A 227,313-nucleotide genomic window follows, 5' to 3' on the forward strand; every position below is an offset into this window, starting at 1 on the left:
CGCGACCTTCCAGATCACCGAGGAAGCCTTCACCGATGATGGCGTGATGATCAATTCGCGCTTCCTCGACGGCATGAAGCCGAAGGCGGCGTTCGAGGAAGTGGCCAACCGCCTCTCCTCCGAGACGATCAATGGCCGCCCGGTGGGCGAGCGCAAGGTGAACTTCCGCCTGCGCGACTGGGGCGTTTCGCGTCAGCGCTACTGGGGCTGCCCGATCCCGATGATCCACTGCGACGATTGCGGTGTGGTGCCGGTGCCGAAGGCCGACATGCCGGTCAAGCTGCCCGACGACATCGAGTTCGACCGTCCCGGCAACCCGCTTGACCGTCACCCGACCTGGAAGCATGTCAAATGCCCGAAATGCGGCTCGGACGCGCGGCGCGAGACGGACACGATGGACACGTTCGTCGATTCGTCCTGGTACTTCGCGCGCTTCACCGCGCCGTGGGAAAATGATCCGACCAACCCGGAAGCGGCCAATGAATGGCTGCCGGTCGATCAGTATATCGGCGGCATCGAGCACGCGATCCTGCATCTGCTCTATTCGCGCTTCTTCACCCGCGCCATGCGCGACACCGGTCATCTGAGCCTGGCGGAGCCCTTCAAGGGCCTGTTCACGCAGGGCATGGTGGTGCACGAGACCTACCGCGCCGCCGATGGCCGCTGGCTGGCTCCCAACGAGATCGAATTCTCCGGTTCGGGCGATGCGCGTTCGGCTGTCGAGATCTCGACCGGCGAGCCGGCGACGATCGGCGCGCTGGAAAAGATGTCGAAGTCCAAGAAGAACACGGTGAGCCCCGAGGACATCATCGAGTCCTTCGGCGCGGACACGGCGCGCTGGTTCATGCTGTCGGATTCGCCGCCCGAGCGCGACGTGGAATGGACCGACGACGGCGCGACGGGCGCACACCGCTTCGTGCAGCGCGTCTGGCGTTTGGTCTGCGAAACGGCGGAACATGTGCGTGGCGTGACGCCGAAGGCGGCAATCGACGGACCGGTTCTTGCTGCTTCCAAGGCGGCGCACAAGGCGCTCAAGGCAGTGGGCGAGGACATCGAGAAGCTGGCCTTCAACCGCGCCATCGCCCGTGTTCACCAGCTCGTCAACGATCTGCAGGAGCCGCTTTCCGCGCTTGACGCCGGCGCCGACGAGGCCGCGAAGGCCGCAGCGCGCGAGGCTGTCGACATCCTGATCCATCTGGTTGCCCCCTTCATGCCGCATCTGGCCGAAGAGTGCTGGGCGCAGATTGGCGGCGAAGGCATGGTTGCCGCGAGCGCCTGGCCGGAATTCGATCCGGCGCTGGTCGTGGACAATGAAATCGTTCTGCCCGTGCAGATCAACGGCAAGAAGCGCGGCGATTTGACAATTGCGCGCGACGCAGATCAATCTGCGGTCGAAGATGCGGTGCTCAAACTCGATTTCGTCCAGAAGGTGCTGAACGGTTCGCAGCCGCGCAAGGTGATTGTCGTTCCGCAGCGCATCGTCAACATCGTTGCCTGATGCTGCGGAACCCGGATTTATGCTGTTTGGAAAACAGGGGGAAACCTTGAACCCGACGTTTCGTGTTTCGCTTCTGGCCGGCCTGGCTTTGTCTTTAGCCGTGGCGTCTGGCTGCACGGTGCGCCCCCTTATGGCGACGCCGGACGTGACGTCGAGTGGCGTTGCCTCATCGCCGGCGATGTCGTCCATCGCCATCGCGCCGGTGGACACGCGCTACGGGCAGCAGGTCCGCAACCACCTGATTTTCCTGCTTAACGGCGGAGCCGGGCAGCCGGCCAGTGCGCGCTACGCGCTTGATCTCAAGATCACGCGTTCGAGCTCTGCAGCGGCCCGCGTTCAGGTGCGCACCGACAACGAGCCCACCGCCAGCCTTCTCACCATGACCGCCGTCTACAAGCTGACCGATGGCGAGACCGGAAAGGTTGTCGCGACCGGAAAGCGTGAGATTTCTTCCGCCTATGACGTGCCGCGTCAGGAGTTTGCGGCGCTGCGCGCTGCGCGCAATGCCGAGGACCGTGCGGCCCGCGAGCTGGCCGAGCAGCTGCGTCTGGCGCTCGGGCAGGACCTGGCGCGCGCCGGGGCCGGATCGTAAACGCGACCCGGCGGCATGTTCGCGGTATCGTTGCAACCACGGAGCCCATTCTTGCGTTCGTGTCATTGCGTCGTCACAGTATTCGGTGAAACAGCCTGCGAGGCGTGATCTCTGAATGTTGCCCAGTTTCCGTAAGAGATCCTCTTCGGGTAAGACGAAGGAGCGGGATGACGGTCATGACAGGAACCGAGATGCTTCAGGGAGCGCTTCGTCCATGGCTCTGCACACGACGCTGACGTCTGTGGCCGCGGTTCTGGGGAACCGCGTTCTGGGCCGTGATGTCCACGCGCCCGAAGACCCGCATGTGGTCGATCAGCTGATCGCCGAGCGCACCACCCATCTTTCGCAGAACATGCTGTGGCCGCTGGCGCAGCCATTCCTCTACCGCTTCCTGCACTACCGCCAGGCGGTGGTGATGGCTGACGAAGTGGCGGAACTCTCCGGCTGGGAATCCTTCGATTACATCAGCAGGCTCCTGTCGCTGGAGATTTCGGCGAGCGGGATGGAGAACATCCCCGCAAAGGGCGGTTTCATTCTCGCGCCGAATCACCCGACCGGCATCGCTGACGGCATCGCCGTCTATGATCTGATGAAGGGCGTGCGGCCGGATCTCGCGATCTTCGCCAACCGGGATGCGCTGCGGGTCAACACGCGGTTCCGCGATCTCATCATTCCGGTGGAATGGCGCGCGGGCGAAAAATCCCACGCCAAGAGCCGCGACACGCTGGAGATGACGGCCAAGGCCTTCACCGGCGGCAAGGCCATCGTTCTGTTCCCGTCCGGGCGCATTGCCTACTGGAACAGGGACAAGCTCACCGAGCGCCCCTGGCAGCCTTCAGTCGTTGCGCTGGCGCGCCGCTATCAGGTGCCGGTCGTGCCGATGAACATGACGGCGCGCAATTCGGGCCTGTTCTATCTCCTGTCGCGCTATTCCACCGAACTGCGCGACATGACGCTGTTCCATGAGCTTCTGAACAAGAAGGGCCGGGCGATCAACATGGTGATCGGCAAGCCGATCATGCCGGATGCGCTGGGTGAGGGAGAGCCGGCGGATATGGCCGCGCGCCTTCAGGAGCACACGGTGCACCGGCTGCGCGAAGACCCGCACGCGACCTTTGAAGGTTAGCGGCCGACGGTTGGCACCACGCATGCCGATGGGCGTGCGACGTTAGAGCGGTTCACCGTTTCACGGAAACGTCGCTCCGCTCAATTTATCGGTTTTTCCGCATTTGTGCGGACGTCAGGTGAGATCACCTGACTGCAAAATGCTCCAGAAAACAGTTTTCGGAGAGGAAGGGCGCGCCTGCTGCTGGCGCTGGCGCTCGCCCCTCATCCTCACCTTCTCCCCGCTTGCGGGGAGAAGGGGCTTCGATGCCGGTGATTTTCCTGCACCGATGTTTCGAGCGTGAGAAGCCTCAGCCGATCTTCTGGCCGGTCTTCGCCCAGTCGGCGAGGAAGGCTTCGAGGCCCTTGTCGGTGAGCGGGTGCTTGACCAGCGCCTTGAGAACGGACGGCGGCACGGTTGCCACGTCGGAGCCGATCAGAGCGGCCTGCTTCACGTGGTTCACGGTGCGGATCGATGCAGCGAGGATCTCGGTGTTGAAGCCGTAATTATCGTAGATCGTGCGGATCTCGGCGATCAGGTCCATGCCATCGATGCCCATGTCGTCGAGACGACCGATGAAGGGCGAGATGAAGGTTGCGCCGGCCTTGGCGGCGAGCAGCGCCTGGTTTGCCGAGAAGCAGAGCGTGACATTGACGAGGCGGCCCGAAGAGGTGATCGCCTTACAGGCCTTGAGGCCGTCCATGGTGAGCGGCACCTTGATGCAGATATTGTCTGCGATCCTGGAGAGGATTTCGGCCTCTTTCATCATGCCTTCGAAGTCCGTCGCGGTGACTTCGGCGGAAACCGGGCCATCGACGATGTCGCAGATTTCCTTGGTCACTTCCATGATGTCGCGGCCCGACTTCATGATCAGCGACGGGTTGGTGGTGACGCCGTCGAGCAGACCCGTTTCGCTCAACTCACGGATTTCGTTTACGTCGGCGGTGTCGACGAAGAACTTCATGGCAAACTCCTTAAGGCAGTCGGAAGGCCGGGATTGAGAGGATGCGACGACATCCTCCACATGTTCGGTCTTTGCTCTAATGCAAGAACAGGGCAAGGTCACGCCCGATGACAAAAGATTCGCCAATGAGCACCGTCGTGCCGGTCATGGTGCCGATGCCCGCCGAGCGGCCTTACTCCTATGCGGTGCCGGAAGACATGCGCGTGGAGCCGGGCTCCATCGTGCGCGTGCCGCTGGGGCCGCGCGAGGTGGCCGGCATCGTGTGGGATGGGCCGGGCGAGGCGGTGGCCGCCAAGAGGCTGAGGGCCATCAGCGCGGTTTTCGACTGCCCGCCGATCTCCGAAGAGATGCGCCGTTTCGTCGACTGGGTGGCAAGCTACACGCTTTCGCCGCCCGGCATGGTGGCGCGCATGCTGTTGCGCGCGCCGGCGGCGTTTGATCCCGAGCCGCCGACCGAGGGGCTGCGGCTCGTCGACGGGATGGGGCCTGACCGGCTGACGGCGGCGCGCGAACGCGTGATGGAAATGGCCGGCGACGGCCAGGCCTGGACGCGGGCCGGGCTTGCCCATGCGGCAGGCGTTTCTTCCAGCGTGATTGAAGGCTTGCGTTCGCAGGGCGTGTTCGAGACGGTTTCGATCCCGCCGCGCCCGCTGGTGGCCGCACCTGACCCGACCTTCGGGCGCGCGACCCTGACCGACGGCCAGGCGGAAGCCGCCGCGCGCCTGCGGGAAAAGGCCGGGACCGACGCTTTCAGCGTGACGCTGATCGACGGTGTGACGGGCTCGGGCAAGACGGAAGTCTATTTTGAGGCGGTGGCGGCGGCGCTGGAGCGCGGCAAGCAGGTGCTGATCCTCATTCCCGAGATCGCGCTTACGCAGGCCTTTCTGGAACGCTTCCACAACCGATTCGGCGCCAAGCCCGCCGAATGGCACTCCGATCTTGCGCCAAAGAAACGCGAGCGCGTCTGGCGGCAGGTGGCCGAAGGGCAGCTGCGGGTGGTGGCGGGCGCGCGCTCGGCGCTTTTCCTGCCGTTTCGCGAACTCGGCCTGATCGTGATCGATGAAGAGCACGACCCGGCCTACAAGCAGGAAGACCGGGTCTTCTACAATGCGCGCGACATGGGCGTGGTGCGCGGCCATATCGGCGGGTTTCCCGTGGTGCTGGCCTCGGCAACGCCATCGCTGGAAAGCCGGGTCAACGCCAATCAGGGGCGTTATGAGCGCATCGTCCTGTCGTCGCGCTTTGCAGATGCGGCCCTGCCGGACCTCGCCACGGTGGACATGCGCAAGGCCGCGCCCGAGCGTGGCGGCTTTCTCTCGCCGGTTCTCATCGAGGAGATGAAGAAGACGCTGGCGCGCGGCGAGCAGTCCCTGCTGTTTTTGAACCGGCGCGGTTATGCGCCGCTGACGCTTTGCCGGGTGTGCGGCCATCGCTTCCAGTGCCCCGACTGTTCGAGCTGGCTGGTGGAGCACCGTTTTCGCGGGCAGCTCGTCTGCCATCACTGCGGCTATAACGAACCGCGCCCGGAAGCCTGTCCGGAATGCGGAACGCTCGATCATCTGGTTGCCTGCGGGCCGGGCGTGGAGCGCATCACCGAAGAGGTTGACCGGCTTTTCCCGGACGCGCGCACCATCATGCTGTCGTCAGACATGATGGGCGGCGTGAAGCGGCTGCGGCTGGAACTGGAGGCCATCGAGAAGGGCGAGGCGGACATCATCATCGGTACGCAGCTCGTGGCCAAGGGACACAACTTCCCCGGCATGACGCTGGTGGGCGTGGTGGATGCGGATCTGGGGCTTGCCAATGGCGATCCGCGTGCGGCCGAGCGCACATTCCAGCTTCTGGCGCAGGTGACAGGCCGCGCCGGGCGCACGGGACGAAAGAGCCTTGGCCTTCTCCAGACCTATCAGCCGGAACACCCGGTGATGCGGGCCATCGTGACGGGGGATGCGGAGGCGTTCTACGACCGCGAGACCGCCGAGCGCGAGCGCGCGGGCCTGCCGCCTTTCGGGCGTCTGGCCGCCATTATCGTGAGCGCGGCCACGCGCATGGAGGCCGAAGGCCACGCGCGTGGCCTGCGCCGCGCAGCGCCACAGGCCCCGGAAATCGATGTGCTGGGACCGGCCGAAGCGCCGCTTGCCGTGGTGGCCGGGCGGCATCGGTTCCGGCTTCTTGTGCACGGCGCGCGCCGCTCGGACATTCAGGGTTTTCTGCGCGACCTTTTGAAGGCCGGCCCGAAGCCGCGCGGCTCCGTGCGTGTGCAGGTGGACATCGATCCGCAGAGTTTCCTGTGAGCAGAGTTTCCTGTGAAGTGTGGCATCGCTGCTATGCCGCTGCGACCGCAATACGGTTTAAGAGGGCCGAAAGCGCGACGCGGGCATGTTTGCCTGCAACACAACCAAGGAGGTTCTGATGGCGTTGTCCTTTCCCTGGCCGGTAACCCAGGGCGAATGGCTGGCATGGTCCGCAGCGGCGGTGACGATTCTCATCGGCCTGTTCGTGATGTTCATGCCGCGGCTGGCGCTGAAACTTTTCAGGCTGCAGCCGGCGGCGGAACGCACCGAGATGCTTGTGGTGCCGCGCGCCATCATTGGCGGTTTCTATATCGGCTTCGGACTGGCGGCGATGATGCTGGCGCAGCCCTTCATTTATCTGGCGCTTGGTGCGGCCTGGACCGTGTCGGTCTTCGGCTGCGTGATCTCGATGCTGTCGGATGGAGCGAAGGCTCTCTACAGCTGGGTGTTTCTTGTTCTGTCGCTCGTTCTGGCGGTGCTTCCGCTGGCATTTGTCATGGGATTCGTGGCCTGACGGAATAAAAATGCGTCGAAACTGCGACAAAGCAACCGTTATGGCGGGGTCTATGCGTGTTGCGACTCTCGGAAGCCTGTGCTAGACGGCAATCGGCTTTCAGCAGGAAGGCATGTCCTATGTCTTTTTGCGAGGGGAAAAATTCAATCAGGTCAGAGATTTAGCCCGAGCAGGTAGCTCCAGCATAAAATCTTGTGGCCTTCTAGGCGTGAGAGAAGACCATCCCGTGGCACAATCTGGCTCCATGATTTCCGGAATGGCAGGGCGCTACGCTGGTTCGCTTTTTGAACTGGCGAAGGAAGCCAAGGCGATTTCCACAGTCGAGGCTGACCTCGACCGCTTCGAGAAACTTCTTGAAGGCAGCGACGACCTGCAGCGTCTCGTCGAGAGCCCCGTGTTCTCGGCTGACGACCAGCTGAAGGCGATCAGCGCCGTTCTCGACAAGGCCGGGATTTCGGGCCTGGTCGGCAATTTCCTGCGTGTCGTTGCGCAGAACCGGCGTTTGTTCGCCGTTCCGCAGATGATCCGCGCATTCCGCCATATCGCCGCAGAAGATCGCGGTGAGACGACGGCGGACGTGGTTGCGGCGCACGCGCTCAACGCGACGCAGGAGAAGGAACTGAAGGCCGCCCTCAAGGCAGTGGCTGGCAAGGACGTTTCGATCAACGTTTCCGTTGATCCCTCCATTCTCGGCGGGCTGGTGGTCAAGATGGGCTCGCGCCAGATCGACACATCGCTCAAAACCAAACTTAATTCGCTCAAGCTTGCACTGAAAGAGGTCGGCTGATGGACATCCGTGCGGCGGAAATTTCCGCAATTCTGAAGGATCAGATAAAGAACTTCGGCAAGGAAGCCGAAGTTTCAGAAGTTGGCCAGGTGCTCTCCGTGGGCGACGGCATTGCCCGCGTCTATGGTCTGGACAATGTCCAGGCCGGTGAGATGGTGGAGTTCCCAGGCGGCATCCGCGGCATGGCGCTCAACCTGGAAGTCGACAATGTCGGCGTCGTTATCTTCGGTAGCGACCGTGACATTAAAGAAGGCGACACGGTGAAGCGCACGGGCGCCATCGTGGACGTTCCGGTCGGTCCGGAGCTGCTCGGCCGCGTTGTTGACGCGCTTGGCAACCCGATCGACGGCAAGGGCCCGATCAAGACGAAAGCGCGCGCCCGCGTTGACGTGAAGGCCCCGGGCATCATTCCCCGCAAGTCGGTTCACGAGCCGATGTCGACCGGTCTGAAGTCCGTTGACGCCCTGATCCCGATTGGCCGCGGTCAGCGCGAGCTGATCATTGGCGACCGCCAGACCGGCAAGACCGCCATCGTTCTCGACACCTTCCTCAACCAGAAGCCGCTCAACGACGGTGACGACGAGAGCCAGAAGCTCTACTGCGTCTATGTTGCCGTTGGCCAGAAGCGCTCCACGGTTGCACAGCTGGTGAAGGTCCTGGAAGAGCGCGGCGCTCTCGAATACTCGATCATCGTCGCTGCCACCGCTTCCGACGCCGCTCCGATGCAGTTCCTGGCTCCGTTCGCCGGCTGCGCCATGGGCGAGTACTTCCGCGACAACGGCAAGCACGCCGTGATCGCCTATGACGATCTGTCCAAGCAGGCCGTTGCTTACCGTCAGATGTCGCTCCTGCTGCGCCGCCCGCCGGGCCGTGAAGCTTACCCGGGCGACGTTTTCTACCTGCACTCCCGCCTGCTCGAGCGCGCGGCGAAGATGAACGACGAGCAGGGCTCCGGCTCGCTCACGGCTCTGCCGGTCATCGAGACGCAGGCCAACGACGTGTCGGCCTACATTCCGACCAACGTGATCTCGATCACCGACGGTCAGATCTTCCTCGAGACCAATCTGTTCTTCCAGGGCATCCGCCCGGCCGTGAACGTCGGTCTGTCGGTGTCGCGCGTCGGCTCCGCAGCCCAGATCAAGGCGATGAAGCAGGTTGCCGGCTCCATTAAGGGTGAGCTCGCCCAGTACCGTGAAATGGCTGCATTCGCGCAGTTCGGTTCTGACCTCGACGCCTCGACCCAGCGCCTGCTCAACCGCGGTGCACGCCTGACCGAACTCCTGAAGCAGCCGCAGTTCTCGCCGCTGAAGACGGAAGAGCAGGTTGCCGTGATCTTTGCCGGTGTGAATGGCTACCTCGACAAGCTTCCGCTTGCCGATGTCACCCGTTTCGAGCAGGGCCTGCTTTCGCACATGCGTGCGGACGGCAAGGACGTGCTTGATGCGATCCGCAAGGAAAAGGCGCTTTCCGACGATCTGCGTGAGAAGCTCAAGGCACAGATCGACGCATTCGCCAAGAACTTCGCCTGAGGCTAAGCGAGCATGGCTTCCCTTAAGGAACTTCGCAACCGAATCGCCTCGGTCAAGGCGACGCAGAAAATCACCAAGGCGATGCAGATGGTCGCCGCGGCGAAACTGAAGCGCGCCCAGGAGGCGGCCGAGGCTGCGCGGCCCTATGCGGAACGCATGGGGGCCGTGCTCACCAACATCGCCGGCGCCGTGTCGGGCAACGACGCGCCGCCGCTGATGGCGGGTACCGGCAAGGACGAAACGCATCTTCTGGTGGTCTGCACCGCCGAGCGTGGTCTTTGCGGTGGCTTTAACAGCCAGATCGCCAAGAAGGCGCGCGAGCATATCCGCGCGCTGCTTGGCGAAGGCAAGACGGTGAAAGTGCTGTGCGTCGGCAAGAAGGGCTATGATGTCCTGCGTCGCGATCATGGCGATCTGATCATGGACCGCGTGGATCTCCGCGATGTCAAGAAGATCGGTTTCGACAACGCGAACGACGTCGCCCGTCAGGTCATCGGCCTGTTCGAAAAGGGCGAGTTCGACGTCTGCACGCTGTTCTATTCCGAGTTCGTATCGGTGATGTCGCAGGTGCCGACCGCACTGCAGATCATCCCGGCCGCCGTTCCCGCCGGGGACGAGGGCCAGGGTTCTGACGCAGTCTACGAGTACGAGCCTGACGCGCCCGCCATTCTTGCCGATCTGATCCCGCGCAATATCGCGGTTCAGATCTTCCGCGCGCTCCTGGAGAACGCGGCCGGCGAGATGGGTGCCAAGATGACCGCCATGGACAGCGCGACGCGCAACGCAGGCGAGATGATCGACAAGCTTTCGATCACCTACAACCGCCAGCGCCAGGCGCAGATCACCAAGGAACTCATCGAAATCATTTCGGGCGCGGAAGCGCTCTAACGGACCGAAGAGGTTAAACGAAAATGGCCAAAGCAGCGACCCCGAAGACGGCGTCCGCGACCGCCGCCAAGAAGGCGGCCCCGGCGCGCAAGGCGGCTTCCACCCGCTCGGCATCGTCCAGCGCAGCAACGAAAGCAACCGGCTCGGCCGGCACGATCCGCCAGGTTATCGGCGCCGTTGTCGACGTGCAGTTCGAAGATCACCTGCCGGCGATCCTGAACGCAATTGAGACCGAGAACAACGGCACGCGCCTCGTGCTTGAGGTGGCTCAGCATCTCGGCGAGAACACGGTTCGCTGCATCGCCATGGACTCCACCGAGGGTCTGGTGCGCGGCATGGAAGTCCGTGACACGGGCAGCCCGATCTCGGTGCCGGTTGGCGACGCAACGCTCGGCCGCATCATGAACGTGGTTGGCGAAGACATCGACGAAGCCGGCCCGGTCAAGGGCGACGGCGTTCGCGCAATTCACCAGCCGGCTCCGGAATATGTGGATCAGTCCACGGAAGCCGAGATCCTGGTCACGGGCATCAAGGTCGTTGACCTGCTCGCACCGTACGCCAAGGGCGGCAAGATCGGCCTGTTCGGCGGCGCCGGCGTTGGCAAGACCGTTCTCATTCAGGAACTGATCAACAACGTCGCAAAGGCGCACGGCGGTTACTCCGTGTTCGCTGGCGTTGGCGAGCGTACCCGTGAGGGCAACGATCTCTACCACGAGATGATCGAGTCCGGCGTGAACCAGGACCCGGCAAAGAACAACGGCTCCACCGAAGGCTCCAAGTGCGCCCTCGTGTTCGGCCAGATGAACGAGCCGCCCGGCGCACGCGCCCGTGTTGCTCTGACCGGTCTGACGGTTGCCGAGCATTTCCGCGACCAGGGCCAGGACGTTCTGTTCTTCGTGGACAACATCTTCCGCTTCACGCAGGCGGGCTCCGAGGTGTCGGCTCTTCTCGGCCGTATTCCTTCGGCTGTGGGTTACCAGCCGACGCTGGCGACCGACATGGGCGCCCTGCAGGAACGCATCACCACGACCACCAAGGGCTCGATTACCTCGGTGCAGGCCATTTACGTGCCCGCCGATGACTTGACCGACCCGGCGCCGGCAGCTTCGTTCGCCCACCTGGACGCAACGACCGTGTTGAACCGCGCCATCTCGGAAAAGGGTATCTACCCGGCCGTGGATCCGCTGGACTCCACCTCGCGCATGCTTGACCCGATGATCGTCGGTGAGGAGCACTACCGCGTGGCCCGTCAGGTCCAGGAGATCCTCCAGCGCTACAAGTCGCTTCAGGACATCATCGCCATTCTCGGCATGGACGAGCTTTCCGAAGAGGACAAGCTCACGGTTGCCCGCGCCCGTAAGATCGAGCGCTTCCTGTCGCAGCCGTTCCACGTGGCCGAGGTCTTCACCGGCGCGCCGGGTCTGTTCGTGGACCTGGAAGACACGATCCGTTCGTTCAAGGGTCTGTGTGACGGTGAGTACGATCACCTGCCGGAAGCTGCCTTCTACATGGTCGGCACCATCGAGCAGGCCGTCGAGAAGGCCCAGAAGCTGGCCGCCGAAGCGGCCTGATCAAGGCAATGACCGGGAGGTCCGTTCGGGCCTCCCGCCTTCATGCCAAACCGGTAGGACACGATGGCTCAATCCTTCAAATTCGATCTGGTCTCGCCCGAGCGGCTCCTGGTTTCCCAGGACGTCGAATCGGTTGTCATTCCCGGCACTGAGGGCGAACTGACCGTGATGGCCACACATGCGCCGACGATGACCAGCATCAAGCCGGGCGTCGTTGCAGTGACGGCTGGCGGCAAGACCGAACGCTATGTGGTGTTTGGCGGCTTTGCCGACATTCTGCCCGATGGCTGCACGGTTCTCGCCGAATCGGCTGTGCATGTGGATGACATCAACCGCGAAGATATCGCGCGCCGCATTCAGGAGGCCCGCGAGGATCTGGAAGATGCCGGGGATCACGAGGCGCGTCTGCGTGCCGAAGACTTCCTGCATCAGCTGACGACCCTTGAGGGTGCCATTCTGCCTGCCTGATCGGCAGGCGTATATGGTGCGAAAACAGCCGGGCCAATGCCCGGCTTTTTTGTTAGCCTGCTTTCTATTGTGAAAGGCAGGGGTATACTTCATGGCATTGCGCAGGGTGGCGCGGTTTCTTTGCTGGCTCATGGTCGTTGTGGCTGCGAGCCCGGGCGTGGCGGAGGAACTTGATCCGAAAACGGCCACGCTTGGCCGGCAATTTACCGACATCTTCCAGAAAGGGTCCGCTGAAGAGGTCTGGCAGCACATGTCGGAGCGAATGCAGTCGGCGCTTGGCGATCTCTATCATCTGAAAGGGTTTCAGGCGTCCATCAACAGCGCCTATGGCCCCGAAGTGTCGGTTCATGAAGAGCTGACGGAAGAGAAAGACGGACTGCGGACCTACCGCCGCCGTGCCGGGCACGAGAACGGTTCGGATCTCATCTGGCAATGGAGCTTCGGTCAGGATGACGGGATCGAGGGCTTTTACGTGCGGCGTGTGCCCGTGGAGGCGGATTCCGCCTATCTCGACTATCAGACACAGGCTGCGCTGCGTCTGCCCTTCGCCGGCTACTGGAAGGTCTTTTGGGGTGGGCGCACGGTGGAAGAAAACTACCATGCCGCAGATGCGGGCCAGCGCTTTGCCTATGACTTCGTAATCCAGCGCGCGGGCAAAACCCACACGGGGGATGGTACGGCGCTCACGGACTATTACTGCTGGGACGAGCCCATTCTGGCGCCGGCAGAGGGCACGGTCGTTGCCCGTGTTGACGGGCTGCCGGACCAGCCTCTGGGCGAGATGGATGCAGACCGGCCGGCGGGCAACCATGTGGTGCTTGATCTGGGCAATGAAGAGTTCATTTTCCTTGCGCATCTGCGCAACGGCTCGGTTGCCGTGAGCGGCGGGCAGCATGTCGATGAGGGGCAGGAGATTGGCCGCTGCGGCAACAGCGGGAACTCGTCAGAGCCCCACCTTCACGTGCATATGCAGACGACACCGGAATTGGGTGCGGGAAAGGGTTTGCCGGCGCAGTTTCAGAACTATCGCGCCAATGGAGCATTGAAGCTGCGCGGCGAACCGGTCCGCGGGCAGACCGTGATCGCCGTTGAAGCTATCCTGAAGTAGCCGGCGAAAGCGCCGGGACGTCTCAGGGTGCGAGGTGGCGGAAGGCGGAGACGACGCTCTCATAGACCTTGCGCTTGAAGGGAACGATCAGACCCGGCAGATCGGTCATCGGCTTCCATTCCCACATGTCGAACTCGGCTTCATGTCCGCCGGGCGGCGGGTTGATGGCGATCTCCGAATCGGGGCCTTCAAAGCGGAAGGCGAACCACTTCTGCTTCTGCCCGCGATATTTTCCCTTGAGGGCTATGCCAAGGAGATGTTCGGGCAGTTCGTAGGTGATCCAGTCGGGCGTCTCGGCGAGAAGCGACACGGACTTCATGCCGGTCTCTTCATAGAGTTCGCGATAGGCCGCCTCGCGGGGCTCTTCGCCTTTGTCGACGCCGCCCTGGGGCATCTGCCAGAGCTGCGTTGCGCCGGATAACTCGTCCGTGTCGGGCTGAACGATGCGGCGGCCCGCCCAGGCAAGGCCCCTGTCGTTGAGCACCATGATGCCCACGCAGGGGCGATAGGGCAGATCGGCTGCGTTCTTTGTCTTCTCGGCCATGCGGACGATTTCCGTTTCTATCGTGGTTGAGGGTCGGCGGCGACGGCCGAGACGGGAACGAGCTCGATTCCGCGTCCGGTGACTTCATTGGACCATGACGCTACGGCGTCGATGGTCTCGTCGAATGCAGAGCCTGTGCCGATGGCGTAGCCTCTGGCGCGTGCGATGCGCTCGAGCTCATCAAGCTTCTTGAGAATTTCGGCGCGCTCGGGGCGACGGTTCTTGCCGGTCGGGTCGATGAGCGCGTCGGACGCGGCAAAAGGTACGCCCTCCTGAAGGGCGAGATCCTGCGCGACGCTGCGCGCGGATGTGCCATCATCGATATACATCAGACCGCGCTGGCCAAGCTCCGCCATGACATCGCCCATGGCTTCGTCATCGGCCGTGAAGCGTCCGCCCATATAGTTCATCACGCCCGTATAGTTGGTGAGGCGGGAAAGCGCCCAGCGCATGCGCGACATGTTCTGGCCGGGGGATGCATCCAGCGTGAGCGTGTTGCGGCCCGGGTTCTGCGTCGGATAACCGAAGGGCTCCATGGGTACCTGCAGAATGACCTCATGGCCTTCCTTGCGGGCCTGCTGCATCCAGCGTGACAGGCTGTTGCCCGCCGGTGCGAACGCCAGGGTGATCTCCGGGCGGAGCGTCTCGATGGCGTATTGTGTGGTTGTCTGCGAAAGGCCCAGCCCGCCGATGATGATGGCGATGCGCGCGCCCCGCGTGCCCGACCAGGAGCGGGCATAAACATCGAAGGGCCGCCGGCCGCCGGCATCGCGCACGGGCAGGGGGCCTGTCTCGGACTCCTCGATCAGCGCCCGGTCGGGCAGATGCGCCAGACGCGGATGCTGGCCCATGGCCGAAGGATCGCGAATGATGATGACGCCGTTTTCGGACGTTTCTTCCGGCTGAAGACGGGTGATCGATGCATCGGGCGCGCCGGATGCGGGCGTGGCCGTTGCCGTGTCAGAGCCGGAGGCCCGCGCGACGGTCTCTTCCACGGGTGACGTGACGGCGACAGGAGAAGGGCTGCGGAAAGGGCGGTCTCGCAGGGCGACAGCCGTGGACGTGCCGAGAACCGCAATGGCGGCGAGAGCGGTGACGATGCGGCCGGTGGTGAAGGCGCCCTGGCGCTTAGGCTTGTCTGGGCGCTTGTCGTGGCCCAGCGGGCGATCGATGTCTTTTTTCCCGGAAGTCATACCCACCCGTCACGATGGCCGAGGCCAGAAACCAGACCGGTCCTCATCTTCTAAGAAGGCGGACGCGGCGTCAAAATTCTGTCTTTCCAAACGTAGGGCGGCCGGAAGGCAGCCATGCGCGAAATTCGTGTTACTGGCGGTCTGTGTCGCCAGAATGTCACCGCCGGTTTGCGAGAAACCGGCGGTGACAAAAGATGTTTAGAGCATCGGACCGAAAAGTGGAATCCGGTTTCCACTTTTCCTGAAATGGCTCTAGCGGTTCATGACCGCCTTGTCGGGATTTGGCGGGAAAGCGGGATCGGTTTTCTCGCCGCGCAGCAGTTCAAGCGCTGCCTTGAGCTGCATGTCGTCCTTGGGCTCCGGCGGCACATAGGCGATGGAGCCGGAACCCTCGTCGCTTTCTTCCTCACCCTTGATGTGACCGCGCAGGTCGGACTCGCCCCGGCGCAGATCCCGGCCCTGTAATTCCTCGGGCAGGGGCTGATCGACCTTGATGTCGGGCGTGATGCCCTTGCCCTGGATCGATTCGCCGGACGGCGTGTAGTAGAGCGCGGTGGTGAGGCGCAGAGCGCCGTTCTCGCCGAGCGGGATGATCGTCTGGACCGAGCCCTTGCCGAAGGACTGGGTACCCAGAACCGTCGCACGGCGGTGGTCCTGCAGCGCGCCGGCAACGATTTCCGAAGCACTGGCCGAGCCGCCATTGATGAGCACGATGACGGGCTTGCCATTCAGAACATCGCCGGGCCGCGAATCGAAGCGGGCAATCTCATTGGCCTCGCGGCCGCGGGTGGAGACGATCTCGCCGCGATCCAGGAAGGCGTCGGAAACGCTGACCGCCTGATCAAGCAGGCCGCCCGGATTGAGGCGCAGGTCGAGCACATAGCCCTTGAGCTGATCGTCCGGCACTTCTTCGCTGATCGTGTCGATGGCGGTCATCAGGTCATCGAAGGTCTTCTCCGTGAAGGAGGTGATCTTCAGATAGCCGACATCCTCTTCGACGCGGTATTTGACCGCCTTCACCTTGATGATGTCGCGCACGATGGTGAGATCGATGGGCTTGTCCGCACCTTCGCGAATGATGGTGAGTTCGATGGGCGTGTTGACCGCGCCGCGCATCTTGTCGACGGCGTCGTTGAGCGACATGCCGCGCACTTCCTCGCCATCGATGGCGGAGATCAGGTCACCGGCCAGAACGCCGGCGCGTGCGGCGGGCGTGTCATCGATGGGCGCAACCACCTTGACCAGCTCGCTGTCCATGGTGACTTCGATGCCGAGGCCGCCGAACTCGCCCTTGGTCTGCACACGCATGTCCTTGGCGGCGTCCGCGTCGAGATAGGACGAATGCGGGTCGAGCGAGGTGAGCATGCCGTTGATGGCGCTCTCCACCAGCTTCTTGTCATCCGGCGGGGTCACATACTGGGCGCGCACACGCTCGAAGATGTCGCCGAAGATCGCGAGCTGCCGGTAGGTCTCGGAACCGGCGGCGTTCGCAGAGAAGCCACTCGTACCGTGAAGGAGCGAGACCGCAGATGCGCCCATCAGGGCGCCGGCAAACAATAGCGACAAGTTACGTTTCATTTCCTGTCCTTCCAGAGTGTCCCGGAGCCCACCAGGGTTTAGGATTGATCGGTTTTCCGTTCTTCCTGAACTCCACATACAGCTCCGGTGTGACGTTCTCAGTCCCCGGTCCTGCGATGCTTGCCAGGCGAGCATCCCCCATCATGCCGATTGGTTCGCCCGCCAAAACGGATTGCCCCAGCGTCACGCTTACCTTCTCTAAGCCGGCAAGCACGATATGATAACCGTCGCCGGCGTTGAGTATCAATAGCTGACCATAGGAACGGAACGGTCCCGCGTACAGAACCGTCGCCCCCGCAGGCGCGGTAACGATTGCGCCCGATTGTGTTCTTAGAATGTCGCCCTGAAGGCGCGCCCCGGTGTCGTCATCTTCACCGAATCGCGCTCCGAACTGGCCGGACACGGGCAGGGCCACGCCGCCCGTGCGCTTGGCAAAGGATGCGCCGGCACTTAGCCGGTGTTCCGGCGAAGTCGGCTGATTAAGGCGTCTTGCGCGCTCTGCCTCGGCCTTGCGCAGGGATGCGATCTCGGTTTCCAGCGAGCCGATCAGCTCCTGCAGGCTGGTGGCGCGGGCGGCCAGCGCCTCGGCTTCGCGCTGCTCGGTGGCCATGCGGCTTTCGGCATCCTGCTGCAGGCGCTTCTTTTCATCGAGCAGAAGCGAGAGGCGTTTCTTTTCCTCGACCTGTTCGGTCACGGTTTTTTGAAGTTTGTCGCGCTCGCTTTCGATGGATGTGACGATGCGCGAGAGGTCTTTCAGGTCGCCGATGAGGATTTCCGTCTCGACCCGCAGCTCCGGCACGACCGCGCCGAGCAGGATGGCGCTGCGCACGGAGGCGAGCGCGTCTTCCGGGCGCACGAGAATTGCCGGTGGCGGGTTCAGGCCCATGCGCTGAAGGGCTGCCAGAACCTCGGCCAGAACGCCGCGGCGCGATTGCAGCGATTCGCGCAGATAGCCTTCCTGATGGCGCAGTTCCGTGAGACGCAGCGAAATGGCGTCGATGTCTTCGCTGAGCTTGCGCTCGGTCTTGGCGGCCTGGATGAGGGCTGCGGTGATGGCCGCATTGTCATCCTTGATGGCGTCGATCTCGGATGCGATTTCGGCGAGGCGCTGTTCGGTCAGCGCCATCTCGCGGTTGATGTCCTGAAATTCGGTCTGCGTCTTGCCATGCTGCGTTTCCAGAACCTCTATGCCGTCCTGCGCCGCGGCGTAGGCGGTCAGGACGCAAAGGCAGGTCGCAGCGGCTGCTGCTGTCCTGATCCTGGAAAAGGGCGGGCGCGGCATGTGCGCTTTCATCATCCTTGGTCTGCTGTTTTCGCGCGGTCGGGAAATCGCATTCGGGCAGTATAGGCGTCGCTTTCTTAAGGAAGCATCAACCATACGGGAATTGCTGCACAATTTTTGGTTGTGTTTCCCCTATTGTCAATGCAGGCGGGTTGCGCCGGCTTGCCTGATCGCCGTGCGTCCGTCTGAGCGCCCATCCGGACGCACCGAACTGTTCGTGGAGCCGTTCAGTCCCGATGATAGGGATGGCCTGAAAGAATGGTGGAAACACGGTAGATCTGTTCGGCCAGCATCACCCGAACGATCTGGTGCGGCCATGTCTGCGCGCCGAACGCGATGGTCCGGTCTGCCATGCGCCGCAACTCGGGATCGTGCCCGTCCGGCCCGCCAATGACGATGGAAAGATGCCGCCGGCCTTCATCGCGCAAATCCGCGATGGCCTGGCTCAGTTCCCGGGAGGTGAGGTTCTTGCCGCGTTCATCGAGCAGGAAGAGCGCCGAGCCTTCCGGGCGCATCTGCGCGATCTTGCGGCTCTCTTCGCGCCGTCGCTCGTCGGTGGATTTGGCGCGGCTTTCAGCGATCTCGCTGACGCCGGAGAATTCAAGCCCGATGGCCGGGCCGCCCTTCGAGAAGCGGTCCAGATAACGGTCCGCCAAATCCCTCTCGGGGCCGGCTTTCATCCGGCCCACGGCGCAAATCCCAATATGCATTCCAGCCTCTCTGCCCGGTGGGCGGAGGAGCCCACAAACGCCGTCAACAAAGACGGCGGTCAGTGAACCGTTTCATCCTCAAGACCGGGCTCAAGACCGGGCTCAAGATCGGGCGTCTGCCACATCTTTTCGATGTTGTAGAATTCCCGAACTTCCGGACGGAAGACATGAACGACGATGTCGCCCGTATCGACCAGAACCCAGTCGGCGCTTGCAAGGCCTTCGACCTTTGCATTGCCGCAGCCGGCTTCCTTCAAGGCACGGATCAGGTGATCCGCGACCGCAGCGACGTGTCGATGCGAACGTCCCGACGCGATGATCATGTGATCGGCGAGCGGGGACTTGCCCTGAATGTCGATGGAGACGATGTTTTCCGCCTTCGAGTCTTCAAGACTCGTGAGGGCTGTTTCAACGGCCTGGGAAACCAGGTTTCGGCTGGCCTCGGCCGGCGAAGGCACGGTGTCGGCCTTCTTCGTGGTTGCTGTTCTCAGTGTCTTTCCTTTCCAATAAGAACAAGCTCACCGTGGACGCATGTCCTACGGTATCCAATAGATAGGCAGAGTCTCCTTACAGTTTCAAGACATCCGCCGATCACATGTTTTGCGAGCTTTAGCGGTTATTGCGCCCCTTTTGCCGCATTTCTGATTGCGGTCGAGGAGAGCGGGGAGCGCGGACCGTGGATGAATGTCCAGGCCGGCGGCTTGCTTCTGGCGAGGATCGGCGCGTCGTCCTCGTCTATGCGGGCATGGTCGAATGTCTTCGCCATGGTGGATGAAAGAAAGGCGAGCGTTGCGCCCGGACGGTCGATCACGGCGATGGGCATGGACTGCGCGATATCGCGCCAGCGCTCCCAGCGATGGAAGTCGCGCAGGCTGTCCGCCCCCATGATCCAGACGAAGTTCACACCGTGATTGCGCGCCTGAACCAGCTTGATCGTATCCGCCGTGAAGCGGACGCGGTGGCCGGCCTCGAATGCGGTGACCTTCACGCGCGGGTCGGTGGTGCATTTCTCCGAAAGGGCGATCCGTTCGGCAAGAGGTGCGAGTTCGCGATGGCTCTTCAGCGGATTGCCGGGGGTGACGATCCACCAGAGCTGGTCGAGCCGTAACCGCCGCATGGCGATTTCCGCCACCAGCGCATGACCGGCATGGGGCGGGTTGAACGAGCCGCCAAACAGGCCGACCGCCATGCCGCGTTCCACATGCGGCATGCGCAGATAGCGCGGCGGCACCGATGGCGTCGGCGTGCTGATCGTGCTGTTCTCGTCGGACTGCTGCATCGCGAAGCGGCCGCTCAGGGCCGGGTCTGGCCGGAGCCGCGAACGCGATATCTGAACGAGGTGAGCTGTTCGACACCCACCGGCCCGCGCGCATGCATCTTGCCGGTGGCAATGCCGATCTCCGCGCCCATGCCGAACTCGCCGCCATCGGCGAACTGGGTCGAGGCGTTGTGCAGCAGAATGGCGGAATCGATCTCGTTGAAGAAGCGCTCAACGGCTGCCGCATCTTCCGCGACGATGGCCTCGGTATGGTGCGAGGACCATGTGCCGATATGGCGGATCGCTTCATCGACCCCGTCGACCAGCTTCACCGAAATGATGGCGTCGAGATATTCCGTGCCCCAGTCCTCTTCGGTCGCGGGTGTTGCCGAAGCAAAGCGGGCGCAGACCTCTTCATCGCCGCGAATGGCGCAGCCGGCTTCTTGCAGCGCGGTCAGAACGGGCGTGAGCAGCCGGTCGGCCGCAGCGCGATCCACCAGCAGCGTTTCAGCCGCGCCGCAGATGCCGGTGCGCCGCATCTTGGCGTTGACGGCGATGGAGACCGCCATGTCGGTGTCGGCCGAGCGGTCGAGGTAAAGGTGGCAGATGCCTTCCAGATGGGAGAACACGGGGACACGCGCATCGCTCTGCACGCGCTCGACGAGGCTGCGCCCGCCGCGGGGCACGATGACGTCGACATTGCCGCCGAGGCCTTTCAGCATTTCGCCAACGGCGGTGCGGTCGGTGACCGGCACGCGCTGGATGGCGTCGGCGGGCAGGCCGGCCTTCTCAAGTCCTTCGACGAGGCAGGCATGGATGGCGGCGGACGAGCGCGCGGAATCGGAACCGCCGCGCAGGATCACCGCATTGCCGGCCTTGAGACAGAGCGCGCCCGCATCGGCGGTCACGTTGGGGCGGCTTTCATAGATGACGCCGATGACGCCGAGCGGGGTGCGCACGCGCTCGATCTGAAGACCGTTGGGGCGATCCCATGCGGCGATTACGCTCCCGACCGGGTCTTTCAGCGCGGCGATGGCGCGCATGCCCTCTGCAATGGCGGCGATGCGTGCGGGATCCAGCTTCAGCCGGTCGAGGAGGGCAGGCGACAGGCCTGCTTTCTCGCCGCGCGCCATGTCTTCGCGGTTGGCCTCAAGGATCGCCGCCTCATTGCGCGTGAGCGCATTGGCCATGGCTTCCAGCGCGGCGTTCTTCTCGTCTGGCGTGGCGATGGACAACGGGCCGGCGGCGGCGCGGGCGCGCGCACCGAGATCGTTCATCAGCGCGGCGATGTCCGCACTGTCCTGCCTGTTTTCCATCAGCATTCAACCCTCCGCTTTTTCAATCCGGTTCTGGCGCACATGCGGCGTCGTGACCAGGTCATCGCGATGCACCATGGCGGTGCGCGCTTCGTATCCGAGCACCTCGGCAATGTCGCCGCTTTTCAGACCGGCGATTTTTACGGCATCGGCGGCATCATAGGCAACCAGTCCACGGGCGACCTCGCGCCCGTCGGGGCCGTGAATGGCAACCGTGTCGCCACGGGCGAAACTGCCCGAAACCTGTGTGACGCCAGCCGGCAGAAGCGAGTTTCCGGCGGCAAGCGCCAGAACCGCGCCGGCATCCACGCCGATTGTGCCGGCGGGCTCGAGCTGGCCGGCGATCCATGTCTTGTAGGCGCGCACGGGTGTCGTGCTTGCCCTGAAGAGGGTGGAGCGGGCGTCGCTGTCGATCGCGGCCAGCGGATTGAGCCGCGTGCCCGAGGCGATGATCATGGATGTGCCAGCCGCCGTGGCGATGCGCCCGGCATCGAGCTTGGTGCGCATGCCGCCGCGCGAAAGCTCGGAAGCAGCAGCGCCCGCCATGGCCTCGATCTGCGGCGTGATGGCGTCGACCACGGGGATGAACTGCGCATCGGGATCGCTGGCCGGCGGCGCGGTGTAGAGCCCGTCCACATCGGAGAGCAGAACCAGAAGATCTGCGCCGAGCATGGTGGCGACGCGGGCGGCCAGGCGATCATTGTCGCCATAGCGGATCTCGCTGGTGGCGACCGTGTCGTTTTCGTTGATGACGGGCACGACGCCCATCTTGAGAAGGGTGGAGACGGTGGCGCGCACATTGAGATAGCGGCGGCGCTCTTCCGTGTCGCCGAGCGTGACGAGGATCTGGCCCGATTTGAGCCCGCGCTTGCGCAGCTCCTCGTCCCATGCGCCGGCGAGCGCGATCTGTCCCACGGAAGCCGCGGCCTGACTTTCTTCCAGCTTCAGCGTGCGCCGCTCGATGCCGAGGATGGTGCGGCCAAGCGCGATGGCGCCGGACGACACCACCAGAACCTCGACGCCATCGGCATTGAGATTGGCGATGTCATCGACAAGCGCGGAAAGCCATTCGCGCTTCAAACCCTTCTTGCGGTCCACCAGAAGGGCGGAGCCGATCTTGACCGTGATGCGACGGTGACTGTTGAGCGCGGGGCGGGTCATGGTCTGCCTATTTCTGCCAGCGCTCATCAACCGCATCGGCGTTTTCTTCTTCGGCGCGGGCGTCCTGGATGATCTTCATCAGGGCGCGCAGCACCTCCTGCACGCCTTCGCCGGTGGCGGAAGACAGGAGGAGGGGCGTCTTTCCGCAGGCCTCTGCAAGGGCGGCCTGCTTCTCGGCGCGGGCGTCCTCGTCCAGAAGATCCACCTGGCTGAGCGCGACCACTTCGGTCTTGTCGGTGAGGCCGTGGCCATAGGCGGAAAGCTCGCCGCGAATGGTCTTGTAGACGGCGGCCGGGTCTTCCTCGCGTGCGGAAACGAGATGCAGCAGAACGCGGGTGCGCTCCACATGGCCGAGGAAGCGGTCGCCAATGCCGACGCCCGCATGCGCGCCCTCGATCAGGCCGGGGATGTCGGCCATGACGAATTCGCGCGCGTCGATGCGCACCACGCCGAGATTGGGGTGCAGCGTCGTGAACGGATAGTCGGCAATCTTCGGCTTGGCTGCCGTGACGGTGGCCAGGAAGGTGGACTTGCCGGCATTGGGCAGGCCGACGAGCCCGGCATCGGCGATGAGCTTGAGGCGCAGCCAGATCCACGCTTCCTCACCCGGCAGGCCGGGATTGGCCCGGCGCGGCGCCTGGTTGGTGGAGGATTTGAAGTGCTGGTTGCCGAAGCCGCCATTGCCGCCGCTGGCCAGCCTGAAGCGCTGGCCGATCTCGGTCAGATCGCAGATCAGCGTTTCATTGTCTTCCTCGAAGACCTGGGTGCCGGCCGGCACTTTGAGAATGGCGTCGCCGCCCTTTGCGCCGGTGCGGTTGCGGCCCATGCCGTGCACGCCGGTCTGGGCCTTGAAATGCTGCTGGTAGCGATAGTCGATGAGCGTGTTGAGACCCTGAACGGCCTCCACCCAGACATCGCCGCCACGCCCGCCATCGCCGCCATCGGGGCCGCCGAACTCGATATATTTCTCGCGTCGGAACGAAACGGAACCCGCGCCGCCATCGCCGGAGCGGATATAGACTTTGGCCTGATCGAGAAATTTCATGGTTTTGGACCGTCTTTCCGTAACGTTGCGCTGAACCGTCTACAGCATTGCGCGCTGAAGTGCGAGAGCAGACAGGGCGCGCGTGCCTGTCTGCTCTCGTCTCAATTTCTCAAGCGCCCCAGCTTCTGAGGCTGACCCAGGTGCGGCGGTCGAGCTGGTAGCGCTCGACGGGCACCCGGCCGGCCACCACGGAATCCATCATGCCCTGACCGGCAAACTGGAAACCGCATTTGTGAATGACGCGGCGCGAGGCGGTGTTGGTGACGCGGCAGGAAACATTGAGCCGGTCGATATCCGTGGCGCGGAAGGCGAGGTCCACCAGGGCGTGGGCCGCTTCCGTTGCGTAGCCGCGCCCCCAGTAGGGTTCGCCGATCCAGTATCCCATCTCAAGACCATGGGCGCGGTTTTCCAGGCCCGCGCAACCGATGAAGGCGCCGCTCTCGGACAGGGTGATGGCATAGGTGCAGCCGCTGATCGCGCCGGCGCGAATGCTGGACAGAAAACTGTGTGCGTCGGCAACGCGATAGGGATTGGGCAGACGGCCGAGCATTTCGGCCAGATGCCGGTTGTTGGCGAGTTCCACCAGCTCGGTCACATCGTCATCGCGCGGGATGCGCAGGACGAGGCGTTCCGTGACCAGAACGGGACAATCTATGCTGACGCTGGGACTTTCACCCTCGATGTCTTCACTTTCGGCGACCATTTTTTCCTCCGGACAATAGAAAAGGGGAGATGGCGACCCATCTCCCCTTTTTGAACCTATTTCCGGAATGTCCAGACACCGGTCCCCGAGATGGGTCGCCGGTGTTTGGTGCGCGGACCGGCTATTCCGCGGCTTCCAGAATTGGGTTTACAGATACGTACGTTCGGCCGTTTGCCTTCTTGGCAAAGGACACGGAACCAGCCTCAAGCGCAAAAATCGTATGATCTTTGCCCATGCCGACATTGGTGCCGGGATGCCATTTCGTGCCGCGCTGACGGATGATGATGTTGCCGGCGCGAACCTGCTCGCCGCCGAACTTCTTCACACCAAGGCGTTTGGACTCGGAATCGCGACCGTTGCGCGACGAACCACCAGCTTTTTTGTGTGCCATTTCGCTTGCTCCTTTGCGCCCTTGAGAGCGCTCGTATTCCTATTGCGCCGTCAGGCGCCCGATTTCAACCCTGCGGCGATTATTTCGCCAGTTCTGCGGCCTGCTCGCGCCAGTCCTTGATCTGGTCGGCGCTGAACGGCATGGCCTCATCGATGCGCACCACGTCCTCGTCGGTGAGGGCGGCCACCTGAGCGTAGGTGGTGATGCCCTGCTCGGCGAGCTGGCCGGCTGCGACCGGGCCGATGCCCTTGATCTTCGTCAGATCGTCGGGCTCGCCTGCCGGAGCGGTGAAGAGCGGAGCTGCCGCTGCGGGCGCTTCCGTCTTTGCTTCGGCCTTCTTCGGCGCGGCTTCTTTCTTGGCGGCTGCCTTCTTCGACGGCTTCGCACCGCCCGTCAGGATCTCGGAGATCCGCACGGTGGTCAGAAGCTGACGATGACCGCGCTTGCGGCGCGAGTTCTGGCGGCGACGCTTCTTGAACGCGATGACCTTCTTGCCGCGGCCCTGCTCGACCACTTCGGCAGCCACGCTGGCGCCTTCAACGAGCGGCGCGCCGAACGCCACGTCTTCGCCCTCGCCAACGGCGAGAACGTCTGCAAACTGAATGATCTCACCGGGCTCGCCGGCGATGAGTTCGACCTGAAGCAGGTCATTGGCGGAAACGCGGTACTGCTTGCCGCCGGTTTTAATGACTGCGAACATCTTTTTTCCTTTCGGTGTCCGGTCCGGCTTTGGTCCACGACTTTGTGGCCTGCCGTCTTTTTGTCAGTCCTGAGGGTTAAACGCCATGCGGCGCAGGGCTTTCCCACGTCGCAGGACGCGTGTCCATAACGGAAGCTTGCCACAAGGTCAAGTTGACGGGTTGAAAATGCCGCAGATTGGCCCTTGTGTCGGAGGCGATGACCGGTTATCTAGTGCGCCGCGCTGGCAACAGCAGACCAGCATCTCGCGGAGAGGTGGCTGAGTGGTTGAAAGCACCGCACTCGAAATGCGGCATACTCGCAAGGGTATCGGGGGTTCGAATCCCTCCCTCTCCGCCATACATCGCTGATGCCCTTCCAAGTGCTGCTCCCAGAGCGCTCATCTATCGACGTACGCAGCGCCAGAGGCGGACTGCCGGGCTTCGGCCCATGCCGGTCATTGGGGATACTATGCCATGCTGCAAGAGCAGCCCGCTTATCGGGCAATCGCTGCGGTCGCACGTTCGAAACGGTTGGGCGCACATCCTGCTTGATCAAAGGAATCTCAACATCTAACGTGCGAACATAACAAAAACAGAGCTAGGGTTTGAGCGGTCATGAGCTACACGCATATCCGTTGGGACATTTCCGAAGACCGACGCACCGAATATGCGATTTCGTCCAAAACCTCGCAACTGGCACGTAGGACTGCTGACGCTGTTGCAGCCGAAGCGGAAGCAGTTGAGCTTAGCCCTAAGTACGCGCCAGAAGACGATATGAAGCAACTGAAACGTCTTCCGGTGAAAACGCTTTCCTTGTTTAGTGGAGGTGGCGGTTTAGACCTCGGTTTTGATCGGGCTGGGTTCGCGCACCATGCTTCATACGAAATCCTGAAGTTTGCTGGCGAAACTCTTCGGAGCAATCGGCCCAAATGGAAGGTGTTTTCTGGAGAGAAGGGCGACGTTACTCGTCAAAACTGGAAGCCGCTTCGAGGCACTGTTGATGTGGTTCACGGTGGTCCGCCATGTCAACCATTTTCGATTGCAGGACGCAGAATGGGGAAAAACGACGCCCGCGATATGTTCCCAGAATTTGTGCGATGCGTCGATGAAATTCGTCCCAAAGCGTTCATGGCAGAGAATGTTCCTGGATTTCTCAGCGCCAAGTTTACTGCTTATCGTAGAGGGCTATTCATTGAACTTGCGAAGCACTATGAAATCACGACTTTTGTAGTGTCGTCGGATGAATTCGGGGTTCCACAGGCACGGAAGCGGGCAATATGCATCGGTGTGCGCCGTGACTTGGAGAAGAAATTCGATCACGCGACAATCCGGAAAGCTTCAGAAAAGCGGGGCGTCCAGAGCGCGTTGGGGTTGAGTCTGACTTCTAAAGATGGTCCGGCACCGACTCTAAGGTCAACGCTGACTGGACCGAGACAAACCACCTCTATTGCAAACAGCACGGCTTCTGTTGTGCGTTGGAAGGAGTATGGCATTTGGCCTCATGGGATTTCACCCAGCGCTACGGTTGCACGATCATTTCCGACGAAGGATGGAACATATCGGATGTGTGTAGAGGAGTGTCAGATAATTCAGGGGTTCCCTCTGTCCTGGGAGTTTTCCGGGGCAGTTTACCAACGCCTGGGAATGATTGGGAACTCTGTTTGCCCACCCGTTGCCTATGCGTTGGCGAAAGCCTTAAGAGATCAGGTTTTTAATGATTGACGAATGAGTTTTCGAAGCTCTGCAGGGTGGTCCGCGGTGATCTTCGGAAAGGTTTCCAAAACCTGTTTTGGGATGTGCGGGTTGTTCAATGTGCTGCCGCGCTCAATCACGTATTTGCACCGGAGTTGAAGGATTTTAAGCATCCTTCCCGGCGAATAGCCTTTTTCGCTGTCGCAGAATTCCTTGTATTTAGCTTGAGTGAATTGATTCTTGTGAACTTTTTTGGCGTCTTCCAGAGAGTATATTGTCTTGTCGCCGCAGAGATGTTTAAGATCTTCAATTCCGACCATCTTTGAAGCTATGCCGGCCAAGGCATAATCTAGACTAATATAGTCTCTTTTCTCTTCTATCCATGCTGCCATCATTTTTGGCGAAGCGTAGCGTGTGTACATAAGCGCTCTGCCATTGGCCGTGTAAAAACCAAATATCCAATGCTTGTCTATCCACTTGTTGATGTGGTTCATGCCGAAATCACGGACAGTTGTGACGCTGGTTTTTGTTGTGCTCTTGAGTTCGAACTCTATGTGCTTGCCGTCAATATCGAGCTCTGCGTCAGTCCCATCTCTGGAGCGCCCCGTTGGTCGCTTCAGCTCAAATAGTTCGATCTGTTCTTCTTCGCGCCTGTCGTCTTGAACCGACATGTTGCCCCACATTGTTGCTGATTTTGCAGCAATCTAGCTACTATTTCTGAGGGCAATCAAGAGCGATGCTCACTTTCGGTGGATTGCGGGTATTATGGGAAAGGTAAGCGGCTCCTCATCCGAAAGTTCGCCTTCTGTAGCAAGGGCTGCGAAATCCACAGGGCGCACTGGTACAAGCGCATCTCAGTGCCGTCACGATTTAAATACCTGCTCTTTTGATCCTAACAGAGACCGTGGGGTATCGTTGCGTATGACCGCTCTCCGCCCATAGGAACCATTCGCCCTTCTCTTGATTTGGAGGAGCGCAGCTCAGGTTTCGTTTTCCGTCAGTCCACCTAAGCACCCACCGCCCCCTCGACAAAGCACCACAGCGCGTCCTGTCCGGCTTGTGGCTTTTCTTCCAGCAGGGTTCTGAGTGCGCGGCCTTCGATGACATCCAGAAGGAGGCGGGCGGTTTCTTTTGGGGTGTCGAAGGGGCGGAACGCGCCGCTCTCGAAACCGCGGGCGAGCAGGTCGGCCAGGGCCGTTATCAGCGCTGCGCGGTTGTCGGAGAAAAGAGCGGCGATCCGGGGGGCGCGGATGGCTTCTGACAGTATTTCCAGACCAAGCACCGCATTCTCCGGGTGTGACGCATAGGCGGCGTAGTCGGTGACGAAGCGCCTGAGCGTTGCCTGCGGATCGCGCCCTTCGGTCAAAAACGTGCAGAATGGTCGAAGCTCATCGGCTTCGAGCCGCGCGATCTCGGCCAGAACGGCCTCTTTTCCCGAAAAGTGATTGTAGAGATTGCCAAGGCTGATGCCCGCGCGGCGGGCAATGTCGCGTACGCCCGTCTGGTGGTAGCCGGCGTCCAGAAAACAGGCCAGCGCGGCCTCCACGATCTGCAGCTTGCGCGGATGTGCGGCGGGTTTTGTCTTCTCGGCCATCTTGCAGTCCCGGCTTTTGATCTCTAAATGAACGAACGACCGTTCATATATTGGTGAATGGCGGTGGGCGAGGCAAGGGATCAGGGGCGATAGCCACAGGATTCCGGCGGTGCATCGGTTTCAGGCAGGCTGGAGAAAGCGGTGATGGATCTTATGGGTTTGTGGCGGCAGGGCGCAGGGGTGGCGGGGCATGGCTGACGCAGTTGCGGTGGAGGCGGTGCGGTCGCGCGCCCGTTTCGAAGGGCTCGACCTTGCGCGCTTTCTGGCCTTTGTCGGCATGGTGATCGTGAATTTCACGATTGTGATGGGGGCTGAGACCGGGGCCGGGGTTGGGGCCGGCGTTGAAGGCGGTGGCGGTGTTCTGGCCGGAATGACGTTGCTGCTGGAAGGGCGGGCGGCGGCCACCTTCGTGGTGCTCGCCGGGCTGGGAATGGGGCTCGCCGCATCGCGGGGCATGGAGCGCACGGTTTCCGACACGATCAGGCGGGCGCTGTTTCTGCTGGTCGTCGGCCTCTTGAACAGCCTCATCTTCGATGCGGACATTCTGCATTACTACGCGTTCTACTTCCTGTTCGGCGTCTTCCTTCTTCCATTGCGCACATGGACGCTGATTTGGGTGATCGTGGCGCTCAACATCGCCTTTGTGGGGATGAACTTTGTGCTGGATTACGATACCGGGCGCGACTGGGTGGATTACAGCTATGCCGATTTCTGGACGCCGGCGGGCTTTGTGCGAAACCTCTTTTTCAATGGCTGGCATCCGGTCATTCCGTGGCTTGGTTTTCTGCTGTTCGGCGTGATCCTGAGCCGGCTGGACCTTGGCGAAAGGCATGTCCGCAATGCGCTTGCGCTGGGCGGGCTGGCGGCGTTTCTTCTGGCGGAAGTGCTGGCGGCGCGGCTGCAGCCGCTTCTGGGCGCAATCGACCCGGAACTGGCCTATCTGGTCACCACGGGGCCGGTGCCGCCCATGCCGCTCTACACGCTGGCGGGGATGGGCATGGCGTCTCTGGTCATCGGGCTTTGCCTCTCGCTGGCCGAGCAGCCGGCAATGGCCCCGGTGATGCGGGCGGTGGTGCCTGCGGGGCGGCAGACGCTGACGCTCTACATCGCGCATATCGTGGTGGGCATGGGCGCGCTGGAGGCGCTTGGCATGCTGGGCGGGCAGACGCCGGGGGCGGCGGTTCTGGCGGCGCTGATCTTCTGCGCGGCGTCGGCGGTGTTCGCCTTTGTCTGGTCGCGCGCCTTCAAACGCGGGCCGGTGGAGACGCTGATGCGGTGGGTTGCCGGATAGGCTGAGGCCGGGCGTTCGGTTTTCGTGAGGGCGGCCCTCTGAACAATCGATTGGATTGAGCGGGCCGGAAATGAGCAGTGTCGCCGCGTTGTATTTTCACGAGGCGCGTTCATTTCATGTCGGAGCAGACTTTATCGCGGGCGAGCGGGCGATCACCCGCAGCGGCGCAGCCGGGTGGGGGACCCGCGCGGAACACCCTGAAAGCAATCGGCATCGCGGTTGCGGCGGGCGCTGTGGGACTGCTGGCCGCTTCCTCCCTGCCGGTTCCGATGGCGCTTGCGGCGGCGCTCGCCGTCTTCTGCATCGGCATGTGGGCGACGGCGGCTGCGCCGGAATACTGGACCGCGCTTGCGTTCTTTCTGGTGGCGGTGCTGTCGGGCATCGCGCCGCCCCAGACGGTGTTTTCCGGGTTTTATTCATCGACCTTCTGGCTGCTGTTCGGCGGGATCATTCTGGGTGCCTCGATCCGTTACACGGGGCTTGGCGCGCGCATGGCGGCGGCGCTCTCGGGCATGCTTGGAACGCGCTATTCCACGGTGATCATGGGCGTGACGGCGTTCAGCCTGGCGCTGGCTTTCGTGATGCCGTCTTCCATTGGCCGGATCGTGCTGCTTCTGCCCCTCGTCATCGGGCTTGCCGATCACATGGGCTATGGCGCGGGCGCGAACGGGCGCACGGGGATGATTGCGGCTGCGGCCTTCGGCACGTTTCTGCCGGCCTTTACGATCCTGCCTGCAAACGCGCCGAACATGATCATGGCCGGCATGGCGGAAACGCTTTATGGCGCGCGCTTTTCCTATTGGGGCTATCTGCTGGCGCATTTTCCCGTGCTTGGCCTGCTCAAGACCGGGGTGCTTGTGGTGCTGATCCTGAAGATGTTTCCCGATGCCGATCCGCGACGCCAGCCGGCGGCGCATGACCGGGCGACGGCCATGACGCCTGCGGAAAAGCGGCTTGCGCTGGTGCTGGCAGCGTGCCTCGCGCTGTGGCTCACGGATGCGCTTCATCAGATATCGCCGGGCTGGATTGCGCTGGCGGCGGCGCTTTATTGCCTGTGGCCTGCTTCAGGGCTGACATCGAAAAAGTGCATCAATGAAGAGGTGAATTACGCATCGCTCTTCTTCGTTGCCGGCATTCTGGGACTTGGCGCGGTGATCTCGTCCACCGGGCTTGGCGAGGCGGTGGTGGCGGGGCTGAGCGGGCATGCGGATTTCTCGGTCGACCGGCCGGTCTGGAATGTGGTGATGCTGACCGGCATCTCCACGGCGGTGGCGATGATCACCAATCTGCCGGGTGTGCCCGCTGTCATGACGCCGATGGCGGAGAAACTGGCCGTGCTGACGGGGCTGCCGCTGACGACGGTTCTGATGACGCAGGTTCTGGCCTTCTCCAACGTGTTCCTGCCCTATCAGGCGCCGCCGCTGATCATGGCGATGCAGCTGGGCAATCTGCCGGCGGGGGCCGTCGCGCGGCTGTGTCTTGTGCTGTTCGTCATCGGCCTTGTCGTGCTCCTGCCGCTCGATCTGGTGTGGTGGCATGTGCTCGGGCTGGTATAGGAATGAATGCAGACCAATTGGGCGCGGGGCGCGGTGATGGACATCCAGCAGCTGAGAACATTTGTCGCCGTTGCGCGCGAGGGAAGCATCACGCGCGCCTCGGAGCGGGTTCATCTCAGCCAGCCCGCCGTCAGCGCTCACATCAAGGCGATGGAGGATACGCTGGGACTTGCGCTGTTCGAGCGAACCCCGCGCGGCATGGATCTGACGCGCGACGGCGAACGCCTGCTGGAAAGGGCCGAGCAGACGCTGGCCGCCCATCGGGAGCTTCTTGAGGAGGCGGCGCGGATCAAGAGCACGCTGACCGGGCGTCTGCGGCTCGGCATGGGGTGCAATTCCGGTACGGAAGCGCTTGGCCATCTGATGACGGGGTTTGCCGAGCGCTACCCGCAGGTGGATGTGGTGCTGCGGCACGGGACGTCGCGCTCGATTGCCGAGGGGGTTCGCAATGGCAGCCTCGATGCCGGTTTCTACAATGAGACGGGTGAGCCGGAAGCGGATCTGAGCGTTGTGGAGATTTCGCGGTTCGCCATCTATCTTGCCGGCCCGCCGGGAACGGTGGCGAAAGACGGTCCCGACTGGCGCAGGCTGGCGGATCTGCCGTGGATCTGCCCGGCCCCGGACACATGTTGCGGCGAGGCGGCGGAAGCGCTCTTTTGCCGGCACAATTTTCGCCCCGAGCGTATCATCAGCGTTGACCGGGAGCAGGTCACGCGGACGCTGATCGCCGGCGGGGTGGGGGTCGGGCTGTTGCATGCGGACGCCGCGCGCGAGGCCGAGGCAGCTGGCGAGGTGGAGCTGATCTGCGAGGCGCAGGCTGCGACGCGGCTTTTTTTCGCCTGCCTCGGGGAGCGCGTGGACGACCCGCTTCTGCGCGCGGCCAATGCCATCGTCACCGCCACGCTCTGACGACAGGGTGCGTCAGAGCTGCATGCTGCCGACGCTTGCGCCGCCGCAGACATAGAGCGTCTGCCCGGTGACGAAGCTTGCCTTCGGATCGGCGAAGAACATGAAGGCGTTGGTGACGTCTTCCACCGCGCCGAGCCGGCCAACGGGAATGCGTTTGGCAAGCTCTGCCTCCCGCTCGCTGCCCTTCGGGATGATGCCCCAGAAATTGTCGGTCTGGATCGGGCCGGGCGCCACCACATTGACGGTGATGCCGTGGGGGGCGAGCTCCAGCGCCCAGGTGCGCGCCATGCCCACCATGCCGGCCTTGGATGCGCCATAGGCGGTGCGGGTCTGTGCGCCCAGTGCTGCGCGCGAGCCGTTGAAGAGAACTCGGCCGAAGCGGCGTTCCTTCATGGCAGGCAGGAAGGCTTTCAGGAGCGTGAGGGCGGAACCCAGGTGAAGCTGGGCGAGGCCGGTGATGTCTTCGGCGCTGGCGTCTTCGATGAGGTTCGGCCAGATGAGGCCTGCATTCTGCACGAAATGGGTGACGTCGTGCCTGCCGGCGATCTCGGCTGCGGCTGCGCTGACGGCTGTGTCGTCCAGCAGGTCGGCTTCGACCGAGCTCAGACGTTCATGCGAGAACTCCGGCGCGCGGCGCGCAACCGAGACGACGCGGTAGCCCGCATCCAGCATGGTCCGGGCGAGGTCCGCGCCGATGCCCTTGTTGCCGCCGGTGATGACGGCTGTCAGCTCTTTGTCCATCGTGTCAGTTCCTGCCGGGCACGAGCGCCACCACGCGCAGCGGGCTGCCGGTGCCGTTCTTGATCTTGAGCGGGGTTGCGATCAGCATGGCCCCGGTGGGCGGCAGCCGGTCGAGATTGTTGAGGCATTGCAGCCCGTAGCGGCCTGCGCCGTGAAGATAGTAATGGGCCGGGTAGGGCGGCGTGTAGTGCGATCCCTGACCGGCATCGGTGCCGACCGTTTCTGTGCCGAAACCACGAATGCCGCGTTTCTCCACCAGAAGCCGGATCGCCGCCGGTGTGGGGCCGGGGGAATGTGCGCCGTCCTCGCGCATGTTGAGATAGGCCGCGCCCCGGCGCTTCGACCAGTCGGTGCGCATCAGAACCCAGCTCTCGGCGGGAATGCGGCCGTGCTCGGCCTCCCACGCCTCGATGATCTCCGGCGTCAGCTCGAAATCCTCATCGGCGGCAGCGCCGTCAGAACAGTCGATCACGCAGACCGGACCGATAAAGCGCTCGGCGGGAATCTCGTCGACGCTGCCATTGGGCACGTCGCGGCCGGAGATCCAGTGCGAAGGCGCATCGAAATGGGTGCCGGTGTGCTCGCTGCAGGTGAAGTTGTGCCATTTCCACGCCGGGCCGCGGTGGTCATAGGCGGACACTTCTTCCATGCGGAAGCGGGCGCACTGGCCGAACTCGGGCGGCAGCACGATGACCGGAAAATCCTGATCGAGCGTATGGGTGAGGTCCACCACCTCGATGGCGCCGGTGGCGAGCGCCTCCGCGAGATTGCCCAGAAGGGCGGATGGGTCGGTTGCGTGGACGTTCATGCGCCGCCTCCGTCGGTTTCGCTCATCTCGCGCTCCAGCACTTTTGCGCTGGCGCGCCAGCGCTCGATCAGGTCTTTCGCCACATCGCCGACGAACACGTCTTCCAGCCCGTCTTTGAGGCCGGAGACGATGGCCCGGGCAAGTGCTGCGGGCGCGACTTTGGGTGGCGGCAGGGGCTGGTGCCATGCGTCGTCCGTCGGGCCCGTATAGACGTTCATCACGCGCACGCCACCGGGCCGCATCTCCGCGCGCAGGCACTGCGACAGCGAGTAGGCGGCGGCATTGGAAGCGGAGAACGCGCCAAAGGCCGGCATGTTGGAATAAGCGTAGACCGACAGGATGTTGACCCAGGCGGCGGCGCTGTTGTCGCCGTCTGCGCCGCGCCCGCGCATGGCCGGGCCGAAGGACTGGGCAAGCCGCATCAGGCCGAGATAATTCACTTCCATCTCGTCGCGGGCGAACACGGTGTCTCCACGGTCCATGATGCCGCCGGGGCGCACGAAGCGGGCATTGTTGACGAGAATGTCCGTCTTGCCGCCGATCTCGCCGGCAAGCTCGGCGACCGACGCGGTGTCGGTGACGTCGAGCGGCACGATCTGGACATTGGGGATCGCTTCGAGCGTGGCGCGGTGCGGATAGGGTCGCCAGCCTTCGGGCTCGCCGATGAAGATGATCGACGCGCCGGCCTTCGCGAAGGCCTCGGCCAGCGCCGGCGCGTTTTCGCTGCGTGCATCGGTGATGAGCACGCGGCGGAATTTCGGATCGGCGGTGATTTCGCGCAGTTGCGGATCGTCTTCCATGTTGGGCGTCCCTTCGGGAGGCAGGGCGTAGAGAACGCCCTGGCCCGACTTGTCGAGCCGGTTGATGATGCGCACCCGGCCGCCGCGTGGCGCGTCGCCATGGACGTGGCACATGACGGAGGGGCCGGCGTCGAGCCGGACGGTGCCGACACGCCATGGGGTGCGTTCGCGGAAATAGGTGTTGGTGCTGGTGCGCACGGTGGTTTCGGCGATGAGTTCGCCCGCCGGGTTGATCTCGCGCCATGGCAGGTCGGTCGACAGGCAGGTGGAGCAGGCGTCGCGCGGCGGGTATTGCAGCGCGCCGCATTCGCCGCAGACCTGCAGCATGAAGCGCCCCTCGGCGGCAGCCGCCGTGAGCCCCAGCGCCGCGCGGCTCCTGAGGCCCGAAGGCAGTGTCTGTGTGCGGGTGCGCTTCTGTGGGTCTTTCTTCGGCGGTGGCAGGATGGCGTCGGTCATGTGCCCGCTCCCGAAATGATGGCGGCGCTGGAGCAGACGCCACGGTCGTAATTGATCATGCCGAAGCCCGAGACCATGGCGGTCGCCGCCCCTTTCACCTGTGTGGGGCCGGCTGCGCCGGTGACCTGGCGGATGGCCTCGACCATGCCGATGAAGCCGCCGGCGGCTCCTGCCTGTCCGGCTGAAAGCTGACCGCCCGACGTGTTGTGCGGACAATCGCCGGTGATGGTGAGATCGCGCTCGCGCACGAAGGCCGGGCCCTCGCCTTTCCCGCAGAACCCCAGATCCTCGAACTGCATCATGGAGATGACCGGGTAGTCGTCATAGGTCTGCAACAGGTCCATGTCGTCGGGCGTGGCGTCTGCCATGGCGTAAAGCTCGTCGATATCCATGGCCCAGCCGCCGCGCATCTGGATCGGGTCTTCGGGGAAGGCGTTGTGGCGTTCGATGCTGCCGCGAATATGTGCGTAAGGAAGGCCTGCGGCGCGGGCGTCCTCCTCACGCATCACGAGAAACGCTTCTGCGCCGCTGACGGGCATGACGCAATCGAACAGCGCGATGGGATCGGAGATCATGCGCGCGCCGAGATACTGATCCATGGTGAGCGGCTTCTTCATCACCGCATGCGGGTTCCGGAGCGCATTGTCGCGCTGGGCGACGCAGATGCGGCCGAAATCCTCACGGGTCGCACCATAGGCGCTCATATAGTGGTCGGTCAGGAGCGCGAAACAGGCATTCGGTCCGCCTGCTCCATAAGGGTATGAGGCGTCCTGCGCGAAGCGGCTGAAGCTTGAGAGCATGCGCCGGAAACTGTCGACATGATTGGTGTCGCCGGCAACGCAGGCGACGATGTCGGCGTCGCCCGCCTGCACCGCGCGGGCTGCACGCCTGAGCGCCACGACGCCGCTCGCCCCGCCCATGGGGATGTGATCGAGCCAGCGTGGCGTGAGGCCGAGATGCTGGGTCAGGCCCACCGCCGTGTCGGGAAAGAGCGTGAAGCTTGCCACCGAGAAGCCGTCGACATCGCGGGGGCTGAGGCCGGCGCTTTGAAGCGACTGACGCAGCGCGCGGGCGATCCACCAATGCGCCGTTTCCTTGGAGAAGCGCTGATAGGGCGCGGTGGCGGGCGCGGCGAGCACCACGCCCTCATAGCCCATCCGTCTTGAGGTGCGGCCCGCCATCAGGCCGCGCGCCTTTTCTTCATGGAGCGTGTGTCGACCGTTCCAGGATCGGTGAGAAGCCGGGCGACCAGTGTTTTCAGTTCGCCGCGCTGGATCTTTTGTGTCGAGGTCAGGGGCAGGGCGTCGACAAAGGCGATGTAGCCGGGAACCTTGTAATAGGCCACGCGATCCAGACACCATTCGGCGATCTCGCGGGCGCGGGCCTCATCGCGCGCGCCGCTCTCGACCACGAGACAGGCGAAGACCTCGTCGCCGCGCAGTTCGTCAGGTGCTGCGGCAACCGCAGCGGCCTTGATGTCGGGATGCTGCATGAGGAAGGATTCCACCTCCACGGCGGCGATGTTTTCGCCGGAACGGCGGATCACGTTCTTCTTGCGGTCGACGAAGAAGAAATCGCCATCGGCGTCGCGCATGACGATGTCGCCGGTGTGGAACCAGCCGCCTTCCCACGCTTCGGCGGTGGCCTCGGGGTTGGCGTAATATTCGGAGAAGAAGCCGAAACGCGAATCCTCGCCCGCATGGCGCACCAGAAGTTCGCCGGGCGCGCCGGGGGCTGCCTCGCTGCCATCGTCTGCGACCACGCGGGCCTCGATGTCCGGGCCGGGCTGGCCGAGGCAGTTTGTGCCGCGCTTGCGGGGCTCCTGATTGGCGACGATGACCGCGCCGGCCCCCGTCTCCGTCATCGCCCAGCCCTCGATCAGGGGAATGCCGAAGCGCTCCTCGAACGGGCCGTGCAGCTTGGGATCGATGCCCGCGCCGAAACCGAAGCGCACATTGTGCGCCCTGTCCTGTTCCGTGGGTTCGGCCTTCATCAGAATGGACGGCATGACGCCCAGATAATGCAGGCAGGTGGCGCGGCTGTCACGCACGCTCTGCCACCAGCTGCGCGGGTGAAAACGGTCGAGCGCGATGAGGCAGCCGCCGACCGTGACCATCGCCATCAGCGAATAGGCCATGGCGTTCATGTGGAAGATCGGCAGTGGCGTGATCATGCGCTCGCAATCTTCGTTCATGGCGCAGAGCCCGCCCGACTTCGCGTACCAGCGGCCCGAATGCAGGAAATAGAGGTTCGACAGGACGCAGCCCTTGGGCTTGCCCGTGGTGCCGGAGGTGTAGAGCATGGCCGCTTCGCGGGTGAGCGATGCGCCCTGCGGCGTCTCCATGCCGGCAAAGCGTGGATCGAGCGGCGGGGTGTCCGCCTCGGGCGTGACGACCGGAAAGCCGACGCCAGAGGCGGCAGCCGCCTGTTCGAGATCCGCCACGCGGCTGGCGATGGCGACGGCCAGAACCGGGCGCGCGTGCCCGGCCATGTATTCCAGTTCCGCCGATTGCAGGTCGGGATTGACCGGCACGACCGAGAGCCCGAGCGCATTGAGGGCGAACCAGTGCAGGAAGAAGCCCGGCCGGTTTTCCATCAGGAGCATGACGCGCATGCCGGCGCGATAGCCCCCGGCAGCATAGGCGTTCCTCAACCGCTCGATCTCGGCGAGGGCTGCGCCATAGGAGAGTTCGCCGGCGGGAATGTCGTAGACCGTGGCCGTTTCCTCCAGCACGTGCAGGAACGGGCGGTCCGGCCAGCGCCCGGCGGTGTCGGCAAAGGCCGCGAACACGGTGTCGAACGGCGGGATCTGCGATTTCATCTGCTGCGCCTTTAAAGGAACATCTGGATATTGCCGAAGGCGGCGTCGGAATTGAGCAGATCGACGCGCTTGTGGGTGATCTTCAGCCTGCCGTCGATGAGCTTCAGCTCGTGGCGCGCGGTGGCGGCGAGCAGGATCTGGTCGTCGAGCCGCGTCTCCACATAGTGAAACGCCGTGTGGGTCGCGTATTCGCCTTTCTCCTCGTCCATGAGGTCGATGAAGGGGCGGTTCAGAACGTGGTGGCAGCGGGTCTTCGGCTTCTGCGAGAAGGTGCGCTCGCCCTTGAAGCGCTCGACGCGCAGCTTGCGCATGAAGGCGTCTTCATGCAGCAGGGAGGTAACGTGTTTCTCGTCCTGCTGATTGTAGTCGAGCGGCATCCAGTAGAAGCTGTCATGGGTCCACAGATCGAGCCATTCGTCGAACCGGCCATCGTCCAGCATGCGGGCTTCTTCATAGACGAAATCGATCAGGTCATCGCGGGTGGGGGCCTTCATCACGCGTCTCCTTCCATCGTCATCGTCATGTATTTTTCCCACGCGTGGAACTGGTTGCGCATCTGCCGTTCCGTGGTGCCGTTCTCGACGGCGATCTCGTCGAAATTCTCGCCTTCCTGATAAAGGCGCTGGACGTTGACCCATTCGAGGCCATCGGAGTGCAGGCCTTCCTGCGCGCGCTCATACATTTCCAGATCGTCATGGCCGACCATGGAGGTGGGCGCGTTGATCATGCGGTTGTACATGGCGGTGCGCTCCAGAAGCATGTCGGGCGCGCCCACCAGCCGGTAAATGTAGCTTTCGACCAGGGTTTTGTCGGCGGCGATCGGGGTGAACAGCCGCAATTGCTGGATCGGCCCCTTGATCATGATGTTGGGGAAATAGACCGTGTTGTGCCGGTTCTCGCCGAGGATGGCCTTTGCGCGCTCCTCGCCATAGGCCTCGACCATCTGCTCGTAATAACCGGGAATGGCCGAATAATCGGAGTGGATCGAGTGATGCACGCCGGTGTGGCCGTGGCCGTTCGGCCAGGTGCGGATGCCCATGTTCTCGAAGAACTCATAGGGGCTCATGAAGGGGGCGATCACTTCCATGGCCATGGGCTTTTGCGTGCCCTCGGGCTTGTCCATCTTCTCCCACAGATCGATGGCCGTGCCGGCGGAGCTTTCATGCGCGACCATGGGATGGCAGGTGTCGGTCTGGTTCTCGACCAGCATTTTCCAGTTGCAGCGATGCATGTAGCGCAGCGGCGGACCGGCCACTTCCAGACGGCCCTCGGGAGAGCGGTCGACCATGTTGTCGAAGGAACTCAGCGCCTCGCCGAAGAAGCTCTCGAAGTCCGGCCCTTCCGCATTGAGGCGGGCGAAGATGAAGCCGCGATAGTTTTTCACCGCGCCGACAGAGGCAAGGCCGTGCACGGATTCGCTCTCTTCGAGGCCGGTATCCTTGTAGCCCTTGCGCAGCGGGATCGCGAGCAGGCAGCCATTCGTCTTGAACGACCATGCATGATAGGGGCAGCGGAAGAACTTGCCGGTGTTGCCCGAACGGTCGATGGCGATCTTCGTGCCCTTGTGCGGGCAGCGATTGTGCAGGACGTAGATCTCGTTGTCGGAGTGGCGCACCATGATGACCGGCTTGGTGCCGATCTCGGTGGTGAAGTAGTCGCCCTTGTTGGGCGTCTGGCTTTCGTGGCCGACAAAGACCCAGGTGTTGGCGAAGAGATGTTTCATCTCCAGCTCGAACACTTCCTGATCGATGTAAACGTCGCGGTGGACTTCCGTTGGCCGGATCAGGTTGCTGATGGCTTGCGGGTTGTTCGCGTAACGGCTCATGGCTTGCTACTCCCTTGCTGGCCGCCGCCCTGCCTCCTACAGGTCGAGGACGAGCCGGTCGGATTTTGCGCGTGACACGCAGATCTGCATGACGTCGTTTGCTGCGCGTTCGTCATCGGTGAGGATGACGTCGCGGTGGTCGGGAATGCCGGACAGGACGGTGGTCTGGCAGATGCCGCAATCGCCGCGCTGGCAATCATAGATCAGGTCGACGCCTTCTTCCTCGAGCACCTCGATGATGGACTTGCCCGGCGGGATGGTGAAGACCTGTCCCGTGGAGCTGATCTCGACCTCGAAGGATTTGTCGCCCGCTTCGGCTTCATGGGCCTCGAAGAGTTCGAAGTGCACATGGTCTTTCGCGATGCCGCGGGCATGGGCGATTTCGCGCACCGCCTCGATCATGCCGCGCGGGCCGCACACATAGATGTGGCCGTCAGCCGGGGCCTTGCCGATCAACGCCTTCAGGTCGATGCAGGTTTCGGGCTCGTCGTCACAATGAATGGTGAGCGCGGTGGTCTCGATGGCCTCAAGCGCGTCGACGAAGGCCAGAAGCGTGCGCGACCGGCCGGCATAGTGAAACGAGTAGGGGCGGTCTTTCGCCTTGCGTTCGGCGGCCATGGAGATGAGCGGCGTGACGCCGATGCCGCCGGCGATGAGAAGCACCGGGGCTTCCGCGTCGACCAGCGCGAAGTCGTTGCGCGGGGCTGACGTTTCGATGATGTCGCCTGCTTTCAGCCCATGCATGAAGCGGGAGCCGCCCTTGCTGTCCTCTTCGAGGCGCACGCCGAGACGGTAATGATCGGGCGCGTCGGTTGCGCCGGGATCGGTTTCGGCATTGACGAGCGAATAGTGCCGGTCGCTGCCATCGGGCAGGACGACGCGGATATGCGCACCGGCGGAAAAGCCGGGCAGGGCCGAGCCGTCCGCGGCCTCCAGTTCGAGTGTGCGGATGTTCGGGGTCAGCGCTTCGCTGGCGCGCACCCTGAGCTTCAGTTCGCTCATCGCCGATATCTCCTCCCTCTGCGGCGCCTCCATCAGCTCATCGGCAGGCGAGCTGTCATCCGCAGTGTCTGAATAATATGAATTCGCATATTTTTGCCTGTCAAGCTTCAAGCCTCAAAAAGTGAAATTTCATCTTTTTAAGCTTGAAGCGCGTTAAAACTTGTGGAAGCCTTCGTAGTTGGAGGAGGCCGTCACGGGAGGAAAACGATGACGCGCATTTTTAAAACGCTTGTATCTGCATCTATTTTCTCGGCTGCCATGAGCCTGAGCGCCATGGCGCAGGAGACGGTTCTGCGCATGTCCAACTGGCTGCCGCCGTCTCACCCCATCGTCAAGGACATGATGGTTCCCTGGGCGGAACAGCTGAAAGAGGCGAGTGACGGACGGATCGAAGTGCAGATCCTCGACGCGCCGCTCGGGCCGCCGCCGGCGCATTTCGATCTGGCTGCCAATGGCGCGGTGGATCTGACATTCGGCGTGCATGGTTATACGCCGGGCCGCTTCACCCTGACGGAAATCGCCGAAATGCCGTTCCTGGCCGACACGTCCGAGAGCCTCTCGGTTGCGTTCTGGCGGGTGTACGAAAGCGATCTGGCGCAGGCCGATGAGCATCGCGGCACCAAGGTGCTGGGCGTGTTCGGGCACGGGCCGGGGCTTCTGTTCACCAAGGGCAAGCCGGTTTCGCCGCTGTCGGACCTGTCGGGCGCGAAGATCCGCGTTGCGGGCAACATCACCAACAAGCTTGCCGAAGCGATGGACATGGTGTCGATCCAGGCCCCGTCGCCACAGTCTTATGAAATTCTGTCGGGTGGCATCGCCGATGGCATCTTCTTCCCCGTCGAATCCGTGCCCTTCTTCAAGCTGGAATCGCTGGTCGACAAGGCGCTGAGGGTTCCCGGTGGGCTTTACAACGTTTCGTTCTTCTTCGTGATGAACAAGGCGAAGTTCGACAGCCTGTCGGATGAAGACAAGGCGGCCATCGAGAAGGTTTCCGGCGAGGCGTTCTCGCGCATGGCCGGTCAGGCCTGGGACGCGGCCGACGCGGCGGGCATGGAGGTCATCCAGTCGACCGTCGAATTCCATGACGCCACCGAGGACGAACTCACCGAACTGCGTGAGAAGACCGGGCCGATGTTCGACGAACTCGCCAAGGCCTATGAGGCCAAGGCGCTCGACTTCGAGGTTGTCCTGGGCAAGCTCAAGGACGAAATCAAAGCGGTGGCGGCTGAATAATGGCCGCCCCCTCCGAGCGGATCGCAATGCGGGCTCGGCGGTGGTTACGACTTGCGACCGCCGTGCTCTGCGGAGCGTTTCTGGTTGCGCTGACACTGGTGACGGTGGCCGATGTGATTGGCCGCTATCTCCTCTCGTCGCCGCTTCCGGGCGCAGCCGAATACACCGAAATCCTGCTTATGGCGATTGTGTTCATGGGATTGCCGGCCGTGTGTCTGGATGACGGGCATATCAGCGTCGATCTGCTTACGGCGAGCCTCAAGGGCATGGCTGCGAAGGTGCAGCTCAACCTTGGTCGGCTTCTGGTTTCCGTGGTTCTGGGGCTCGTTTCCTGGCAGCTATGGAAGCACGGAGCCCAGCTTGAAAGCTATAACGAGGTGACGGTCTACCTGCGTACGCCGCTCGGGCCGTTCGCCAAGGCGACGGCGGTGATTGCCGGCATCAGCGCCATCATCACCTTTGTCATGGCGGTGCTCAGACTGCCCAAAAGCGATGGCGGGGGCGTGTAATGGCCTGGCCAATCGGAATGGCGCTGCTTCTGGCGCTGATCTTTGCCGGCGTGCCCATCGCCTTCGCCATGACGGCCGTGGGGCTTGTCGGTGTCGTGTCCATCGTTGGCTGGCACCCGGCGCTGGCCATGCTCGGGCAGGTCTTCTTCGACAGCGGCCGCAGCTATACGCTTTCCGTCGTGCCGCTGTTCCTGCTGATGGGCAATCTCGTGGTGCAATCCGGCGTGGCCGGCGATCTTTATGCGGCGGCGAATGCCTGGTTGCGTCACCGCAAGGGCGGGCTCGCCATGGCCACCATCGTCGCCTGCGGCGGGTTTTCGTCGGTGTGCGGCTCGTCGCTCGCCACCACGGCGACCATGGCGCGCATCTCGCTGCCGGCCATGCGCAAATATGGCTATTCCGACCGGCTGGCCGCTTCGTCCATTGCGGCGGGCGGAACGCTCGGCATTCTCATTCCGCCATCGGTCATTCTCGTCATCTATGGCATCCTGACACAGCAGAACATCGGCAAGCTGTTTCTGGCCGGCCTTCTGCCGGGGCTGATCGGCGTTATCGGCTACATCATCGCCGTGCGCCTGTCGCTCGTCGTCTATCGCGAACATCTGGAGACGCAGCCCAAGCTGCCGCTGATCGACCGTGTTCGGGCGCTGCGTGGCGTGGTCTGGGCGCTGGCGCTGTTCGTGTTTGTTCTGGGCGGCATTTATATGGGCGTCTTCACCGCCACCGAGGCGGCAGGCATGGGCGCAGGCGGTGCGTTTCTTCTGACCTTCATGCGCGGTCGGCTGACCCTGCGCGCCACGCTGTCCACGCTGTTCGACACGGCGAAGACGACGGCGGTGATGTTCTTCATTCTGTTCGGGGCGCTCTATTTCCTGAACTATGTGAATTTCTCCGGCCTGACGGGCGACTTGCGCACCTGGATCAATGCGCTTGGTGCCGGCCCGTACCAGGTCATCTTCATGATCGTGCTGATCTATCTGGTGCTGGGCTGCCTGCTTGAAAGCATCTCGATGATCACGCTGACCGTGCCGATCCTGTTCCCGATCGTGACGGGCCTTGGCTTTGATCCGATCTGGTTCGGCATCTTCGTGGTGATCGCGACCGAGCTGAGCTTCATCACGCCGCCCATCGGCATGAATGTTTTCGTCATGCGCACGGTGGCCCCCGACATTCCGCTGGAGCGCATCTTCGCCGGCATCCTGCCTTTCGTGGCCATGGATGTGTTGCGGCTCGCGCTTCTGATCGCGCTGCCGGCGATGGCGCTTCTGATACCCAATTCCATGTGACCGGAAGAGATGATGGCGAAAGACGAAGACAGGATCGAGATCGACCGCAACGCCGGGTTTGTCGGCGACTACCTGCTCTATCTGCTCGCCGCCGCCAGCGATGCGGCCAGCACGGACTTTCATGCCCATGTGCGCGAGCAGGGGCTGCGCGTGCCGGAATGGCGCATCCTCGCCTGCCTGAGTGATGAGGACGGTCAGATGGTGACGCAGCTTGCCCAGCTTGCGCTGATGGAGCAGTCGCATCTGACCAAGATCATCGACCACATGGCGTCGAAGGGGCTGGTGAAGCGCCGGAGCGACGAACGCGACCGGCGTCGCGTGCGCGTGTTCCTGACTGCCGCAGGCCGCGCGCTTGGCGCACGCCTCGTCGATGAAGCGCAGGCGCATGAAAACGAGATCATCGCGCGGCTGCGCCCCGGCGAAGCAGCGCTTCTGAAGAACGCCCTCAGGCATGTTCACGCGCTTTATCGCGCCGGCAGCGGCATCACGCCCGCGCCGGTTCGCGAGCCCGTGAAACTGGAGACGAGACCGACATGAGCGATCTGGAGAAAGCCCCGAAATCCGAAGAGCCGCGGCTCCTGCATGAAGCGGTGTGCCCGGAAGGCTGGCCGCAGCCGAAGGGCTACGCCAATGCCGTGATGACCGATGGCGGCATCATCTACACGGGCGGGCTGGTCGGCTGGGACCGCGAGGGCCGTTTCCCGGAAGGGTTCGTCGCCCAGGCGCACCAGACGTTTCGCAACATCCGCGATGTGCTCGAAGCGGCGGGCGCAGGGCCGCAACATCTGACGCGCCTTACCTGGTACGTGACGAGTGTCGAGGACTATCTGGCCGATCCGAAAGGGCTGGGGAGAGCCTATCGCGATGTGTTCGGCCGCTGTTTCCCGGCCATGGCCACGGTGGAGGTGACGCGTCTGGTGGAGCCGGAGGCGGTCGTGGAAATCGAGGCGACGGCGGTTTTGCCCCGGAGTTGAACCAATGTGAGTGACATAAATGCCCGTGACTGTGTGCGGGCAAGGAGGAGAGTGCAGACATGAAAGTAGCTGTTCTGGGTGGAGGCAACGGGTCATACGCAGCCGCGGCGGATTTCGCCGAGGCGGGCCACGAGGTTCGCTGGTGGCGGCGCGACCGCGCCAGTTTCGCCGATGTCGAGGAGGCTGGCGGCATCACCCTCACCGACCACGAGGGCAGCCGGAAGATCGCGGTCGTGCCGACCGACGATCTCGCTGCGGCACTGAAAGGCGCGGAGCTGATCGTCGCGCCGACGCCGGCCTTCGCGCAGGAGGACATCGCCACCCGCCTCGCGCCGCATCTGGAAGACGGGCAGGTGATCTACCTGCCGCCGGGCACGTTCGGTTCCTACCTGATGATGAAGCGCATTCGTGAAGCGGGCTCGAAGGCCGACATCGCGATTGCCGAAACGGGCACGCTGCCATGGCTGACGCGCAAGCAGGGGCCGCTCGAAGTGCGCGTGACGACGCGGGCCTCGCGCCTGCCGACCGGCGTGCTGCCGGCGCGGCACACGGATCATGCGATCAAGGCCATTGCGGCGGTGTTCCCGGCCTCCATCGAGCCGGTGGAGGATGCGCTTTCGGGCGCGCTGATGAACGCCGGCCCGATCATTCACCCGCCGCTGATCCTCATGAATGCCGGTCCCATCGAGCATTTCGACCGCTGGGACATTCACAATGAGGGCACGCAGGCTTCCATCCGCCGCACGCACACCGCGCTCGACAATGAGCGCATGGCGATCCGCGAGGCGCTGGGCTATGGCGCGCCACACTTTCCGCTGGCCGATCACTACGAGACCAGCGACTGGATGTACGGCAATCTCGCGCATGACAAGCTGGTGGATTCAGGCGACTGGCATGAGAAGCTGGACCTGAAGTCGCACCGCTACATGCTGGAGGATGTGGGCATGGGCCTCGCCTTCATGGTGTCGGTGGGTGACTGGGCCGGCGTGCCCTGTCCGGTGGCGACCGGCCTCCTGGCGATTGCCGGCGCGGTGGCCGAGCGTGATTTCCGCGCCGAGGGGCGCACGATGGAGCAGATCGGTCTTGCCGGCGAAAGCCGCGAGGCGGTGCAGACCATGCTGCGCGAGGGCCTGTGATGACGGGCGAGGTGACCATCGCCTGCATCGGCGCCGGTCGCATGGGGCGGGGCATTGCGCAATGCGTCGCCTATGCCGGCCACGCGGTGCGGCTGATCGATGCGAAAGAGCGTGACGCCGACGCCTTTGCAAAACTGCGCGATGAGGCGCTGGACGAGATCCGCACGGCGCTGGCCTCCATCGCCGCGCTTGGCGCATTCAGGGTGGACGCCGTTCCACAGATCATGGACCGGGTGAGCATCGTGCCGCGCGGCGAGGCGGCGGCAGGTCTTGCCGGGGCGCGCATCGTGTTCGAGGGTGTGCCCGAGGTGACGGACGCCAAGCGCGATGCGTTTGCGCTGTTCGACGCCCATGCCGATGGCGACGCCATTCTGGCCTCGACCACCTCGACCATGCTGTCGACGGAACTGGCGGGTTTCACCTCTGCGCCCGAGCGCTTTCTCAATGCGCACTGGCTGAACCCGGCCTTTCTGATGCCGCTGGTGGAGCTGAGCCCGGCCGATGAGACGGATGCGGAAACCACCGCATTCGTGCGCGCCTATCTTGAAGGCATCGGCAAGGTGCCGATCGTCTGCAAGGCATCGCCCGGCTACATCGTGCCGCGCATTCAGGCGCTCGCCATGAATGAAGCGGCGCGGATCGTCGAGGAAGGCGTTGCGAGCGCCGAGGATGTCGACAAGGCGGTGACCTACGGTTTCGGCCTGCGCTTCGGCGTGCTGGGCCTTCTGGAATTCATCGACTGGGGCGGCGGCGACATTCTCTACTATGCGAGCCGCTATCTCGCCGGGGCTTTCGATGATGAGCGCTATGCGGCTCCCGGCATCATCAGTCGCAACATGGAGGAAGGGCGTATCGGCCTGAAGACGGGTTCCGGCTTCTTCGATTACGCCGATGTGGACGTCGACGCTTACCGCCAGCGCCGCATGGCGGCTTTCCTGAAGGCGCTCGACAATGCGGGGCTCGTGCGGCCACCCGTGCTTTAGGCCCGGTGCCTGAAACAGGGCGTGAAACCAGACCGGACGGAACAAGTCCGGAAAACCAGAGAGGACGATGACATGAACCAAGCAACGACCAGATCGATCGCCAGGACCATCAGACGCGGCCTTCTTGCAACGGCGCTGACCAGCGTTGCCTTTGCCGGGCAGGCCAGTGCGGACGAAACGCTGAAGGCGATTTCCGCCTTCCCGCAGTCACTTGCCTTCTCGCAGAGCTTCAAGGGCTTTGTCGATCTCGTGAACGAGCGCGGCAAGGGCGTCATCCAGATCAACTATGCGGGCGGGCCGGAGATGTTTCCGCCGAACCAGCAGGTAGACGCGGTGCGCCGTGGCGTGGTCGACATGCAGTATGGCCCGGCCTCCTATTATCTGGGCACCATGCCCGAGGCAGATGCCTGGGTGGCGTCCACCGTCACGGCCGCCGAGGCGCGCGAGAATGGCGGCTTCGGCATCATGCAGGAGGCGTTCACCAAGAAGCTGGGCGTGAACCTGCTGGCCCATCTCGACACCGGCGTCAAATTCTACATCTACACGATCAACGAGCCCAAGCGGACCGAGGATGGCGGCATCGATCTCGATGGCCAGCGCATCCGCTCGCAGCCGATCTACAACGCCTTCTTCGAGGCGCTGGGGGCCATTCCCGTCTCCGTGCCGGTGCCGGATGTCTATACCGGCCTTGAGCGCAGCACGTTCGATGGTTCGGGCTGGCCCATTGTCGGCATTCAGGATCTCTCCTGGGACAAGTTCCTGCGCTATCGCATCGATCCGGGCTTCTTCCAGACGGATCTCGCCGTGGTGGTGAACCCGGCCAAATGGGATGGCCTGAGCGATGAAGCAAAGAAGATCCTGAACGACGCCGCTGCCGAATATGAGCAGACGTCCTACGACAATTTCCAGAAGGTGATTGAGGAGACCGACAAGGCGGTTCGGGAGAACGGCATGGAGGTCATCGAGCTGGAGGGCGATGCGCAGGCGACGTTCCTGGACCTTGCCTATGACAGCGCCTGGAAGCGCATGAAGGATTCCGGGTCGGAGTATTACGACGCACTGCGCGAAGCGTATTACGACCGCTGATCCCGTGCCGGCGGAAGCCTTGAGCTTCCCCTGACGGGCGATCCCGGAGAGGCGTTTCACATCGCTCCGGGGTTGCCCGCAGGGCATTCCCCCGCACCACTTTTGAAAAGCCGCGCGCCATGTTTCTGCTACGCATCTACAACTGGATCATCAACGGACTGGCTGTGCTGGGCGCAGCCAGTCTCGTTTTCATTTCTGCCGCCATCATTGTCGACGTCGTGCTGCGCAACACCGGTTTCCGGCCGTTCCAGTCGACCAGCGCCATCGTCGAATATGTGATGCTGTTCTCCACCATGGCGGCCGCGCCCTGGCTGGTGCGCAACAACGGGCATGTGGCGATCTCCTCCTTCGTGGGGGCGATGCCTGACGGCGCGCGCCTTCTGGCGGGGCGGGTCGTGCTGGTTCTCGCCATCCTGACGCTTGGCCTCCTGTGCTGGCGCTCGGCGGCGGTGGGGCTGGAAATGGTGCAGTCGCGCGCGGTCGACATGCGCTCCATCAACATTCCCTCCTGGGTTCTTTACGCCATGCTGTCCATGGGCTTCGGCCTGATGGCGCTGGAGTTCCTGCGCATGCTGCTTCGCGGCGAAACCTATACCGGCAGCGGGGGAGCACACTGATGGTCTGGTACGAATCCGCCCTCCTGATGATCGGGGGGCTCCTGTTCCTGATGTTCTTCGGCATGCCGGTGGCCATCGCCTTTCTGGCGATCAACATTGTCGGCGTCTACATCTTCATGGGCGGCATGATCGGCATCGATCAGCTTGTCGCCAATGCTTCCACATCCGTCACCAGTTTCGCGCTGGTGCCGGTGCCGCTGTTTCTCATCATGGGCGAGCTTCTGTTCCACACGGGGCTTGCCATTCGCGTGTTCGATGCGCTCGACAAGTGCTTTGGCGGCATCAAGGGACGGCTCTCCTATCTGACCGTGGGCGGTGGCACGATCTTCGCCACCCTGTCGGGATCGTCCATGGCCAACACGGCGATGCTCGGCACGACGCTGATGCCCGACATGATCAAGCGCGGATACAAGCCGCACATGATCATGGGGCCGATCCTGGCGACCGGCGGTCTGGCCATGATCATCCCGCCATCCTCGCTGGCCGTGCTGCTCGGTTCGCTGGCGCGGATCGATGTCGGTGCGCTGCTGATCGCGGGGCTGGTGCCGGGGCTGCTTCTGGCGGCGCTGTTCATCGCCACGATCCGCATACAGATCGCGCTCGATCCGGATGCCGCCCCCGGCTATGCAGCGGAACGGGCGAGCCTTTCCGAGATCATGCGGGCGGTTCTGGTTGACGTGATGCCCATGGGCATCGTCGTGTTCGCGGTGGTCGGGCTGATCCTGCTCGGCTGGGCGACGCCGACCGAATCCGCAGCCTTCGGCGCGCTGTCCGTCGTCGTGCTGGCGGCGTGCTATCGCACGCTGAGCTGGCAGGCCGTGGTGCGCTCGCTGACCGGCACGCTCAAAGTGTCCGCCATGATGCTGATGATCATCGTCGGCTCGACCACCTTCTCGCAGATCCTCGCCTTCTCCGGCGCGTCTTCGGGCCTGATCTCGTTTGCCACCAGTTTCGAGCTCAATGCCTATGTGGTGCTCGCGGTCATGTTCCTGGTGCTTCTGCTTCTCGGCATGTTCATGGATCAGCTCTCGATCATGATGCTGACCCTGCCGATCTTCATGCCGCTGGTGGGGCTCTACGGGTTCGACCAGATCTGGTTCGGCGTGGTGATGCTGCTGGCGCTGGAACTCAGCCTTGCGACCCCGCCCTTCGGCCTCCTGCTCTTCGTCATGGTTGGCGTGAGCCCGAGGGGGACGACCATCGGGCAGGTGGCGCGGGCCGCGCTGCCCTACATCGCCTGCACGCTGCTTTTGGTCGTGCTGCTTGCGCTTTTCCCGCAACTGGCCCTGTGGCTGCCGGGCCTCATCAGGAGCTGACGTCATGAAGATCTGGTATCAAAGCTATGTCGATTACGAGAATGGCGCGGGCTACTGGGATGAACTGAGGAAGCATCTCGATGCGATCGTCGATCCCGGTACTGAGATCGACATCAAGGGCATCACCCCGCATGACAGCTACGCCCACGCCATCGTGGAGTTTCGCTGTGCGCGCGAGGTGATCTGCAATGCGGTGCGGGCCGAGCGCGAGGGCTATGACGCCTTCATCATCGGGCATTTTCAGGATGCCGGCCTCTATGAAGCGCGGTCGGTGGTCGACATTCCGGTGCTGGGCATGGGGGAGGCGTCCATGCTGCATGCCTGCCAGCTTGGCCAGCGCTCGGGCATCGTCACCATCAACCGGCGTTACATTCCCTGGTTTCACCACCAGATCGGCAAATACGGTCTCGGCGAACGCGTGACCGGTGTGCACGCCATGGATTTCGAGCCGGGGCAGATCCTTGCCGCCTTCGGTTCCGATGAGCGGCTTGAAACCGTGCGCGCCCTGTTTGAGGAGCAGGCCCGGCCGCTGGTGGATGAGGGCGTGGACGTGCTCATTCCCGGTGGCGGCATTCCCATGCTTCTGTTCTCGCAATTGCAGGCGCACCGGGTGGATGGCGCGCCGGTGATCAACGGCATTCCGATTGTCGTGAAGCTGGCGGAAATGGCCGTGAAGCTGAAGGGGCTGACCGGCCTTGGCGTCAGCCGCACTTCGGATTTCGTCAAACCGCCGGAAGAGATCATCGAAGAGTTCATGACCCATCCCAGGGGGCTGTAACCATAAAAGGGTCTGTAAGCATAAGAGGGCGTCTTCGCGCCTTTGGGCAATAATTCTCCGGGCCTGTTGACTGGCTTTTGCAAAGCTGTCCCAATATCAAGGGGACGATATCGGCAGCGTCTGGAGGATTGCTATGCGTGCGGCACGCGGACTCTCCCTGTTTTTCATTTTTGTTTTCGGGTTTGCAGCAATGGCTGCCGCGCAGGATGCGCGCCGGATCGTGACCAGCGAGAATGCCGATTATTTCGGTTTCGACCTGCGCACCGAAAAGGATGTGACGCTCGACCAGTGCAAGGCGGTGTGCCTTGCCGATCCGCAGTGCCGGGCCTTCACCTACAACGCCAGCGCGCAATGGTGCTTCCTGAAGTCGGATTTCAACCGCCTTGATCCGTTCGAGGGCGCGGTGGCCGGCAAGGTGGTGGTGAGCGGCGCTGCTGCCGATCTTGGCGCGCCGCCGGCGCTGCGCTTCGTGCCCGAACATGTGCTGCGCGAGGCTGATCAATATCGTGACGAGGTGCTGCGCACGCAGAATGCCGTCAATGCCGGTTTCGCTGCCCTGACCGCCGCAGGCGGGCAGGCGCTTGCGAACAATGATCCGCTCAATGCGATCCGGGCCTATACCGCAGCCCTTGTGGTGGAGCCTGACAATGTGGGCCTGTGGTCTCGGCTTGCGCGCGCCGCGACGGTGGCGCAGCCAGCCGGCGACATGAACCTCTATCGTCTGCAGCGCGCCGGCACGGGTGCAGCCGTGAACGCCTACAATCTGTCGCGCAGCACCGATGACCGCGCCGAAGCGCTGGCCGTTCTTGCGCCGGCTCTTGAGCGGCGCAACCTGTTCCGCCCCGCGCTCAGCGCCTATGAGGCGAGCCTGGCGCTCAGGACCGCGCGCGATGTGCAGGAGGCTTATGCCGATCTCAAGCGCCGCAAGGGGTTCCGCGTGATCGATCATTCGGTCGATTCCGACAGCGCCACCCCGCGCGTCTGCGTTCAGTTTTCCGAGGAGCTGGTGAAGAGCGGCGTCGACTACGCCCAGTTCGTGACCGTCGACAATCTGCGCTCCTTCGCCGTTGATCGCAGCGACAAGGAGCTTTGCGTCAGCGGTCTGAAGCATGGCGAGCAGTATCGCATCGTCATCCGGCAGGGCCTGCCGGCGGCCATTGGCGAGGTGATTGCCGAGCCGGTGCCGCTCGAAATCTACGTGCGGGACCGTGCGCCTTCGCTGCGCTTTACCGGCGACAATTTCGTGCTGCCGTCCTCGGCGCGCCGGGGCATCCCGTTTGTTTCCGTGAATGCCGACAGCGCGACGCTGTCCGTGTATCGCGTCGGTGACCGCGCGCTGGCGCGTCTTCTGAGTGAGGGGCAGTTCCTGCGCCAGCTCAACGAATATGCGGTGGACGAGGTGGCCGACCAGATGGGCGCACCCGTCTTCGAAGGCACGATCGAGGTGGACGCCGAACTGAACAAGGATGTCGTCACCAGCATTCCCGTCGATGAGGCGGTGCCGGAGCGCAAGCCCGGCGTCTACATGATGACGGCGGTGCCGGAGGGCGACCGGAGCCAGAACTGGGACAACCGCGCCACGCAGTGGTTCCTTGTCTCCGATATCGGGCTTTCCACCTTTGCCGGCGAGGACGGGCTTTCGGTCTTCGCGCGTTCGCTTGCGAGTGCGAAGCCGCTCGACGGTCTGAAGCTCAGGCTGGTGGCGCGCAACAATGAGGTGCTTGGCGAGGCGGAGACCGATGGCGATGGCCATGCGCGCTTCGATCCCGGTCTGGCGCGCGGTTCTTCCGGTCTCGCGCCGGCGGCGATCATCGCTGAAAACGGGACTGAGGATTTCGTCTTCCTCGACATGACGCGCGCGGGCTTCGATCTTTCGGATCGCGGCGTGACGGGGCGTCCTTCGCCCGGACCGCTCGACGTGTTCGCGTGGACGGAGCGTGGCATTTATCGCGCTGGTGAGACGGTGCATGCGAGCGCGCTCACGCGCAATCCCGCGTCGGATGCGGTGGAGGATTTGCCGCTGACCTTCATCTTCCGCCGCCCCGACGGCGTGGAGGACCGGCGCGTCGTTTCGGAGGGCGCGGCGCTTGGCGGCCATGCAGTGGCGCTTGATCTGCCCGGAAGCGCGATGCGCGGCACCTGGGTGCTCGGCATTTATGCCGATCCGAAAAAGCCGGCGCTGGCCGAGAAGAATTTTCTGGTTGAGGATTTCGTGCCCGACCGCACCGAGTTCGAGCTTGCAAGCGCCGATGAGACCGTGCCGGTTGGTGGCGTGACGGATGTGACCGTCGATGGCCGCTATCTCTATGGCGCACCGGCGGCGGGGCTTGCGCTTGAAGGCGAACTGACGGTCGCGCCGACGCGCGAATGGAAAGCCTTCCCCGGCTATGTCTTCGGCCTCGATGACGAGGAGGATGTGGAGGCGCTGCGCGTTTCGCTGCCCGGTCTGCCGGAGACCGATGCGGAAGGGCAGGCGCGATTCCCGGTGGCGCTGGATGGCGCGCCCTCGACCACGCGTCTCCTGAAGGCGGATGTCAGCGTGCGCATGCGCGAGGCCGGTGGCCGCGCCGTGGAGCGCGCGCTGGAGATCGGTGTCGAGCCGGAAAGCGCGATGATCGGCCTGAAGCCGGAATTCACCGGCGGTCGCGTTGCCGAGGGAGCGACGGCGAATTTCCGCGTGATCGCGGTTGATCCGAAGGGTGAGCGCATCGCCATGGACGGCCTCGAATGGAAACTGCTGAAGGTGGAGCGGCACTATCAGTGGTATCGCGATGGCGGTTCCTGGAACTATGAGCCGATCACCACGGCGAGCCTCGTGCGCGAGGGAACGGTGGACGCGAAGGCCGACAGCGAACCGCAGATCGGCGTTTCCGTGGACTGGGGGCGCTATCGCCTCGAGGTGGAAAGCCCGGATGCGGGCGGGCCGATCACCAGCGCGGCGTTCGATTCCGGCTGGTATGTGGAGGCTGGCTCCACCGAGACGCCGGACGGGCTGGAAGTGGCGCTCGACCGCGACGCCTATGCGGTGGGCGAGACGGCGAAGCTGAAGATTTCGCCACGCTTTGCCGGCGAGGTTCTGGTGACGGTGGGGTCCGAGAGCCTGCTTGAAACATTCACCGCAAACGTGCCGGAAGCCGGCGCGACCGTGGACATTCCGGTGACCGACGCGCTGGGGGCCGGGGCCTATGTGACCGCAACGCTGTTCCGCCCCGGCGACGATGCCGAAAACCGCCTGCCCATGCGCGCCATCGGCGTGCGCTGGCTCAAGGTCGATCCGGGTGCGCGCGATCTTTCGGTTGAACTCGGCGTGGAGGAACAGGCGCGCCCCGATGCTGCCCTTTCAATTCCCGTCAGCGTTGGCGGGCTGGAACCGGGTGAAGAAGCCTATGTGACCGTTGCGGCGGTCGATGTGGGCATTCTCAATCTGACGCGCTACGAGCCGCCACAGCCGGACGCCTGGTATTTCGGCCAGCGCATGCTGGGCATCGAGATGCGCGACATTTACGGGCGGCTGATCGATGGTTCGCTCGGCGCGATGGGCCGGCTGCGCACCGGCGGCGATGGCGGGGGCATGGCGCCCACCGGCAGCGCGCCGACGCAGAAGCTGGTCGCCTTTTTCTCCGGCATCGTTAAGGTGGACGATGACGGGAAAGCGGAGGTCTCCTTCGAGATTCCGCAGTTCAACGGCACGGCCCGCATCATGGCGGTCGCCTGGTCGAAGAAGGGCGTGGGCAGCGCGCAGCAGGATGTGATCATCCGCGATCCCGTTGTGCTGACCACCAGCCTCCCGCGCTTCCTGGCGCCGGGCGACGAGGCGCGGCTTCTGCTTGAAATCGCCAACACGGATGGTCCTGCCGGTGACTATCGCCTCACGGTGATGGCCGAAGGGCCGGTGGACGCCGATCTGCGGTCTCTCTCCGATACGGTCACGCTTGAGGCGGGCGGCAAGGCCACGCTCTCCGTGCCTGTTTCGGCGACGAACCAGACGGGCGAGGGCGCGCTGACGGTGGCGCTTGCGCATGAGAGCGGGCTTGCCGTGGAGAAGAGCGTGCCCCTGCCGGTGCGGCCTGGCGTGATGCCGGTTGCCAGCCGCAGCGTGGTGACGCTTGCAGCCAATGGCGGCAGTGTAACGCTGGACGGCGCGCTTCTGGAAGACAGCTTTGCCGAGAACGCTTCGGTGAGCCTCAACATCTCGCGGGCCGACGGGTTCGACATTCCGGCACTTTTGATGTCGCTCGACCGCTATCCTTATGGATGCACGGAGCAGACCACGAGCCGCGCCCTGCCGCTGCTCTATGTGAGCGAGCTTTCAAAGGCTGCGGGGCTGGAAGAGGATCCGGCGCTGAAGGGGCGCATTGAGGACGCCATCACCAGCGTGCTTGCCGCACAGTCTTCGTCTGGCGGCTTCGGTCTCTGGGGACCGGGATCGGGCGATCTGTGGCTCGACGCCTATGTCACGGACTTCCTCACCCGCGCCGGCGAGCAGGGCTTTGCCGTGCCAGAGGCGGCGATGGGCCAAGCGCTGCAGAACCTCTCGAACACGCTCGCCTATGACACGGATGTCTCCTCGCGCGGCAGCGAGATCGCCTATGCGCTTTATGTGCTGGCGCGCAACCGAAAGGCTTCGGCCGGTGACCTGCGCTACTATCTCGACACGCGGCTCGATGAGTTCTCCACGCCGCTGGCCCGTGCGCAGCTTGCCGCGGGTCTCGCTCTCTATGGCGATGCGGAACGTGCGGAACGGGGCTTTGCCTCCGCCTTCCGTCTCGCTCAGGGCATGAGCGGGCGTTACACGGCGCGCTCCGATTACGGATCGCGTCTGCGCGACGGTGCGGCGATGTTGGCGCTGGCGGCGGAAAGCCGGCCCGAACCGGCGCTGGTGCCGCAGATGATCGATCTGGTGGCCGATGTGCGCGGTGACACGCGTTACATGAGCACGCAGGACGAGGCGTGGATGCTTCTGGCCGCCCGTGCGCTGAGCCAGTCGAGCGACGATTTGCGCCTGACCGTGGACGGCAACGCCCATGCGGGCGCATTCTCGCGGCGGCTTTCGGGACTGGAGATCGAGGCCGCGCCACTGACGGTGGCCAATCAGGGCAACGAGCCGGTAGATGCGGTGATCACCACCGTGGCCGCGCCGCAGCAGCCGCTGCCGGCGGGCGGCGAGGGTTTCACCATCGAGCGGCGCTACTACACGCTGGACGGTGAAGAGGCGAATGTCTCCGACGCACGCCAGAACGAGCGCTATGTCGTGGTTCTGGAGATGATGGAACAGAACGCCTGGCCTTCACGCGTTCTGGTCTCCGACCTGTTGCCGGCGGGCTTCGAGATCGACAATCCGCGCCTTGTCGGCAGTGCGGATCTGGCGAATTTCGACTGGCTTGGCGAGACGGATGCGGTTCACACCGAGTTCCGTGACGACCGCTTCATCGCCGCCTTCGACCGCAATGGCGGCGGCAAGTTCCGGCTCGCCTATGTGGTGCGTGCGGTGACTCCGGGCGTCTACACGCATCCGGCGGCGAGCGTGGAAGACATGTACCGTCCGCAGCTCTCCGCCCGCACGGCCACGGGCTTCATGGAGATCGTGGGGCAGTAGGCGGCGGCGATGAAAACGCGTCGACATATGCGCCGGGTTGCCATGGCCGCTGGCCTTGCGGCCCTGCTCGCCATTGGCGGGGCGGTGACACTCGACCGGCTGGACGCGGCCTATCCGCCGCCGCTTGATCCCGCCCCGCTTTCGGTGGAGGTGCTCGACCGAGACGGGGCGCTGCTGCGGGCCTATGCGGCGTCTGACGGGCGCTGGCGTCTGCCGGCGGATATCGACACGCTCGACCCGCAGTTTCTCAAGATGCTGGTCGCCTATGAGGACAAGCGCTTCTGGTCGCATCCGGGTGTCGACATGCGCGCGCTTGGCCGCGCCGCATTGCAGCTCTTGCGGAACGGGCGCATCGTCTCGGGCGGTTCAACACTGTCGATGCAGCTTGCCCGCCTCACCGAGCCACGCGCGGCGCGCAGCTTCAGCGCCAAGTTCCGACAGATCGCGCGGGCGCTTCAGATCGAACGCAGGCTTTCCAAGCGGGAGATCCTGGAGCGCTACCTGACGCTCGCGCCCTATGGCGGCAATCTTGAAGGGGTGCGCGCGGCGAGCCTCGCCTGGTTCGGCAAGGAGCCGCACAAGCTGGGGCTGGAGGAGGCTGCTCTTCTGGTCGCCCTGCCGCAATCGCCGGAAGCGCGCCGGCCTGACCGGCATTCGCAGACGGCAAAAGCCGCGCGCGACCGTGTGCTTGCGCGCATGGCGGGGGCTGGCGTCATCATCGAAAGCGAGGTCGCGCGCGCGTCTGAGGCGAAGCTTGCCGGGCGTCGTCTGCCCATGCCCGCCTATGCCGCGCATCTGGCCGATGCGGTGGTGCAGGCGGAGCCGGATGAGCGTGTGCATCACCTGACCATCAGCCGGCGCGCGCAGGCGGGGCTTGAGGAAGTTGCCGCCAGAGCGGCGCGCGGGCTGGGGCCGCGCGTTTCCGTGGCGATGGTTCTGGCGGATGCGCAGACCGGCGCGGTGCTCGCGCGGGTCGGGTCGGCAGGTTATTTCAACGCCGCGCGCGCCGGCTGGATCGACATGAGTGTGGCAGAGCGTTCGCCGGGCTCGACGCTCAAACCCTTCATCTATGGCCTTGCCTTCGAGGAGGGGCTGGTGATGCAGGAAACCATGATCGAAGACCGGCCCGGCAATTTCTCGGGCTATCGCCCGCGCAATTTCGACATGGCCTATCAGGGCGACGTTTCGGTGCGTACGGCCTTGCAGATGTCGCTCAACGTGCCGACGATCCGGCTGCTTGATGCAGTGGGGCCGGTGCGGCTGGTGGCGCGCATGCGGAGGGCCGGTGTGCCGCCCGCTCTGCCGCCCGGCGAGACGCCGGGCCTTGCCATCGGGCTTGGCGGTGCGGGGCTGACGCTGGAAGGGCTGGTGCAGCTTTATGGCGGGCTCGCCAATCGGGGGCGGGTGCGCCCGCTGCATTATCTGGACGATGCAGAGATTGCCGCGCATCCGCCTTCCGTGCTGACGCCACAGGCCACATGGCAGGTCGCGGACATCCTGTCCGGTGTCGCGCCGCCCAGCGACGCGCCGCGTCTCGGCATCGCATACAAGACGGGCACGTCCTATGGCTACCGCGATGCGTGGTCGGTGGGCTATGACGGGCGGCATGTGCTGGGCGTGTGGGCCGGACGGCCCGATGGCGGCGCGGTGCCGGGGCTGACCGGCTATCTGGCTGCCGCTCCCATCCTGTTCGAGGCGTTTTCACGCTCGGGCGTGGGCATCGTCCCGTTCCCGCCTGCACCGGCAGGCGCGATCCGGCTTGCCGCGTCCGATCTTCCGTTTCCCATGCGGCGGTTCTCCGTCTCGGGCGGCGGGTTTCGCGCCGGTGCACCGGTGGAGCCCGCGCCGGAAATCGTGTTCCCGCCGCAGGGTGCGCGCATCGATGTGGGGCTTGCGCGTGGGGCGCGGGTCATGCCGCTTGCGCTCAAGATCAATGGCGGGCGCGCGCCGTTCCGCTGGCTGGCCAATGGCGAGCCGCTGCCGGACGCCTATCGGCGGCGCAGGGCAAGCTGGGTGCCCGATGGTGGCGGCGCATCGACCCTGACGGTGATCGACGCGGCCGGACGTTCCGCCAGCGTCGATGTTTTCCTGGAATAGATCAGGCGGCTTCCGCGAGCGCCTTCAAAACCGTTTCGCGCATGGGCATGGGAGCGACTGCGCCAAAGCCCTGCGTGGAAAGGGCAGCGGCCGCATTGGCGTAGCGCGCTGCCTCGAAAGGGTCGCCATGGCGATTGAGCTCGGCGAGGAAATTGCCATCGAACGTGTCGCCCGCACCCGTGGCGTCTACGGCGCTGACCCTGATGCCGGGCACGCGGCGGCGCTCGTCGGGCGTGGCGACGAGGCAGCCATCCTTGCCGAGCGTCAGCGCGACGATGCCTGCGCCAAGACCCAGATAATGATCGGCGATGGCGTCCGGGTCGCTGATGCCGACGAGCTGTTCGGCGTCTTCCAGACCGGGAAGCGCGATGTCGGCCTTGCGCATGGCGGCTTCGGTCAGCGCACGGGCGCGCTCGAGCGGCCACAGTTTCAGGCGCAGATTGGTGTCGAACGAGACTTTGGCGCCGGCGGCGCGGGCAATGTCGATCGCTTCGAGAACCGCATCGCTCGCATCGGCGCTGATGGCCATGGAGATGCCCGAGAGATGCAGGATATCCGCATTCTCGATGGCGCTGCGGGGCAGGTCGCGCGGGGCGACGCGGCTCGCCGCCGACCCCTTGCGCAGATAGGAAAAGACATGGCCGTTCTCGCCATGGCTGACGAAGTAGACACCCGTATGGGCATCCGGGTTGCGCAGGACGTGGCTGGCATCCACGCCATTGTCTGCCCAGAGCTGCATCAGGCTGTCGCCGAATTCGTCTGCGCCGAGCGCGGTGAAGAACCCGACCGATGCACCGGCGCGCGCGGCTGCGATGGCGCAGTTTGAGGTGTCGCCGCCATGGCCGAAGAGGTAACGGCCCGTGTCGTCCACCTGGTTGAACTCGATCAGCGGTTCGCCCATGCAGATGATCTTCGGATGGCTCATATCGGCAGTCTCCTCCTGTTGACGCAGCGTGCGCGGGCTTCTCTTTAGAGCATTTTTATTGCGGGTGGAATGTCGTGCCGTGTGCGGGGGCGCTTCAGCGTGCGCCGCGCCCGAACAGGACCGTTCTGATCGTCGAGAGAATGATCAGCATGTCCAGATCAAACGACAGGTGTTTGATGTAGTAGAGGTCGTAGGAGAGCTTGGTGATCTCTTCCCGGGTCGTGCTTGCATAGCCGGAATTCACCTGTGCCCAGCCAGTGATGCCCGGAAGAACCATGGTGCGGTGAATGAATTTGGGCTCTTCCGCCTCGCTCGCCTGCGCCACGTATTCGGCCACGGGGCGTGGGCCCACAAGGCTCATCTCGCCGCGCCAGATGTTGAGGAGCTGGGGGAGTTCATCGAGCCGCAGCCGGCGCAGAAAACGGCACCCCCTGATGATGCGGTCGTCGTTGACCTGCGTCGAGCCGCCCTGGCGGCCATGATGCATGGTGCGAAACTTCAGCATGTTGAAGGAGCGGCCGCCATAGCCCCGGCGTTGCTGCACGAAGATGGCAGTGCCGCCATCCAGCATGCGGATGTAAAGCCAGATCACAAAGCCCAGCGGCACGGTGAGCGGCACTGTGATGATGACGGCAAACAGATCCAACGCGCGCTTGGCCTTGGAATAATAGATCTGGCTGGGCGAATAGGCGAGATGGGAGACATCGAATGCATCGACATCAACCCGGCCATCGCGCAGTTCGAGAAAATTGAACCAGGGCGTGACATCGACGCCGACCATGTAGGCCTTGGTCAGAAAGCCTGACCATTCGGGATTGTGATGGGTCTTGCTGTCGATCAGGATGCGGTCGTAAGCGCCGATATCGGCATTCTTGTCGGTGATGACCGCGACCTTGCCTGAAAGGCGGCTGGCCACTTGACGGGCGCCGGGAAAGTCCAGCAGTGCGATGTGATCTTCCAGCGAGCGGTGAAGACGCAGATTGGCTATCGACATCAACACGTTCGCGACCAGATAGGCGACCAGCAAAGCAGAATAACTGATCCGAATGCGCAGGCCCGAGAGAAAGGCAACGGCCGTTGTGAAGACCACGAATGTGATGAAGATGGCGATCGTGAACGTGTTTCGTTGCCGGCGAAAACCAAGCAAGGCGAGCGCTATGACGAAAGGCAGCGCCAACAGGATCACGCAGACGATGGCGAGATTGCCCCAGTCGCTGCGCGATGCATTCAGGATGAAGGCCGTGTAGACAAGGCATTGAAGAACGCCTGCAGCGAGGATTTCCGGCAGCATGGGCCGCAGGTTGCGCAGCAGTCGGCGCTTGCGCAGGGATGCTCCGCGATCAAGAACATCTTCAAGATCGGGCGTTGCCTCCAAAGACGGGCTGCGCTTCGCAGCGCGTCTGGCCTTGTCTTCAACGGGAGCGGACTTTTTTCCCGTTGGTTTGGAGGCGTCGTTCAAATCTTGTTCCTGTCCAGCATGCACAAGCTACCATCATTGCGCTTTGCCATATGTTGATCACCTTCGCAATCTTCAGTTGGTTATGTTTTATTTACAACCAGTTGGAAGCAAGTAATTCATGAAAAACGCCGATTCGCTTTGCCCCAGTTTCTGAACTCGGCAACGCCCCTTATGCAATGGTGCGGCTGTCAAATTGTGACACTGGCATTTACGTTTGGCCACTGAGGTCCTATCAAGCCCGCGTTTCAGCAGGTTGTTTCGTCTCATGTATCGCCAAGCCTATATTTTTCTGTGTCTGACAACCCTGTTCTGGGGCGGCAATGCCGTGGCCAGTCGCCTTGCTGTCGGCCATGTTTCGCCCATGATGCTGACAACGCTGCGCTGGATCCTCAGCTCCTCACTGCTGGTTTATTTCGCGTGGCCGCATCTCAAGCGTGACTGGCCAGCCATTCGCGCCAAGCTTCCGCTGCTGGCGTTTCTTGGCATGATGGGCTTCACCGGGTTCAACGCGCTGTTCTACAGCTCCGCCCAATTCACCTCGGCAATCAACATCGCCATCGAGCAGGGGGCGATCCCGATGGTGATTTTCGTCGTGAATTTCCTTCTTTTCCGGCTCCGCGTCACCGCCCTGCAGGTTGCCGGGTTCATGCTGTCCCTTGTGGGCGTGGCGATTGTTGCGAGCCACGGCGAGTTCGCGCGTCTGCTCGATCTGGATGTGAATTTCGGCGATGCGCTGATGCTTGTCGCGGTCCTGCTTTATGCGGCCTACACGGTCGGCCTGCGCCTCAAGCCCGACATCCATTGGCTGAGCCTGATGTTCGTGCTGTCGCTGTTTGCCCTTCTCGCCTCGTTCCCGCTGGTCGCCTGGGAGGCGGCGACGGACCGGTTGATCGTGCCGGATGCACAGGGCTGGATGGTGGTGGGCTATGTGGTCGTGTTCCCGTCGCTCCTCGCCCAGAGCCTCTATATTCGCGGCAATGAACTGATCGGCGGCAACCGTGCCGGGCTGTTCATCAATCTCGTGCCGATCTTCGGGACGCTTCTTTCCATCGTCATTCTTGGCGAGGACTTCTTCGCCTATCACGCCGTTGCGCTGACGCTGGTGCTCGGCGGCATCTGGCTGGCAGAACACAGCGGACGCAAAAATGCCGGCGCATAGCGCCGGCATTCTGTCTTCCCGATTCTGAAACCGGTCGCTTATCCGGCCACGTCGAACGAGAGTGGCTTGGCGGACAGGATGACATCGGTTGCGCGGAGCTCTTTCAGGACATCCGCAGGGAACGGCGCGTCGAGATAGAGGAGAGCGATCGCATCGCCGCCCGGCCGGTTGCGGCCCAGCTGGAAGTTGGCGATGTTGACCTGATGCTTGGCGCAGATCGAGCCCAGCAGACCAATGATGCCCGGCACGTCGTAATTGGTCGTGTAGAGCATGTGCTGGCCGACCTCGGCGTCGAGGTTGATGCCCTTGATCTGGATGAAGCGCGGCTTGCCGTCGGAGAACACCGTGCCGGCAATGGTGCGCGTCTTCTTCGAGGACTTGACGGTCAGCTTGATGTAGCCGTCGAACACGCCCGACTTGTCGCGCTTGACTTCCGACAGGATGATGCCGCGTTCCTTGGCCATCACCGGTGCGGACACCATGTTGACGTCGGCCACCTGCGGACGGATCAGACCGGCAAGGGCGGCGCTGATCAGCGCGCGGCGGTTCATCTCCGTGGTGGAGCCGTCGAACAGGATCTCGACTTCTTCGATGGCTTCGTCGGTCACCTGGCCGACAAACGCACCGAGCACTTCAGCGAGCTTGATGAAGGGTTTCAGGCGCGGCGCCTCTTCGGCGCTGATCGAGGGCATGTTGATCGCGTTGGTGACCGCGCCCTTCGTCAGGTAATCCGACATCTGTTCGGCCACCTGGATGGCCACGTTCTCCTGAGCCTCGCTGGTCGATGCGCCCAGATGCGGGGTGCAAACCACGTTGGGCATGTTGAAGAGCGGGTTTTCCGTTGCCGGCTCCGTCTCAAACACGTCGATGCCGGCGCCTGCGACCTTGCCCGATTTGAGTGCTTCCACCAGATCGGCTTCGTTGACCAGACCGCCGCGCGCGCAGTTGATGATGCGCACGCCCTTCTTCATCTTGGCGATGGCGTCCTTGTCGATGATGCCGCGCGTCTTGTCGGTGAGCGGCGTGTGCAGCGTGATGAAATCGGCGCGTTTGAAGAGGTCTTCAAGCTCGACCTTCTCGACGCCCAGCTCTGCCGCGCGCTCTGCCGAAAGGAACGGATCGAAGGCAACGACGTGCATCCGGAGCCCGATGGCGCGCATGGCGACCACGGAACCGATATTGCCGCAGCCGATCACACCCAGCGTCTTGCCGGTGATCTCGACACCCATGAAGCGGTTCTTTTCCCACTTGCCTTCGTGGGTCGAGGTGTTGGCCTCCGGAATCTGGCGCGCAACGGCGAAGATCATGGCGACGGCATGCTCGGCGGTGGTGATGGAGTTGCCGAAAGGCGTATTCATCACGATGATACCACGGCGCGAGGCAGCCGGAATGTCGACATTGTCGACGCCGATGCCGGCGCGGCCGACAACCTTGAGATTGGTGGCGTTGTTGATCAGCTTTTCGGTGACCTTGGTCGCCGAGCGGATGGCGAGACCGTCATACTGGTCGATGACGGAGAGGAGCTTTTCCTTGTCCTTGCCGAGGTCGGGCAGGTAATCCACCTCGATGCCGCGATCCTTGAAGATTTCAACGGCGGTGGGCGAAAGTTTATCGGATACGAGTACGCGGGGCGCCATCAGGGCCTCCTGTTGCTTTGCAATGAAATCAGGTGTGGCGGCTCCGCGCGCGGAGCCGCAAATTCAGCGTGAGCCTGTCAGGCTGCGGCCTTGAGGCCGGCCTTCTGCGACTGGAATGCCCAGTCGAGCCACGGCATCAGGGCTTCCAGATCGGATGCCTCGACAGTCGCGCCGGCCCAGATCCGCAGACCCGAAGGCGCATCGCGGTAATGGCCGATATCGTAGGCGACACCCTGCTTGGCGAGAGCCGAAACCATGCCCTTGGCGAAGACCGCCTGATCAGCCGCATCGAGTGCGGCGATCTCGGGATCGATGATCGACAGGCAGACCGAGGTGTTGGAGCGCGTGGCAGGCACTTTGGCCAGATGATCGAGCCAGTCGCTCTTTCGCACGAACTCGTCGATCACGGCGAAGTTTGCATTGGCGCGGTCGACAAGACCGTCGAGGCCGCCGACGGACTTTGCCCAGTTCAGCGCGTCGATATAGTCTTCCACGCAAAGCATTGACGGCGTGTTGATGGTCTCGCCGCGGAAGATGCCTTCAATCAGCTTGCCGCCCTTGGTGAGACGGAAGATTTTCGGCAGCGGCCATGCCGGTGCGTAGTTTTCCAGACGCTCGACGGCGCGCGGGGACAGGATGATGACGCCATGCGCGCCTTCTCCGCCCAGAACCTTCTGCCAGGAGAAGGTGACGACATCGAGCTTGTCGAAGGGCAGGCGCTGGGCGAATGCAGCCGAGGTGGCGTCGCAGATCGTCAGGCCCGCACGGTCGGCGGGAATGAAATTGCCATCGGGAACACGGACACCCGAAGTGGTGCCGTTCCAGGTGAAGACGACATCGCGGTCGAAATCGATTGTGCCGAGATCGGGCAGGTCGCCGTAGCCGGCTTCGATGCGGCGCACGTCTTCGAGCTTGAGCTGCTTGACGACATCCGTCACCCAGCCGGCGCCGAAGGATTCCCATGCAACCATGTCGACGCCGCGTTCGCCGAGAAGCGACCAGAGCGCCATTTCGACGGCGCCGGTGTCGGATGCGGGCACGATGCCGATGCGGTAATCCGCGGGCACCTGCAGAATTTCACGGGTAAGGTCGATGGCCTCTGCCAGTTTCGCCTTGCCGACGGACGAACGGTGCGACCGGCCAAGGGGAGCGTCGGCAAGCGCGTCAAGCGACCAGCCGGGACGTTTGGTGCAGGGACCTGAAGAAAAATGGGTATTGGCCGGACGGTTGTCCGGCGTGGGGAGTGCGCTCATGATATATCCTATCCTTACAGATAGCACGCCTCTCGGTGGGGAGAGGTGGCCCACGGACGGAGTTACGCCGATCCGTTTTTCCAGTCAAGTGCGGCATGATCGCCCGATGCGGCGTTAAAACATGCAGCGACAATGCCAGCATGGTTTCCATGGGAGCCTTGAGGCTCTATAGAGGCCATTCGTTTTCTTAATCATCCAGGCGGGGGACCCGCCGGACGTTGCGCCGGGAAGGACTTTTTCATGGCAAATGTGGTGGTTGTCGGCTCGCAGTGGGGCGACGAAGGCAAGGGCAAGATCGTTGACTGGCTGTCGGAACGCGCCGATGTGGTTGCGCGTTTTCAGGGCGGCCACAATGCCGGCCACACGCTGGTCATCGATGGTGTGAGCTACAAGCTCTCGCTGCTGCCCTCCGGCGTCGTGCGTCCCGGCAAGCTCTCGGTCATCGGCAATGGCGTGGTCTTCGACCCGCATGCATTTGTCGCCGAGATGGGCCGTCTGGCCGAGCAGGGCGTGAATGTCACCCCCGACCGCCTGAAGATCGCCGAGAACACGGCGCTCATTCTCTCGCTGCATCGTGAACTCGACGGTTTCCGTGAGGACGCCGCATCCAATTCCGGCACGAAGATCGGCACCACCCGCCGCGGCATCGGCCCGGCTTATGAAGACAAGGTCGGCCGTCGTGCGATCCGCGTCATGGATCTGGCCAACACCGACACGCTGCCGATGAAGATCGACCGTCTGCTCACGCACCACAATGCGCTGCGCCGTGGCCTCGGCCATGAAGAAGTGACGCATGAGGCGATCATGGAAGAGCTGACGTCCGTGGCCGACAAGATCCTTCCCTATGTGGATCGCGTCTGGAAGATCCTCGAGGACGCGCGCCGCGCCGGCCAGCGCATCCTGTTCGAGGGCGCGCAGGGCACCATGCTCGACATCGATCATGGCACCTATCCCTTCGTGACCTCCTCCAACACGATTGCCGGTCAGGCAGCCACGGGCTCCGGTCTCGGGCCGGGCTCCATCGATTATGTGCTCGGCATCACCAAGGCCTACACGACCCGTGTTGGCGAAGGTCCGTTCCCGACCGAGCAGGACAACGAAGTCGGCGAGTTCCTCGGAACGCGCGGTCATGAGTTCGGCACCGTGACGGGCCGCAAGCGTCGCTGCGGCTGGTTCGATGCGGTTCTCGTGCGCCAGGCCGTTGTCGCAAACGGCATGAACGGCATCGCGCTGACCAAGCTCGACGTTCTGGACGGCATGGACGAGATCAAGATCTGCACGGGCTACAAGCTCGATGGCGAACTGATCGATTATCTGCCGGCGGGCCAGGGCGCACAGGCGCGCCTCGAGCCGGTCTATGAAACGCTGGAAGGCTGGAAGGGCACGACCAAGGGCGCGCGCAAGTGGACGGACCTGCCGGCGCAGGCTGTCAAATATGTGCGTCACGTCGAGGAGCTGATCGGCGCGCCGGTGGCTATTCTTTCCACCAGCCCCGAACGCGAAGACGCCATACTTGTGACCGATCCTTTTCAGGACTAGTTTCGCGGGCAGAACTGCTTTGCGTGTCCGTGGGGCGGCTGCGCGATCAAAAAAGTAAAACAGGTTTGATAAGGCATGGCGGATTTTTCTGCGGTTCTGAAGAAAACGATCGATGCGCTTTCGGAGAATTCTCCGGAAGCGCGTGAGCGCGTTTATCAGAAAGCCCGAATGACAATCGAGAACAAGCTTGCCAGCGTGAAGCCGGCGCCCTCTGCGGCGGTGGTGGAACGTCAGCGCAAGCTGCTCGAAGACGCCATCGCCAAGGTTGAGGCTGAATACGCACCACCGCCACCGCCCGAAGAGCCTGATCAGGACGAGCTGGACCAGATTTTTGCCGAGCTTGATGTCGACCCGGTAAAACCGGCCGACCCGCTCTACGGCAATTTCGCCGCACGGCCTGACGAGAAGGCTCCCGCCCCTGTTGAAACCGGCGATGCCGCAAAGGCGGATGACGGTGCGAAAGACCCTGTCGTTGCCGGTGTGGAAGAGCAGGCGTCCGACAGGGATCGTGGGGTCGATGGACCGGAAGCGGGGCTGGAAACGCCGCCCCCGCCGCCGCGCGCCAAGGGGCGCAAGGGCGTTTCCGGCGGTCTGATCGCGGCGCTTCTGCTGCTCGTGGCGATTGCCGCGGGTGCATGGTTCTACAAGGACGATCTTGCAGGTCTCGTCGGTGGCGGCGGGGAGCAGGTTGCGGCCGACAGCGGTGAGGCGGCCACGCCTGCCGCCGGTGAGAGTTCCGGAGACGACGGCGCAAACACTGCGGCCGCAGGCGGCGAAGACGCCACTGCCGAGCCGGCAGCGCCCGAACCGGCGCGCAAGTTTACGCAGCGCCTCCTGCCCGATGGCCGCGAGGTGGATGACGGGCCGGCTGGCGGGCAGCCGGGAGTGGGCGAGGGGACTTCGGTCGCGCAGGCGACCCAGACTGGTGACGAGGCTTCGCAGGGCGCACCTGCCCAGAATGGCGATGCGGGTGCCGATCAGGCGCTTCCGGTTGGCCAGAAGGCGATCTTCTATGAAGAGCGCACCAGCGTTTCGCAGGGCTCTGCCGATGTCGGCGCCGTGGTCTGGTCCGTGGTGCAGGAATCGCCGGGCAATGATCTGCCGCCGGAGCCGGCCATTCGCGCCGAGGCGACCATTCCCCAGAAGAACCTGCAGCTGAAAATGACGATCCGCCGCAATGCGGATGAATCACTGCCGGCAAGCCACATCATGGAAGTGATTTTCCTGACGCCCGACGAATTCGAGGGCGGCAGCATCGACAATGTCCTGCGCGTTTCCCTGAAGCGCTCCGAGCAGGATACGGGCAATCCGCTGCTTGGCATTCCGGCCAAGATTGCAGATGGCTTCTTCCTCGTGGCGCTCAGCGACAGCGCGGCCGATATCGAGACCAATCTTCTGCTGCTGCGTCGCCAGCGCTGGATCGACATTCCCATCGTCTACAAGTCCGGACGGCGTGCGCTCATCACCCTTGAGAAGGGCATTCCAGGCGAGAAGGTTTTCAACGATGTTCTGGCAGCCTGGCAGAACGCGACGAGCGGCTAGAGCCACTTGCAGGTCAGGCGCCCTGTCTGACGGCAGGCGTGAAATTCGATGAAACAAAAAAGCCGGCGGGATCACCGCCGGCTTTTTTCATTCTCAATTGCGGAAGGCGCGTTCAGGCGCCTGCCTGCCGATGGGCCTCGGCGGCCAGTGTCTTCGCAGCCAGCGCCTGCTGGCGGGCCGAATTCTGCACCGCTTCCTGCACCTTCTCGAAGGCGCGGACCTCGATCTGGCGAACGCGCTCGCGGCTGATGTCGAACTCGCCCGACAGTTCTTCCAGCGTCAGCGGGTCTTCGGAAAGACGCCGTGCCTGGAAGATGCGCTTCTCGCGGTCGTTGAGCACGGACATGGCGTCGCCAAGCATCTGGCGGCGTGTTTCCAGCTCATCCTGTTCGGCCAGCATGTCTTCCTGGCTCTCGCCGTCATCCACCAGCCAGTCCTGCCACTCGCCGGACTCGCCTTCCGTGGCGCGGATCGGCGCGTTGAGGGACGCATCGCCCGACAGGCGACGGTTCATCGACACGACTTCTTCCTCGCTCACTTTGAGACGGGTGGCGATTTCGGAAACCTGCTCGGGGTTCAGGTCGCCGTCATCGAGCGCCTGAATCTTGCTCTTCACCTTGCGCAGGTTGAAGAACAGCCGTTTCTGGTTGGCCGTGGTGCCCATCTTCACGAGGCTCCACGAGCGCAGGATATATTCCTGGATCGAGGCCTTGATCCACCACATCGCATAGGTGGCGAGGCGGAAGCCGCGCTCCGGTTCGAATTTCTTGACGGCCTGCATGAGGCCGACATTGCCTTCGGAAATGACTTCGCCGATCGGCAGGCCATAACCGCGATACCCCATGGCGATCTTGGCCACGAGACGCAGATGGCTTGTCACGAGCCTGTGCGCAGCCGCCGTGTCGTCATGCTCCGAATAGCGCTTCGCAAGCATGTACTCTTCTTCGGGCTGCAGCATGGGGAAACGGCGAATTTCCTCCAGGTAGCGGGTCAGACCGCCTTCGCCCGTGGCGACGCTGGGTAATGTCTGGGCCATTAAGCACCCTCCTTTGCCGGATCCGCCCTCATGCGGGGACGCCTTATGTCTTGGCGTTTGCTGGGATGGGAAACAGCGCGATCATCTTTGATGCACCGCACCATATCCCATATAGGAACGATTCCCGACAGTTAAAGTCTCACTCTGCTGTCAACATTGTGTCACCAGATGGTGGACACTATTATTGTACCGACTATTACAAAATATCAAGTGCCTTTGTCAATGCCAGCAGATCGGCGGGCAGATCGGCCTCGAAACGCATCAGTTCTTCGGTTTCCGGATGCCGGAAGGCGAGGAGGTGAGCATGCAGAGCCTGACGCAGAAAAGCGGCGACTGTGGGGCGTATCTCCTCGGGTAACCTGTTGGCCTTGGTGCGGAAGGCGCGGGCGTAATCCCGGTCGCCGATGAGCGGATGGCCGATATGCGCCATGTGCACGCGGATCTGGTGCGTGCGTCCGGTCTCCAGCCGGCATTCCACCCGTGCAGCAAATGCATTGCCCGCGCCGTCGGTTCCATAGCGCTTCTGCACCCTGTAGCGGGTGACGGCGTGGCGTGCGTCGCTGCGGCCGGCGGGCACCACGGCGCGCAGCGTGCGGCTCTGCGCATGGCGGCCAAGCGGTGCGTCGATCGTGCCTGCCATACGCTCCGGCGCGCCCCAGACAAGGGCGGTGTAGGCGCGTTCCAGGTCGCCGCTGCGACCGTGATCGGCAAAGGCTTCCGACAGGATGCGGTGGGCATTGTCGGTCTTGGCGACGACCATCACGCCTGTCGTGTCGCGGTCGAGGCGATGAACAATGCCGGGGCGACGCACGCCGCCAATGCCGGCAAGGCTGTCGCCGCAATGGTGAAGCAGCGCATTGACCAGAGTGCCCGACCAGTTGCCGGGGGCGGGGTGCACCACGAGGCCAGCCGGTTTGTTGATGACGATCAGCGAGGCGTCTTCATAGAGAACGTCGAGCGGGATGGGCTCGGGTTCCGGTTCCGCCGGCTCCGCCTCGGGCACGATGAGGGCGTAGACCTCGCCTTCCGCGACCTTGTGCTTGGTCTCGGTGACCGGGATTTCGTCGCAGCGTACGGCGCCTGCGCGAATGAGCGACTGCAGGCGGCTGCGTGAAACCGCCGCGCCCAGCCGGCCCGAAAGCCAGCGATCCAGCCGCTCTCCGGCGTCTTCGGGGTCAACGGTGAACGCTTTGCTTGCGTCTGCGTCTTCCCATTCGTTGTGGTCTTCGGTATCAGGATCGCGCATTGAGATTGCTTTCAAAACGGTGAGACATGGCCACGCCAGAAGAACAGGAAACCCCGGAGCAGGAGACGCTCGATCCGGCAGCCGAGCGAGTGCGCCGCAAGATGGTCCGCTTCATGGGCATCAATCTGGCCATTCTGTTCACCGCGGTTATGGCGGTCGTGCTCGCCTTTGTCTACAAGACGCTGAGCGAGAAGCCGGAGGAGCCGGCGGCCGCGATTGCCCTGCCGGGTGACGCCATGGAAGGTGTGATCGATCTGCCTGAGGGCGCACGGGTTCTTTCGCAGTCGCTCGACGGCGCGCGGATCTCCCTGCATGTGCGTCTGGCCGATGGCGGTGAAGAGCTTCGTCTTTACGATCTTTCGAACGGTAACATGGCCGCACGGTTTACGTTGCAGCCCTGATGATCGGGGTCGGCCAAAAAAACTTGGCCGAATTCACAAAGATCGCAAAACGGCTGTTGCATTCGGCCGCGAACGCGCCTATATCGCCGCAATCGCTGCGCTCCCATCGTCTAGCGGTCTAGGACGCCGCCCTCTCACGGCGGAAACAGGGGTTCGAGTCCCCTTGGGAGTGCCACTTCTCCTTTTCAGCATAACCTTTCATTAACGGTGCGGCCGGGCAGTTGTCCGTCTGATGCTTCAGCCATTTACCCAAACCGTGCGTTCGTCTTACGCTGCGTCATTGGGTGAAAGCCGAAGGACATTGCCATGATCCGCTTATGCGTCGCCTTGCCTGTTCTCGCTCTTCTTGCGGGCTGTGCCCACAATCAGGTGGCGTCCGGAGATGATCAGACGGTGAAAGACGATCAATCGCCCGCGCAACTCAGCGAAAAGAACCGTGCCGGAAATACGGGTGCTTCGCCCGGGGCTGAGGAAGCCGGAGGTTATGATCGGGCGCTGAGGGCGCAGATCCCGGGCTGACCGAAGCAACGTCAGAGTTTCCCGGCGCGCGTGTCGGCTTTGATCCTTTCCGGTCCGTATTTTGTGTTGCGGGCGGAAGAACATCACACCGCATTTCCAGCACAATTGCCTGAAAACCATCAATACATCTTGCCCCTCAGGGCGAATCGCCGGCGGATGCGCGATTGCGTTTGCAGGCGAGCATGCAGCATTGAACAGGTGGGCGGATGAGTGCGGGGCGATACGGGGTGGCGGTGCTTGGCTGGGTCAAGGCGCTTTTGATCGTGCTGTTGATGGGCGCGGGCTGGTCGTTCGCCACCATGCTCGTGAGTTTTCCGCTGCTGACCGAACTGGTTCCTTCCAGAGGCTGGCTGGATCTTCGAGCCTTTGTGCTGGTCGTTTATCTGATGCTGCAGGCTTTTCTGGCCGGTGGCTGGATCGGCTGGCGAATGACCAGGGGGACGCCCTTTCGCGAGGCAGTCTCCAGCAAGATGTTCTGGATCTTCAATCTGGGCATTGGTGTAGCGGTGTCTCTACTGCTTGCGATCTGGGCGTAAGGCCCGGAAGGGAAGCTGTCTCTGCCGAATGCGGCTCGGCTGGGTGAGCGAAACGCAGGGGCAATCTGGCGTGTCGTCTCCGCTCCTCAGGAAGCGGAGACGTATTGCGCCGGTGCAAGCTCTATAGTGCCTTGTCGTTGCGGCGCGCGCGTTCGCCATCGCTGAACGTGCCCAGCTTGCCGTCGACGGTACATTCGCCGCCCCATTCGGGGTTCGGGCAACTGACATTTGCAGCCTGACAGCTATAGGCATTGGTTACTTCACGGCCGCCGTACATTTCCTTCACGTAGCATTTTCCATAATGCTTGGTGCCGGTGGCAGCCTGTGCGGTGGTGGCCATTGCGCCGATGGCGACCAGCGCCATAGCGAGTTTTTGCATTGCGCTTTTCATGAAGTCCTCCAGAAGTTTTATGCCCCTGCAGGTAGAAAAGCCGAATTCACCTGAACGTGTACTGTAATCGCTATTCACTCCCGGTTCAGATCCAGCTCAAGGCATGATCTGGTGGGCGCACACTCCAGCGAGAGGCAAGCTCCGCCTGTCATATTGGTGCGAATCGACTTTATGGTTAGCATATCGTCAGGGCTTGACCGCCAGGCTGAGCATACGCGGTGCATGCGCATGTCTATCGCTATGTGCCTCTGAAGGGAGCAACTGAGTTTGGAGACCGGCGAAGGCGCAGGTTTCGCGCAGAGATTTTCCGGTGATGAGCTGACCGAACTGCTTCGGTCGGCTGCCGGCTGGGTTTGGGAAACCGACCGGCAGCACCGGCTTGTCTGGATCTCCGGGGAATTCGAAAGCGTCACGGGGCTGAAACCGGAGCGCTTTCTCGGCCGCTCGCGCATCACGCTTGCCCGCAATGCTTTCCATCCGGTCAGCGATGTTGAGGCGCATGAAGCCCTGCTGGCCGCGCGTAAACCCTTCAGCCAGTTCATCTACGATCTCGTGGGCGGCGCGGAGCAGTGCCGCTGGATCTCCGTTTCCGGTTTTCCGCGCTTCGATGAGCGGGGAGAATTTCTGGGTTACCGGGGCGTCGCGCACAATGTGACGTCGACCATGGATTGCCTGCGAAACGGGGCGAATGATGATGAGGGCGACGGGGCGTCGCTGCCATTTCGCTTCAGCGGCGCGGATGGGCATCTGACCCGGCTGATGGCGGCGCTTGACGTTACTCATGACGCCTTCTGCTATTACGATGCCGATGACTGTCTGGTGCTCAGCAACCGGGCGATGATCGAGATGTATGCCGGGCTGGAAGATGTGATCCGGCCCGGAACCTCGTTCGAGGCGCTTCTGTGGGCTGGCGTCACGCGGGAGATCTGGTCAACCGAAGGGCTGGGGGCGGATGCGTGGATACGGCAGGTTCTTGACCTGCGGCAGAGCGAAGAGGCCTTCGAAAGCGTGCTCCGCTTTCATGATGGCCGCTGGATCATGCACCGCGAGAAGCGGCTGGTGGATGGTGGCAGGATCGGCATCTGCACAGACATCACAAGGCTCAAGCGGCATGAAGATGCCCTCGCCGACGCCCTTGAGAAGGCGAAACTCGCCGAGGCCATTCTCAACGAGTTGCCCAATCCGGTTTTCGCCAAGGATCAGGACCTGCGTTTCGTTCTGGTGAACCGCGCGTTCAAGCGGACGCTCGGCGATGATGTGCCGGACATTCTGGGCAAACGGGCGATCGATTTCGTCTCCCCGGAACTGGCAAGTGCGTTCGAGGAAAGCGAGCAGCGCGTTCTCGACACGAGCGAAGATTACGAAGTCGAAGAAGATTTCGAGCAGCCGGGCATCGGCAATTACCGCATCGTGCGGAAGCATCGTGTCGAAACGCAGAGCGGCAAGCCCTATGTGGTCGGCGCGCTGTTCGACATCTCTGATATCCGCAAACGCGAGAATGACGCTGAAGACGCGCGGCGGCAGCTTGCAGAAGTGCTTGAATCCCTGCCGGCAGGCGTCGTCATTTATGACCGTGATGATCATTATGTGCTGGCCAATCGCAAGCTGCATGAGGCCCTGCCGGCGATGATCCCGGCCATGCAGCCCGGCAAGACCCTGCGCGATGCGGTGTTGCTTGCACATGAGGCGGGATATTTCCGCCAGAGCGGCGATCCGGACCTCGATGCGCTTTATGATGTCGATCCCGAAGCCTGGATCGAAGGCTATCTCCGGTCCTATCAGGTTCGTCACCGGGTGTTTGAGCGCAGCCATGCCAATGGCCGCTGGTTCAAGGCGATCGATACCCGGACCGAAGACGGCACATTTGTCGGCGTGCGCGTCGATATCAGCGAACTCAAGCAGCGCGAGGAAGAACTCCGCAGCGCCCGTGAGGAAGCGATCATCGCGGACCGGGCGAAGTCTGAGTTCCTGGCCAATATGAGCCATGAAATCCGCACGCCCATGAATGGCGTTCTCGGCATGGCCGAACTGCTTGCCAAGACGGACCTTTCGGCGAAGCAGAAGACATTCGCCGACATTATCCTGAAGTCGGGCAATGCGCTGCTCAACATCATCAATGACATTCTCGACTTCTCGAAGATCGATGCCGGGCACATTGTTCTGGATGCAGGTCCGTTCCATCTGGGGGAGGCCGTCGGCGATGTGGTGACCCTGATGTCGTCACGGGCCAAGGAAAAGGATCTGGAGCTGATCGTGCGTGTGGCGCCGGGGCTGTCGCGCGCGGTCGTGGGCGATGTCGGTCGCATCCGGCAGATCCTGACCAATCTCGTCGGCAATGCCGTGAAATTCACCGAGAAGGGGCATGTTCTCGTCAATGTCAGCGGCCAGGAGGCAGAGGACGGCAGGGTCGATCTGCAATTCTCGGTGACGGATACGGGCATTGGCATTCCGAGGGAAAAGCTCGCACTGGTGTTCGAGAAATTCAGCCAGGTTGATGCCTCTTCCACCCGCCGTCACGAAGGCACGGGGCTGGGGCTCGCGATCACCTCGCGGCTTGTGGATCTCATGGGCGGCGAAATCGGCGTCGAGAGCGTCGAAGGGCGCGGCTCGACCTTCTGGTTCACCCTGACGCTGCCGAAGGCCACGGATGCGGCGCCCCAGCCCTCGGCCCCCGGCGACGTTTCACACGCCCGAGTTCTCGTCGTCGATGACAACGCCGTCAACCGTATGATCCTCGGCGAGCAAATGGCCCATTGGGGCTTCGATGCCTGCGTTGCCGAAGGGGCAGTGGAGGCGCTGAACGTTCTGAGAGTGTCCACGGAGCTCGGGCTGCGGGTCGACTGTGTGGTCGTGGATTACCAGATGCCGGGCATGAACGGGCTCGACATGGTGGAGGCCATCCGCGCCGAACCCGAAATTGCGCACACGCCGGTGGTGCTGCTCACCTCCGTTGATCAGTCTCTGTCCGGTTTTGGCGCGCGCGACCTGTCCATTGCCTCACATCTCATCAAGCCGGCGCGCGCCTCGGCGCTATTGGATGCCGTGGTCAAGGCCATCCATGGCGGTCGAGAAGAAGAGGGGGATGACGGCGTGGAAGTCGCTGCGGAGCCGGAAGTCCGGTCCGAGGAAGTGGAGCCTGCAACCTTCATCTCCGAGCCGGAACCGCCGGTTACCGCAATGGGCGGCATCGATGTGCTCGTTGCTGAAGACAATGAGGTGAACCAGCTTGTCTTCCGCCAGATCCTGAGCGAAGCGGGGCTTTCCTTCGAGATTGTCGACAATGGCCGGCTGGCGGTTGAGGCGTGGGAGCACAGCCAGCCGCACCTGGTTTTGATGGATGTCTCAATGCCGGAGATGAACGGGCTGGAGGCAACGCGGGAGATCCGCCGGCTTGAGAAGGTCGCGCGAACGCGCGTTCCCATTATCGGTGTGACTGCGCACGCCCTGAAAGGTGATCGTGATCTGTGCCTGGAATCCGGGATGGACGATTATCTTTCCAAGCCGATCAGTCCGCGCGCGCTGATGGATAAGATCAACTCCTGGGTGAAACATCCGCGCAGAAATTCAATCTTGAAATGAGCCGGCTTTGATTGCTAACTGCCTGTAGGGTAACATTTTTATTCAAATTTTCTGAAAGCGACGCCGACTGGCGTGATCGCGCCATATAATAAACTTAAACCTCTCATTAAAGTTGAAATGATTGGTCGCTGGTTGACCTATCAGGCTTCCGGGCGGGCGGAGATCCACAGGGCCATGGGTGGTCCAAACGAGCCCCAACAGGATCTATCCGGGTTTTTAACCCAGCCAAGTGTGATTTGCCTTTCTCAGGCTTTCCCCCGCCCGGCTTTTTAAGCGGGTCCAACAGGCCTTCGGCCAGGTCTGGACCAGGCCCCTTGCCCCTCGGCCAGAACCCGTTTCTTCCCTTCATATGACAGTTTCCATGCGACGGCGTCTGTCTTGTCCGATCTGCGCCTTCTGTCGTCCTGATGGGCGAATAGTCTGAGAAACAACGGTTTTCTCATACGTAATCGGGCTGACATGTAAGTGTCATGGAACTGTTACACAGAGTTGTTATTCCGCTCCCCGACGCCGAGAGGGCGTCTGACCGAATTCCGAACAGGGAGCTGTCTCCAATGAACAAATTCCTCCTCACCGCTTCGGCGGCCACGATCGCCCTTGTCGGTGCGGTCGGTGCGGCTGCGGCCCGCGATCAGGTCCAGATTGCCGGTTCGTCGACCGTTCTCCCCTACGCGAAGATCGTTGCCGAGAACTTCGGCGAGACCTTCCCGAGCTTCAAGACGCCTGTTGTCGAGTCCGGCGGTTCCTCCGCAGGCCTGAAGGAGTTCTGCAAGGGCGTCGGTGAAGACACGATCGACATCGCCAACGCTTCGCGCAAAATCCGCGAAAAGGAAGTTGCTGCCTGCGCCGAAAACGGCGTGAAGGAAATCCAGGAAGTCCAGTTCGGCTATGACGGCATCGTCTTCGCCACCGACATCCAGGGCCAGGACTGGGCGCTCGAGCCGATCGACGTCTACAAGGCGCTGGCTGCCAAGGTTGCTGTTGACGGCAAGCTCGTCGACAACCCCTACAAGAAGTGGAACGAAGTCAATCCGGACCTGCCGGAGTGGGACATTGCTGCCTACATCCCGGGTGAGAAGCACGGCACCCGCGAAGTCTTCGAAGAGAAGGTTCTCGCTGCTGGCTGTGAAGCTGCTGGCGGTCTGAAGGCTGCTGAAGAGGCTGGCCTGGACGAAGACGCCGCTGAAGACGCCTGCATCGCGGTCCGCAAGGATGGCGGCGCGGTCGACATCGACGGCGACTACACCGAGACCCTCGCTCGCATCGACGCCAACAAGACCGGCGTTGGCGTGTTCGGCCTCTCCTTCTACGAGAACAATGCCGACAAGCTGAAGGTCGCCACGATCAACGGTGTCACGCCGACCGTCGAGACCATCTCGACCGGTGAGTATCCGGTGTCGCGTCCGCTTCAGTTCTACGTGAAGAAGGCGCACATCGGCGTTGTTCCGGGCCTCAAGGAATATGTTGAGTTCTTCCTCGACGACCAGATGGTCGGCCCGGAGAGCCCGCTTGCCGATTACGGCCTGGTTCCGGCTCCGGATGCAGAGCGCGACGCACAGCGCGAAGCTTTCTCCGCTGGCGAGACCATGTAATCCGGTTTTCGCATGACGACGCAGGCGGCTCATTGGCCGCCTGCGTTTTCGTCTCTGCGAAATTGGTCTGAATGACGCTGCCGGTTCCTGCCGGCGAGGAGGCTTTGTGTCCTGGGGACTTCTCCTTACGATCATCGTGTTCATTGGCGTTGTCGGTTATGTGCTCGGCAATGCGCGCGCGAAGAACCAGATCGCAACCGCGACTGAAAAGCCGCATTCGCGGGCGCACTACCATGGCTGGTGGGTGTTTCTTCTTGCGGTTCTGCCGGCGCTGTTCTTCATGGCGGCCTGGTCGGCTGGCAGCTATGCCTATGTGGATCGCGCGGTAAGCGAACAACTGCCTGCGCAGACCGAAGACAGCGCGATTGCGAGCCGTTCGCTGGCGCTGGGCATGGTGCACAATCTTGCCGAAGGCCTGCGCCGGATTGAAGGCGACCCCGCTTTCGCCCAGGTGCCGCAGAGCTTTGAAGACCTGCGTCCGATCCTTGCCGAACGCGGCGTGGCGCTTGCCTCCGACACGCAGGACTACATGATCCCCATCGCGCTCGATCTGAATGCGATGCAGGACAATGCGGCGATGATCGGCACCGTGCTGGCGATCCTCATCGCACTGGGTGGCGCCTATCTCGGCCTGAGAAGCGTTCGCCCGCGCAGCCGCGCCCGCAACAATGTCGAGCGCGTCATTACCTGGGGCCTTCTGGCTGCATCCACCATCGCCATTTTGACGACGGTGGGCATCGTGTTCTCGATGCTGTTCGAGACGATCCATTTCTTCCGCTCGGTTTCGCTGAGCAACTTCTTCCTCGGAACGGTCTGGGACCCGCGCTTTGCGGCCGCAGGCGCAGAGGCGCAGGAAGGCCAGTTCGGCCTCATCCCGCTTCTTGCCGGCACGGTCTACATCGCCTTCGTGGCCATGCTGTTTGCCGTGCCCGTCGGTCTCATGGCGGCGATTTACATGGCCGAATATGCGTCCAAGCGGGTGCGTTCGGTGGTCAAGCCGCTGCTTGAGGTTCTGGCCGGCATCCCGACCATCGTCTACGGCTTCTTCGCCATGGTCACGGTCGGCCCGTTCCTGCGCGACATCAGCGCGGCGATTGCCGGCGGTCCGGGCTTCATTCAGGCGCAGAGCGTTCTGACGGCCGGCCTCGTGATGGGCATCATGCTCATCCCGTTCGTGTCCTCGCTTTCCGATGACATCATCACCGCCGTTCCGCGCGCCATGCGCGACGGTTCGCTCGGCCTTGGCGCAACGCGGTCCGAGACGATCAAGCGCGTCATCCTGCCGGCGGCTCTGCCGGGCATTGTCGGTGCGCTTCTGCTTACGGCGTCACGCGCCATTGGCGAGACCATGATCGTGGTTCTGGCCGCCGGCGTTGCCGCAAATCTCACGCTCAACCCGTTCGAAGCGATGACGACGATCACCGTCAAGATCGTCAACCAGCTTACCGGCGACCTGGAGTTCACCTCTCCGCAGACGCTGGTGGCCTTCGCACTGGGCATGACCCTGTTCGTGCTCACGCTCGGCATGAATGTCTTCGCGCTCTACATCGTGCGCAAATACCGGGAGCAATACGAATGAGCGACGCTGTCTACAAAGGGGGCAATGCCCCCCGCGCAGCCGCCGCGCGGCGCGACATCGGCATCAAGAAGCGTTATGCGGCAGAGCAGCGCTTCCGGATGTACGGCATCGTGGCCATCGCTGTCGGCATCTTCTTTCTGGCTGCGCTCCTCTGGTCGGTGGTTTCCAATGGCTATACCGCCTTCTGGCAGACCTCGATCAATCTGGACGTCAACTTCGCCGAGAGCGTGATCGACCCGAAAGGCGAGCGCGCGACTGATCCGAACAAGCTTCTGACGGCAAACTATCCCAAGCTCGCGACCGAAGCTCTGGTGGCCAAACTCGGGGTTGATCCTGAAAACCGCAAGCTGGTTCGCGAAGTGGGCGGGCTCATCTCCAATGGCGTGCGCACGCAGCTGCGCGACATGGTGGTGTCCGATCCCGCGATCATCGGCACGACACGGAATGTGTGGGTGCTGGCGAGCGGCGATGTCGATTCCGCCGTGAAGGGGCAGGTCAATCTCGAGGTGGACGAAAGCCGCCGCAAGGTTTCCGACCAGCAGCTCACATGGATCCGCACGATGGAAGCGGACGGGGTTCTGGAGCAGCGCTTCAACACCGGTCTCTTCATCCGTGGCGCATCAAGCCGTCCTGAAACGGCCGGCATGGGCGTGGCCATCGTCGGTTCGCTCTACATGATGATGATCGTGCTGCTTCTGGCGCTGCCCATTGGCGTTGCCGCTTCGATCTATCTTGAAGAGTTCGCACCGCAGAACAAGCTGACCGATCTTATCGAGGTCAACATCAACAATCTGGCGGCCGTGCCGTCCATCGTCTTCGGTCTTCTGGGCCTGGCCGTGTTCATCAACTTCATGCATCTGCCGCGCTCCGCCTCTCTGGTGGGCGGCCTCGTGCTGACGCTGATGACCCTGCCGACGATCATCATCGCAACGCGCGCAGCGCTGCGGGCCGTGCCACCCTCCATCCGTGCGGCAGCTCTCGGCCTCGGCGCTTCGCGCACCCAGACGGTGTTTCACCATGTGCTGCCGCTGGCCGCGCCCGGCATTCTCACGGGCACGATCATCGGTCTGGCGCAGGCGCTTGGCGAAACCGCACCGCTGCTTCTGATCGGCATGGTGGCCTTCGTGGCTGATTACCCGACCACGCCGCTCGATCCCGCTACGGCGCTGCCGGTTCAGATCTACATGTGGGCGAACGAGGCCGAACGCGCGTTTGTCGAGCGCACCTCGGGCGCTATCATGGTGTTGTTGCTGTTCCTCGCCGTGATGAACATTACCGCCATTATTCTGCGGCGGCGCGTCGAGCGTCGCTGGTAACGGAGTGGAAGGACATGAACATGCTCACTGATGCTGCTGTTGAAGAAGCACTGGATGCGAGCCAGAACTCGGACACCCTCAAGATGCGCGGTGAAGACGTCTGCGTCTTCTACGGCGAGAAACAGGCGCTGTTCGGCGTCAATCTCGACGTGCGCGAAAACCAGGTGACCGCGCTGATCGGCCCCTCGGGCTGTGGCAAATCCACGTTCCTGCGCTGCCTGAACCGCATGAACGACACGATCGACATTGCCCGGATCACCGGCAAGATCACGCTCGATGGCGAGGATATCTACGATCCCCGCATCGATGTGGTGGAGCTGCGCGCCCGGGTCGGCATGGTCTTCCAGAAGCCCAATCCGTTCCCCAAGTCGATCTACGAGAACATCGCCTACGGTCCGCGCATTCACGGTCTGGCGACGAAGAAGTCGGAATTCGACGAGGTCGTGGAAGCGAGCCTCCAGAAGGCTGGCCTCTTCAATGAGGTGAAGGACCGCCTGCATGAGCCCGGCACCGGTCTTTCCGGTGGTCAACAGCAGCGCTTATGCATCGCGCGCGCCATTGCCGTGTCGCCGGAAGTGATCCTGATGGACGAGCCCTGCTCGGCGCTTGATCCCATCGCCACCGCCAAGGTGGAAGAGCTGATTGACGAGCTGCGCGAGAACTACACGATCGTGATCGTCACGCACTCCATGCAGCAGGCGGCCCGCGTCTCGCAGCGCACGGCCATGTTCCACCTCGGCAATCTGGTCGAGGAAGGCCCGACGGACAAGATGTTCACCAATCCGGATGACAAGCGCACCCAGGATTACATCACCGGACGCTTCGGCTGACGGCGCGGCAAACGCACAGATAAGGAACCAGACCATGGGCGAGCACACAGTCAGCTCCTTCGATGAGGAACTCGGTGAAATCGACCGCCTCATCCGCGACATGGGCGATCTCTCCGGCGAGATGACGCGCGCTTCCACCAGGGCGCTACTGCACTCCGATACGGCGCTTGCACAGCGCATCATCTCCGATGACACGATCATGGACGCCAAGCAGCGCGACCTTGATGAGCGCGCCATCACGCTCATCGCAAAGCGCCAGCCGATGGCGCAGGATCTGCGCAGCGTCGTGGGCGCCATCCGCATGGCGGCTGATCTCGAGCGCATCGGCGATCTGGCCAAGAACATTGCCAAGCGCGTCGGCGCCGTGGGCGAAAGCGCCACGCCGCGCACGCTTGCGCATTCCATCGACGCGATGGCCGGCCTCGTGCTGAAACAGGTCAATTCGGTGGTCGAGCACTATGTGGCGCGCAATGCCGAGGCGTTAATCCGGCTGCGCGACGAGGATGAGGAAATCGACATTCAGTACACGTCGGTTTTCCGCGAACTCCTCACCTACATGATGGAAGACCCGCGCAACATCACGGCCTGCACGCACCTCCTGTTCTGTGCGAAAAATCTTGAGCGTATCGGCGACCATGTGACCAATATCGCCGAAAATGCCTATTATGTGGTGACGGGGTCCCAGCTTCCGGTCCAGCGGCCGAAGCTTGACGAAACACAGATGACGGTCGAATCCGATGTCTAACCGGCCGTAGACTGCCCGAGGAGAATGCCTGCCATGATTGCCCCCAAGGTCATGGTCGTTGAAGACGACGAACCGCTTTGCGTCTTGCTCAAGTACAATCTGGAAGCCGAAGGCTATCAGGTCGAGATGATCTCTCGCGGCGATGAAGCCGAAGTGCGCCTGCAGGAAAACGTACCCGATCTGCTCGTTCTGGACTGGATGGTTCCGGCCGTTTCCGGCATCGAGCTGTGCCGCCGGCTGCGCATGCGCCCCGAAACGGAGCGCCTGCCGATCATCATGCTCACCGCCCGTGGCGAGGAAAGCGACCGCGTGCGCGGCCTTTCAACCGGCGCGGACGACTATCTGGTGAAGCCTTTCTCGACGCCGGAATTCGTGGCGCGTGTTCGCGCGCTTCTGCGGCGCGCGAAGCCGGAAGTGCTCTCGACGGTTCTTTCGGTCGGGGACATCGTGCTCGACCGTGAATCGCACCGTGTCTATCGCCGCAAGAACGAGATCCGTCTCGGACCGACAGAGTTCCGCCTTCTGGAATTCATGATGCAGCATCCCGGCCGCGTCTTCTCGCGAAGCCAGCTGCTCGACAATGTCTGGGGCGAGACGATCTATATCGACGAGCGCACCGTGGACGTGCATGTGGGGCGTTTGCGCAAGGCCGTGAACCACGGGCGTCTGCCCGATGTGATCCGCACCATTCGCGGCGCGGGCTATGCGATCCGCGAAGCCTGACAAACGCGATACAGCCATTAAAAAAAGCCCCGGTTCGACCGGGGCTTTTTCGTTGAAGCTCTTCGCCGTTATTTCGTGGCCCGTTATTTCGTGGCGGCGTGTCCGGGGCGGGCATGCTCGTTCTGCGCCACGGCAAAGCTCGTCACCGGCTCGATGGAAGCGGTCAGCTCGCCATTGCTGGTGATGTCCCACTCCAGGATCGCATCGTCATAGACGAGTGCGGGATCCACATAGACGCAGGTGGCGAGAACCTGCGGCGCTTCGGTTTCCAGCTCGCGCATTGCAACCGGCTTCTCCGCCTCGCACTCCTCAAACGTCTCGTAGACCGGGGTGGGGGCGGGCAGTTCCTGGCATTCGCGCGTGTCGCCGGCCCCCACATTGCCTGAGCAGCCGACAATCAAAAGAAGTGCAGCGATGTGTTCCATGGCTTTCTCCTTTCATTGTCTTCACGAAACGGAAGCCATGGATGGTCCGGTTCGCTTATGCCGCATTCGTTTATGTGTGCGTCGCCGTTTAGCGACCGCGTTTCAGAAGGCCCATGATCAGCGAGATCGCGAGCAGGGCGAGGAAGATGTAGAAGAGGATCTGCGCAATGCCTGCCGAAGCGCCGGCAATTCCGCCGAAACCGAGTGCGCCGGCGATGATCGCGACGACAAGGAATATCAGGGCCCAGTATAGCATTCTGTCTCTCCGTTTAGTTATGCCGGTTAAACGTCTGGCATTCGGATTTGGTTCCGCCGGAGAGATTTTGGGCAAAAGAAAAGCCGCCCGGAGGCGGCTTTTTTGAGAAACGCGTGAAGAAGCGGGGGCCTGTCAGGCCGCCGCGTGCGCCTGCTGATCGAAGAAGAGCGCCTGGCTGATGAGCGCCTTGACCATTTCCGGGCTGAACGGCTTGGTCACAAGGAAGGTCGGTTCCGGGCGCTCGCCCGTCAGAAGCCGCTCGGGGAAGGCGGTGATGAAGATGACCGGCACGGTGGCCGCGTCGAGGATCTCGTTCACCGCATCAAGGCCTGAACTGCCATCGGCAAGCTGAATGTCGGCCAGCACCATTTTCGGCTGCGTCTTGGCAAACATTTCGACCGCCTGCTTGTGGGTGCGGGCCGTGCCGACCACGCGATGCCCGAGGCTTTCGACCATCTCCTCGATGTCCATGGCGATCAGGGGCTCGTCCTCGATGATGAGGATGTCTGTCGCCACCTGACGGGAAATCTCCTCGCTGGCTTCGCGCAGCATCGTGTTGATGCCTTTCATATCCGTCTCGAGAATTTCCGCAGCCTCTTCCGGCCGGAAATTCTCTACGGCCACCAGCAGGAAGGCCTGACGCGGACGGGGCGCGAGCGAAGAAAGGTTGCTCATGGCCCGCTTTTCCCATGCCGAGCTCGGCGTGCCTTCGGGGACCGGAACGTCCAGCGTTTCAAACAGCGATGTGAAGAGCCTGAAGAGGGCGATCTTGTCGGTCGATGCCTCGGGAAAGATGCTCGTATCGGCGATCAACGCTTCAAGCGTCGCAGCCACCAGTGCGTCACCGCTGGACTGGGAGCCGGAAACGGCCCGGGAAAAGCGCCGCAGGTAAGGAAGGTGCGGAGCGATACGCGCTGACAGGGTCATGGATTTCAAGTCTCCCTCAAGACATGGCAATGAGAATTAGTGCATTTGTGACGGGTGAAACGCCCCATATGCGAAAATGTTCCCGTCGGAGGGAACGAATTCCGCTCAATGGCGTTTGAAAGCAGACGAGACAGTTGTGGCCCGGGCGATGCGGACGGTTTCGGGTCATTGGGAGACCAGATTTGATGGAAAAAGACAGGGCATGAATTACGGCAAACCAAACACCCGAGGAAGCTTGACCCGGCGCGGCAAGGATGAAGACCCGCTCGGCGCAAACTCAGAGATCGGACGCAAGCTCAGGCAATATTACGACGACCTGGTAACGGAAGATATTCCGGATCGGTTCAGCGACCTTCTCAATCAGCTTGAGCAGAAAAGCGGCGCTGAAACGGCCGGAAACAAGGACTGATATATATGAGTGTTTATCCGGGCTTTCGTGACGATCTACTGGCCGCTGTGCCAAGCCTGCGCGCCTTCGCCGTTTCGCTTTCAAAAAGTGCGGACCGGGCGGACGATCTCGTGCAGGAATCGCTGGTCAAGGCGTGGGACAAACAGAACAGCTATCAGCCGGGCACCAATCTGAAAGCCTGGCTCTTCACCATCCTTCGCAACGAGTTCTACTCGCAGATGCGCAAGCGCAAGCGCGAGGTCGAAGATGCGGACGGTGCGATCACCGGACGTCTGTCGGTGCACCCGGCGCAGGAGGGTTCGGTCGATCTGAAGGACTTCCGGCGCGCTCTCGAGCAATTGCCCGAAGACCAGCGTGAAGCGATCATCCTGATCGGCGCGTCCGGCTTTTCCTATGAGGAAGCGGCGGAGATCTGCGATTGCGCGGTCGGCACGATCAAGAGCCGCGTGAGCCGCGCCAGAACGCGCCTGCAGGAAATCCTCGAGATTTCAGGTGAGGGCGATTTCGGGCCGGACGCCATCTCGACCCAGATCACCAATACGGCCTTCATCGCCTAGGTCCTGAGCCAGGATTGCCGTGCGTCCCTTGGGGCGCACATAGGGCAATCGGGTCTGACCGCTCTCAGTCCTTCCCGGCGCTTGAGCCGACAATCGCCTGGGACAGCGCGTCGATAAGGTCGCTGTCCCTGTAGGGCTTTTCAACGATCCTGATACCACCGAACGCCTCGAACACCTGGTGGCTTGAGGCGTAGCCGGTGGCGAAGATGAAGGGGATGCGCCGCGCCTGAAGCAGGCGGGCGAACTCGTCTGTCCAGTTGTCGGACAGCTTGATGTCGAGGATCGCTGTCGAAATTCCCCGGCTTTCCAGAACGTCGGGTCCCAGATCATCGAAGGTGCCGACAGTGAACACGTCCGTTGCGCCGTGCTCCTTGCACAGTTCTTCGATGCTCATGGCGATCATGGCTTCGTCTTCGACGAGCAGGACGCGGGCGCCCTCCAGAGGTTTCTTCAAGCAGACATCCTTCCGACGCCAGAGAATTCGTTCCTCTTTGCCATCTCATTACCCGTGTAGATTGTCATTAAAAAAAGACGTGTCTGTACGATTTGCGGGAACCGCTCGCACTGGATGCGGCTTTCCTATTCAGCAATGAACCGGGGGCCAGTCAGTGACAAAAGAACAGGAATTCACCCACAAGAGTCTGCCCTGCCAGCAATGTCCCTTGAGAAAGCGCGAGGTCTTTCGCGATTTCGAGGGGGATGAACTGGAGTTCGTCGGTCGTTTCAAGAAGGGCGATCTGGCAGTGAAGAAGGGGGCGACCGTTTTAGTGGAAGGCGCGCACAATCCGCATCTCTATACGGTACTTTCCGGCTGGGGCTTTCGCTACAAGCTCCTGGAAGACGGACGTCGCCAGATCGTCAATTATGTGATGCCGGGCGATCTCGTAGGGCTGCAGGGCAGTCTGATGGGCGAGATGAAGCACTCGGTCGAGGCGCTCTCGCAGATGTCCTTATGCGTGTTCGAGAAGGCCGAGCTGTTTTCGCTCTACAAGAAGTTTCCCGAACTCGCCTACGACATCACCTGGATCGCTTCGCGTGAGGAATGCATGCTCGACGACCATCTCCTGACTGTTGGCCGGCGAACGGCGCTGGAGAAAGTCGCCTATCTGCTTGTCTTCATTCTGGACCGCGCGCGGCAAAGCGGGCTCTCGAGGAACGGGACGCTTGCCCTGACCCAGCAGCACGTGGCCGACACGCTGGGCATTTCTCTTGTGCACACCAACAAGACGATCGCCCGCCTTGCCAGCCGCAATCACCTGAAATGGGAGGATGGCGGCTGCAAGATCCTCAATCAGGAGGCCTTGGCCGAACTGGCGGGCTGGACTCCCGGCTCAGGGGGGAAGCGGCCTTTTCTATAGGCGTTGGCGGTATCGCCTTCGCCCTGTGGCGATGGGCCTTGGCGGGTGTCGGCGGTTCGATGCCGGGGATGATGTTGCCGGCCATGGCGTAAATCGTCAGGAGCACGGGAATGGCGATGAAGCCTCCGATCGGCCCCCACATCCACAGCCAGAATGCGATCGACAGAAACACGATGAACGGGTTGAGCGTCATGCGCCGGCCAATGACGGTCGGCGTCACGAACTGGGCTTCCGTCGCGTTGACGGCCAGATAGATGAGCGGCGGCAGGAAACTTGCCGTCAGCGTGTCGAAGGTCGCAAGGCCGACGCCCAGCAGAATGATGGCCATCACTGCCGGGCCGATATAGATCACGAAGTTGAGCAGGGTCGCCATTGCGCCCCAGAGCGCGGGGGAGGGAACGCCCAGAAGCCACATCGCCACGGTGACGGCGACGCCCAGCCCGATATTGATGATGGTGATCGACAGGAGATAGTCGGACACCGCATTCTCCACGTCGCGGAAGATGTGCGCCACGCGCCAGCGCAGACGCCGGCCAAAGCACAGGCGCAGGATCGTCGCGCGGGTTTCATGGCGCGTCGCCACGAAAAAATAGAGGCTGGCGAAGAAGATGAGCAGCTGCGCCAGAAGCGATGGCGCAAGCACCGCAACGCTTTCGACCGTGGAGCCTTCTTCCACCGACACCGTCACGCTGGAACCGCCGGTGACTGAACGGATCTGCTCCTGCAGCCCCTTGATCGTGTCGAGCGGTTGCCGGAGGCTGGAGAGCTGAAGCTGCAACTGGCTCCAGATCTGCGGCAGCCGGTCGGCCCATGCGGTCAGGGGGGTGGCGATGGCGACGAGAAAGCCCCCCACCAGCGTAATGAAGATCAGCACCACCGCGACAGCCGAAATCGAAGGCCAGACGCCCATGCGCTCAAGCCGCGTTGCGATGGGGCCGAGCATCAGGCCGATGAAGATGGCAAGGGTCATGGGAGCAAGCAGAAAGCGCCCGTAATGCAGCATCACGACAAAGGCGATGAGCCCCAGAAGGATGACCGAAGTCTGCGCGCTCGCGGTGAGTGCGGTTTCCAGTGTCATGATGTGGGAGCGTTTGCCCCCCGGGCTGCTTTGTGATTGATCCATGCAACTTTTCCAGAAATGTTTCATTAGAAAATAGACCGCCGGGTAATTGGTTCCGTGCTAAATGGAACTTCACATATTGTTTGGCGTTGGCTTGGAACTGAAACATTGGAGAATGCTGAGATGGCAACCACGGCAGCGAAATCCGCACGCACCGAGAAAAACGACGAAGTGACCACCGGCGATCTGGAAAAGGACATCCAGCAGCTGCGCTCCGACATGGCTCAACTGATTAGCCATCTCAAGGACATGGGTGGCCAGTCGGGCGAAGCGGCGCGCAAGGCGGCCGGCGAGCGCTTCGAGCAGCTGCGCGGCCAGGGCGAGGCAGCCTTCAACAGCGTGAAGGACAGCTCGCAGGAACTGGAGAAAGAGCTGGCCCGCACCGTTCGCGAGCGCCCGTTCACCTCGCTGGCGCTGGCCGTTGGAGCCGGCTTCCTGCTGGCTCTCGCCACGCGCCGCTAGGTCGCTGTGATGCTGGCAAGACTGCTTGCCTCCGTTGCGACCGGAGAAGTGTCGGCCTCGCTCAAGCGCGCGCGGGTCGCATCCATGTTCTATGCGCTCGCCGCGTTTCTGGGTCTGTTCGGCATTGGCTTTCTCGTTCTGGCGGGGTTCATTGCCGCTGCGGACGAATGGGGTACGCTCGAGGCCGCGCTTGGCTTCGGCCTTGGTTTCGTGGCCATGGCGCTTGTCGTGCTTGTCAGCCTCAGGATCTGGACCCGTGCCGAACAGCGCCGCGCGCGTGAGCGCCGCGTTTCCGATGCGGGCGTTCTGGCTGGAACGGCGGCACTGACGCTGCTTCCCTCGCTCCTCTCGCGCACCGGCAAGTTCGGTGCGCTCGCCCTTCCCGTGCTCGTGGCCGTTGGCTACGCAATCTACCGCGAGAACAGCGGTGGAGATCCGGATGGCGACGCCGGTTAGTCGGGTGGGAACACCTGACGTCCGCATGAATGCGGACCAAAGGCGGTTGGCGTGGGGCAGCGTTTCCACGAAACGATAAGCCGCTCCAGCCGGGTTTGAGCCAGCCAATCCGGCTCACTTTTTTGCACTGCAATGGAACTCTCCCTCGGCCACGGCATTGGTCGAGGGAAGAAGACAGGAGCAGTGATCATGCCTGAAAACAAGACGACTTCTCAGGAGGCGCGCCAGGGACGGCGCGGCTTCCCGGTTCTCATGGTTCTGGTGTTCGGTCTTCTGCTGGCAGCTGTCGTCTGGTGGGGTGTCGAGGTTTATGGCCTGATGCTTGATGAAGAACAGGCCATAGAGCTGCCCGCCGCCGAAGACGGGCCGACTGGATGACGCGGCTTACCACGCAATTGTTTCACCAGCTTGTTTCATCAGCTTCATGAGATTCCCGTATTCAAGATACTCAATGAAAGGAGAGACCAATGAGCGATGCAGCTGAAGTTCTCAAACCCAAGACCCATGCCGACAAGATGGACATTGGCATTTCCGATGCGGACCGCAGGGAAATTGCCGCTGGGCTTTCGGAGATCCTCGTCGACACCTACAGGCTCCTGATCAAGACCCACATCTATCACTGGAATGTCGTCGGCCCGCTGTTCCATTCGATCCATGTTCTGACCGAGGAGCAGTACAACGCCCTGTTTGAAGCGACGGACATCATCGCCGAGCGGGTTCGTGCGCTGGGCCATCACGCGCCCATTCTGGCGGGCAAGGGTGTCGACACGTCCATCGAGCTTCGCGCCTCGGGCCGCTCGGCCCTTGAGATGGTGCAGGATCTGGTTGAGGACCATGAGGAAGCCGTTCGCAAGATGCGCGACATCGGCGCTGCCGCAGATGAAAAGGGTGACATGGTCACCGCCGACATGCTGACCGAGCGCCTGACCTTCCACGAGAAGGCGCTGTGGATGCTGCGCTCGATCATCGCCGACTAACGTGTGAGAAACGTGCGGCATCAAAAAAAGCCCCGGCCAGATTAGCCGGGGCTTTTGTCGTTCTGCGCCTGTGTGTTTCTGGAATTGCGCCTAGAAGGGTCAAAGCCTCTGGTCGGCCGGCCGGGGCATTACCACGCGGAGCGCGCCCGGATGCAGCCTGATGCGGGTCTCGCGCTGCAAAGGCCGCAACTCGCCATCGATGGCGCATTTGAAGCGTCGCCTTCGCGAGCAGATGCGCACGGTCACTTCCGTCGCCTCGTGAATTTCCATCTGTTCGTTCTGCCGCCAGCGACCGATCCCCATGTTCAGAAGCCAGAGGATCAGTTTGCTGCGGGTGCGGGCATGGGTGATGTAGACGCCCAGCTGCCCGCCATCGGGCTGGTCGGTGAAGGGAAGGCGCTGGCCTTCTGCATAGAGATTGTTGGTGATCGCCAGGTTTGACGTGGTGGTGCGGACTTTCGTTTCCGAGAGCTCCAGCTCCACGTCCAGTTTGGGCGGGCGGATCATCGTCGCCATCGCGGCGCGCACCGAGGCAAATATCTTGCCGATCCGCGAGCGAAAGGTCATCCGTTCGCGCAGCCGGATCAGTTTCGGATGCATGCCGATGGAAAGTTGATGCACGAAATAGTGTCCGTCGGCATCGGCGATGTCGACATTTTTGATGTCGCCATGGGCGAGCGCTTCCATCGCCATGCGCAGATCCTGCGGTATGGCGAGGCTGCGCGCAAAGAGGTTCATCGTGCCTGCGGGAAGAATGGCGAGCGCCTTGTCGGAATGGGCAAGCAGGCCCGCCGCCAGCGAGATGGTGCCATCACCGCCGCCGGCCAGAATGATGTCCGCCGTCTCGTCGCGCGCGGCATCTTCCATGGTTGCGACGAGTTCGTCGCCCCTGCAAAGGCTGATGTCCATGGTATGGCCAGCCGCCTCGAAGATGCCCTTCATCTCGCGCGCCAGCGCTTCGGTATCAAGGCTGCGGAGGGTTCCCCCATTGCAGTTTAGGACAGCCAGAACATGCATTGGAGGGTTCCCTGAGGTTTTGCTGCGCGATTGTGTTGTGCTCGACCGTTAAGGAGCGGCTGGTCGAAAGGTTCCCGGGCAAAGTTTGGCAATGCGTTCGGAAAAACGCGGAACAAGAATGAGGGCGGCGCGTTTTAAGGGTGCAAACGGCCACGCACCGATCCTCCCTGGCAAGTTCGGTTCGGAGCGCGGCCTGTACAGAAACACTGCACACGGAGAGCTTATCATGTTCCGCAACCTTTTGGCGACCACTGCAATTGCAACGCTTGTCGCGACCGGTGCGGTCGCTCAGACATCCACGGCCCCCGCAACCGGCGCACCGGCTGCGGCCCCCACCGAGCAGCCCACTGAAATGGTGGTGCGCGCCGATGGCCATCTGGCCACCGATCTGATCGGCAAGTCGGTCTATAATGGCGCCGGCGAAGATGCCGAGAACATCGGCAAGGTGACCGATCTGGTTCTCGATGAGAATGGCGACGTCACCACGCTGGTTGTCGGCGTTGGCGGCTTCCTGGGCATTGGCCAGAAGGAAGTTGCGCTCGAATATGAGATGGCCGAGTGGGCCGAGCAGGATGGCGACCGCTGGCTGGTGATCGAAACCAGCGCCGACGCTCTGAAGGCGCAGGAAGAGTTTGACCGTTCGGCCTATCGTCCGATGCCGGCAGACGCCGATGTGTCGATGACCAAGCCTGCCTCCAAGGATGATCTGGCCAATGCGCCGGTCGAGAGCGAGGAAGGCGCTGGCGAAACCGCCATGGCTCCGGCGTCCGACACGACTACAGACGCTATGGGCGATGCGGCGAGCGGCGACGGCATGGCGGCTGCCCCCGCCCCGGATGCTTCCGGCTCTGACGACCAGATGGCAGGCACGGAAGCCCCGGCCGCCGGTATGGACGAGACCGCACAGGCTCCGGACGCTGAAGCGCCGATGACCGACGACACGATGACCTCGGCCATCGACCGTTCGAGCCTTGACGAGATGCCGACCGACCAGATCAGCACCGAGCAGCTGACCGGCACCACGGTCTACGGCGCGAATGAGGAGAACATTGGCGAGATCGGTGACGTGATCGTCACGCAGGATGGTCAGGTCGACGCCATCATCGTCGATGTCGGCGGCTTCCTGGGCATTGGCGAGAAAGAGGTCGCCATTGGCATGGACAATCTCGCCTTCATGACCGACGGCAGCGGCTCGTTCTATCTCTACACCGAGTTCACGCAGGAAGAGCTCGAGCAGCAGCCGGCCTATGACGAGGCGGTCTATGGCGAGCAGCGTGACGATATGCGGATGCAGGTTCAGTAATCTGCGCGTACCGCATCGATAAAGGAGCCCCGCGCCAAGCGCGGGGCTCTTTGTTTATGCAGCGTTGACAATGCGTCTTCCCGTCATCGCTTTCATGGACGCTCACGCATCGCCATCTTGGTGCTACACTCAGCCGTGGAGACGTTGCGGCAAACTCAAAAAGGGATTTGTCATGCTTACCCAGATCGAAGGCATTCACCACATCACATCCATGGCGCGGGATGCGCAAGAAACCGACCGCTTCATCACCGGAACGCTCGGCCTGCGCCGCGTCAAGAAGACGGTCAATTTCGACGCGCCGGATGTCTATCATCTCTATTACGCCAATGGCGTTGGCGCGCCGGGCACCGTGATGACCTATTTCCCGTTCCCCAACATCGTGGCGGGCAGCCGCGGCGCTGGCGAGGTGGGAACAACCGTCTACGCCGTGCCCGAGGGCAGTCTCGATTACTGGACGAAACGTTTCGATGAGCACAATGTCACCGGCGTTGCGCGCGAAACCCGCTTCGGCGAAACGCGTCTGCGCTTCGACGGCATCGATGGCGATGGTTTCGCGCTGGTGGAGACGAAGGATGATGCGCGCGCGCCGTGGGACGGTGCGGGCATTGACGCGGATGTCGCGATCCGCGGTTTTCACTCGGCATCGCTCGTCTTGCGCGATAACGGCGGCTCGAAGGCGCTTCTGTCGCTGATGGGCTACACGCCGGTTGCCGAAGATGGCGGCATCCTGCGCATGAAGCGCGAGGGCGGCAATGGAGCGGATCTGATCGATCTGGAAACCAGCCCCGATGCGCCGGTTGCGCGACAGGGCGCGGGCTCCGTGCATCACATTGCCTTTGCCGTCGCAGACGATCCGGCCGAGCTTGCCGTGCGCGCGGCGCTGGAGGCCGAGGGCTTCCGGGTCACGCCGGTGATCGACCGCGACTATTTTCATTCGATCTATTTCCGTGCGCCGGGCGGCGTCCTGTTCGAGATCGCGACCAATGTGCCGGGCTTCGACAATGACGAGGACATGGCGCATCTGGGCGAGGCGCTGAAACTGCCGAAACAGCATGCGCATCTGCGCGCACAGCTCGAAAAGGCATTGCCGGAAATCGGAGGCTGATCGATGGCAGTCGACAATTATGTGCATCACCTGGCCTCTGTGGGGCCGGGCAAGCCGCTCCTGTTCCTGTTTCATGGAACAGGCGGCGACGAGCGTCAGCTCCTGCAGCTGGGTGCGGAGCTGGCGCCCGGCGCCGGTCTGGTGTCGCCGCGTGGCGATGTGAACGAACAGGGCGCGGCGCGCTTCTTTCGCCGCACCGGCGAGGGCGTCTACGACATGGACGACCTCGCCCGCGCCACCGGACGCATGCGGGATTTCGTGGCGGCCCATGTGGAGCGCGAAAAGCCGAGCGCCGTTCTGGGGCTCGGTTATTCCAATGGCGCAAACATTCTGGCGTCGGTCGCTTTCGCTGCACCGCAGCTTTTCGATGCGGCGGTGCTCATGCATCCGCTCATCCCCTTCGAGCCCGACTGGGGTGAGGGCGCGGTGATGACGCGTTTTCTCGTTACCGCCGGGCGGCATGATCCCATCTGCCCGGAAAAGCTTACGGCGCGCCTGTTGAGCTATCTGGAGGCGGCTGGCGCTGACACGCAGATCGAATGGCACACGGGCGGGCACGAGCTGCGGCCCGGCGAAGTCACGGCGGCAGGCCGGTTTCTTGCGCCGTTCCTCGCGCGTGGAAAGGATGAGGCATGAGCGACATCGGGCCGATCATGCTGGAGGAAGAAGGCAGCAAGGGACGCTATGTCTATCGTGCGGAAGGCCATGAGGCCGAGATGACCTTTTCGAAGGTCGGAACGAGCCAGATCATCATTGATCACACCGGCGTTCCCGACGCTTTTCGCGGGCAGGGTGTGGGGCTCGCGCTGGTGACGCGCGCCGTTGAGGACGCGCGCCGCAATGGCGTGAAGGTGAGACCGCTCTGCCCCTTTGCCGCGGCCCAGTTTCGCCGGCATCCCGAATGGAGCGACGTTCTGGCCCGCTGAAGGGGATGGGGCAGGCGGGCTTGGGTGACGTTGAAGGAAGCGACGCTCAGGCCGCTGCCTTCAACGTCTCCTCCCCCTCTTCGATGAAGGCCCGGTGCAGCGTCTTGACGGCTTTTTCCAGGTCTTCACTGCGCACGAGGAACTGCACATCCACACCGCGTCCCGTCTCCTGCGAGGCGAGTGGTTCGACGCCCGTTTCATCCAGCGCCTTGAGGCCCTCCAGCATAACGCCAAGCCCGGTCAGGTCGCGGCCGATCACGGACACCATGCCGGCGCGGCGCGCCGTGATGCGGGCGGCGGGATAACGCTCGGCAAGATCGCGCTCGACGCGACGAACCGATTTCAGCGTCGCTTCCAGATGGTGCACGATGGAATTGGCGTTCGAGCTTTTCGACACGATGCGCACCTTGTGGCGCGTCAGCGATTCGAGGATCGCCGCGTCGTATCCCTTCACGCCCACCATGTCCTGCTCGAACAGTTCGAGCGAGGTGACGGGCAGGCCGGTGACCATCTCGACGCCGGCGGCGGTGGCCGGTTCCGCGTCGATCAGCGTGCCGGGATCCTCCGGCTCGAAGGCGTTTGCGACGCGCAGCGGCACGCCGGCCTGGCGCAGCTTCTTCGCGGCCTTCGGGTGGATCGCTTCCATGCCCATATTGGAGAGCTGGTCGGCGACGTCATAATTGGTGCGGCCGATCTTGCGCACATTCTCCGTGCCGACAAGGCGCGGGTCGGCGCTCGAAAGGTGGAATTCCTTGTGAATGATCGCCTCACGCGCGCTGGTCAGCGCGGCGATGGTGGCGAATGTCACTTCCGAATAGCCCCGGTCGAACTCGCGCATCAGGCCCTCGCGGCACTGGGCGTAGCCGGTGACGATGGGCAGTTCGCGCGTCAGGTCGATTTCGTCGAAAGCCTGCTCGATGCGCTCATTGAGGCTTGGCTGCGTTTCGTCACGCCAGCCGGTCAGGTCGATGAAGCGCGCATTGACGCCCTCGCGGCGCAGAAGCAGGGCCAGATTGTTGGCCGAGTGCGCCTCGCCAAGGGCGGACAGAAGTTCGCGGATCGTCTGCATGTGCTCGCCGAGCTGGAAGTGCCCGTAGGAGCAGAGACGCTGCAGGTCGATCAGGCAGCCGCGTGCGCCCTCGATGCGCTCGCGCACGAAGTCGTCGGATGCGTGGCGGTCGGCGGCCTCATCGAACATCTTCTCGTTGATGGCGTACATGGCGCGGCTCACCGCGCTCAGCGCCTCCATCCAGCCATGCTCATTGTCGGCGTGGGAGAACAGCGCGTAGACGCCGGGCTCGCCCGACTTCTTGTGCTCCAGCAGCTTGTCGGTGATGCCGCCGAAGGCGGACACCACGAACACGCGGTTGTAGAGCGCGTCCTCGCGGCGTTTGCCGATGAGGATCGTGTCGAGCAGTTCGCGGGCACGGCTCATTGAGGTGCCGCCGATCTTCTCTACGGTGTGGTCGCCAAGCGGTTGCCGGTTGGTACGGCCGTTATCGGCCGCACCCTCGTTTTGTCGGTCAGTCATGATGTCCAATGTTTCTTTGGCTTACGCCAGTTTCCCGGTCTGAATGGCCACGGGGTTGGGTTCGCCACGGTCGGCGAGGAAGTCTGGTCGCGCCTTGCCGGCTCCGAAGGGCCGTTGCAGCCGGTTCGACATGGCGTTGAACACGAAGAACGCGTTGGAACGGGCAAACGGCGTGATGTTGCCGTTGGAGCCATGCATCGTGTTGCAATCGAACAGAACCAGCGTGCCGGCCTTGCCGGTGGCTGCGGTTACGCCGTGCTCTTTGGCGAGGCTGGTCAGCGCCTCATGCGAAGGGACGCCCACTTCCTGCTTTTTCAGCGAGGATTTGTGGTTGTCTTCGGGCGTTTTGCCGGCGCAGGCGATGAAATGTTTGTGCGAGCCCGGCATCAGCATGAGCGGGCCGTTGAGGGCGTCGTTGTCGGTCAGGAGAAGCGAGGCGGACACGGCGCGCATGCGCGGCATGCCGTCTTCCGCATGCCAGGTCTCGAAATCCGAATGCCAGTAGAATTCCTTGCCGGTGAAACCCGGTTTGTAGTTCAGGCGCGACTGGTGAATATAGACCTCGTCACCGAGAAGAAAGCGCGCAATGCCGGCAATGCGGCGGTCGCTGGCGAGACGGTGAAAAAGAGGGCTCTGCTCCGGAAGCTTGAAGATGGTGCGCACTTCGCTGGAGCCGGGTTCGGTAATGACGCTGTCATCCATCAGCGCGCGCTCGCCGCCGCGCAGGGCTGCGGATTCGGCTTTCAGCGCCTCCACTTCCTGCGGCGTGAAGAGGTCCTTCAGAACAAGAAAGCCGTCACGGTCGAACTGGTCGGCCTGCTGTGCGGTGAGCGGCGCGTCGGGTCGCCACTGGCTCCATACGGTTCTGTCCTGGCGCGGCAGCCAATGCTCTCTCGGCAGCCTGCTTGGATAGGGATCCTGTCGTCGCTCGCCCTTCGGGTCACGTTCCTTTGACATCGCTGTCATGGTCGGTCTCCTTCTGTTTTCAGGGTTTTCGCCGGCGGATGCAGCGTCCGAAGCGCCGCGCCTCATGAGCGGGCGCGGCGCTTCGTCCGTATTGGATCAGGCGTCCTCCAGCGCGTAAGAGCCGTCAGCCTGGTGCACTTCATTGCCGGTGACCGGCGGGTTGAAGACGCAGGCCATGATCATCGGCTTGTCGGCGTCGGCGCGCAGAATGTGCTTGTCGTGCTTGTCGAGCGCATACATGACGCCGGGCTTGATCTGGTGCGTTTCGCCGGTGGCCAGATCCTTGATCGAACCGGTGCCGTCGACGCAATAGACGCACTCAAGGTGGTTCTTGTAATGCATGGTCAGGTCAGCGCCGGCATGGATGGTCGTGATGTGGAAGGAGAAACCCATCTCATCCGACTTCAGGAGAAGGCGGACACTGTCCCAGCCTTCCGAATGGACGTGACGTTCGGTGTTCTTCGCTTCGTTAAGGTCGCGCACGATCATGTTCGTTACTCCGCTGCAATTTTCGTATTCTGAGTTGTCTCAGCGACGGCAGACTGGAGGATGTCCAGTCCGCGCGCAAATGTGTCCTGCTCGATGGTGAGCGGGCAGAGGATCTTCACGACCTCGTCATAGGCGCCGGAGGTCTCGATGATGAGGCCGTCACGGAAACAGCGCTTGCAGATGTCGCTTGCCGTTTCGCCCGAGCCCACATCGACGCCCATCATCATGCCGCGGCCCTTCACACGGGCCTCCGGCAGGAGCGCCGCGATCTCGTTGAGGCGCTTTTCCAGATAGGCGCTGCGCTCGGCGATGGTGGCGCGGAACGCGTCGTCTGCCCAGAACTTCTCCAGCGCAACGCGCGCGGTGACGAAGGCGTGGTTGTTGCCGCGGAACGTGCCGTTGTGCTCGGCCGGGCCGAACACGTCGTATTTCGGCTTCACGAGCAGCGCTGCGAAGGGCAGGCCATAACCCGACAGCGACTTCGCCATGGTGACGATGTCCGGCGAGATGCCCATCTCCTCGAAGGAGAAGAAGTGGCCGGTGCGGCCGCAGCCCGCCTGAATGTCATCGATGATGAGCAGCGCGCCATGCGCCCTGGCGATCTCGCTGACGCGACGCACCCATTCGCGCGACGCGGCGTTCAGCCCGCCTTCGCCCTGCACGGTCTCGAACATGATGGCCGCCGGCTTGTCGACGCCGCTGGAGGGCTCCGAGAGCATGCGGTTCAGAAGATCCGCCGTGTCGATGTCGCCGCCCATCGCGCCGTCATAGGGGATGCGCGTGACGTGGTTCAGCGGCACGCCGGCACCACCGCGATGGTAGCCATTGCCGGTTGCTGCCAGCGCGCCGAGCGTGACGCCATGGAAGCCGTTGGTGAAAGAGATCACGTTCTGGCGACCGGTCGCCTTGCGGGCGATCTTCAGCGCCGCCTCGATGGCGTTTGCGCCCGTCGGGCCGGTGAACATGACGCGGTGGTCCATGTCGCGCGGACGCAGGATGATGCGCTCGAAGGCCTTCAGGAAGTCGGCCTTGGCGTCGGTGTGCATGTCGAGCCCGTGGGTCACGCCGTCACGCTCGATATGCTCGATCAGCGCGGCCTTCATGTCCGGGTCGTTGTGGCCGTAGTTCAGGGTCGAACAGCCGGCCAGAAAATCGATGTAGTCGCGCCCTTCGGCGTCGGTCAGGGTCGCGCCCTGGGCCTTGGCGAACACGCTGGGGAAGCTGCGGCAATAGCTGCGCGCTTCGGATTCGCGTCGCGTGAAAATCTGCTTGTCGTCCGTCGTAACGGTCGTCATCTGTTTTCCTTCGGATTTTTGTTCGGTCGTGCGAATTAGCAAGGGGCGAATTGGGGGAGGCAGATTGTGATGCCGCCATCAGGCGGCATCGTCGCTCCGGGCCTCGTCGGCGTTGCGCAGGGAAACCCAGTTTCCGCGCATGCCCGCAGACGCGTAGTCTGCGAATGCAATCGTCACCATATGTTCGGTGGCGTGTTTGCCGTCGAAATGCGCATCCTTGCGGAAGTAGGGCTCGTGGCTGAGTTCGCCGCCCCGGGAACGCGCAAGCGAGTTGAAAAGTCCCCAGCTCGCCTTGTTGTCGGAGGTGATCGTGGTTTTCAGCGCCCGCACATTCTCGCAGGCATCGCGCTGGAGCAGCGCGGCGAGCAGCTTCTTGCCGACGCCCTGACCCTGGACGCTCTGGTCCACGGCGACCTGCCAGACGAACAGAGTGTTGTCTTCGTCAGGCAGCAGATAGCCGGATACCCAGCCAACCAGCGCTCCGTCGCTGGTTCTTTCGGCGGCGATGCATGTGTCGCCGAAATGGTCGCACTGCAAAAGGTTGCAGTAGAGGGAATTCTCGTCGAGCGGCTCGCAGGACTGGATGAGCCGCCACACATCCGCGCCGTCTTCCTTGGCAGGCGGACGATAGACAATTTCGGGCGATCGCTTGCGTACAAGCTTGATGTCAGTGATGGCCATTGGTCTCCTCATAGCGCGCCGGATATTATGACTATCGAAGGATATTTCAACCGCCGGAATCAAAAATGGTTCCGCGTGATCTGCAAATAATTGAATTACATGGGAATTTGCAGCGAAGTTTTATTCGCTAATCAAATTATATTTTCTCTGCTATCCATGTGCTGATGGGGAGGGCGACAGAGAATCGCCGAGTGGCCACCGCGTTTTTTGGGGAATGGCGGCATGGAAGACCGTACGGAAACAAGCCTGATCGCGCTGCGGCGCATCCTGCGCGCAACCGAGCTCAACGCGCGCACGCTGGCGCGCGCCACGGGGCTGACCACGCCGCAGCTCATCGTTCTTGAAATCGTCGTGGCCGCCGGTCGCGCCACGCCCAAGGACATTGCCGGCAAGGCCGGTGTCGGGCAGGCCACCGCCACATCGCTGGTGGACAAGCTGGAGGCCCGCAAGCTGGTGACGCGCACGCGCAGCGAGCGCGACAAGCGCGTCGTTTGGGTGGCGCCGACGGAGGAGGGCAAGGCTCTTCTTTCAGCCGCGCCCGACCCGCTCCAGAAGACTTTTTCCGAGCAGTTTCAGGCCCTGCCCGACTGGGAGCAGGGCATGATCGTTGCCGCGCTGGAACGCGTCGGCGCAATGCTCAACGCAGGCGCGCTGGACGCCGCGCCGCTGCTGGATGTCGGGGCGGTGGATCGCAAATAGAGGAAGTGACATGACTGGAGGTTCAATGCAGCGCGAATGGGTGTCGGACATCCTCGAAAGTCTGCCGTCTCTCATTTTCATTACGCTCTGGCGTAGCGGTTTCGATCAGGAACTGACCGGTTGGATCGGCGTGGCGCTAGCTGCCTGTGTACTTATCGGGTTTCGCGCCTGTCGTCTTCGCTTTCACCCTGTTCTCCTCGGCATCAATATCCACCTTCTCATAATCACGCCGCTCATTATCGGTCTTTACGAGATCGGGCTGCCGGTCTGGAGTGACGCTATTCTGGAAGTTGCGTATCGTGGCGTCTTGATCTCGGTCTTTTTGACCGGGTTTGTGCTGACGTTCACACGTGCGGGCTTCATTGGTGTCGACGGGGTGTCAAAAGGCCTTCGACCCTACTCGTTCGCGCTTTTGTTTGCGTCTGCGCTGGCGATAGTCTGGTCATTCTTCGTGGTGGATGGCGGGCCGCTCACGACGATAGCACTGCCGGTCATGGCGCTTTTCGGATTGCGTCGCTTCCTGATTGCGCGTCTTGTTGATCGCAATGGTGAGAGCAATCTTCTGGTTCCCGTTGGAGCCGGCGTGGCGTTTGGAGCCGGCTCCGTGGAAGACGTATAATTCAGCCGCCCAATCAAAGCTTGGCGATGAAATCCCGCATGTCTTTTTCAAGGCGCTGGAGCTCTGCTTCCGCGTCGCTTCTCCTGTCGGAAAGCCCGGCGATGCGGTTTTCCTGCTCTTCCAGCATGCGCATGTAGCGCTGGCCGAGCGCGCTTTCGCCGGGAACCGAGCCGAGATTGTCGCGGATGCGGGCCTGATCGCCGGTCGTGCGCTCCAGCTCGCGCTGGATGCTCTCCACCTTGCGCTCCGCCGTTGCGGCCTCACGCTTCATGGCTGCAAGCGTCCTGAGCCGCTCTGTCGTCGTCGTGTCGGCTGCCGTTCCCGCCCAGACATAGACGGCGTCCGCGCTGGCGTCGAAGAGGGCAAAACTCTCCGTGCGGCTGCGTTCCATCACGGCTTTCACGCTGGCCTTGCCGCCGGCGTCCACCTTGGCGCGCAGGCGATAATGCGACGGCGTGGCGCTGTCGAGGGCGGTCGAGGCCATCTTCCAGCCGTCGCGGCGCGGGTGCTCGATCAGGATCGTGCGCGGCGCGTCCGGTGCACCCTTGATCGCATAGCTGGTGGTGATCCGCGATACGGTGGTCGTGTGCAGCGTGCCATCGACGATGGAGACCTCGCTCACGCGTTCGTCCGGATTGGTCTCCGTTGCGATCTCGACCTTGCGGTCGCTGGCAAAGCTCGCCATGCGGCTTTCACCGGCAGGAATGCCCGTGAGCTGCGCATCGCCCACATAGCCGCTCGCCGTGTCGTAGACGGTGACAATGCCGGGCGGCAGGCTCGCTTCCGTATCGTTGCTCAGGAACACGGCTGCAACGGGGTGGATGCTGCGGCCCTCCGGCTGGAAGAGCGAGACGCGCTCGGCGCGGATTTCCGCATCCACGAAGGGCACGGAGAGGCTTTTCCCCGCGGCAAGATCGATGGCGTTCGGCAGGCGATAGGTGGCGCTGGTTTCGCCCTCGCGCGGCAGGCTGCGGTCGGTCGGTTCCGAAGGCATGGGCATTGCCATGTCGGCCATCATGGCCGGCGCGGGTGCTGCGCCAAAGGCGCGCTTGCGCAGCGGCATTGCGTCCATCTCGGACATTTCGATGGCGCTGGCATCGTCCGGGCGGGGTGGCGCGGCGTTGCCCACGGCGACGGGGATCTCCGGTCGCTCGTTCCAGTAACGCTGGTGCAGGCGCTGTGCGAGCGTCACGGGCGCGCCGGACGAGAGCGTCAGGCCGATACCTCTCCAGTCCTCGCCAGTGGCGTTTTCGATCACCGCCCAGGCCTGCAGGCGCGCCTTTTCACCTTCGCCTGAAACAAGCCGATAGGCGGATTTCCAGACCGGTGCGGGCACCACATAGGAAAGCGTGATGTCGCGCGCGCCGGTTCCTGTCAGGTCGACTGCCACGGAGCGGATCGTGTCGGTGCGGCCGCGCCCGCTCACCTTTGCGGCCTGGCGCAGCTTCTCGCGCATCGCCTCGTCGCGAATGTCGAGCTCGGTGTCTGTGCCAAGCTTCAGCATCTCCACCGTGCCGGCATCCGTCATGACAGAGAGAACGCGCTCGGTGCGTGGTGCTGTTTCGCTGCCGGCCTGTTGCGTGTCGACGCCCAGGATCATGCCTTCCACCGTGCGCCCGCCGGATGTGGCGCGCACGGCAACGCCCTGAAGCGCGGCGGCCAGCGCCGGCACGGAGCCCATTTCGCTGGCGTTGAAGGGCAGGCGACGGAATGTTTCCTCGACGGGGGAGAGACCGTCCAGCGTCACCGCATCGATTGTGCCCGACGGGTCGCGGACCACGAGACTTTTCAGAAAATCGTCCACCTGGTCGAGCGGGATTTCGATGCGCAGCGTGCCGTTGCCATCAATCCGGGCCGTGCGCCGGATCTCGGCCAGACCGCCGGAGGAGAGCGTGATCGCTTCGATTCGCCCGCTGTCAGCCACCTCGGCAAAGGCCGGCTGAGCGGCTGATGCAAAGGCGAAACACGCGCCGAACAGGGCGGCGCGTGCGATCTCGCGGGTCACATTCTGGGGTTTCTTCGAGGTCACGGTCCGTCTCCACGCTGCCTGATTTTGTCAGGGAAGGTCTCAAAACGAGATCTCGATAGCAACGCAAATGGATCGGATCGTGGCGCGGATGGGAAAAATGTCTCCCATCCGCTCAGGATAGCTGTCGTCAGATCAGCGGATTGAGCACCCGCTTGAGGAAGCTCTGGGTGCGCGGCTCCTGCGGATTGCGCAGCACCTCTTCCGCAGAGCCCTGTTCGACGATCACGCCACCCTCGAGGAACAGCACCCGGTCCGCCACCTCGCGGGCGAAGCCCATCTCATGGGTGACGACAACCATCGTCATGCCTTCCTCGGCCACCTGGCGCATCACGCTGAGCACGTCGCCCACCAGTTCGGGGTCGAGCGCCGATGTCGGTTCATCGAACAGGATCGCCTCGGGCTGCATGGCGAGCGCCCGGGCAATGGCCACACGCTGCTGCTGTCCGCCCGAAAGATTGCCGGGATAGCTCTCCATCTTGTCTTCGAGGCCGACCTTCTTCAGGTAGCCGGCGGCCATCTCGCGGGCTTCCGCGCGGGACATGCCCTTCACGTAAACCGGCCCTTCCATCACGTTCTCGATGGCCGTGCGGTGGGGGAAGAGATTGAAGCGCTGAAACACCATGGAGACCCGCTGGCGGATCGCCTTGATGGATTTGTCCTCGGGGTCGACGCGTTGCCCGTCGATCCGGATGTCGCCTTTCTGGTAGGTCTCCAGCCCGTTGAGGCAGCGCAGGATGGTGGATTTGCCAGAACCCGACGGGCCGATGATGCAGACGACTTCACCCGGCTCGACATCGAAGCTGATGCCGCGGATGACCTCGACCGGGCCGTAGCTCTTGTGGATGTCCCTGACCTCAATCATGCGTTTTTGTACCTCTTCTCAAGCTGGCGGGCGAGGTAGGTGAGGGGCAGCGCCATCACCAGATACATGAGCGCAACCAGCGTAAAGACAGTCATGTTGTCGAAGGTCGACGAGGCGATGAGCTGGCCCTGACGGGTCAGTTCGGCCACGGTGATCGTCGACACCAGCGAGCTGTCCTTCAGCATCATGATCATCGTGTTGCCATAGGGCGGCAGGGCGATGCGGAAGGCCTGCGGAAGGATCACGCGGCGCATGATCAGATTGTCGCTCATGCCGATGGACTGGGCGGCCTCGATCTGCCCCCGGTCGATGGCTTCGATGCCGGCCCGGAAATTCTCTGCCTGATAGGCGGAATAGGCGATGCCCATGCCGATCACGCCGGCCTGAAAGGCCGTCAGGTTGATGCCGATATCGGGCATCACGAAATAGATGTAGAAAAGCTGGACGATGATCGGAATGCCGCGAATGACCGTGATGAAGGTCCGGCTGATCATCTGGAATGCGCGCACCTTGGTCCAGCCCAGAATGGCCCAGAAGAGCCCCAGAACCGTGCTGACGAGCAGGGACAGAACGGTGACCGCAATGGTGACCCAGACACCTTCCATCAGGACTGGCAGATAGTCAGCGGCACGTGAGAGAGCCTCGGACATGGTATTTCCTGCGTAATGTTCGAAGAAACGGATGGCGCGGGAGACGGGCTCCCGCGCCGTTCAGATCAATTGCCCTGAAATCAGTTCAGGCCCCATTTGGTGAGGATCTCGTCGAGCTTGCCCGAAGCCTTGATCTTCTTGAGCCCCTCATTGAGCGAGGCGCGCAGTTCGTCATTGCCCGGTTTCACTGACATCGCCACATCGCCGGTGATGGTGGAGTCGTAGCTCTTCACCAGCCGCACATTCGCAGCCCCCTGCGAGAGCTGGTAGGCGACGATGGGCCGGTCGCCGAAGCCCGCATCGATGCGGCCGAGCTGCACGTCGCGCATGATGTCGGGGATGCTGTCGTAGATCTTTACTTCCTTGAAAACGCCCAGCGCCTTCATCGGCTCGATATAGGCGGTGCCGACCTGCACGCCGACCGTCTTGCCTTCAAGATCCTGCGGGGTCTTGTATTCGGTTTCGTCATCCTTGGAGACGAACAGGCCCTCGCCGTAGGAATAGACCGTGTCGGTGAAATCGACGACCTTGGCGCGTTCCTCGGTCGCGTACATCGCGGCGGCGATGATGTCGATCTTGTCGCTGGTCAGCGACGGGATCAGCGCCGACCACTGGGTTGCCTTCACATCCGGCGTGAAACCTTCCTCCTTACCGATGGCGGTGATGATGTCGACCATCACGCCCGAGATCTTGTTGGATTTCACGTCGAGAAAGGTGAAGGGAACGCCCGTCGGGGTCGAGCCCACCTTGTAGGTCGGGGTTTCTGCGCTGGCCGGCGCCCATGCTGCCGATGCCGCGATAAGGGCGGCCGCGCCCAGACCGATAAGGCCGCGACGGTTGGTGAAAAAGCCATTCAAGCTCATGCTACTCTCCTCTCCTGAAGCGCCAATCCGAGGGCAGTCGTTATTTTTTTACTCTCGGATTGAAATTTTTGGATCATTATTTCATGATGCTTGAAGAAACGGAGGCTTGTCAACGGCATGATCGATAAAGTCGGAGATCGCGCGGCGGCTCAGTCGAGAGTTTCAGACGATAAGCAAACAGGGGAGAAGCCCGTGGGCGGAGCGGAAACGACCGAATGGAGCAGCGATGCGATCGGCGCTCGTTTGCGGCAAAGGCGCAAGGTGCGTGGTCTCTCCCTGCAGGTCGTGGCCGGACGCGCCGATGTCTCCATCGGTCTTCTCAGCCAGATCGAGCGCGGCCTCACCATGCCCTCGGTGCATTCCCTGAGCGCGATCTGCAATGCGCTCGAAATGCCCGTCAGCTGGCTGTTCGATCCGGGTGGCAATCCGCAGGAGCGGTATGTCGTGCGCGCGCACCAGCGCCGTGTGCTTGATCTTGGCGCAAAGGGCATGCGCAAGGAATTGATGACGCCGGACGACATCACCGGCATCCAGATGATGCGGCTGATCATCCAGCCGGGCGGCTCGACGGGGGACACGCCCTATTGCCACGAGACGGGCGCCAAATGCGGAACGGTGCTGAACGGAACGCTGGGACTGGAGATTGACGGCCGCACCGTGCTTCTGAAGCCGGGCGACAGCTTCGCCTTTCCGGCAAGCGCATTGATCCGGTTCTGGTGTGAGGGGCAGGAGGAAACCGAAGCGTTCTGGATCGTCACGCCAGCGGTTTACTAGAGCAGTTCCAGGAAAAGTGGAAACCGGTTTTCCGTCCGGAATTGCGCAAAAACGCTCTGGATCGCCAGGCGTCCGTCCGGATGCACATGGGTAATCCAGATTAATGATGCAGCGGCGGTTTTCGCGAGATGCTGCGGAAAGGTTGAGGAGGGGAAGTTCATGACCGAAGCCGTGATCGCCAACGAACAGGGTTTCATTTCACGCTCGCTCTGGAATGCGACGGCAAATCCGTCGCAAGACTATCCGGCGCTTGTCGGCGAGCAGGAATGCGATGTGGCTGTGATCGGCGGCGGGTTTGCCGGGCTTTCCGCAGCGCTCCACCTGGCGGAGGCGGGGGTAAGCGTCTGTCTTCTGGAGGCCGAGACGCCCGGTTGGGGCGCATCGGGCCGCAATGGCGGACAGGTGGTTCCGGGCCTCAAGGAAGACCCCGATGAGATCGAGCGGCGCTTCGGTTCCGAACTGGGCGGGCGCATGGTGCGGCTGTCTGGCAATGCAGGATATTTCGTTTTCGACCTGATCGAGCGTCTGGGCATTGATTGCGGTGCATCGCGCGCCGGCTGGATCCAGCCGATCCACAGCGAGGCAGCCCGCACCACCGTGCGCAAGCGCTTCGATCAGTGGCGGCGGCGCGATGCCGCCATGCGCATGCTCGACCGTGAGGAAACCGCCGCACTTCTTGGAACCGACGCCTATCTTGGCGGTATGCTGGATCAGCGCGGCGGCAATCTGCATCCGCTGAATTATGCGCTTGGTCTTGCAGAGGCTGCGGCGCGCGCCGGTGCACGCATCCACGGTCACAGCCGCGCGGAGCGCTGGGAGCATGAAGGCGGCGGTGTGCGCATTCACACCGCACAGGGGCAGGTGCGCGCCGGCAAGGTTCTCGTCTGCACCAATGGCTATGCCGATGGGTTTTCCGGCGCGATTGGCCGGACGGTGGTGCCGATCCGCTCCATCCAGGTGGCGACAGAGCCGCTGCCGGCGGAAATCGCCGGTTCGATCTTCCCGCAGGGGCATTCGGCTTCCGACACGCGGCGGCTCCTTCATTATTTCCGCAAAGGTCCGGGCGACTGCTTCGTGATGGGCGGACGCGGCGACTATTCGCAGGGCGGAACGGAGCATCAGTTCGAGGTGCTGCGCAAGGCGAGCGTCAGGCTCTACCCCCAGCTGGCGGAGGCGCGCTGGGTGCATCACTGGGGTGGTTACGTCGCCATGACCGTGAGCCATTACCCGCAGCTTCTGCGCATGGACGACAATGTCTGGGCGGCCTGCGGCTTCAATGGGCGCGGTGTGGCCATGGCTACGGCGCTGGGCAAGGTGATCGCGGACGCCGCGCGCGGCGTGCCGGAGGCGGAGCTTGATTTCCCCGTGACGCAGGTAAAGCCCATCCCCTTCTACTTCATGCGCCGCTACGCGGTCGCGGCGGCCGTTGCCTGGGCGCGGTTGCGCGACGGGCTGGGCCGCTAAAAGGGGTTCACCGGAAAATGCGGGGCTGTGCAAGGGAGAGCTGGCGATCCCGACAGGATTCGAACCTGTGACCCTCAGATTAGGAATCTGATGCTCTATCCTGCTGAGCTACGGGACCGCTGACGCCTCTCATAACGCGATGAGGCCGCTTCGCCAAGAATGAAATGGCATGATCCCCCTGTGGCAGGCGCTGCCTGCCACAGCCTTTATGGTCATGCGCTTTCAATGGCTTCAGGCCGCGAGCGCCTTTTCGGCAAGGCGCACCCAATAGCTCACGCCATGGGGAATCACTTCATCGTTGAAGTCGTAGCGCGTGTTGTGAAGCGCTGCGCTGTCGCCGTTTCCGATGAAGATGAACGCGCCGGGGCGCGCCTCCAGCATGTAGGAAAAATCCTCGCCGCCCATGGTCGGGGTGACATTGGTGTCGACCTGCGCCGCACCCGCCACGTCGCTGGCGACGCCGCTGGCGAAAACCGTTTCCTCGGCATGGTTGAAGGTCACGGGATAGTTGGAATCATAATACACATCCACCTCCGCGCCATGGGCAGCGGCAACGCCTTCGCAGATGGTGCGCATGCGCTTTTCGGCGTCCGCGTTCACCTCTTTCTTGAGGGTGCGTACGGTGCCGGCAAGCTCCACCGTGTCGGGGATGACGTTCAGCGCATCGCCGGCATGGAACTTCGTCACCGACACGACGACCGAATCAAGCGGATGCACATTGCGCGATGCGATGCTCTGCAGCGCCGTCACGATCTGGCTGGCCGCCAGGATCGGGTCGACGACCATGTGCGGCATGGCGGCATGTCCGCCGCGCCCTTTCACCGTGATCACGAATTCGGCCGTCGCCGCCATGATCGGGCCGGGGCAGATGGCGAACTCGCCGACCGGCAGTCCCGGCAGATTGTGCATGCCGAACACGCGCTCAATGGCGAAACGGTCCATCATCCCGTCCTTCACCATCTCGTTGCCGCCGCCGCCGCCTTCTTCGGCGGGCTGGAAGATCACCGCAACGCGGCCTTTGAAATTGCGCGTCTCGCTCAGATATTTCGCTGCGCCCAGAAGCATGGCCGTGTGCCCGTCATGGCCGCAGGCATGCATCTTGCCGGGCACGGTAGAAGCCCAGGGCTTGCCCGTCATCTCGGTCATCGGCAGGGCATCCATGTCGGCGCGCATGCCGATGGTGGGGCCTTCGCCGAGATTGCCCTGAATGATGCCGACCACGCCCGTCTGGCCGAGCCCGGTCACCACTTCATCGCAGCCGAATTCCGCGAGCTTCTCCGCCACGAAGGCGGCGGTGCGATGCACATCGAAGAGAAGTTCGGGATTGCGATGGAGATCGCGCCGCCATTCGGCGATTTCCGGCTGCAATTCGGCAGAACGGTTCAAAATGGGCATGACTTGCGGTTCCCTTCAAAATTTTGCCTGCATTCGGATTTCATTGTCGGCCGACTGTGGTCGTTCCGTTGGAATGCCGCATGGCGGGCTTTGCGGTGGCGTGGTTGTCGGATGGCGGCGCGCCCTGCCGGGACGTCTTTCCGAGATCGGGAATAGGTAAGATGTGGCGATGCCTGATTGCAAGCCGATCCGTTTGGACCAGACGGGGCTTTGCGTATTCGGGTATCACGGGCGGGTATCGCAGGCATCGGCATTTCGGGCGACGGGATGCACGGTTTTTTGCTATAAGCTTCAGCTTCGCGTTAAATGGCCGGGCTGATCTGGACAGGCCGGACAGGATTGACGCCGCCCGTCGAAAAAGTGTCATCGGCACGTAGGACAACGAGAGCGCCTGACGATGCAGGCGGATATGAAATTCGGATAAAGCGCATGTGTTTCTCAAGGGTGGTCACGCCGATCGTGGCCGGGACTGTGGCCGGGGCAGTGATGGGGATGGTGGCGGCAGTCGCACCGGCATCCGCCGGGCCGACGATCGTGATCGACGTCAACAGTGGCAGGGTTCTGTCGCATGAAGATGCGTTCCAGCGCTGGTACCCGGCTTCCATTACCAAGCTGATGACGGCCTATGTGGCCTTCGAGGCAGTGCAGAAGGGTGAGTTGCAGTTCAACTCGCCGATCACCATCAGCAAGAAAGCCACCCGCGAGCCCCCGAGCAAGATGGGCTATCCGGCGGGCTCTGTTCTGACCCTCGACAACGCCATCAAGCTGATCATGGTGAAGTCCGCCAACGACGTATCGACGGCGATTGCCGAGAATGTCGGCGGATCGGTGGGCGCGTTTGCCGAGCGCATGAACGCCGCCGCCCGCAAGCTGGGCATGACCGGCACGAATTATGTGAACCCGCACGGCCTGTTCTCCACCGAGCAATACACGACGGCGCGTGATCTCGCCCTTCTGGTGCGCGCCATTCGCACCGAGTTTCCGCAGCATGCGCATTATTTCTCGATGGAAGCCGTGCGCGCTGGCGACAAGATTCTGCCGAACTACAACTGGCTGGTTGGCCGTTTCCCCGGCGCTGACGGCATGAAGACGGGCTATATCTGCTCGTCCGGGTTCAATCTGGCAGCCACGGCCACGCGCAACGGGCGCACACTGGCGACCATCGTTCTTGGCGCGCCCTCCCAGGTGGAGCGCGGCGAGGAGGCTGCACGCCTTCTGGCTGAAGGGTTCCAGTTTCAGGGCGCGGTTGCGCCCTCGCTTCAGAATTTCGCACCCTATGGCAATGGCCGGAACGTCGCTGTCGACCTGCGTCCGCAGATCTGTTCGGAAGCTGCGGTGAAGGCCCGTTATGAGCGCGGTGATGATGACGGCATGCTTGTGCAGCGTTCGCCCTATCTCACGGCGATGGATCATGAGCCGCGCGCCGTGACGATCGGCCTGGGCGGAGCGACCGGCCCTGCGCCTTCGGTGCCGCGCTTTGCGGATGTGCCCATCCCCACGCCACGGCCCGATTACCCGTTCAAGAGCGCCACGGCCGAAACGGGGCAGGGTGGCTGAGGCGATGGCCGCAAAAATAGCGCTCACGCTGGTCACCGGCTTTCTCGGGGCCGGCAAGACGACCCTGATCAACCGGTTGCTGCGCGATCCGGCTCTTTCCGATACTGCCGTGATCGTCAATGAATTCGGCGCAGTCGGCATCGATCACCTGCTGGTGGAAGAAGCGTCCGACGGTGTCATCGAACTCTCCGATGGATGTCTGTGCTGCACCGTGCGCGGGGCGCTGGTGGACACGCTTCTCGGGCTTGATGAGCGCCTGTCGGACGGGCGCGCGGATGCGTTGAAGCGCGTGGTGATCGAGACCACCGGCCTTGCCGATCCGGTGCCTGTGCTGCAGGCGCTGGCGGCGCATCCGGCGTTGGCCGCGCGCTTCCGGCTGGATGGCGTCGTGACGCTGGTTGATGCGGTGCATGGGCTGGAAACCCTGAAAGCGCATGAAGAGGCCCGTCATCAGGTGGCGGTGGCTGACAGGCTGCTCCTGACAAAGGTGGATATGGCCGATGCCGCGACCCTGTCTCGCCTGAAGGCGCAGCTCGCCACGCTTGCGCCCGGGCTCGAACCGCTCATTGCCGCCGAGCTGGAGCCGGTGGCGGTCATCGATTGCAGCGCGCTGGATATCGGTGCGCGCGCCGCCGAGGCGATGCAACATCATCATACCCATGAGCACCATCACCATGGCCATGATCATCACGACCACGACCACGACCACGACCACGACCATGATCATGATCACGCGCACAGTGCGGCGTTCGACACGATCCTGCTCACGCATGACCGGCCTATCGGCGGCGCGGCGCTTGAAGGTTTTCTCGACCTCCTGCGCAGCCAGTGCGGGGCGCAGATCCTGCGGCTGAAAGGACTTGTCGAGCTGGTTGAAAATCCGGAAAGGCCGCTCGTGGTGCAGGGCGTTCGTCAGGTGCTGCACGAGCCGCGTTGGCTGCCTGCCTGGCCCGACGAGACACGCGGCGTGCGCCTGGTGATCATCGGAGCCGGACTGGACGAGCGCTATATACGCGGGCTGTTCTCAGCCTTTGTGGGCGAGGCAAGGGTGGATACGCCCGACAGGGCCGCGCTGGAAGACAACCCTCTCGCCATCGCCGGTTTCCGGCGCTGACAGGCGGGGCCGGCCTCCGGTGCTCCATCAAACGCTGCTCGTCCCCTGTGGGGCTGAACACGGTGCGCGACAGCCGATACAGTGATGTCGTGCGTGGTTCGACAGGCTCACCATGAGGGAAGGCATTGGATGAGGGATGGCGCTGGTTGTGAAACCTGCGGCGACGCCTCTGGTTGAGACGCTCTGTCAGGCTCTCCTTCCCTCATGGTGAGCCTGTCGAACCACGCACGGCGATTTAGAGCAATTTCAGGAAAAGTGGAAACCGGTTTTCCGTCCGGAATTGCGCAAAAACAATAAATCAGAGCGTTTTCGCAATTCCAGCAAAAGCGGAAACGCTCTAGCCCCGCTCGACGAGAAAGCGATGCCCGTCCGGCGTCGCTTCGCTCTCCACCAGCAGGTGCCCGCTCTCATTGCAAAAGGCGGGAATGTCGATCACGGCCAGCGGGTCGGTGGTTTCAAGCCACAGTTGCTCGCCCGTCGCCATGCCGGCAAGGCGCTTCCTGGCGCGGAGCACCGGCAAGGGGCAATTCAGCCCCTTGAGGTCGTATGTTTCGGCGATGACCGTCACGCTCAGCGGCTGAACAGGTTCTGGATGCGACGGCGCAGCGAGGTGCCCTGGCTGCCCGCTTCGGGAGCCGGCACGGAGGCTGTGCGTTCGGGGCTGGTGTTCGGCCGTGGTGCGGGGCTTGGAACCGTGCCCGCAGCCGGCGTCTCGGTCGCCGCGGTCGTCGTCTCTTCCTGCTGCTCGCCTGTCACGGCTTCCAGAGCCGTCTGAAGCCGCGAGGCAGGCTCGGCCGTGTAGGCAGAGGCCGTTGCGGCAACGGCTGGCGTGGGCGCTGCTTCCGGCGCTTCGGCAACAGCAGTTGGCGAAGGAATGTTCGGCGGCAGGCGCGAAACCTTCTCGCCACGCGCGCGGCGCTTGCTCCAGTCAGCCACGAGGCGCGCCTCGCTGTGTCCGGCAATCGTCTCCGACTGTTTGGACGAGGACTGCTTCTTGAGCGCTGCATTGAAGGCGAAGTCGTATTTTGCCTGATGCTGCTTGTAGGCGGTCAGAAGCGATTCCGGCTGGCTCATCGGCGGGCAGGATGCCGCCGGCGAGAACTTGCCGCCATTTGCGGGCTCGCTGTTGAACACGTAGCGCTTGCCGCAGACATCCACCTTTGGCGGAACCTTGGTCAGCTCGAAATGGTCGTAGCCGACCTTGAGCATCTTCCAGAAATCGTAATTCGGGTCGTTGCGGTAGCGCGCCATGTTTTCCGCCGTCATGCGGAAGGGAAACGCCTGAACCTGAAACTCCCGCTGCCCGCCCTTGAAGGAATCGCGGGCAAACGCGTAGATCTCGGAAATCTGTTCGTCGGTCATCGAATAGCAGCCGGCCGAAGAGCAGGCGCCATGCACCATCAGATGCTTGCCGGTGCGGCCGTTCGCCTGGTCATAGGCGTTCGGGAAGCCGATGTTGAAGGCGAGGTAATAGCTGGACTTCGGATTCATCTGCCCCGGACGGACGGTGTAGAAACCTTCCGGCGCCTGGCGGTCACCCTCGGTGAATTTCGGCCCGAGCTGGCCCGACCATTTGCAGATGTCATAGCTGGCGATGACGTCGTAGCGGCCATTCTGCTTGGCCTTCCAGACTTCCAGCTTCCCCTCTTCCTTGAAGATGCGCATCATCACGGGAGAGGTCTTGCTCATCCCCTTGGCCTTCATCGTCTGAACGACGCGAGACGGCAGCTGCCGCTCGGCCTTGGGTGCGATGTCTTCAAGCGTTTCGTTGCAGGCGGTCAGCGCAATCGCTGCCGACATGAGAAAGGCATATTTGATCAGGCGTGTCATGGGTATTTCGTGTCCCGCCTATTGGCCCCCGCGCGGAGAACTTAGATTGGCATTCTGCTTATAGAAAATGAAGCCTTATGCTTTCTAAAAGATTACCGATCGCACCATGCAATGAAGCCATGCTGTGACCATTTCGCGGCATTTTGTCTGTATTTATGGCCTTTTCGCGGCTTTTAGGCGAGGAAAGGCCTGCGTGCAAGCCTTGTCGTTAGCCGACGGTTGTGCGGAAGCCCGGTTGTCTGCGGGTTTGCGTCGCTATTCTGACGTTGAAAATATGCTCGCCGCTCCGCGCATGGTTGGGTGTGTTTTTCTCCATTTTGAAGCTTTCGACAAAATTTTTGCTTTCTGATTTCGCTGTAGCGGCGACCCATAGAAAAATCTTCTCCAATCCCTATTTTCCCGGCACTCATCAATCGGATTGGCGCGCAACGCGCCCTGGAGAACTCAATGCGTAAACTGGCATTTGCAGCAGCCGTCCTCGCCGCCACCGTTTCGGCGTCTCATGCCGAAACGATCCGCGTCGGCATGTCCGGCGGCTATTTCCCCTTCACCTTCGTCAAGCAGGATAAGCTGCAGGGCTTCGAGGTCGATGTCCTGAACGCCGTCGCCGAGGAAACGGGCGATGAAGTTGAATTCGTCACGATGAGCTTTTCGGGTCTGATCGGCGCGCTCGAATCCAACCGGATCGACACCATCGCCAATCAGATCACCATCACGCCGGAGCGCGAGGCCAAGTTTGCCTTCTCGCAGCCCTATGTGATCGACGGTGCGCAAGTGGTGGTGAAGAAGGGCAACGAGACCGAGATCACCGGACCGGAAAGCCTGAAGGGGCGCACCGTGGCCGTCAACCTGGGTTCGAATTTCGAGGCGCTTCTGCGTGAACTGCCCTATGCCGACGAGATCGACATCAAGACTTATGAGAGCAATCTCGAGCAGGAAACCGCGCTCGGCCGTGTCGACGCTTTCGTCATGGACCGGGTCAGCGCCACCCAGGTGATCAAGGAAACGCCGCTGCCGCTGGCGCTCGCCGGCAAGCCCTTCTCCGAACTGCGCAACGCGCTTCCTTTCCGCAATGACGATGAGGGCAAGGCCCTGCGCGACCGCGTGAATGCGGCCATCACCACGCTGAAAGAGAACGGCAAGCTCACCGAGATTTCGCAAAAATGGTTTGCCGCCGACATCACCCGATAGGCGATCAAGCCTGTCTATAGAGCATGAGAGGCGGGGACCATGAGGCCGCTTGATCTCGAATATATGCTGGGGCTTGTCCCCGTGCTTCTCAAATATGTGCCGCTGACGCTTGCCATGGCGTCGGTGGCCATGATCCTCGCGCTGGTGCTTGCCTCGCTCATGGCCGTTGTCCGCGTCATGCGTGTGCCGCTGCTCGATGGTTTCGTACAGTTCTTCATCAGCTTCTTTCGCGGCACGCCGTTACTGGTGCAGCTGTTCCTGTTCTATTACGGCCTGCCGCAGGTCTTCTCGTCGCTGACCGCGATCAATGGCGTGACGGCTGCGATCATGGGCATCACGCTGCATTTCGCCGCCTACATGGCCGAGAGCATCCGCGCCGCCATTCTCGGCGTCGACCGCTCCCAGTGGGAAGCCTCTTTGTCCGTGGGCATGACCACGCCGCAGATGATGCGCCGCATCGTGTTGCCGCAGGCCGCGCGCATCGCCGCGCCCACGCTGGTCAATTACTTCGTCGATATCATCAAGAGCACATCGCTTGCCTTCACGCTGGGCGTGACGGAGCTGATGGGCGCGGTGCAGAAAGAGGCCGCCGGCAGCTTTCTCTATTTCGAGGCCTTCATCCTGGTGGCGCTCATCTACTGGGTGATTGTCGAGGCTCTGACGATCGTTCAGCGGCAGCTTGAGGCGCGGCTCGGAAAGGCGGTGGCGCGATGATTTCGGTCAAGGGGCTCACCAAGCGTTTCGGCGAGAACACCGTTCTCGATGGCATCGATCTCGATATCCAGGCGGGTGAACGGGTTGCCATCATCGGCCCGTCCGGCACCGGCAAGTCCACCCTGCTGCGCTCGCTGAATTTTCTGGAAACGCCCGATGCGGGAACGATCACGGTGGGGCCGGTCACGGTGGATGCGGCCAGCGCAAAGCCTGCCGACAGGCTCGCGCTCAGGCGGCAGACATCCTTCGTGTTCCAGAACTACGCGCTGTTTGCCAACAAGACCGCGCGCGACAACATCGCCGAAGGGCTGATCACGGTTCGCGGCTGGGAAAAGACGCGGGCCTATGCCCGCGCCGAAGAAATCCTCGCGACCATCGGTCTTGCCGACAAGGCGCAGAGCTATCCGGCCTCCCTGTCAGGCGGCCAGCAGCAGCGCGTCGGCATCGGCCGCGCCATGGCGGCGGAAGCCGAGATCATGCTGATCGATGAGCCCACATCGGCGCTTGATCCGGAGTGGGTGGACGAAGTTCTTCAGCTTCTGAAACGCGTCGCGGATGCGCGCCAGACCATGCTGATCGTCACGCATGAGATGCAGTTTGCCCGCGACATTGCAGACCGCATTCTGTTCATGGATGGCGGGCGGATCGTCGAGCAGGGGCCGCCCGAGGCGATCTTCAGCAACCCGAAAGACCAACGCACCCGCGCATTCCTGCGCAAGGTTTCGCGATAGCCTCGATCCCGAAACCAGAACGGGCCGCGTTTCCATGAAACGCGGCCCGTTCTGTCATTTTCGTATTCACGGGGGCGGCAGGTGAGGTCGCCTGACCGCCGGGTGTCTTAGAGCGTGCGGCCGATGGCGAGGAACTTTTCGCGGCGGTGCTCGCGGTAGTCCATCTCTTTGCCCGAAAGCTCGGCGAAGCCTTTCTCGATCTGGGCAGCCGTCGCCTCGAGCACCTTCTCAGGTCCGCGATGTGCACCGCCGATGGGCTCGGGGATGATCCCGTCGATCACCTTCAGGTTCATGAGATCCTGCGCGGTGATCTTCATGTTGGTTGCCGCATCCTTGGCGCGCGATGCATCGCGCCACAGGATCGAGGCCGCGCCCTCGGGCGAGATCACCGAATAGATCGAATGCTCAAGCATGTAGACCTGGTTGGCGGTGGCGATGGCAATCGCGCCGCCCGAGCCGCCTTCGCCGATAACGACGGCAATGTTCGGAACCTTGAGGCCAAGGGACCTGGAGGTCGACTGGGCGATGGCTTCGGCCTGGCCGCGCTCTTCCGCGCCAATGCCGGGATAAGCGCCGGTCGTGTCCACGATGCTGATCAGCGGAATGCCGAAGCGGTCGGCCAGATCCATCACGCGCACCGCCTTGCGGTAGCCTTCGGGACGGGCCATGCCGAAATTGTGCTTCAGGCGGCTCTGCGTGTCATTGCCCTTTTCCTGACCGAGCACGGCAACGGACTCGCCGTTGAACCGGGCAAAGCCGGCGATGACGGCATTGTCTTCGCCATAGGCACGGTCGCCGGCCAGCGGCGTGAAATCGGTGAACAGGCCGCGCACATAGTCGAGGCAATGCGGCCGGTCGGGATGGCGCGCCACCTGGGCCTTCTGCCACGGCGTCAGGGAGCGGTAGATTTCTATGAGCGCATCCTTGGAGCGCTTCTCAAGGCGTGCGATCTCGTCGGCAACGTCCACCGCTTCACCGCTTTCGGCGAGCTTTTTCAGTTCGAGGATCTGTCCTTCGAGATCGGCAACGGGCTTTTCAAAATCGAGATAGTTGTACATTCACTCGCCAAATCGAACACGAGACACTGCGATAAAGGCATCTCTAGGTTGAACACGGCCTGCCGCCGGTAATGTGACGCTCCACATAACGTTGATGAAGCTAATCGGCAAGCGGATGGTGCTTTTGAACCAGCTCGGCAAGGCGTTTTTCAAGCACATGCGTATAGATTTGCGTCGTTGATATGTCCGAATGGCCGAGCAATTCCTGTACTGCGCGCAGATCTGCGCCATTCTGCAGGAGATGGCTTGCAAAGGCGTGACGCAACACATGCGGAGAGATTTTGGAGGTCTCTATGCCTGCGCGCGCGGCGACTTTCTTCAACTCCCGCGCAAAGACCTGGCGCGGCAGATACCCGCTTTCCGAGCTTGCCGGAAACAGCCAGGTGCTCTCCGCACAGGCCGGTTTTTCGGCTCTTACGGAAAGCCAGGCCTGCATTGCGGTGCGGGCCTTTCCCGAAAGGGGCACGATGCGCTCCTTGCCGCCCTTGCCGCGCACGGCGAAGAAGCGCTCGTCGCGCAGCGCAACGGTTACCGGCAAGCTCACCAGCTCCGAGACACGCAGACCCGAGGCATAGAGCACTTCCAGAAGCGCATGCAGCCTGACGGCGGCAAGATGCTCCGGCGCGCCTTTCGCGGCTTCGCGCGCTTCGGTCTCGGCCTGTTCGAGCAGGCGGCCGGTCTCTTCCTCGCTCAGCGTCTTTGGCAGGCCGCGCCCCTTTTTCGGGCTGTCCAGAACGCCCGTCGGGTCATCGCCGCGCAGACCTTCCGCATAGAGGAACTGAAAGAACTGCCTGAGCGCGGAGAGCTTTCGCGTCTGCGTCGTGGCGGCAAACCCCTGTGCCGAAAGCGCGCCCAGAAAATCGCGCAGTTCGTCCGCGCCCGCATCCTGAAGGGCGTTTCCACCGGCGGCGATGTGCAGGGCGGCGTCTTCCAGATCGCGGCGATAGGAGGCCAGCGTGTTGTCGCTCGCACCGCGTTCGGCCGCCATCATTTCCAGAAAGGCTTCGATGCGCGCGCCGCTGCCGATCTTCATTGTCATTGCGTGGGGTTTAGCCTGTCCACGGGAACGCGTACGCTCATCTCGCCGGTCTCCGGTTCAACGAATGTCGCAAGTGCAATCATGGCGCCGTAAACAAGGCCAACCAGGATCGCCACGATAACCAAAAGCCGAAAAAGTGTCGGCATGCATCAAGACCCGATCTGTTTCTTCTGCCCCTGCGCGTTTTATGGGGTGCCGGCCCATTCATTGCAAGCATGTGGGAAAGTATCTGGACCGCCAGCCTGTCAATCGCTTGACGGATCACGGCTTTTGTGTCGAAACCGGCGCACAGAGGCGCGAGTATGACAGTCACCGAATACCCTTCCGTTCCCGATCCCGAGAAACTGGCCCGCCGGCTGGGCAGGCGGTCGCTTGTCTTCGTCGGTCTCATGGGCGCCGGCAAGACGGTGATCGGCCGTCGCGTCGCCGATGCGCTGAAACTTCCGTTCATAGACAGCGATCACGAGATCGAAACGGTCTCCCGCATGACGGTGCCGGATCTGTTCGCCACCTATGGCGAGGCCGAGTTCCGCTCGCTGGAGCGGCGCGTGATCGCCCGGCTTCTGAAGAGCGGCCCGCGCGTGGTCTCCACCGGCGGCGGCGCGTTCATGAACCCGCTGACGCGCCGTGCCGTTGCGCGCCGGGGCGTTTCCGTCTGGCTCAAGGCCGATCTGCCCACTTTGATGGAGCGGGTCAGCCGCCGTTCCCACCGGCCGCTCCTGAACAACAGCGATCCCGAAGGCGTGATGCGGCGTCTCATGGAAGAGCGCTATCCACTCTACGAGGAATCCGACATCACCGTGCACTCGCGCGATGAGGCCAAGGATGTCATCGTCAGCGAGGTCATCGTCGCGCTCGATGAGCATCTGCGCGAGCAGGCAAGGCGACGGGAAGAAGAAAAGCAGAAGGAAAGCCGGTCATGAACGATGCCACGAAGGCGCTTGCCACCGTCAATGTTTCGCTTGGTGCGCGCGCCTATGACATCCTGATCGGGCCTGGCCTCCTGCAGAGCGCGGGTGAGGAAATTGCACGCCGCCTTCCGGGCGTGCGCGCCGCCATTGTGACGGACAGCAATGTCGCGGAAGGTCATCTCGCCACGCTGCAGGCGGGGCTTGAAGCCGCCGGCATCGAGGCGACCGCCATCACCGTTGCGCCCGGCGAGCGCTCGAAGCGTTTCGCCACGCTTGAAGAGGTGGTGTCCGGCATTCTCGACGCCCGTCTGGAGCGCGGCGATATCGTCATTCCGCTGGGCGGTGGCGTTGTCGGCGATCTCGCGGGCTTCGCCGCAGGCATCGTGCGGCGTGGCATGCACTTCGTTCAGGCCCCGACATCGCTTCTCGCACAGGTGGATTCCTCGGTCGGCGGCAAGACCGGCATCAACACGGCGCATGGCAAGAACCTTGTGGGCGTCTTCCATCAGCCGCAGCTGGTCATTGCCGACACGGCGGTGCTCGACACGCTGCCACCGCGCGAATTTCGCGCCGGCTATGCCGAAGTCGCCAAATACGGGCTGATCGACCGGCCGGATTTCTTCGCCTGGCTGGAGAAGAACTGGCAGGCGGTGTTCGATGGCGGGCCTGAGCGCGTGGAAGCCATTGCGCAGTCCTGTCAGGCCAAGGCCGATGTGGTGGCGCGCGACGAGCTGGAGATGGGCGACCGCGCGCTGCTCAATCTCGGACACACTTTCGGTCACGCGCTGGAAGCGGCCACGGGCTATGACAGCGCGCGTCTGGTGCATGGCGAAGGCGTGGCCATCGGCATGGCGCTGGCGCACCGCTTCTCGGCCAGGCTCAATCTGGCGAGCCCCGACGATGCCGGGCGCGTCGAGGCCCATCTTTCAGCCGTTGGCCTGCCGACCCGGCTTTCCGATGTTCCCGGCGGCCTCCCTGGCGCGGAGCAGCTTTTGACCTATATCGCGCAGGACAAGAAGGTGTCGCGCGGCGCGCTCACCTTCATTCTCACTCGCGGCATCGGCCAGTCTTTCGTGGCGAAAGACGTGCCGACCAGCCAGGTTCTTTCCTTCCTTGAGGAGTCTCTTCCCCAATGACACCAGAGATGTGGATCACCGGCGGCATCATTCTGGGCCTGATCGCGCTCTCTTTCCTGTTTTCAGGAACCGAAACCGGCATGACCGCTGTTTCGCGGGCCAGGCTGCACACGATGGAGGCCAATGGCGACGCGCGCGCCGGTCTTGTCGACCGCCTGATCCAGCGTCGCGACCGGCTTGTCGGCGCATTGCTGATCGGCAACAATCTGGTCAACATCCTTGCCTCGGCGCTCACCACCAGCCTGTTCCTGAAGCTCTTCGGCGATGCCGGCGTGGTCTACGCCACCATCATCATGACCGTGCTTCTGGTGATCTTCGCGGAAATCCTGCCCAAGTCCTGGGCGCTTGCGAAGCCGGAGCAGTTCGCGCTCACCGTGTCGCCCTTCGCGCGCGTCGTGGTGATGATGTTCGGCCTCCTGTCGTCGCTCGCCAACGGCATTGTACGGCTGCTCCTGTCCATCTTCGGGGTCGATCTGCAAAGCCGCGAATCCATGCTTTCCGCCCATGAGGAGCTGCGCGGCACCGTCGAGGTTCTGCACCGCGAGGGCGCGGTGGTGAAGCAGGATCGCGACCGCGTTGGCGGTCTGCTCGACCTGCACGAGCTGGAACTTTCCGACGTGATGATCCACCGCACCAACATGCGCTCCGTCAATGCCGACGAAGCGCCGGAAGTGGTGGTGCGTGAAATCCTGCGCAGCCCCTATACGCGCATTCCCATCTGGAAGGGCTCCACGGAAAACATCGTCGGCGTCGTCCACGCCAAGGATCTCCTGCGCGCGCTGGGCGATGTGCAGAACGATTATTCCAGGATCGACATTGCCAAGGTCGCTTCAAAGCCGTGGTTCGTGCCCGACACGACAACGCTGCAAGACCAGCTCAACGCCTTCCTGCGGCGCAAGGCGCACATCGCCATCGTCGTCGACGAATATGGCGAAGTGGAAGGCCTGGTCACGCTTGAGGACATCATCGAAGAAATCGTCGGCGATATTGCCGATGAGCACGATGTGGAGGTTCAGGGCGTCAAGCAGGAGGCCGATGGCTCCATCGTGGTGGAAGGCTCCGTGCCGATCCGCGACCTGAACCGCGCGCTCGACTGGAACCTGCCGGACGAGGAGGCAACCACGATTGCCGGTCTCGTCATCCACGAGACGCAGACCATTCCCGACGAGAAGCAGGCCTTCACCTTCTTCGGCAAGCGCTTCATCGTCATGAAGCGCGACAAGAACCGCATCACGAGACTTCGGATCAGGCCGCTCGCCTGATCCGGGCGATTGGATCTGTCAGTGATCGCTGCTCCTAAAATGATCATGGTCATTGCCTATGGTCATTTTCGTTTCTATCTTTCGACAGCAGACGCTGGAGTATCGATATGACTGTTGAGATATCCAAATCCCGTTTCAAGGCGCGTGCACTTGAGTATTTCCGCGAGGTGGAAAGAACCGGCCAGCCGATAATCATTACGGATCACGGCAGGCCGACACTGGAAATCCGCGCGCTTGAGAAAAAGACAGGTGCGCGCGACGCGCTCGAACGCCTCAGGGGATCGGTGAAATCCTACGAGCGCCCTTTCGAGCCCGTCGATGAGGCTGACTGGGATGCGTTGAATTGATCGGGATCGACACGCATGTGCTTGTCTGGTGGGCCAATGGCGACACCGACAGACTAAGCCCGGCGGCGCTTGATGCGCTTGATGCTGCTCTGTCGGGCGGAAAAATCTTCATGTCGTCCATCACTGCATGGGAAATCGCCGTGCTGGCCGCCCGCGGCAGGCTCCTTCTATCGGAAGATGTCCGCCACTGGCTGGATGTGGTCGCGGAGGTCCCTGCCGTCGAGTTTGTGCCCGTCGACAATGAGATCGCGGTTTTGAGCACCCGCCTCGGGGATGGCTTCCACCGCGATCCCGCAGACCGTTTTATCGTGGCGACATGCCAGAAGCTTGCGGTGCCTCTGGTTACAGCCGATGAGAAAATCAGGCGATACCCGCATCTCACCACAATCTGGTGACAACGAGCCTTACCAGCGCGTCGGTTCGCCCGGCGCTGCCGGTTCGATGGCGAGTGCGTGCACGCTGTCTTTCAGCTCTTCGGCGAGCAGTTCGTTGACGGCGCGGTGGCGCTCGACGCGGTTCATCTTCGCAAACGCATCGGCGACGATGCGCACGCGGAAATGCGTTTCGCCCGTGCCGTCGAAATGTTCCTGATGGCCCGCATGCAGGTGGCTCTCATTGATCACGGCAAGCCGCTCCGGCGAAAATGCATCCGTGAGCTTGCTTTCTATCGTCGACTGGATGGACAATGACGTCTCCTCACACCATATGGGGGCTATCCCCAAATTCACGTTCGATTCAAGCGCTAGGTCGAACTTTGGCCAAAAGTCAATTCTTGTATCCCGGCGCTGAGGGGCCATACTTCCACACTGATTTGGTGACACGCAGTCCGATATGAAACCCTACTCGAAATATTTCGAGAAAATTCGCATTCGACCCGACCCGCAGGCGGAGGCGAAATCTCGCGCGCCACGCTGCCAGTGGGATGGCTGTGATGAGCCGGGCATGCATCGCGCGCCTGTCGGGCGTCACGCGGAGGGGCAGTATTTCCGCTTCTGCGTCGATCACGCCCGGCAATACAACAAGGGCTACAACTATTTCTCCGGTCTCAGCGATTCCGAGGTCGCGCGCTATCAGAAGGAAGCGCTGACCGGCCACCGTCCGACCTGGAAAATGGGTGGTAGCGGAGAGACACGGGCTGCGGCTGATTTCTCCACCTATCGGTCGGGCCGCGCGGCCTATCACAACCGGGTGGGCGACCCGTTCAACATGTTTGGCGAGCAGCAGGCCGCGCGCAAGCCGCGCGAAAAGCGGTTGAAGCCGCTTGAGGCCAAGGCGCTCGAAACACTGGGCCTGGGCGCACAAGCGACTGGCGAACAGATCAAGTCGCGGTATAAGAACCTGGTGAAGCAGCACCATCCCGATGCGAATGGTGGCGACCGGGGTTCTGAAGACCGGCTCAGAAGCGTGCTTGAAGCATACCGTCTGTTGAAACAGGCGGGTTTCTGTTAAAGCGGGCGTCTGATAAGACGCGTTGAACAAAGTCTGATGAGACGCTCCGGAAAAACGAACAGTTCAAGCGATGCAGGCAAGGGCCTGGCCGCTGGAGGCATGATGAACAAGATTGACCGCGATATCGCCAATTTGCCCGATACGACCGTTTCGGTGAAAGACACGTTCGGCTTTGAGTCCGACATGGTTGTGCCAGCCTATTCCGTGGCCGATTCCCACGTGCCGGACGTCGATCCCGACTATCTGTTCGACAAGCAGACGACGCTCGCCATTCTGGCGGGCTTTGCGCACAATCGCCGCGTGATGGTTTCCGGCTATCACGGCACCGGCAAGTCGACCCATATCGAGCAGGTCGCCGCGCGTCTCAACTGGCCCTGTGTCCGCATCAATCTCGACAGCCATGTCAGCCGTATCGACCTCGTCGGCAAGGACGCCATCGTGGTCAAGGACGGCAAGCAGGTCACCGAGTTCAAGGACGGTATCCTGCCCTGGGCTTATCAGCACAATGTCGCGCTCGTTTTCGACGAGTATGACGCCGGCCGCCCGGATGTGATGTTCGTCATCCAGCGTGTTCTGGAATCGTCCGGCCGCCTGACCCTGCTCGACCAGAGCCGCGTCATCCGTCCGCATCCCGCCTTCCGCATCTTTGCCACGGCCAACACCGTCGGTCTTGGCGACACGACCGGCCTCTATCACGGCACGCAGCAGATCAACCAGGCGCAGATGGACCGCTGGTCCATCGTTACCACGCTCAACTATCTGCCGCATGACGACGAAGTCGCCATCGTTCAGGCAAAGAACAAGCATTTCCAGAACGAGAAGGGCCGCGAGACGATCTCGCGCATGGTGCGCGTTGCCGACCTCACGCGTTCGGCCTTCATGAATGGCGACCTGTCGACCGTCATGAGCCCGCGTACGGTGATCATGTGGGCCGAAAACGCCGAGATCTTCGGCGATGTCGGCTTCGCCTTCCGTCTCACCTTCCTGAACAAATGCGATGAGCTGGAGCGTGCGCTGGTCGCCGAGTTCTACCAGCGCGCCTTTGGCGAGGAACTGCCGGAGAGCGCTGCCAACGTCGCGCTGAGCTAAGGCGCACCGTCTAGATCGCGCTGCGTTCACCCGGACGCATGAGGTGCGGTCTAAATCATTGATGGAGCATCGGAATAGCCGAAGAACCGGATTCCGCTTTTCGGTCCGATGCTCCAGACCGAGAGAAGACGAACCGTGAGCCAGACCAACCGCAAGCCCGGACAACCCGCCGATGCGCCGCTTGATCCTTTCAAGCGGGCGACCACGGCATGCATGCGCGCCGTTGCGGGCGATCACGAGCTTGAGGTCTCCTTCTCCAAGGACAAGCCATCGCTCACGGGCAGCCGCGCGCGCCTGCCGGACCTGCCCAAGCGGGCGACGGCCGAGGCGCTGACCGTCACGCGCGGCATCGGCGATTCCATGGCGCTGCGCCGCGCCTGCCACGATATCGATCTGCACCGCCGCCTCGCGCCGGAAGGCAATGAGGCGCGCGCCATTTACGACGCCGTCGAGCAGGCCCGCGTCGAGGCCATCGGTTCGATTGCCATGCCGGGCATGGGCGACAACATCGCCGCCATGCTCGAGGACAAATACGAACGCGCCAATCTGGCCGAGGTTTCCGAAAAGGCCGATGCGCCGCTTGAGGAAGCCATTGCGCTGATGGTGCGCGAAAAGCTGACCGGCCGGCCCGTGCCGAAGAGCGGCGAAAAGCTCGTTTCGCTCTGGCGCGACTGGGTTGAGAGCAAGGCCGGGGCCGACATCGACGCGCTTGCCGGGCAGATCGAGGATCAGAACGGCTTCGCCCGCGCCGTGCGCGATCTCCTTTCGTCCATCGATCTCGGCGAGGAGCTTGCCGAAGAAGAACAGACCGAGGAGAGCGAGGAAGACAGCGACGCGCCCGAGGCCCAGGAACAGGCCGAGCAGAGCGAGGACGACGAGTCCGGCGGCGAGGAAAGCGAGGGCGAGGAGTCCACGGGCGAGAGCGAGGACACCGAGACCGGCGAGAGCGAGGCCGGCGACACCACCGCCGACGATGTTTCCGAGGATGACGAACTGGATTCGGAGACGCCCGGCGAGGCGCGTCGTCCCGACAGCCCGTTCGACCAGGCCGCCCGCGATATCGACTACAAGGTCTTCACCACCGAGTTCGACGAAACGGTCGGCGCCGAAGAGCTTTGCGACGAGGAAGAGCTCGACCGTCTGCGCGCGTTCCTCGACAAGCAGCTTGCCAATCTGCAGGGTGTGGTCGGGCGTCTCGCCAACCGTCTGCAGCGCCGCCTGATGGCGCAGCAGAACCGCTCCTGGGATTTCGATCTGGAAGAGGGCGTGCTCGATACGGCGCGGCTCGTCCGCCTGGTCATCGACCCCATGCAGCCGCTCTCCTTCAAGCAGGAGCGCGACACCAATTTCCGCGATACAGTGGTGACGCTGGTGCTCGACAATTCGGGCTCCATGCGTGGCCGGCCGATCACGGTGGCCGCCACCTGCGCCGACATTCTGGCCCGCACGCTTGAGCGTTGCGGCGTGCGCGTCGAGATCCTCGGCTTCACCACGCGTGCGTGGAAGGGGGGGCAGGCGCGCGAGAAATGGCTCAAGGAAGGCAAGCCCGCCAACCCGGGCCGCCTGAACGATCTGCGCCACATCATCTACAAGAGCGCCGATGCCCCCTGGCGTCGCGCCCGCCGCAATCTCGGCCTGATGATGCGCGAGGGGCTTCTGAAGGAAAACATCGACGGCGAGGCGCTTCTGTGGGCGCACCAGCGCCTGATGGCGCGGCCCGAGCAGCGCAAGATCATGATGATGATCTCCGATGGCGCGCCGGTCGACGATTCCACCCTGTCGGTCAATCCCGGCAACTATCTGGAACGGCATCTGCGCGGGGTCATCGACCTGATCGAGACCCGCTCGCCGGTCGAGCTTCTGGCCATCGGCATCGGCCACGACGTCACGCGCTACTATCGCCGCGCCGTCACCATCGTCGATGCGGAAGAGCTGGCCGGTGCGATGACCGAGCAGCTCGCCTCGCTCTTCGAGGAAGAGGGCGCGCGCCGTAGCGGCGGTGCGATGCGGCGTGCGGGCTAGAGCGTCTGACCGAAAAGCGGAACCCGGTTTTCGGTCATTCCGATGCTCCATCACGCGCGTAGATCATCCTTTGTGCGCCCGGACTGGCGCACGGCCATCCAATCCGTCTGCTTCTAGCCGCCTGCTTCCTGCCTGGCTGCGATCTTTCGGTTTGACGGTGCAGGGCGTGCGCCCAGACGGCCCTCATGGCGCGCACCTACACAGCCCCCAACGCGCGCGCCTACGCAGCCCTTATGGCGCGCGCCCACACAGCCCTCATGGTGAGCGCCCACATAGCCCTCATGGTGAGCCTGTCGAACCACGGGGGCGGGGTGAAGGGCTGCGGCACGGCCTGCGCCTCTTCCTTGTGGCACTGGTCTTTGCCCTCGCTGCGCCGGCCTCCGCTCAGGAGCCGGCCATCTCCGTACCGGTCAAGGCGAGCCCGATCCGTCACTTTGCTGTGGGCTCCCACGAAACCCGTTTTGGCCCGCTGGAATTTGCCGGTGGTCTTTCCATGACCTCGCCGGTGGACCATTTCGGCGCATTCTCCTCCTTCCGCTTCATGTCGCCTGGCGCTGATGTCATCGGCGTTTCCGACACCGGTTTCTGGTTCTTCGGAACGCTCACCCGCGACGCCGAGGGGCGGCCAGCGGGCTTTGCCGATTTCAGCATGCAGCCCATGGTGGACGGCGCAGGCAGTTCCACGCGCGAGAAATGGACCACCGATGCCGAAGGCATTGCGGTGAAGGATGATCTGGCGACGGTCAGCTTCGAGCGCGTGCAGCGCATTGCGGAATTCGGGATCGAGCGCGGAGCCATGGGGGCCGCGATCCGCGATCTCGACTTCCTCGTGCCGCGCCACGAGCTGCGCAACAATCGCGGTTTCGAGACCATCGCTTACGCGCCCCCGGAAGGGCGGCTCGACGGTGCGCGTGTCGTCGTGGCCGAGCGCAGCATTGACGAAAACGGCAATTGCTTTGCGGCCATTCTGGAAGGGCCGCACAAGGGCGTCTTCACCGTCGCCCGCTCGGACGGGTTTGACATCACGGATGGCGCATTCCTGCCTGATGGCGATCTGCTCTTGCTGGAGCGGCGCTTCACGCTCGCCCAGGGCGTCGCCATGCGCCTGCGCCGCATCGATGGCGCAACCATCGCGCCGGGCAGCGTCGCCGACGGGCCGGTGCTCTTCACCGCCGGCATGGATTATCAGATCGACAATATGGAAGCGCTGGATGTCTGGCAGCGCGCCGATGGCGCGACCATGGTGTCACTCATGTCCGACGACAACCATTCGCTCCTGCAGCGCAATCTCTATCTGGAATTCCGGCTGCTTGGGGAGTGAGCGGCGGCTGGGGGCTCGCTGTAGTCTCGCGAAGAGGCTTCAACGTTGCGCTTCCTTCTCCCTGCCTGCGGGGGAAGGAAGTGTTGCCGTTGTTCGGCACCAAGCGTCCTCGCCCTTCGACAGGCTCAGGATGAGGACTACTTCAAAGCTGCCGCAGGGCTGGACTGATGACACTGCGCATCAACAGCCCTCATCCTGAGCCTGTCGAAGGGCGAGGGCGCTTGGCACTGCCCTCCCAACTACTGCGCTTCTTCAACGTCTCACTATCGGGTTTGAGTGCCGGCGCACGCCCCTCATCCCCCTGCCGGGACCTTCTCCCCGCTTGCGGGGAGAAGGAAGCGTTTCTGTTGTTTGGTGCCTGGCGTCCTCGCCCTTCGACAAGCTCAGGATGAGGACTACTGAGCTTGCGGTGTGGTTCATTCCGAACCGTTGTTTACGGGCGTGATCAGCAAAACAGCCCTCATCTTGAGCCTGTCGAAGGGCGAGGGCGCTTGGCACTGCCCTCCCAACTACTGCGCTTCTTCAACGTTTCACTATCGGGTTTGAGTGCCGGCGCACGCCCCTCATCCCCCTGCCGGGACCTTCTCCCCGCTTGCGGGGAGAAGGAAGCGTTGTTGTTTGGTGCCTGGCGTCCCCGTCCTTCGACAAGCTCAGGATGAGGACTACTGAGCCTGCGGATTGGTTCATTCCGGGTAGTTTCTTGCTGGCGTCATCAGCAAAACAGCCCTCATCCTGAGATGGCATAATCGCTTTCTCAGGGGGCAGCGGTTGCCCCCGGCGCTTCGGTTGAACCGTGGTCGACATGGTGTCGCCACAAAGCGAAGGAGGGAGCAACCATGGAGTATTATGCCGGATTGGACGTTTCAGAGGAAGCCACATCGGTCTGCGTGATTGATGGGCGCGGGCATGTGGTTGAGGAGATAAAGGTCTCCACGACGCCTGCAAGCCTCTCTTCTGCTTTGTCGGGTTTTGGCGATGCGCTTGCGCTGATCGGTCTGGAAGCCGGCGCGCTGACGCCATGGCTGGCCCGGGAGCTGAAGGCGCAGGCGTTGCCGGTTGCCGAGATCGAGACGCGGCGCATGAAGGCCTATGCCAAAGCCTCCACGGTGAAGACCGACCGGCGCGATGCCAGGATGATCGCCCAGGCATTGCGGGCGGGGCTGTATCGGGGGGTGCATGTCAAGGACGAGGCGGCCCACAGGCAGCGCCTGATGCTGACGGCGCGCGCGACCCTGCTTTCCCAGGCCCGCCAGTTGCAGGTCAAGATCCGTGGCGATCTGAAGCCGTTCGGCATCCGGCTTGGCCGCGTGGGCCCGGGAGGCTTTGCGGGGCGGGTCAAGGAGCGGCTTGCCGCGCGTGACGACCTTATGGCTCTGGTTGCGCCGATGCTGACCATGCGCACCGCCCTTCTTGCACAGGTGCGCATCTATGAGCGCGAGATCAAACGTCAGGCCGCCGCCGACCCGGTGTGCCGGCGGCTGATGACGGCGCCTGGCGTCGGATCGATCACGGCCTTTGCCTTCAAGGCAACCGTGCACCAGCCGGAGCGTTTCGCCCGCTCGGCCGATGTGCCGGCGGCCTTCGGCCTCGTGCCGCGCATCGACCAGTCTGGCGAGTACGAGCATATTGGCAGCATCTCCAAAACCGGTGACGTCATGATGCGCAGCCTCCTGTTCGAAGCCGCAAACGCGCTCCTGACGCGCACGAGGAAGAGTTTTGCCCTCAAACGGTGGGGGCTGAAGGTGGCCCGGCGACGTGGCATGAACCGGGCCCGCGTGGCGGTCGCCCGGCGGCTCGCCATCATCCTTCACCGCATGTGGGTCGATGGCAGCGACTTCCGCCTCATGCTGCAGGAAAGGCCGGCTTCGTCCAGCGCATGAGCGCGCCAGAGACTTTCCAGCCCCTTCTTCGACAGCTCTGACAGCGGTCGAAAAGGAGCGCGTCCGTCCGGGACGCACCGGCGCGGGCAATCGACGACGACAGGCTGGACGGCGGCCACGATACAAACCGGCCGCACGACGTACCTGAGATGGTCATGCCCGTTTCCGACGCCATCGAGCGGCAGCCCGTGCGCTGACCCGCGAACAGAAGCAGGAAGCCCGGACACGCATTCCTATTGACCGTGATTACAGAAGCCTGTCGAAGGGCTGAGCCTGTCGAAGGGCGAGGGCGCTTGGCGCTGCCCTCTCAACCGCCGCGCTTCGCCAGCGTCGCCGCTTCGTCCACCGTCATCCCGTCTGCGCTCAGAACAACGCCAAACAGCTCTTCGGCTTCCGCCGCCGTGTAATACCCCAGCGCCACATCCTGCAGCACGCTATCTGGCGCGCGGCGGAGCGGATCGCCATAGCCGCCGCCGCCCGGTGTTCCAACCGCAACACGGTCGCCGGCTTTGAGCGGAATGTCCTGTTCCTTGGAAAGGTGCGGCGGGACATGGGCCGCACCATCCTGCCAGACGGTCACCGCGTTCACCTTGCCGTCCCGCCCGCCAAGCACGCCCTGTGGTCCGGTGCGGCCATGGTCCATCACGAAGGAGGCGCGGGCGTTGCCACGCAGAAGCTCCACCTCGTAGGAAAGGCCGAACCCGCCGCGATGCTCGCCGGCGCCGCCCGAGCCCTCGCGCAGCGCGTAGCGGCGGTAAAGCACGGGGAAAGCCTGTTCCATCACCTCCACCGGAGGCGATTTGGAGATGCCGATGGTGGAGCAGCCATTTGTCAGGCCGTCATGGTCGACATTGCCGCCATAGCCGCCGCCGGAAATCTGGTACATCACGAAATCGCGGCCGCGCGCCGGATCGTGCCCGCCAAGCGCAAAATTTCCGCTGGAGCCGGCGGGCGCGGCGGTGACCTTTTCCGGCAGCGCCTTCACCATTGCGGCGAACACGGCCTCCGCAACGCGCTGCGAGACCTCGGCCGCACAGCCCGACACCGGGCGCGGATAGCGCGCGTCGAGAAACGTGCCTTCCGGCCGGTTGATGATCAAGGGCTCGAACGCGCCCGCGCTGAGCGGCACTTCCGGGAAAATGTGGCGCATCGCCAGATAGACGGAGGAAAGCGTGGTGGCGAGCACACTGTTCATCGGTCCCGCGCAGGGCGGGCTCGATCCCTCGAAGTCGAAGGTCAGCGTGTCGCCCTTCTTTTCGATGGCAAGCGCGATGGTCAGCGGGGCGTCCACCACGCCGTCTGAATCCACGAAAGCCTCGCCGCGATAGACCCCGTCGGGGACCGGCGCGATCAGCGCGCGCATCTGCGTGGCCGCACGCCTGCGCAGCTCCGCAATGGCCTGGCGCACCGTGTCGTCGCCATAGCGGTCGAGCACCTGGGCAAGCCGTTCCGCGCCCACCTCCAGGGCCGCGCCCTGCGCCCGGATATCGCCGATGCGCTGGTCCGCAACGCGGATGTTGGAGCAGATGATCGCGTAGATCTCCGGGTCGAGTTCGCCCTTCTTGAAAAGCTTCACCGGCGGCAGGCGCAGACCTTCCTGCTCCACCGCCGTGGCAGAGGCGGAAAAGCCGCCGGGAACCGCACCGCCAATGTCCGGCCAGTGGCCGGTGTTGGAGAGCCAGCAGAAGATCTCGCCATCGCGCCACACGGGCGTGGCGAAGCGCACATCCATGAGATGCGTGCCGCCCAGATAGGGGTCGTTGACGATGTAGATGTCGCCGGGTTCGGGTGCTGCCGTCTCGCCGCCCGCGATGCGCTCGATGAGCGTGCGCGTGGAATACTGCATCACGCCGACAAAGACCGGCAGCCCGGCCGAGCCCTGCGCGATCAGCGCGCCGTCTTCGGCGGCGTAGATGCCATCCGAACGGTCGTTTGCCTCGGCGATGACGGGAGAGAAGGCGGCGCGTGAGAAGGTCAGGTCCATCTCGTCGCACACCTGCTGGAGCGCGGCCTGAATAACGGAAAGCGTGATGGCGTCGAGGGCGGGGGTGTTCGTGTCAGTCATCCGTGCCTCCCTTTTGCGTTGCCGCCACGCCCCTCATCCCCCTGCCGGGACCTTCTCCCCGCCTGCGGGGAGAAGGAGGCTTTCATCGGCGTTGCAGCCATCGCCCTTCTCCCCGCAGGCGGGGAGAAGGTGCCGGCAGGCGGATGAGGGGCAGGCGCGGCGTTCATCAGCTCGCTCCCACCGTGATGATGATGTTCCCATCCGCATCGGATGCCGCCCGGTCTCCGGGTTCGATCACCGTGGTGGTGTCGAGCTGTTCGAGGATCGCCGGCCCCTCGATCACCGCATCGAGCGGCAGCTTTTCGCGGGCATAGACCGGGGTGTCATGCCAGGCACCCGCAAACCAGACTTGCCGCTTTTCATTCAGCGCTTGGGCGAGGGTTTCAACCCGCCCGGCCGGATCAATCAGGCTGGCGAGATCGATATCCGCCCGCACACCGATCACGGACGTGTTGAGATTGACGAGATTGGCGCGGATCTCGGGCAGGCGCACCTTGAAGCGTTTGTAATAGGCGTCCTCGAAGAGCGCCTGCAGCCTGTCGCGGTCTATTTCGGGGCCGGGCAGTGGCACGTTGATGAGGTGCGTCTGGCCGACAAACTGCATGTCCGCCGTGTGCACGCATTCGATGCGCTCCGGCTGAACGGTCTCCTGCGCGATCAGCGCTTCGCCCTCGGCGCGCTGTTCATCCAGCACGCTTCTGACCAGCGCCACATCGAGGCTTGCGACAGGGCGGTTTACCGTGCGCACGAAATCGTGCCGCAGATCGGCCACCACGCAGCCAAGCGCATTGGTGATGCCGGGGCGCGCCGGCACCATCACGCGCGGAATGCCCAGTTCACGGGCAAGCGCTGCAGCGTGCAACGGTCCCGCACCGCCGAAAGCGAACAGCGCAAAGTCGCGCGGGTCGTGTCCCTTGCCGAGCGACACCATGCGGATCGCGCCGGCCATCTTGATGTTGGCGATTTTCAGCACCGCACCGGCTGCTTCCACGCCTGAAAGGCCGAGATCAAACCCGAGTTTCTCGGCAAAGATTTCTTCGACATCGGCAACGGAAACCGGATTGTCGACCGAGAGCAGCTTTTTGGGGTTCAGCCTGCCCAGAAGAAGATTGGCGTCGGAAATGGTCGGCTCCACGCCGCCACGGCCATAGCAGATCGGGCCGGGTTTTGCGCCCGCGCTCTGCGGTCCCACCTCCAGAAGCCCCGCATCGTTGACGCGCGCGATCGAGCCGCCGCCCGCGCCCACCGTATGCACGTCCACCATGGGCACGTGGATCGGCATCGCGTATTCCACCTCGATCTCGTTGGAGACCGCGGGCCGTGCGCCGCGCACCAGCGCGACATCCGTGGACGTGCCGCCCATGTCGTAGGTGATGAGATTGTCGACGCCCGCCCGCCGCGCGGTGAAGGCGGCGGCCATCACGCCTGAAGCCGGGCCGGACATCACCGTCTTGGCCGCTTCGCGGGCCACATGGGCGGCGGAGATCATGCCGCCATTGCCGTTCATCACCAGGAAGTCGCGCGCATAGCCGAGGCCTCGCAGCTCATTCGAAAGCCGGGCGACATAGCGTTCGAGGATCGGCTGCACCGAGGCGTTGACGGCGGCGGTCACGCCACGTTCGAATTCGCGCGCTTCCGAGAGCAGGGCGTGTCCAGTGGTGATGTAATCGTTGGGCCAGAGTTCGGCGGCGATTTCGGCTGCGCGCTTCTCATGCGCCGGGTTCGCATAGGCATGCAGGAAATGGATCACCAGCGAAACGCAGCCCGCATCGAGCAGCGCCTTGACCGCTTCGCGCACGCCCTCCTCGTCGAGCGGGGTGAGCGCATTGCCGGCAGCGTCCATGCGCTCGCCCACCTCCAGCCGCAGATTGCGCGGCACAACGGGTTTGAACGTGCCCGTCATGCCATAGGCTTGCGGCCGCGTGCGCCGTCCAAGCTCGATGATGTCGCGGAAACCGGCGGTGGTGATCATGCCGGTTCGCGCAAGCTGCCGCTCCAGAACCGCATTGGTCGTGGTGGTCGTTCCATGCACGATCAGGCCGATTTCGGAGGCCGGTACGCCCGTCTCCCGAACGGCGTTGACGACGCCGAAGGCCTGGTTCTCGATGGTGGTCGGGGTCTTGGCGACACGCACCCGGGGGCCCATATCGGAGCCTGAACGTGTGTCGATCAGGATCAGGTCAGTGAAGGTGCCGCCCACATCGATGCCGGCGACCACAGAACCCGAATTGATGCCATTTTTCTCAACCATTGGGAAAATCCGGAATGCGAAACCTTTTTTGACCCGACGATATGAAATAGGTGTCGAACGCTGGAAACTTGACGTCAAATTCATTTGTATACTAATAATCTCGGCAGGCAAGAGCCGCCATTAATGCCGTGATTTGAGTTTGCATCCGCACCCGAAACAGGCATAGAGACTTCCGACCGAACGAGGAAAGTACCGATGGACAGCGCTGCGCTCCGCGAGGCCGAGGCCGAAAAGACAACCGAATTCCCGATTCCCGCCAGCTGTTATGCCGAGCGCGTGACGTCGGTGAAACACTACACGGACAAGCTGTTCTCGTTCCGCATCACGCGGCCGCAGAGCTTCCGTTTCCGCTCCGGCGAGTTCGTGATGATCGGTCTTCCCAATGCCGCCAAGCCGGTGTTCCGCGCCTATTCCATCGCCAGTCCCAACTGGGATGAAGAGATTGAATTCTTCTCCATCAAGGTGCCGGACGGTCCGCTGACCCAGCACCTGCAGAAGATCCAGCCGGGCGACACGGTGCTGATGCGCCAGAAGTCCACCGGCACGCTGGTCAACGATGCGCTGACGCCGGCGAAAAACCTCTACATGATCTCCACCGGCACGGGCATTGCGCCTTTCGCAAGCCTGATCCGCGATCCGGAGACCTATGACAAGTTCGAGAACATCATCCTGACCCATACCTGCCGCGAAGTGGCGGAGCTGGACTATGGCAAGGAGCTGGTGGCCGCGCTCAAGGACGATCCGCTGATCGGCGAGCTGGTCGAGGGACGTCTGACGCATTTCACCTCCACCACGCGCGAGACCTCGCCTGTCATGGGCCGCATCACGACGCTGATCGAGAATGGCGAGCTGTTCAAGGCGCTCGGCACCGAACCCTTCAACCGCGAAAACGATCGCGTGATGATCTGCGGTTCGATGGAGATGCTGAAGGACGTCAAGGCGCTGACCGAGAAGGCGGGCCTCAAGGAAGGCTCCAACGCCGAGCCGGCCGATTTCGTCGTCGAACGCGCCTTCGTCGGCTAAGTCCTCGTCTGCTTGTCTGCCAGCATGACTGACATCCTCCTTGTCTCGGCCTGCGGGGAGAAGGTGCCGGCAGGGGGCTGAGGGGCGTGCGCCGGCGCTCAAACCCGGCAGTGAGACGTTGCAGAAGCGCGGCGGTTGCGAGGGTTGAGCCAAGCGCCCCCGTCCTTCGACAGGCTCAGGATGAGGACTGCCGGGCTTGCGGTGTGGTTCATTCCGAACGGTTGTTTGCGGGCGTCATCAACTCAACAGCCCTCATCCTGAGCTTGTCGAAGGACGGGGGCGCTTGGCACCGAACAACAGCAACGCTTCCTTCTCCCCGCGTGCGGGGAGAAGGTGCCGGCAGGGGGCTGAGGGGCGTGCGCCGGCGCTCAAACCCGGCAGTGAGACGTTGCAGAAGTGCGGCGGTTGGGAGGGCGGCGCCAGGCGCCCCGTCCTTCGACAGGCTCAGGATGAGGACTACCGGGCTTGCGGTGTGGTTCATTCCGAACCGTTATTTGCGGGCGTCATCAACTCAACAGCCCTCAACCTGAGCCTGTCGAAGGACGGGGGCGCTTGACGCCGAACAACAGCAACGCTTCCTTCTCCCCGCATGCGGGGAGAAGGTGCCGGCAGGCGGATGGGGGGGCGTGCGCCGGCTTCAGTCGGCCCTCTGTCTGCATTGAAACTTCTTCTTCTTTGAGCCCGTGCGCTGGCCCCTCATCCTCACCTTCTCCCCGTGAACGGGGAGAAGGGGGCATATGCGCCGCGCGCGGTTACACAGCCTGGCGCTGCTTTTACCGCATGCTTTGTGGACGGGTCCGTTGAGAAAGCCAGCCGACTGCCAGGCAGGTCGCCCTTCACATCGCCGACAAACAAACCTCCTGCTCCCCAACCCGTCACCCCTTGACCTCACGCATCAGCCATGACAAAAGCCAATCGATAATATCGATAAATCCGGATATTTGGATAATGCAAAAGTCAGAGGCCATCGACGCACTTGCTGCTCTTGGGCAGGAAACCCGTCTCGACGTGTTTCGTCTGCTTGTTCGGATCGGGCCTGAAGGTCTGCCGGCGGGCGAGGTCGCAGCGCGGCTGGGCGTGGTGCAGAACACCGCCTCCACCCATCTCAAGGTTTTGGCTCAGTCCGGCATGATCCGCGCGGAGCGGGAAGGGCGGGTCATTCGCTACAAGGCGGACATGACCGGCTTCCGCGATCTCCTGTCCTTCCTCATGGAAGACTGCTGCAACGGAAATCCGGATCTCTGCCGCCCCGCCATCGAGGCGGCGACCTGCCATTGCTAGGAGGCAAGACCATGCGTGATCAGCCCTTCAACGTGCTATTCCTGTGCACCGGGAACTCGGCCCGCTCGATCCTTGCGGAAGCGGTCCTGAACCGGGTTGGCGCAGGCCGCTTCAAGGCCTACTCGGCAGGCTCGCAGCCCAGGGGTGCGGTGCACCCCTATGCGCTGGAACTGCTGGAACACATGAACCATGACGTTTCCTTCGCGCGCTCGAAGGACTGGGACGAGTTCGCAACGCCCGATGCGCCGAAGCTGGATTTCGTCTTCACCCTGTGCGATAGCGCCGCCGAGGAGGCCTGTCCGGTCTGGCCGGGCCAGCCGATGACGGCGCACTGGGGCCTGCCGGACCCGGCGGCAGCCACCGGCACCGAGGCTGAGAAGCATCTCGCCTTTGCCGATGCCTATCGCATGCTCAACAACCGCATTTCCATTTTCACGGCGCTGCCGCTCGCCTCGCTCGACCGGCTTTCCCTGCAGCGCCGCCTTGATGATATCGGCCGCACCCCGGCGCATTCCCAATAGGATCCAAGAACCATGACTGACCAAACCCTGGACCGCGCGGGCAAACCGGCTGGCGGGATCGGCTTCTTCGAAAAATATCTTTCCGTCTGGGTGGCGCTCTGCATCATTGCCGGCATCGCGCTCGGCAATCTGATGCCCGGCCTGTTCGGCTTTCTTGCCGGGCTTGAATACGCCTCGGTCAATCTGGTCGTTGCCGTGCTTATCTGGGCCATGGTCTTCCCGATGATGGTCAATGTCGATTTTGCGAGCCTCAGCCACATTGGCGACCGGCCGAAGGGCCTCGTTCTGACGCTCTTCGTCAACTGGCTCGTCAAGCCCTTCACCATGGCCGCGCTCGGCGTCCTGTTCTTCGAATATGTCTTTGCCCCGTGGATCGAGCCCGCCGATGCGCAGCAATACATTGCCGGCCTGATCCTTCTGGGCGCAGCGCCCTGCACGGCCATGGTTTTCGTGTGGAGCCAGCTCACCCGCGGCGACGCCACCTACACGCTGGTGCAGGTGTCGCTCAACGATGTGGTGATGATCTTCGCCTTCGCGCCCATCGTCGCCCTGTTGCTCGGCGTGACGGACATCGTCGTGCCCTGGGAGACGCTGCTACTGGCCACAGGCCTCTATGTGGTCATTCCACTGGTCGCCGGCGCCCTGACGCGCAAATGGCTGACCGGCCGCGCCTCTGGCGCAGAGGCTGAAAAGGCGGTCTCAAGCTTCACCGCGTCGCTGAAACCCGTTTCCGTGATCGGCCTTCTGGTCACCGTGGTTCTGCTGTTCGGCTTTCAGGGCCATGTCATCGTTGAACGGCCCATTCTGATCGTTCTGATCGCGGTGCCGCTTCTGATCCAGTCCTATGGCATCTTCTTCCTGACCTATTTCGCGGCCCGCATCTGGAAAGTGCCGTTCAATGTCGCCGCGCCCTGCGCCCTCATCGGCACGTCGAACTTCTTCGAACTTGCGGTGGCTGTGGCCATCAGCCTGTTCGGCTTGAATTCCGGCGCCGCACTTGCCACGGTGGTGGGCGTGCTGGTCGAGGTTCCGGTGATGCTGTCGCTGGTCGCCTTTGCCAACCGCACCCAGGACTGGTTCCCCAAAAGCTGAGTGAGAAAACCCGAGAGCCGAGCGAGCCCCCCGAGTGCCGAGCGAGAAAACCCCCGAGAGCGGAGCGAGAAAACAATGACCGCAACCATCTACCACAACCCCAAATGCGGCACCTCGCGCAACGTGCTGGCCATGCTTCGCGAAGCCGGTGAAGAGCCGGTGGTGATCGAATATCTCAAGACGCCGCCCGGCCGTGAAAAGCTGGTGTCCCTGATCGCCGCCATGGGCGTTTCGCCGCGCGCGATCCTGCGCCAGAAGGGCACGCCCTATGACGAGCTTGGTCTTGGCGAAGACAAGTGGAGCGATGACGAACTGATCGATTTCATGGTCGAACACCCGATCCTGATGAACCGTCCGATCGTTGAAACCCCGCTTGGGACGAAGCTCTGCCGCCCGTCTGAAACCGTGCTGGAACTCCTGCCGGAAGACGCGGTGAAATCCTTCACCAAGGAAGACGGTGAGGTGGTGAAGTAGCGCGGAAGGTTCGGTAACCGCGCGAAATCCTCCCTTCACCGCTGTACATTTGTCTTCGACGCGCGTAGTACGGCGCAAAAGCGTTGGCAGAATGGCCGCGCTGCGCGCCCGCCAGGCTATCTGCATCAGATGATCTCTTAGAGCGCGCTCATTTCCGAAAGAAGATGAATGACCGAGTTCGAAGGCATTGTGCCGGCGCTTGGCCGGGCGTTGGATAAACGCGGCTATACCGAATTGACCCAGGTGCAGAAGGCTGTGCTGGAACTGGAGCCCGCTGGTGCGGATGCGCTCGTTTCCGCACAGACCGGCTCCGGCAAGACCGTCGCCTTCGGCATCGCGCTGGCGCCCAGCCTGCTCGATGGCGGAGAGCGCTTTGATCGCGCTGCCGCCCCGCTCGGTCTCGCCGTCGCGCCGACGCGTGAACTGGCGCTTCAGGTCAAGCGCGAGCTTGAATGGCTTTACGCCGAGACCGGCGCCGTCATCGCCTCCTGTGTCGGCGGCATGGACATCCGTACCGAGCGCCGCGCGCTTGAGCGCGGTGCGCATATCGTCGTCGGTACGCCGGGTCGCCTGTGCGACCATATCCGCCGCAATGCGCTGGACATGTCGGACCTGCGCGCCGTCGTGCTGGACGAGGCCGACGAGATGCTCGATCTCGGCTTCCGCGAAGATCTGGAGTTCATTCTCGACGCAGCCCCCGCCGAGCGTCGCACGCTGATGTTCTCGGCCACGGTTTCGCGCACCATCGCCAATCTGGCGAAGAACTATCAGCGCGATGCGGTGCGCATCACCACCGCCGCCGAGCAGAAGCAGCATGTCGATATCGATTATCGTGGCTTCCTGGCCGTGCCGCAGGAGCGCGAGAACGCCATCATCAACGTGCTGCGCTATTATGAGGCGCGCAACGCACTGGTGTTCTGCAACACGCGCGCTACCGTCAATCATCTGACCGCGCGCTTCAACAATCGCGGCTTCTCGGTCGTCGCCCTGTCGGGTGAGCTGAGCCAGAGCGAGCGCACCCATGCGCTGCAGGCCATGCGCGACGGACGCGCCCGCGTCTGCGTGGCGACGGATGTTGCCGCCCGTGGCATCGATCTGCCCAATCTGGAGCTGGTGGTTCACGCCGACCTGCCCACCAACACCGAAACGCTTCTGCACCGCAGTGGCCGCACCGGCCGCGCCGGGCGCAAGGGCGTCAGCGCGCTCATCGTTGCCCCCAATGGCCGCCGCCGCGCCGAGCGCCTTCTGCGCGACGCCAAGGTGCGCCTCGAATGGGGCAGCCCGCCCTCCGCTGAAGAGGTTCTGCGCCGCGACGACGAACGTCTCATGGCCGATCCGAACCTTGATGAGCCGATCCAGGAAAACGAGACCGAGTTCGTCGAGGCGCTGCTCGCCAAACATGGCGCGGAGCAGGTGGCGGCGGCTTTCGTGCGCCTTCATCGCGGCAAGCTTTCCGCGCCTGAAGATGTAACGGAAGTCACGATCTTCGATTCCGGCAGCGCGCGTGAAGAGCGCAAGCCGCGCCGTGAGGACTTCGACCAGAGCACCTGGTTCTCGCTGTCCGTCGGACGCAAGCAGAATGCCGAGCCGCGCTGGCTCATCCCGCTTTTGTGCCGTGCCGGCGAACTCACCAAGAGTGAGATCGGCGCGATCAAGATGCAGCAGGACGAGACCTATGTCGAACTCGACGCTGCCTGCGTGCAGCGTTTCCTGTCGACCATCGGTCCGGACGCGCTTCTGGAGCGCAGCATCCGCGTGGTGCAGCTCGATGGTGTTCCGGAGTTTGCGCCGCGCAACGGGCCAAAGCCCTTCGGCGCAAAACGCAGGCCGGCCGGCAAGCCGCATCGCAAGGGCGGTGGCGGCGAGTGGCGCGACGACGCCAAGCCATGGGCCAAGAAGGACGGCAAACCCGGCAAGCCGAAATTCGGCAAGCCCGCCGGCGGCAAGAAGAAGCCCCGCAAGAAACCGGACTGACGGGGCTTTCCTTCAGAGAATCAAGAATGTTGCGCTGCGGAAAGAAATCGGGTTAAACACCGCGCATCCGCTCTGGACCCGGTGAAATTCCGGGTGGCTCTGCCGGCCGCTGATCCGCCGGCGCAACCTTGATAGTTCCTGTCTTGCCCGGCCGCAGAAGACTGACGGTGGCTGGGAAGTCATGTTTTCTGAAGGTTCAATGTTCTCTCTTTCCCATTACCGCGAAGAGTGGTTCGGCAATGTCCGGGCCGATCTCCTTTCCGGGCTGGTCGTCGCTCTGGCGCTCATTCCCGAAGCCATCGCTTTCTCCATCATTGCCGGCGTCGATCCCAAGGTCGGGCTCTACGCCTCCTTCTCCATCGCCGTCATCACCGCAATTGCCGGTGGCCGCCCGGGCATGATCTCGGCCGCCACGGCTGCAACCGCCGTGCTCATGGTCACGCTGGTCAAGGATCACGGCCTGCAATATCTGCTTGCCGCCACAGTTCTGGCCGGCCTTTTGCAGATCGGCGCGGGCCTGCTCAAGCTCGGTTATCTGATGCGCTTCGTGTCGCGTTCGGTCATGACCGGCTTCGTCAACGCGCTGGCCATTCTCATCTTCATGGCGCAGCTGCCCGAGCTGATCGGCGTGCCGAACCTCACCTATGTGATGGTCGCAGCCGGTCTTGCCATCATCTATCTGTTCCCGCGCATCACCAAGGCCGTGCCGTCGCCGCTCATCTGCATCATCGTGCTGACGGCGCTTTCCATCGGCTTCGGTCTCGACGTGCGCACGGTTGGCGACATGGGCGAACTACCCTCCACGCTGCCGGTCTTCCTGCTGCCGGACATCCCGCTCAATCTGGAGACGCTGCAGATCATCCTGCCCTATTCGGCTGCCGTGGCTGCCGTGGGCCTGCTGGAATCGCTGATGACCGCCTCGCTGGTGGATGAACTCACCGACACGCCAAGCGACAAGAACCAGGAGTGCATCGGTCAGGGCCTTGCCAACACGGCGACCGGCTTCATCGGCGGCATGGCTGGCTGCGCCATGATCGGCCAGTCCATGATCAATGTGAAATCCGGCGGTCGCGGGCGTCTTTCCTGCTTTGCGGCCGGCGTGCTTCTCCTGTTCATGATCGTGATCCTGGGCGACTGGGTGCGCCAGATCCCCATGCCGGCGCTCGTCGCCATCATGATCATGGTGTCCATCGGCACGTTCTCCTGGTCGTCGATCAAGAATTTGCGCGAGCATCCGCTGTCGTCTTCCGTGGTCATGGTCGCCACCGTGGTCTGCGTGGTCTTCACGCACAATCTGGCGATTGGCGTTCTGGTCGGCGTCCTGCTCTCCGGCATCTTCTTTGCCGCCAAGATCGCGCAGATATTCCGTGTCACCTCCACCCTGTCGGAAGACGGACGTCAGCGCACCTATCGGGTTGAGGGCCAGCTCTTCTTCGCTTCGGTGGAAGACTTCAACGCCGCCTTCGATTTCAAGGAAGCGCTGGACAAGGTCGTCATCGATGTCTCTCACGCGCACATCTGGGACATTTCCAGTGTTGGCGCGCTCGACATGATCGTGCTCAAATTCCGCCGTGACGGCGCAGAGGTCGAACTTGTCGGCATGAACCGGGCGAGCGAGACCATCGTTGACAAGCTCGGCATCCACGACAAGCCGGGTGCGCTTGAAAAACTGATGGGGCATTAGGAGGTAGAGATGTCAAAGATCACTGCATTCATCGACGGCTCCATCTATTCGCAGAGCGTGTGCCAACACGCAGCCTGGATCGCCGGACGGCTCAATGCCTCCGTGGAGCTTCTTCACCTGCTGGGCCGGCACGAAACCGGCAGCGCGCCGTCCGATCTGTCGGGCAACATCGCGCTCGGCGCGCGTTCTTCGCTGCTCAAGGAGCTCTCAGAGCTTGATGAGCAGCGCGCGCGTCTCGCCATGAAGCGTGGCCGCGCCATCCTCGAAGACGGTGAGGCCGCCGTGCGCGCCGCAGGCGTCGAGGCTGTGTCGGGTCGTCTGCGCCATGGCGATGTGGTCGACACGGTCGCCGAGGTTGAGGCCGATTCCGACCTTCTGGTCATCGGCAAGCGCGGTGAGGCGGCGGATTTCGCCAAGCTGCATCTGGGCTCCAATCTCGAGCGTGTCGTTCGCGCAAGTCACAAGCCGGTCTTCGTCGCGGCCCGCGCCTTCAAGCCCATCGAAAAGGTGCTCGTCGCCTATGATGGCGGTGCGAGCAGCATCAAGGCGGTCGACGCCATTTCCCGCTCGCCGCTGTTTGCGGAGCTCACCGTCAAGCTTCTGATGGTCGGAACCGACAACACCGAGGCGCGCAACCGTCTTGCAGAAGCCGAGGCCGTTCTGCGCGGTGCCGGTGTCGCGGTGCAGAGCGAGGTCGTGGCGGGCCAGCCCGAAACCGTCATCTCCGAGCGCGTCGAGAGCGAGAATTTCGGCCTTCTGGTGATGGGAGCCTATGGCCATTCGCGCATCCGCAGCCTGATCATCGGCTCGACCACGACCGAGATGCTGCGCTCCTGCAAAATCCCGGTCATGCTGTTCCGCTAAAGCAATTCCAGGAAAAGTGGGAACCGGTTTTCCGCCCGGAATTGCGTAAGACAATGAACTAGACCGCTTTGCGTCCATACGGACGCACAAATGCACGGATCAACAAGATGACGGGCGCGGCAGCTCTTTCAGCGCCGCGCCCGTCATGTCATGAATGCCAGAACCTCATTCCAAGGAAAGGGCGCAAGCCATGGCCGAAACCTTCGTCATCGCCCAGGGCGGCGGTCCCACCGCCGTCATCAACCAGACCGTCGTTGGCGCAACGCTGGAAGCCATGAAGCGCTATCCCGGCTGTCGTGTGCTCGGTGCGCTGCACGGCGTGCGCGGCATTCGCGATGGACGCTTCGTCACCCTGTCCGATCTCTCCGAGACCGAGCTTCGGCGCATTGCCGCCACGCCAAGTGCTGCGCTGGGCTCCACCCGCGACAAGCCGAATGCGGCCTATTGCGAAGAGATCATGAAGGGGCTGAAAGCCGTCAGCGCGGACGCCTTCATCAACATTGGCGGCAATGACACGTCCGGCACCCAGGCCATCCTGCGCGATGCATCGGGCGGCGGCATGACCTTCATGCATGCTCCCAAGACCATCGACAATGATCTGATGGAAAACGATCACACGCCGGGCTTCATCTCCGCCGGTGAAATGGTTGCCGGCGCGTTCCTGAGCGTCGATCTGGATTTCCGCGCCCTGCCGGGTGTCTATGTGGGCATCGTCATGGGCCGCCATGCGGGCTTTCTCACTGCTGCCGCAGCCGCCTGGGCGCTGGATGAGGAGAGCGGTCCGCATCTCGTCTATGTGCCCGAGCGCGCCTTCGAGCGCGGTCGTTTCATCGAAGACGTCAAGGCCACGGTCGCCCGCCATGGCCGCTGTGTCGTCGCCATGTCGGAAGGCGTTTCGGACGCCGATGGCCACTCGCTCATCGAAACGCTGGTGCCTGCCGAAATGCAGGAGCGCGATGCGCACGGCAATCTCAAGCTCTCCGGCAGCGATCTCGGTCAGGCCATCGAGCGCATTCTTGCCGAGGATCTCGCCGGTCAGCGCGCCCGTGTCGACACGTTCGGCTATCTGCCGCGCGGCAACATCGCCACGATCAGCGAAACCGATGCGCGCGAAGCCTTCGAGGCCGGTGCATTTGCCGTTGGCTCCGTGGAAGAGGGCAATGGCTCTGTCGCGCTGCAGTTCGATGGCGAAAAGACGGTCTGTCGTCTGGTCGATCTCGACGCCGTCGCCGGCAAGACCCGCCACATGCCCGAGAGCTATCTCAAGCCGGATGAGAACCGTCTTTCCGACGAAGGCCTTGCCTATCTGCAGCGCCTCCTGCCGCGCCGCTTCGATCCGGCAAAGCCTTTCGTCTGACGAAAGAAGGCAGGCGGCGCATTTCTGTAGCCGCCTGTCGGTTCGGCAAGGGAGCGAACGTCCTCTGGAGGCACAGACAGAGCTTTAAGGGAGACGAATGATGATCGTCATTGCCGGCCATATGACCGTTTCGCCCGCAGCGCGGCATGCCCATGTCGCCGCCCACGCAGACATGATCCGCCGTGCGCGTAGCCACCCCGGCTGCGTCGATTTTGCGATCTGCGAAGACGCGCTCGATCCGGGCCGGGTGAACCTGTTCGAATTGTGGGAAAGTGAGGCGGCGCTGAATGCCTGGCGCCGTGTCGCGAACCCGCCTGCAGGCGATGTTCAGCTGTCTGCAATCGAGGTGCAGAAGCATCATGTCAGCCATTCCGGACCTCCATTCTGAGGCCCGGAAGGCTTGGTATGCGTGTTAGCGCTTGCGCACGAATTCCGTGCGAAGAACGAGACCCTTGATGCCTTCGTGGCGGCAGTCGATCTCTTCCTTGTTGTCCGTCAGGCGGATCGTCTTGATCACGGTGCCGCGCTTCAGCGTCTGGCCTGCGCCCTTCACCTTCAGATCCTTGATCAGCGTCACGGAATCGCCGTCCGCCAGCGGGTTTCCTTCCGCGTCGACGACCGCGCCGCGCTGTGCTTCAAGAGCGGCCATTTCCGAGGCCGGCATCCATTCGCCGGTCACGTCGTCATATACATAGTCGTCATTGCTGTCGGTCATATCGTGCCTTCTTCTGCACCGGGCCACGGGCCCGGCGCTTCCTCTAACCGGCGGCAGCGTCGTCGGATCTACTTCCGAACGAACGTGCCGTCCTTCAACTGGTCGAAATACTCCACGCGGACCTCTTTGGCCAGATCACCGTCCATGCTGAACGTGACGGCCGAGACGGAGCCCGCCATGGCGTTCTCGTTGCGCGGGCGGAAAGTGAACGCATCGCCCGTCCAGTGCTCCAGCGGGAAGGTGCTGGACGTGCCTTCCACCTTCATGACGAGGCCGTCCTTGTCTTCCTCGACAATGAGGTTGCCGAAATAGTCATTGGCGAACGTGCCGGTGTAGGCGGCGTGTTCGCGCGCGGGCTTTGCGTCTTCAGGCGCTTTCTGTCCCGCAAGTTCGCCAAACGGCGCCAGCATCGGCGCGAAGGCGATGGGATACATGGCAAGCCAGTCGCGCTGCATCTCGCCAAACTGCACCAGATCCATGAAGCTCATGGAGATGCCTTCAGCCAGGCCGATGGGCTGCGCATTGGTCAGGACTACGATGCCGATATCGGCGGAAGGGATCATGATGAAATTGGTTGCCGCACCGAGGGCAAAAGCGCCCGAATGGCTGATCATGACACGCCCTGCCGGCGAAACGCCGACACCAAAACCGTAACCGTAGAAGCTGGCGCGTGCGGCGGGTGTCGCGGGCTTGCCGGAAACCACCTGCGGGCTGAGAGCCGGCAGGAGAGCCTCGGAGTCGACAATGCTGCGACCGTCAAATTCGCCATTGCCGAGCACCATGCGCAGCCATTTCGCCATGTCGTTCACGCTGGCGCTCACACCGCCCGCCGGCGACTGGGCGTCGGGATCGCGCTGGAAAAGCACCTCCCACGCATCGCCCTCGCGCATGTGGCCATGGGCGCGGTTGTCGCGCGCCAGAAAATCCTTCAGCCGGGAGGAGGTGCTCTCCATGCCGAGCGGCTTGTAGATGGCGTCGTCGCTGAGCGTTGCCCAGTCCTTGCCGGCCACGCCCGCCACGGCCTCTGCCGCAGCCGTCAGGCCGAAATTCGTATAGGCGTATTGCAGGCGGAACGCGCCGACTTTCAGATGCCGGAGCTGTTCCAGGATGACCTGGCGCGGAAAGCCCAGATCTTCGAGATCATCGCCCGCATGGTCGGGCAGGCCCGAGCGGTGCGCATAAAGATCGCCAACGGTCAGGAGCGCCGTGCTGTCGGGATTGGAAAGCTTGAACCAAGGCAGGATGTCGGCCATCGGCGTATTCCAGTCGACCACGCCTTCGCCCACCTGTTGCGCCACCACGGTCGCGCCAACGGATTTGGACAGCGAGGCAAGCTGGAACGCCGTGTCGGTGTCGACGGCTGCTTCCTCGCCTGCCTTGCGCACGCCATAGCCCTTGGCGAACAGGACTTCATCCTTGCGCACCACGGCAACCGCGAGACCCGGCACGCCGGTCTCCTTCATGGCGTTCTGGATGAGGGCGTCGAGCGCCTCGACGGCCTTCTCGATCTGGCCATCGGGAATGGCGACGCCCGCAGTCTGTGCGGGCGGCGGCAGATCGTTGGCCAGCGCGGCTGCCGGCGCGGCGGTCAGGGCCAGCGCGGTTGCGGCTGCGAGAATGCGGGACGCCATGGCGAAATCTCCAGTGTGAACGGGTTGGGCCGCCAGTTGTGGCGACAAGTCTTTAACGAAATAAAAACGCCGGCTTAGCACCTGCCTCTAGCTGAACAGATGCCGCTCTTTTTCTACCAGCTCGCTGATGAAGGCTGCCGCCACCTGAATGCGGCGGGTGGGGCGCATGGATTCATGGTAGACGGTCCAGTAGCTGCGGCGGATCGGTCCCGCCCAGTCAATCGGCACAAGATCATCGTGCCTGCGCGCGATGAAAGTGTGCAGAATGCCGATGCCCGCGCCGGCGCGCACGGCTTCCACCTGGCCCATGGCCGATGAAACGGCAAAGTCCGTTCTCCAGTTTTCGGAGACCTCGGCGGCGTAATCCAGTGTCGGGCTGAAAACCAGATCGGGCACATATCCCACCAGCCTGTGGGCGGAGAGATCGGCGGCCTGCTTCGGCAGGTCGTGTGCCTGCGCATAGTCTTTCGAAGCATAGAGACCGAGCGTGTAGTCCACCAGCTTTGCGGCCACCAGCCGGCCTTCCGTCGGGCGGTCCACGGTCACTGCAATGTCGGCTTCACGGCGCGAAAGCGATAGCGAACGTGGAACGGGCACGAGCTGCACTGAAAGCCCCGGATGCCGCGCGGTCAGCGCGCCCAGCCGGGGCGCAAGAAAGGCAACGCCAAAACCGTCCGGGGCGCCGATCCGCACGGTGCCGGTCACGTCTTCGCTCTCGCCGGCAATCTCGGCGCGCGCGGCGATCATGTCGGCTTCCATGCGTTCCGCCGTTGCCAGCAACTGCTCGCCCGCCGCCGTCAACTCCGTGCCTGTCGTCAGGCGGTGAAAGAGCTTTGCGCCAATCGCATCCTCCAGCGCCGCCACCCGCCTTGAGACGGTTGCGTGATTGAGGCCGAGCCGCTTGGCCGCGCCCAGTATCTGGCCGGCCCGTGCAACGGCGAGAAACACGCGCACATCGTCCCAGTTCATGCCATTCCTCCCGGTTAGGCGTTTTCTGCACGATACATCCTATTTCGACTTTAATTTTTGCACAACGGTTGCTGTTTGCATCGCGTTGCCAAACAGCCGTCGAGTGAAGACAATGCCGGCGACTTCATAACCAGGGAGAAGCCTCATGGAGGATTTCGGTCATTTCATCGGCGGCAAGCGCGTCGCCGGCACGAGCGGGCGCAGCCAGGACGTCATGCAGCCCATGGATGGCTCGGTGCGTGGCAAGGTCGCCCTTGCGAGTGCAGCCGAGGTGCGCGCCGCTGTCGAGAATGCGAAGGCGGCACAGCCGGGATGGGCGAACACCAATCCGCAGCGTCGCGTGCGCGTGCTGATGAAGTTCCTCGAGCTGGTCCACCGCGAGTATGACGAGCTGGCAGAACTGCTCGCCCGCGAGCATGGCAAGACCATTCCGGACGCCAAGGGCGATATCCAGCGTGGCCTCGAAGTGGTCGAGGTCTGCATCGGCGCGCCGCACATGATGAAGGGCGAATACACCGAAGGCGCAGGCCCCGGCATCGACGTCTATTCCATGCGTCAGCCGCTTGGTGTCGTCGCCGGCATCACGCCGTTTAACTTCCCGGCCATGATCCCGCTCTGGAAGATTGCTCCGGCCATCGCCTGCGGCAACGCCTTCATCCTGAAGCCGTCCGAGCGCGATCCGGGTGTGCCGATGCGCATTGCGGAGCTCTTCCTTGAGGCCGGTCTGCCCGAAGGCATCCTCAATGTCGTCAACGGCGACAAGGAAGCCGTCGATGCGATCCTCGACGATCCGGACATCAAGGCCGTCGGCTTTGTCGGCTCCACGCCCATCGCCCAGTACATCTATGGCCGCGCCACCGCCAACGGCAAGCGCGCCCAGTGCTTTGGCGGCGCGAAGAACCATCTCATCATCATGCCCGATGCCGACATGGACCAGACGGTCGATGCGCTGATCGGCGCTGGCTATGGTTCCGCCGGTGAGCGCTGCATGGCCGTTTCCGTCGCTGTTCCGGTGGGCCAGGAAACCGCCGACCGCCTGATCGAGAAGCTCATTCCGCGCGTCGAAAGCCTGAAGGTCGGTCCGTCGACAGACGCTGCCGCAGACTTCGGCCCGCTCGTCACCCGGCAGGCGCTGGAGCGCGTGAAGGGCTATGTCGATCTCGGCGTCGAGGAAGGTGCGAAGCTCGTCGTCGACGGCCGCGACTTCAAGATGCAGGGCTATGAAAACGGCTACTATATGGGCGGCTGCCTCTTCGACAATGTCACGAAGGACATGCGCATCTACAAGGAAGAGATCTTCGGTCCCGTCCTCTCCGTGGTGCGCGCCAATACTTATGAAGAAGCGCTCGCACTGCCCAACGATCACGAATACGGCAATGGTGTTTCCATCTTCACCCGCGACGGTGATGCCGCCCGTGACTTCGCCGCGCGCGTCAATGTCGGCATGGTGGGTGTGAATGTCCCCATTCCGGTGCCGATTGCGTATTATACTTTCGGAGGATGGAAGGCCTCTGCATTCGGCGATTTGAACCAGCACGGACCGGATGCATTCCGCTTCTACACGAAGACGAAAACGGTCACCTCGCGTTGGCCCTCTGGCGTCAAAGAAGGCGCAGAATTCGTCATTCCGACGATGAATTAGCCTGTTTTTCGCGTTTATCGCTCAATTTTGAAGACACCCGCATCGGTTCCCGGTGCGGGTGTTTTTGCATTTTGAAACAGACGATTTTATCCGGTCATTTTTGTCTCAAACTTGCAATAATGATGCGCGGTAACGGTAAATGCCGGGACGATCCGCCGATTTTTTCAAAATCGCGCCGTTCAATGCGATGACATTGCATTGGTCCAGTGCTAGCTTCCCGCGTCAAGAAGAGCTGGAAAAACCGGCCTCGGTCTGAAACCGGTCGTGGGAACTTTGACATTGCAATCGAATGTCGTTCCACTACGACTACCTAAGGGGAAACAATAAGAAATGCGCTTTACTGGCGACATTTCAGGGGAGTTGCATATCTCATGGAGTATTTTGTCCAGCAGCTTATTAACGGGCTGACGCTGGGTTCCATCTATGGGCTGATCGCCATTGGCTACACCATGGTCTATGGCATCATCGGAATGATCAATTTCGCACATGGCGACGTCTTCATGATCGGCGCGTTCATCGCTCTGGCGATGTTCCTGATCCTGACGACCGTGTTCGGCTTCGTGTTCCTGCCCGTGGTGTTGCTCATTGTGCTGATCGTGGCGATGATCTTCACATCCGCCTGGGGGTGGACGGTTGAACGTCTTGCCTATCGGCCTCTGCGCGGCTCGTTCCGCCTGGCGCCGTTGATCACGGCAATCGGCATGTCGATCGTGCTGCAGAATTTCGTTCAGATCACGCAGGGCGCGCGCGTCAAGCCGCTTCCGCCGCAGATCCAGGGCGGTATCACGCTGATGGAGGGAGGGGCGAACAGCATTTCCGTGCAGCTCTCCTACATGCAGATCATCATCATTCTGACGACCATTGTGCTGATGGCGGGCTTCACGCTTCTCATCACCCGCACCTCGCTCGGCCGCGCGCAGCGCGCCTGCGAGCAGGACCGCAAGATGGCCGCGCTGCTTGGCATCAATGTCGACCGCACCATTTCGCTGACCTTCGTGATGGGCGCGGCGCTGGCCGCCGTGGCCGGCCTGATGTTCCTTCTCCTCTACGGCGTGATCGATTTCTACATCGGCTTCCTCGCCGGGGTTAAGGCCTTCACCGCAGCCGTTCTGGGCGGCATCGGCTCGCTGCCGGGCGCCATGCTGGGCGGTCTTCTGATCGGCCTCATCGAGGTGTTCTGGTCCGGTTACTTCTCGGTCGAGTACAAGGACGTCGCGGCGTTCTCGATCCTCGCAATCGTGCTGATCTTCCTGCCCTCCGGTCTTCTCGGCCAGCCAGAAGTGGAGAAGGTCTGATGGCGATGAACGGTTCCAACAAGGCGGTTGGCACGCAGCCGGCCGACCCGAATTCCTTCGCGGCCTCGGTCAAGGATGCGGCCACCGCCGGCTTCCTGGTCGCGGTGCTCGGGTTCTTCTTCATCGGCGTGCGCACCGACATCGCGCCCGGTGGTCTTGATCTCAAGATGCGCTGGGGCGCGTGGATCGTCTCGATCCTCGTCGTCTTCGCCGGTCGGCTTCTGCTCAATCTGTTCGTCTTCAAGACCAACAGCCCGATCACGCAGAAATTCGCTTCCAGCATGCCCGGCAATGGCCGCTTCGCCGGCGCCGGCAAATGGATGATGCGGGCGCTTTTCGCTTTCGCGCTGATCCTGCCCTTCTTCTTCATCACCTTCTTCCCCAACAAGGACCGTCAGTTCATCGATCTGGCGATCCTGATCATGACCTACATCATGCTCGGCTGGGGGCTGAACATCGTGGTGGGACTGGCGGGTCTGCTCGACCTCGGCTATGTCGCGTTCTATGCGGTTGGCGCATATTCCTTCGCGCTGCTCGCACAGTATCTCGACATCGGCTTCTGGTTCGCGCTGCCGCTCGCCGGCATTCTCGCCGCCTGCTGGGGCATCGTGCTCGGTTTCCCCGTGCTCAGGCTCCGGGGCGACTATCTGGCCATCGTCACGCTGGCCTTCGGTGAGATCATCCGCGTGGTGCTGTTGAACTGGTACGAGTTCACCAATGGACCGGATGGCATTTCGGGCATTCCGAAACCCACCTTCTTCGGTCTGGAACTGAAGCGGGGCGAGGGCGGCTTTGCCGACTTCTTCGGCATCGCCTACGATCCGATCCAGCGCTTCATCTTCCTCTACTACATCATCTTCGTTCTCGCGCTGATCACCAATTTCGTGACCATGCGTCTGCGCAGGCTGCCCATCGGGCGCGCCTGGGAGGCGTTGCGTGAAGATGAAATCGCCTGCCGTTCGCTGGGCATCAACACCCGCAACACGAAGCTGACGGCTTTCTCCATCGGCGCCATGTTCGGCGGCTTCGCCGGGTCCTTCTTCGCAACGCGACAGGGCTTCATTTCGCCGGAGAGCTTCACCTTCCTGGAATCGGCGATTATCCTCGCCATCGTGGTTCTGGGCGGTCTCGGCTCGCAGATCGGCGTTGTCATCGCCTCCATCGTCATGATTGGCGGCATCGAACTGCTGCGCAATCTCGGGTTCCTCCAGCAGATCTTCGGTTCGGGCTTCGATCCGGTTCAGTATCGTATGCTGATCTTCGGCCTCGCCATGGTTCTCATCATGGTGTGGAAGCCGCGTGGTCTCATATCGACCCGCGAACCGTCCGTGGCTCTGAAGGAAAAGAAACGCATTGGCGCCGATATGGTGGCTCAGGGTGAGGGACACTGATGGACGCGGCGACGAACATGAACAACAACGCTCAGGCGACGCCCAACTGGGACAAGGACCCGGTGCTCAGCGTCGAACATCTAACCATGCGCTTCGGCGGCCTCGTGGCCGTCGGAGACCTCTCCTTCAATGTCGGCCGGGGTGACATCACTGCCCTGATCGGCCCGAACGGAGCGGGCAAGACCACGGTCTTCAACTGCGTGACCGGCTTCTACAAGCCGACGGAAGGGCGCATCGTCATGCGTCACGGTCCGGGTCGCCAGCAGGAAGACGTGGATGCGTTGACCGATAGCGGCCAGCGCTGGAAGACCACCGGCAACGGCGCGGTCTACCTTCTGGAGCGCATGCCCGATCACGAGATCTCGCACAAGGCCAAGGTGGCGCGCACCTTCCAGAACATCCGCCTGTTCGGCGGCATGACCGTTCTGGAAAACCTGCTCGTTGCCCAGCACAATCCGCTGATGGTTGCGTCCGGTTTCTCGATCGGCGGCATTCTGGGGCTGCCCGGCTACAAGCACGCGCAGCAGGAGGCCATCGACAAGGCGGTCTACTGGCTGGAGCACACGAACCTCGTGGATCGCGCAGACGATCCGGCGGCTGATCTTCCCTATGGCGCGCAGCGCCGACTGGAAATCGCCCGCGCCATGTGCACGAGGCCGCAGCTCCTGTGTCTCGATGAGCCGGCAGCCGGCCTCAACCCGCGTGAATCGGCAGAACTCAACGAACTGCTGAAATACATTCGCGACGAGCACAAAGTGTCGGTTCTCCTGATCGAGCACGATATGGGCGTGGTGATGGAAATCTCCGACCATGTCATCGTGCTGGATTACGGTGTGAAGATCTCCGATGGCCCGGCCGAGTTCGTGAAGAACGACCCGAAGGTCATTGCCGCCTATCTGGGCGTCGATGACGAGGACGAGATCGACATGCCGGAGGTGCGTGAGGATATCGCCAGGGTCTCGAAGGACGAGCAGGCGGGCGATGCAGCCGCGCCCGCTGCCAAAAAGAAGGCGGCGGCTAAGAAGACGACCTCAAAGGCTGGATCGACAAAGAAAGCCTCTGCCGCGAGCGCTTCCGGCGCAAAGGCGGCCACGGCCAAGTCTTCACCCAAGGCTTCTGCTGCGGCCAAGCCTGCGGCAGCGAAAAGCAAGGCTGCGAAGCCGGCTCCTGCTGCCAGTGAGGTGAAGATCGCCAATGCCGGAGACTACCCCGGCAGCCAGCCGCACGGTCTCAGGAAGGCGCGCGAGGGCGGGGCCAACAACCTCACCCGCGTGAAGGGCATCGGACCGGCCAGCGAGAAGAAGCTGAACGCGCTCGGGGTCTGGCACTTCGACCAGATCGCGGCGTGGAAGAAAGCCGAGGTGCAGTGGGTCGGTTCCTATCTTGCCTTCCCCGGTCGCATCGAACGGGAGGAGTGGGTCAAGCAGGCCAGGGTTCTCGCCAAGGGTGGCGAAACCGAATTCTCCAAACGCGTTGACAAGGGCGCTGTGCCCTCCAGCGTGCCCGGCAAACGCGGCGCCAAACCGGCCAGCAAGAAGACCACCGGCAAGGGAGGCAAGGCATGAGCGAGCAGAAGAACCCCTTGCTCTCGGTGCGTGGCGTCGAGACCTATTACGGCAACATCGTCGCGCTGCGTGGCGTCGACATGGATGTGCATCGCGGCGAGATCGTCACGATGATCGGAGCCAATGGCGCCGGTAAGTCGACGCTGATGATGACCATCTGCGGCGACCCGCGCGCCCGCAACGGCCAGATCGTCTATGATGGCGTCGACATCACCCAGATGCCGACGCACGAGATCGTCAGCCTCGGCATCGCGCAATCGCCGGAAGGGCGTCGGATCTTTCCGCGCATGACGGTGATGGAAAACCTGCAGATGGGGGCCGCACTCGTCGATCCCGAATTCTTCGACGAGGATCTCGCCAAGGTATTCAAGCTGTTTCCGCGTTTGAAGGAGCGTATCAGCCAGCGTGGCGGCACGCTCTCGGGTGGTGAGCAGCAGATGCTTGCCATTGCCCGCGCGCTGATGAGCCGGCCGAAGCTTCTGCTGCTGGACGAGCCGTCGCTTGGCCTTGCGCCGTTGATCGTGAAGCAGATCTTCGACGCCATTCGCGAGCTGAACGAAAAGGAAGGGCTTACGGTCTTCCTGGTCGAGCAGAACGCGTTCCACGCGCTGAAGCTCGCCCATCGCGGCTATGTCATGGTCAACGGCAATGTGACCATGAGCGGCACGGGCGCAGAACTTCTCAAGAAGGAAGAAGTCCGCGCTGCTTATCTGGAAGGCGGGAGGCACTGATGGAAAACGCAAACGGACTGATCTGGGAAGTCTCTTTCTGGGAGTTCTTCTTTGTCACGGTTCTTCTGGCAGGGAGTGCCGCCTATCTGACGGGACGCGCCATGGCGCGCACCTGGCAGGCCGATGCGCATCTGGCGTTCTACATCGTGCTTCTGACGGCAGCCACGCGCTTCATCCATTTCGCTCTGTTCAGCGGCACGCTTCTGTCGCTGCACTATTACATCGTCGATCTGATCGTTCTGCTGATCATCGCCTTCGTCGGCAAGCGCATCACCCGCGCTGGCCAGATGGCGACACAGTATAGTTTTCAGTATCGGCGCAGTGGACCGCTCGGCTGGGAACGTTCCGGCTGACGGATTCATGGTTAAGCGGCATGAAGCCTTTATTTCTCTTTGGAATTGGGTTTTCATGCCGTTTAAGCGGGCACAATGGTCCGCATAGGCAAAACCGGGAAGCCAAACACCATTTCCGGAAAGCCAAGGGAACTTCTGGTGTTTTTTAAAGGGAGAAGTCATGAAAAAGGCACTTATGGCTGGCGCTGCACTCAGCCTGATGATGACGGGTTCCGCATGGGCGGACATCACCATCGCCGTTGCAGGCCCGATGACGGGCCAGTACGCCTCCTTCGGTGAGCAGATGAAGGCTGGCGCTGAGCAGGCCGTGGCCGACATCAATGAGGCCGGTGGCGTCAATGGCGAAATGCTGAAGCTGGAAGTGGGCGATGACGCCTGCGATCCCAAGCAGGCTGTCGCGGTCGCCAACCAGTTCGCCGGTTCCGGCGTATCCTTCGTGGCCGGCCACTTCTGCTCGGGTTCCTCGATCCCGGCTTCGTCGGTCTATGCCGAGGAAGGCATCATTCAGATTTCGCCGGCCTCCACCAACCCGGCTTTCACCGACAACCGTCCGGGTCCGGGCGTCTACCGCGTTTGCGGCCGCGATGACCAGCAGGGCGATGTTGCCGGCAAGTTCCTCGTAGAGAACTTCGGCGACAAGAAGGTGGCCTTCGTCCACGACAAGACCGCTTACGGCAAGGGTCTCGCAGACGCCACCATGGCGGCCTATGAGGCTGCAGGCGGCAAGCCGGCTCTGTACGAAGCCTACACCGCCGGTGAAAAGGACTACACGGCGCTCGTCTCCAAGCTGAAGCAGGAAGGCGTTGGCGTTCTCTATGTGGGCGGCTACCACACCGAAGCCGGCCTCATGGCCCGCCAGATGCGCGAGCAGGGCATGGACACGGTTCTCGTTTCCGGTGACGCGCTCGTCACCGACGAGTACTGGGCCATCACCGGCGATGCCGGCGAGGGCACGCTGATGACCTTCTCGCCCGATCCGCGCAAGAACGAGATCGCCAAGCCGGTCGTTGACAAGCTGCTTGCCGCCGGCAAGACGGCTGAAGGCTACGCGCTCTACACCTATGCCGCGATCCAGGCATGGAAGGCAGCCGTAGAGGCAGCCGGTTCCACCGATTACGATCCGGTTGTGGCCGCACTCAACGAAGGCGACTTCGCCACCGTTCTGGGTGACCTGTCCTTCGACGACAAGGGCGACGTCACGCTGCCGGGTTACGTCTTCTACGAGTGGAAGGGCGGCAAGTACGATTACCTCGAGCAGTAAGCTTCTGGCTTGACGACAGGTTTGAGCGGTCCGGCAGCAATGCCGGGCCGTTTTTCGTTTCAGGGGTGATGAGACAAGCCTGCAGCTGGCCGGGATCGGACGCGTCATATGGTGCTTTCGCACCTGCACAGCTCTCCCAGCGTCAAGAAAGTTTGCACTGCAGCATTGTCCACGCTAATCATACCGCGTCTTTTTGGCGCGGGAGGGGAGGCTCGCGTCAGGCAATCCCGCACTCCCTCTCCCCATCCAGGAGCCGTTGCCAGTGCAGATTAAGAAGATCCTCGTCGCAAACCGTTCTGAAATCGCCATCCGCGTCTTTCGCGCAGCCAATGAACTCGACATCCGAACGGTGGCCATCTGGGCCGAAGAGGACAAATATTCACTGCACCGGTTCAAGGCGGATGAATCCTATCAGGTCGGGCGCGGCCCGCATCTGGAGCGCGATCTCGGCCCGATCGAGAGCTATCTTTCCATCGATGAGGTGATCCGCGTCGCCAAACTGTCAGGCGCAGACGCCATCCATCCGGGCTACGGCCTTCTGTCGGAAAGTCCCGAATTCGCCGATGCCTGTGCGGAAAACGGCATCACCTTCATCGGCCCGAAGCCCGAGACCATGCGCCGTCTGGGCAACAAGGTTGCCGCGCGCAATCTGGCCATCGAGGTCGGTGTGCCGGTTGTGCCGGCCACCGAGCCCCTGCCGGATGACATGGCCAAAGTCGCCGAGATGGCTGAAGAGGTCGGCTTCCCGGTCATGCTCAAGGCATCCTGGGGCGGTGGCGGGCGCGGCATGCGCGTCATCCGCAGCCGCGACGATCTCGAAAACGAGGTCACCGAGGCAAAGCGCGAGGCCCGCGCCGCCTTCGGCAAGGACGAGGTCTATCTCGAAAAGCTGGTCGAGCGAGCGCGCCATGTGGAAGTGCAGGTTCTGGGCGACACCCACGGCAACGCCGTGCACCTGTTTGAGCGTGACTGCTCCATTCAGCGCCGCAACCAGAAGGTCGTCGAGCGCGCTCCCGCTCCCTATCTGAACGACGAGAAGCGCGCCGAGCTGTGCGGTTACGCGCTGAAGATCGCCGAGGCGACCGACTATATCGGCGCGGGCACCGTCGAGTTCCTCATGGATGCCGACACCGGCGCGTTCTACTTCATCGAGGTCAATCCGCGCATTCAGGTCGAGCACACGGTCACCGAGGAGGTGACCGGCGTTGATATAGTCAAGGCGCAGATCCACATCCTCGAAGGCAAGAAGATCGGCGACAAGGCATCGGGTGTGCCGGCACAGGCTGATATCCGCCTCAATGGCGACGCCCTGCAGTGCCGCATCACCACTGAAGACCCGGAGCAGAACTTCATTCCCGATTACGGCCGCATCACCGCCTATCGCGGCGCGACCGGCTTCGGCATCCGGCTCGATGGCGGCACCGCTTATTCGGGCGCGGTTATCACCCGGTTCTACGATCCGCTTCTTGAAAAGGTCACCGCCTGGGCCCCGACGCCGGAAGAAGCGATTGCGCGCATGGACCGCGCGTTACGTGAGTTCCGCATCCGTGGCGTGGCCACGAACCTCACCTTCCTTGAAGCGATCATCAGCCACCCGAAATTCCGCGACGCTTCCTACACGACCCGCTTCATCGACGAGACGCCCGAGCTCTTTACCCAGATGAAGCGACAGGACCGCGCGACAAAGCTCCTGAACTATCTGGCCGATGTCACCGTCAACGGTCACCCCGAGGCGCGGGGCCGCGCATTGCCCAATGCCGAGGCTGCGGCGCCCAGCGTCCCCTATGTCGACCAGCCCGTGCCGGACGGCTCCAGGCAGGCATTCGACCGGCTGGGGCCGGATGGCTTTGCAAAGTGGATGCGCGAACAGGAGCGGGTGCTTGTCACCGACACCACCATGCGCGATGCGCACCAGTCGCTGCTCGCCACACGCATGCGCACCTTCGACATGGCGCGGATCGCAGGCGTCTATGCGCGTGCGCTGCCCGGGCTTCTGTCGCTGGAGTGCTGGGGCGGGGCGACTTTCGATGTCTCCATGCGCTTCCTGACGGAAGACCCGTGGGAGCGTCTGTCGCGCATTCGCGAGGGCGCGCCGAACCTGCTCTTACAGATGCTCCTGCGCGGGGCCAATGGCGTTGGCTACACCAACTATCCCGACAATGTGGTGCAGCATTTCGTCAAACAGGCTGCGGACGGCGGCATCGATCTCTTCCGCGTGTTCGACTGCCTCAACTGGGTTGAGAACATGCGCGTGGCGATGGATGCCGTGCGCTCCGAAGGCAAGCTGTGTGAGGCCACGATCTGCTATACGGGCGATCTGCTGGATCCCGACCGCGCCAAGTATGACCTCAAATATTACGTGGGTCTTGCAGGCGAGCTTGAGGCTGCCGGCGCGAACATCATCGCCATCAAGGACATGGCCGGCCTCCTGAAACCGGGCGCGGCGCGCGTTCTGTTCAAGGCGCTGCGCGAGGCGACGGATCTGCCGCTGCACTTCCACACGCATGACACGTCGGGCATTTCCGCAGCCACCGTGCTTGCCGCGGTGGAAAACGGCGTCGATGCGGTGGATGCGGCCATGGACGCCTTGTCCGGCAACACCTCGCAGCCCTGCCTTGGCTCCATCGTCGAGGCGCTCAAGGGTGACGCCCGCGACACCGGGCTCGACCGCGAGTGGGTGCGCCGCATCTCCTTCTACTGGGAGGCCGTGCGCAACCAGTACGCCGCCTTCGAGAGCGATCTCAAGGGGCCGGCTTCCGAGGTCTATCTGCACGAAATGCCGGGTGGCCAGTTCACCAATCTGAAGGAGCAGGCCCGCTCGCTCGGCCTTGAGACCCGCTGGCACGAAGTCGCCCGCGCCTATCACGACGTCAACATGATGTTCGGTGACATCGTGAAGGTGACGCCGTCTTCCAAAGTGGTGGGCGACATGGCGCTGATGATGGTTTCGCAGGATCTGACGGTCGCTGATGTCCAGAGCCCGGACAAGGATATCGCCTTCCCGGATTCGGTCGTCTCCATGCTGCATGGCGATCTCGGTCAGCCGCCGGCGGGCTGGCCCCGGGCGTTGCAGAAAAAGGTGCTGAAGAACAGCGAGCCGATCACCGTTCGTCCGGGCTCTCTGCTGGAGCCGGCCGATCTGGAGCAGGATCGCAGGGGGCTCGAAGAGAAGCTCGGCCGCGAGGTCAGCGAGTTCGAATTCTCTTCCTGGCTCATGTATCCCAAGGTCTTCACGGACTTTGCGGCGGCCGCAGAGGATTACGGCCCGGTAAGCGTCCTGCCCACGCCGGTCTATTTCTACGGCATGCAGCCGGAAGACGAGATCTTCGTCGATATCGAGCGCGGCAAAACGCTGGTCATCCGCTGTCTTGCGGTGGGCGACGTGGACGAGAAGGGCATGGTCACAGTGTTCTTCGAACTCAACGGCCAGCCACGCCGCGTCAAGGTGCCGGACCGTGCGCATGGCGCATCCGCTTCGGCTGCCCGGCGCAAGGCCGAGGCCGGAAACGAGGCGCATATGGGCGCTCCCATGCCGGGTGTCGTTTCCACGCTTGCGGTCAGCCCCGGCCAAACCGTGAAGTCCGGCGATGTGATCCTGTCCATCGAGGCCATGAAGATGGAGACGGCCCTGCACGCCGAACGCGATGGCACGATTGCCGAAGTTCTGGTCAAGGCGGGCGACCAGATCGACGCGAAGGATCTTCTCGTCGTGTTTGGCGATGGCGACTGAGCCACTGGTATGACTGGGCCTGAGGATTGACGGGCTCTCTTAAACCGATTTAACTGCGGCGCGGTCAGGGCATTCATTCCTGTCGCGCCGTTTCCTTTTGGAGCCCGTTATGTCTTTCCAGAATGCGTCCCTCGGGCGCTGGGCCGTGGCGGCCTGTTTCTTCGTCAATGGGTTCATGGTCGGCAGCTGGGCGCCGCAGATCCCCGTTGTCGCCTCCCGCTTCGAGCTGAGTGAAACGGCGCTTGGCCTTTTGATCCTCGTTTTCGGCTGTGGCGCGGTGTCGGTCATGCCCCTGTGCGGCTATCTGATCGGCCGCCTTGGCTCGCGCCGGGTGCTGCGCGTTGCCGCCGTCGTCTGCGCGCTTTCCTTTGCGGGCCTCGTGGCTGCCACGCAGATCTGGCAGATGGTGGCAGCCCTTTTGTTCTTTGGCGCGTTTCTGGGGGCGATGGACATTTCCATGAACGCCAATGCCGTGGCGGTGGAGCGCTCGCTCGGCCGCGCGGTCATGTCGTCTTCGCATGGGTTCTGGAGCCTTGGCGGCTTCGTCGGCGCAGGCCTCGGCGGCGTGCTTCTGGAGCGCTATGGCTACATGGCGCATGCGGGCATGGTCGTGGCGTTTGCCTTCGTGATCGCGCTCGCCATGCTGCCGTTTCTGATCGTCGAGGCGCGTCCGGTGGCAGGGCAGGCCGGTGGCGCGCGGGCAGGATTCCCGCGCAACCCGATGGTCTATGTGACGGGCCTGGTGGCGCTCACCTGCATGCTGCCGGAAGGCGCGGTGCTCGACTGGGCGGCCCTCTATCTGCGGCAGGAAATGGGCGCCGGCATTGCCGAGGCAAGCCTCGCCTTCACGGCTTTTTCAGGAACCATGGCGGTGATGCGCTTTGCCGGCGACCGGCTGCGCAACCGTTTCGGTGCAGTGCGCACGCTGCGTTATTCGGGCATCGTGGCGACCATCGGCATGCTGGGGGCGGGGCTTGCGCCCACGCCGTCTCTCGCCATCATCGCCTTCGCGCTGAGCGGCATGGGCATCGCCAACATGGTGCCGATTGTCTTTTCCGCCGCCGGCAATCAGCCGGGGCTCTCGCCCGGCGCGGGGATGAGCGTGGCCACCACGATCGGCTACTCGGGAATGCTGGTTGCGCCATCGCTTGTCGGCTTCATCGCCGAGCGCACCGGTTTTGCGCCCATCTTCCTCGCCTTTTCGGTTCTGCTGGCCCTTGTCCTTTCCATGGCGGGGCTCGTTCGCTCGGCAGACACCATCGCGGCGCACACCTGAAAATCCTGACCCTAGATACTGCCCATCAACATCAGGATGAGCACGATCACGAGGAGAAGGCCGAGTATGCCGGATGGGCCATAGCCCCAGCCGCGTGAATAGGGCCAGGCCGGGATGGCCCCCAGCAGGATCAGAATCAGGATGACAATGAGGATTGTCCCGAGCGACATGATGTTCTCCTCGCATTCTTGAAAACCGTGCAATTCAACGCATTTGGCGCGTGCTGGTTCCCTGAAAATGCAAACGGGCCGCCATGCGGTTCAGTGCATGGCGGCCCGTCTGTCTGTCTGCCCTGCATGCTGCCTATTCGGCGGCTTTCGTAAATGTCTCTCCGGGCATATCGGTGTTTGCGGGGTCGTGTTCCTCGTTCTTCCGGCGGCGGAAGAGACGTGCAAAGAGGCCCCGGCGCTGATGGCCTGCAGGCAGCGTTTCGCGCGTGAACACCATCAGCGCCGAGGGCGTGACGATCAGCGTGAGCGCCGTTGCAAAGGTCAGGCCGAAGACAATCGCGCTCGACAGCGAGACCCACCACTGCGTCGAGGGCGCGCCGATGGTCACCTCCTGATGGAACAGCTCAAGCCCAAGCCCGAAGGCGATGGGCAGAACGCCCAGAACGGCGGAGATGGCTGTCAGCATTACCGGGCGCGCACGCTCGCGGCAGGTCTGCAGAATGGCTTCCTGCTTCTTCCAGCCCTCGCGCCGCAACCGGTCATAGGTGTCGATCAGAACGATGTTGTTGTTCACCACGACGCCGGCCAGCGCGATGACGCCGATGCCCGACATGACGATGCCGAATGGCTGCCCGGTGATGAGCAGGCCAAGGAACACGCCGATGGTCGCCATCACCACGGTCATCAGCACCAGGAAAACACTGGTGAACTTGTTGAACTGGGCAAGCAGCACCACGAAGATCAGGAAGATCGCCGCGCCGAACGCCTTCATGAGGAAGGCGCTTGCCTCTTCGCTTTCTTCGTTCGAACCGGCAAGCTTCCAGCGGCTCTCGCCCAGATCCATGTCGCTCAGGGCGTTGATCACCTCCGCCTGCACGGCAGCGACCTGATAGCCGCTCGCCACATTGGCGCTGATCACGATGGTGCGCTGGCCGTCGATGCGGTTGAGCGTGCCGGTGGCGCGCTCCGGCTCGCGGGTCACGAAGTTGGAAATCGGCACCGGCCCCTGCGCCGTCTGCACGCGCAGCTGGTCGAGTGTCGAAAGCGTGCGCCGGTCTTCCGGCAGGCGCAGGCGAATGTCGACCGCGTCATCGACGCCGGCAGGGCGGTATTCCGAAAGCTTCAGACCATTGGTCACGAGCTGCACGACCGTGCCCACCGAGACGGGGCTGATGCCATATTGCGCGGCCTTCGCCCGGTCCACCTTGATCGCCCAGTCGATGCCGGGCGGGGGCAGGCCGTCGGAAATGTCGATCACACCCGGCACCTTTGCGATGGCCTGCGCGATTTCCGCAGCCTGATCGTTCAGGGGCGCCGGATCGGCAGCCGAAAGGCGGATCTGGATCGGCTGTCCGGTGGGCGGACCGGCATCGGGCACGCGAACCTCGATCTCGACGCCCGGCGTGCCGGCAAGCTCCTTGCGCAGATCGTCGAGAATCTCGCTTGCCGGTGCACGCTCGCGCCAGTCGATGAACTCGTACTGGATGACGCTGATGACATCCTCGTCGATATCCTGCCCGCCACCCTGTGTCTTGCCGACGCGCGTGTAGACGGATTCGATGCCGGGCCAGTTGAGCAGTTTTTCTTCAGCCGGCCTTGTCAGGCGGTCCATTTCTTCAAGCGAAATGTTGCCCCGCGCGTGGACATACATCAGGCCGTATTCGGGTTCGACGGAGGGGAAGAATTCAATGCCCGCACCGTATTCGCCATAGAAGTGAATGATGCCGCCAAGCAGCGCGATGGTGAGAAGCAGAACGGTTTTGGGAAAGCGCACCGCCTGCTTGACGAGACCCATATACCAGCCGTCCGGCTTCTCCTCTTCCTCGACATGCGCCTTGGCGAAGAGCGCGCCGAGCGTGGGCGTGAAGATCAGCGCATAGATCATCGAAGCGCTCAGCGTCACGATCAGCGTGATCGGCAGATATTTCATGAACTCGCCGACAATGCCCGGCCAGAACAGAAGCGGCGAGAAGGCGGCGATGCGGGTCATGGTGGCGGCGATCACCGGGCCGGCCATGCGCTTGGCGGCCAGCTCGAAGGCCTGCGCCTTGTCCATGCCTTCCGACATGCGCCGCTCTGCGAATTCGGTCACGATGATGGCGTCGTCCACCAGCATGCCCACGGCCAGAATGAGGCTGAACAGCACCACCATGTTGACGGTGAAACCGCCAAGAGAAAGCGCGTAGATGCCCATCAGGAAGGACGCGGGAACGGCAAGGCCGATCAGCAGCGAGGCCCGCCCCGACAGCGTGTAGAGAACGACGATGAAGACCAGGATCACGGCGATCAGCACGTGGTTCTGCAGGTCTTTCAGCATGTCGCGGATCATCACCGATTTGTCCTGGCTGTAAGACACGGTGATGTTGGCGTCGCTGCCTTCCTGGAACGTCGTGGCGATGGCCTTCACCGCGTCCACGGTCTCCACAAGATTTGCGCCGACGCGCTTCTTGACCTCGATGGCGATGGCGTTCTGGCCATTGAGACGGGTGATGGTGCTCGCATCCTTGAAGGTGGAGCGAATGTCCGCCAGATCACGGGCGCGCACCACCGCGTCAGGGCTCGAGACGATGGGCAGATTGGCCACGTCTTCCACCGTTTCGATCAGCGAAGGCACTTTCACGGCGTAGCGCCCGGCCTGACCTTCCAGCGAGCCGGCGGCAACAAGGCTGTTGGACGCGCCGACACCGGCGATCATCTGGTCGAGCTGAAGATTGTAGGAAGAGAGCTTCATTGGATCGATGAGCACCTCCACCAGCTCGTCGCGCGAGCCCTGCAGCGTGCCTTCCAGAACGCCTGGAATTTCCTCGATCTGGTCACGCAGTTCGCGGGCGGCCGTAGAAAGAACGCGCTCCGGCACATTGCCGGCCAGCGTCACGACGAGGATCGGGAATTCCGAAATGTTGACCTCGTGGACGGATGGTTCGTCAGCGCCCTGCGGCAGCTCGCGCCGCGCATCGGCAACCTTGGCCCGCACGTCCTCGATGGCGTTGGAGAAGTCGTAGCCCGCCTGAAACTCGACCAGCACGAAGCCGCCGCTCTGGAAGGCGGAGGAGCGCATCTCCTTCACGCCTTCAAGGCTTTTCAGCCGCGTTTCGATGGGGCGCAGCAGCAGGCGCTCGGAATCCTCCGGCGAAATGCCCTGATAGCCGAGGCTGACATAGATGATCGGGATCGGAACGTCAGGCTCCGCTTCCTTCGGGATGCTGACATAGGCAAGCGCGCCGGCGATCACGAAGAAAAGCAGGATCGATAAGGTCAGCCTGGCGTTTTGTATTGCAATGCGGACGATGTCCATCGGGCAGTCCTGTCTTGTCCCGTCGGAGCGCAGCCATCAATCTGCGGCGTGGGTGCCCCCGGTCTTGTTGTTCCTGCAGTCTCGGGCGGAGATTGCCTCCGCCAACGGGGCTGCCCTAACGGCCGGTCATCTCGGAAGCGAGGACGTCCGCCCATTGCTCGATAAGCTTCTTGTCCGCCGGCTCGGGCTTCACGACATCGCCTTCCGTCACCAGATCCTGTCCGGACACGATGATGTTGGCGTCGGCGGGAATGCCGGCGAGGAAGAGCGCGCGCGGCGTGTCGTCCAGCAGGTCGATGGGATAGAAGATGACCTTGCTGTCCCCATCGACGGCGCGCACGCCCAGCTCCCCGTGCCGGTTCAGCGTCACCACTGAACGCGGCAGCGCAACAGCCTGCACCGGCTCGGCGTGAATGCTGATCTCGGCGGTCATGCCGGCGGGAATTTTCCTGTCGGGGTTCGGGATCGCCACTTCCACGCGGAAGGTGCGGGTCTGCTGCGATGCCTCGCGGCTGACAAAACGAACCGTTCCCTTGACCGTGGAGCCGTTGACCAGCCGCACATCGGCTGCATCGCCCACGTCCACCGAACCCAGATTGTTTTCGCTCACCTCGCCGACCGCGATCACCGGATCGAGCTTGATCAGCGTTGCAATCTCCTGCCCCTGCTGAACCGATGCGCCGAGCTCCACATCGACCCTGTCGATGATGCCGGCAAAGGGGGCGCTTACGGTGATGCGGGCAAGGTCGGCTTCTGCCGCTTCAAGCTGTGAGCGCGCCGTGGCCAGAGCAGAGCGTGCGCCATCAAGCTGAAGGCGGGCCAGATTGCCGGATTTGGCGAGCCGGTCTGCGGCTTCGGCTTCAGCCTCGCGCTGCGCCAGAACCTGGCGCGCTGACTCAACCGCCGATTCCTTGCCTTCGGTCTCAAGCCGCAGGATAAGGTCGCCGGTGGAAAGCAGGTCACCCTTGGAAACCGGCAGTTCGGCAACAATGCCGCTCGCCCTCAGGGCAAGCTCGGAACGCTTGTCCGCCGCAGTCCGTCCCGAAATGCGGATGGTGCGCGAATGATCGACCTGTGGTGCGGACGCAACGATCACGACCTGGGCTTCCGCCGGTTTGTTTTCGGGCCTCTCGGCAACCGTCTGTGCTTCTTCGCTTGCGCTGCCGACCGACGAGAATTTGCCTGTGGCGACCCATGCTGTCGTCGCGACCAGAACGGCAATCGCGGCAATCTTATGCAACCTGAACTTCGGCATGTTGTTTTCCGATGCGGTAAGCCGGCCCGTCGATGAAGGACTGGCGCGATAGTGAGACGATCCGCGCAGAGGTCAATTCACAAAGGCAGTTCCTTGCGGCAAAAGCACGCTCCTATATCGCACGCACGGGCTTTACAAAAGCCAAACGGCTATTGCTCCTGACATCAACGAACGTCGGTCTGGAGCCGAAAAGCACGCGCGCACGACAGCTCTGGCGAGCTGGGTGCGCACCAATTGGGACATGTTGACAAAATTCGTAATTATGTCAACAGTGAAAGAAAAATGAGAGAGCGCAGGCAATGAATCTGATCGCCGGATGCACGGAAGACCCCAAGCGAGAGCGCATCCTCAATGGTGCCATGAAGGTCTTTCTCGCCTATGGTTTTGCGCGGACGACCATGGATGACATCGCCCGTTCGGCAGAGGTTTCGCGCCCGGCGCTTTATCTTCTCTTCCGCAACAAGGCGGATATCTTCCGGGCCATCGGCGTCTGCATTCTCGAGCAGTCGCTTGAGGGCGCGCGTGCGGGGCTGAAGGAAGAGGGCACTTTCGGCGAGCGGATCATGGCGTCGCTCGAGCGCGCCCTTTTCGGCCTGATCGAGATGGTCGACCAGTCGGCGCACGGTCAGGAAATTCTGGATATCGAGAACAAGCTTGCCGCAGACATCATCGCCGAATGGCGTGAAAGGCTGAGTGGCATTGTCGAGGCTGCGGTGGCCGAGGAGGCGGAGCGCTCCAAAGCGGATCTGGAGGCGCTTGGCCTCTCTGCGCGCGGGCTGGCCGATATCCTGCTCGATGGCCTTGACGGCATGCGGGTGCGCGGCATCTGCGGCAAGCCGGCGATTGACGGTGCGCGCCGGCTTGTACGGGTGATGGAGATTTCCCTTCTGGCAGCGCGCCCGGAAGCGCGCATCTGACGAAAGAATTCGGGTTACTGCGCCGTCCAGCCGCCATCCATCGGCAGGGCGGAGCCGGTCATCTGGCTTGCATTATCGGACGCAAGAAACACCACGAACGCGCCCAGCTCCTCAACGGTGACAAATTCACGTGTCGGCTGTTTGGCGAGCATCACTTCGCGCACCACCGTATCGCGGTCCATGCCGTGCACCTTCATCTGATCGGGGATCTGCGCCTCGACGAGCGGTGTCAGCACATAGCCCGGACAGATGGCGTTACAGGTGATGCCCGTCTCGGCCAGTTCCAGCGCAACCGTCTTGGTCAGGCCGACAACGCCGTGCTTGGCGGCCACATAGGCCGATTTGAACGGTGAGGCGCGCAGGCCGTGCGCCGAGGCGATGTTGACGATGCGCCCCTTGCCGGCGGCTTTCATATGCGGCGTTGCGGCGGCGATGGTGTGAAAGGATGACGAAAGATTGATCGCCAGAATGGCGTTCCACTTCTCAATCGGGAAATCCTCGACCGGGGCCACGTGCTGAATGCCGGCATTGTTGACCAGCACATCAATGCGGCCAAAACGCTCTACCGCCCGTTCCACGAGTGCGCGGCAGGCTTCAGGCTTCGACATGTCGGCGCTGATATAGACGGCCTCGACACCGTGTTTGGCGGCCAGTTTCCCGGCAGCCGCATGGTCTTCCGGCGTGTCGGAAAAAGAGTTGAGCACAATGTTGCAGCCGTCCGCGGCAAGAGCCTCGGCCACGCCCAGCCCGATACCGGAAGTGGAGCCCGTGATGACGGCTGTCCGGTTCTTTTGGTTCGATGCGCTGTTCATGGAGGTGGCCCTTTGTATCGCAAGACGTTATGTTGCGACGCAGCAAAGCGATGGGCGCCGGTGCTGTCAAGCAGGCTGATCGCTGCAAATGGGCGTTCGCGCCATTGACATTCCGGCCGCTGTCGGCCACCTCAAGCGCGACACGGCTGAAAACGGGACAGTTCCCCCATGACCGGAACATTCACGGCCAGCAAATCTATGAGCGGCTATTTTTCTTCGCCCTTTCCGCGGCGTGATGCGGTTGGCGTTGCTGTGGGCAATGTGATCGTCGGTGGTGATGCGCCGGTGGTCGTGCAGTCCATGACCAACACGGACACTGCCGACGTGGATCGCACGGTCGCGCAGGTGGCCGCGCTTCATCGCGCAGGCTCCGAAATGGTGCGCATAACGGTTGACCGCGACGAGGCGGCCGCCGCCGTTCCGCGCATCCGCGAGCGGCTTGAGCGCGTCGGCATTTTCGTGCCGATCGTCGGCGACTTCCATTACATCGGCCACAAGCTTCTTGCCGATCACCCGTCCTGCGCGGAAGCGCTTGCGAAATATCGCATCAATCCGGGCAATGTCGGCTTCAAGGACAAGAAGGACCGGCAGTTCGCCGCCATCATCGAAATGGCGATCAAATACGACAAGCCGGTGCGCATCGGCGTCAACTGGGGCTCGCTCGATCAGGAGCTGCTCACGCGCCTGATGGATGAGAACCAGGAGCGCGGTGCGCCGATGACGGCGCAGGAGGTGACGCGCGAGGCCATCGTGCAGTCGGCGCTGCTTTCCGCCGAGCTGGCGGAAGAGATCGGGCTTGGTCGCGACCGCATCATCCTGTCGGCAAAGGTCAGCCAGGTGCAGGACCTGATCGCCGTCTATACCGAGCTGGCCCGCCGTTCCAACCATGCGCTGCATCTCGGCCTCACCGAGGCCGGCATGGGCACCAAGGGCATCGTCGCCTCGTCTGCCGCCATGGGCATTCTGCTTCAGCAGGGCATTGGCGACACGATCCGCATTTCGCTCACGCCGGAGCCCGGCGGCGACCGCACCCGCGAGGTGCAGGTGGCGCAGGAGCTTCTGCAGACCATGGGCTTCCGTCAGTTTCTGCCGGTCGTTGCCGCATGTCCCGGTTGCGGGCGCACCACGTCGACCGTGTTCCAGGAACTCGCCCAGAAGATCGAGGGCGATCTGCGCAAGAACATGCCGGTCTGGCGCAAGAAATATCCGGGCGTGGAAGCGCTCAAGGTTGCGGTCATGGGCTGCATCGTCAACGGACCGGGCGAATCCAAACATGCCGATATCGGCATCTCGCTGCCGGGAACCGGTGAAACGCCGGCTGCCCCCGTCTTCATCGACGGCAAGAAGGCTGCAACGCTGCGCGGCGAGGCCATCGCCGAGGAATTCGAGCAGATGGTCGGGGCCTATATCGAGCAGCGTTTCGGCGCGCGCAACGACGCCGAATAACCCCATCAAAGAACATCTTGAGGGCGCACGCCGTACCGGGTGCGCCCTTTGCTTTTCTGCCGGCGCTCAGGCCGTTGCAGCCAGCTTCTGCTCGCAACTGCGCCAGTGGGTGATCTTGTCCGCCAGTTTCTGCGGAGAGATCGGTTTGGGCAGATAATCGTCCATGCCGGCGTCGAGGCACTTCTCCCGGTCGCCCTTGAGCGCATGTGCGGTGATGCCGATGATTGGCGTACGGTCGCCGGTGATGGCTTCCAGCTCGCGGATCGCCGCCGTGGCTTCGTAGCCGTTCATCTCGGGCATGGAGACATCCATCAGAATGATGGAGGGCTTCAGCGCGCGGTGCATCTCGGCGGCCGTCTTGCCATTGCCGGCAATCCGGTACTTTAGGCCGAGCCCGTCCAGAACCTGGCTGAACACCAGCTGGTTGACCTCATTGTCCTCCGCCACCAGCACGTCCAGCGCGCCATTCGCGCTGCGTGAGCTTGAGAGCCCGCGTTCGATGGGCGAGGAGGCGTGGATCTGGATCGGCTTGGCCGGAACCCTGATTTCCGGTTCGGGTGCAGCCGGTTCCGCCGGGCTCGCCTTTGCCGCACGGCTGCGTTGCATCACCGAGACGAGCGTTTCCAGCAGCATGGAGGAGCGGGTGGGCTTGTTCAGATGCGCGGCGATCCCGCACTCATTCACCAGCCGCGCCGTATCATTCTGGTCGACAGATGTCAGAAGCACCAGCGGAATGTCCGCAAGCGCCGGGTCCGCCTTGATCATCTTGGCGACATCCGCGCCGTTCATGTCGGGCATCTGGTAATCGAGGATCACGCAGTCGACGCGGGCGTCGAGCTTGGCGGAATGCTGCAGGAAGGCGAGCCCCACCGCGCCGCTCTCGGCTGCGGCGCACTCAAAGTCCCAGCTCTTCAGCTGTTCCTGCAGGATCTCGCGGTTGATCGGGTTGTCGTCGATGACAAAGACGCGCGCACCCGAAACGTCCACCGGCGCGGTCGCCTGCGGGGCTTCCGTGCGGTCGACGGTCAGTGGCACGACGAAGGAGAACACCGAGCCCTTGCCCACTTCGCTGGTGGCCGTCATTGCGCCGCCCATCAGTTCGACAAGCCGCGTGGCGATGGCCAGACCGAGGCCTGTTCCCTCATGGCGGCGGGTGGAGGAGGTGTCCACCTGCGCGAATTTCTCAAAAACCGCATCGAGCTTGTCCTGCGGAATGCCGATGCCGGTGTCCTCGACGCGCACGGACACTTTCGTGATGTCGCCCTCGATGCGCCCAGAAACGTCGATCAGAACATGGCCGCGCTCGGTGAACTTCACCGCATTGCCGACGAGATTGGTCACGACCTGCCGGAAACGCCCCGCATCGCCCATGAAGGAGCTCGGCAGCTCCGGGTCCACGCGCACGATCAGTTCCAGATCCTTCTCCGATACCTGCGAGGACACGAGCGCCGCCACGTCTTCGATGGCTTCGCCCAACCGGAAGGACGACTCATCGAGCTGGAGCTGGCCGGCGTCGATCTTGGAGAAGTCGAGAATGTCATTGATGATGGTCAGCAGCGCCGTGCCCGACTTGACGATCACGTCGACGAACATGCTCTGCCGCTTGTCCAGTTCGGTGCGCGCGAGCAGTTCGGCCATGCCCATAACGCCATTCATCGGCGTGCGGATTTCATGGCTCATATTGGCCAGGAATTCAGACTTGGTGCGGTCTGCGGACTGCGCTTTGATCTTCTCCGCCGCCAGCGAGATATTGGCGCTGTGCAGCTCCTGATGCGCACGCGAAATGCGATACATCATCGGCACGAAGATGCGCATCGCCAGAAGAAGGCTCGCTGCGATCATCGCGATGGCGACGCCGATCAGGCCCAGCTGCAGCGTCCCGTGGCTTTCGATCATCTGCGCGTTGAGCATGTCGGAGATGCGTTTCAGTTCCGGGCGCACCTGTGTGTTGGCGAGCGCCTGCAGCTCCCTGAACACGCGCTGGGCGGTGGCGTTCTGATAGTCGTTGAAGACTTCCAGCCGGTTTGCCTGCGAGATGACATCGCGGATCTGTGTGCGCAGCGCCTTGTCGCCATCTTCGCCGAGCCAGATGCGCCTGACGGTTTCCGGCACCGCGTGGCCGGTAATGTCGGTGGCGAGCGATCCGGTCTGCAGCACCGGCGCCGCCGTCGTTCCGCCGACCTGCCGATAGGTCAGGCGCTGGCTCTCCATCGTAGTCACTTCGCCGCTGATGGCGAAGTCCAGCGCCTCATAGGCGTCGCTGAGCTGATCGAGCGCGTATTCCAGTTCGTCATGGGTGAGGTCCGCCTGGGCGCTGTTCTGCGGGCGAAGCTCTGCCTGTTCGAGGCGCAGCGCATTGTGGATCACGTCATTGGTCACATCGGCCATGTGGCTGATGAATGCACTGAAACGCACCTGGTTCTTCGTGGCCTGCGTTTGCCATAGCAGGATTCCCGTTCCGGCCATGACTGCCATCACAAACCCCACCAGCACGACAATGAGGCGCGCACGCATATACTGCTGTGTAGCTACTGTAGGCATTACTCTTCCCAAGACGTCCCCCAATTCCCGTAAGAATTGAGCATCTGGATTAATGCCCGATTAACGCTAAAAAGATGTGTTTTTCATTCTGCTGATGCTCAACACAAGCAAAGAGAAGCGTGTTTAGAAAGAAAAGATGCAGTTCAGGCCCGGCAATGCGTGGTCTCTTGTCTCCGGTTAAGATGTGCCTGAGCCAAGAAATGCGCGCAAAAGAGCACAACCCGGCGTGGAGCGCGCGGGCGTAAAAAAGAAAAAACGGGTTGAACCTGGTTTAGCTCTGGCGTTCGGCGACGAAACGCGCGGCCTGTTTCAGCGTGTCTGCGCGTTCGCCGAAAGGCTCCAGAATATCCTCGGCCTGGGCAACAAGCCCCCTGAGCTGCTGGCGTGTCCAGTCGATCCCGTGAAGGCTCGCAAGCGTCGCCTTGCCGGCGGCGGCGTCCTTGCCGGTTGCCTTGCCCATCGCTTCGCTGCTGGCCGTCAGGTCGAGCAGATCGTCGGCAAGCTGGAAGGCGAGCCCGATGGCCGCGCCGAATTCGCCGAGGCGTTCGATGTCCGCGTCCTGTGCGCTGCCGATCACGGCGCCCGCCTCGCAGGCAAAGCGGATCAGCGCGCCCGTCTTCATCGCCTGAAGCCGCAGAATTTCGTCTTCGCTGAGGCTGCTGCCCTCTGCGGCCAGATCCAGCGCCTGACCACCGGCCATGCCGCCCATGCCCGAAGCGCGGGCGAGCCTGTTGACCAGCGTGATCTTGGCTTCAGCAGGCAGCGCCGTTTCAGGCGCGCTCACAATGTCGAACGCATAGGTCAGGAGACTGTCGCCGGCGAGAATGGCTGCTGCCTCGTCAAACGCGCGGTGAACGGTCGGCTTGCCGCGGCGCAGGTCGTCATCGTCCATTGCCGGCAAATCGTCATGGACCAGAGAATAGCAATGGATGCACTCGAGCGCTGCCGCAACGCGCAGCGCAGCCGTGTCGTCCGTCGCCTCAAACAGCGCTGCCGTCTCGAGCACGAGGAACGGCCGCAGCCGTTTGCCGCCATTCAGAACGCCATGGCGCATGGCTTTCAAAAGGCGGTCGGGGCGGTAAAGTTCGCCTTCCAGCGGTCGCGTGTCGAGCAGTCGGCGCAGTTCGCCTTCCACCATATCCGCGCCAGCGGCAAGTTTCACTTCAAACGGCAGTGTCATCGTCTCGTCCATGCCGGGAGCGATGCCGTCAAAGGGCGTCCGGGTCAAGTCCGTTTGTTTGCGCCATTGCGCCGAAAGCCCCTGGCGGCTATGCGAAAGGCTGGTTTTGAGGCGTAACGTCACACTGAGGGAAAAACAGGTTTGAGCGGCCCCACAGTCGACCCGGAGAAAAGGACGACGAACAGGCGTGGCGGGCGTCGCGGTCGCAGGGCGGCCGGGCGGCGCGCAGGCGGTCGGGCGTGGCTCGGCTGGTTTGCCCGGCGTGTTCTGCTCGTTCTTGTGGTGCTGGCGCTCATTCCCGCGCTTCTGACGCTTCTCTATCGTGTGCCGGTGGTACACCCCATATCGACATTGATGATGCGCGATCTGGTCACCTTCACCGGCTATGACCGCGACTGGAAGTCTCTCGAAGAAATGGGGGATCTGGTCCCGCATTCGGTGATGATGTCGGAAGACGGTCAGTTCTGCGCCCATGATGGCATCGACTGGGCTGCGCTCAACCTCGTCATCAACGATGCGCTTTCGGGCGAGAAGACGCGGGGCGCATCCACCATCCCCATGCAGACGGTGAAGAACCTCTATCTCTGGCAGGGCCGCTCCTTCGTGCGCAAGGGGCTGGAACTGCCGCTGGCGATCTATCTGGATCTGGTGCTGCCGAAACGGCGGATCATGGAGATCTATCTCAACATCGTTGAATGGGGGCCGAACATCTACGGTGCTGAAGCCGCCGCGCAGCATTATTTCGGACGCCCGGCATCGCAGCTTTCGCGCCGGCAGGCGGCGCTTCTGGCGGTCACGCTGCCCAATCCGCTGGAGCGCAATCCGGCCAAACCCTCAAGCGGGTTGAACCGGCTTGCCGCGAAGATTGAACAGCGTGCGCGCAAGGCCGGCGGTTATGTGGGGTGTTTGAAGCCCTGATCATGCGCTTTCGTTGAAAAAAGCGATGCGCCCCACTGGCCAAAACCTCTTTGGACGTGTATAGGCACGCCGACTTCCAATTCCCGGCCGAAATGCTGGGCCTCTGGATTGAAGGGGCCGCAACGGCCTTTGACCGATTAGCGGAGCAGGACCATGGCTGTACCAAAAAGGAAAACGACGCCTTCGAAGCGCGGCATGCGCCGCTCGGCCGACGCCATCAAGGCGCCGACCTATGTCGAAGACAAGAATTCGGGCGAACTGCGTCGTCCCCACCACATCGACCTGAAGACCGGCATGTACCGCGGTCGCCAGGTTCTGGAGCCGAAGGACGCATAAGCGCCTTTCCTCCTCTGGATGCAAAAAAGACCGGTCACTGACCGGTCTTTTTTTGTTTCAGATGTCCTTGCCGGCTTTTGCCCGTCGCTGCAGCGCCTGCAGGATCGAAAGTGCCTTCTCGGCCATCTCTTCCGGCACGAAGACATGATCGTGATGGTAGGCGGCGACCACGTTGCAGGGGATGGCTTCATCCGCCAGCGCCGTCGCCACACCGGCCGTCAGCCCCACGCCGTCGAGCGCGGAATAGACTTCAAGGACGATCCGGCGCATCGGCATCTGCGTGTCGAAACCAAGCGCCCCGGCGCGCGCCAGCGGCAGCACGAGCGTCGTGCCTTCCTCTTCCTGAAAAACACCTTCCGCTTCCGCATAAAGCGTTGCGGCGCGGTCCCGCTCCACGCAGCAGAAAACGAAAACGCCCGTCGTAAGAACGGGCGTCATTCCTGCCAGCATGGCCTGCGTATCACGAACGGTCCGGGGCATGTCTCTGGCGCTTCAGTCTGTGTTCGCTCCGGGGAAGGGCGGTCAGGAACCGCCCAGGGAGTTGATCTTGCGCTGCATGTCGGCGATCTGCTCACGTAACTCCTTCAGATCATCGGAGCGCGGTGCTTCTTCGCCGGCATTGTCTTCGCGCGCTGCGCCCTGATTTGGGGCAGGGGGCGTGGGCGCGAACATGCGCATGGCGTTCTGGAACATCTCGATGTTGCGGCGGGTCTGCTCCTCAACCATCTTCATCGGGGCCGACATGCCCATCATGTCCATGGATGATCCGCCGAACGCTTTGTCCATCTGCTCGCGCATGCGTTCCTGCTCCTTGGAGAAGGCCATCATGGATTGTTCGAGGAAGCTCGGCACGACCATCTGCATCTGGTCGCCGTAAAAGGCGATGAGCTGACGCAGAAACGAGATCGGCAGCATGTTTTGCCCGTTGCGGTCGTTCTCCAGCTCGAAAATGATCTGGGTCAGGACCGCATGGGTGATGTCTTCGCCGGATTTGGCGTCCTGCACGACGAAATTCTCGTCGCGCTTTACCATCTCGGCCAGGTCTTCCAGGGTCACATAGGTGCTGGTGCCCGTGTTGTAGAGGCGGCGATTGGCGTATTTCTTGATGACGATCGGGTCGTCCTTGGCTGGCATTACTGACCTCCCCGTAGCACGGTTGTCTGTGGCATCGCGCCCGGACGTCTCCTGCGTCGTCCGGTTTTCGATGCCTTGGATTCAAGGACTGAGGGCTTTGCAAGACGCCACTGCGCCGTTCCACCGCCCCGTTGCCGGGGCCGTCGGCGCGCACCCCCTGCATTTGCCGGTGTCAGGATATGCGCAAAATCCCATTGAATGAAAGCGCTTTTCGCAGTGGCGAAGAGCGCGGCGCTCCTGTTCGGCGGTGCGCAAGCTTTGTTGCGCTGCACACAACCGTTTGACTCGTCCCTGATTAGCCGCAACAAATGTGAATGAGAGCAGTCCGTCACAAGGGCTGCACATTTGCACGTGTATGCAATTTTCCAAGGGAGAGCCTTTCATGTCGTCAGCCGAAGCCATTGTCGTTGCCAGCGCCGCCCGCACCCCGGTCGGCTCGTTCAACGGTTCCTTCGCCACCGTGCCAGCGCATGAGCTTGGTGCAACCGCCATTCGCGAGGCGCTTTCGCGCGCCGGCGTCGCGCCGGAAGAGGTGAACGAGGTGATTCTCGGTCAGGTGCTCACGGCCGGCCAGGGACAGAACCCCGCGCGCCAGGCGGCCGTCGCCGCCGGCCTGCCGGAAGAAGCCACCGCCTGGGGGCTCAACCAGGTCTGCGGTTCGGGCCTGCGCACCATCGCCATCGGCATGCAGCAGATCGCCTGCGGTGATGCCGACATCATTGTTGCCGGCGGTCAGGAATCCATGACGCTCTCTACCCATTGCGCCTATCTGCGCGCCGGCGTGAAGATGGGCGATTATGCCATGATCGACACGATGATCCGCGATGGTCTGTGGGATGCCTTCAACGGCTACCACATGGGCATCACCGCCGAAAACGTGGCGCGCAAGTTCCAGATCACCCGTGACGAGCAGGACGCTTTTGCGCTCGCTTCGCAGAACAAGGCCGAAGCCGCCCAGAAGGCCGGGCGCTTCAAGGATGAAATCGTCCCGGTCACCGTGAAGAGCCGCAAGGGCGAAACCGTGGTCTCGGACGATGAGTACATCCGCCATGGCGCGACCATCGAGGGCATGCAGAAGCTGCGCCCGGCCTTCGACAAGGAGGGCACGGTCACGGCCGCCAATGCGTCGGGCATCAATGACGGTGCGGCCGCCGTGGTGCTGATGCGCGAGAGCGAAGCCCAGCGCCGTGGTCTGACGCCGCTGGTGCGGATCGCCTCCTGGGCGACGGCTGGCGTCGATCCGGCAATCATGGGCACGGGGCCGATTCCGGCATCGCGCCGCGCGCTGGAGAAAGCCGGCTGGAAGGCCGAGGATCTCGATCTGGTCGAGGCCAACGAGGCCTTCGCCGCACAGGCCTGTGCGGTCAACAGGGACATGGGCTGGAACCCGGATATCGTGAACGTGAATGGCGGCGCCATCGCGATCGGCCATCCGATTGGCGCTTCGGGTACCCGCATTTTCAACACGCTGGCCTTCGAGATGCGCCGCCGTGGCGCGAAGAAGGGACTGGCCACGCTCTGCATCGGTGGCGGCATGGGCGTCGCCATGTGCGTGGAAGCGTTGTAGGCTTTGAGCTGGCGCGCGGCGTTTGTGCCGTGCGCCAGCCGGATTATCGCCCGGTCTCAACAGGGCGAAGGCGGCGGGGAACACTCACCTGAGGGAGACGAACTGCATGAAAACGGCACTTGTTACGGGTGGAACACGCGGCATCGGCGCGGCGATAGCGATGGCTCTGAAAGAGGCGGGCTATCAGGTCGCGGCCAATTATGCGGGCAACGATGAGGCTGCCGCGCGCTTTACCGAAGAAACGGGCATTGCCTCCTACAAATGGTCGATTGCCGATTACGACGCCTGTGCGGACGGCGTGGGCCGGGTCGAGGCCGATCTCGGACCGGTCGATGTTCTGGTCAACAATGCCGGCATCACGCGGGACGTGATGTTTCACAAGATGACGCCAGAAGACTGGCGCGCCGTGGTGGATGTGAACCTGAATGGCGTCTTCAACATGACCCATCAGGTCTTCGCCGGCATGCGCTCGCGCAAGTTCGGCCGCATCATCAGCATTTCGTCCATCAATGGTCAGAAGGGCCAGATGGGCCAGACCAACTATTCCGCCGCCAAGGCGGGAGAGATTGGCTTCACCAAGGCGCTGGCGCAGGAAGGCGCGCGCTTCAACGTGACGGTCAATGCGGTCTGCCCCGGCTACATCGCCACCGACATGGTGATGGCGGTGCCGGAAGTGGTGCGCGAGAAGATCATTTCGCAGATCCCGGTGGGGCGTCTCGGCGAGGCGTCCGAAATCGCGCGGTCCGTGCTGTTCCTGGCCTCCGACGATGCGGGCTTCGTCACGGGCTCCACGCTCACTGTCAATGGCGGTCAGTACTTCATCTGACGAAAAGGCACGTCCTGTGCATTCATTTTTCGGGGCGCTGTGGGTAACCCGCAGCGCCCTGTTTCGTTAAAATGCGTATCAATTTGAAACAGCTTCGTTAACGCGGCATTCAGGTTCCGTGGCTGCGTTTGTGGATAAACTGTGCGCTGTCTGCCCGGAACCGGTGGAAACCACCAGATATTGCGGTGAACATAGCGGGAACATCCGGATATCAGTGATTCGTAGCCGATTCGTTCCGGGTTTGGTCGAAGTGTTAACGCCATGCGGCATGGCGGGGCCGTAACCCGTTAACGGCTTCGCAAAAAATCCTAACAAAATCTTATGCTTGCACCGTTGCCTGGCAGGCCCGTCGCGCTTCCCGCGCAAATCCTTAACGCGCGCCACGCGTTTTCCGGCTTTGCGGAACATGCCCGATTCAGCATTTGGGTGTCTTTACGTTGCGTCATACTCTATCTTGTGGTGAACAAAACGGGAAACAACGCAGGTCAGTGATTCGTAGCCGATTCGTTCCAGACTCGTTCCAAATCTTAATGGCCGGAAACGGTTTGGGTCATTTTTGGCAGTCTTTGTCGGTGGAGCGGCAGTCTTGCCTTGGAATGCGCATGCAAAGCATGCTAACCCGTGTGCTCGCCTTTTTTCGCTGAGGTAGACGGCTTTTCAGGCCCTATGAATTTCCAAAAACAGAATGCCAAGCCGAGAGTGTTGTCGGGTCGTGACGTAACGGCCATCCTCGGGCCGACCAATACCGGCAAGACGCACTTGGCCATCGAGCGCATGGTTGCGCATGGCACGGGCGTCATTGGCCTGCCGCTGCGGCTGCTTGCGCGCGAAGTCTATTCCCGCGTCGTCGCCAAGGTCGGCGAGCAGAATGTTGCGCTTGTCACCGGCGAAGAAAAGATTTCGCCGCCCGGCGCGCGCTATTCGGTGTGCACGGTCGAGGCCATGCCGCGCGAGACCGACGCCGCCTTCGTGGCGATCGATGAGGTGCAGCTCGCCGCCGATCTGGAGCGCGGCCACATCTTCACCGACCGCATTCTGCATCTGCGCGGCCGTCAGGAAACGCTGCTTCTGGGCGCTGGCACCATGCGCGGCATTCTTGAAAAGCTGCTGCCGGGCCTCTCCGTCATCACCCGTCCGCGCATGTCAGTGCTCAGCTATGCCGGTTCGCGCAAGATCACGCGCCTGCCGCGCCGCTCGGCCATCGTGGCCTTCTCATCGGACGAGGTTTACGCCATTGGCGAGCTGATCCGCCGCCAGCGCGGCGGGGTGGCTGTCGTGCTTGGCGCGCTCAGCCCGCGCACGCGCAACGCGCAGGTGGCGCTCTACCAGTCGGGCGATGTCGATTATCTGGTGGCGACCGACGCCATCGGCATGGGCCTGAACCTCGATGTCGATCATGTCGCCTTCGCGCAGAACCGCAAATTCGACGGTTTCCAGTACCGCGACCTCAACCCTGCGGAGCTCGGGCAGATCGCCGGCCGCGCCGGCCGTCACCTGCGTGACGGCACGTTTGGCGTCACCGGCCAGGTCGATCCCCTTTCCGATGAACTCGTTCACCGCATCGAGGCGCATGATTTCGACCCGGTGAAAGTGCTGCAATGGCGCTCCGCCGCGTTTGATTTCTCCAGCGTCGATGCGCTCAAAGCCTCGCTCGACGTCACGCCCCCCGTGGAAGGTCTTACCCGCGCTCTGCCCGCTGCCGACGCCAAGGTGCTCGAATTCCTGTCGCGTGACGGGGATGTGCGTGCGCTGGCCGACGCCCGCGAGCGTGTGGCCCTCCTGTGGGACGCCTGTGCGCTGCCGGATTACCGGCGCATAGCACCGGCCCACCACGCAGAAATTGTTGGTGCAGTCTTTTCTGATCTGGCGCGAACGGGCCATGTCGATGAAGACTACATGGCTGAGCAGGTTCAGCGCGCCTCGTCCACCGAGGGGGACATCGACACACTGTCGCAGCGTATTGCGCAGATCAGAACATGGACATTTGTCTCGCACCGGCCCGGATGGCTGGCCGATGCGACACACTGGCAAGAAAAAACACGAGAGATAGAGGACAGTTTGTCCGATGCGTTGCATGAGCGATTGACGAAACGCTTTGTGGACCGCAGGACATCCGTGCTCATGAAGCGCCTGAGAGAGAATGCAATGCCGGAAGCAGAAATCAGCCCCGTTGGCGAAGTCCTTGTCGAGGGGCATCACGTTGGTGAGATGCTAGGGTTCCGTTTCACCGCCGACCGCTCTGCGGAAGGTGAGGACGCGCGCGCCGTCAAGGCTGCCGCCCAGAAAGCACTCGCTGCCGAATTCGAAACGCGGGCAGACCGCTTTGCCGCTTCCGGCAATGGCGATCTGGCGCTGGATTCCGAGGGCCTTCTGCGCTGGCTCGGCCAACCGGTGGCGACGCTGGTTTCCGGCGAGGAAGCGCTGCGCCCGCGCGTCGTGCTTCTGGCCGACGAGCAGCTGACCGGCCCGGCGCGCGACAAGGTCGCCGCCCGCGCCGAGCGTTTCGTGAACTATCAGATCGAATCGCTTCTGAAGCCGCTGGTCGATCTGCGCGATGCCGAGAGCCTTTCGGGCATGGCGCGCGGGATCGCGTTTCAGGTTGTCGAGAGCTTCGGCCTTCTGAACCGCCGCACCGTGGCAGAGGATGTGCGTGCGCTCGATCAGGACGCCCGCGCTTCGCTGCGCCGCCTCGGCGTGCGCTTTGGCGCTTACCACATTTTCGTGCCGGCGCTGATCAAGCCTGCGCCTGCCGGCCTTCTCACCCTGCTCTGGGCGCTCAAGAACGACGCCAAGGACAAGCCGGGCTATGGCGATGTGGTCAATGCGCTTGCCGCCGGTCGCACCTCCATCGTGTCCGATCCGGCTTTCGAAAAGGCATTCTATGGCCTCGCCGGCTATCGCAATCTGGGTCGCCGCGCCGTGCGTGTCGATATTCTCGAGCGCCTTGCCGACCTGATCCGTCCCGCACTTTCGTGGAAGCCGGGTTCCGGCGCACGTCCCGAGGGCGGTTATGATGGCGCGGCCTTTGTGGTCACGCCGGCCATGATGTCCATTCTCGGCGCGACCGCCGATGATATGGAAGCCATCCTCAAGGGGCTGGGCTACCGCGGCGAGGCGAAGCCGGCCGAAGAGGTTGCAACGCATCTGAAGTCGCTGGACGACGCTGCCGCCGAGAAGGCTGCTGCACCGGCCCAGGCTGCCGATGCTGCCGCTCCCGCCGAGGCCGAAGCCGCCGCGAAGACGGACGACGCGCCCGCCGATGCAGAGAAGCCTGCTGAAGCTGAAGCGCCAGCCGGGGAAGCGAAGCCCGAAGCCGAGGCAAAGCCGGAAGCTGATGCCAAGCCGGAAGTTGAGACGCCGGCTGCCGGTGAGGCTCCGGCTGAAAAGGCCGCTGACGAAGAGGAAGAGCCCAAGCCCGTCATGATCTGGCGTCAGGCCCGTTTCGACGGTCGCAAGCGTCAGGGCGGCGGCAAGGGCAACAATCAGCGTCAGCAGGGACGTGGTGGCCGTCAGGAGCGTGATGGCGCACCGCATCGCGGCAAGCCTAACCGCAGCAAGGATGGCGACAAGCAGGGCTTCAAGCGCAAGGGTGGCGCAGGCCGTCCGCGCGAAGAGCGTCCGGCGCGCATCGATCCCGATTCGCCCTTCGCCAAGCTCGCTGCCCTCAAGGATCAGCTGAAGAAGTAGCGACATGCGATGAGCGGCACGGTCCTGGAACGCCAGCGTATCGACAAGTGGCTGTTCTTCGCACGGGTGGTGAAATCCCGCTCGCTTGCCGCAAAGCTCGCTCAGGCGGGCCGTGTTCGGGTCAATCGCAACAAGATCGAGCAGGCCGCCTACCAGATCAAGGTGGGCGACGTGCTCACCATTTCCCTGGAGCGGCAGGTGCTCGTCTATCGGGTTCTGGCGCAGGGGGCGCGGCGCGGTCCGGCAGAGGAAGCCCGCACGCTCTACGAGGATCTGACCCCGCCGGCGCCACCCAGGGACGCCGTCGTCAAGGCGTCGGCGCCGCGGCGCGACGCCGGGGCAGGGCGTCCCACCAAGAAGGAACGCCGCGCGCTTGATCGCTGGCGTGACGACCCGTGACGGCGATGTTTGCGCAGTTTGAGATTGGAATGGGATTCCGCCTGCGACGATTGCCGCGCAACAACGGGCCTTGCAACCGCCGTTTAAAGGGGCTACCTCACCACTCGACATTTTAAGAAGCTGTCAGCCGAGAACACCCATGACCTATATCGTCACCGACAATTGCATCAAGTGCAAGTACATGGACTGTATAGAAGTCTGCCCGGTGGACTGTTTCTACGAAGGCGAAAACATGCTCGTCATCCACCCGGATGAGTGCATCGATTGCGGTGTCTGCGAACCGGAATGCCCGGCCGAAGCCATCAAGCCCGACACCGAGCCGGGTCTGGACAACTGGCTTCAGCTCAATTCCGAGTATGCCGAAAAATGGCCCAATATCACCGCTAAGAAAGAGCCTCCGGCAGACGCCAAGGAATTCGACGGTGTCGAAAACAAGCTGGAGCAGTACTTCTCGCCGGAACCCGGTGAGGGAGACTAGATCGCCGCGCGCCCATCGGGGCGCACAAACGACGATCTTGATGATTGACGGAGCATCGGATTAGCCCGAAACCCGAATTCCACTTTTCGGTCCGGTGCTCTGAGCCCACAAATTGACGTGGGACATAATGCGAATAGATGGGGCGGTCGCGCAGGAAACTGCGGCGACATATTCGCACATGCGGCAAAATCTTGATTCTTTCGGCTTTTTGTGGTAGCTTAACAAAATCATGCCGGTGACAACACGTCTAATTATGGCGCACACACACTAATCACTGAAAGGTGGGGCTCCAAATCCAGGCCAGGGCAATCTGGGTCAGGATGTTTTGGTTTGCGTGGCGGGCCTTCGGTGCAGGCGCAGTCACCATCTTCCGGAGCTTGAACTCTTTCATGCACACGACAAGCCGGCAGGCGTTTTTGGGTACGGGGCATCGCCGAGGCGAGGCGTTGCTCACATACCCCTTTAGAACAGGAGTGTTAGGCGGATGACCACCCAGCAGAAAAAATCGGCGCAGCGCCAGGGTTTCAAGACTGGCGAATACATCGTTTACCCGGCGCATGGCGTCGGCCAGATCGTTACGATCGAAGAGCAGGAAGTCGCCGGTCACAAGCTGGAATTGTTCGTCATCGATTTCGAGAAAGACAAGATGCGCCTCAAAGTGCCGGTCGCCAAGGCGACGTCCATCGGCATGCGCAAGCTTTCCGAAACCGATTATGTTGATCGCGCACTCAAGGTCGTTCAGGGCCGCGCCCGCGTGAAGCGCACCATGTGGTCGCGCCGCGCGCAGGAATACGATGCGAAGATCAACTCGGGCGACCTGATCTCCATCTCGGAAGTCGTGCGTGACCTTTACCGCGCCGACAACCAGCCGGAGCAGTCCTATTCGGAGCGTCAGCTTTATGAAGCCGCGCTCGACCGCATGGCGCGCGAGATCGCAGCCGTCAACCGCATGTCGGAGACGGAGGCTGTCCGCCTGATCGAGACCAACCTCAACAAGGGCCCGCGCCGCGGTGCGAAGGCCGACAATGAGGAAGCCGAAGAGAAGGAAGAAGCTGCATAAGCTTCCCACCTCATCTGTTTTGAAAAACCCGGCTGTTTCAGCCGGGTTTTTTATTGCCGGCTACTAAACTGTAATCGGCTGGAACTTTTTTCGTCTGCGACTCGTTACTCTAGGTGATGTCTCGTTTCTTCGGTCGAGATCACCGCTTTTTGCAAAGCCTGGTCGGGGTCCCGGGATGTCCGTCATTGGCGTGTTTCTGCACCAGCAGATGCCGCGTCAGGGCGCTCTGACACGTGTAACCGCGCATCGGCAATTGGGCCTGTGCGTATGGGCTGACCGGCTTGGAATCCTCTCCTTAAGAAAGGGGCCAGGCCAGAGCATCGGACCGAAAAGTGGGAACCGGTTTTCGGATCATCCGATGCTCCATCAATGGTTTGGATCGCCCTTTATGCGTCCGGACGGGCGCATGGCGATCCAGAAACGCGGGAGAGCATCATGCAAGACCGGGCGGAACGCAAACTCATAGAAAAGGCCATGAAGGCGCCTTATCTGGCGCTGGAGGAAGAGCAGGACCTCGCACAGCGCTGGCACAAGAAGCAGGACCAGCAGGCGCTTCATCATTTAACGGTGGCGCACATGCGGCTTGTCATTGCCATGGCGTCGCGCTTCAGGAATTTCGGATTGCCCGCTGCCGACCTCATTCAGGAGGGGCATATCGGCCTTCTGGAAGCGGCGGCCCGGTTCGACCCGGAACGGGGTGTGCGCTTTTCCACCTATGCGACCTGGTGGATACGCGCCTCGATGCAGGATTATGTCCTGCGCAACTGGTCCATCGTGCGTGGCGGCACGAGTTCAGCGCAGAAGTCGCTGTTTTTCAAATACCGCCGGCTGAGGGCCAAATTGCAGAAAAGCATGGGCTCACCCAGCGAAATTCATCAGGAAGCGGCCAAGCTTCTCGGCGTTTCGCCCGCGGATGTGGCGATGATGGACGCGCGGCTTTCCGGCCCCGATCTGTCGCTTAACGCGCCGGTGCGGGATGAAGGTGAGGCGTCTGCCGAGCGCATGGATTTCCTGCCCTCCGATGAGGCACCGGTCGACGAGACGGTCGAACACATGATCGATGAGGAACGGCGGGCGCTCTGGCTGACCGACGCACTCGATGTTCTGGACAGGCGCGAGCTGAAGATCATCCGCGAGCGGCGTCTGGCAGAAGATGGCGCAACGCTTGAAGCGCTCGGTTCGGCGCTGGGCATCTCCAAGGAGCGTGTGCGGCAGATCGAGACGCGGGCCATGGAAAAACTGCGCACGGTGCTCACGCGCGAGCATCCCGCGCTGTCCGGCAGCACGGCCTGAACGGCTGGCCTTGCGCCAGCCGTAATTTAGCGATCAGTGACGATCTTGACCTTGCTCCCGGCCGACGGCGTTGCGCCGGGGCCAAGTGCGTTGAGGAGCCGGAAAAGCTCCACCTTGCGGTCCACACCGCGCATCTGCGATGCCAGCGAACCGAGCGTTTCTCCCGGCTGAACCGTCACGACACGCACGCGCAGCGGCTTGAGCGCAGCGCGCTCCGCCTGATTGAGAATGCGGAAGCTCTGCCCGACGGAATTGGCAACCCGTTCCAGATCGTTGCTCGTCGCAGGCGCTGCCGTCAGCAGGCGGTAAACCTGCCCGCCGGAGCGGATCACCGTCACGTCGAACTGCCAGCCATCGGCGCTCGCGCGTCCCTTGGCTGCCGGATATCCATTGATCGTGAACGTGCGGATGGTTTCGGGCTCCAGACCCGCAACCCAGCCGCTCGTCAGGTAATCCGTCAGCGAAGTGCGCTGGGGCACCGTCGCCCCGTCGAAGCGCACCGCAATGTCGTCCGGCCCGACAGCCGTCACCGCCTTGGTGGAATTGTCGATGATGAAGCCTTCGGGCACCTGGAAGGCGACGCCCAGACCCGGATGCAGGAAGTCGCGCCCGCGCACATAGCCCTCTTCCGGCGAATCCCCGTAGATCATGCCGTCAATGCCGGCGAGGAAGGAATCGCGGTCGCGCTTGCCAGCGGCGTCCGGCTGCTGCATCTCGCGCGCATGGCGCTGCGCGAGTTCGATGCGCCGTGGCGCATTGGGGTGACTGGCCAGGAAGTCGAGGCTGGCGTCGGTCGCGCCGCTCACACTGCGGAAGCCCTGATAGGCGTCCATCGCCTGCAGGAAGCGCGCAGCCGCAAACGCATCATAGCCCGCATGGGTTGTGGTGCGGATGCCCAGACGGTCCGCTTCCAGCTCCTGATTGCGCGAGAACTGCGCGAGCCTCAGCTTGCCGCGAACCAGCGCTGCCTGCGCCGCCTGATCGCGCCCGTCGATCACCTCGCTCACCACTTTCGAGGCGAACTTTTCCTGCGCTTCGAGCTTCTGCCGCTCGATGCCGTGATTGGCTGTGACGTGCGCCATTTCATGCGCGATGACCGCTGCAAGCTCAGCCGAATCATTGGCGAGCGCCAGAAGACCGCGCGTGACATAGAGATAGCCGCCCGGCAGCGCGAATGCGTTGACGTTGGGCGAATTCAGAATGGTGACCGTGTAGGCCGCGCCGGTGTTCTGCTCATCCAGCGTCAGAGATCCCACCACCTTGGCGACCATGCGCTCCAGCTTCGGATCGGAGTATTCGCCGCCATAGGTCTGCAGAATGCGGGGATGCTGCTGGCGTGCAAGCCGTGCAAGACGGTTGCCGCGCGTCACCGAATCGACCGTGACCGGGTTCGACGACGGCATGAAGCTGCCTGTGTCCGTGGGCACCATCTGGCAGCCCGACAGGAGGACTGTGAGCGCTACGGCGAGAATGGCTTTGCGCGGTATGGCTCGCGCTGATGGCTGGAAATTCATGGTAGCGGGCGCTTCATTGGACAGGGTCGTGTCCTTCCGGTTGATTTTGTCCAAAGCATGACCGTCATTAATGCCCAAGTCACGCACTTGGTTCCCTCAACATGGCGTGATGTCCCGTCCGAGCCACGGTCTAGCGCATAAGCTGCAACAGTGGAATCAATTTGTTGTAGAGTAATTTATTTCCCGCCGTGCGCCTATGTAGCGATTGAAGGCTTCTGAGGCATCGCCGGCAATGAACGCTGCGGTTGTGCCGGTCGCGGCGACCTGCCCCTCTTCAACAAAGATCATCGTCCTGCAAAGCCGTTCCGCGTCGCGCGGGTCATGCGTTGCCATCAGCACTGTCATCTGCTGTTCCGCATGCAGAGCGCGGATCAGGTCCAGCATCTCGTCGCGCAGCGCCGGTCCGAGCGAGGCGAAGGGTTCGTCCATCAGGAGCACCGGACGCTTGCGGATTAAAACACGCGCCAGCGCCACCCGCTGGCGTTCACCGCCCGAAAGCGCCCGTGGCAGCCGGTCTTCCTTGCCGGCAAGCCCGGTTCTGGCAAGCGCATCGGAGACCGCCGCGCGGTCTTCTTCCGTCAGCTTCAGCGCAGGCGAGCGCCCCAGCCCCACATTCTGCGCGACCGTGAGATGCGCGAAGAGATTGTTTTCCTGAAACACCATGGAGACGGGCCGGCGATGCGGCGTCAGCCCGGAAACATCCTTTCCGTCGATCATGATGCGGCCGGAGGTCGGTGTCTCGAAGCCGGCGATCAGGCTGAGAAGCGTCGATTTGCCAGAGCCGCTCGGGCCCATCACGGCGACGATGTCGGACGGGGAGATGGTCAGGTCGAACGCCATTTCGCTCCCGCCCGGATAGGCAAAGCGCAGCTTTTCGAGTGTGATCCCCGCGCCGTGTGCGGCGTCAGCCTTGGTCATGTCTTCTCCTTGCCGAGACGGTCGGCCACGAACATCAATGCCAGACAAAGAAGCCCGAGGAAAAGGGCAATGCCTGCGGCATCCGCCGTGCGATAGCTGCCCATGCGCTGCAACAGAAGATAGGGCAGGGTCTGCACCTGATCGGAGCCGAACAGCGCGATCACGCCGAGATCGCCGAGCGAAAGAGCGGCGGCGAAGGCGAGCGCGGTCGCGGCAGGGCGGCGCAGCGCCGGCCAGTCGACGAGGCGTAGTCGTGTCCAGCCAGTGATGCCCAGCGACAGGCAGAGCCGCTCATGGCGGGCGCTGGCAGCGTCATAGGCCGGGCGGATTGCGCGGATTGCAAACGGCATCGCCATCACCGCGTTGACGGTGACGACCATCGCCGGTGCAAAGGCAAAAACATCGCCCACATGCCGCAGCAGAATGAACCAGCCGGCACCGATCACCAGCGGCGGAATGATGAGCACCATCGCCGCCCCGCTGTCGGTGGCGCGTTCAAGCAGGCCCGCAGGCAGTGCGCCGCGCTTCATTTCGAGCGCCCGGCGTGCCGCCACCAGCGCCAGCGAAAGAACCAGGCATAAAAGCGCGGAGAGGCTGGCGAAAAGCAGGCTGGTTGTTGTGGCCGAAAACACCGCGCTCTCGGTGGCAAGCCGCGCCAGATCCGCTTTCAGACCGGCGATCACGGTCGCAGCCATCGGTCCGGCGACGAAGAGCAGCCCCGCGACGATGATGACGGTGTTGAGAACCGTCTCCAATGGCGTGTGCCAGACAATGCGGCGCGGTGCGACGGGCAGGTTGGCATCGCCGCTGAGCGACGCGCCGAGCCGGCTTAACGCCAGAACAACGCCGCCGGCCAGCGCCAGCTGCACCAGCGTCAGCACCAGTGCGCGCGCCGGATCGAAGTCGAACCGCAGCGCCTGATAGATCGCCACTTCCAGCGTTGTCGCGCGCGGTCCGCCACCAAGCAGCAGGACGATGGTGAACGAGGTCACGCACAGCATGAAGACGAGGCCGGCAATGCCGGGAAGGGCCGCGCGCATGGCCGGCCATTCGAGAAACCGGAACGAGGCGCGCGCGCCCATGCCAAGCTGGGCCGCAAGACGCCACTGGTCGGCGGGCACGCTTTCCAGCGCGTTCAGGAACAGGCGCGTGGCCAGCGGCAGATTGAAGAAGACATGGGCGACCAGAATGCCCGAAAGCCCGTAAATGCCGGGCCAGTGCTCATTGAAGAGCACGGACAGGAAAGGCGCGAAAATCCCCGCTCTTCCCAGAAGCGCCAGAATGCCGAGCGCCGCCACAATGGCGGGAAGCGCAAGCGGCACAGCAAACAGGCGCAGAATGAAGGCGCGGCCCGCAAATGCGGGATGGCGCGCCAGCGCGCGCGCCAAAAGGATCGCCGGCACGACCGATAAAAGCGTCGATAACAGCGCCTGCCAGAGCGTGAAGCGGGCGATCCGCAGCAGATAGGCGTCGAAAGCCGCAAGCGCGCCCGTGCCCTGTTGCAGGGCCTCCACGGCAAGGCCCGCAAAGGCCCCGCCGATCAGCAGGCCGACAGCGGCCAGCGCAAGCCGTCCCGCAGCGACACGCCTGTCCATGAGGGGGCGTCTTTCCATGTCGGGCGCGCGCGAAACGGTCAGCGGCTCATCACCGAAAGCCACTCATCGACCCAGGCCTTGCGGTTTTCCGCCACCTCTTTCGATGAGAATTCGAGCGTCTCGCCCGGCTTCACCAGAGTGTCGAACACCGGGTTGAGCGGCTGCGATGTCTCGCCGGCCGGGAACATCCAGTTGGTCTCCGGAATCGCGTCCTGAAAGCCGGGACCGGTCATGAAGGCGAGGAATTTCTGCGCTAGCGGGTTTTCCGCACCCTTCACGGTCTGTGCTGCCACTTCCACCTGAAGATAATGCCCTTCTTCAAAGCCCGTCGCCTTGTAGCGCTCGGAATCTTCGGCAATCTGGTGATAGGCGGGCGAGGTGGTGTAGGACAGCACCATCGGCGCTTCGCCGCTGGTGAACAGGCCATAGGCCTCGCTCCAGCCCGGCGTCACCGTCAGCACCTTGTCCTGCAGTTTGCCCCAGGCGTCAGCTGCGTCGTCGCCATAGACGGCCTTCATCCAGAGCAGCAGACCAAGGCCCGGCGTGGAGGTGCGCGGGTCCTGAATGGCGATCTTCAGATTGCTGTCGCTCTCCACCAGCTCCTTCAGGCTTGCCGGCGGGGTCTCGATGGCCTCGGTGTCATAGACAAAGGCAAAATAGCCGTAGTCGAACGGAACGAACGTGTCGTCCTCGAAGCCGCCCGGCACGTTCACCCTGCCGATGTCGACGCCATGGGGCGCAAACAGGCCGGTCTCGCGGGCCTCGTGCACGAGGTTGTTGTCGAGACCGAGCACGATGTCGGCCTTGGTCGATTTGCCTTCGAGCTTCACGCGGTTCAGAAGCGCCACGCCATCGGCCACGGAAACGAAATCCACGTCGCAGCCGCATTCCGCCTCGAACGCCTTCTCCACCGCCGGTCCGGGGCCCCAGTCGGAGGTGAAGCTCTCATAGGTGTAGACGGTGAGCTTGTCTTCGGCCGCCGCATGGCCGGCCATGGCCAGCGTGCCAAGCGCCATGGTGGAAAGCAGGGTGGTCGCGCGCATCTGCGCCTCCTCTCGTTTGGTTGGGGAATGAGGCGCTGTGCGAAAAGCGTCTAATCCCTCCGCCGGTGCAAACCGGATCAGGTTCAGCGGGTTGGCCGGGTTCCACTGATGCGGCTTTCCTTTGATCAAGGCAAAGCTGCATCCGTTTCAACCACTGGGCCTCTCAGCCGGCAATCCGCCGGCACCCCGTTAGAGCGACCGGGAAAATAGGGCGCGGCAGGGGCCGGCGCAAGAGGCGGAATGGCGCGAACGCCGTTGGCGCTTGCCCGCCGGCATGATATGGGCCTCGAGCATGAGCCTGTTTACCCTTCTCCTGGGCGGAGATCTCACACGCACGCCGGCACTCGATGCCGAAATCGCCGACAGCCGCATCATCGCGGCTGATTCAGGCATGCGTCACGCAGCGCTTCTGGGCGTTATGCCGGAGCTGTGGGTCGGCGATTTCGATTCCGAGCCGGACGGCATGGCCGAGGCCTATGCCCGGGTGCCGCGCCGCGCCTTTCCCGCCGACAAGGACAAGACGGACGGGGAACTCGCCATCGCCGCAGCGCTGGAAGCGGGCGCGACGAGCCTCGTTCTCGTGGGTGCTTTCGGCGGCGCGCGACCCGATCACATGTTCCTGCATCTCGCGCAGGCGCTTCAGCTTTCAGAACAGGGCATTAAGACGCGGCTGACAAGCGGCGTGCAGGAAGGCGTGCCGCTGCTGCCCGGCAAACGCCATCGCTTCGACTATCCGCAGAAAACGCTGTTTTCGATCCTTGGCTTTTCGGCCCTTTCCGGCCTCACCGTGGAAGGGGCCAAATGGCCGCTCGATGCGGTCGAGGTTCCTTTCGGCTCGTCGCTGACCCTTTCCAATGTGGTCGATGGCGAACTCGCGGTTACCCTCAAAGAGGGCAGGGCGCTTCTGGTCGCCCATCTTTCCAACGACGGAGAACACTGATCCATGGCGCCGCCTCTTTTAAAGCTTGATGGCATTCGCCTGACCTTCGGCGGCACGCCGCTGCTCGATGGCGCATCGCTGATGGTTGGCCCCGGCGAGCGGCTGGCGCTGGTCGGGCGCAACGGCTCCGGCAAGTCGACACTTCTGAAGATCGCCGCCGGCCTCGTGGAGCCGCAGGATGGCGAGGTGTTCCGCCAGCCGACGGCGACCGTGCGCTATCTGCCCCAGTCGCCCGACTGGCAGGGTTTTTCGACCGTGCGCGCCTATGTGGAGGCCGGTCTCGGCCCGGCGGACGACATCAACCGCGTGGCGCTGGTCATCGACCGGCTGGGCCTGTCCGGCGATGAAGACCCGGCAACGCTGTCGGGCGGCGAGGCGCGCCGTGCAGCGCTCGCCCGGGTGCTTGCGCCCGAGCCTGATCTGCTGTTGCTGGACGAGCCGACCAACCATCTCGACCTCGCCACCATCGAATGGCTGGAAGAAGAGCTGCAGCGCACGTCTTCAGCCCTTGTCACCATCTCGCATGACCGTCGTTTTCTCGAACGCGTCAGCCGCGCAACCGTCTGGCTCGACCGTGGCGTGACGCGCAGGCTCGACAAGGGCTTTGCCCATTTCGAGGACTGGCGCGATCAGGTGCTCGAAGAGGAAGAGCGCGACCAGCACAAGCTTGCCCGCAAGATCGAGCGCGAGGAACACTGGCTGCGCTATGGCGTCACCGCGCGCCGCAAGCGCAATGTGCGCCGTCTGGGCGAGCTGCATGCGCTGCGCGAGAAGCACCGCAGCCATCGCGGTGCGGAAGGCGTGGCCACCATGACGGCCAGCGACGCCGCCGAGTCCGGCAAGCTGGTCATCGAGGCAAAGGGCCTCGCCAAGTCCTATGACGGGCTTCAGGTGGTGAAGGATTTCTCCACGCGCATCCTGCGCGGCGACCGTGTTGGCCTTGTCGGCCCCAATGGAGCCGGCAAGACGACGCTGATCAATCTTCTGACCGGCAAGCTCGACCCGGACGAAGGCTCACTGCGGCTGGGCGCAAATCTGGAAATCGCCATTCTGGACCAGAAACGTGCACTGGACCCGCTGGAGACCCTGTCTCATTTCCTCACCGATGGCCGTGGCGACAGCGTCGTGGTCAACGGGCAGGAGCGGCATGTCGTCTCCTACATGAAGGACTTCCTGTTCAAGCCCGAGCAGGCGCGCACGCCCATCCGCGAGCTCTCCGGTGGCGAGCGCGCGCGGCTTGTGCTCGCCCGCCTTCTGGCCCGCCCGGCCAATCTTCTCGTGCTCGATGAGCCGACCAACGATCTCGACATGGAAACGCTCGATCTCCTGCAGGAGCTTGTCGAGGGCTTCCCCGGCACCGTGCTGCTCGTCAGCCATGACCGCGACTTCCTCGACCGCACGGTCACGAGCACCATTGCGCCGGCCGGCGATGGCCGCTGGATCGAATATGCCGGCGGCTATGCCGACATGATGGCGCAGCGCAAGGGCGAGGAGCTGGAGCGGCGCAAGGCGCGCACGGCAGAGCAGCAGAAGACCAGGTCAGCCGGCAATGCAGGTGCGCCGAGGGCAGCTTCGAAGAAGCTCTCCTACAAGCAGAAATTCGCACTGGAGACCCTGCCGAAGAAGCTCGATGAGCTGGCTGACGAAATTGCGGCTCTGGAGAAAAAGCTCGCCGATCCCAACCTCTACACGCGCGATGCCGCCGCCTTTCAGCGCTTTTCCAAGGAGCTGGACGACGCGCGCGCCAGCAGCGAGAAGATGGAAGAAGAGTGGCTCGAGCTCGAAATGCTGCGCGAGGAAATCGAAGGCGCTTAGCGGTTTTTGCTGAAGCACCAACTTCAGGGCCCCCTTCTCCCCGCATGCGGGGAGAAGGTGAGGATGAGGGGCGAGCGCCAACCTTTCCGAACCCACAACACTGCGAGCTTATCAAGCGCGGCGTCAGCCCCCCATCCCCCTGCCGGGACCTTCTCCCCGCAAGCGGGGAGAAGGAAGCTGTCATCCCGCACGCCTTCACCGGCTGCTAACCAGACTGGTTCACAATGCTTCCCATGAACCAGGAATTTCTCATTTCCGCAAAGCCCGACCTTCAGAAGGCCCGCACCGCATGGCTTGACGCACTTGCCGGTGAGCGGCGTCTCTCCGCGCTCACCGTCGATGCCTATGAGCGCGACACGCGGCAGTTTCTGCAATTCCTGACCGGCCATTGCGGCGATGCGCCGGGCCTCTCCGACATCGCCGAACTGCGCCCGGCGGATCTGCGCGCTTTCCTCGCCTTTCGGCGTGGCAACGGGGCCGGCGCGCGCACGCTCGGTCGCGGCCTTGCCGGGGTCCGCTCCTTCCTGCGCTACCTTGAGCGCCGTGGGCTTGTGAATGCAGCGGCCGCAGCAGCGCTCAAAGCGCCGCGCGCACCCCGCGCATTGCCCAAGCCGCTGACGGCGGTTGATGCGCGCAAGGTCGCATCCGGCGCGGGGCAACTGGCCGAGGAGCCATGGATCGCCGCGCGCAACGCAGCCGTCTTCACGCTGCTTTATGGCGCGGGGCTGCGCATCTCCGAGGCGCTGGGGCTTCTGGGCAGTCAGGTTGCCGACATGCGCCAGGGTGCGCTGCGCATCACCGGTAAGGGTGGCAAGACGCGGCTCGTGCCCGTCCTGCCCGTCACGGTCGAGGCGGTTGCAGAATATCAGCGTCTCTGCCCTTGGCATGGTGAGGCCGACAAGCTGCTCTTTCGCGGCGCGCGCGGGGGCGCGTTGCAACCGGCCATCATTCAGCGCGAGATGAAGCGCATGCGCTCGGCGTTCAATCTGCCGGAAACGGCGACGCCGCATGCGCTGCGGCATTCCTTCGCCACCCATCTTCTGGGGCGTGGCGGCGATCTGCGCGCGATCCAGGAGCTGCTCGGTCACGCCAGCCTCTCCACCACGCAGGTCTATACCGGTGTGGACACGGCGCGGCTTTTGGAAATCTACGATGCGGCCCACCCGCGCGCCTGAAACATTCCCTCGAAACCGCGCGGTTCGATTAACGCTTTGGCCGTGTTTTGCGTCTAGCGTGGCCGCATGAAAACGCACGCCAAAGCCACCGCCATTCCCATGGCCGAACGGTTCGCAGACCGCCTCTTCCAGCTGGCGGCTGCCTTTCCGTTGCTTCTCCTTCTCGCGCTTGTCGTCGGCCTCGTCACGGCCACCCCGGCGAAGTCCAGAGAGATTGTCTGCGCGGGCAAGAACCTTCTGACCGAACTCGCAACGGACAATCCCGCAGCGCTCGAAGAGGTGCGGCGGCAGGCGGCCGAAACGCCCAATGGCAGTGGCCTTCTGTGGCGGGTCGAAAAGGAGGGCGTGGAGCCCTCTTATCTTTTCGGCACCATGCATATGAGCGATCCGCGTGTCGTGACGCTGACGGAAGACGCGCAGGCGGCTTTCGATGCCTCCGAGCGTGTCGTGATCGAGACGACCGACATTCTCGACCAGTCCAAAATGGCGGCCGCCATGTTCAAGCGGCCTGAACTGATGATGTTCACCGGCGACGAAACGTTGGCCGATCATCTGAGCGAGGAAGACCGCAAAGCGGTTTCACAGGCGCTGGCCGAGCGCGGCGTGCCCTTTTCCAGCGTCCAGAAGATGAAACCCTGGATGCTGATTTCGCTTGTCGCCCTGCCGGGCTGTGAGCTTGAGCGCAAGGAAGCGGGCATGCCTATCCTCGACATCAAGCTTGCCGCCGATGCGGAAGCCTCCGGCAAGGAGGTGCTTGGTCTCGAATCCGCTGTCGAACAGCTCGACGCCATGGCTTCGCTGCCGCTCGACCTGCATATGCGCGGTCTGGTGGAAACGCTGGCGCTTGGCGATGGCCTTGATGACGTGATGGAGACCATGGTTGCACTCTATGCGCAGGGCGAGACAGGCATGTTCTGGCCGCTCATCCGCGTCGCGATTCCTCAGGAGGAAAGCGCCGGCGACGACTATGCCGCGTTCGATGAGGCGATGATCAGGGTGCGCAATGGAACCATGGCCGAGCGGGCCGCGCCGATCCTCGACCGGGGCAGGGCGTTCATCGCCGTTGGCGCACTGCATCTGCCCGGTGAGGAAGGCCTCATCGAGTTGCTCCGCGCCGAGGGCTATGCGGTCGAACCCGTTCTGTAATTCCAGGGTTCCGGCTAACTAATTGCATGTTATCGTCTGGCCAGCGCTGGGGAGCGCCATCTGGAGTGCGATCATGCGCGACGACAATGATAATGAAAAAACCGGGGATAATGAAAAACCCGGGCGTCATTCCGCCGGGTCGGCCGGCGCGGTGAGATCGGAAGGAACGCGCGGCTTCGTGCTCGGTGCAGTGGGCGCCGCGATCATCATCCTCGTCATCATGGCGTTTTCCGGCACCGGCTTTTTTGGCGGGGAAGACGCTCCGCCTGCCGACGATGCGGGTGTCGTGCCCATGGGCGATGGCGGCTAAGGGGCTTTCTGTCCGGCGAGATGCCTGACACGGCACACATCAAAGCTCGTAAGCCCGACCTGAAACGAAAAAGCCCCGCAGCTTGCGCCACGGGGCCTTTGTCTCACGCAAATGTGCGGGATCGGATCACATGTGGATCGGCTTGGCGAAGGTCGCGAGAGCCGCTTCCTTGACCGTTTCCGACATGGTCGGGTGGGCGTGGCAGGTGCGCGCCAGGTCTTCCGACGAACCACCGAACTCCATGAGGACAGCAGCCTCGTGGATCATTTCGCCAGCACCAAAGCCGACGATGTGAACACCCAGAACACGGTCCGTCTTCTTGTCGGCAAGCACCTTCACGAAGCCGTCCGTCTTCAGCATGGAGCGCGCGCGTCCATTGGCCGAGAAGGGGAATTTGCCGGCGTTGTAGTCCACGCCAGCCTTCTTCAGCTCTTCCTCGGTCTTGCCGACGGAAGCGACTTCCGGGCTCGTGTAGACCACGCCGGGGATCACGTCATAGTTCACGTGTCCGGCCTGACCCGCCAGGATCTCGGCCACGGCAACGCCTTCATCCTCGGCCTTGTGCGCAAGCATCGGTCCGGCAATCACGTCGCCGATGGCGTAGACGCCCTCGACATTGGTGCGGAAGTGACCATCGGTCTTCACGCGGCCGCGCTCATCCAGCTCGACGCCAACCGTGTCGAGGCCGAGACCATCGGTGTAGGGCTTGCGGCCCGTCGCCACCAGAACGACGTCGGCTTCCAGCGTTTCGGCGTCGCCGCCCTTTGCCGGCTCGAAGGTCACCTTCGCGCCCTTGCCGGCCTTGGCCACATCCGTGACCTTCGCGCCGAGCTTGAACTCGAAGCCCTGCTTGCCCAGCATGCGCTGGAACTGTTTGGCCACTTCGCCGTCCATGCCGCCGAGGATCGTGTCGAGATACTCGACCACCGTCACCTTGGCGCCCAGACGCGCCCAGACGGAGCCAAGCTCGAGACCGATCACGCCGCCGCCGACAACGATCATGCGCTCCGGCACCTTGGAGAGTTCCAGCGCACCGGTGGAGGAGACGATCACCTTCTCGTCGAACGTCACATCTACGCCCGGAATGCCGGCCACGGCCGAGCCCGTGGCGATGACGATGTTCTTCGCCTCCACGGTCTCTTCCTTGCCGTCATCGGCCTTCACGGTCACCTTGCTTTTGCCGGCAATGCTTCCGAAGCCGCGAAAGATGTCGATCTTGTTCTTCTTCATCAGGAAGTCGAGACCCTTGGTGTTCTGCTCGACTGTCTTGACGCGGTGCTCCATCATCTTCTTGAGATTGAGCTTCGGCTTGCTCACCTCGACGCCGAGATCGGCAAGACCATGTCCTGCCTCCTCGAACATCTCCGTGGCGTGCAGCAGCGCCTTGGAAGGGATGCAGCCCACATTGACGCAGGTGCCGCCATGGGTGGGCAGCTTCTCGACCACGGCCGTCTTGAGGCCAAGCTGCGCCGCCTTGATGGCGCAGACATAGCCGCCGGGGCCGGTGCCGATCACGACGAGATCATAGGTGTTGGACATGGGTCTTTTGCCTTTTTCTGCTCGGTGATCGCCTAGAGGTCGAGAACCAGACGCTCGGGATCCTCAAGCACGTCCTTGATGCGCACGAGGAAGGTCACGGCTTCCTTGCCGTCCACGATGCGGTGATCGTAGGAGAGGGCGAGATACATCATCGGACGGACGACGATCTGGCCGCCGACCACCATCGGCCGCTCCTGGATCTTGTGCATGCCCAGAATACCCGACTGCGGGGCGTTCAGGATCGGGGTCGACATCAGCGAGCCGTACACACCGCCATTGGAGATGGTGAAGGTGCCGCCCTGCATGTCGGCCATGGAAAGCTTGCCGTCGCGGGCAGCGAGACCCAGACGACCGATTTCCTTCTCCACCTCGGCAATCGACATCTGGTCGGCATCGCGCACCACCGGCACGACGAGGCCGCGGTCGGTGCCGACGGCAACGCCGATATGGCAGAAGTTCTTGTAGATGATGTCCGTGCCGTCGATCTCGGCGTTAACGGCCGGGATTTCCTTCAGCGCATGGGTCACCGCCTTGGTGAAGAAGCCCATGAAGCCAAGCTTGACGCCGTGCTTCTTCTCAAAGAGCTCCTTGTACTTCTTGCGCAGCTCCATCACGGCCGTCATGTCCACCTCGTTGAAGGTGGTCAGCATGGCGGCTGAGTCCTGCGCGTCCTTCAGGCGGCGCGCAATGGTCTGGCGCAGACGCGTCATCTTCACGCGCTCTTCGCGAACCTCGTCCTCGGCCGGGGAGGCCGGGCGGGCCGCCTTGGGCGCTTCGGTGCGGGCGCTGGACGATCCGCCTTCAATGGCGGCGATCACGTCGCCCTTGAGCACCTGGCCACCCTTGCCGGAGCCGGCAACGTCGGAAGCCTTGATGCCCTTTTCGGTCATCATCTTCTGGGCCGAAGGTGCTGCCGGGCGGCCGCCGTCTTCGTCCTTCTTCGCAGCAGGCGCTGCCTCGGCCGGCTTGTCGGCCTTGGGAGCGGCGGCAGAAGCGGTTGCGCCCTGCTCAATGCGCAGCAGCAGTGCGCCGACTGCAACTTCATCACCCGTGGTAACCACCATTTCGGTGATCACGCCGTCGACCGGAGACATCACTTCCTGTGCTGCCTTGTCGGTCTCGAGTTCGAGAAGCGCTTCGTCGGTCTTCACCGCGTCGCCGACCTTCTTGAAGATCTCGCCGACCTCGGCCTCGGTGACGGACTCGCCCGCCGATGGAACATTCACCTCGACGATTTTTCCGCCGGCCATGGTTGCCTCCTGATTTTCAGAGCTGCCGGACGAAGCTTCGCCGGACTGTTTGGTTTCTGCTTTTGCTTTGCTGGCGCTACCGCCTGCGGCAATCATGCCGAGCAGCGCGCCGACTTCGACGGTTTCGCCTTCCTTGACCACGATCTCGTCAAGCGTGCCGGCTGCGGGAGCCGGCACCTCGATGGAAACCTTGTCGGTTTCCAGTTCGACGATCGCTTCGTCGGTGGCGATGGTGTCGCCCACCGATTTCATCCAGCGGGCGATGGTTGCCTCGGTTACGGACTCGCCCAGAGTGGGAACCCGAATCTCGGTCGCCATGTCGTTTTTCTCCGTCGCTTGCTATTCGCCAAGCGCATCTTCGAGGAATGCCTCGAGCTGCGCCAGGTGTTTCGACATGAGGCCCGTCGCCGGCGATGCGGCGGCCGGACGGCCCGTGTAGCGAACGCGGGTGTTCTTTGCCTCGATGTGCTGCAGAACCCACTCAAGATACGGCTCGATGAAGGACCAGGCGCCCATGTTCTTGGGCTCTTCCTGACACCACACCATTTCCGCGTTCTTGAAGCGCGAAAGCTCGTTGATCAGAGCCTTGGCCGGGAACGGGTAGAGCTGCTCGACGCGCAGCAGGTAGACATCGTCCAGCCCGCGCTTCTCGCGCTCTTCATAGAGGTCGTAATAGACCTTGCCCGTGCACAGCACGACGCGGCGGATCTTCGAATCCTTCACCAGCTTGACGCTGTTCGCATCCTGATGCTCCGCATCGTCCCACAGCAGACGGTGGAACGCGCTCTCACCGGAGAGTTCGGCCAGCGTCGAGACGCAGCGCTTGTGGCGCAGCAGCGACTTCGGCGTCATCAGGATCAGCGGCTTGCGGAAGTCACGCTTCAGCTGACGGCGCAGGATGTGGAAGTAGTTCGCCGGCGTCGAGCAGTATGCGACCTGCATGTTGTCCTCGGCGCACATCTGCAGCCAGCGTTCGAGGCGGGCGGAGGAGTGCTCCGGACCCTGGCCCTCATAGCCGTGCGGCAGCAGGCACACGAGACCCGACATGCGCAGCCACTTGCGCTCACCAGACGAGATGAACTGGTCGAACACCACCTGCGCGCCGTTGGCGAAGTCGCCGAACTGGGCTTCCCACAGCGTCAGCGCCCGCGGTTCTGCAAGCGAGAAGCCATATTCGAAGCCGAGCACGGCTTCTTCCGAAAGCATCGAGTTGATGACTTCGTAATAGGCCTGCTGCGGTCCCATATTGTTGAGCGGGATGTAGCGGTTCTCGTCGCGCTGGTCGTAAAGCACCGAGTGGCGCTGCGAGAAGGTGCCGCGCTCGGAGTCCTGACCGGAAAGGCGAACCGGGTTGCCTTCGAGCAGGATCGAGCCGAAGGCAAGCGCCTCGGCCGTCGCCCAGTCGATGCCCGCGCCCTCGTCGATCATGCCCTTGCGGTTCTTCATGAAGCGCTGGATCGTGCGGTGGGCTTCAAAGTCCTCCGGCACTTCGGTCAGCTTCTTGCCGATCTCCTTCAGCGTCTTCACCGGCACGGCGGTCTTGCCCCGGCGCTGCTCGTCCGCATGGTCGGCCTTCTTCAGCCCCGACCACACGCCGTCCAGCCAGTCGGCCTTGTTCGGCTTGTAGGCCTGGCCCGCATCGAACTCCGTCTCCAGGTTCGAGCGCCATCCAGCACGCATCTCTTCGATGTCGGCTTCGGTAACGAGGCCTTCGGCCAGCATCTTCTTGGCGTAGATTTCGCTGGTCGTGGGGTGCTTGCGGATGTTGCTGTACATCAGCGGCTGCGTGAACGCCGGCTCGTCGCCCTCATTGTGGCCGTAGCGGCGGTAGCAGAACATGTCGATGACCACCGGCTTGTGGAAGGTCATGCGGAATTCGGTCGCAACCTTTGCCGCATAGACCACCGCTTCCGGGTCGTCGCCGTTCACGTGGAAGATCGGCGCTTCGATCATCTTCGCCACATCCGAAGGATAGGGCGAGGAGCGCGAGAAGCGCGGATTGGTCGTGAAGCCGATCTGGTTGTTGATGATGAAGTGCACGGTGCCGGCAACGCGGTGTCCGCGAAGGCCCGAAAGACCGAAACACTCCGCCACCACGCCTTGGCCGGCAAAGGCGGCGTCGCCGTGCAGGAGCAGCGGCATGACGCGCGCGCGCTCTTCCGGCGGCACGATCTCTTCGCGCTTGCGGCCAAACACCTGGTCCTGTTTGGCGCGGGCCTTGCCCATCACCACCGGGTTCACGATTTCCAGGTGAGACGGGTTGGCGGTCAGCGACAGGTGAACATTGTTGCCGTCGAACGCACGGTCGGAGGAAGCGCCGAGATGGTACTTCACATCGCCCGAACCTTCCACGTCGTCAGGTGCGAAGGAGCCGCCCTTGAACTCGTGGAAGATGGCGCGGTGCGGCTTTTCCATGACCTGTGCGAGCACGTTCAGGCGGCCACGGTGGGCCATGCCGAGAACGATTTCCTTCAGGCCCATCTGGCCGCCGCGCTTGATGATCTGCTCGAGCGCCGGGATCAGCGCTTCACCGCCGTCGAGGCCAAAGCGCTTGGTGCCCTTGTACTTGACGTCGATGAACTGCTCGAAGCCTTCGGCCTCGATCAGCTTCTGCAGGATCGCCTTCTTGCCGTTGGCGGTGAATTCGACGCCCTTGTCCGGACCCTCTATGCGCTCCTGAATCCAGGCCTTTTCGGCCGGGTTGGAGATGTGCATGAACTCGACGCCCAGCGTCGAGCAATAGGTCCGCTTGAGGATGTCGAGCATCTCGCGGATGGTCGCCGTCTCCAGACCAAGCACATGGTCTATAAAGATCGGACGGTCATAGTCTGCCTCGGTGAAGCCATAGGCCTCGGGCGACAGCTCGTTGTAATCTTCCAGCGGCTTGGCAATGCCAAGCGGGTCGAGATCGGCATGCAGATGGCCGCGCATTCGATAGGCGCGGATCATCATGATGGCGCGCACGGAATCGCGGGTCGCCTGCAGCGTCTCTTCGGGAGAGAGCTTGGCCCCGGCCTTCGCAGCCTTGTCCTTGATTTTGCCGTCGAAGTGTTTTTCGACCGCGCCCCAGTCGCCATCAAGCGCCGAGACGAGTTCGCCATTGGCGGCCTGCGGCCAGCCCTTCTTCTTCCAGGACGCGCCGGCGGCGTTCTTCTTCACATCGGCTGCGTCGTCCTTGAGCGCGCCGAAGAAGTCCCGCCAGTCCTCGCTGACCGAGGCTGGATTGTCCTGATAGCTGGCGTAAAGCTCCTCGATGTAGGCAGCGTTGCCGCCATACAGGAACGAGGTGAGCGACATTTGGTCGTTGGCCTGATCTTGCCGTGCCATATCACTTCCCGGAACGACGGTTCCGGCTCCTTGGTCGCCGGCAATAAAAGCCGGACAGTCACATTGTTCCCGGCTGCCACTTGTGTGGCAAGCCGGGATTGATCGTCCTCAACCCTTGATCGCTTCGACGAGCGTCTGGCCAAGGCGCGCCGGGGAGGGCGATACCTTGATGCCAGCAGCTTCCATCGCTGCAATCTTGTCTTCTGCGCCACCCTTGCCGCCGGAAATCACGGCGCCTGCGTGGCCCATGGTGCGTCCGGGAGGAGCCGTACGGCCCGCGATGAAGCCGGCCATCGGCTTCTTGCGGCCCTTCTTGGCCTCGTCGCGCAGGAACTGGGCTGCTTCTTCTTCTGCCGAACCGCCGATCTCACCGATCATGATGATGGATTCGGTCGCGTCGTCGGCAAGGAACATCTCCAGCACGTCGATGAACTCGGTGCCCTTCACCGGGTCGCCGCCGATGCCAACGGCCGTCGTCTGGCCGAGGCCGGCATTGGTCGTCTGGAACACGGCCTCATAGGTGAGCGTGCCCGAGCGCGACACGACGCCAACGGAACCCTTCTGGAAGATGTTGCCCGGCATGATGCCGATCTTGCACTCGTTCGGCGTCAGGACGCCGGGGCAGTTCGGGCCGATCAGGCGCGAGTTGGACTTCTCGAGCTTCGCCTTCACATGGACCATGTCCATCACCGGAATGCCTTCCGTGATGCAGACGATGAGCGGGATTTCCGCCTCGATGGCCTCGATGATGGCCGCGCCTGCGCCTGCCGGCGGAACGTAGATCACGGACGCGTTTGCGCCGGTCTTGTCCTTGCCTTCGGCAACGGATGCGAAGATCGGGAGCTCTTCACCGCCCTGGCCGGTCCAGGTGGAGCCGCCCTTCTTGGGGTGAATGCCGCCGACCATCTGCGTGCCGTGATAGGCGAGCGCCTGTTCGGTGTGGAAGGTGCCGGTCTTGCCGGTCAGGCCCTGCACCAGGACCTTGGTGTCTTTGTTGACGAGAATGGACATCTTGGCTCAGCTTCCCTTAACGGCTGCAACGATCTTCTTGGCGGCGTCGTCGAGATCATCGGCGGCGATCACGTTGAGACCGCTTTCGTTGATGATCTTCTTGCCAAGATCGACATTGGTGCCTTCGAGGCGAACCACCAGCGGAACCTTCAGGCCCACTTCCTTGACGGCAGCGACAACGCCTTCAGCGATGACGTCGCAGCGCATGATACCGCCGAAGATGTTGACCAGAATGCCTTCCACTGCCGGATCGGCGGTGATGATCTTGAACGCTGCCGTCACCTTCTCCTTGGTGGCGCCGCCACCAACGTCGAGGAAGTTGGCAGGCTCGGCTCCGTAGAGCTTGATGATGTCCATCGTGGCCATCGCAAGACCGGCACCGTTGACCATGCAGCCGATATTGCCGTCCAGCGCCACATAGGCGAGGTCGTATTTGGAAGCCTCGATTTCCTTCGCGTCTTCCTCGGTCGTGTCGCGCAGGGCAACCACGTCCTCGTGACGGAACAGCGCGTTGCCGTCGAAGGAGACCTTGGCATCGAGAACGCGCAGACGGCCATTGTCCATGACGATCAGCGGGTTCACTTCCAGAAGGCTCATGTCCTTCTCGGTGAACGCCTTGTAGAGGATCGGGAACAGCGTCTCGCCGTCCTTCGCCGCATCGCCCTCGAGCTTCAGCGCCTCGTTGAGCTTCTTCACGTCATCAGCCGTCACGCCCGTCTCCGGGTCGATGGGGAGCGTGAGGATCTTCTCCGGCGTCTCTTCCGCTACGGCCTCGATGTCCATGCCGCCTTCCGTCGAAACGACGAAAGCCGGACGGCCGACCGTGCGGTCGATGAGGATCGAGAGGTAGAGCTCGCGGTCGATGTCCGCACCGTCCTCGATGTAGAGGCGGTTCACCTGCTTGCCGGCCGGGCCGGTCTGCTTGGTGACGAGCGTGTTGCCCAGCATCTCGTTGGTGTGAGCGACAACTTCCTCGACGCTCTTCGCAAGGCGCACGCCGCCCTTTGCGTCAGCGCCAAGTTCGGTGAACTTGCCCTTGCCGCGTCCACCGGCGTGGATCTGGCTCTTCACCACATAGAGCGGACCGGGAAGCTGCTTTGCAGCAGCCTCGGCTTCGCCCTTCTCGAACACCGGCACGCCATCGGCCACCGGTGCGCCATAGCTCTTCAGAAGCTGCTTGGCTTGATACTCGTGAATGTTCATGGCGCGGCCTACTCCTACTTTTTCAGGTTGGGCGCGATGTTGGCGCAGGCCTCGCAAAGACCGGCGACGGCCTCGACGGACTGGTCGAACATCTTCTGCTCGTTCTTGTTCAGGTCGATCTCGATGACGCGCTCGACGCCGCCGGCGCCGATCACCGTCGGAACACCGACATACATGTCCTTGACGCCATACTGGCCAGCAAGATGCGCTGCGCAGGGCAGGACGCGCTTCTTGTCCTTCAGGTAGCTCTCGGCCATGAGAATTGCCGAGGAAGCCGGAGCGTAATAGGCGGAGCCGGTCTTCAGCAGGCCGACGATCTCTGCGCCGCCGTCACGGGTGCGCTGTACGATCTGGTCGATCTTTTCGTTGGAGGTCCAGCCCATCTTCACCAGATCCGGGATCGGGATGCCGGCAACGGTGGAGTAGCGCGTCAGCGGAACCATCGAATCGCCGTGGCCGCCCAGCACGAAGGCCGTCACGTCTTCGACGGAGACCTTGAACTCTTCCGACAGGAAGTGGCGGAAACGGGCCGAGTCCAGCACGCCGGCCATGCCGACCACGTGGCTCTTCGGCAGGCCGGAGAACTTCTGCAGCGCCCAGACCATGGCGTCGAGCGGGTTGGTGATGCAGATCACGAAAGCGTTGGGGGCGTATTTCTTGATGCCCGCGCCAACCTGCTCCATGACCTTGAGGTTGATGCCCAGAAGGTCATCGCGGCTCATGCCCGGCTTGCGGGCGACGCCGGCGGTGACGATGCAGACATCCGCGCCTTCAATGGCGGAATAGTCGTTGGCGCCAACCATCTTTGCGTCAAAGCCTTCGACCGGAGCCGACTCGGCGATGTCCAGTCCCTTGCCCTGGGGAATGCCCTCGGCAATGTCGAACAGGACAACGTCGCCCAGTTCTTTCAAGCCCGCCAGATGTGCGAGCGTTCCACCGATCATGCCGGAGCCGATTAGAGCGATCTTGTCGCGTGCCATGTGGATAGAATTCCCCCTTGTGTCGAAAGGATAGGTGGTGAGATTTGTCTAAAGAGAAAATGCGCGCGTCGCGTTTTGCCTGTGCCGTGTCACACCGATGCATTCGGGCCTACGTCCCGCCACGGACCTTTGTTCAAAGGCGCGGCAAATTCGTGGCGTGGCCCGCTCTGTAAGCCTCTCTGGAATAAGCATACTGGCAGGAAAATTCAACCGGTTCTTACACGGCCAGAAATTTCAATCGTTTAGACAGTTTGGGAATTACGTAAACGTAAAAATTTTGCCCGATTAATGTGCATATCTGCAGACTCTCCGATCTTCTGGCTGCTTTTTCGCGCTGACCGGTCGTCAGTCTTTCTTTCCGGCCTGATCGTCGCCCGTCTCAGTCCGGTCCCGGCTTTTTGCGGTGGTCCGCGCAAGCCAGTCCCGGCTCTGCATTTCGATCAGGCGCGAGGCCGTGCGGTCGAACTCGAAGGCTTCCGTGCCGTTGCTTGCCGTATATAGCGCCTCCGGCGCGGCTTCGGCAGAGACAAAGAGCCGCGCTTCGGCGTCATAGAGCGTGTCGATCAGCAGGATGAAGCGCTTCGCCTCGTTGCGGCGCTTCATGTCCATGGTCGGCACATTGTCGATGAAGACCGTGTCGAACGCCCCGGCAATGGCCAGATAGTCGCGCGCGCCCAGCGGCTTTTCGCAGAGATCGGCAAAGGCAAAGCGCGCCGCCGATCCGGAAGCCTGCGGCACCGCCACCGAGCGTCCCTTCACCGTCAGCGTCGCCGGCTCGACGGGCTGCCCGTCCACCACCGTGTTCCAGGCTTCATCCATCTGCTCCCGGGCCGCCGCGTCGTCGGGCGTCATGTAGACGGGAATGCGGTTCAGCTTCTGCATCCGGTAATCGGTATCGATGTCGAGTTCCAGGACGCGGGTGTGATCCTTGAGAATGCCGATGAAGGGCAGGAAAAGGCCACGGTTGAGCCCGTCGCGATAGAGGTTGTCAGGTGCGACATTGGAAGTCGCGACCAGCACCACGCCGCGTTCGAACAGCGCCGAGAAAAGCCGCGACAGGATCATCGCGTCGGCAATGTCGGTCACCGTGAATTCGTCGAAGCACAGCACCCATGCCTCTTTCGCAAGGGCGGCTGCAACGGGCGGGATGGGATCCGTTTCCTGCGTCTCGCCGGCCTTCAGCGCCTCGCGGTGCCGGCCGATGCGGTCATGCACGTCGGCCATGAAATCGTTGAAATGCGCGCGTCGCTTGTGTTCCACGGGCACGAGTTCATGGAAAAGGTCCATGAGCATGGTCTTGCCGCGCCCGACGCCGCCATAGACATAGAGCCCGCGCACGGGCTCCTGCACCTTGCGGCGTTTGGCGAACAGCCAGCCAAGCGCGCTCGATTTGCGCGCCAGTCTTTTGTCGCTGATTTCGCTGATCAGCTGGTCGAGCGCGGCCGCGATCTTTTCCTGCGCGGGGTCGCGCGCAATCGCACCGGTCTCGACCAGATGGTCGTAGCGCTTTGTGACGGAGGGATGGGTCACGAGACCGTCACGCAATGTCATGTCAGACTTTCAAGCTTGGCCTTTCGGCCGAAATGTGTTGGCGGTCTTGCTTTAGCGCGACAGCGAAATCGGCTGACCGTTGCTGGTCTGACCGTCGAAACGGCCTGCGCCCGACGAATAGAGCGTTGCCAGCACGCTGCCATTGGCGTCGTAGAAAGCGAGCTGCTTGCCCTCGACATTCCACGATTTCACACCGTCCATCGGTGCGGGGCAGCGCAGCGGGCCGGCGCGGTAGCCGGCGCCGAACTTGGTCTGCGGCGTGGCCACGCGGCAGGACTGGCCGGCCACATTCACGCTCCACACGCCGGCAACGCTGCCGGTGGAAACTTCCGCGGCCGTGTTCGGGTCGATCGCGGCCATCTGCGTCTGCTGCGGCGCTTCGGGGAACTGCGACGGATCCGTCTGCGTGGCGGAGGGCGGCGGCAGCTGGTTCGACGTCACGACGCCGGACGGCGCGGACGGCAGCGGCTGCGGCGCGGGGCTGTTCATGGATGAGAAGCGGTCGCTCTGACAGCCGGCAAGCGCCAGCGCCATCAGCGATACTGCCAGAATTGCGGTTTTGTTATGCGGCATTCCGTTTCTCCGTTTGCGCGACCAATGCACGAGCATCCACACCGGTTCCATCTAAATGCCCGATCGTGGCAAAGTTTGGCGATTATAACAGCCCACCCATGGTTAAGAACCGGTTTCGAGCATGTCTGTTTGTAACTGTTTCTTATTGGCAACAGTATCCGCGGGCCTCTTTCAACCCCCTGGGAACCAGCCCGGCCTTCCCGCGTTGATGCAGCTCAACAGGCGCTGGAGCGTTTTGCATGCCGGTCACCATGCCAGAAGGCCGGGTGTCGCATGAAGAAAAGCGGCCGCCCGGCGCTGCAAAAGGAGGGCCGAAAATGCTGAAATGGATTCTCATTCTCTTGATCGTTGCCGCCGTCGCGGGTCTGCTGGGCATGAACAGCCTGGCGGGCGCGGCCATGACCGGCGCAAAACTCTTGATCGCCGTGGTGCTGATCCTCTTCCTTCTCGCCGTGTTGGGCATTGTCGTCATAGCCTGACGCCGCGTGCGATTGATGGGTCGAATGATGGGCCGTTCGTCTGGTAATTTTGCCTGTCATCAGCCATATAGGCGCCTGAGACACAGGGTTTTGGAGCCACTATGGCGCTTGAGGCAGCATTCGCGAAGATGAACGGCCTCGGCAACGCAATCATCGTTGCCGACATGCGCGGGCGCGCGGACCGGGTTTCGCCCGAGGCCGCCCGCGCCCTCAACGCCGATCCCGCGACCCGGTTCGACCAGATCATGGCCATCCATGATCCGCGCGTCGCCGGCACGCACAATTACATCGAAATTCTCAATTCCGACGGCAGCCAGGCGCAGGCCTGCGGCAATGGCACACGCTGTGTCGTGCAGGCGCTCGCCGCCGAAACGGGACAGAAGGCCTTCACCTTCCAGACCGTTGCCGGCATCCTCAACGCCGAGGAACATGAGGACGGCCTGATCTCGGTCGACATGGGCAAGCCGCGCTTCGGCTGGCAGGACATTCCGCTCGCCGAAGAGTTTCGCGACACGCGCATGATCGAGCTGCAGGTCGGCCCCATCGATGCGCCGGTGCTGCATTCGCCCTCCGTCGCCTCCATGGGTAACCCCCATGCGATCTTCTGGGTCGAGGGCGACGTCAATGATTACGACCTGCCGCGCTTCGGCCCGCTTCTTGAAAATCACCCGATCTTCCCGGAGCGCGCCAACATCTCCATCGCTCAGGTCACCGCCGACGACGCGCTGACGCTGCGCACCTGGGAGCGGGGCGCAGGGCTCACGCGCGCCTGCGGCTCGGCCGCCTGCGCTGCCGCCGTGTCCGCCGCGCGCACCGGACGCACCGGTCGCCATGTCACCGTCACCGTGCCGGGCGGGCCGCTCGATATTCTGTGGCGCGAAGACGATCACGTCATCATGACCGGCCCCGCCGAATGGGAATTCTCCGGCCGTTTCGACCCCGCCACCGGGGCCTGGGAGCGCGAGACCGAGGGAGCAGCCTGAATGGCGGTGGATGTTCTGACATTCGGGTGCCGGCTGAACGCCTACGAGTCCGAGGTCATCAAGCGCGAGGCGAAAGACGCCGGGCTTGAGGAGCTGGCGGGCGGCGCGGTCGTCATCAACACCTGCGCCGTAACCGGCGAGGCGGTGCGTCAGGCCCGCCAGGCGATCCGCAAGGCGCGGCGTGAAAACCCCGATGCCCGCATCATCGTCACCGGCTGCGCCGCACAGACGGAGCCGGGCACTTTCGACGCCATGGATGAGGTCGATCTCGTTCTCGGCAACGAGGAAAAACTCAAGGCCCACAATTACCGCGCCCTGCCGGATTTCGGCGTGAACCAGTTCGAGAAGGTTCGCGTCAACGACATCATGGAAGTGCGCGAGACCGCCTCGCACATGGTCGAATCCATCGAGGGCCGCGCCCGCGCCTTCGTTCAGGTGCAGAATGGCTGCGATCACCGCTGCACCTTCTGCATCATTCCCTATGGCCGGGGCAATTCCCGCTCGGTGCCCATGGGTGCGGTGGTCGATCAGGTGCGCCAGCTTGTCGGCAATGGCTATGGCGAAGTGGTGCTCACCGGCGTGGACCTGACCAGTTTCGGGGCCGATCTGCCGGGCAGCCCGCGCCTCGGGCGGCTTGTCTCCACGCTTCTGCGTGAAGTGCCGGAGCTTGAGCGTCTGCGTCTTTCCTCCATCGATTCCATCGAGGCGGATGACGAGTTGCTGCGCGCCCTGGCGGAAGAGGAGCGGCTGATGCCGCATCTCCACCTTTCGCTTCAGCATGGCGACGACATGATCCTGAAGCGCATGAAGCGCCGCCACCTGCGCGCCGACGCGATCGCGTTTTGCGAGCGTGTGCGCACGCTCCGGCCCGACTCCGTGTTCGGCGCGGACATCATCGCCGGTTTCCCGACCGAGACCGATGCCATGTTTGAGAATTCGCTGAAGATCGTCGAGGAATGCGGGCTCACGCATCTCCACGTGTTCCCCTTCAGCCCGCGCGAGGGCACGCCGGCAGCGCGCATGCCGCAGCTCGACCGCGCGCTGGTGAAGGAGCGCGCCGCGCGTCTGCGCGCCGTGGGCGACGCCGCCTATGCGCGGCATCTCGCATCGCTTGACGGCACCCGTCAGCGCATTTTGATCGAGCGGCCAGGGCTTGGCCGCACAGAGGGTTTCACGCTGGCCGCGCTTGAAGGTGGTCAGCCGGGGCAGATTGTCGAGGCGCGGATCACCGGCCACGACGGGGAGCGGCTCACTGCGGTCGCTGTCACACAGGAAGCGGCGTAGCAGGCATGGCATTCGGATTTATCAAGAAGGTCTTCTCGTTCGGCAAGAAAGAGGCCGGGGAGACACCACCCGAAGAGGTCACCGAGACCGAAACGCCGGACGCCGCCGCTGCTGCGCAACCGGCTGACGCCGCACCGGCTTCCGAACCGTCCGAACCCTTGACGGAAGCGCCGGCTGCTCCTGAAGTCGTTCCAGAGCCAGAGCCAGAGCCAGAGCCAGAGCCAGAGCCAGAGCCAGAGCCAGAGCCAGAGCCAGAGCCAGAGCCAGAGCCAGAGCCAGAGCCAGAGCCAGAGCCAGAGCCAGAGCCAGAGCCAGAGCCAGACGTCGAAGAACCGGACGCAGCGCCTGCGACCCCTTCTCCCCTCCTGAGCCCGTCGAAGGGACGGGGAGAAGGTGAGGATGAGGGGCCGCGCGACGCTGACGACATCACGCCTGCCGCTGAAACCGCGCCGACACCCTCGACCGACGACGCCCGCCCCTCATCCGGTCCTTCGGACCACCTTCTCCCCGTCCCTTCGACGGGCTCAGGAGGGGAGAAGGAAGCGGAGCCCGTCATTGAGGTTGCGGAAGAGACCGTTGCCGACGAAGCCCCGGAACCGAACGCCGAAGAACCGGACGCGACGCCCGCGACTCCTTCTCCCCGCAAGCGGGGAGAAGGTGAGGATGAGGGGCAGCGCGACGTTGACGACATCACGCCGTCACCTGATGCCGCGCAAGCCGCCGCCGCCGGCAAGGTCGCCGTCTCCAAAGCCGTCGAGCGCGTGGAAGAGAAGGCTCCCGAACAGGAAACGTCGCAGCCGCGCAAGCCATGGTTTCAGCGTCTGCGCGAGGGGCTGTCGCGCTCGTCGCGCGAGCTGCGCGATTCCATTGCCGGCGTCTTCACCAAGCGCAAGCTGGACGAAGACACGCTTCAGGATCTCGAAGACGTTCTGCTGCGCGCCGATCTCGGCCTTGAGACCGCCATGCGCGTGACCGATGCGCTGGCGTCGGGCCGCTACGGCAAGGATGTGTCGGGCGAGGAAGTGCAGGCCGTCATGGCCGAGGAAATCGAGAAGGTCCTGGCGCCGGTCGCCATGCCGCTCGAACTCGACCTCTCGCACAAACCGCATGTCATTCTCGTGGTTGGCGTCAACGGCACCGGCAAGACGACCACCATCGGCAAGCTGGCCGCAAAGCTCACCGAGGGCGGGCTCAAGGTCACGCTGGGCGCTGGCGACACGTTCCGCGCCGCCGCCATCGAGCAGCTCAAGATCTGGGGCGAACGCACCGGCTCGCCGGTCGTTTCCTCAAAACTCGGCGCGGATGCGGCGGGGCTTGCCTTCGATGCCTATGAAAAGGCGAAGGAAGCCGGCTCCGACGTGCTGATCATCGACACCGCCGGCCGTCTTCAGAACAAGGCGGAGCTGATGGCGGAGCTTGAGAAGATCGTGCGCGTGCTCGGCAAGCATGATCCCGATGCGCCGCACACCGTCCTCCAGACGGTCGACGCGACCACCGGGCAGAACGCCCTTAATCAGGTCGAAATCTTCCGCAATGTTGCGGGCGTGAACGGTCTGGTCATGACCAAGCTCGACGGCACGGCGCGCGGCGGTATCCTTGTTTCCATCGCCGCCAAGCACAAGCTGCCGGTCTATTTCATCGGCGTCGGCGAGCAGGTCGACGATCTCGAACCCTTCTCGGCGAGTGATTTCGCCAAGGCGATTGCAGGAGTTGCATAAGCGTGAGCGAGAAACACATCTTTGAACGCGACCCCGCCGATCCCAAGCGCAAGGAGATCAACCCGATCCTCAAGCTGGCGCTGGAACTGGGGCCGCTCATGGTGTTCTTCTTCGCCAATTCGCGCGGCGAGTGGCTGGTCGGGCGCTTTCCCGCGCTGGCGGAGCTCGGTGGCCCGTTGTTCGTTGCAACCGCGCTCTTCATGGCCGCCACGGCCATTGCGCTCGCCGTTTCGTGGGTCCTCACGCGCACCCTTCCCATCATGCCGCTCGTTTCAGGCGTTGTGGTGTTCGTGTTCGGCGCGCTGACGCTCTACCTGCACAGCGAAATCTTCATCAAGATGAAGCCGACCATCGTCAACACGCTGTTCGGCGTGGTGCTTCTGGGCGGTCTCGCCTTCGGCAAGTCGCTGCTCGGCTATGTGTTCGATTCCGCTTTCAAGCTGGATGCGGAAGGCTGGCGCAAACTCACCCTGCGCTGGGGCCTGTTCTTCATTTTCCTGGCGGTGGTCAACGAAGTGGTGTGGCGGATGTTCTCCACCGACACCTGGGTCGCCTTCAAGGTGTGGGGCATCATGCCGATCACCATTCTCTTCACGATGAGCCAGATGCCGCTCATCATGAAGCACTCGCTGGAAGAGCCCACCAAGTAAGCACGATGCGCAGATTCAACAGGTTAGAGCGTCCTTTGTGCGTCCGAATGGACGCACGGCGCTCTAGCCGCATCGGCCCGAAAATCGGGGAAAGCACGGCGCTCTAGCCGGCGGCATCCCGCCTTGCGGCGCTGATGGCGTCGTCCAGCCGGCTGTAGAACCGGAGTGCGGGTGGCCGCATCCCGTGGGTGCGCAGCAGTTTGCGCACCGGCTGGCTCGCCCCCGCGAGATAGACATTGGTTCCCTGCTGGCGCGCCTTGCGCACGAAACCTTCAATGGTCGCGGCCGCCGTGGAATCGAGAAAGCTCACCGAACCGATATCGATGACATAGGCTTTCGGCTGGCCGCCAATCCGGTCGAGCGCCGCCCCCACCGCAGCCGCCGCGCCGAAGAAGAACGCGCCGGCAATGCGGTAGACGACCACATCGTCATCCGTCGCGTTCGCCGCCGAATAGGGGCCTTCGCCGCTGTCTGGCTGGTCGCTCAGCGATGAAACGCCGTGCTCCACGCGCACCGCTTCCGACATGCGGTGCAGAAAGAGCAGCGCGCCGAGGCCGAAGCCCACCAGAATGCCCTCCGTCAGGTCACGGAACACCACCAGCAGGAACGTCACCAGAAGCACCACCGCGTCGCCCCACGATGAGCGCAGCAGTGCTGCAAACTGGTGCTTCTCCGCCATGTTCCACGCCACCACGGTCAGAATGGCGGCAAGGGCTGAAAGCGGGATGAAGCGCGCCAGCGGCGCGGCCACCAGCATGAACGCCAGAAGAAACAGCGAATGCAGCATGCCCGAAACAGGCCCGCGTGCGCCGGCCCGCACATTGGCGGCCGTGCGCGCAATGGTGCCCGTCACACAGAAGCCGCCAAACAGCGCCGAACCGATATTGGCCGCGCCCTGCGCCACCAGTTCGCTGTTGGAGCGGTGCCGGCGGCCGGTCATGGAATCGGCCACCACCGCCGAAAGCAGGCTTTCAATACCGCCCAGAAGCGCAAACGAGAAAGCGGCGGGCAGAACCGCCATGATCTTTTCGGTGCTCAGGTCCGGCAGATGCGGGGCGGGCAGCATTTGCGGAATGCCGCCGAACCGTGAGCCGATGGTTTCCACCGGCAGACCCAGCGCCCAGGCGACCAGCGTGGCCGCCACCACGGCGATCAGAAAGCCCGGCCAGTGCGGCCGCCAGCGGCGCAGCCCGACGATCACGGCCACCGAGCCAAGCGCCAGCAAAAGTGCTGCGGCGTTCACCGTCGGCGCGGCTTCCGCCAGCGCCTGCAATTTGGGGATGAAGGGCCCGGGCTCCGCGCCCGACAGCGTCAGGCCGAAGAAATCCTTGAGCTGGCTCGTCAGGATGATGACGGCGATGCCGGAGGTGAAGCCCACCGTGACCGGGTAGGGCACATATTTGATGAAGGTTCCCAGCCGCAGAAAGCCGATGGCAAGCAGGATGAAACCGGAGAGGAAGGTGGCGAGGATCAGCCCGTCTATGCCGTGCGCCTGCACCGTTGCGAAAACGAGCACGATGAACGCGCCCGCCGGTCCGCCGATCTGAAACCGGCTGCCGCCAAGCGCTGAGACCAGAAAGCCGCCGACAATGGCCGTATAGAGTCCGCGCTCCGGCGGCACGCCCGAAGCGATGGCGATGGCCATCGACAGCGGCAGCGCGATGATCGCAACCGTCAGGCCGGCAACAATGTCGGCCTTGAGCGCGGCAGGGCCATAGCCCTCGCGCAGCACGGTCAGCAGTTTGGGCGTGAAAAGAGCAGTGAAACCGGGGCGCTTGGCGCTCGCCTGCATGGGAAAGCCTCATACCATCGGCAGCGGAAGGCCGTCGGCGTCTTGCAGGCGGTCGCCGTTGCATTTCGTCTCAGACGGATTTCACCTTTGCCGGGGTCGGCTCCCTGAAGCGCACGCCGCGTCCGGTGCCGAGGCTGGGCGCATGGTCACCGATCAGCTCGATGCCGGCGGCGCCCAGCGCCTCGACCACCTTGGACAGCGTGTCGACCACGCCGCGCACATTGCCTTCGCTGGCCTCCATTCTTTGAATGGTGGGCAGGGAAACGCCCGCTAACTCGGCCAGCTGTTTCTGGTCGATGCCCAGAAGGGCGCGGGCGGCGCGCATTTGTGCGGCGGTAATCATTGGCGCTCCGTCTTAGAATGCATATAATATCTTCTACTATTGATGTCTAGTACATCACTTTTGATGTTCTGACATCAATTAATGATGTTTGGAGCCCTGGCCCTAGGCACCCGATAACCCGATAATGCCGCCCATGATCAGCGCAACGCCCAGCCAGTGGCCGGCGTCGATCACGCTCAGCGTCCATCCGAAGCCCTGATAGCGCTGGTTGACGACCACGGTCGTCGCCATGAAGCCGAGCCACAGGAATGCGCCCGAGATAATGCCGTTCCAGAATGTTACCTGGCCCAGGCCCAGATGGCCGATCACCCCGGCCAGCACCCACGCCATGATCAGCTCCGCCACAAACGCGGCAATGACGAGTGGGGGCGTCATCTTTGCCTCTTCGGGCTTGATGCGTGCGGCCTTCATCCATGCCGTTCCCAGCGCGCGATAATAGAGCGCTCCGAACAGGCAGGCGGCCACCGCCGCCACAAAAATGGCAAGAAAATTGAGCCCCGCAAAATCCATCGTGTCCTCCTCCTCCGATGTCTTGAGCCGGGATTGAACCCATGCCCCCCGGAGTGGTCAAGTGAATTGCCAGACTGTGGTGCGTTTCACTTCGGCATCTTCCAGCGCGCGCGTCACCGGCACGGTGTAGACGGCGAGTTCGGAAAGGCGCTCGCGCGGCAGGTAGCTGCGGCCGGGATCACCGACAATCACGGTGGAGCCGGCCCGTGAAAGCCGTTCGAACCATGGCGTCAGCGTCTCGGTCATGGCCCTGTCGTAGAAAACGTCGCCCGCCAGCACCACGTCCCATCCGTCCGTCAGTCCGACGAGATCGTCCTGCGTGGTTTCGAACAATACGTGGTTTTCCGCCATGTTCAGCGCGCAGGCCGGTGCACTGAACGGATCGATATCCGCCGCCATCACGCGTTTCGCGCCCGCCATTGCAGCGGCGATGGCGACCAGTCCCGAGCCGGTGGCGAAGTCCAGCACGGTGCGGTCGCGCACGGTTTCAGGATGGTCGAGCACATACCGCGCAAGCCCCTGTCCGCCCGCCCAGGCAAAGGCCCAGAAGGGCGGCGGCAGACCGATTTCGGCAAGCTCCTCTTCGGTGCGTTGCCAGAGGTCGTGCGCCTCGTCGGCCAGATGAAGGGCGATCTCGGGCACATGCGGCGGCCGTGTCAGCGCCGTGTTGGCGCGGATGAACGCCGCCGCATTGTCCGCAGTGATTCGCCTCATGCGCGTTCTCAGGGGATTTTCTTGAGGCCACCCATGCGGCAGATCTCGGCCCATTCGTCCGGCCGCACCGGCTGCACGGAAAGCCTGGAATTGTTGACCAGAACCATTTCCGAAAGCATCGGATTGGCCTTGATCTCCGCCAGTGTCACCGGGCGGGGCATCTCTTCCACCGCGCGAATGTCCACGCATTCCCAGCGCGGGTCATCGGTCGTCGTGTCGGGATGCGCCAGTGCACACACTTCCACGATGCCCACCACGGAGGTTTCCTTGACCGAGTGGTAGAAGAAGCCGCGGTCGCCGAGCTTCATCTCGCGCATGTTGTTGCGTGCCTGATAGTTGCGCACGCCGTCCCACTGCTCGCCCGCGTCGCCTTTTTTCTTCTGCATCTCCCACGACCAGGTGGAAGGCTCGGACTTGAACAGCCAATAGGCCATCATGCGTTCTCCGGATTGTTGAAGACCCAGTTCCAGGCCCGTATTTCAACGGATTCGAACAGGCCCGCAAGGGCGTAAGGATCGGCTGCGGCGATCAGCTCCGCCGCCGCTTCGTCTTCGGCTTCCACGGCCACAAGGCTGCCGCAGGGCTTGCCCTCGGCGTCGAGGAAGGGGCCGGCAAACTTCAGCGCGCCGTTTTCATTGAGCCCGTTCAGATACGCCACATGGTCGGGGCGTGTGCCCAGTCTCGTGTCCAGATGGCCGGGCTTGTCCCTGCAGATAATGGCGAAGATCATGGTGTTTCCCTCCGTGTCATGTTTCGCTTTTGAGCGGGCGTGAAAGCAGGGCTTCCATGGCGGCCTGCACGGTCAGCCTGCCTTTGAGAAGCTCTGTCACGCTTTCGATAATGGGTGCCTCGAGGCCGCGTTCGCGCACGATGCGCGCGGCAATCCCCGCCGTATGCGCGCCTTCCGCCAGCGGTCGGCCCTCAAGGCTTTCCCCGCGTCCGAGCGCTGCCCCAAAGGCAAAATTGCGCGATTGTTCCGAGCCGCAGGTCAGGATCAGGTCGCCGAGGCCCGAAAGCCCCATCAGCGTGTCGGGCCGCGCCCCAAAAGCCTCGCCGATCCGCCGCAGCTCCACGAATCCACGAGTGATCAGCGCCGCCGATGCGCTCGCGCCAAGGCCAGCGCCATGGGTCGCGCCGGCGGCGATGGCCAGAACGTTCTTCAACGCGCCGCCAATCTCCACGCCGGTCAGGTCGTCGGTCGAATAGCAGCGAAGACGCGGCGCGGAGAGCCGTTCGGCGAGCGTCACCGCCAGATCGGCATTCTGTGCTGCAACCGTCACGGCGGTCGGCAGGCCGCTTGCCAGATCGCTGGCAAAGCTCGGGCCGGAGAGGGCGGCCATCGGGTTCTCCGGCAGCGCCTCGGCGGCGATTTCGGACATCAGCCTGCCCGTCTCGCGCTCAATGCCCTTGGCGCAGAGCACAATAGGGACACCCTTTGCCACATGCGGGGCGGCGTCGGCGAGAACCGTGCGCAGCGTCTGCGCCGGCGTCACCGCCAGCACGCAGTCAGCGCCCTCAAGCGCGCTCTGCATGTCGCTTGTCGCCTTAAGCCGGGCATCGAGCGTGATCCCCGGCAGATACCTTCTGTTGACGTGATCGTCATTGATCGAGCGCGCCAGCGCTTCGTCACGGGCCCAGAGCCGGGCGTGATGGCCGCCGGTCAGCATGGTCGCGCCGAGCGCCGTTCCCCATGCGCCCGCGCCCAGAACGGCGATGGTCCATTTCTGGGCCGATGACTTGGATGACGTCTGGGACGATGTCTCGCTCATGCCTTGGCTCCCCGTTTTCCGGTGCCGAAAAGTGCTGTCGCTGCCTGATCCAGCGGCCAGCGCGGGCGTGGCGCGAAGCCGAGCGCATCGTCCTCGCCAAGCTCTGCTTTGAGCCGCTCCAGACCCGCCCAGGCGATCATCGCTGCATTGTCGCCGCACAGCCGGATCGGCGGTGCGATGAGGCGGAAGCCGGTTTTGTCACACAGCGTGTCAAGCGCGGTGCGGATTGCCTGATTGGCCGCCACGCCGCCCGCCACCACAAGCGCCGGCGTTTCGATGTCGGGATGGGTTTCACGGAAGCGTTCCAGACTTCGCTTCACCCGGTCGCTCAGCGTTTCCGTCACCGCCTGCTGGAAGGAAGCGCAGATATCGGCAATGTCGTCTTCGCCGAGCGGCGCCAGCGCAGAGGCCTCGCGCCGCACGGCCGTCTTGAGGCCGGAGAACGAAAAGTCGGGCCGCGCCTCGCCCTTCAGTGGACGCGGAAAGGCAAAGCGCTTCGGGTTGCCGCCTGCTGCCGCCTTTTCCACGCTGGGGCCGCCGGGATAGGGCAGGCCAAGCAGCTTCGCCGTCTTGTCGAACGCCTCGCCCAGCGCATCGTCGATGGTGGATGCCCAGCGCTGATAGCGCCCCACGCCCTCCACATGAACGATCTGCGTGTGCCCGCCTGAAACGAGCAGAAGCAGATAGGGAAATTCGATCCCGTCCGTCAGCCGTGCCGTCAGCGCATGGCCTTCCAGGTGATTGACGGGAACAAGGCGCTTGCCGCTCGCCGCCGCAATCGCCTTGGCGGTGGTCAGGCCCACGATCAGCCCGCCGATCAGACCCGGCCCCGCCGTTGCCGCGATGGCGTCGATCTCGGTGAGCGACACGCCTGCTTCATCAAGCGCCGCCTTGATCACCCCGTCCAGCGCTTCCACATGGGCGCGCGCGGCGATCTCCGGCACCACGCCGCCAAAGGCTGCATGGTCGGCAATCTGGCTAAAAACCACATTGGAAAGTATCTCGGTCTTGCCGCCACGATCATCGATCACGGCGGCTGCCGTCTCGTCGCAACTCGTCTCGATGCCAAGGATGCGCGTCATTCAGCCTTACCTGCTCATGTTGCCGTCGCCGCCAATCCCCGTTAGGGGTGTGGTGCATCCGGTTCGGATGCGGGTTAGCACGGACATGACGGCATGCAAACTGATGTGGTGAAGATCGGCACGCGCGGAAGCGCTCTGGCAGTGGCTCAGGCGGCAGAGGTGCGCGCGCGCCTCATGGCGGCGCATGGCCTGCCCGAAGACGCGTTTGAGATCGTCGTCATTTCCACTTCGGGCGACCAGATTCAGGACCGCCCGCTCTCGCAGGCCGGCGGCAAGGGGCTTTTCACCAAGGAAATTGAGGAAGCCATGCTCGATGGCAGGATCGACCTTGCCGTGCATTCCTCCAAGGACATGCCCACCGTTCTGCCCGACGGGCTCGAAATTTCCGCCTTTCTCGAGCGCGAAGATGTGCGCGATGTTTTCATCGGCCGCTCCATCGCCAGGCTTGAGGATCTGCCGCAGGGCGCGAAGCTTGGAACCTCCTCGCTGCGCCGTCAGGCGCTGGTCCTGCGGCTGCGCCCCGATCTCGAAGTCGGCATGTTCCGCGGCAATGTGCAGACGCGCCTGCGCAAGCTGGATGAAGGCGTTGCCGAGGGCACGCTTCTCGCACTTGCCGGGCTCAACCGGCTGGGCGTGCCGCACATCGCCACCGAAATCATGGACCCCGAGCGTTTCCCGCCCGCACTCGGGCAGGGTGCAATCTGCATTGAAAGCCGCATCGGCGATGCGCGCATCGGGCCGATGATTGCCGCGATCCATCATCCCCAAACGGGCGATGCGCTTCTTTGCGAACGCGCTTTTCTCGGCGCGCTGGACGGTTCCTGCCGCACCCCCATTGCCGGCCTTGCCCGCATCGAGGGTGACATGCTGCGCTTTTCCGGTCTGGTGCTGACGCCCGACGGGCGTGAGGTGCATGACATCGAGACCGAAGGCCGGGCAGCGGATGCCGTTCGTCTCGGCGCGGAAGCTGGCGCCGCCGTGCGCGAAAAGGCGGGCACGCGGTTCTTCGACAGCTGGCTCTAGCATGCGGCGGGTGCTGGTCACGCGCCCTGAATCGGGCGCATCGGAAACAGCCAGACGGCTTGCCGAAATGGGTTTCGAGCCGCTCGTCCTGCCGCTCACCGAAACCGTGCCGCTTCCTGCCGCCATACACGCCGAGGCGGTGGATGTGGTGGCTGTCACCAGCCCCAATGCCATCCGCCATGCGCCGCAATCCGTTTTCGACGCGCTGAAGGGCAAGCCCGTCTACGCCGTTGGCCGCCGCACGGGCGATGCCGCACGTGCTGCCGGGCTCCATGTGGTGGATGATGAGGCGGGTGACGCCGAACGGCTTTCCCGACGCATCGACGCCGCCTTTGCCGCCCCCTGTCATGTGACGGTGCTTTGCGGCCAAGTGCGCCGTGACGTACTCGAAACGCGGCTGATGGAAGCCGGCCACAGGCCGCGCCTGATCGAGATCTACGACACGCTGCCGCTTGAGCCTTCCGACGCCGCCGTCCAGTCGCTCATCGGCGACCGTCCGGTCGATGATGTGCTGCTTTATTCGGCCAATGGGGCCGTGCAGCTTGCGCGTCTCATGGTGCGGTCGGGCGTTGGGAAAAAATTAGCGGCTGCGACATATTATTGTCTCTCCGAGCGCATTGCCGAAGCTTTGGGGCCTGATGTCGCAAAAACCGCCCGAATTGCGGATTTTCCGGCGGAAGACCGTTTGCTGCTTCTGCTAAAGACGTAACGTCAATTGCGCTCGCCCCTGTTTTCACCACATGCGGGTGTGATAGGAACTTATATGCACTGCACATAGTGCGGGAACAGCCTTTTGCAGCGGAGTTGCCTGATGGTCAAAACGCCGAGAACGCGTCATTCCAAAACCCAGAAGGAGCCGGTGACCATCGATCTGGATCCCGATCAGGTAAAGCGGGAGAAGGTGGAAACGCCCGACGCGCCCGGCGATACCAGCAAGGAGGAAGCCAAGCCGGAAGCGCAGAAGCCTTCTGACGCCGCCAGGGACAGCGCAAAGCCGGAGGCCGCGAAGGCCGAAGCTGCCGCAAAGCCGGCTTCTTCTGCTGCTGCGAAGGACGACAAGGCCTCCACTTCGCCCAAAGACAAGCCCGCGTCGAAGGATGCCGGTTTCGGTCGAGACGCGAAAACCGGCAATGCCGGTGCACGGCAAGACGATCAGGCAGCGAAGTCCGCAAAGCCTGAAGCCTCCACCCCCGCCACTCCCGCCCCGGCCAAGAGCGGCGGCGGCGCGGGTCGCGCCCTTGCCGGCGGTGTTGTCGGTGGCGTCGTTGCGCTCGCCATTGCCGGTGGCCTTCAATGGGCTGGCGTTCTGCCCGCGCTCGACACGAAGAGCAATGCGCCCGACCCGGCGGTCGAGGTGCTTCGCCAGCAGGTTGCAGCACTTGAGAGCAAGCTGAACGAACAGCCCGCCGCCGGAGGCGAAAGCGAAGCCGTCACTGCCGCTTTGAGCGAGGCCAGTGCGCGCGCCGGTGCGACCGAGCAGCGCCTTGCCGAGCTGGGCGATGAGATCACCACCCTGCGCGAATCGATGTCGTCCGGTGCGGCAGGCGAGGGGCCGGGGCTAGAAGCGCTTTCGCAGCGCCTTGCAGCGCTTGAAGAGCAGACGGCCAGCCTGTCGGCGTCCGGCGATGCCGGTGCGGCGCTGGAGGGCGTGACCGCGCAGCTTTCCACCATGGAAACCGCCGTTCAGGGCGCGACCGAGGCGGCGCGCGCCGCAAACCAGTCGGCGTCCGGCAATGCGACGACCCTATCCACGCTCAAGAGCGAGCTTGATGCGCTGAAGGCGCAGGTGCAGGAGGCGGACGCTGCGCCACGCATGGCGCTCGTCATCGCTGCGACCACGCTCAAATCGGCGGTCGAGCGCGGTACGCCCTATGCCAGCGAGCTTGAAACCTACACCGCCATTGCGCCGGCGGGCGAGGCCGAGGCGCTTGCGCCGCTTGAGGCGAACGCCGCATCCGGCGTGCCGAGCCGCGCCACGCTTGCCGCAGAAGCGCCTGCGGTGGCGAGCAGCATCGTCGCCGCCGTCACCCGCGAGGCCGGAGATGGCGGAGGCGGCATCATCGACAATCTGATGGCCAGCGCCCGCTCGCTCGTAGTGGTGCGCCCGGTGGGCAGCGTTGAAGGCGAAGGCCCGGACGCCATCGCCGCACGCATGGAGGCGGCGGTCGTCGCCAATGATTATGCGAAGGCGCTCGCCGAATACGAGACGCTGCCGGAGGCCGGCAAGCAGGCTGCGGCGGATTTCGCCAACAAGCTTCAGGCGCGTCAGGCCGCCGACCAGATCTTGAACAAGGCGCTCGCCGATGCGCTGAAGGGAGCATAAGCGCAGATGTTCCGTATTCTCTTCTACCTCGTCGTTGTCTTCGTTCTGGGGCTGGGCTTTGCCTGGCTGGCCGAGCGTCCGGGCGACCTGGCAATAACCTTCTCCGGCTACCGCTATGAGGTTTCGCTCATGGTGGCGGCGGTCGGCATCGTGGCCATCGTCGCTGCGGTGATGATCCTGTGGTGGCTGATCCGCAGCATCTGGACGAGCCCTTACACCGTCGCCCGCTATTTCCGGGTGCGCCGCCGCGACCGCGGCTATCAGGCGCTTTCCACCGGCATGATTGCCGCAGGCGCCGGCGATGGCGGTCTGGCCCGTCGCATGAGCCAGCAGGCCGCCAAGCTCATTTCCGCCGATCAGGAACCGCTTATCCACCTGCTCGATGCGCAGGCAGCCCTCCTTGATGGCGACCGTCAGGCGGCGCGCGACAAGTTCACCGCCATGCTGGACGATCCCGAAATGCGCCTTCTGGGCCTGCGCGGGCTTTATCTTGAGGCCGAGCGGCTGGGCGAGCGCGATGCCGCGCGCCACTATGCCGAGCGCGCCGTCGAGGCCGCGCCGCAGCTCGAATGGGCCGTCAATGCTGCGCTTGAGGGCAAGACCGGCGAGGGCGAATGGGATGGCGCGCTGAAGCTGCTCGACAGCCGCAAGGCGACGGGCAAGGACGAGCGCGAGAGCGTCGCCAGCCGCCGCGCCGTGCTCCTCACCGCCAAGGCGATGGATGTGCTCGACGCCGATCCGCAGACCGCCCGCACAGCCGCCCTCGAAGCGCACAAGCTTCGGCCCGATTTCGTACCGGCGGCTGTCACTGCGGCAAGGGCCCTGTTCCGCCAGAACGAGCTGCGCAAGGGCTCCAAGGTTCTGGAGACCGTCTGGAAGAAGGAGCCGCATCCCGAAATCGCGGATGTCTATATCCATGCGCGCCCCGGCGATTCCACGCATGACCGTCTTGCCCGCGCCAAAAAACTCCAGTCGCTGAAGCGCAACAATGTCGAATCGGCGCTGATCGTTGGCCGCGCCGCGCTTGATGCCGGTGAGTTCCAGCTTGCGCGCGAATCCTGCGAGGCCGCAGCCCGTCTCGGCCCGCGCGAGAGCGTCTATCTGCTGATGGCCGACATCGAAGAGGCAGAGACCGGTGATCAGGGGCGTGTGCGCCAGTGGCTCGCCAAGGCCCTGCGCGCGCCGCGCGATCCCGCCTGGGTGGCCGATGGCTATGTGGCCGAACGCTGGGCGCCCATCTCGCCCGTCACCGGCAAGCTCGACGCGTTCGAATGGCGCATGCCGATGGAGCGGCTGGCGCAGGTCGTGGAGAGCGAAGAGGATTTCTCGCCCGCTCCTTCCATTCCCGCGCCGAAGGAAGAGCCTGAAACGGCAGAAGCCGAAACCGTGGTGATCGAGGCCGAAACGGTAAAGCCGGAACCCGCCGCAAAGCCTCAGGAACCGGAAAAACCCTCGGAACCTTCCCCGGAAACGGCAAAAACCCCGCCGCAGCCCCCCGAACCGCCTGCAAAGCCAGCGCCGGTCAACGGGCAGAAAGCTGCGCCGGGGGAGGCCGAAGAGCCCGTCAAACCGCCCATCCCGGATGACCCCGGTGTGGAGCCGGATGACAAGGACGCCTCGACGTCGGGCCGCTTCCGCCTATTCTAATGATCATGCACTGCGATTCGCCCTTTCGGGGCGGATCGCGCTTCCCCCAGGCACCGGATCGCAATCACGCTCATGTTCGACAGCATTCTGTCCTTTCTGAAAGACCTTCCCGGCGGTAGCCGGCAGACGACCCTCAGGCCCGAGGACGACCCGCGCGTCGCCGCTGCCGCGCTGCTCTTCCACGTGCTGGATGCAGACGGCATCCGCGAGGCTTCCGAAGTCGAGAAGCTCAAGGAGACCCTGTCCCAGACCTACAATGTCACGGGCGCGGAGCTGGAAAACCTCCTTGAAGCCGGTGAAAAGGCCGAGCAGGAGGCCATCGACCTCTACGCCTTCACCAGCGTTTTGAAGCGGCATCTCGATGCCGATGCGCGCAAGTCCTTCATCGGTCTCATGTGGGGCATCGTCTTCGCCGATGGCGAGATGCACGAGCTGGAAGACAATCTCGTCTGGCGCGTTGCGGAGCTGATCGGCGTCGACAATCGCGACCGGGTGGTTCTGCGCCAGGAAATGCAAGAGAAGTACAGCAAGTCCTAGCCCCATGGAGACAGACCCGAGCCGTAAGATCCTCATTGTCCTGCATCAGGAAACGTCCAGCGCCGGGCGTGTTGGTCAGGTTTTGCAGGCGAGCGGCTTTTCGCTCGACATTCGCCGCCCGCCGCTTGGTCATCCCTTACCGGAAACGCTCGAAAATCACGCCGGCGTCGTCATGTTCGGCGGCCCGATGAGCGCCAACGACCATGATGAGTTCGTGCGGCGCGAGACGGATTGGCTGTCCGTTCCCCTGCGGGAGAACAAGCCCTTTCTCGGCATCTGCCTCGGCGCGCAATTGCTTGTCAGGCATCTGGGCGGGCAGGTGAGAAGCCATGATGACGGGCTGGTCGAGATCGGCTGGTATCCGCTGCGCGCCACCGAGGCCGGGCGCAAGCTCCTGCACTGGCCCGAGATGGTCTACCAGTTTCACCGCGAAGGTTTTTCGCTGCCGAAGGACGCAACCCTTCTGGCCACTGCCGAACACTATCCCAATCAGGCCTTCCGCTATGGCGAAAACGCCTGGGGCGTGCAGTTCCACGCCGAGCTGACCCGCGCCATGATGCAGCGCTGGGTGGTGCGCGGCGCGCAGCGTTTCGTCATGCCCGGCGCACAGCAGGGCCGCGATCATCTGGGTGGCCGTCTCATCTGGGACCGGCACCTGAAAACCTGGCTGGTCGATTTTCTGGAACTGATCTTCGATTGCGAATGCAAAGGCGCTCTGCACAGCGGTGACGAGGCCACGGGCCAGCACCCCGCCGGCCGCCGCATGGTGGGTCGTCGTGGCTTGGCTTAGAACGCCGTGCGTCCAGTCGGACGCACAAAGGACGCTCTAACCTATTGAATCTACGCATCGTGCTTTGCGAAAATCGATTCCGATTTTCGGGCCGATGCGCTGGGCCTCGCCTAACCGAAGCCGGCCACCTCAGTGCTTGCGTGAAAGTTCCCGCGTGGCGGCTTCAAGCCCGGCAAGCGTCATCGGGTACATGCGCCCGGAAAAGATCTCCTGAAGCATCTGGACCGAGTGCGTGTAACGCCAGTGCTTTTCCGGCACGGGGTTGAGCCACACTGCGTTCGGCCATTGCTGGAGCACGCGGTTCAGCCACACATGGCCGGCTTCCTCGTTCCAGTGCTCCACCGAACCGCCTGCATAGGCAATCTCGTAAGGGCTCATCGACGCGTCGCCGACGAAGATCACCTTGTAGTCCGGCCCGTATTTGTGCAGCACGTCAAAGGTCGGCGTCACCTCGGAATAGCGTCGCCGATTGTCCTTCCACACGCCTTCATAGAGGCAATTGTGGAAGTAGAAATACTCCATGTGCTTGAACTCGGCGCGGGCTGCCGAAAATAGCTCCTCCACAATGCGGATATGGTCGTCCATCGAGCCGCCCACGTCGAAGAACATCAGAAGCTTCACCGCATTGCGCCGTTCGGGCCGCGTTTTCACGTCCAGATAGCCGTGCTCGGCCGTCGCCTGCACCGTGCCGGGCAGGTCGAATTCCTCCACCGCGCCCTCGCGCACCCAGCGGCGCAGCCGTTTCAGCGCGACCTTGATGTTGCGCGTGCCCAGCTCCACCGCATCATCGAAATTCTTGAAGTCGCGCTTGTCCCAGACCTTCACCGCCCGCCGGTGGCGCGATTCGTGCTGGCCGATGCGCACGCCTTCCGGGTTGTAGCCATAGGCCCCGAAGGGAGAGGTGCCGGCAGTGCCGATCCACTTGTTGCCGCCCTGGTGGCGGTCCTTCTGTTCGGCCAGCCGCTCCTTCAGCGTCTCCATCAGCTTCTCGAAACCGCCCATGGCCTCGACCAGCTTCTTCTCCTCGTCGCTGAGGTGTTTTTCCGCCAGCCTCCTCAGCCATTCCCCGGGGATCGCCTGCGGGTCGACGCCATCGCCGCCCGACACCGCCTCCACGCCCTTGAAGACCTGCGAGAAAACCTGATCGAAACGGTCGATGTGCCGCTCGTCCTTCACCAGCGCCGCCCGCGCGAGATAGTAAAATCCCTCCACGTCATAGGCGACGAGCCCCTTCTCCATCCCCTCCAGCAGCGAAAGATACTCGCGCAGCGACACCGGAACGCGCGCGGCTTTCAGCTCAAGGAAGAAGGGGATGAACATGTGCTCACTTTCGCTGGTACTTGATGAACGGCGTCAGTTTCGCGATCCGGTCATAGAGCTTGCGGGCGGTCTCGTTGAAGTCCTGCGTCATCCAGTAGACATTGGCGGCGCCCGCCGCATCCGCCTTCTCGTAAACCGCCTCGATCAGCGCCCGGCCGATGCCCTTGCCGCGTATCGCGGGGTCCGCATAGAGATCCTGCAGATAGCAATTGTTGCCCACGGTCCAGCACGTGCGGTGGAACATGTAGTGCACCAGCCCGACCGGTTTCCCGTCCACCTCGGCGATCAGCCCGTTCGGCTCATAGTCGCCATCGTCGAAAAGCCGTTCCCATGTGGTCGCATAGACCTCTTCGGGAACGCTGGTCTTGTAGAATTCCAGATAGGCGGTCCAGAGCCTGCGCCATTCGGGCTCGTCGCTTCTGGCAAGCGGGCGGATGGTGATTTCGGTCATTCGGGTCTCGTCCTCCTCTTTCCCGCACAGTCCGGCCCCGCACTGTCAGGCGTAGCTGTTTCGCCGGCAAGGGCCAGAAAAATGAAGGCTTTGCGCCTGGTAAAGCCGCCCGTCTATTGCCGCCGCGCCATGAAGGCGAGCTTTTCAAAGAGGTGCACGTCCTGTTCGTTCTTCAGGAGCGCGCCGTGCAGGCGGGGCAGGGCGCTTTTCGCATCCCCGCGCAGATCCTCCGGCTGCACATCGTCGGAAACGAGGAGCCTGATCCAGTCCAGCGCCTCGGAGGTCGAGGGCTTTTTCTTCAGCCCCGGCACGTCGCGGATCTCGTAAAACTGGCTGAGCGCGGCAGACACCAGGTTCTTCTTGATACCCGGATAGTGAACCTCGACAATGTCGGCCAGCGTCTCGGCGTCGGGAAAGCGGATATAGTGGAAGAAACAGCGGCGCAGAAAGGCGTCTGGCAGTTCCTTCTCATTGTTCGAGGTGATGATCACGATGGGCCGATGGATCGCCCGCACCGTCTCGCCGGTCTCGTAGACATAGAACTCCATCTTGTCGATTTCCTGCAACAGATCGTTGGGGAACTCGATGTCGGCCTTGTCGATCTCATCGATCAGAAGAACGGTCCTGCGGTCCGCCGCAAAGGCCTCCCACAGCTTGCCGCGCTTGATGTAGTTCTTGATGTCGTTGAAGCGCTCGTCGCCGAGCTGGCTGTCACGCAGGCGCGACACGGCGTCATACTCGTAAAGCCCCTGCTGGGCGCGTGTGGTGGATTTCACATGCCATTCGATCAGGTCCAGCCCCAGTGCGGCGGCCACCTGCTTGGCAAGCTCGGTCTTGCCGGTGCCGGGCTCGCCCTTCACCAGAAGCGGCCGCTCCAGCGCAATCGCCGCGTTCACCGCCACCATCAGATCCTTGTCGGCGACATAATCCGCCGTGCCTTCGAAGCGCATGCAATCTCTTCCCTGTTCCCGTGCGCAGTGAACCTATTGGCGCGGCATGGCAAGCGCAAGCATCGGCCGGCCAATCTGTGCGCTCTACCGGCTGCACGCGCCGGTTTCGACAAGGGTTCACAGAGCGTTAAGCCGGTCTTTACGCAAAAGAGGGTATTTTAGGCATTTCGGCTTTCCCGGTTCTCGGAGTTCTGCGTTGCGTCCACATTTAGCCGCCCTTCTGTCCGCGCCTCTGGTTGCGGCGTCCCTCGCTCTCGCCCCCGCTTCCGCACAGGAAGGCGGGTCCGGCAAGAATTTCTGGTCGGGCGACTGGTCGGTGACCGTTGGCGCAAGTGGCGCTTTCCGGCCGGAGTTCGAGGGCTCCAGGAGTCATCTTTTCAGCCTGGTGCCGCTGGTCTCCGTTGGCCGTCAGGGCAATGACAGGCGTTTCTCCTCGCGCAACGACAATGGCTCCTTCGCCCTGTTCGGGGGCTATGGCTTTGAGGCGGGCCTCACCGGCAAGTTTCTCTTCAAGCGCGACGCGGACGACGCCAATGACCTGAAGGGCCTCGACCCGGTCAAATGGGGCGTGGAAGCCGGCGGTTTCGCCGAGGTCTACCCGACCGACTGGTTGCGGGTGCGTGGCGAGCTGCGCCACGGTTTCCGCGCCCATAGCGGTTTCGTTGCCGATGTGGCGGCAGACGCCTTCTACGATGTGACCCCGCATATCCGCATCTCGGGTGGCCCGCGCGCCTCGTTCGCCAGCAAGGACTATTTCGAGACCTATTACGGCGTTAACGCCAGAGAGGCTGCGGCCTCCGGACTGAGCGAGTACCAGCCCGATGGCGGCGGCCTCAAATCGCTCGGTGTGGGCGGTGCGGTGACATGGAAGGTGACCGACGCCTTCACCTCCAGCGTCTTTGCCGAATACGCGTCCCTGAAGGGCGCGGCAGCCGATTCCAGCCTCGTTCGCGAGCGCGGCTCGCGCAACCAGTTCACGATCGGCCTGTCCTCCACCTACCGTTTCGACTTCACGCTCGACTGACGTCACACTTGGTTGTGAAACTTGTGCGCCCGGCGTCAGAATATCTCTGGCGCGGGCCGGGGCTCGTCCCTATATTGCGCGCAGCGATCTGCGCTTCCCGACAGGAATCTTTTTCCCCGGGGCCTTATCGATCCTTAAGGGAGCTGTCCCTGACCTCGCCCGTGGGCTTGGTTACACGGCGCCCACCTACGTTGTAGGTTCCCGGGATCGTGCATTCCATCGGTCGCCGTGGATCGCAGCTTTCTTTTTTCAGATGTCGTCAGCACGCTTCCTTCCGTGCTTCATTCATGGTGATTGAGCCGCATGAGCGACATGATGAACGATCAGGCCTCACAGAAGAAGCAGTTGCGCCGCGAGGCGCTGGCCCGCCGCAACGCGCTCGATCCCGACTGGCGTGCGGAAGTGGCCGAGGCGTTGGCCTCGCAGGCGCAGCGGATCGCAGTCGGGTCCGGCACGGCCGTCTCGGGCTTCTGGCCAATGCGCTCTGAAATGGATGTGCGCCCGCTGATGGCGGTGCTGGCTGCGCGCGGGGCGCGGATCGCGCTTCCCGCCATCCTCGACAGGACCACCATCGTTTTCCGGGAATACCGCCCCGACGCGCCTCTGGTCGACATGGGGTTCGGCACATGGGGACCGGATGACAGGGCGGCGGTCCTTGACCCCGAAATCATGCTCGTGCCGCTTGCAGCCTTCGATGCACGGGGCCACCGCATCGGCTATGGCGCGGGCTATTACGACCGGGCAATCGCGCGGCTGAAGGCGCGGGGGCTTTCGCCCCGGCTCATCGGCATCGCCTTCGATTGCCAGGAGGTCGCGGGCGTGCCCGACGAGCCGCATGACGAGCGTTTGCCCGAGATGCTCACCGAAAGCGGTCTGCGGCAGATTTCCGGTTTTCACGCGCAGAAAAATTGATCTAGAGCGCCGTGCGTCCATTCGGACGCACAAAGGACGCTCTACCTTGTTGAATCCACGCATCGTGCTTTCCGAAAATCGCTTCCGATTTTCGGGCCGATGCGG

General features: G+C 62.9%; 208 protein-coding genes, 3 tRNA genes, 1 other RNA gene, 1 riboswitch and 1 other annotated feature (1 of these 214 running past the window's edge). Of the genes, 121 read left to right on the plus strand and 91 right to left on the minus strand.

What is annotated here, in order from left to right; genetic code table 11:
- The 3 genes from leuS to AC4PTT_RS02485 all read left to right on the plus strand — a co-directional run.
- Window positions 1-1,498, plus strand: the 3' portion of a protein-coding gene (leuS, locus tag AC4PTT_RS02475) for a leucine--tRNA ligase (RefSeq protein WP_492162043.1). Its footprint begins 1,133 nt before the window's first position; only the last 1,498 of its 2,631 coding nucleotides appear in the window; the start codon falls outside the window, past its left edge; the stop codon is at window positions 1,496-1,498.
- A gap of 46 nt (window positions 1,499-1,544) precedes the next feature.
- Window positions 1,545-2,090, plus strand: coding sequence for an LPS assembly lipoprotein LptE (gene lptE, locus AC4PTT_RS02480; protein ID WP_222474035.1), 546 nt, complete (start codon window positions 1,545-1,547; stop codon window positions 2,088-2,090).
- A 214-nt stretch (window positions 2,091-2,304) separates the two neighbouring features.
- Window positions 2,305-3,216 carry a 1-acyl-sn-glycerol-3-phosphate acyltransferase gene (locus AC4PTT_RS02485; RefSeq protein WP_206547992.1) on the plus strand — a complete coding sequence of 304 codons (912 nt, stop codon included), beginning with the start codon at window positions 2,305-2,307 and terminating at the stop codon, window positions 3,214-3,216.
- 289 nt (window positions 3,217-3,505) lie between these two features.
- Here the strand turns inward: AC4PTT_RS02485 and fsa are convergent, their stop codons facing one another.
- On the minus strand, window positions 3,506-4,159 hold the full coding sequence (fsa, locus tag AC4PTT_RS02490; protein ID WP_206545703.1) for a fructose-6-phosphate aldolase: 654 nt from the start codon (window positions 4,157-4,159) through the stop codon (window positions 3,506-3,508).
- A 107-nt stretch (window positions 4,160-4,266) separates the two neighbouring features.
- On the opposite strand from fsa, the gene AC4PTT_RS02495 reads away from it, so the two are divergent.
- From AC4PTT_RS02495 to AC4PTT_RS02530, 8 genes are all read left to right on the plus strand, one after another.
- On the plus strand, window positions 4,267-6,453 hold the full coding sequence (locus AC4PTT_RS02495; RefSeq protein WP_206547990.1) for a primosomal protein N': 2,187 nt from the start codon (window positions 4,267-4,269) through the stop codon (window positions 6,451-6,453).
- 118 nt (window positions 6,454-6,571) lie between these two features.
- A complete protein-coding gene (locus AC4PTT_RS02500) occupies window positions 6,572-6,967 on the plus strand; it encodes an AGROH133_08824 family phage infection protein (protein WP_113156064.1) in 396 nt (131 codons plus the stop codon).
- Window positions 6,968-7,211: 244 nt separating this feature from the next.
- Entirely contained in the window at window positions 7,212-7,754 is a 543-nt protein-coding gene (locus AC4PTT_RS02505) for a F0F1 ATP synthase subunit delta (protein ID WP_244974860.1), read from the plus strand.
- The gene (gene atpA, locus AC4PTT_RS02510; protein ID WP_113153432.1) at window positions 7,754-9,283 is read left to right on the plus strand and encodes a F0F1 ATP synthase subunit alpha; all 1,530 of its coding nucleotides are present in this window, start codon (window positions 7,754-7,756) and stop codon (window positions 9,281-9,283) included. The genes AC4PTT_RS02505 and atpA overlap by 1 nt, the downstream gene beginning before the upstream one ends.
- A gap of 12 nt (window positions 9,284-9,295) precedes the next feature.
- Entirely contained in the window at window positions 9,296-10,171 is an 876-nt protein-coding gene (locus AC4PTT_RS02515; protein ID WP_492162044.1) for a F0F1 ATP synthase subunit gamma, read from the plus strand.
- 23 nt (window positions 10,172-10,194) lie between these two features.
- Complete coding sequence (gene atpD / locus AC4PTT_RS02520) at window positions 10,195-11,742, plus strand: F0F1 ATP synthase subunit beta (protein ID WP_113153430.1); 1,548 nt, start codon at window positions 10,195-10,197, stop codon at window positions 11,740-11,742.
- 63 nt (window positions 11,743-11,805) lie between these two features.
- On the plus strand, window positions 11,806-12,210 hold the full coding sequence (locus AC4PTT_RS02525) for a F0F1 ATP synthase subunit epsilon (protein WP_113153429.1): 405 nt from the start codon (window positions 11,806-11,808) through the stop codon (window positions 12,208-12,210).
- Between the two features lie 91 nt (window positions 12,211-12,301).
- Window positions 12,302-13,318, plus strand: coding sequence for a M23 family metallopeptidase (locus AC4PTT_RS02530; RefSeq protein WP_432517002.1), 1,017 nt, complete (start codon window positions 12,302-12,304; stop codon window positions 13,316-13,318).
- Window positions 13,319-13,340: 22 nt separating this feature from the next.
- On the opposite strand, the gene AC4PTT_RS02535 is transcribed toward AC4PTT_RS02530, so the two are convergent.
- The 13 genes from AC4PTT_RS02535 to rplU all read right to left on the minus strand — a co-directional run bounded on the left by AC4PTT_RS02535 (window position 13,341) and on the right by rplU (window position 25,199).
- Window positions 13,341-13,862, minus strand: coding sequence for an RNA pyrophosphohydrolase (locus tag AC4PTT_RS02535; protein ID WP_206553223.1), 522 nt, complete (start codon window positions 13,860-13,862; stop codon window positions 13,341-13,343).
- Window positions 13,863-13,879: 17 nt separating this feature from the next.
- The gene (locus AC4PTT_RS02540; protein WP_492162045.1) at window positions 13,880-15,055 is read right to left on the minus strand and encodes a divergent polysaccharide deacetylase family protein; all 1,176 of its coding nucleotides are present in this window, start codon (window positions 15,053-15,055) and stop codon (window positions 13,880-13,882) included.
- Between the two features lie 252 nt (window positions 15,056-15,307).
- On the minus strand, window positions 15,308-16,633 hold the full coding sequence (locus tag AC4PTT_RS02545; RefSeq protein WP_113153425.1) for a S41 family peptidase: 1,326 nt from the start codon (window positions 16,631-16,633) through the stop codon (window positions 15,308-15,310).
- Window positions 16,623-17,930, minus strand: a complete 1,308-nt coding sequence (locus AC4PTT_RS02550; protein ID WP_206545709.1) for a murein hydrolase activator EnvC family protein — start codon at window positions 17,928-17,930, stop codon at window positions 16,623-16,625. The genes AC4PTT_RS02545 and AC4PTT_RS02550 overlap by 11 nt, the downstream gene beginning before the upstream one ends.
- Before the next feature lie 212 nt (window positions 17,931-18,142).
- Entirely contained in the window at window positions 18,143-18,625 is a 483-nt protein-coding gene (gene rlmH / locus AC4PTT_RS02555) for a 23S rRNA (pseudouridine(1915)-N(3))-methyltransferase RlmH (protein WP_113153423.1), read from the minus strand.
- A 59-nt stretch (window positions 18,626-18,684) separates the two neighbouring features.
- Window positions 18,685-19,083, minus strand: coding sequence for a ribosome silencing factor (gene rsfS, locus AC4PTT_RS02560; protein WP_206545711.1), 399 nt, complete (start codon window positions 19,081-19,083; stop codon window positions 18,685-18,687).
- Window positions 19,084-19,241: 158 nt separating this feature from the next.
- Window positions 19,242-19,835: a nicotinate-nucleotide adenylyltransferase gene (locus tag AC4PTT_RS02565; protein ID WP_206545763.1), complete on the minus strand. Its 594-nt coding sequence runs from the start codon at window positions 19,833-19,835 to the stop codon at window positions 19,242-19,244.
- 83 nt (window positions 19,836-19,918) lie between these two features.
- Entirely contained in the window at window positions 19,919-21,205 is a 1,287-nt protein-coding gene (locus tag AC4PTT_RS02570; RefSeq protein ID WP_492162046.1) for a glutamate-5-semialdehyde dehydrogenase, read from the minus strand.
- Window positions 21,206-22,360, minus strand: coding sequence for a glutamate 5-kinase (gene proB, locus AC4PTT_RS02575; RefSeq protein WP_206553219.1), 1,155 nt, complete (start codon window positions 22,358-22,360; stop codon window positions 21,206-21,208). It abuts the gene before it with no gap.
- A 7-nt stretch (window positions 22,361-22,367) separates the two neighbouring features.
- The gene (obgE, locus tag AC4PTT_RS02580; protein ID WP_206545715.1) at window positions 22,368-23,405 is read right to left on the minus strand and encodes a GTPase ObgE; all 1,038 of its coding nucleotides are present in this window, start codon (window positions 23,403-23,405) and stop codon (window positions 22,368-22,370) included.
- Window positions 23,406-23,514: 109 nt separating this feature from the next.
- Window positions 23,515-24,108 carry a GNAT family N-acetyltransferase gene (locus AC4PTT_RS02585; protein WP_206545716.1) on the minus strand — a complete coding sequence of 198 codons (594 nt, stop codon included), beginning with the start codon at window positions 24,106-24,108 and terminating at the stop codon, window positions 23,515-23,517.
- 121 nt (window positions 24,109-24,229) lie between these two features.
- Window positions 24,230-24,499 (minus strand): 50S ribosomal protein L27, encoded by a 270-nt coding sequence (gene rpmA, locus AC4PTT_RS02590; protein WP_113153417.1) that lies wholly within the window; start codon window positions 24,497-24,499, stop codon window positions 24,230-24,232.
- Window positions 24,500-24,578: 79 nt separating this feature from the next.
- Complete coding sequence (gene rplU / locus AC4PTT_RS02595) at window positions 24,579-25,199, minus strand: 50S ribosomal protein L21 (protein ID WP_113153416.1); 621 nt, start codon at window positions 25,197-25,199, stop codon at window positions 24,579-24,581.
- Window positions 25,200-25,447: 248 nt separating this feature from the next.
- Here rplU and AC4PTT_RS02600 point away from each other — a divergent pair.
- Both AC4PTT_RS02600 and AC4PTT_RS02605 read left to right on the plus strand, forming a co-directional pair.
- A tRNA-Ser gene (locus AC4PTT_RS02600) sits at window positions 25,448-25,537 on the plus strand.
- A gap of 257 nt (window positions 25,538-25,794) precedes the next feature.
- Window positions 25,795-26,901 carry a DNA cytosine methyltransferase gene (locus AC4PTT_RS02605; RefSeq protein WP_492162047.1) on the plus strand — a complete coding sequence of 369 codons (1,107 nt, stop codon included), beginning with the start codon at window positions 25,795-25,797 and terminating at the stop codon, window positions 26,899-26,901.
- On the opposite strand, the gene AC4PTT_RS02610 is transcribed toward AC4PTT_RS02605, so the two are convergent.
- Window positions 26,883-27,542, minus strand: a complete 660-nt coding sequence (locus tag AC4PTT_RS02610; RefSeq protein WP_492162048.1) for a hypothetical protein — start codon at window positions 27,540-27,542, stop codon at window positions 26,883-26,885. The two genes, AC4PTT_RS02605 and AC4PTT_RS02610, sit on opposite strands and share 19 nt — an antisense overlap.
- Before the next feature lie 335 nt (window positions 27,543-27,877).
- Window positions 27,878-28,465, minus strand: a complete 588-nt coding sequence (locus tag AC4PTT_RS02615; RefSeq protein WP_492162049.1) for a TetR/AcrR family transcriptional regulator — start codon at window positions 28,463-28,465, stop codon at window positions 27,878-27,880.
- A 190-nt stretch (window positions 28,466-28,655) separates the two neighbouring features.
- On the opposite strand from AC4PTT_RS02615, the gene AC4PTT_RS02620 reads away from it, so the two are divergent.
- From AC4PTT_RS02620 to AC4PTT_RS02630, 3 genes are all read left to right on the plus strand, one after another.
- The gene (locus AC4PTT_RS02620) at window positions 28,656-29,756 is read left to right on the plus strand and encodes a DUF418 domain-containing protein (RefSeq protein WP_492162050.1); all 1,101 of its coding nucleotides are present in this window, start codon (window positions 28,656-28,658) and stop codon (window positions 29,754-29,756) included.
- Between the two features lie 116 nt (window positions 29,757-29,872).
- On the plus strand, window positions 29,873-31,312 hold the full coding sequence (locus tag AC4PTT_RS02625) for an SLC13 family permease (RefSeq protein ID WP_492162051.1): 1,440 nt from the start codon (window positions 29,873-29,875) through the stop codon (window positions 31,310-31,312).
- Window positions 31,313-31,318: 6 nt separating this feature from the next.
- Window positions 31,319-32,221: a LysR family transcriptional regulator gene (locus AC4PTT_RS02630; protein ID WP_492162052.1), complete on the plus strand. Its 903-nt coding sequence runs from the start codon at window positions 31,319-31,321 to the stop codon at window positions 32,219-32,221.
- 12 nt (window positions 32,222-32,233) lie between these two features.
- Here AC4PTT_RS02630 and AC4PTT_RS02635 read toward each other — a convergent pair whose 3' ends face one another.
- The 8 genes from AC4PTT_RS02635 to AC4PTT_RS02670 are packed head-to-tail and all read right to left on the minus strand — an operon-like array spanning window position 32,234 to window position 40,674.
- Complete coding sequence (locus tag AC4PTT_RS02635; RefSeq protein ID WP_113153410.1) at window positions 32,234-32,962, minus strand: SDR family NAD(P)-dependent oxidoreductase; 729 nt, start codon at window positions 32,960-32,962, stop codon at window positions 32,234-32,236.
- Between the two features lie 4 nt (window positions 32,963-32,966).
- Complete coding sequence (locus AC4PTT_RS02640) at window positions 32,967-33,770, minus strand: cyclase family protein (protein ID WP_492162053.1); 804 nt, start codon at window positions 33,768-33,770, stop codon at window positions 32,967-32,969.
- A complete protein-coding gene (locus AC4PTT_RS02645) occupies window positions 33,767-35,026 on the minus strand; it encodes an SDR family NAD(P)-dependent oxidoreductase (protein WP_492162054.1) in 1,260 nt (419 codons plus the stop codon). Before AC4PTT_RS02645 ends, AC4PTT_RS02640 begins: the two co-directional genes overlap by 4 nt.
- On the minus strand, window positions 35,023-36,207 hold the full coding sequence (locus AC4PTT_RS02650) for a thiolase family protein (protein WP_299939058.1): 1,185 nt from the start codon (window positions 36,205-36,207) through the stop codon (window positions 35,023-35,025). Before AC4PTT_RS02650 ends, AC4PTT_RS02645 begins: the two co-directional genes overlap by 4 nt.
- Window positions 36,207-37,847 (minus strand): AMP-binding protein, encoded by a 1,641-nt coding sequence (locus AC4PTT_RS02655; RefSeq protein WP_492162055.1) that lies wholly within the window; start codon window positions 37,845-37,847, stop codon window positions 36,207-36,209. The genes AC4PTT_RS02650 and AC4PTT_RS02655 overlap by 1 nt, the downstream gene beginning before the upstream one ends.
- Before the next feature lie 11 nt (window positions 37,848-37,858).
- The gene (locus tag AC4PTT_RS02660) at window positions 37,859-38,341 is read right to left on the minus strand and encodes an aromatic-ring-hydroxylating dioxygenase subunit beta (protein ID WP_206545725.1); all 483 of its coding nucleotides are present in this window, start codon (window positions 38,339-38,341) and stop codon (window positions 37,859-37,861) included.
- Complete coding sequence (locus AC4PTT_RS02665; RefSeq protein WP_206547975.1) at window positions 38,341-39,672, minus strand: aromatic ring-hydroxylating dioxygenase subunit alpha; 1,332 nt, start codon at window positions 39,670-39,672, stop codon at window positions 38,341-38,343. The genes AC4PTT_RS02660 and AC4PTT_RS02665 overlap by 1 nt, the downstream gene beginning before the upstream one ends.
- Before the next feature lie 36 nt (window positions 39,673-39,708).
- Window positions 39,709-40,674, minus strand: a complete 966-nt coding sequence (locus tag AC4PTT_RS02670; RefSeq protein WP_492162056.1) for a PDR/VanB family oxidoreductase — start codon at window positions 40,672-40,674, stop codon at window positions 39,709-39,711.
- A 207-nt stretch (window positions 40,675-40,881) separates the two neighbouring features.
- Here AC4PTT_RS02670 and AC4PTT_RS02675 point away from each other — a divergent pair, with 207 nt between their 5' ends.
- The 13 genes from AC4PTT_RS02675 (at window position 40,882) to pbpC (ending at window position 58,285) form a co-directional block, all read left to right on the plus strand.
- Window positions 40,882-41,907, plus strand: coding sequence for a TRAP transporter substrate-binding protein (locus AC4PTT_RS02675; protein WP_297562603.1), 1,026 nt, complete (start codon window positions 40,882-40,884; stop codon window positions 41,905-41,907).
- Window positions 41,908-41,933: 26 nt separating this feature from the next.
- Entirely contained in the window at window positions 41,934-42,416 is a 483-nt protein-coding gene (locus AC4PTT_RS02680) for a TRAP transporter small permease (RefSeq protein WP_222474034.1), read from the plus strand.
- On the plus strand, window positions 42,416-43,702 hold the full coding sequence (locus tag AC4PTT_RS02685) for a TRAP transporter large permease (RefSeq protein ID WP_113153401.1): 1,287 nt from the start codon (window positions 42,416-42,418) through the stop codon (window positions 43,700-43,702). The genes AC4PTT_RS02680 and AC4PTT_RS02685 overlap by 1 nt, the downstream gene beginning before the upstream one ends.
- A gap of 12 nt (window positions 43,703-43,714) precedes the next feature.
- Window positions 43,715-44,239, plus strand: coding sequence for a MarR family winged helix-turn-helix transcriptional regulator (locus tag AC4PTT_RS02690; RefSeq protein ID WP_492162057.1), 525 nt, complete (start codon window positions 43,715-43,717; stop codon window positions 44,237-44,239).
- Window positions 44,236-44,676, plus strand: coding sequence for a RidA family protein (locus AC4PTT_RS02695; protein WP_492162058.1), 441 nt, complete (start codon window positions 44,236-44,238; stop codon window positions 44,674-44,676). The genes AC4PTT_RS02690 and AC4PTT_RS02695 overlap by 4 nt, the downstream gene beginning before the upstream one ends.
- Window positions 44,677-44,735: 59 nt before the next feature.
- Window positions 44,736-45,812, plus strand: coding sequence for an NAD/NADP-dependent octopine/nopaline dehydrogenase family protein (locus AC4PTT_RS02700; RefSeq protein ID WP_206545731.1), 1,077 nt, complete (start codon window positions 44,736-44,738; stop codon window positions 45,810-45,812).
- Entirely contained in the window at window positions 45,812-46,795 is a 984-nt protein-coding gene (locus AC4PTT_RS02705) for a 3-hydroxybutyryl-CoA dehydrogenase (RefSeq protein ID WP_113153397.1), read from the plus strand. Before AC4PTT_RS02700 ends, AC4PTT_RS02705 begins: the two co-directional genes overlap by 1 nt.
- A gap of 72 nt (window positions 46,796-46,867) precedes the next feature.
- The gene (dctP, locus tag AC4PTT_RS02710) at window positions 46,868-47,881 is read left to right on the plus strand and encodes a TRAP transporter substrate-binding protein DctP (protein ID WP_492162059.1); all 1,014 of its coding nucleotides are present in this window, start codon (window positions 46,868-46,870) and stop codon (window positions 47,879-47,881) included.
- 119 nt (window positions 47,882-48,000) lie between these two features.
- Window positions 48,001-48,498 (plus strand): TRAP transporter small permease, encoded by a 498-nt coding sequence (locus AC4PTT_RS02715; protein WP_113153395.1) that lies wholly within the window; start codon window positions 48,001-48,003, stop codon window positions 48,496-48,498.
- Window positions 48,498-49,814: a TRAP transporter large permease gene (locus tag AC4PTT_RS02720; protein WP_113153394.1), complete on the plus strand. Its 1,317-nt coding sequence runs from the start codon at window positions 48,498-48,500 to the stop codon at window positions 49,812-49,814. The genes AC4PTT_RS02715 and AC4PTT_RS02720 overlap by 1 nt, the downstream gene beginning before the upstream one ends.
- Before the next feature lie 4 nt (window positions 49,815-49,818).
- Window positions 49,819-50,592, plus strand: a complete 774-nt coding sequence (locus AC4PTT_RS02725; RefSeq protein ID WP_113153393.1) for an aspartate/glutamate racemase family protein — start codon at window positions 49,819-49,821, stop codon at window positions 50,590-50,592.
- Window positions 50,593-50,725: 133 nt separating this feature from the next.
- On the plus strand, window positions 50,726-56,188 hold the full coding sequence (locus AC4PTT_RS02730; RefSeq protein WP_492162060.1) for an alpha-2-macroglobulin family protein: 5,463 nt from the start codon (window positions 50,726-50,728) through the stop codon (window positions 56,186-56,188).
- Window positions 56,189-56,215: 27 nt separating this feature from the next.
- Complete coding sequence (pbpC, locus tag AC4PTT_RS02735; RefSeq protein WP_492162582.1) at window positions 56,216-58,285, plus strand: penicillin-binding protein 1C; 2,070 nt, start codon at window positions 56,216-56,218, stop codon at window positions 58,283-58,285.
- Window position 58,286: 1 nt separating this feature from the next.
- On the opposite strand, the gene AC4PTT_RS02740 is transcribed toward pbpC, so the two are convergent.
- A complete protein-coding gene (locus tag AC4PTT_RS02740) occupies window positions 58,287-59,210 on the minus strand; it encodes a sugar kinase (protein WP_492162061.1) in 924 nt (307 codons plus the stop codon).
- 94 nt (window positions 59,211-59,304) lie between these two features.
- Window positions 59,305-60,669 (minus strand): sugar transferase, encoded by a 1,365-nt coding sequence (locus tag AC4PTT_RS02745; protein ID WP_492162062.1) that lies wholly within the window; start codon window positions 60,667-60,669, stop codon window positions 59,305-59,307.
- 265 nt (window positions 60,670-60,934) lie between these two features.
- On the opposite strand from AC4PTT_RS02745, the gene AC4PTT_RS02750 reads away from it, so the two are divergent.
- On the plus strand, window positions 60,935-61,828 hold the full coding sequence (locus AC4PTT_RS02750) for a DMT family transporter (protein WP_206545738.1): 894 nt from the start codon (window positions 60,935-60,937) through the stop codon (window positions 61,826-61,828).
- Window positions 61,829-61,866: 38 nt separating this feature from the next.
- On the opposite strand, the gene serA is transcribed toward AC4PTT_RS02750, so the two are convergent.
- Window positions 61,867-63,465 carry a phosphoglycerate dehydrogenase gene (gene serA / locus AC4PTT_RS02755; RefSeq protein WP_206545739.1) on the minus strand — a complete coding sequence of 533 codons (1,599 nt, stop codon included), beginning with the start codon at window positions 63,463-63,465 and terminating at the stop codon, window positions 61,867-61,869.
- 77 nt (window positions 63,466-63,542) lie between these two features.
- A complete protein-coding gene (locus AC4PTT_RS02760; protein ID WP_492162063.1) occupies window positions 63,543-64,718 on the minus strand; it encodes a phosphoserine transaminase in 1,176 nt (391 codons plus the stop codon).
- Window positions 64,719-64,958: 240 nt separating this feature from the next.
- Here AC4PTT_RS02760 and AC4PTT_RS02765 point away from each other — a divergent pair, with 240 nt between their 5' ends.
- Window positions 64,959-66,257, plus strand: a complete 1,299-nt coding sequence (locus AC4PTT_RS02765; RefSeq protein ID WP_206547968.1) for an adenylosuccinate synthase — start codon at window positions 64,959-64,961, stop codon at window positions 66,255-66,257.
- A gap of 75 nt (window positions 66,258-66,332) precedes the next feature.
- Window positions 66,333-67,799: a hypothetical protein gene (locus AC4PTT_RS02770; protein WP_492162064.1), complete on the plus strand. Its 1,467-nt coding sequence runs from the start codon at window positions 66,333-66,335 to the stop codon at window positions 67,797-67,799.
- Window positions 67,800-67,911: 112 nt separating this feature from the next.
- On the opposite strand, the gene rpoH is transcribed toward AC4PTT_RS02770, so the two are convergent.
- Window positions 67,912-68,835: an RNA polymerase sigma factor RpoH gene (gene rpoH, locus AC4PTT_RS02775; protein ID WP_113153384.1), complete on the minus strand. Its 924-nt coding sequence runs from the start codon at window positions 68,833-68,835 to the stop codon at window positions 67,912-67,914.
- A 196-nt stretch (window positions 68,836-69,031) separates the two neighbouring features.
- The gene (locus AC4PTT_RS02780; protein WP_492162065.1) at window positions 69,032-70,081 is read right to left on the minus strand and encodes an RluA family pseudouridine synthase; all 1,050 of its coding nucleotides are present in this window, start codon (window positions 70,079-70,081) and stop codon (window positions 69,032-69,034) included.
- A gap of 26 nt (window positions 70,082-70,107) precedes the next feature.
- On the opposite strand from AC4PTT_RS02780, the gene AC4PTT_RS02785 reads away from it, so the two are divergent.
- From AC4PTT_RS02785 to AC4PTT_RS02795, 3 genes are all read left to right on the plus strand, one after another.
- Entirely contained in the window at window positions 70,108-70,482 is a 375-nt protein-coding gene (locus AC4PTT_RS02785) for a fimbrial protein (RefSeq protein WP_113153382.1), read from the plus strand.
- Window positions 70,483-70,581: 99 nt separating this feature from the next.
- Window positions 70,582-70,657 (plus strand) — tRNA-Glu (locus AC4PTT_RS02790).
- Window positions 70,658-71,228: 571 nt separating this feature from the next.
- Window positions 71,229-71,537: a hypothetical protein gene (locus AC4PTT_RS02795; RefSeq protein WP_113153380.1), complete on the plus strand. Its 309-nt coding sequence runs from the start codon at window positions 71,229-71,231 to the stop codon at window positions 71,535-71,537.
- Window positions 71,538-71,658: 121 nt separating this feature from the next.
- Here AC4PTT_RS02795 and AC4PTT_RS02800 read toward each other — a convergent pair whose 3' ends face one another.
- Complete coding sequence (locus tag AC4PTT_RS02800; protein ID WP_206546050.1) at window positions 71,659-71,928, minus strand: hypothetical protein; 270 nt, start codon at window positions 71,926-71,928, stop codon at window positions 71,659-71,661.
- Window positions 71,929-72,195: 267 nt separating this feature from the next.
- Between AC4PTT_RS02800 and AC4PTT_RS02805 the strand changes: the two genes are divergently transcribed.
- The 7 genes from AC4PTT_RS02805 (at window position 72,196) to phoB (ending at window position 82,292) form a co-directional block, all read left to right on the plus strand.
- Window positions 72,196-75,507: a response regulator gene (locus tag AC4PTT_RS02805; RefSeq protein WP_492162066.1), complete on the plus strand. Its 3,312-nt coding sequence runs from the start codon at window positions 72,196-72,198 to the stop codon at window positions 75,505-75,507.
- 554 nt (window positions 75,508-76,061) lie between these two features.
- Complete coding sequence (locus AC4PTT_RS02810; RefSeq protein WP_113153377.1) at window positions 76,062-77,099, plus strand: substrate-binding domain-containing protein; 1,038 nt, start codon at window positions 76,062-76,064, stop codon at window positions 77,097-77,099.
- A 106-nt stretch (window positions 77,100-77,205) separates the two neighbouring features.
- Window positions 77,206-78,678, plus strand: a complete 1,473-nt coding sequence (pstC, locus tag AC4PTT_RS02815; RefSeq protein WP_206553957.1) for a phosphate ABC transporter permease subunit PstC — start codon at window positions 77,206-77,208, stop codon at window positions 78,676-78,678.
- Window positions 78,675-79,994 (plus strand): phosphate ABC transporter permease PstA, encoded by a 1,320-nt coding sequence (gene pstA, locus AC4PTT_RS02820; RefSeq protein WP_492162067.1) that lies wholly within the window; start codon window positions 78,675-78,677, stop codon window positions 79,992-79,994. Before pstC ends, pstA begins: the two co-directional genes overlap by 4 nt.
- 14 nt (window positions 79,995-80,008) lie before the next feature.
- Complete coding sequence (gene pstB / locus AC4PTT_RS02825) at window positions 80,009-80,824, plus strand: phosphate ABC transporter ATP-binding protein PstB (RefSeq protein WP_113153374.1); 816 nt, start codon at window positions 80,009-80,011, stop codon at window positions 80,822-80,824.
- Between the two features lie 34 nt (window positions 80,825-80,858).
- Entirely contained in the window at window positions 80,859-81,569 is a 711-nt protein-coding gene (gene phoU, locus AC4PTT_RS02830; RefSeq protein ID WP_113153373.1) for a phosphate signaling complex protein PhoU, read from the plus strand.
- A gap of 36 nt (window positions 81,570-81,605) precedes the next feature.
- Window positions 81,606-82,292, plus strand: a complete 687-nt coding sequence (phoB, locus tag AC4PTT_RS02835) for a phosphate regulon transcriptional regulator PhoB (RefSeq protein WP_204360881.1) — start codon at window positions 81,606-81,608, stop codon at window positions 82,290-82,292.
- 83 nt (window positions 82,293-82,375) lie between these two features.
- On the opposite strand, the gene AC4PTT_RS02840 is transcribed toward phoB, so the two are convergent.
- The 3 genes from AC4PTT_RS02840 to AC4PTT_RS02850 all read right to left on the minus strand — a co-directional run bounded on the left by AC4PTT_RS02840 (window position 82,376) and on the right by AC4PTT_RS02850 (window position 83,900).
- Window positions 82,376-82,717: a hypothetical protein gene (locus AC4PTT_RS02840; RefSeq protein WP_113153371.1), complete on the minus strand. Its 342-nt coding sequence runs from the start codon at window positions 82,715-82,717 to the stop codon at window positions 82,376-82,378.
- An 88-nt stretch (window positions 82,718-82,805) separates the two neighbouring features.
- Entirely contained in the window at window positions 82,806-82,973 is a 168-nt protein-coding gene (locus tag AC4PTT_RS02845) for a DUF1328 domain-containing protein (RefSeq protein ID WP_113153370.1), read from the minus strand.
- A gap of 132 nt (window positions 82,974-83,105) precedes the next feature.
- The gene (locus AC4PTT_RS02850; protein ID WP_206546055.1) at window positions 83,106-83,900 is read right to left on the minus strand and encodes a response regulator; all 795 of its coding nucleotides are present in this window, start codon (window positions 83,898-83,900) and stop codon (window positions 83,106-83,108) included.
- A gap of 202 nt (window positions 83,901-84,102) precedes the next feature.
- Here AC4PTT_RS02850 and AC4PTT_RS02855 point away from each other — a divergent pair, with 202 nt between their 5' ends.
- A complete protein-coding gene (locus tag AC4PTT_RS02855; protein WP_113153368.1) occupies window positions 84,103-84,309 on the plus strand; it encodes a NepR family anti-sigma factor in 207 nt (68 codons plus the stop codon).
- Between the two features lie 5 nt (window positions 84,310-84,314).
- Window positions 84,315-84,866: a sigma-70 family RNA polymerase sigma factor gene (locus AC4PTT_RS02860; protein ID WP_113153367.1), complete on the plus strand. Its 552-nt coding sequence runs from the start codon at window positions 84,315-84,317 to the stop codon at window positions 84,864-84,866.
- Between the two features lie 64 nt (window positions 84,867-84,930).
- Here the strand turns inward: AC4PTT_RS02860 and AC4PTT_RS02865 are convergent, their stop codons facing one another.
- Entirely contained in the window at window positions 84,931-85,320 is a 390-nt protein-coding gene (locus AC4PTT_RS02865; protein WP_113153366.1) for a response regulator, read from the minus strand.
- A gap of 154 nt (window positions 85,321-85,474) precedes the next feature.
- Between AC4PTT_RS02865 and AC4PTT_RS02870 the strand changes: the two genes are divergently transcribed.
- Window positions 85,475-86,224, plus strand: a complete 750-nt coding sequence (locus AC4PTT_RS02870; RefSeq protein WP_113153365.1) for a Crp/Fnr family transcriptional regulator — start codon at window positions 85,475-85,477, stop codon at window positions 86,222-86,224.
- Here the strand turns inward: AC4PTT_RS02870 and AC4PTT_RS02875 are convergent.
- Window positions 86,154-87,347, minus strand: a complete 1,194-nt coding sequence (locus tag AC4PTT_RS02875; protein WP_492162068.1) for an AI-2E family transporter — start codon at window positions 87,345-87,347, stop codon at window positions 86,154-86,156. The two genes, AC4PTT_RS02870 and AC4PTT_RS02875, sit on opposite strands and share 71 nt — an antisense overlap.
- 120 nt (window positions 87,348-87,467) lie before the next feature.
- Between AC4PTT_RS02875 and AC4PTT_RS02880 the strand changes: the two genes are divergently transcribed.
- The 4 genes from AC4PTT_RS02880 (at window position 87,468) to AC4PTT_RS02895 (ending at window position 89,239) form a co-directional block, all read left to right on the plus strand.
- On the plus strand, window positions 87,468-87,806 hold the full coding sequence (locus tag AC4PTT_RS02880; protein WP_317090005.1) for an ElaB/YgaM/YqjD family protein: 339 nt from the start codon (window positions 87,468-87,470) through the stop codon (window positions 87,804-87,806).
- Between the two features lie 9 nt (window positions 87,807-87,815).
- A complete protein-coding gene (locus AC4PTT_RS02885) occupies window positions 87,816-88,262 on the plus strand; it encodes a hypothetical protein (RefSeq protein WP_113153362.1) in 447 nt (148 codons plus the stop codon).
- A gap of 189 nt (window positions 88,263-88,451) precedes the next feature.
- Window positions 88,452-88,640, plus strand: coding sequence for a hypothetical protein (locus tag AC4PTT_RS02890; RefSeq protein ID WP_206546057.1), 189 nt, complete (start codon window positions 88,452-88,454; stop codon window positions 88,638-88,640).
- A gap of 89 nt (window positions 88,641-88,729) precedes the next feature.
- Window positions 88,730-89,239: a Dps family protein gene (locus AC4PTT_RS02895; RefSeq protein WP_113153361.1), complete on the plus strand. Its 510-nt coding sequence runs from the start codon at window positions 88,730-88,732 to the stop codon at window positions 89,237-89,239.
- A 99-nt stretch (window positions 89,240-89,338) separates the two neighbouring features.
- Here the strand turns inward: AC4PTT_RS02895 and AC4PTT_RS02900 are convergent, their stop codons facing one another.
- Complete coding sequence (locus AC4PTT_RS02900) at window positions 89,339-90,256, minus strand: diacylglycerol/lipid kinase family protein (RefSeq protein ID WP_492162069.1); 918 nt, start codon at window positions 90,254-90,256, stop codon at window positions 89,339-89,341.
- Window positions 90,257-90,482: 226 nt separating this feature from the next.
- Between AC4PTT_RS02900 and AC4PTT_RS02905 the strand changes: the two genes are divergently transcribed.
- The 4 genes from AC4PTT_RS02905 (at window position 90,483) to AC4PTT_RS02920 (ending at window position 93,590) form a co-directional block, all read left to right on the plus strand.
- Complete coding sequence (locus AC4PTT_RS02905) at window positions 90,483-91,559, plus strand: PRC-barrel domain-containing protein (protein WP_206548449.1); 1,077 nt, start codon at window positions 90,483-90,485, stop codon at window positions 91,557-91,559.
- 172 nt (window positions 91,560-91,731) lie between these two features.
- Window positions 91,732-92,664, plus strand: a complete 933-nt coding sequence (locus AC4PTT_RS02910) for a ring-cleaving dioxygenase (protein ID WP_206546060.1) — start codon at window positions 91,732-91,734, stop codon at window positions 92,662-92,664.
- Window positions 92,665-92,667: 3 nt separating this feature from the next.
- Window positions 92,668-93,300, plus strand: a complete 633-nt coding sequence (locus tag AC4PTT_RS02915; RefSeq protein ID WP_206548448.1) for an alpha/beta hydrolase — start codon at window positions 92,668-92,670, stop codon at window positions 93,298-93,300.
- Complete coding sequence (locus tag AC4PTT_RS02920) at window positions 93,297-93,590, plus strand: GNAT family N-acetyltransferase (RefSeq protein ID WP_113153356.1); 294 nt, start codon at window positions 93,297-93,299, stop codon at window positions 93,588-93,590. The genes AC4PTT_RS02915 and AC4PTT_RS02920 overlap by 4 nt, the downstream gene beginning before the upstream one ends.
- 46 nt (window positions 93,591-93,636) lie before the next feature.
- Here the strand turns inward: AC4PTT_RS02920 and AC4PTT_RS02925 are convergent, their stop codons facing one another.
- From AC4PTT_RS02925 to ectA, 5 genes are all read right to left on the minus strand, one after another.
- Window positions 93,637-95,121, minus strand: coding sequence for an aspartate kinase (locus AC4PTT_RS02925; protein ID WP_492162070.1), 1,485 nt, complete (start codon window positions 95,119-95,121; stop codon window positions 93,637-93,639).
- A 21-nt stretch (window positions 95,122-95,142) separates the two neighbouring features.
- Complete coding sequence (thpD, locus tag AC4PTT_RS02930; protein WP_492162071.1) at window positions 95,143-96,087, minus strand: ectoine hydroxylase; 945 nt, start codon at window positions 96,085-96,087, stop codon at window positions 95,143-95,145.
- Window positions 96,088-96,183: 96 nt separating this feature from the next.
- On the minus strand, window positions 96,184-96,576 hold the full coding sequence (locus AC4PTT_RS02935) for an ectoine synthase (protein WP_113153354.1): 393 nt from the start codon (window positions 96,574-96,576) through the stop codon (window positions 96,184-96,186).
- 5 nt (window positions 96,577-96,581) lie between these two features.
- A complete protein-coding gene (gene ectB / locus AC4PTT_RS02940) occupies window positions 96,582-97,871 on the minus strand; it encodes a diaminobutyrate--2-oxoglutarate transaminase (protein ID WP_206553952.1) in 1,290 nt (429 codons plus the stop codon).
- 78 nt (window positions 97,872-97,949) lie between these two features.
- Complete coding sequence (gene ectA / locus AC4PTT_RS02945) at window positions 97,950-98,552, minus strand: diaminobutyrate acetyltransferase (RefSeq protein WP_492162072.1); 603 nt, start codon at window positions 98,550-98,552, stop codon at window positions 97,950-97,952.
- Between the two features lie 222 nt (window positions 98,553-98,774).
- Between ectA and AC4PTT_RS02950 the strand changes: the two genes are divergently transcribed.
- Entirely contained in the window at window positions 98,775-99,251 is a 477-nt protein-coding gene (locus tag AC4PTT_RS02950; protein ID WP_113153351.1) for a MarR family winged helix-turn-helix transcriptional regulator, read from the plus strand.
- A 25-nt stretch (window positions 99,252-99,276) separates the two neighbouring features.
- Complete coding sequence (locus AC4PTT_RS02955; protein WP_492162073.1) at window positions 99,277-99,870, plus strand: hypothetical protein; 594 nt, start codon at window positions 99,277-99,279, stop codon at window positions 99,868-99,870.
- A 13-nt stretch (window positions 99,871-99,883) separates the two neighbouring features.
- Here the strand turns inward: AC4PTT_RS02955 and AC4PTT_RS02960 are convergent, their stop codons facing one another.
- From AC4PTT_RS02960 to AC4PTT_RS02975, 4 genes are all read right to left on the minus strand, one after another.
- A complete protein-coding gene (locus tag AC4PTT_RS02960) occupies window positions 99,884-101,899 on the minus strand; it encodes a DUF4139 domain-containing protein (protein WP_492162074.1) in 2,016 nt (671 codons plus the stop codon).
- A 127-nt stretch (window positions 101,900-102,026) separates the two neighbouring features.
- Entirely contained in the window at window positions 102,027-102,761 is a 735-nt protein-coding gene (locus AC4PTT_RS02965; protein WP_206994967.1) for an amino acid ABC transporter ATP-binding protein, read from the minus strand.
- Complete coding sequence (locus AC4PTT_RS02970) at window positions 102,758-103,411, minus strand: amino acid ABC transporter permease (protein ID WP_206546067.1); 654 nt, start codon at window positions 103,409-103,411, stop codon at window positions 102,758-102,760. Before AC4PTT_RS02970 ends, AC4PTT_RS02965 begins: the two co-directional genes overlap by 4 nt.
- Before the next feature lie 80 nt (window positions 103,412-103,491).
- A complete protein-coding gene (locus tag AC4PTT_RS02975) occupies window positions 103,492-104,274 on the minus strand; it encodes an ABC transporter substrate-binding protein (RefSeq protein WP_492162075.1) in 783 nt (260 codons plus the stop codon).
- A 192-nt stretch (window positions 104,275-104,466) separates the two neighbouring features.
- Between AC4PTT_RS02975 and AC4PTT_RS02980 the strand changes: the two genes are divergently transcribed.
- Both AC4PTT_RS02980 and AC4PTT_RS02985 read left to right on the plus strand, forming a co-directional pair.
- Window positions 104,467-105,048, plus strand: a complete 582-nt coding sequence (locus AC4PTT_RS02980) for a helix-turn-helix domain-containing protein (protein ID WP_224873555.1) — start codon at window positions 104,467-104,469, stop codon at window positions 105,046-105,048.
- A gap of 159 nt (window positions 105,049-105,207) precedes the next feature.
- The gene (locus AC4PTT_RS02985) at window positions 105,208-106,512 is read left to right on the plus strand and encodes an NAD(P)/FAD-dependent oxidoreductase (protein ID WP_492162076.1); all 1,305 of its coding nucleotides are present in this window, start codon (window positions 105,208-105,210) and stop codon (window positions 106,510-106,512) included.
- Between the two features lie 41 nt (window positions 106,513-106,553).
- Here the strand turns inward: AC4PTT_RS02985 and AC4PTT_RS02990 are convergent.
- Both AC4PTT_RS02990 and AC4PTT_RS02995 read right to left on the minus strand, forming a co-directional pair.
- Window positions 106,554-106,630: transfer RNA gene (locus AC4PTT_RS02990), tRNA-Arg, on the minus strand.
- Between the two features lie 113 nt (window positions 106,631-106,743).
- Window positions 106,744-107,907: a M20 aminoacylase family protein gene (locus AC4PTT_RS02995; protein WP_206994962.1), complete on the minus strand. Its 1,164-nt coding sequence runs from the start codon at window positions 107,905-107,907 to the stop codon at window positions 106,744-106,746.
- A gap of 429 nt (window positions 107,908-108,336) precedes the next feature.
- On the opposite strand from AC4PTT_RS02995, the gene AC4PTT_RS03000 reads away from it, so the two are divergent.
- Complete coding sequence (locus AC4PTT_RS03000; protein WP_492162077.1) at window positions 108,337-109,464, plus strand: D-alanyl-D-alanine carboxypeptidase family protein; 1,128 nt, start codon at window positions 108,337-108,339, stop codon at window positions 109,462-109,464.
- Window positions 109,465-109,468: 4 nt separating this feature from the next.
- Window positions 109,469-110,578, plus strand: coding sequence for a CobW family GTP-binding protein (locus AC4PTT_RS03005; protein WP_492162078.1), 1,110 nt, complete (start codon window positions 109,469-109,471; stop codon window positions 110,576-110,578).
- A gap of 337 nt (window positions 110,579-110,915) precedes the next feature.
- On the opposite strand, the gene AC4PTT_RS03010 is transcribed toward AC4PTT_RS03005, so the two are convergent.
- The 3 genes from AC4PTT_RS03010 to AC4PTT_RS03020 form a co-directional block, all read right to left on the minus strand.
- Entirely contained in the window at window positions 110,916-111,146 is a 231-nt protein-coding gene (locus tag AC4PTT_RS03010; protein ID WP_162742209.1) for a sulfurtransferase TusA family protein, read from the minus strand.
- A gap of 2 nt (window positions 111,147-111,148) precedes the next feature.
- Window positions 111,149-112,408 carry a L,D-transpeptidase family protein gene (locus AC4PTT_RS03015; RefSeq protein ID WP_283799916.1) on the minus strand — a complete coding sequence of 420 codons (1,260 nt, stop codon included), beginning with the start codon at window positions 112,406-112,408 and terminating at the stop codon, window positions 111,149-111,151.
- A gap of 208 nt (window positions 112,409-112,616) precedes the next feature.
- Entirely contained in the window at window positions 112,617-112,796 is a 180-nt protein-coding gene (locus AC4PTT_RS03020) for a hypothetical protein (protein WP_420505542.1), read from the minus strand.
- A gap of 59 nt (window positions 112,797-112,855) precedes the next feature.
- On the opposite strand from AC4PTT_RS03020, the gene AC4PTT_RS03025 reads away from it, so the two are divergent.
- Genes AC4PTT_RS03025 through AC4PTT_RS03035 form a run of 3 tightly spaced genes read left to right on the plus strand, consistent with a single transcriptional unit; the run spans window position 112,856 to window position 115,044 of the window.
- Complete coding sequence (locus tag AC4PTT_RS03025; RefSeq protein ID WP_492162079.1) at window positions 112,856-113,599, plus strand: amino acid ABC transporter substrate-binding protein; 744 nt, start codon at window positions 112,856-112,858, stop codon at window positions 113,597-113,599.
- 39 nt (window positions 113,600-113,638) lie between these two features.
- Window positions 113,639-114,313 (plus strand): amino acid ABC transporter permease, encoded by a 675-nt coding sequence (locus tag AC4PTT_RS03030; protein WP_492162080.1) that lies wholly within the window; start codon window positions 113,639-113,641, stop codon window positions 114,311-114,313.
- Complete coding sequence (locus tag AC4PTT_RS03035) at window positions 114,310-115,044, plus strand: amino acid ABC transporter ATP-binding protein (protein ID WP_475083352.1); 735 nt, start codon at window positions 114,310-114,312, stop codon at window positions 115,042-115,044. The genes AC4PTT_RS03030 and AC4PTT_RS03035 overlap by 4 nt, the downstream gene beginning before the upstream one ends.
- Before the next feature lie 107 nt (window positions 115,045-115,151).
- Here the strand turns inward: AC4PTT_RS03035 and AC4PTT_RS03040 are convergent, their stop codons facing one another.
- The 3 genes from AC4PTT_RS03040 to AC4PTT_RS03050 form a co-directional block, all read right to left on the minus strand.
- Window positions 115,152-116,102, minus strand: coding sequence for an acetyl-CoA carboxylase carboxyltransferase subunit alpha (locus AC4PTT_RS03040; protein ID WP_113153337.1), 951 nt, complete (start codon window positions 116,100-116,102; stop codon window positions 115,152-115,154).
- 100 nt (window positions 116,103-116,202) lie between these two features.
- Window positions 116,203-117,129, minus strand: a complete 927-nt coding sequence (locus tag AC4PTT_RS03045; RefSeq protein WP_162742365.1) for a site-specific tyrosine recombinase XerD — start codon at window positions 117,127-117,129, stop codon at window positions 116,203-116,205.
- An 8-nt stretch (window positions 117,130-117,137) separates the two neighbouring features.
- Window positions 117,138-117,287 (minus strand): histidine kinase, encoded by a 150-nt coding sequence (locus AC4PTT_RS03050; RefSeq protein WP_113153335.1) that lies wholly within the window; start codon window positions 117,285-117,287, stop codon window positions 117,138-117,140.
- Between the two features lie 156 nt (window positions 117,288-117,443).
- Between AC4PTT_RS03050 and AC4PTT_RS03055 the strand changes: the two genes are divergently transcribed.
- The 5 genes from AC4PTT_RS03055 (at window position 117,444) to AC4PTT_RS03075 (ending at window position 121,192) form a co-directional block, all read left to right on the plus strand.
- Window positions 117,444-118,064, plus strand: coding sequence for a shikimate kinase (locus AC4PTT_RS03055; RefSeq protein WP_113153334.1), 621 nt, complete (start codon window positions 117,444-117,446; stop codon window positions 118,062-118,064).
- Window positions 118,061-119,188 (plus strand): 3-dehydroquinate synthase, encoded by a 1,128-nt coding sequence (aroB, locus tag AC4PTT_RS03060; RefSeq protein ID WP_113153333.1) that lies wholly within the window; start codon window positions 118,061-118,063, stop codon window positions 119,186-119,188. Before AC4PTT_RS03055 ends, aroB begins: the two co-directional genes overlap by 4 nt.
- Complete coding sequence (locus AC4PTT_RS03065; RefSeq protein WP_113153332.1) at window positions 119,185-120,450, plus strand: HlyC/CorC family transporter; 1,266 nt, start codon at window positions 119,185-119,187, stop codon at window positions 120,448-120,450. Before aroB ends, AC4PTT_RS03065 begins: the two co-directional genes overlap by 4 nt.
- Window positions 120,451-120,557: 107 nt before the next feature.
- Window positions 120,558-120,797 (plus strand): type II toxin-antitoxin system Phd/YefM family antitoxin, encoded by a 240-nt coding sequence (locus AC4PTT_RS03070; protein ID WP_297565409.1) that lies wholly within the window; start codon window positions 120,558-120,560, stop codon window positions 120,795-120,797.
- On the plus strand, window positions 120,794-121,192 hold the full coding sequence (locus tag AC4PTT_RS03075; protein ID WP_420505545.1) for a type II toxin-antitoxin system VapC family toxin: 399 nt from the start codon (window positions 120,794-120,796) through the stop codon (window positions 121,190-121,192). The genes AC4PTT_RS03070 and AC4PTT_RS03075 overlap by 4 nt, the downstream gene beginning before the upstream one ends.
- Window positions 121,193-121,201: 9 nt before the next feature.
- Here AC4PTT_RS03075 and AC4PTT_RS03080 read toward each other — a convergent pair whose 3' ends face one another.
- Window positions 121,202-121,483, minus strand: a complete 282-nt coding sequence (locus AC4PTT_RS03080) for a BolA family protein (protein ID WP_113153329.1) — start codon at window positions 121,481-121,483, stop codon at window positions 121,202-121,204.
- A gap of 145 nt (window positions 121,484-121,628) precedes the next feature.
- On the opposite strand from AC4PTT_RS03080, the gene AC4PTT_RS03085 reads away from it, so the two are divergent.
- From AC4PTT_RS03085 to AC4PTT_RS03105, 5 genes are all read left to right on the plus strand, one after another.
- Window positions 121,629-122,246, plus strand: coding sequence for a J domain-containing protein (locus tag AC4PTT_RS03085; protein WP_206546079.1), 618 nt, complete (start codon window positions 121,629-121,631; stop codon window positions 122,244-122,246).
- 102 nt (window positions 122,247-122,348) lie between these two features.
- A complete protein-coding gene (gene cobS, locus AC4PTT_RS03090) occupies window positions 122,349-123,335 on the plus strand; it encodes a cobaltochelatase subunit CobS (protein ID WP_206546232.1) in 987 nt (328 codons plus the stop codon).
- A gap of 108 nt (window positions 123,336-123,443) precedes the next feature.
- The gene (gene cobT, locus AC4PTT_RS03095; protein WP_492162081.1) at window positions 123,444-125,357 is read left to right on the plus strand and encodes a cobaltochelatase subunit CobT; all 1,914 of its coding nucleotides are present in this window, start codon (window positions 123,444-123,446) and stop codon (window positions 125,355-125,357) included.
- 352 nt (window positions 125,358-125,709) lie between these two features.
- Window positions 125,710-126,678, plus strand: coding sequence for an esterase-like activity of phytase family protein (locus tag AC4PTT_RS03100; RefSeq protein ID WP_492162583.1), 969 nt, complete (start codon window positions 125,710-125,712; stop codon window positions 126,676-126,678).
- Window positions 126,679-127,514: 836 nt separating this feature from the next.
- On the plus strand, window positions 127,515-128,558 hold the full coding sequence (locus AC4PTT_RS03105) for an IS110 family RNA-guided transposase (protein WP_492162082.1): 1,044 nt from the start codon (window positions 127,515-127,517) through the stop codon (window positions 128,556-128,558).
- Window positions 128,559-128,865: 307 nt separating this feature from the next.
- Here the strand turns inward: AC4PTT_RS03105 and AC4PTT_RS03110 are convergent, their stop codons facing one another.
- Window positions 128,866-130,623, minus strand: coding sequence for a hydantoinase B/oxoprolinase family protein (locus tag AC4PTT_RS03110; protein WP_492162083.1), 1,758 nt, complete (start codon window positions 130,621-130,623; stop codon window positions 128,866-128,868).
- A 166-nt stretch (window positions 130,624-130,789) separates the two neighbouring features.
- Window positions 130,790-132,874, minus strand: coding sequence for a hydantoinase/oxoprolinase family protein (locus tag AC4PTT_RS03115; protein WP_492162084.1), 2,085 nt, complete (start codon window positions 132,872-132,874; stop codon window positions 130,790-130,792).
- A 195-nt stretch (window positions 132,875-133,069) separates the two neighbouring features.
- Here AC4PTT_RS03115 and AC4PTT_RS03120 point away from each other — a divergent pair, with 195 nt between their 5' ends.
- From AC4PTT_RS03120 to AC4PTT_RS03165, 10 genes are all read left to right on the plus strand, one after another.
- Window positions 133,070-133,897, plus strand: coding sequence for a ferredoxin--NADP reductase (locus AC4PTT_RS03120; protein ID WP_492162085.1), 828 nt, complete (start codon window positions 133,070-133,072; stop codon window positions 133,895-133,897).
- Window positions 133,898-134,845: 948 nt separating this feature from the next.
- Window positions 134,846-135,178: an ArsR/SmtB family transcription factor gene (locus AC4PTT_RS03125; RefSeq protein WP_492162086.1), complete on the plus strand. Its 333-nt coding sequence runs from the start codon at window positions 134,846-134,848 to the stop codon at window positions 135,176-135,178.
- 11 nt (window positions 135,179-135,189) lie between these two features.
- Window positions 135,190-135,699, plus strand: coding sequence for an arsenate reductase ArsC (locus AC4PTT_RS03130; RefSeq protein WP_206546085.1), 510 nt, complete (start codon window positions 135,190-135,192; stop codon window positions 135,697-135,699).
- A 12-nt stretch (window positions 135,700-135,711) separates the two neighbouring features.
- Window positions 135,712-136,791: an ACR3 family arsenite efflux transporter gene (gene arsB / locus AC4PTT_RS03135; protein WP_206546086.1), complete on the plus strand. Its 1,080-nt coding sequence runs from the start codon at window positions 135,712-135,714 to the stop codon at window positions 136,789-136,791.
- 75 nt (window positions 136,792-136,866) lie between these two features.
- Window positions 136,867-137,265 (plus strand): arsenate reductase (glutaredoxin), encoded by a 399-nt coding sequence (gene arsC / locus AC4PTT_RS03140; RefSeq protein WP_113153320.1) that lies wholly within the window; start codon window positions 136,867-136,869, stop codon window positions 137,263-137,265.
- A gap of 168 nt (window positions 137,266-137,433) precedes the next feature.
- A complete protein-coding gene (locus tag AC4PTT_RS03145; RefSeq protein WP_206548429.1) occupies window positions 137,434-139,239 on the plus strand; it encodes a DEAD/DEAH box helicase in 1,806 nt (601 codons plus the stop codon).
- 71 nt (window positions 139,240-139,310) lie between these two features.
- Window positions 139,311-139,366: a sequence feature (sul1 is cis-regulatory element that is thought to sense ions involved in sulfur or methionine metabolism; They are found in Alphaproteobacteria), on the plus strand.
- Window positions 139,367-139,438: 72 nt separating this feature from the next.
- The gene (locus AC4PTT_RS03150; RefSeq protein WP_283799926.1) at window positions 139,439-140,923 is read left to right on the plus strand and encodes a SulP family inorganic anion transporter; all 1,485 of its coding nucleotides are present in this window, start codon (window positions 139,439-139,441) and stop codon (window positions 140,921-140,923) included.
- A gap of 9 nt (window positions 140,924-140,932) precedes the next feature.
- Window positions 140,933-141,787, plus strand: a complete 855-nt coding sequence (locus tag AC4PTT_RS03155) for a universal stress protein (protein WP_297565577.1) — start codon at window positions 140,933-140,935, stop codon at window positions 141,785-141,787.
- A 190-nt stretch (window positions 141,788-141,977) separates the two neighbouring features.
- Window positions 141,978-143,144, plus strand: a complete 1,167-nt coding sequence (locus tag AC4PTT_RS03160) for a diphosphate--fructose-6-phosphate 1-phosphotransferase (RefSeq protein ID WP_492162087.1) — start codon at window positions 141,978-141,980, stop codon at window positions 143,142-143,144.
- Between the two features lie 100 nt (window positions 143,145-143,244).
- Complete coding sequence (locus AC4PTT_RS03165) at window positions 143,245-143,532, plus strand: putative quinol monooxygenase (protein WP_283799928.1); 288 nt, start codon at window positions 143,245-143,247, stop codon at window positions 143,530-143,532.
- A 24-nt stretch (window positions 143,533-143,556) separates the two neighbouring features.
- On the opposite strand, the gene AC4PTT_RS03170 is transcribed toward AC4PTT_RS03165, so the two are convergent.
- From AC4PTT_RS03170 to AC4PTT_RS03180, 3 genes are all read right to left on the minus strand, one after another.
- Complete coding sequence (locus AC4PTT_RS03170; RefSeq protein WP_113153315.1) at window positions 143,557-143,859, minus strand: alkylphosphonate utilization protein; 303 nt, start codon at window positions 143,857-143,859, stop codon at window positions 143,557-143,559.
- 68 nt (window positions 143,860-143,927) lie between these two features.
- Window positions 143,928-145,490 carry a serine hydrolase gene (locus tag AC4PTT_RS03175; RefSeq protein WP_492162088.1) on the minus strand — a complete coding sequence of 521 codons (1,563 nt, stop codon included), beginning with the start codon at window positions 145,488-145,490 and terminating at the stop codon, window positions 143,928-143,930.
- An 87-nt stretch (window positions 145,491-145,577) separates the two neighbouring features.
- Complete coding sequence (locus tag AC4PTT_RS03180) at window positions 145,578-146,459, minus strand: LysR family transcriptional regulator (RefSeq protein WP_113153313.1); 882 nt, start codon at window positions 146,457-146,459, stop codon at window positions 145,578-145,580.
- 145 nt (window positions 146,460-146,604) lie between these two features.
- Here AC4PTT_RS03180 and AC4PTT_RS03185 point away from each other — a divergent pair, with 145 nt between their 5' ends.
- From AC4PTT_RS03185 to AC4PTT_RS03225, 9 genes are all read left to right on the plus strand, one after another.
- Window positions 146,605-148,101, plus strand: coding sequence for a CoA-acylating methylmalonate-semialdehyde dehydrogenase (locus AC4PTT_RS03185; protein ID WP_283799930.1), 1,497 nt, complete (start codon window positions 146,605-146,607; stop codon window positions 148,099-148,101).
- 371 nt (window positions 148,102-148,472) lie between these two features.
- Window positions 148,473-149,396 (plus strand): ABC transporter permease subunit, encoded by a 924-nt coding sequence (locus tag AC4PTT_RS03190; RefSeq protein WP_113153311.1) that lies wholly within the window; start codon window positions 148,473-148,475, stop codon window positions 149,394-149,396.
- A complete protein-coding gene (gene livM, locus AC4PTT_RS03195) occupies window positions 149,396-150,787 on the plus strand; it encodes a high-affinity branched-chain amino acid ABC transporter permease LivM (protein ID WP_113153310.1) in 1,392 nt (463 codons plus the stop codon). The genes AC4PTT_RS03190 and livM overlap by 1 nt, the downstream gene beginning before the upstream one ends.
- On the plus strand, window positions 150,787-152,352 hold the full coding sequence (locus tag AC4PTT_RS03200) for an ABC transporter ATP-binding protein (RefSeq protein WP_206553938.1): 1,566 nt from the start codon (window positions 150,787-150,789) through the stop codon (window positions 152,350-152,352). The genes livM and AC4PTT_RS03200 overlap by 1 nt, the downstream gene beginning before the upstream one ends.
- On the plus strand, window positions 152,349-153,083 hold the full coding sequence (locus tag AC4PTT_RS03205) for an ABC transporter ATP-binding protein (RefSeq protein WP_113153308.1): 735 nt from the start codon (window positions 152,349-152,351) through the stop codon (window positions 153,081-153,083). Before AC4PTT_RS03200 ends, AC4PTT_RS03205 begins: the two co-directional genes overlap by 4 nt.
- A complete protein-coding gene (locus AC4PTT_RS03210) occupies window positions 153,083-153,436 on the plus strand; it encodes a DUF6867 family protein (protein WP_113153307.1) in 354 nt (117 codons plus the stop codon). The genes AC4PTT_RS03205 and AC4PTT_RS03210 overlap by 1 nt, the downstream gene beginning before the upstream one ends.
- Window positions 153,437-153,596: 160 nt before the next feature.
- Window positions 153,597-154,697, plus strand: a complete 1,101-nt coding sequence (locus AC4PTT_RS03215) for a branched-chain amino acid ABC transporter substrate-binding protein (RefSeq protein WP_113153306.1) — start codon at window positions 153,597-153,599, stop codon at window positions 154,695-154,697.
- Between the two features lie 262 nt (window positions 154,698-154,959).
- Window positions 154,960-158,427, plus strand: a complete 3,468-nt coding sequence (gene pyc, locus AC4PTT_RS03220; protein WP_492162089.1) for a pyruvate carboxylase — start codon at window positions 154,960-154,962, stop codon at window positions 158,425-158,427.
- A 109-nt stretch (window positions 158,428-158,536) separates the two neighbouring features.
- Entirely contained in the window at window positions 158,537-159,703 is a 1,167-nt protein-coding gene (locus AC4PTT_RS03225; RefSeq protein WP_206548422.1) for an MFS transporter, read from the plus strand.
- An 11-nt stretch (window positions 159,704-159,714) separates the two neighbouring features.
- Here AC4PTT_RS03225 and AC4PTT_RS03230 read toward each other — a convergent pair whose 3' ends face one another.
- The 3 genes from AC4PTT_RS03230 to AC4PTT_RS03240 form a co-directional block, all read right to left on the minus strand.
- Complete coding sequence (locus AC4PTT_RS03230) at window positions 159,715-159,873, minus strand: DUF3309 family protein (protein ID WP_206553936.1); 159 nt, start codon at window positions 159,871-159,873, stop codon at window positions 159,715-159,717.
- Between the two features lie 133 nt (window positions 159,874-160,006).
- Entirely contained in the window at window positions 160,007-163,168 is a 3,162-nt protein-coding gene (locus AC4PTT_RS03235) for an efflux RND transporter permease subunit (protein ID WP_206546098.1), read from the minus strand.
- Window positions 163,169-163,283: 115 nt separating this feature from the next.
- Entirely contained in the window at window positions 163,284-164,423 is a 1,140-nt protein-coding gene (locus AC4PTT_RS03240) for an efflux RND transporter periplasmic adaptor subunit (protein ID WP_206546099.1), read from the minus strand.
- Between the two features lie 299 nt (window positions 164,424-164,722).
- On the opposite strand from AC4PTT_RS03240, the gene AC4PTT_RS03245 reads away from it, so the two are divergent.
- Entirely contained in the window at window positions 164,723-165,340 is a 618-nt protein-coding gene (locus AC4PTT_RS03245) for a TetR/AcrR family transcriptional regulator (protein ID WP_113153300.1), read from the plus strand.
- 14 nt (window positions 165,341-165,354) lie between these two features.
- On the opposite strand, the gene AC4PTT_RS03250 is transcribed toward AC4PTT_RS03245, so the two are convergent.
- A complete protein-coding gene (locus AC4PTT_RS03250; protein ID WP_317089308.1) occupies window positions 165,355-166,152 on the minus strand; it encodes a 3-hydroxybutyrate dehydrogenase in 798 nt (265 codons plus the stop codon).
- Window positions 166,153-166,350: 198 nt separating this feature from the next.
- On the opposite strand from AC4PTT_RS03250, the gene ispG reads away from it, so the two are divergent.
- Window positions 166,351-167,598, plus strand: a complete 1,248-nt coding sequence (gene ispG, locus AC4PTT_RS03255; RefSeq protein WP_206546234.1) for a flavodoxin-dependent (E)-4-hydroxy-3-methylbut-2-enyl-diphosphate synthase — start codon at window positions 166,351-166,353, stop codon at window positions 167,596-167,598.
- Window positions 167,599-167,664: 66 nt separating this feature from the next.
- Here the strand turns inward: ispG and AC4PTT_RS03260 are convergent, their stop codons facing one another.
- Together AC4PTT_RS03260 and AC4PTT_RS03265 are read right to left on the minus strand one after the other, a co-directional pair.
- Window positions 167,665-170,139 carry a hybrid sensor histidine kinase/response regulator gene (locus tag AC4PTT_RS03260; protein ID WP_492162090.1) on the minus strand — a complete coding sequence of 825 codons (2,475 nt, stop codon included), beginning with the start codon at window positions 170,137-170,139 and terminating at the stop codon, window positions 167,665-167,667.
- A 271-nt stretch (window positions 170,140-170,410) separates the two neighbouring features.
- A complete protein-coding gene (locus AC4PTT_RS03265; protein ID WP_390906827.1) occupies window positions 170,411-171,331 on the minus strand; it encodes a polyprenyl synthetase family protein in 921 nt (306 codons plus the stop codon).
- A 129-nt stretch (window positions 171,332-171,460) separates the two neighbouring features.
- On the opposite strand from AC4PTT_RS03265, the gene mtgA reads away from it, so the two are divergent.
- Both mtgA and rpmF read left to right on the plus strand, forming a co-directional pair.
- Window positions 171,461-172,237 carry a monofunctional biosynthetic peptidoglycan transglycosylase gene (gene mtgA / locus AC4PTT_RS03270; protein WP_394374071.1) on the plus strand — a complete coding sequence of 259 codons (777 nt, stop codon included), beginning with the start codon at window positions 171,461-171,463 and terminating at the stop codon, window positions 172,235-172,237.
- 153 nt (window positions 172,238-172,390) lie between these two features.
- Window positions 172,391-172,573 (plus strand): 50S ribosomal protein L32, encoded by a 183-nt coding sequence (rpmF, locus tag AC4PTT_RS03275; RefSeq protein WP_007007560.1) that lies wholly within the window; start codon window positions 172,391-172,393, stop codon window positions 172,571-172,573.
- Window positions 172,574-172,630: 57 nt separating this feature from the next.
- On the opposite strand, the gene AC4PTT_RS03280 is transcribed toward rpmF, so the two are convergent.
- Together AC4PTT_RS03280 and phaR are read right to left on the minus strand one after the other, a co-directional pair.
- A complete protein-coding gene (locus AC4PTT_RS03280) occupies window positions 172,631-173,053 on the minus strand; it encodes an ACT domain-containing protein (protein WP_492162091.1) in 423 nt (140 codons plus the stop codon).
- Between the two features lie 42 nt (window positions 173,054-173,095).
- The gene (phaR, locus tag AC4PTT_RS03285) at window positions 173,096-173,707 is read right to left on the minus strand and encodes a polyhydroxyalkanoate synthesis repressor PhaR (RefSeq protein ID WP_113153295.1); all 612 of its coding nucleotides are present in this window, start codon (window positions 173,705-173,707) and stop codon (window positions 173,096-173,098) included.
- 382 nt (window positions 173,708-174,089) lie between these two features.
- On the opposite strand from phaR, the gene AC4PTT_RS03290 reads away from it, so the two are divergent.
- From AC4PTT_RS03290 to AC4PTT_RS03320, 7 genes are all read left to right on the plus strand, one after another.
- A complete protein-coding gene (locus tag AC4PTT_RS03290) occupies window positions 174,090-175,274 on the plus strand; it encodes an acetyl-CoA C-acetyltransferase (RefSeq protein ID WP_113153294.1) in 1,185 nt (394 codons plus the stop codon).
- A 106-nt stretch (window positions 175,275-175,380) separates the two neighbouring features.
- Window positions 175,381-176,100, plus strand: a complete 720-nt coding sequence (phbB, locus tag AC4PTT_RS03295) for an acetoacetyl-CoA reductase (RefSeq protein ID WP_113153293.1) — start codon at window positions 175,381-175,383, stop codon at window positions 176,098-176,100.
- 666 nt (window positions 176,101-176,766) lie between these two features.
- Window positions 176,767-179,787, plus strand: a complete 3,021-nt coding sequence (locus AC4PTT_RS03300; protein ID WP_492162092.1) for a helicase-related protein — start codon at window positions 176,767-176,769, stop codon at window positions 179,785-179,787.
- A 9-nt stretch (window positions 179,788-179,796) separates the two neighbouring features.
- Window positions 179,797-180,186: an RNA-binding S4 domain-containing protein gene (locus AC4PTT_RS03305; protein ID WP_492162093.1), complete on the plus strand. Its 390-nt coding sequence runs from the start codon at window positions 179,797-179,799 to the stop codon at window positions 180,184-180,186.
- Between the two features lie 139 nt (window positions 180,187-180,325).
- The gene (fdxA, locus tag AC4PTT_RS03310) at window positions 180,326-180,664 is read left to right on the plus strand and encodes a ferredoxin FdxA (RefSeq protein WP_113153290.1); all 339 of its coding nucleotides are present in this window, start codon (window positions 180,326-180,328) and stop codon (window positions 180,662-180,664) included.
- A gap of 484 nt (window positions 180,665-181,148) precedes the next feature.
- A complete protein-coding gene (locus AC4PTT_RS03315; protein ID WP_113153289.1) occupies window positions 181,149-181,724 on the plus strand; it encodes a CarD family transcriptional regulator in 576 nt (191 codons plus the stop codon).
- A 435-nt stretch (window positions 181,725-182,159) separates the two neighbouring features.
- On the plus strand, window positions 182,160-183,017 hold the full coding sequence (locus AC4PTT_RS03320; RefSeq protein WP_113156050.1) for an RNA polymerase factor sigma-32: 858 nt from the start codon (window positions 182,160-182,162) through the stop codon (window positions 183,015-183,017).
- Window positions 183,018-183,043: 26 nt separating this feature from the next.
- On the opposite strand, the gene AC4PTT_RS03325 is transcribed toward AC4PTT_RS03320, so the two are convergent.
- The 4 genes from AC4PTT_RS03325 to thiB all read right to left on the minus strand — a co-directional run bounded on the left by AC4PTT_RS03325 (window position 183,044) and on the right by thiB (window position 188,087).
- Complete coding sequence (locus tag AC4PTT_RS03325) at window positions 183,044-184,531, minus strand: M48 family metalloprotease (protein ID WP_206548415.1); 1,488 nt, start codon at window positions 184,529-184,531, stop codon at window positions 183,044-183,046.
- A 156-nt stretch (window positions 184,532-184,687) separates the two neighbouring features.
- Window positions 184,688-185,449: a thiamine ABC transporter ATP-binding protein gene (gene thiQ, locus AC4PTT_RS03330; protein ID WP_206994935.1), complete on the minus strand. Its 762-nt coding sequence runs from the start codon at window positions 185,447-185,449 to the stop codon at window positions 184,688-184,690.
- On the minus strand, window positions 185,446-187,044 hold the full coding sequence (gene thiP, locus AC4PTT_RS03335; protein ID WP_492162094.1) for a thiamine/thiamine pyrophosphate ABC transporter permease: 1,599 nt from the start codon (window positions 187,042-187,044) through the stop codon (window positions 185,446-185,448). The genes thiQ and thiP overlap by 4 nt, the downstream gene beginning before the upstream one ends.
- Window positions 187,045-187,082: 38 nt before the next feature.
- On the minus strand, window positions 187,083-188,087 hold the full coding sequence (thiB, locus tag AC4PTT_RS03340; RefSeq protein ID WP_492162095.1) for a thiamine ABC transporter substrate binding subunit: 1,005 nt from the start codon (window positions 188,085-188,087) through the stop codon (window positions 187,083-187,085).
- Window positions 188,088-188,124: 37 nt separating this feature from the next.
- A riboswitch (TPP riboswitch) is annotated at window positions 188,125-188,286 on the minus strand.
- Between the two features lie 93 nt (window positions 188,287-188,379).
- Here thiB and AC4PTT_RS03345 point away from each other — a divergent pair.
- From AC4PTT_RS03345 to AC4PTT_RS03365, 5 genes are all read left to right on the plus strand, one after another.
- On the plus strand, window positions 188,380-189,027 hold the full coding sequence (locus AC4PTT_RS03345; RefSeq protein WP_206548412.1) for a thiamine diphosphokinase: 648 nt from the start codon (window positions 188,380-188,382) through the stop codon (window positions 189,025-189,027).
- 3 nt (window positions 189,028-189,030) lie between these two features.
- The gene (locus AC4PTT_RS03350) at window positions 189,031-190,842 is read left to right on the plus strand and encodes an ABC-F family ATP-binding cassette domain-containing protein (protein ID WP_492162096.1); all 1,812 of its coding nucleotides are present in this window, start codon (window positions 189,031-189,033) and stop codon (window positions 190,840-190,842) included.
- A 233-nt stretch (window positions 190,843-191,075) separates the two neighbouring features.
- The gene (locus AC4PTT_RS03355) at window positions 191,076-192,017 is read left to right on the plus strand and encodes a tyrosine recombinase XerC (protein ID WP_492162097.1); all 942 of its coding nucleotides are present in this window, start codon (window positions 191,076-191,078) and stop codon (window positions 192,015-192,017) included.
- Window positions 192,018-192,083: 66 nt separating this feature from the next.
- Complete coding sequence (locus tag AC4PTT_RS03360) at window positions 192,084-193,163, plus strand: TraB/GumN family protein (RefSeq protein WP_492162098.1); 1,080 nt, start codon at window positions 192,084-192,086, stop codon at window positions 193,161-193,163.
- Between the two features lie 73 nt (window positions 193,164-193,236).
- Entirely contained in the window at window positions 193,237-193,473 is a 237-nt protein-coding gene (locus AC4PTT_RS03365; protein WP_492162099.1) for a hypothetical protein, read from the plus strand.
- A 126-nt stretch (window positions 193,474-193,599) separates the two neighbouring features.
- On the opposite strand, the gene lpdA is transcribed toward AC4PTT_RS03365, so the two are convergent.
- From lpdA to AC4PTT_RS03405, 8 genes are all read right to left on the minus strand, one after another.
- Complete coding sequence (lpdA, locus tag AC4PTT_RS03370; RefSeq protein ID WP_492162100.1) at window positions 193,600-195,012, minus strand: dihydrolipoyl dehydrogenase; 1,413 nt, start codon at window positions 195,010-195,012, stop codon at window positions 193,600-193,602.
- Between the two features lie 32 nt (window positions 195,013-195,044).
- Window positions 195,045-196,580 (minus strand): 2-oxoglutarate dehydrogenase complex dihydrolipoyllysine-residue succinyltransferase, encoded by a 1,536-nt coding sequence (gene odhB, locus AC4PTT_RS03375; RefSeq protein WP_113153283.1) that lies wholly within the window; start codon window positions 196,578-196,580, stop codon window positions 195,045-195,047.
- Between the two features lie 21 nt (window positions 196,581-196,601).
- Window positions 196,602-199,589 carry a 2-oxoglutarate dehydrogenase E1 component gene (locus tag AC4PTT_RS03380; protein ID WP_206546112.1) on the minus strand — a complete coding sequence of 996 codons (2,988 nt, stop codon included), beginning with the start codon at window positions 199,587-199,589 and terminating at the stop codon, window positions 196,602-196,604.
- 108 nt (window positions 199,590-199,697) lie between these two features.
- A complete protein-coding gene (gene sucD, locus AC4PTT_RS03385; RefSeq protein WP_113153281.1) occupies window positions 199,698-200,600 on the minus strand; it encodes a succinate--CoA ligase subunit alpha in 903 nt (300 codons plus the stop codon).
- Between the two features lie 6 nt (window positions 200,601-200,606).
- The gene (gene sucC / locus AC4PTT_RS03390) at window positions 200,607-201,803 is read right to left on the minus strand and encodes an ADP-forming succinate--CoA ligase subunit beta (RefSeq protein ID WP_206994929.1); all 1,197 of its coding nucleotides are present in this window, start codon (window positions 201,801-201,803) and stop codon (window positions 200,607-200,609) included.
- A 14-nt stretch (window positions 201,804-201,817) separates the two neighbouring features.
- Complete coding sequence (mdh, locus tag AC4PTT_RS03395; RefSeq protein WP_113153279.1) at window positions 201,818-202,783, minus strand: malate dehydrogenase; 966 nt, start codon at window positions 202,781-202,783, stop codon at window positions 201,818-201,820.
- 345 nt (window positions 202,784-203,128) lie between these two features.
- Window positions 203,129-204,334, minus strand: a complete 1,206-nt coding sequence (gene zapE / locus AC4PTT_RS03400; protein ID WP_492162101.1) for a cell division protein ZapE — start codon at window positions 204,332-204,334, stop codon at window positions 203,129-203,131.
- 51 nt (window positions 204,335-204,385) lie between these two features.
- The gene (locus AC4PTT_RS03405) at window positions 204,386-204,907 is read right to left on the minus strand and encodes a protease inhibitor Inh/omp19 family protein (RefSeq protein ID WP_113153277.1); all 522 of its coding nucleotides are present in this window, start codon (window positions 204,905-204,907) and stop codon (window positions 204,386-204,388) included.
- Window positions 204,908-205,224: 317 nt separating this feature from the next.
- Here AC4PTT_RS03405 and AC4PTT_RS03410 point away from each other — a divergent pair, with 317 nt between their 5' ends.
- The 5 genes from AC4PTT_RS03410 (at window position 205,225) to AC4PTT_RS03430 (ending at window position 210,021) form a co-directional block, all read left to right on the plus strand.
- Complete coding sequence (locus AC4PTT_RS03410; RefSeq protein ID WP_009450858.1) at window positions 205,225-205,386, plus strand: DUF1328 family protein; 162 nt, start codon at window positions 205,225-205,227, stop codon at window positions 205,384-205,386.
- Window positions 205,387-205,487: 101 nt separating this feature from the next.
- Window positions 205,488-206,369 carry a diaminopimelate epimerase gene (gene dapF, locus AC4PTT_RS03415; protein ID WP_475083230.1) on the plus strand — a complete coding sequence of 294 codons (882 nt, stop codon included), beginning with the start codon at window positions 205,488-205,490 and terminating at the stop codon, window positions 206,367-206,369.
- A complete protein-coding gene (gene mtaB, locus AC4PTT_RS03420) occupies window positions 206,370-207,653 on the plus strand; it encodes a tRNA (N(6)-L-threonylcarbamoyladenosine(37)-C(2))-methylthiotransferase MtaB (RefSeq protein WP_492162102.1) in 1,284 nt (427 codons plus the stop codon). It abuts the gene before it with no gap.
- A 5-nt stretch (window positions 207,654-207,658) separates the two neighbouring features.
- Entirely contained in the window at window positions 207,659-209,371 is a 1,713-nt protein-coding gene (gene ftsY / locus AC4PTT_RS03425; RefSeq protein WP_492162103.1) for a signal recognition particle-docking protein FtsY, read from the plus strand.
- A gap of 2 nt (window positions 209,372-209,373) precedes the next feature.
- Window positions 209,374-210,021 (plus strand): septation protein A, encoded by a 648-nt coding sequence (locus tag AC4PTT_RS03430; RefSeq protein WP_162742206.1) that lies wholly within the window; start codon window positions 209,374-209,376, stop codon window positions 210,019-210,021.
- A gap of 103 nt (window positions 210,022-210,124) precedes the next feature.
- Here the strand turns inward: AC4PTT_RS03430 and AC4PTT_RS03435 are convergent, their stop codons facing one another.
- From AC4PTT_RS03435 to tsaD, 8 genes are all read right to left on the minus strand, one after another.
- Window positions 210,125-211,813: a SulP family inorganic anion transporter gene (locus AC4PTT_RS03435; RefSeq protein WP_492162104.1), complete on the minus strand. Its 1,689-nt coding sequence runs from the start codon at window positions 211,811-211,813 to the stop codon at window positions 210,125-210,127.
- 70 nt (window positions 211,814-211,883) lie between these two features.
- Window positions 211,884-212,156 (minus strand): helix-turn-helix domain-containing protein, encoded by a 273-nt coding sequence (locus tag AC4PTT_RS03440; RefSeq protein ID WP_113153272.1) that lies wholly within the window; start codon window positions 212,154-212,156, stop codon window positions 211,884-211,886.
- A 102-nt stretch (window positions 212,157-212,258) separates the two neighbouring features.
- Window positions 212,259-212,666 carry a DUF1761 domain-containing protein gene (locus tag AC4PTT_RS03445; protein WP_206546117.1) on the minus strand — a complete coding sequence of 136 codons (408 nt, stop codon included), beginning with the start codon at window positions 212,664-212,666 and terminating at the stop codon, window positions 212,259-212,261.
- A 57-nt stretch (window positions 212,667-212,723) separates the two neighbouring features.
- Window positions 212,724-213,380, minus strand: a complete 657-nt coding sequence (locus AC4PTT_RS03450; RefSeq protein WP_206548400.1) for a class I SAM-dependent methyltransferase — start codon at window positions 213,378-213,380, stop codon at window positions 212,724-212,726.
- An 8-nt stretch (window positions 213,381-213,388) separates the two neighbouring features.
- The gene (locus AC4PTT_RS03455; protein ID WP_475083561.1) at window positions 213,389-213,814 is read right to left on the minus strand and encodes an EVE domain-containing protein; all 426 of its coding nucleotides are present in this window, start codon (window positions 213,812-213,814) and stop codon (window positions 213,389-213,391) included.
- A complete protein-coding gene (locus tag AC4PTT_RS03460) occupies window positions 213,814-214,110 on the minus strand; it encodes a YciI-like protein (RefSeq protein WP_492162105.1) in 297 nt (98 codons plus the stop codon). The genes AC4PTT_RS03455 and AC4PTT_RS03460 overlap by 1 nt, the downstream gene beginning before the upstream one ends.
- A 16-nt stretch (window positions 214,111-214,126) precedes the next feature.
- Complete coding sequence (locus AC4PTT_RS03465) at window positions 214,127-215,149, minus strand: NAD(P)H-dependent glycerol-3-phosphate dehydrogenase (RefSeq protein WP_492162106.1); 1,023 nt, start codon at window positions 215,147-215,149, stop codon at window positions 214,127-214,129.
- Window positions 215,146-216,231 carry a tRNA (adenosine(37)-N6)-threonylcarbamoyltransferase complex transferase subunit TsaD gene (gene tsaD, locus AC4PTT_RS03470; RefSeq protein ID WP_492162107.1) on the minus strand — a complete coding sequence of 362 codons (1,086 nt, stop codon included), beginning with the start codon at window positions 216,229-216,231 and terminating at the stop codon, window positions 215,146-215,148. Before tsaD ends, AC4PTT_RS03465 begins: the two co-directional genes overlap by 4 nt.
- A gap of 93 nt (window positions 216,232-216,324) precedes the next feature.
- Here tsaD and hemC point away from each other — a divergent pair, with 93 nt between their 5' ends.
- From hemC to AC4PTT_RS03500, 6 genes are all read left to right on the plus strand, one after another.
- Entirely contained in the window at window positions 216,325-217,254 is a 930-nt protein-coding gene (hemC, locus tag AC4PTT_RS03475) for a hydroxymethylbilane synthase (protein ID WP_113153266.1), read from the plus strand.
- A gap of 1 nt (window position 217,255) precedes the next feature.
- Window positions 217,256-217,963 carry a uroporphyrinogen-III synthase gene (locus tag AC4PTT_RS03480; RefSeq protein ID WP_492162108.1) on the plus strand — a complete coding sequence of 236 codons (708 nt, stop codon included), beginning with the start codon at window positions 217,256-217,258 and terminating at the stop codon, window positions 217,961-217,963.
- A gap of 102 nt (window positions 217,964-218,065) precedes the next feature.
- Window positions 218,066-219,577, plus strand: a complete 1,512-nt coding sequence (locus tag AC4PTT_RS03485) for a COG4223 family protein (protein WP_492162109.1) — start codon at window positions 218,066-218,068, stop codon at window positions 219,575-219,577.
- A gap of 6 nt (window positions 219,578-219,583) precedes the next feature.
- Window positions 219,584-221,224, plus strand: coding sequence for a heme biosynthesis protein HemY (locus tag AC4PTT_RS03490; protein ID WP_113153264.1), 1,641 nt, complete (start codon window positions 219,584-219,586; stop codon window positions 221,222-221,224).
- A gap of 72 nt (window positions 221,225-221,296) precedes the next feature.
- Entirely contained in the window at window positions 221,297-221,761 is a 465-nt protein-coding gene (locus AC4PTT_RS03495) for a tellurite resistance TerB family protein (RefSeq protein WP_113153263.1), read from the plus strand.
- 4 nt (window positions 221,762-221,765) lie between these two features.
- Window positions 221,766-222,551 (plus strand): glutamine amidotransferase, encoded by a 786-nt coding sequence (locus tag AC4PTT_RS03500; RefSeq protein WP_113153262.1) that lies wholly within the window; start codon window positions 221,766-221,768, stop codon window positions 222,549-222,551.
- 129 nt (window positions 222,552-222,680) lie between these two features.
- Here the strand turns inward: AC4PTT_RS03500 and AC4PTT_RS03505 are convergent, their stop codons facing one another.
- The 3 genes from AC4PTT_RS03505 to AC4PTT_RS03515 all read right to left on the minus strand — a co-directional run bounded on the left by AC4PTT_RS03505 (window position 222,681) and on the right by AC4PTT_RS03515 (window position 225,272).
- Complete coding sequence (locus AC4PTT_RS03505) at window positions 222,681-223,871, minus strand: vWA domain-containing protein (RefSeq protein WP_206548393.1); 1,191 nt, start codon at window positions 223,869-223,871, stop codon at window positions 222,681-222,683.
- 4 nt (window positions 223,872-223,875) lie between these two features.
- Window positions 223,876-224,322 carry a GNAT family N-acetyltransferase gene (locus AC4PTT_RS03510; protein WP_283799959.1) on the minus strand — a complete coding sequence of 149 codons (447 nt, stop codon included), beginning with the start codon at window positions 224,320-224,322 and terminating at the stop codon, window positions 223,876-223,878.
- A gap of 113 nt (window positions 224,323-224,435) precedes the next feature.
- The gene (locus AC4PTT_RS03515; protein ID WP_206546126.1) at window positions 224,436-225,272 is read right to left on the minus strand and encodes an AAA family ATPase; all 837 of its coding nucleotides are present in this window, start codon (window positions 225,270-225,272) and stop codon (window positions 224,436-224,438) included.
- 196 nt (window positions 225,273-225,468) lie between these two features.
- Between AC4PTT_RS03515 and AC4PTT_RS03520 the strand changes: the two genes are divergently transcribed.
- The 3 genes from AC4PTT_RS03520 to AC4PTT_RS03530 all read left to right on the plus strand — a co-directional run bounded on the left by AC4PTT_RS03520 (window position 225,469) and on the right by AC4PTT_RS03530 (window position 227,208).
- Entirely contained in the window at window positions 225,469-226,296 is an 828-nt protein-coding gene (locus AC4PTT_RS03520; RefSeq protein WP_492162110.1) for a MipA/OmpV family protein, read from the plus strand.
- An 82-nt stretch (window positions 226,297-226,378) separates the two neighbouring features.
- A non-coding RNA gene (gene ssrS / locus AC4PTT_RS03525) (6S RNA) lies at window positions 226,379-226,535 on the plus strand.
- Window positions 226,536-226,599: 64 nt separating this feature from the next.
- Window positions 226,600-227,208 carry a 5-formyltetrahydrofolate cyclo-ligase gene (locus AC4PTT_RS03530; protein WP_492162111.1) on the plus strand — a complete coding sequence of 203 codons (609 nt, stop codon included), beginning with the start codon at window positions 226,600-226,602 and terminating at the stop codon, window positions 227,206-227,208.
- Window positions 227,209-227,313: the final 105 nt, after the last annotated feature.

Source organism: Nitratireductor sp. WH36-1, assembly GCF_058725515.1.

Coding starts and splice junctions, on each gene's coding strand:
- AC4PTT_RS02485 (WP_206547992.1), top strand. CDS start 2,305: ATGGCTCTGCACACGACGCTGACGTCTGTGGCCGCGGTTCTGGGGAAC.
- fsa (WP_206545703.1), bottom strand. CDS start 4,159: ATGAAGTTCTTCGTCGACACCGCCGACGTAAACGAAATCCGTGAGTTG.
- AC4PTT_RS02495 (WP_206547990.1), top strand. CDS start 4,267: ATGACAAAAGATTCGCCAATGAGCACCGTCGTGCCGGTCATGGTGCCG.
- AC4PTT_RS02500 (WP_113156064.1), top strand. CDS start 6,572: ATGGCGTTGTCCTTTCCCTGGCCGGTAACCCAGGGCGAATGGCTGGCA.
- AC4PTT_RS02505 (WP_244974860.1), top strand. CDS start 7,212: ATGATTTCCGGAATGGCAGGGCGCTACGCTGGTTCGCTTTTTGAACTG.
- atpA (WP_113153432.1), top strand. CDS start 7,754: ATGGACATCCGTGCGGCGGAAATTTCCGCAATTCTGAAGGATCAGATA.
- AC4PTT_RS02515 (WP_492162044.1), top strand. CDS start 9,296: ATGGCTTCCCTTAAGGAACTTCGCAACCGAATCGCCTCGGTCAAGGCG.
- atpD (WP_113153430.1), top strand. CDS start 10,195: ATGGCCAAAGCAGCGACCCCGAAGACGGCGTCCGCGACCGCCGCCAAG.
- AC4PTT_RS02525 (WP_113153429.1), top strand. CDS start 11,806: ATGGCTCAATCCTTCAAATTCGATCTGGTCTCGCCCGAGCGGCTCCTG.
- AC4PTT_RS02530 (WP_432517002.1), top strand. CDS start 12,302: ATGGCATTGCGCAGGGTGGCGCGGTTTCTTTGCTGGCTCATGGTCGTT.
- AC4PTT_RS02535 (WP_206553223.1), bottom strand. CDS start 13,862: ATGGCCGAGAAGACAAAGAACGCAGCCGATCTGCCCTATCGCCCCTGC.
- AC4PTT_RS02540 (WP_492162045.1), bottom strand. CDS start 15,055: ATGACTTCCGGGAAAAAAGACATCGATCGCCCGCTGGGCCACGACAAG.
- AC4PTT_RS02545 (WP_113153425.1), bottom strand. CDS start 16,633: ATGAAACGTAACTTGTCGCTATTGTTTGCCGGCGCCCTGATGGGCGCA.
- AC4PTT_RS02550 (WP_206545709.1), bottom strand. CDS start 17,930: ATGATGAAAGCGCACATGCCGCGCCCGCCCTTTTCCAGGATCAGGACA.
- rlmH (WP_113153423.1), bottom strand. CDS start 18,625: ATGCATATTGGGATTTGCGCCGTGGGCCGGATGAAAGCCGGCCCCGAG.
- AC4PTT_RS02565 (WP_206545763.1), bottom strand. CDS start 19,835: ATGCCGCATGTGGAACGCGGCATGGCGGTCGGCCTGTTTGGCGGCTCG.
- AC4PTT_RS02570 (WP_492162046.1), bottom strand. CDS start 21,205: ATGCTGATGGAAAACAGGCAGGACAGTGCGGACATCGCCGCGCTGATG.
- proB (WP_206553219.1), bottom strand. CDS start 22,360: ATGACCCGCCCCGCGCTCAACAGTCACCGTCGCATCACGGTCAAGATC.
- obgE (WP_206545715.1), bottom strand. CDS start 23,405: ATGAAATTTCTCGATCAGGCCAAAGTCTATATCCGCTCCGGCGATGGC.
- AC4PTT_RS02585 (WP_206545716.1), bottom strand. CDS start 24,108: ATGGTCGCCGAAAGTGAAGACATCGAGGGTGAAAGTCCCAGCGTCAGC.
- rpmA (WP_113153417.1), bottom strand. CDS start 24,499: ATGGCACACAAAAAAGCTGGTGGTTCGTCGCGCAACGGTCGCGATTCC.
- rplU (WP_113153416.1), bottom strand. CDS start 25,199: ATGTTCGCAGTCATTAAAACCGGCGGCAAGCAGTACCGCGTTTCCGCC.
- AC4PTT_RS02605 (WP_492162047.1), top strand. CDS start 25,795: ATGAGCTACACGCATATCCGTTGGGACATTTCCGAAGACCGACGCACC.
- AC4PTT_RS02610 (WP_492162048.1), bottom strand. CDS start 27,542: ATGTCGGTTCAAGACGACAGGCGCGAAGAAGAACAGATCGAACTATTT.
- AC4PTT_RS02615 (WP_492162049.1), bottom strand. CDS start 28,465: ATGGCCGAGAAGACAAAACCCGCCGCACATCCGCGCAAGCTGCAGATC.
- AC4PTT_RS02620 (WP_492162050.1), top strand. CDS start 28,656: ATGGCTGACGCAGTTGCGGTGGAGGCGGTGCGGTCGCGCGCCCGTTTC.
- AC4PTT_RS02625 (WP_492162051.1), top strand. CDS start 29,873: ATGTCGGAGCAGACTTTATCGCGGGCGAGCGGGCGATCACCCGCAGCG.
- AC4PTT_RS02630 (WP_492162052.1), top strand. CDS start 31,319: ATGCAGACCAATTGGGCGCGGGGCGCGGTGATGGACATCCAGCAGCTG.
- AC4PTT_RS02635 (WP_113153410.1), bottom strand. CDS start 32,962: ATGGACAAAGAGCTGACAGCCGTCATCACCGGCGGCAACAAGGGCATC.
- AC4PTT_RS02640 (WP_492162053.1), bottom strand. CDS start 33,770: ATGAACGTCCACGCAACCGACCCATCCGCCCTTCTGGGCAATCTCGCG.
- AC4PTT_RS02645 (WP_492162054.1), bottom strand. CDS start 35,026: ATGACCGACGCCATCCTGCCACCGCCGAAGAAAGACCCACAGAAGCGC.
- AC4PTT_RS02650 (WP_299939058.1), bottom strand. CDS start 36,207: ATGGCGGGCCGCACCTCAAGACGGATGGGCTATGAGGGCGTGGTGCTC.
- AC4PTT_RS02655 (WP_492162055.1), bottom strand. CDS start 37,847: ATGAAATCGCAGATCCCGCCGTTCGACACCGTGTTCGCGGCCTTTGCC.
- AC4PTT_RS02660 (WP_206545725.1), bottom strand. CDS start 38,341: ATGAAGGCCCCCACCCGCGATGACCTGATCGATTTCGTCTATGAAGAA.
- AC4PTT_RS02665 (WP_206547975.1), bottom strand. CDS start 39,672: ATGAGCCGTTACGCGAACAACCCGCAAGCCATCAGCAACCTGATCCGG.
- AC4PTT_RS02670 (WP_492162056.1), bottom strand. CDS start 40,674: ATGAGCGAACTGAAGCTCAGGGTGCGCGCCAGCGAAGCGCTGACCCCG.
- AC4PTT_RS02675 (WP_297562603.1), top strand. CDS start 40,882: ATGACGCGCATTTTTAAAACGCTTGTATCTGCATCTATTTTCTCGGCT.
- AC4PTT_RS02680 (WP_222474034.1), top strand. CDS start 41,934: ATGCGGGCTCGGCGGTGGTTACGACTTGCGACCGCCGTGCTCTGCGGA.
- AC4PTT_RS02685 (WP_113153401.1), top strand. CDS start 42,416: ATGGCCTGGCCAATCGGAATGGCGCTGCTTCTGGCGCTGATCTTTGCC.
- AC4PTT_RS02690 (WP_492162057.1), top strand. CDS start 43,715: ATGGCGAAAGACGAAGACAGGATCGAGATCGACCGCAACGCCGGGTTT.
- AC4PTT_RS02695 (WP_492162058.1), top strand. CDS start 44,236: ATGAGCGATCTGGAGAAAGCCCCGAAATCCGAAGAGCCGCGGCTCCTG.
- AC4PTT_RS02700 (WP_206545731.1), top strand. CDS start 44,736: ATGAAAGTAGCTGTTCTGGGTGGAGGCAACGGGTCATACGCAGCCGCG.
- AC4PTT_RS02705 (WP_113153397.1), top strand. CDS start 45,812: ATGACGGGCGAGGTGACCATCGCCTGCATCGGCGCCGGTCGCATGGGG.
- dctP (WP_492162059.1), top strand. CDS start 46,868: ATGAACCAAGCAACGACCAGATCGATCGCCAGGACCATCAGACGCGGC.
- AC4PTT_RS02715 (WP_113153395.1), top strand. CDS start 48,001: ATGTTTCTGCTACGCATCTACAACTGGATCATCAACGGACTGGCTGTG.
- AC4PTT_RS02720 (WP_113153394.1), top strand. CDS start 48,498: ATGGTCTGGTACGAATCCGCCCTCCTGATGATCGGGGGGCTCCTGTTC.
- AC4PTT_RS02725 (WP_113153393.1), top strand. CDS start 49,819: ATGAAGATCTGGTATCAAAGCTATGTCGATTACGAGAATGGCGCGGGC.
- AC4PTT_RS02730 (WP_492162060.1), top strand. CDS start 50,726: ATGCGTGCGGCACGCGGACTCTCCCTGTTTTTCATTTTTGTTTTCGGG.
- pbpC (WP_492162582.1), top strand. CDS start 56,216: ATGCGCCGGGTTGCCATGGCCGCTGGCCTTGCGGCCCTGCTCGCCATT.
- AC4PTT_RS02740 (WP_492162061.1), bottom strand. CDS start 59,210: ATGAGCCATCCGAAGATCATCTGCATGGGCGAACCGCTGATCGAGTTC.
- AC4PTT_RS02750 (WP_206545738.1), top strand. CDS start 60,935: ATGTATCGCCAAGCCTATATTTTTCTGTGTCTGACAACCCTGTTCTGG.
- serA (WP_206545739.1), bottom strand. CDS start 63,465: ATGGCGCCCCGCGTACTCGTATCCGATAAACTTTCGCCCACCGCCGTT.
- AC4PTT_RS02760 (WP_492162063.1), bottom strand. CDS start 64,718: ATGAGCGCACTCCCCACGCCGGACAACCGTCCGGCCAATACCCATTTT.
- AC4PTT_RS02765 (WP_206547968.1), top strand. CDS start 64,959: ATGGCAAATGTGGTGGTTGTCGGCTCGCAGTGGGGCGACGAAGGCAAG.
- AC4PTT_RS02770 (WP_492162064.1), top strand. CDS start 66,333: ATGGCGGATTTTTCTGCGGTTCTGAAGAAAACGATCGATGCGCTTTCG.
- rpoH (WP_113153384.1), bottom strand. CDS start 68,835: ATGGCCCAGACATTACCCAGCGTCGCCACGGGCGAAGGCGGTCTGACC.
- AC4PTT_RS02780 (WP_492162065.1), bottom strand. CDS start 70,081: ATGCGCGATCCTGATACCGAAGACCACAACGAATGGGAAGACGCAGAC.
- AC4PTT_RS02785 (WP_113153382.1), top strand. CDS start 70,108: ATGGCCACGCCAGAAGAACAGGAAACCCCGGAGCAGGAGACGCTCGAT.
- AC4PTT_RS02800 (WP_206546050.1), bottom strand. CDS start 71,928: ATGAAAAGCGCAATGCAAAAACTCGCTATGGCGCTGGTCGCCATCGGC.
- AC4PTT_RS02810 (WP_113153377.1), top strand. CDS start 76,062: ATGAACAAATTCCTCCTCACCGCTTCGGCGGCCACGATCGCCCTTGTC.
- pstA (WP_492162067.1), top strand. CDS start 78,675: ATGAGCGACGCTGTCTACAAAGGGGGCAATGCCCCCCGCGCAGCCGCC.
- pstB (WP_113153374.1), top strand. CDS start 80,009: ATGAACATGCTCACTGATGCTGCTGTTGAAGAAGCACTGGATGCGAGC.
- phoU (WP_113153373.1), top strand. CDS start 80,859: ATGGGCGAGCACACAGTCAGCTCCTTCGATGAGGAACTCGGTGAAATC.
- AC4PTT_RS02840 (WP_113153371.1), bottom strand. CDS start 82,717: ATGGAACACATCGCTGCACTTCTTTTGATTGTCGGCTGCTCAGGCAAT.
- AC4PTT_RS02845 (WP_113153370.1), bottom strand. CDS start 82,973: ATGCTATACTGGGCCCTGATATTCCTTGTCGTCGCGATCATCGCCGGC.
- AC4PTT_RS02850 (WP_206546055.1), bottom strand. CDS start 83,900: ATGACCCTGTCAGCGCGTATCGCTCCGCACCTTCCTTACCTGCGGCGC.
- AC4PTT_RS02855 (WP_113153368.1), top strand. CDS start 84,103: ATGAATTACGGCAAACCAAACACCCGAGGAAGCTTGACCCGGCGCGGC.
- AC4PTT_RS02860 (WP_113153367.1), top strand. CDS start 84,315: ATGAGTGTTTATCCGGGCTTTCGTGACGATCTACTGGCCGCTGTGCCA.
- AC4PTT_RS02875 (WP_492162068.1), bottom strand. CDS start 87,347: ATGGATCAATCACAAAGCAGCCCGGGGGGCAAACGCTCCCACATCATG.
- AC4PTT_RS02880 (WP_317090005.1), top strand. CDS start 87,468: ATGGCAACCACGGCAGCGAAATCCGCACGCACCGAGAAAAACGACGAA.
- AC4PTT_RS02885 (WP_113153362.1), top strand. CDS start 87,816: ATGCTGGCAAGACTGCTTGCCTCCGTTGCGACCGGAGAAGTGTCGGCC.
- AC4PTT_RS02890 (WP_206546057.1), top strand. CDS start 88,452: ATGCCTGAAAACAAGACGACTTCTCAGGAGGCGCGCCAGGGACGGCGC.
- AC4PTT_RS02895 (WP_113153361.1), top strand. CDS start 88,730: ATGAGCGATGCAGCTGAAGTTCTCAAACCCAAGACCCATGCCGACAAG.
- AC4PTT_RS02900 (WP_492162069.1), bottom strand. CDS start 90,256: ATGCATGTTCTGGCTGTCCTAAACTGCAATGGGGGAACCCTCCGCAGC.
- AC4PTT_RS02905 (WP_206548449.1), top strand. CDS start 90,483: ATGTTCCGCAACCTTTTGGCGACCACTGCAATTGCAACGCTTGTCGCG.
- AC4PTT_RS02910 (WP_206546060.1), top strand. CDS start 91,732: ATGCTTACCCAGATCGAAGGCATTCACCACATCACATCCATGGCGCGG.
- AC4PTT_RS02915 (WP_206548448.1), top strand. CDS start 92,668: ATGGCAGTCGACAATTATGTGCATCACCTGGCCTCTGTGGGGCCGGGC.
- AC4PTT_RS02920 (WP_113153356.1), top strand. CDS start 93,297: ATGAGCGACATCGGGCCGATCATGCTGGAGGAAGAAGGCAGCAAGGGA.
- AC4PTT_RS02925 (WP_492162070.1), bottom strand. CDS start 95,121: ATGACTGACCGACAAAACGAGGGTGCGGCCGATAACGGCCGTACCAAC.
- thpD (WP_492162071.1), bottom strand. CDS start 96,087: ATGACAGCGATGTCAAAGGAACGTGACCCGAAGGGCGAGCGACGACAG.
- AC4PTT_RS02935 (WP_113153354.1), bottom strand. CDS start 96,576: ATGATCGTGCGCGACCTTAACGAAGCGAAGAACACCGAACGTCACGTC.
- ectB (WP_206553952.1), bottom strand. CDS start 97,871: ATGACGACCGTTACGACGGACGACAAGCAGATTTTCACGCGACGCGAA.
- ectA (WP_492162072.1), bottom strand. CDS start 98,552: ATGGCCATCACTGACATCAAGCTTGTACGCAAGCGATCGCCCGAAATT.
- AC4PTT_RS02950 (WP_113153351.1), top strand. CDS start 98,775: ATGGAAGACCGTACGGAAACAAGCCTGATCGCGCTGCGGCGCATCCTG.
- AC4PTT_RS02955 (WP_492162073.1), top strand. CDS start 99,277: ATGCAGCGCGAATGGGTGTCGGACATCCTCGAAAGTCTGCCGTCTCTC.
- AC4PTT_RS02965 (WP_206994967.1), bottom strand. CDS start 102,761: ATGATTGAGGTCAGGGACATCCACAAGAGCTACGGCCCGGTCGAGGTC.
- AC4PTT_RS02970 (WP_206546067.1), bottom strand. CDS start 103,411: ATGTCCGAGGCTCTCTCACGTGCCGCTGACTATCTGCCAGTCCTGATG.
- AC4PTT_RS02975 (WP_492162075.1), bottom strand. CDS start 104,274: ATGAGCTTGAATGGCTTTTTCACCAACCGTCGCGGCCTTATCGGTCTG.
- AC4PTT_RS02985 (WP_492162076.1), top strand. CDS start 105,208: ATGACCGAAGCCGTGATCGCCAACGAACAGGGTTTCATTTCACGCTCG.
- AC4PTT_RS02995 (WP_206994962.1), bottom strand. CDS start 107,907: ATGCCCATTTTGAACCGTTCTGCCGAATTGCAGCCGGAAATCGCCGAA.
- AC4PTT_RS03000 (WP_492162077.1), top strand. CDS start 108,337: ATGTGTTTCTCAAGGGTGGTCACGCCGATCGTGGCCGGGACTGTGGCC.
- AC4PTT_RS03005 (WP_492162078.1), top strand. CDS start 109,469: ATGGCCGCAAAAATAGCGCTCACGCTGGTCACCGGCTTTCTCGGGGCC.
- AC4PTT_RS03015 (WP_283799916.1), bottom strand. CDS start 112,408: ATGACACGCCTGATCAAATATGCCTTTCTCATGTCGGCAGCGATTGCG.
- AC4PTT_RS03025 (WP_492162079.1), top strand. CDS start 112,856: ATGCGTAAACTGGCATTTGCAGCAGCCGTCCTCGCCGCCACCGTTTCG.
- AC4PTT_RS03030 (WP_492162080.1), top strand. CDS start 113,639: ATGAGGCCGCTTGATCTCGAATATATGCTGGGGCTTGTCCCCGTGCTT.
- AC4PTT_RS03035 (WP_475083352.1), top strand. CDS start 114,310: ATGATTTCGGTCAAGGGGCTCACCAAGCGTTTCGGCGAGAACACCGTT.
- AC4PTT_RS03040 (WP_113153337.1), bottom strand. CDS start 116,102: ATGTACAACTATCTCGATTTTGAAAAGCCCGTTGCCGATCTCGAAGGA.
- AC4PTT_RS03050 (WP_113153335.1), bottom strand. CDS start 117,287: ATGCCGACACTTTTTCGGCTTTTGGTTATCGTGGCGATCCTGGTTGGC.
- AC4PTT_RS03055 (WP_113153334.1), top strand. CDS start 117,444: ATGACAGTCACCGAATACCCTTCCGTTCCCGATCCCGAGAAACTGGCC.
- aroB (WP_113153333.1), top strand. CDS start 118,061: ATGAACGATGCCACGAAGGCGCTTGCCACCGTCAATGTTTCGCTTGGT.
- AC4PTT_RS03065 (WP_113153332.1), top strand. CDS start 119,185: ATGACACCAGAGATGTGGATCACCGGCGGCATCATTCTGGGCCTGATC.
- AC4PTT_RS03070 (WP_297565409.1), top strand. CDS start 120,558: ATGACTGTTGAGATATCCAAATCCCGTTTCAAGGCGCGTGCACTTGAG.
- AC4PTT_RS03085 (WP_206546079.1), top strand. CDS start 121,629: ATGAAACCCTACTCGAAATATTTCGAGAAAATTCGCATTCGACCCGAC.
- cobS (WP_206546232.1), top strand. CDS start 122,349: ATGAACAAGATTGACCGCGATATCGCCAATTTGCCCGATACGACCGTT.
- cobT (WP_492162081.1), top strand. CDS start 123,444: ATGCTCCAGACCGAGAGAAGACGAACCGTGAGCCAGACCAACCGCAAG.
- AC4PTT_RS03105 (WP_492162082.1), top strand. CDS start 127,515: ATGGAGTATTATGCCGGATTGGACGTTTCAGAGGAAGCCACATCGGTC.
- AC4PTT_RS03110 (WP_492162083.1), bottom strand. CDS start 130,623: ATGACTGACACGAACACCCCCGCCCTCGACGCCATCACGCTTTCCGTT.
- AC4PTT_RS03115 (WP_492162084.1), bottom strand. CDS start 132,874: ATGGTTGAGAAAAATGGCATCAATTCGGGTTCTGTGGTCGCCGGCATC.
- AC4PTT_RS03120 (WP_492162085.1), top strand. CDS start 133,070: ATGGACAGCGCTGCGCTCCGCGAGGCCGAGGCCGAAAAGACAACCGAA.
- AC4PTT_RS03125 (WP_492162086.1), top strand. CDS start 134,846: ATGCAAAAGTCAGAGGCCATCGACGCACTTGCTGCTCTTGGGCAGGAA.
- AC4PTT_RS03130 (WP_206546085.1), top strand. CDS start 135,190: ATGCGTGATCAGCCCTTCAACGTGCTATTCCTGTGCACCGGGAACTCG.
- arsB (WP_206546086.1), top strand. CDS start 135,712: ATGACTGACCAAACCCTGGACCGCGCGGGCAAACCGGCTGGCGGGATC.
- arsC (WP_113153320.1), top strand. CDS start 136,867: ATGACCGCAACCATCTACCACAACCCCAAATGCGGCACCTCGCGCAAC.
- AC4PTT_RS03145 (WP_206548429.1), top strand. CDS start 137,434: ATGACCGAGTTCGAAGGCATTGTGCCGGCGCTTGGCCGGGCGTTGGAT.
- AC4PTT_RS03150 (WP_283799926.1), top strand. CDS start 139,439: ATGTTCTCTCTTTCCCATTACCGCGAAGAGTGGTTCGGCAATGTCCGG.
- AC4PTT_RS03155 (WP_297565577.1), top strand. CDS start 140,933: ATGTCAAAGATCACTGCATTCATCGACGGCTCCATCTATTCGCAGAGC.
- AC4PTT_RS03160 (WP_492162087.1), top strand. CDS start 141,978: ATGGCCGAAACCTTCGTCATCGCCCAGGGCGGCGGTCCCACCGCCGTC.
- AC4PTT_RS03165 (WP_283799928.1), top strand. CDS start 143,245: ATGATCGTCATTGCCGGCCATATGACCGTTTCGCCCGCAGCGCGGCAT.
- AC4PTT_RS03170 (WP_113153315.1), bottom strand. CDS start 143,859: ATGACCGACAGCAATGACGACTATGTATATGACGACGTGACCGGCGAA.
- AC4PTT_RS03175 (WP_492162088.1), bottom strand. CDS start 145,490: ATGGCGTCCCGCATTCTCGCAGCCGCAACCGCGCTGGCCCTGACCGCC.
- AC4PTT_RS03180 (WP_113153313.1), bottom strand. CDS start 146,459: ATGAACTGGGACGATGTGCGCGTGTTTCTCGCCGTTGCACGGGCCGGC.
- AC4PTT_RS03185 (WP_283799930.1), top strand. CDS start 146,605: ATGGAGGATTTCGGTCATTTCATCGGCGGCAAGCGCGTCGCCGGCACG.
- AC4PTT_RS03190 (WP_113153311.1), top strand. CDS start 148,473: ATGGAGTATTTTGTCCAGCAGCTTATTAACGGGCTGACGCTGGGTTCC.
- livM (WP_113153310.1), top strand. CDS start 149,396: ATGGCGATGAACGGTTCCAACAAGGCGGTTGGCACGCAGCCGGCCGAC.
- AC4PTT_RS03200 (WP_206553938.1), top strand. CDS start 150,787: ATGGACGCGGCGACGAACATGAACAACAACGCTCAGGCGACGCCCAAC.
- AC4PTT_RS03205 (WP_113153308.1), top strand. CDS start 152,349: ATGAGCGAGCAGAAGAACCCCTTGCTCTCGGTGCGTGGCGTCGAGACC.
- AC4PTT_RS03210 (WP_113153307.1), top strand. CDS start 153,083: ATGGAAAACGCAAACGGACTGATCTGGGAAGTCTCTTTCTGGGAGTTC.
- AC4PTT_RS03215 (WP_113153306.1), top strand. CDS start 153,597: ATGAAAAAGGCACTTATGGCTGGCGCTGCACTCAGCCTGATGATGACG.
- AC4PTT_RS03225 (WP_206548422.1), top strand. CDS start 158,537: ATGTCTTTCCAGAATGCGTCCCTCGGGCGCTGGGCCGTGGCGGCCTGT.
- AC4PTT_RS03230 (WP_206553936.1), bottom strand. CDS start 159,873: ATGTCGCTCGGGACAATCCTCATTGTCATCCTGATTCTGATCCTGCTG.
- AC4PTT_RS03235 (WP_206546098.1), bottom strand. CDS start 163,168: ATGGACATCGTCCGCATTGCAATACAAAACGCCAGGCTGACCTTATCG.
- AC4PTT_RS03240 (WP_206546099.1), bottom strand. CDS start 164,423: ATGCCGAAGTTCAGGTTGCATAAGATTGCCGCGATTGCCGTTCTGGTC.
- AC4PTT_RS03245 (WP_113153300.1), top strand. CDS start 164,723: ATGAATCTGATCGCCGGATGCACGGAAGACCCCAAGCGAGAGCGCATC.
- AC4PTT_RS03250 (WP_317089308.1), bottom strand. CDS start 166,152: ATGAACAGCGCATCGAACCAAAAGAACCGGACAGCCGTCATCACGGGC.
- ispG (WP_206546234.1), top strand. CDS start 166,351: ATGAGCGGCTATTTTTCTTCGCCCTTTCCGCGGCGTGATGCGGTTGGC.
- AC4PTT_RS03260 (WP_492162090.1), bottom strand. CDS start 170,139: ATGCCTACAGTAGCTACACAGCAGTATATGCGTGCGCGCCTCATTGTC.
- AC4PTT_RS03265 (WP_390906827.1), bottom strand. CDS start 171,331: ATGGACGAGACGATGACACTGCCGTTTGAAGTGAAACTTGCCGCTGGC.
- rpmF (WP_007007560.1), top strand. CDS start 172,391: ATGGCTGTACCAAAAAGGAAAACGACGCCTTCGAAGCGCGGCATGCGC.
- AC4PTT_RS03280 (WP_492162091.1), bottom strand. CDS start 173,053: ATGCCCCGGACCGTTCGTGATACGCAGGCCATGCTGGCAGGAATGACG.
- phaR (WP_113153295.1), bottom strand. CDS start 173,707: ATGCCAGCCAAGGACGACCCGATCGTCATCAAGAAATACGCCAATCGC.
- AC4PTT_RS03290 (WP_113153294.1), top strand. CDS start 174,090: ATGTCGTCAGCCGAAGCCATTGTCGTTGCCAGCGCCGCCCGCACCCCG.
- phbB (WP_113153293.1), top strand. CDS start 175,381: ATGAAAACGGCACTTGTTACGGGTGGAACACGCGGCATCGGCGCGGCG.
- AC4PTT_RS03300 (WP_492162092.1), top strand. CDS start 176,767: ATGAATTTCCAAAAACAGAATGCCAAGCCGAGAGTGTTGTCGGGTCGT.
- AC4PTT_RS03305 (WP_492162093.1), top strand. CDS start 179,797: ATGAGCGGCACGGTCCTGGAACGCCAGCGTATCGACAAGTGGCTGTTC.
- fdxA (WP_113153290.1), top strand. CDS start 180,326: ATGACCTATATCGTCACCGACAATTGCATCAAGTGCAAGTACATGGAC.
- AC4PTT_RS03315 (WP_113153289.1), top strand. CDS start 181,149: ATGACCACCCAGCAGAAAAAATCGGCGCAGCGCCAGGGTTTCAAGACT.
- AC4PTT_RS03320 (WP_113156050.1), top strand. CDS start 182,160: ATGCAAGACCGGGCGGAACGCAAACTCATAGAAAAGGCCATGAAGGCG.
- AC4PTT_RS03325 (WP_206548415.1), bottom strand. CDS start 184,531: ATGAATTTCCAGCCATCAGCGCGAGCCATACCGCGCAAAGCCATTCTC.
- thiQ (WP_206994935.1), bottom strand. CDS start 185,449: ATGACCAAGGCTGACGCCGCACACGGCGCGGGGATCACACTCGAAAAG.
- thiP (WP_492162094.1), bottom strand. CDS start 187,044: ATGGACAGGCGTGTCGCTGCGGGACGGCTTGCGCTGGCCGCTGTCGGC.
- thiB (WP_492162095.1), bottom strand. CDS start 188,087: ATGCGCGCGACCACCCTGCTTTCCACCATGGCGCTTGGCACGCTGGCC.
- AC4PTT_RS03345 (WP_206548412.1), top strand. CDS start 188,380: ATGAGCCTGTTTACCCTTCTCCTGGGCGGAGATCTCACACGCACGCCG.
- AC4PTT_RS03350 (WP_492162096.1), top strand. CDS start 189,031: ATGGCGCCGCCTCTTTTAAAGCTTGATGGCATTCGCCTGACCTTCGGC.
- AC4PTT_RS03355 (WP_492162097.1), top strand. CDS start 191,076: ATGAACCAGGAATTTCTCATTTCCGCAAAGCCCGACCTTCAGAAGGCC.
- AC4PTT_RS03360 (WP_492162098.1), top strand. CDS start 192,084: ATGAAAACGCACGCCAAAGCCACCGCCATTCCCATGGCCGAACGGTTC.
- AC4PTT_RS03365 (WP_492162099.1), top strand. CDS start 193,237: ATGCGCGACGACAATGATAATGAAAAAACCGGGGATAATGAAAAACCC.
- lpdA (WP_492162100.1), bottom strand. CDS start 195,012: ATGTCCAACACCTATGATCTCGTCGTGATCGGCACCGGCCCCGGCGGC.
- odhB (WP_113153283.1), bottom strand. CDS start 196,580: ATGGCGACCGAGATTCGGGTTCCCACTCTGGGCGAGTCCGTAACCGAG.
- AC4PTT_RS03380 (WP_206546112.1), bottom strand. CDS start 199,589: ATGGCACGGCAAGATCAGGCCAACGACCAAATGTCGCTCACCTCGTTC.
- sucD (WP_113153281.1), bottom strand. CDS start 200,600: ATGTCCATTCTCGTCAACAAAGACACCAAGGTCCTGGTGCAGGGCCTG.
- sucC (WP_206994929.1), bottom strand. CDS start 201,803: ATGAACATTCACGAGTATCAAGCCAAGCAGCTTCTGAAGAGCTATGGC.
- mdh (WP_113153279.1), bottom strand. CDS start 202,783: ATGGCACGCGACAAGATCGCTCTAATCGGCTCCGGCATGATCGGTGGA.
- zapE (WP_492162101.1), bottom strand. CDS start 204,334: ATGACATTGCGTGACGGTCTCGTGACCCATCCCTCCGTCACAAAGCGC.
- AC4PTT_RS03405 (WP_113153277.1), bottom strand. CDS start 204,907: ATGCCGCATAACAAAACCGCAATTCTGGCAGTATCGCTGATGGCGCTG.
- AC4PTT_RS03410 (WP_009450858.1), top strand. CDS start 205,225: ATGCTGAAATGGATTCTCATTCTCTTGATCGTTGCCGCCGTCGCGGGT.
- dapF (WP_475083230.1), top strand. CDS start 205,488: ATGGCGCTTGAGGCAGCATTCGCGAAGATGAACGGCCTCGGCAACGCA.
- mtaB (WP_492162102.1), top strand. CDS start 206,370: ATGGCGGTGGATGTTCTGACATTCGGGTGCCGGCTGAACGCCTACGAG.
- ftsY (WP_492162103.1), top strand. CDS start 207,659: ATGGCATTCGGATTTATCAAGAAGGTCTTCTCGTTCGGCAAGAAAGAG.
- AC4PTT_RS03435 (WP_492162104.1), bottom strand. CDS start 211,813: ATGCAGGCGAGCGCCAAGCGCCCCGGTTTCACTGCTCTTTTCACGCCC.
- AC4PTT_RS03440 (WP_113153272.1), bottom strand. CDS start 212,156: ATGATTACCGCCGCACAAATGCGCGCCGCCCGCGCCCTTCTGGGCATC.
- AC4PTT_RS03445 (WP_206546117.1), bottom strand. CDS start 212,666: ATGGATTTTGCGGGGCTCAATTTTCTTGCCATTTTTGTGGCGGCGGTG.
- AC4PTT_RS03450 (WP_206548400.1), bottom strand. CDS start 213,380: ATGAGGCGAATCACTGCGGACAATGCGGCGGCGTTCATCCGCGCCAAC.
- AC4PTT_RS03455 (WP_475083561.1), bottom strand. CDS start 213,814: ATGGCCTATTGGCTGTTCAAGTCCGAGCCTTCCACCTGGTCGTGGGAG.
- AC4PTT_RS03460 (WP_492162105.1), bottom strand. CDS start 214,110: ATGATCTTCGCCATTATCTGCAGGGACAAGCCCGGCCATCTGGACACG.
- AC4PTT_RS03465 (WP_492162106.1), bottom strand. CDS start 215,149: ATGAGCGAGACATCGTCCCAGACGTCATCCAAGTCATCGGCCCAGAAA.
- tsaD (WP_492162107.1), bottom strand. CDS start 216,231: ATGACGCGCATCCTTGGCATCGAGACGAGTTGCGACGAGACGGCAGCC.
- hemC (WP_113153266.1), top strand. CDS start 216,325: ATGCAAACTGATGTGGTGAAGATCGGCACGCGCGGAAGCGCTCTGGCA.
- AC4PTT_RS03480 (WP_492162108.1), top strand. CDS start 217,256: ATGCGGCGGGTGCTGGTCACGCGCCCTGAATCGGGCGCATCGGAAACA.
- AC4PTT_RS03485 (WP_492162109.1), top strand. CDS start 218,066: ATGGTCAAAACGCCGAGAACGCGTCATTCCAAAACCCAGAAGGAGCCG.
- AC4PTT_RS03490 (WP_113153264.1), top strand. CDS start 219,584: ATGTTCCGTATTCTCTTCTACCTCGTCGTTGTCTTCGTTCTGGGGCTG.
- AC4PTT_RS03495 (WP_113153263.1), top strand. CDS start 221,297: ATGTTCGACAGCATTCTGTCCTTTCTGAAAGACCTTCCCGGCGGTAGC.
- AC4PTT_RS03500 (WP_113153262.1), top strand. CDS start 221,766: ATGGAGACAGACCCGAGCCGTAAGATCCTCATTGTCCTGCATCAGGAA.
- AC4PTT_RS03505 (WP_206548393.1), bottom strand. CDS start 223,871: ATGTTCATCCCCTTCTTCCTTGAGCTGAAAGCCGCGCGCGTTCCGGTG.
- AC4PTT_RS03510 (WP_283799959.1), bottom strand. CDS start 224,322: ATGACCGAAATCACCATCCGCCCGCTTGCCAGAAGCGACGAGCCCGAA.
- AC4PTT_RS03515 (WP_206546126.1), bottom strand. CDS start 225,272: ATGCGCTTCGAAGGCACGGCGGATTATGTCGCCGACAAGGATCTGATG.
- AC4PTT_RS03530 (WP_492162111.1), top strand. CDS start 226,600: ATGAGCGACATGATGAACGATCAGGCCTCACAGAAGAAGCAGTTGCGC.